Source organism: Streptomyces sp. NPDC037203 (assembly GCF_055605065.1).
Map to the genome: position 1 here is coordinate 113,261 of NZ_JBVJUC010000011.1, position 164,944 is coordinate 278,204.

The 164,944-nt window shown below is 73.6% G+C and carries 138 protein-coding genes and 2 pseudogenes (1 of these 140 only partly in view); 66 read left to right on the top strand and 74 right to left on the bottom strand.

Translation table 11 applies throughout. The features are described from left to right. The 8 genes from ACZ7EC_RS26580 to ACZ7EC_RS26615 form a co-directional block, all read right to left on the bottom strand. Window positions 1-1,180, bottom strand: the 5' portion of a protein-coding gene (locus ACZ7EC_RS26580; RefSeq protein ID WP_471066392.1) for an SWIM zinc finger family protein. 965 nt of this gene lie to the left of the window's left edge; 1,180 of the gene's 2,145 nt are visible here — the first part of the coding sequence; the start codon lies at window positions 1,178-1,180; the stop codon falls past the left edge of the window. Further along, window positions 1,177-4,017: a DEAD/DEAH box helicase gene (locus ACZ7EC_RS26585; RefSeq protein ID WP_471066393.1), complete on the bottom strand. Its 2,841-nt coding sequence runs from the start codon at window positions 4,015-4,017 to the stop codon at window positions 1,177-1,179. Before ACZ7EC_RS26585 ends, ACZ7EC_RS26580 begins: the two co-directional genes overlap by 4 nt. A gap of 174 nt (window positions 4,018-4,191) precedes the next feature. Further along, window positions 4,192-4,773 (bottom strand): sugar kinase, encoded by a 582-nt coding sequence (locus ACZ7EC_RS26590; protein WP_471066395.1) that lies wholly within the window; start codon window positions 4,771-4,773, stop codon window positions 4,192-4,194. Beyond that, the gene (locus ACZ7EC_RS26595; RefSeq protein ID WP_397983271.1) at window positions 4,770-5,915 is read right to left on the bottom strand and encodes an ROK family glucokinase; all 1,146 of its coding nucleotides are present in this window, start codon (window positions 5,913-5,915) and stop codon (window positions 4,770-4,772) included. Before ACZ7EC_RS26595 ends, ACZ7EC_RS26590 begins: the two co-directional genes overlap by 4 nt. Window positions 5,916-6,022: 107 nt before the next feature. Next, window positions 6,023-6,901 carry an ATP-binding cassette domain-containing protein gene (locus ACZ7EC_RS26600; RefSeq protein ID WP_471066605.1) on the bottom strand — a complete coding sequence of 293 codons (879 nt, stop codon included), beginning with the start codon at window positions 6,899-6,901 and terminating at the stop codon, window positions 6,023-6,025. Beyond that, window positions 6,868-7,917 carry an ABC transporter permease gene (locus ACZ7EC_RS26605; protein ID WP_471066397.1) on the bottom strand — a complete coding sequence of 350 codons (1,050 nt, stop codon included), beginning with the start codon at window positions 7,915-7,917 and terminating at the stop codon, window positions 6,868-6,870. The genes ACZ7EC_RS26600 and ACZ7EC_RS26605 overlap by 34 nt, the downstream gene beginning before the upstream one ends. Further along, window positions 7,914-8,918: a sugar ABC transporter substrate-binding protein gene (locus tag ACZ7EC_RS26610; RefSeq protein WP_471066399.1), complete on the bottom strand. Its 1,005-nt coding sequence runs from the start codon at window positions 8,916-8,918 to the stop codon at window positions 7,914-7,916. Before ACZ7EC_RS26610 ends, ACZ7EC_RS26605 begins: the two co-directional genes overlap by 4 nt. Window positions 8,919-9,152: 234 nt before the next feature. Further along, window positions 9,153-9,902: a GntR family transcriptional regulator gene (locus tag ACZ7EC_RS26615; RefSeq protein ID WP_471066607.1), complete on the bottom strand. Its 750-nt coding sequence runs from the start codon at window positions 9,900-9,902 to the stop codon at window positions 9,153-9,155. Window positions 9,903-10,020: 118 nt separating this feature from the next. Between ACZ7EC_RS26615 and ACZ7EC_RS26620 the strand changes: the two genes are divergently transcribed. Then, the gene (locus tag ACZ7EC_RS26620; protein ID WP_471066401.1) at window positions 10,021-11,043 is read left to right on the top strand and encodes a Gfo/Idh/MocA family protein; all 1,023 of its coding nucleotides are present in this window, start codon (window positions 10,021-10,023) and stop codon (window positions 11,041-11,043) included. A 114-nt stretch (window positions 11,044-11,157) separates the two neighbouring features. On the opposite strand, the gene ACZ7EC_RS26625 is transcribed toward ACZ7EC_RS26620, so the two are convergent. The 5 genes from ACZ7EC_RS26625 to allB all read right to left on the bottom strand — a co-directional run bounded on the left by ACZ7EC_RS26625 (window position 11,158) and on the right by allB (window position 16,902). Next, window positions 11,158-11,562, bottom strand: a complete 405-nt coding sequence (locus ACZ7EC_RS26625; RefSeq protein ID WP_471066403.1) for a ribonuclease — start codon at window positions 11,560-11,562, stop codon at window positions 11,158-11,160. Window positions 11,563-11,761: 199 nt separating this feature from the next. Then, window positions 11,762-12,574: an AIM24 family protein gene (locus ACZ7EC_RS26630; protein WP_397983277.1), complete on the bottom strand. Its 813-nt coding sequence runs from the start codon at window positions 12,572-12,574 to the stop codon at window positions 11,762-11,764. Window positions 12,575-12,652: 78 nt separating this feature from the next. Then, the gene (locus ACZ7EC_RS26635) at window positions 12,653-13,981 is read right to left on the bottom strand and encodes a globin domain-containing protein (protein WP_471066405.1); all 1,329 of its coding nucleotides are present in this window, start codon (window positions 13,979-13,981) and stop codon (window positions 12,653-12,655) included. 402 nt (window positions 13,982-14,383) lie between these two features. Next, on the bottom strand, window positions 14,384-15,499 hold the full coding sequence (gene alc / locus ACZ7EC_RS26640; RefSeq protein WP_471066406.1) for an allantoicase: 1,116 nt from the start codon (window positions 15,497-15,499) through the stop codon (window positions 14,384-14,386). 65 nt (window positions 15,500-15,564) lie between these two features. Beyond that, the gene (gene allB, locus ACZ7EC_RS26645; protein ID WP_471066408.1) at window positions 15,565-16,902 is read right to left on the bottom strand and encodes an allantoinase AllB; all 1,338 of its coding nucleotides are present in this window, start codon (window positions 16,900-16,902) and stop codon (window positions 15,565-15,567) included. A gap of 285 nt (window positions 16,903-17,187) precedes the next feature. Between allB and ACZ7EC_RS26650 the strand changes: the two genes are divergently transcribed. Both ACZ7EC_RS26650 and ACZ7EC_RS26655 read left to right on the top strand, forming a co-directional pair. Next, window positions 17,188-17,982: an IclR family transcriptional regulator gene (locus tag ACZ7EC_RS26650; RefSeq protein ID WP_471066410.1), complete on the top strand. Its 795-nt coding sequence runs from the start codon at window positions 17,188-17,190 to the stop codon at window positions 17,980-17,982. Window positions 17,983-18,185: 203 nt separating this feature from the next. After that, a complete protein-coding gene (locus ACZ7EC_RS26655) occupies window positions 18,186-18,374 on the top strand; it encodes a hypothetical protein (protein WP_471066411.1) in 189 nt (62 codons plus the stop codon). Here the strand turns inward: ACZ7EC_RS26655 and ACZ7EC_RS26660 are convergent. After that, the gene (locus ACZ7EC_RS26660) at window positions 18,341-18,679 is read right to left on the bottom strand and encodes a DUF5955 family protein (protein ID WP_471066413.1); all 339 of its coding nucleotides are present in this window, start codon (window positions 18,677-18,679) and stop codon (window positions 18,341-18,343) included. The two genes, ACZ7EC_RS26655 and ACZ7EC_RS26660, sit on opposite strands and share 34 nt — an antisense overlap. A gap of 161 nt (window positions 18,680-18,840) precedes the next feature. Between ACZ7EC_RS26660 and ACZ7EC_RS26665 the strand changes: the two genes are divergently transcribed. Together ACZ7EC_RS26665 and aceB are read left to right on the top strand one after the other, a co-directional pair. Then, window positions 18,841-19,449, top strand: a complete 609-nt coding sequence (locus tag ACZ7EC_RS26665; protein WP_471066415.1) for a nucleotidyltransferase family protein — start codon at window positions 18,841-18,843, stop codon at window positions 19,447-19,449. A 203-nt stretch (window positions 19,450-19,652) separates the two neighbouring features. Next, a complete protein-coding gene (gene aceB, locus ACZ7EC_RS26670; protein ID WP_471066417.1) occupies window positions 19,653-21,278 on the top strand; it encodes a malate synthase A in 1,626 nt (541 codons plus the stop codon). A 67-nt stretch (window positions 21,279-21,345) separates the two neighbouring features. Here aceB and ACZ7EC_RS26675 read toward each other — a convergent pair whose 3' ends face one another. Beyond that, window positions 21,346-22,260 (bottom strand): HipA family kinase, encoded by a 915-nt coding sequence (locus ACZ7EC_RS26675; RefSeq protein ID WP_471066418.1) that lies wholly within the window; start codon window positions 22,258-22,260, stop codon window positions 21,346-21,348. 507 nt (window positions 22,261-22,767) lie between these two features. Here ACZ7EC_RS26675 and ACZ7EC_RS26680 point away from each other — a divergent pair. After that, entirely contained in the window at window positions 22,768-23,586 is an 819-nt protein-coding gene (locus ACZ7EC_RS26680; RefSeq protein ID WP_471066420.1) for a CAP domain-containing protein, read from the top strand. A gap of 55 nt (window positions 23,587-23,641) precedes the next feature. Here the strand turns inward: ACZ7EC_RS26680 and ACZ7EC_RS26685 are convergent, their stop codons facing one another. Further along, complete coding sequence (locus tag ACZ7EC_RS26685; protein WP_471066608.1) at window positions 23,642-25,159, bottom strand: IucA/IucC family protein; 1,518 nt, start codon at window positions 25,157-25,159, stop codon at window positions 23,642-23,644. A 193-nt stretch (window positions 25,160-25,352) separates the two neighbouring features. On the opposite strand from ACZ7EC_RS26685, the gene ACZ7EC_RS26690 reads away from it, so the two are divergent. From ACZ7EC_RS26690 to ACZ7EC_RS26705, 4 genes are all read left to right on the top strand, one after another. After that, window positions 25,353-26,909, top strand: a complete 1,557-nt coding sequence (locus tag ACZ7EC_RS26690) for an IucA/IucC family protein (RefSeq protein ID WP_471066421.1) — start codon at window positions 25,353-25,355, stop codon at window positions 26,907-26,909. Window positions 26,910-26,918: 9 nt separating this feature from the next. Next, window positions 26,919-28,181, top strand: coding sequence for a VWA domain-containing protein (locus ACZ7EC_RS26695; RefSeq protein WP_471066423.1), 1,263 nt, complete (start codon window positions 26,919-26,921; stop codon window positions 28,179-28,181). Beyond that, window positions 28,181-28,984: a hypothetical protein gene (locus ACZ7EC_RS26700; RefSeq protein ID WP_471066610.1), complete on the top strand. Its 804-nt coding sequence runs from the start codon at window positions 28,181-28,183 to the stop codon at window positions 28,982-28,984. Before ACZ7EC_RS26695 ends, ACZ7EC_RS26700 begins: the two co-directional genes overlap by 1 nt. 195 nt (window positions 28,985-29,179) lie before the next feature. Next, window positions 29,180-29,710 carry a hypothetical protein gene (locus tag ACZ7EC_RS26705; RefSeq protein ID WP_471066424.1) on the top strand — a complete coding sequence of 177 codons (531 nt, stop codon included), beginning with the start codon at window positions 29,180-29,182 and terminating at the stop codon, window positions 29,708-29,710. A 27-nt stretch (window positions 29,711-29,737) separates the two neighbouring features. Here ACZ7EC_RS26705 and ACZ7EC_RS26710 read toward each other — a convergent pair whose 3' ends face one another. Continuing rightward, entirely contained in the window at window positions 29,738-30,382 is a 645-nt protein-coding gene (locus tag ACZ7EC_RS26710; protein WP_471066426.1) for a winged helix-turn-helix transcriptional regulator, read from the bottom strand. 81 nt (window positions 30,383-30,463) lie between these two features. On the opposite strand from ACZ7EC_RS26710, the gene ACZ7EC_RS26715 reads away from it, so the two are divergent. Then, complete coding sequence (locus ACZ7EC_RS26715) at window positions 30,464-31,672, top strand: pyridoxal phosphate-dependent aminotransferase (protein WP_471066428.1); 1,209 nt, start codon at window positions 30,464-30,466, stop codon at window positions 31,670-31,672. 26 nt (window positions 31,673-31,698) lie between these two features. Here ACZ7EC_RS26715 and ACZ7EC_RS26720 read toward each other — a convergent pair whose 3' ends face one another. Next, the gene (locus ACZ7EC_RS26720; protein WP_471066430.1) at window positions 31,699-32,925 is read right to left on the bottom strand and encodes an ATP-grasp domain-containing protein; all 1,227 of its coding nucleotides are present in this window, start codon (window positions 32,923-32,925) and stop codon (window positions 31,699-31,701) included. Between the two features lie 477 nt (window positions 32,926-33,402). On the opposite strand from ACZ7EC_RS26720, the gene ACZ7EC_RS26725 reads away from it, so the two are divergent. From ACZ7EC_RS26725 to ACZ7EC_RS26735, 3 genes are all read left to right on the top strand, one after another. Further along, window positions 33,403-33,999 carry a histidine phosphatase family protein gene (locus ACZ7EC_RS26725; protein ID WP_471066431.1) on the top strand — a complete coding sequence of 199 codons (597 nt, stop codon included), beginning with the start codon at window positions 33,403-33,405 and terminating at the stop codon, window positions 33,997-33,999. Window positions 34,000-34,103: 104 nt separating this feature from the next. Next, a complete protein-coding gene (locus ACZ7EC_RS26730) occupies window positions 34,104-34,733 on the top strand; it encodes a hypothetical protein (protein ID WP_471066433.1) in 630 nt (209 codons plus the stop codon). An 80-nt stretch (window positions 34,734-34,813) separates the two neighbouring features. Further along, complete coding sequence (locus tag ACZ7EC_RS26735) at window positions 34,814-35,236, top strand: acyl-CoA thioesterase (protein ID WP_471066436.1); 423 nt, start codon at window positions 34,814-34,816, stop codon at window positions 35,234-35,236. A 61-nt stretch (window positions 35,237-35,297) separates the two neighbouring features. Here the strand turns inward: ACZ7EC_RS26735 and ACZ7EC_RS26740 are convergent, their stop codons facing one another. The 7 genes from ACZ7EC_RS26740 to ACZ7EC_RS26770 form a co-directional block, all read right to left on the bottom strand. Continuing rightward, complete coding sequence (locus ACZ7EC_RS26740; protein WP_471066611.1) at window positions 35,298-36,623, bottom strand: nucleobase:cation symporter-2 family protein; 1,326 nt, start codon at window positions 36,621-36,623, stop codon at window positions 35,298-35,300. Window positions 36,624-36,971: 348 nt separating this feature from the next. Continuing rightward, on the bottom strand, window positions 36,972-38,351 hold the full coding sequence (locus tag ACZ7EC_RS26745; RefSeq protein WP_471066437.1) for an 8-oxoguanine deaminase: 1,380 nt from the start codon (window positions 38,349-38,351) through the stop codon (window positions 36,972-36,974). A 165-nt stretch (window positions 38,352-38,516) separates the two neighbouring features. Further along, window positions 38,517-39,464: a factor-independent urate hydroxylase gene (pucL, locus tag ACZ7EC_RS26750; protein ID WP_471066440.1), complete on the bottom strand. Its 948-nt coding sequence runs from the start codon at window positions 39,462-39,464 to the stop codon at window positions 38,517-38,519. Window positions 39,465-39,468: 4 nt separating this feature from the next. After that, a complete protein-coding gene (uraH, locus tag ACZ7EC_RS26755) occupies window positions 39,469-39,876 on the bottom strand; it encodes a hydroxyisourate hydrolase (RefSeq protein ID WP_471066443.1) in 408 nt (135 codons plus the stop codon). Between the two features lie 2 nt (window positions 39,877-39,878). Continuing rightward, window positions 39,879-40,391 (bottom strand): 2-oxo-4-hydroxy-4-carboxy-5-ureidoimidazoline decarboxylase, encoded by a 513-nt coding sequence (gene uraD, locus ACZ7EC_RS26760; RefSeq protein WP_471066444.1) that lies wholly within the window; start codon window positions 40,389-40,391, stop codon window positions 39,879-39,881. A gap of 137 nt (window positions 40,392-40,528) precedes the next feature. Then, complete coding sequence (locus tag ACZ7EC_RS26765; protein ID WP_471066445.1) at window positions 40,529-40,891, bottom strand: helix-turn-helix domain-containing protein; 363 nt, start codon at window positions 40,889-40,891, stop codon at window positions 40,529-40,531. Then, a complete protein-coding gene (locus tag ACZ7EC_RS26770; protein ID WP_471066447.1) occupies window positions 40,888-41,163 on the bottom strand; it encodes a hypothetical protein in 276 nt (91 codons plus the stop codon). Before ACZ7EC_RS26770 ends, ACZ7EC_RS26765 begins: the two co-directional genes overlap by 4 nt. Window positions 41,164-41,323: 160 nt before the next feature. Here ACZ7EC_RS26770 and ACZ7EC_RS26775 point away from each other — a divergent pair, with 160 nt between their 5' ends. The 4 genes from ACZ7EC_RS26775 to ACZ7EC_RS26790 all read left to right on the top strand — a co-directional run bounded on the left by ACZ7EC_RS26775 (window position 41,324) and on the right by ACZ7EC_RS26790 (window position 45,630). Further along, window positions 41,324-42,181, top strand: coding sequence for a TIM barrel protein (locus ACZ7EC_RS26775; RefSeq protein WP_471066449.1), 858 nt, complete (start codon window positions 41,324-41,326; stop codon window positions 42,179-42,181). 43 nt (window positions 42,182-42,224) lie between these two features. Continuing rightward, window positions 42,225-43,118: a 2-hydroxy-3-oxopropionate reductase gene (locus ACZ7EC_RS26780; RefSeq protein ID WP_471066451.1), complete on the top strand. Its 894-nt coding sequence runs from the start codon at window positions 42,225-42,227 to the stop codon at window positions 43,116-43,118. 219 nt (window positions 43,119-43,337) lie between these two features. Next, window positions 43,338-44,795 (top strand): catalase, encoded by a 1,458-nt coding sequence (locus tag ACZ7EC_RS26785; RefSeq protein ID WP_471066452.1) that lies wholly within the window; start codon window positions 43,338-43,340, stop codon window positions 44,793-44,795. 604 nt (window positions 44,796-45,399) lie between these two features. Beyond that, on the top strand, window positions 45,400-45,630 hold the full coding sequence (locus ACZ7EC_RS26790) for a hypothetical protein (RefSeq protein ID WP_471066454.1): 231 nt from the start codon (window positions 45,400-45,402) through the stop codon (window positions 45,628-45,630). A 68-nt stretch (window positions 45,631-45,698) separates the two neighbouring features. Here the strand turns inward: ACZ7EC_RS26790 and gcl are convergent, their stop codons facing one another. Continuing rightward, a complete protein-coding gene (gene gcl, locus ACZ7EC_RS26795; RefSeq protein ID WP_471066613.1) occupies window positions 45,699-47,477 on the bottom strand; it encodes a glyoxylate carboligase in 1,779 nt (592 codons plus the stop codon). A gap of 263 nt (window positions 47,478-47,740) precedes the next feature. On the opposite strand from gcl, the gene ACZ7EC_RS26800 reads away from it, so the two are divergent. Further along, on the top strand, window positions 47,741-48,535 hold the full coding sequence (locus tag ACZ7EC_RS26800; protein ID WP_471066455.1) for a hypothetical protein: 795 nt from the start codon (window positions 47,741-47,743) through the stop codon (window positions 48,533-48,535). A gap of 9 nt (window positions 48,536-48,544) precedes the next feature. Here the strand turns inward: ACZ7EC_RS26800 and ACZ7EC_RS26805 are convergent, their stop codons facing one another. Further along, entirely contained in the window at window positions 48,545-50,158 is a 1,614-nt protein-coding gene (locus ACZ7EC_RS26805; RefSeq protein WP_471066457.1) for an AMP-binding protein, read from the bottom strand. Then, window positions 50,155-51,825: an AMP-binding protein gene (locus tag ACZ7EC_RS26810; protein WP_471066459.1), complete on the bottom strand. Its 1,671-nt coding sequence runs from the start codon at window positions 51,823-51,825 to the stop codon at window positions 50,155-50,157. The genes ACZ7EC_RS26805 and ACZ7EC_RS26810 overlap by 4 nt, the downstream gene beginning before the upstream one ends. A 61-nt stretch (window positions 51,826-51,886) precedes the next feature. Here ACZ7EC_RS26810 and ACZ7EC_RS26815 point away from each other — a divergent pair, with 61 nt between their 5' ends. From ACZ7EC_RS26815 to ACZ7EC_RS26830, 4 genes are all read left to right on the top strand, one after another. Continuing rightward, entirely contained in the window at window positions 51,887-52,834 is a 948-nt protein-coding gene (locus ACZ7EC_RS26815) for a helix-turn-helix transcriptional regulator (RefSeq protein WP_471066614.1), read from the top strand. A 155-nt stretch (window positions 52,835-52,989) separates the two neighbouring features. Continuing rightward, window positions 52,990-55,818 (top strand): ATP-binding protein, encoded by a 2,829-nt coding sequence (locus ACZ7EC_RS26820; RefSeq protein WP_471066462.1) that lies wholly within the window; start codon window positions 52,990-52,992, stop codon window positions 55,816-55,818. Window positions 55,819-56,028: 210 nt separating this feature from the next. Continuing rightward, a complete protein-coding gene (locus ACZ7EC_RS26825; RefSeq protein ID WP_471066464.1) occupies window positions 56,029-56,820 on the top strand; it encodes a S1 family peptidase in 792 nt (263 codons plus the stop codon). Between the two features lie 133 nt (window positions 56,821-56,953). Then, entirely contained in the window at window positions 56,954-57,865 is a 912-nt protein-coding gene (locus ACZ7EC_RS26830; RefSeq protein WP_471066466.1) for a patatin-like phospholipase family protein, read from the top strand. 70 nt (window positions 57,866-57,935) lie between these two features. On the opposite strand, the gene ACZ7EC_RS26835 is transcribed toward ACZ7EC_RS26830, so the two are convergent. The 5 genes from ACZ7EC_RS26835 to ACZ7EC_RS26855 are packed head-to-tail and all read right to left on the bottom strand — an operon-like array spanning window position 57,936 to window position 65,810. Continuing rightward, complete coding sequence (locus ACZ7EC_RS26835; RefSeq protein WP_471066468.1) at window positions 57,936-59,204, bottom strand: ABC transporter substrate-binding protein; 1,269 nt, start codon at window positions 59,202-59,204, stop codon at window positions 57,936-57,938. Further along, a complete protein-coding gene (locus ACZ7EC_RS26840) occupies window positions 59,201-60,133 on the bottom strand; it encodes a hypothetical protein (protein ID WP_471066471.1) in 933 nt (310 codons plus the stop codon). The genes ACZ7EC_RS26835 and ACZ7EC_RS26840 overlap by 4 nt, the downstream gene beginning before the upstream one ends. Next, window positions 60,130-61,626 carry a VWA domain-containing protein gene (locus tag ACZ7EC_RS26845; RefSeq protein WP_471066473.1) on the bottom strand — a complete coding sequence of 499 codons (1,497 nt, stop codon included), beginning with the start codon at window positions 61,624-61,626 and terminating at the stop codon, window positions 60,130-60,132. The genes ACZ7EC_RS26840 and ACZ7EC_RS26845 overlap by 4 nt, the downstream gene beginning before the upstream one ends. Before the next feature lie 33 nt (window positions 61,627-61,659). Then, complete coding sequence (locus tag ACZ7EC_RS26850) at window positions 61,660-63,888, bottom strand: tetratricopeptide repeat protein (RefSeq protein WP_471066476.1); 2,229 nt, start codon at window positions 63,886-63,888, stop codon at window positions 61,660-61,662. Beyond that, complete coding sequence (locus tag ACZ7EC_RS26855; RefSeq protein WP_471066477.1) at window positions 63,885-65,810, bottom strand: trypsin-like serine peptidase; 1,926 nt, start codon at window positions 65,808-65,810, stop codon at window positions 63,885-63,887. The genes ACZ7EC_RS26850 and ACZ7EC_RS26855 overlap by 4 nt, the downstream gene beginning before the upstream one ends. Before the next feature lie 168 nt (window positions 65,811-65,978). On the opposite strand from ACZ7EC_RS26855, the gene ACZ7EC_RS26860 reads away from it, so the two are divergent. Next, the gene (locus tag ACZ7EC_RS26860) at window positions 65,979-66,746 is read left to right on the top strand and encodes a polysaccharide deacetylase family protein (RefSeq protein WP_471066616.1); all 768 of its coding nucleotides are present in this window, start codon (window positions 65,979-65,981) and stop codon (window positions 66,744-66,746) included. Window positions 66,747-66,826: 80 nt separating this feature from the next. Next, on the top strand, window positions 66,827-67,267 hold the full coding sequence (locus tag ACZ7EC_RS26865; RefSeq protein ID WP_471066478.1) for an SRPBCC family protein: 441 nt from the start codon (window positions 66,827-66,829) through the stop codon (window positions 67,265-67,267). A 76-nt stretch (window positions 67,268-67,343) separates the two neighbouring features. Here the strand turns inward: ACZ7EC_RS26865 and ACZ7EC_RS26870 are convergent, their stop codons facing one another. The 6 genes from ACZ7EC_RS26870 to ACZ7EC_RS26895 all read right to left on the bottom strand — a co-directional run bounded on the left by ACZ7EC_RS26870 (window position 67,344) and on the right by ACZ7EC_RS26895 (window position 74,761). Continuing rightward, window positions 67,344-67,985 carry a LysE family translocator gene (locus tag ACZ7EC_RS26870; protein ID WP_471066480.1) on the bottom strand — a complete coding sequence of 214 codons (642 nt, stop codon included), beginning with the start codon at window positions 67,983-67,985 and terminating at the stop codon, window positions 67,344-67,346. 88 nt (window positions 67,986-68,073) lie between these two features. Further along, window positions 68,074-69,222: an XdhC family protein gene (locus tag ACZ7EC_RS26875; protein ID WP_471066482.1), complete on the bottom strand. Its 1,149-nt coding sequence runs from the start codon at window positions 69,220-69,222 to the stop codon at window positions 68,074-68,076. Window positions 69,223-69,271: 49 nt separating this feature from the next. Beyond that, window positions 69,272-70,729: an NCS2 family permease gene (locus ACZ7EC_RS26880; RefSeq protein ID WP_471066484.1), complete on the bottom strand. Its 1,458-nt coding sequence runs from the start codon at window positions 70,727-70,729 to the stop codon at window positions 69,272-69,274. 147 nt (window positions 70,730-70,876) lie between these two features. Next, the gene (locus tag ACZ7EC_RS26885; RefSeq protein WP_471066485.1) at window positions 70,877-73,297 is read right to left on the bottom strand and encodes a xanthine dehydrogenase family protein molybdopterin-binding subunit; all 2,421 of its coding nucleotides are present in this window, start codon (window positions 73,295-73,297) and stop codon (window positions 70,877-70,879) included. A 1-nt stretch (window position 73,298) separates the two neighbouring features. Beyond that, window positions 73,299-73,871 carry a (2Fe-2S)-binding protein gene (locus tag ACZ7EC_RS26890; RefSeq protein ID WP_471066487.1) on the bottom strand — a complete coding sequence of 191 codons (573 nt, stop codon included), beginning with the start codon at window positions 73,869-73,871 and terminating at the stop codon, window positions 73,299-73,301. Continuing rightward, window positions 73,871-74,761: an FAD binding domain-containing protein gene (locus ACZ7EC_RS26895; protein WP_471066489.1), complete on the bottom strand. Its 891-nt coding sequence runs from the start codon at window positions 74,759-74,761 to the stop codon at window positions 73,871-73,873. Before ACZ7EC_RS26895 ends, ACZ7EC_RS26890 begins: the two co-directional genes overlap by 1 nt. A 293-nt stretch (window positions 74,762-75,054) precedes the next feature. On the opposite strand from ACZ7EC_RS26895, the gene ACZ7EC_RS26900 reads away from it, so the two are divergent. The 3 genes from ACZ7EC_RS26900 (at window position 75,055) to ACZ7EC_RS26910 (ending at window position 78,262) form a co-directional block, all read left to right on the top strand. Further along, window positions 75,055-76,737 carry a PucR family transcriptional regulator gene (locus tag ACZ7EC_RS26900; protein ID WP_471066491.1) on the top strand — a complete coding sequence of 561 codons (1,683 nt, stop codon included), beginning with the start codon at window positions 75,055-75,057 and terminating at the stop codon, window positions 76,735-76,737. Between the two features lie 164 nt (window positions 76,738-76,901). Next, window positions 76,902-77,669, top strand: a complete 768-nt coding sequence (locus ACZ7EC_RS26905; RefSeq protein ID WP_471066493.1) for a hypothetical protein — start codon at window positions 76,902-76,904, stop codon at window positions 77,667-77,669. Window positions 77,670-77,752: 83 nt separating this feature from the next. Then, the gene (locus tag ACZ7EC_RS26910; RefSeq protein WP_471066495.1) at window positions 77,753-78,262 is read left to right on the top strand and encodes a DUF2231 domain-containing protein; all 510 of its coding nucleotides are present in this window, start codon (window positions 77,753-77,755) and stop codon (window positions 78,260-78,262) included. A gap of 73 nt (window positions 78,263-78,335) precedes the next feature. On the opposite strand, the gene ACZ7EC_RS26915 is transcribed toward ACZ7EC_RS26910, so the two are convergent. Then, window positions 78,336-79,049 carry a GntR family transcriptional regulator gene (locus ACZ7EC_RS26915; RefSeq protein ID WP_471066497.1) on the bottom strand — a complete coding sequence of 238 codons (714 nt, stop codon included), beginning with the start codon at window positions 79,047-79,049 and terminating at the stop codon, window positions 78,336-78,338. A 430-nt stretch (window positions 79,050-79,479) separates the two neighbouring features. On the opposite strand from ACZ7EC_RS26915, the gene ACZ7EC_RS26920 reads away from it, so the two are divergent. Next, window positions 79,480-80,550 (top strand): DUF2637 domain-containing protein, encoded by a 1,071-nt coding sequence (locus tag ACZ7EC_RS26920; protein ID WP_471066499.1) that lies wholly within the window; start codon window positions 79,480-79,482, stop codon window positions 80,548-80,550. 86 nt (window positions 80,551-80,636) lie between these two features. Here the strand turns inward: ACZ7EC_RS26920 and ACZ7EC_RS26925 are convergent, their stop codons facing one another. From ACZ7EC_RS26925 to ACZ7EC_RS26935, 3 genes are all read right to left on the bottom strand, one after another. Next, window positions 80,637-81,011, bottom strand: a complete 375-nt coding sequence (locus ACZ7EC_RS26925; RefSeq protein WP_397987144.1) for an ATP-binding protein — start codon at window positions 81,009-81,011, stop codon at window positions 80,637-80,639. A gap of 681 nt (window positions 81,012-81,692) precedes the next feature. Further along, complete coding sequence (locus ACZ7EC_RS26930) at window positions 81,693-83,435, bottom strand: pyruvate dehydrogenase (protein ID WP_471066501.1); 1,743 nt, start codon at window positions 83,433-83,435, stop codon at window positions 81,693-81,695. Between the two features lie 106 nt (window positions 83,436-83,541). Further along, window positions 83,542-85,074, bottom strand: coding sequence for a protein phosphatase 2C domain-containing protein (locus tag ACZ7EC_RS26935; RefSeq protein ID WP_471066503.1), 1,533 nt, complete (start codon window positions 85,072-85,074; stop codon window positions 83,542-83,544). A 335-nt stretch (window positions 85,075-85,409) separates the two neighbouring features. Between ACZ7EC_RS26935 and ACZ7EC_RS26940 the strand changes: the two genes are divergently transcribed. Next, on the top strand, window positions 85,410-86,399 hold the full coding sequence (locus ACZ7EC_RS26940; protein ID WP_471066504.1) for a helix-turn-helix transcriptional regulator: 990 nt from the start codon (window positions 85,410-85,412) through the stop codon (window positions 86,397-86,399). On the opposite strand, the gene ACZ7EC_RS26945 is transcribed toward ACZ7EC_RS26940, so the two are convergent. From ACZ7EC_RS26945 to rsgA, 5 genes are all read right to left on the bottom strand, one after another. Beyond that, window positions 86,377-87,600 (bottom strand): SGNH/GDSL hydrolase family protein, encoded by a 1,224-nt coding sequence (locus ACZ7EC_RS26945; RefSeq protein WP_471066506.1) that lies wholly within the window; start codon window positions 87,598-87,600, stop codon window positions 86,377-86,379. The genes ACZ7EC_RS26940 and ACZ7EC_RS26945 overlap by 23 nt on opposite strands. 184 nt (window positions 87,601-87,784) lie before the next feature. Then, the gene (locus tag ACZ7EC_RS26950; protein WP_471066508.1) at window positions 87,785-88,273 is read right to left on the bottom strand and encodes a methylated-DNA--[protein]-cysteine S-methyltransferase; all 489 of its coding nucleotides are present in this window, start codon (window positions 88,271-88,273) and stop codon (window positions 87,785-87,787) included. Then, window positions 88,270-89,664, bottom strand: a complete 1,395-nt coding sequence (locus ACZ7EC_RS26955; protein ID WP_471066617.1) for a DNA-3-methyladenine glycosylase 2 family protein — start codon at window positions 89,662-89,664, stop codon at window positions 88,270-88,272. The genes ACZ7EC_RS26950 and ACZ7EC_RS26955 overlap by 4 nt, the downstream gene beginning before the upstream one ends. A 97-nt stretch (window positions 89,665-89,761) precedes the next feature. Further along, entirely contained in the window at window positions 89,762-92,608 is a 2,847-nt protein-coding gene (locus tag ACZ7EC_RS26960; RefSeq protein ID WP_471066510.1) for a SpoIIE family protein phosphatase, read from the bottom strand. Window positions 92,609-92,930: 322 nt separating this feature from the next. Further along, window positions 92,931-94,025 carry a ribosome small subunit-dependent GTPase A gene (gene rsgA, locus ACZ7EC_RS26965; RefSeq protein ID WP_471066512.1) on the bottom strand — a complete coding sequence of 365 codons (1,095 nt, stop codon included), beginning with the start codon at window positions 94,023-94,025 and terminating at the stop codon, window positions 92,931-92,933. Window positions 94,026-94,378: 353 nt separating this feature from the next. Between rsgA and ACZ7EC_RS26970 the strand changes: the two are divergent. The 6 genes and pseudogenes from ACZ7EC_RS26970 (at window position 94,379) to ACZ7EC_RS26995 (ending at window position 101,873) form a co-directional block, all read left to right on the top strand. Further along, window positions 94,379-95,817 (top strand): annotated as a pseudogene (locus ACZ7EC_RS26970) (carotenoid oxygenase family protein). A 572-nt stretch (window positions 95,818-96,389) separates the two neighbouring features. Continuing rightward, window positions 96,390-97,325 (top strand): beta/alpha barrel domain-containing protein, encoded by a 936-nt coding sequence (locus ACZ7EC_RS26975; protein WP_471066514.1) that lies wholly within the window; start codon window positions 96,390-96,392, stop codon window positions 97,323-97,325. Next, entirely contained in the window at window positions 97,322-98,107 is a 786-nt protein-coding gene (locus ACZ7EC_RS26980) for an alpha/beta fold hydrolase (protein WP_471066516.1), read from the top strand. Before ACZ7EC_RS26975 ends, ACZ7EC_RS26980 begins: the two co-directional genes overlap by 4 nt. Beyond that, complete coding sequence (locus ACZ7EC_RS26985; protein ID WP_471066517.1) at window positions 98,097-100,304, top strand: isocitrate/isopropylmalate family dehydrogenase; 2,208 nt, start codon at window positions 98,097-98,099, stop codon at window positions 100,302-100,304. The genes ACZ7EC_RS26980 and ACZ7EC_RS26985 overlap by 11 nt, the downstream gene beginning before the upstream one ends. Beyond that, a complete protein-coding gene (locus tag ACZ7EC_RS26990) occupies window positions 100,301-101,002 on the top strand; it encodes an RraA family protein (RefSeq protein WP_471066518.1) in 702 nt (233 codons plus the stop codon). Before ACZ7EC_RS26985 ends, ACZ7EC_RS26990 begins: the two co-directional genes overlap by 4 nt. Then, complete coding sequence (locus ACZ7EC_RS26995) at window positions 100,989-101,873, top strand: DUF6282 family protein (RefSeq protein WP_471066520.1); 885 nt, start codon at window positions 100,989-100,991, stop codon at window positions 101,871-101,873. The genes ACZ7EC_RS26990 and ACZ7EC_RS26995 overlap by 14 nt, the downstream gene beginning before the upstream one ends. Window positions 101,874-101,951: 78 nt before the next feature. On the opposite strand, the gene ACZ7EC_RS27000 is transcribed toward ACZ7EC_RS26995, so the two are convergent. The 5 genes from ACZ7EC_RS27000 to ACZ7EC_RS27020 all read right to left on the bottom strand — a co-directional run bounded on the left by ACZ7EC_RS27000 (window position 101,952) and on the right by ACZ7EC_RS27020 (window position 107,817). Continuing rightward, on the bottom strand, window positions 101,952-102,854 hold the full coding sequence (locus ACZ7EC_RS27000; RefSeq protein WP_471066521.1) for a LysR family transcriptional regulator: 903 nt from the start codon (window positions 102,852-102,854) through the stop codon (window positions 101,952-101,954). Between the two features lie 184 nt (window positions 102,855-103,038). Next, window positions 103,039-104,319, bottom strand: a complete 1,281-nt coding sequence (locus ACZ7EC_RS27005; RefSeq protein ID WP_471066523.1) for a multidrug effflux MFS transporter — start codon at window positions 104,317-104,319, stop codon at window positions 103,039-103,041. Between the two features lie 101 nt (window positions 104,320-104,420). Continuing rightward, window positions 104,421-104,618: a 4-oxalocrotonate tautomerase family protein gene (locus ACZ7EC_RS27010; protein ID WP_397983351.1), complete on the bottom strand. Its 198-nt coding sequence runs from the start codon at window positions 104,616-104,618 to the stop codon at window positions 104,421-104,423. A gap of 214 nt (window positions 104,619-104,832) precedes the next feature. Next, entirely contained in the window at window positions 104,833-106,341 is a 1,509-nt protein-coding gene (locus tag ACZ7EC_RS27015) for a cellulose binding domain-containing protein (RefSeq protein WP_471066525.1), read from the bottom strand. A gap of 138 nt (window positions 106,342-106,479) precedes the next feature. Beyond that, the gene (locus ACZ7EC_RS27020; protein ID WP_471066618.1) at window positions 106,480-107,817 is read right to left on the bottom strand and encodes a radical SAM protein; all 1,338 of its coding nucleotides are present in this window, start codon (window positions 107,815-107,817) and stop codon (window positions 106,480-106,482) included. A gap of 974 nt (window positions 107,818-108,791) precedes the next feature. On the opposite strand from ACZ7EC_RS27020, the gene ACZ7EC_RS27025 reads away from it, so the two are divergent. Further along, the gene (locus ACZ7EC_RS27025) at window positions 108,792-110,036 is read left to right on the top strand and encodes an FAD-binding protein (protein WP_471066527.1); all 1,245 of its coding nucleotides are present in this window, start codon (window positions 108,792-108,794) and stop codon (window positions 110,034-110,036) included. A 187-nt stretch (window positions 110,037-110,223) separates the two neighbouring features. After that, window positions 110,224-110,949, top strand: a complete 726-nt coding sequence (locus ACZ7EC_RS27030) for an alpha/beta fold hydrolase (RefSeq protein WP_471066620.1) — start codon at window positions 110,224-110,226, stop codon at window positions 110,947-110,949. On the opposite strand, the gene ACZ7EC_RS27035 is transcribed toward ACZ7EC_RS27030, so the two are convergent. Beyond that, window positions 110,883-111,689, bottom strand: a complete 807-nt coding sequence (locus ACZ7EC_RS27035; protein WP_471066529.1) for an isocitrate lyase/PEP mutase family protein — start codon at window positions 111,687-111,689, stop codon at window positions 110,883-110,885. The two genes, ACZ7EC_RS27030 and ACZ7EC_RS27035, sit on opposite strands and share 67 nt — an antisense overlap. Before the next feature lie 102 nt (window positions 111,690-111,791). Between ACZ7EC_RS27035 and mmuM the strand changes: the two genes are divergently transcribed. Further along, window positions 111,792-112,739 (top strand): homocysteine S-methyltransferase, encoded by a 948-nt coding sequence (mmuM, locus tag ACZ7EC_RS27040; protein WP_471066531.1) that lies wholly within the window; start codon window positions 111,792-111,794, stop codon window positions 112,737-112,739. Between the two features lie 245 nt (window positions 112,740-112,984). Here mmuM and ACZ7EC_RS27045 read toward each other — a convergent pair whose 3' ends face one another. The 4 genes from ACZ7EC_RS27045 to ACZ7EC_RS27060 form a co-directional block, all read right to left on the bottom strand. Then, entirely contained in the window at window positions 112,985-114,553 is a 1,569-nt protein-coding gene (locus tag ACZ7EC_RS27045) for a carboxylesterase/lipase family protein (protein WP_471066622.1), read from the bottom strand. A 240-nt stretch (window positions 114,554-114,793) separates the two neighbouring features. Beyond that, window positions 114,794-115,045 (bottom strand): hypothetical protein, encoded by a 252-nt coding sequence (locus ACZ7EC_RS27050; RefSeq protein WP_471066533.1) that lies wholly within the window; start codon window positions 115,043-115,045, stop codon window positions 114,794-114,796. Continuing rightward, window positions 115,042-115,905 carry an isocitrate lyase/PEP mutase family protein gene (locus tag ACZ7EC_RS27055; protein ID WP_471066535.1) on the bottom strand — a complete coding sequence of 288 codons (864 nt, stop codon included), beginning with the start codon at window positions 115,903-115,905 and terminating at the stop codon, window positions 115,042-115,044. Before ACZ7EC_RS27055 ends, ACZ7EC_RS27050 begins: the two co-directional genes overlap by 4 nt. 114 nt (window positions 115,906-116,019) lie before the next feature. Beyond that, complete coding sequence (locus ACZ7EC_RS27060; RefSeq protein WP_471066537.1) at window positions 116,020-117,417, bottom strand: MFS transporter; 1,398 nt, start codon at window positions 117,415-117,417, stop codon at window positions 116,020-116,022. A gap of 55 nt (window positions 117,418-117,472) precedes the next feature. Between ACZ7EC_RS27060 and ACZ7EC_RS27065 the strand changes: the two genes are divergently transcribed. Beyond that, a complete protein-coding gene (locus ACZ7EC_RS27065; protein ID WP_471066539.1) occupies window positions 117,473-117,835 on the top strand; it encodes a winged helix-turn-helix transcriptional regulator in 363 nt (120 codons plus the stop codon). Between the two features lie 202 nt (window positions 117,836-118,037). Here the strand turns inward: ACZ7EC_RS27065 and ACZ7EC_RS27070 are convergent. Both ACZ7EC_RS27070 and ACZ7EC_RS27075 read right to left on the bottom strand, forming a co-directional pair. Continuing rightward, window positions 118,038-118,985: pseudogene (locus tag ACZ7EC_RS27070) on the bottom strand (NAD(P)/FAD-dependent oxidoreductase); the annotation flags it as partial. A 317-nt stretch (window positions 118,986-119,302) separates the two neighbouring features. Next, window positions 119,303-120,571 (bottom strand): YihY/virulence factor BrkB family protein, encoded by a 1,269-nt coding sequence (locus tag ACZ7EC_RS27075; RefSeq protein ID WP_471066541.1) that lies wholly within the window; start codon window positions 120,569-120,571, stop codon window positions 119,303-119,305. A 165-nt stretch (window positions 120,572-120,736) separates the two neighbouring features. Between ACZ7EC_RS27075 and ACZ7EC_RS27080 the strand changes: the two genes are divergently transcribed. From ACZ7EC_RS27080 to ACZ7EC_RS27150, 15 genes are all read left to right on the top strand, one after another. Then, a complete protein-coding gene (locus ACZ7EC_RS27080; RefSeq protein ID WP_471066542.1) occupies window positions 120,737-122,374 on the top strand; it encodes an acyl-CoA dehydrogenase family protein in 1,638 nt (545 codons plus the stop codon). A 330-nt stretch (window positions 122,375-122,704) separates the two neighbouring features. After that, window positions 122,705-124,012 carry a GAF domain-containing protein gene (locus ACZ7EC_RS27085; RefSeq protein WP_471066544.1) on the top strand — a complete coding sequence of 436 codons (1,308 nt, stop codon included), beginning with the start codon at window positions 122,705-122,707 and terminating at the stop codon, window positions 124,010-124,012. A gap of 200 nt (window positions 124,013-124,212) precedes the next feature. After that, window positions 124,213-125,547, top strand: a complete 1,335-nt coding sequence (locus tag ACZ7EC_RS27090; RefSeq protein WP_471066546.1) for a hypothetical protein — start codon at window positions 124,213-124,215, stop codon at window positions 125,545-125,547. Window positions 125,548-125,633: 86 nt separating this feature from the next. Beyond that, window positions 125,634-126,206 carry a GNAT family N-acetyltransferase gene (locus ACZ7EC_RS27095; RefSeq protein WP_471066548.1) on the top strand — a complete coding sequence of 191 codons (573 nt, stop codon included), beginning with the start codon at window positions 125,634-125,636 and terminating at the stop codon, window positions 126,204-126,206. Window positions 126,207-126,333: 127 nt separating this feature from the next. After that, a complete protein-coding gene (locus ACZ7EC_RS27100; protein WP_310739661.1) occupies window positions 126,334-126,417 on the top strand; it encodes a putative leader peptide in 84 nt (27 codons plus the stop codon). Window positions 126,418-126,574: 157 nt separating this feature from the next. Next, the gene (locus tag ACZ7EC_RS27105; protein WP_471066549.1) at window positions 126,575-128,272 is read left to right on the top strand and encodes a nitrite/sulfite reductase; all 1,698 of its coding nucleotides are present in this window, start codon (window positions 126,575-126,577) and stop codon (window positions 128,270-128,272) included. Continuing rightward, a complete protein-coding gene (locus ACZ7EC_RS27110; protein WP_471066550.1) occupies window positions 128,269-128,451 on the top strand; it encodes a hypothetical protein in 183 nt (60 codons plus the stop codon). The genes ACZ7EC_RS27105 and ACZ7EC_RS27110 overlap by 4 nt, the downstream gene beginning before the upstream one ends. Beyond that, entirely contained in the window at window positions 128,448-129,158 is a 711-nt protein-coding gene (locus ACZ7EC_RS27115) for a phosphoadenylyl-sulfate reductase (protein WP_471066552.1), read from the top strand. The genes ACZ7EC_RS27110 and ACZ7EC_RS27115 overlap by 4 nt, the downstream gene beginning before the upstream one ends. A 32-nt stretch (window positions 129,159-129,190) precedes the next feature. Then, complete coding sequence (gene cysC, locus ACZ7EC_RS27120) at window positions 129,191-129,799, top strand: adenylyl-sulfate kinase (protein WP_471066553.1); 609 nt, start codon at window positions 129,191-129,193, stop codon at window positions 129,797-129,799. Continuing rightward, on the top strand, window positions 129,796-130,731 hold the full coding sequence (cysD, locus tag ACZ7EC_RS27125) for a sulfate adenylyltransferase subunit CysD (protein ID WP_471066555.1): 936 nt from the start codon (window positions 129,796-129,798) through the stop codon (window positions 130,729-130,731). Before cysC ends, cysD begins: the two co-directional genes overlap by 4 nt. Window positions 130,732-130,733: 2 nt before the next feature. Next, a complete protein-coding gene (locus tag ACZ7EC_RS27130; protein ID WP_471066557.1) occupies window positions 130,734-132,068 on the top strand; it encodes a sulfate adenylyltransferase subunit 1 in 1,335 nt (444 codons plus the stop codon). A gap of 224 nt (window positions 132,069-132,292) precedes the next feature. Continuing rightward, a complete protein-coding gene (locus ACZ7EC_RS27135) occupies window positions 132,293-133,402 on the top strand; it encodes an aliphatic sulfonate ABC transporter substrate-binding protein (protein WP_471066559.1) in 1,110 nt (369 codons plus the stop codon). Window positions 133,403-133,436: 34 nt separating this feature from the next. Further along, a complete protein-coding gene (locus tag ACZ7EC_RS27140) occupies window positions 133,437-134,216 on the top strand; it encodes an ABC transporter ATP-binding protein (protein WP_471066561.1) in 780 nt (259 codons plus the stop codon). After that, window positions 134,203-135,096 (top strand): ABC transporter permease, encoded by an 894-nt coding sequence (locus ACZ7EC_RS27145; protein WP_471066563.1) that lies wholly within the window; start codon window positions 134,203-134,205, stop codon window positions 135,094-135,096. Before ACZ7EC_RS27140 ends, ACZ7EC_RS27145 begins: the two co-directional genes overlap by 14 nt. Window positions 135,097-135,101: 5 nt before the next feature. Then, complete coding sequence (locus ACZ7EC_RS27150; RefSeq protein WP_471066565.1) at window positions 135,102-135,839, top strand: sirohydrochlorin chelatase; 738 nt, start codon at window positions 135,102-135,104, stop codon at window positions 135,837-135,839. A 25-nt stretch (window positions 135,840-135,864) separates the two neighbouring features. Here ACZ7EC_RS27150 and ACZ7EC_RS27155 read toward each other — a convergent pair whose 3' ends face one another. Together ACZ7EC_RS27155 and ACZ7EC_RS27160 are read right to left on the bottom strand one after the other, a co-directional pair. Then, window positions 135,865-136,188 carry a hypothetical protein gene (locus ACZ7EC_RS27155; protein WP_471066567.1) on the bottom strand — a complete coding sequence of 108 codons (324 nt, stop codon included), beginning with the start codon at window positions 136,186-136,188 and terminating at the stop codon, window positions 135,865-135,867. A 495-nt stretch (window positions 136,189-136,683) separates the two neighbouring features. Next, window positions 136,684-137,235, bottom strand: coding sequence for a DUF1697 domain-containing protein (locus ACZ7EC_RS27160; protein WP_471066568.1), 552 nt, complete (start codon window positions 137,233-137,235; stop codon window positions 136,684-136,686). A gap of 303 nt (window positions 137,236-137,538) precedes the next feature. Here ACZ7EC_RS27160 and ACZ7EC_RS27165 point away from each other — a divergent pair, with 303 nt between their 5' ends. Continuing rightward, on the top strand, window positions 137,539-138,402 hold the full coding sequence (locus ACZ7EC_RS27165) for a phosphotransferase (protein ID WP_471066570.1): 864 nt from the start codon (window positions 137,539-137,541) through the stop codon (window positions 138,400-138,402). A gap of 18 nt (window positions 138,403-138,420) precedes the next feature. Here ACZ7EC_RS27165 and ACZ7EC_RS27170 read toward each other — a convergent pair whose 3' ends face one another. After that, a complete protein-coding gene (locus tag ACZ7EC_RS27170; protein ID WP_471066572.1) occupies window positions 138,421-139,143 on the bottom strand; it encodes an exonuclease domain-containing protein in 723 nt (240 codons plus the stop codon). 110 nt (window positions 139,144-139,253) lie between these two features. After that, complete coding sequence (locus ACZ7EC_RS27175; protein WP_471066624.1) at window positions 139,254-140,492, bottom strand: SAV2148 family HEPN domain-containing protein; 1,239 nt, start codon at window positions 140,490-140,492, stop codon at window positions 139,254-139,256. 280 nt (window positions 140,493-140,772) lie between these two features. Here ACZ7EC_RS27175 and glgX point away from each other — a divergent pair, with 280 nt between their 5' ends. Both glgX and treY read left to right on the top strand, forming a co-directional pair. Further along, on the top strand, window positions 140,773-142,890 hold the full coding sequence (gene glgX / locus ACZ7EC_RS27180; protein WP_471066573.1) for a glycogen debranching protein GlgX: 2,118 nt from the start codon (window positions 140,773-140,775) through the stop codon (window positions 142,888-142,890). A gap of 142 nt (window positions 142,891-143,032) precedes the next feature. Beyond that, a complete protein-coding gene (gene treY, locus ACZ7EC_RS27185) occupies window positions 143,033-145,402 on the top strand; it encodes a malto-oligosyltrehalose synthase (protein WP_471066575.1) in 2,370 nt (789 codons plus the stop codon). Here the strand turns inward: treY and ACZ7EC_RS27190 are convergent. Further along, the gene (locus tag ACZ7EC_RS27190) at window positions 145,389-146,318 is read right to left on the bottom strand and encodes a LysR family transcriptional regulator (protein ID WP_471066576.1); all 930 of its coding nucleotides are present in this window, start codon (window positions 146,316-146,318) and stop codon (window positions 145,389-145,391) included. The genes treY and ACZ7EC_RS27190 overlap by 14 nt on opposite strands. 124 nt (window positions 146,319-146,442) lie before the next feature. Here ACZ7EC_RS27190 and lpdA point away from each other — a divergent pair, with 124 nt between their 5' ends. Together lpdA and ACZ7EC_RS27200 are read left to right on the top strand one after the other, a co-directional pair. Then, a complete protein-coding gene (gene lpdA / locus ACZ7EC_RS27195; protein ID WP_471066625.1) occupies window positions 146,443-147,927 on the top strand; it encodes a dihydrolipoyl dehydrogenase in 1,485 nt (494 codons plus the stop codon). A gap of 124 nt (window positions 147,928-148,051) precedes the next feature. Continuing rightward, window positions 148,052-149,305, top strand: coding sequence for a M14 family zinc carboxypeptidase (locus ACZ7EC_RS27200; protein WP_471066578.1), 1,254 nt, complete (start codon window positions 148,052-148,054; stop codon window positions 149,303-149,305). A 13-nt stretch (window positions 149,306-149,318) separates the two neighbouring features. Here ACZ7EC_RS27200 and ACZ7EC_RS27205 read toward each other — a convergent pair whose 3' ends face one another. Together ACZ7EC_RS27205 and ACZ7EC_RS27210 are read right to left on the bottom strand one after the other, a co-directional pair. After that, window positions 149,319-149,729: an SSI family serine proteinase inhibitor gene (locus ACZ7EC_RS27205; protein ID WP_471066579.1), complete on the bottom strand. Its 411-nt coding sequence runs from the start codon at window positions 149,727-149,729 to the stop codon at window positions 149,319-149,321. Window positions 149,730-149,807: 78 nt separating this feature from the next. Next, on the bottom strand, window positions 149,808-150,371 hold the full coding sequence (locus tag ACZ7EC_RS27210) for an FHA domain-containing protein (RefSeq protein WP_471066581.1): 564 nt from the start codon (window positions 150,369-150,371) through the stop codon (window positions 149,808-149,810). 115 nt (window positions 150,372-150,486) lie between these two features. Between ACZ7EC_RS27210 and treZ the strand changes: the two genes are divergently transcribed. After that, window positions 150,487-152,232, top strand: coding sequence for a malto-oligosyltrehalose trehalohydrolase (gene treZ / locus ACZ7EC_RS27215; protein WP_471066582.1), 1,746 nt, complete (start codon window positions 150,487-150,489; stop codon window positions 152,230-152,232). A 7-nt stretch (window positions 152,233-152,239) separates the two neighbouring features. On the opposite strand, the gene ACZ7EC_RS27220 is transcribed toward treZ, so the two are convergent. The 4 genes from ACZ7EC_RS27220 to cyc2 all read right to left on the bottom strand — a co-directional run bounded on the left by ACZ7EC_RS27220 (window position 152,240) and on the right by cyc2 (window position 157,412). Further along, window positions 152,240-153,172 (bottom strand): aminoglycoside phosphotransferase family protein, encoded by a 933-nt coding sequence (locus ACZ7EC_RS27220; protein ID WP_471066583.1) that lies wholly within the window; start codon window positions 153,170-153,172, stop codon window positions 152,240-152,242. Window positions 153,173-153,240: 68 nt separating this feature from the next. Continuing rightward, window positions 153,241-154,368 carry a M24 family metallopeptidase gene (locus ACZ7EC_RS27225; RefSeq protein ID WP_471066627.1) on the bottom strand — a complete coding sequence of 376 codons (1,128 nt, stop codon included), beginning with the start codon at window positions 154,366-154,368 and terminating at the stop codon, window positions 153,241-153,243. 207 nt (window positions 154,369-154,575) lie between these two features. After that, window positions 154,576-155,088, bottom strand: coding sequence for a PDZ domain-containing protein (locus ACZ7EC_RS27230; protein ID WP_471066585.1), 513 nt, complete (start codon window positions 155,086-155,088; stop codon window positions 154,576-154,578). Between the two features lie 161 nt (window positions 155,089-155,249). Then, window positions 155,250-157,412 carry a germacradienol/geosmin synthase Cyc2 gene (gene cyc2 / locus ACZ7EC_RS27235; protein WP_471066587.1) on the bottom strand — a complete coding sequence of 721 codons (2,163 nt, stop codon included), beginning with the start codon at window positions 157,410-157,412 and terminating at the stop codon, window positions 155,250-155,252. Window positions 157,413-157,545: 133 nt separating this feature from the next. Here cyc2 and ACZ7EC_RS27240 point away from each other — a divergent pair, with 133 nt between their 5' ends. Together ACZ7EC_RS27240 and ACZ7EC_RS27245 are read left to right on the top strand one after the other, a co-directional pair. Then, window positions 157,546-158,322: an alpha/beta fold hydrolase gene (locus ACZ7EC_RS27240; RefSeq protein WP_471066589.1), complete on the top strand. Its 777-nt coding sequence runs from the start codon at window positions 157,546-157,548 to the stop codon at window positions 158,320-158,322. Continuing rightward, window positions 158,319-159,581, top strand: coding sequence for a cytochrome P450 (locus ACZ7EC_RS27245; protein WP_471066590.1), 1,263 nt, complete (start codon window positions 158,319-158,321; stop codon window positions 159,579-159,581). The genes ACZ7EC_RS27240 and ACZ7EC_RS27245 overlap by 4 nt, the downstream gene beginning before the upstream one ends. Here ACZ7EC_RS27245 and ACZ7EC_RS27250 read toward each other — a convergent pair. From ACZ7EC_RS27250 to ACZ7EC_RS27260, 3 genes are all read right to left on the bottom strand, one after another. Then, window positions 159,553-160,776 (bottom strand): damage-control phosphatase ARMT1 family protein, encoded by a 1,224-nt coding sequence (locus tag ACZ7EC_RS27250; RefSeq protein ID WP_471066591.1) that lies wholly within the window; start codon window positions 160,774-160,776, stop codon window positions 159,553-159,555. The genes ACZ7EC_RS27245 and ACZ7EC_RS27250 overlap by 29 nt on opposite strands. Window positions 160,777-160,798: 22 nt before the next feature. After that, window positions 160,799-161,443 (bottom strand): ScbR family autoregulator-binding transcription factor, encoded by a 645-nt coding sequence (locus ACZ7EC_RS27255; RefSeq protein ID WP_397983399.1) that lies wholly within the window; start codon window positions 161,441-161,443, stop codon window positions 160,799-160,801. Between the two features lie 309 nt (window positions 161,444-161,752). Next, window positions 161,753-162,403 carry a Tat pathway signal sequence domain protein gene (locus tag ACZ7EC_RS27260; protein WP_471066593.1) on the bottom strand — a complete coding sequence of 217 codons (651 nt, stop codon included), beginning with the start codon at window positions 162,401-162,403 and terminating at the stop codon, window positions 161,753-161,755. Between the two features lie 738 nt (window positions 162,404-163,141). On the opposite strand from ACZ7EC_RS27260, the gene ACZ7EC_RS27265 reads away from it, so the two are divergent. From ACZ7EC_RS27265 to ACZ7EC_RS27275, 3 genes are all read left to right on the top strand, one after another. Continuing rightward, complete coding sequence (locus ACZ7EC_RS27265; protein WP_471066594.1) at window positions 163,142-163,837, top strand: DUF6230 family protein; 696 nt, start codon at window positions 163,142-163,144, stop codon at window positions 163,835-163,837. A 5-nt stretch (window positions 163,838-163,842) separates the two neighbouring features. Beyond that, window positions 163,843-164,283, top strand: coding sequence for a DUF6114 domain-containing protein (locus ACZ7EC_RS27270; protein ID WP_471066595.1), 441 nt, complete (start codon window positions 163,843-163,845; stop codon window positions 164,281-164,283). A gap of 99 nt (window positions 164,284-164,382) precedes the next feature. Beyond that, window positions 164,383-164,838 (top strand): tellurite resistance TerB family protein, encoded by a 456-nt coding sequence (locus ACZ7EC_RS27275; RefSeq protein WP_471066597.1) that lies wholly within the window; start codon window positions 164,383-164,385, stop codon window positions 164,836-164,838. The last annotated feature ends 106 nt before the right edge of the window (window positions 164,839-164,944 follow it).

Consider the following 164,944-nt stretch of genomic DNA (forward strand, 5'->3'; position numbering starts at 1 on the left):
CGGCGTCCGCCAGCGTCCGCACCCGCACTTGGACGCGGTACGGGCGGGGCCGGCTGCCCCGTACGTAGGCGAGGACCGATCCCGGAGTGACGGTGATCGCGTCCACATGCCCCTGGTCCGCGTACCCCCGGCCGCGCGCCACCCGCTTGGCGTCCAGCGCGCCCCGCTCCAGCGCCGCCACCCACGCGTTGCCCCACCAGGTCCCGGCGAACGGCCCCTGCCCGGCCCGCTCCCCGCGGGGCGCGAACGCCGGGAACGTACGCCGGTGTTCACCGTCCCGGTGCGGCGTGGCCATGGTCGGCGGCACGTGCGGGACGGCGGGCGCGGCCTCGGCTCCGGGTTCGGGGAGAGCGGGGGCGGCTCCGGTGGGCTCGGGTTCGGCGTGGGCGGGCGCGGCGTCGGCGGGTCCGGACGGCTCGGGCTCGGGGGCGTCCTCCGGCGCGGTGTCGGTCTCCGGCGGCATCCGGAAGGCGTTCTTCAGGAACTGCCGCATCTCACCGGCGGCGCGCAGCCGCGCGGCACGGGAGGCGTCGGCGGCGGGCCCGGAGGAATCCGCGGCGCAGAGCACGGCTCCGCCACGGGTTCCGGCGCCGGCCTCCGGCGCACGCCCGGACGTACGCCGCCCGGCACGCTCCGCCTCCGCCCGCGACGCCCCGCGCCGGGCGGCCCGCAGTGCTTCTCGGGCGATGTCGCCGGGGCGGGGGGCGGGGGCTGCGTCCGGGCGGGGCTCGGGGTCCGGGGCGGGGCGCGGTTCGGCTTCCGGCGGGTGTGTCCCGTCCCCTGGTTCCGTCCGCTGTTGCGCGCGTTCGGCGCCCTCGTCGGTGGCGGCGGCCCGCAGCGCGGCCCTCGCGGCATCCGCCGGCCTCGGCGCGCGCTCGTCGGTACGACCGTCAAGGCGCCCGGCGGTTCCCCCGGCTCCGGAGTCTCCGGGGACTGCGGCACTGCCGCGGCCGTCGGTGCCGTCGAGCCCCGGCACCTCCGCCCGCTCGGCGTCGTCACCGCGGCCCGCCACCGCGCCGAGGTCGGTCCCCGCATCGTGGTCCTCGCCCCCGTTTCCGGCGGCCGGCCCCTCCGGCGGCGTCCCCGGTTCCGGCTCCGGCAGGGGCCGTGCCCCGCGCCGGGCCGCCCGCAGGGCCTCGCGGGCGAGGTCGGCCGGGTGGGCGCCGTCGGCGGGGGTCATGGGGTGCTCCGCAGGGAGACGAGGTCGGTCAGTTCGCGGTCGGTCAGTTCGGTGAGGGCGGCCTCGCCGGAGCCGAGGATGGCGTCGGCGAGCGCCCGTTTCGCGGCGAGCATCTCGGCGATGCGGTCCTCGACCGTGCCCTCGGTGACCAGGCGGTGGACCTGGACGGGCTGGGTCTGGCCGATGCGGTAGGCGCGGTCGGTGGCCTGTTCCTCGACGGCCGGGTTCCACCAGCGGTCGAAGTGCACGACATGTCCGGCGCGGGTGAGGTTGAGGCCGGTGCCCGCGGCCTTCAGGGAGAGCACGAGCACCGGTGTCCGACCGTCCTGGAAGCGGTCGACCATGCGCTCGCGCTCCGGCACCGGGGTGCCGCCGTGCAGCAGGTCCACGGGGACCGCGCGGGCGGACAGGTGGGCGGTGATCAGCCGGGCCATGCCGACGTACTGGGTGAAGACCAGTGCCGAGCCGTCCTCGGCGAGGACCGTGTCCAACAGCTCGTCCAGCAGGGCGAGTTTGCCGGAGCGGTGGACCAGCCGGTCAGCGGACGCGTCGTCCTTCAGATACAGCGCCGGATGGTCGCAGATCTGCTTCAGCGCGCCGAGCAGCTTCAGGACCAGGCCCCTGCGGGCGATGCCCTCGGCGGTCTCGATGGCCAGCATCGACTCGCGCACCACCGCCTCGTACAGCGCGGCCTGTTCGCGGGTGAGCGGCACCGGGTGATCGGTCTCGGTCTTGGGCGGCAGCTCCGGGACGATGCCGGGGTCGGACTTCTTGCGGCGCAGCAGGAACGGCCGGACCAGGCGGGCGAGCCGGTCCACGGCCTCCTGGTCCTCGCCGTTCTCCACCGCGCGGGCGTGCCGGGCGCGGAAGGACTTCAGCGGGCCGAGGAGTCCGGGGGTGGTCCAGTCGAGCAGGGCCCACAGCTCGGAGAGGTTGTTCTCCACCGGGGTGCCGGTGAGCGCGACGCGCGCGGGGGCCTTGATGGTGCGCAGTGCCCTGGCGGTGGCCGAGTAGGGGTTCTTCACATGCTGGGCCTCGTCCGCGACGACCATTCCCCAGGCGTGTCCGGCGAGTTGGGGCGCGGCGGAGCGCATGGTGCCGTACGTGGTCAGGACGAAGCCGCCGTCGAGGGCGGCCAGGGTGCGTTCGGTGCCGTGGAAGCGGCGGACGGGGACGCCGGGGGCGAACCGGTTGATCTCCCGCTGCCAGTTGCCCAGCAGCGAGGCGGGGCAGACCACGAGGGTGGGTTCGCGGCGCGCCCGCTTCAGGTGCAGGGCGATGAGGGTGACGGTCTTGCCGAGGCCCATGTCGTCGGCGAGGCAGCCGCCGAGGCCGAGGGAGGTCATCAGGTCCAGCCAGGCGAGGCCGCGCAGCTGGTAGTCGCGCAGGGTGGCGGCCAGCCCGGCGGGCGGCTCGGCGGGGCGCAGGCCCGCGGTGAGCCGGTCGCGGAGGGCGGCGAGGGCGCCGACGGGTACGGCCTCGACCCGCTCGCCGTCGATCTCGGCGGTGCCGGTGAGCGCCACGGACAGCGCGTCGACCGGGTCGAGCAGGCCCAGTTCCCGCTTGCGTGCCTTGCGGACGAGGGCGGGATCGACGAGGACCCAGCGGTCCCGGAGCCGTACGACGGGGCGGTGGGCCTCGGCGAGGGCGTCCATCTCGGCCTCGTCCAGCGGGTCGCCGCCGAGGGCGAGCCGCCAGCTGAAGCGCAGCAGGTCCCCGCTCTCGAAGAAGCCGGTGCCGTCGGTCGCGGAGCCGGGCGCGGGCCGTACCTCGGCGGTGGCGGTGAGGTCGCGGGCGAGGTCGCGCGGCCAGTGCACGGCGACCCCGGCGGCGGCCAGCCGGCCCGCGGCGACGCCGAGCAGGTCGCCCAGCTCCTCCTCGGACAGGGCGAGGACGTCGGGCACGTCCTGTTCGGCGAGCCGGTCCAGGGGCGGCCAGACCCGCCCGGCGCGGCGCACGGCGAGGGCCGCGCCGACGCGCGCGCGGGGGCCGAAGGCGGTGTCGGCCTCGCCCGCCCACAGGGCTGCCGCGTCGGTCACCAGGGTGGGGTCGGCGAGGCTGTGGACCTGCACGATCGCCGCCCCGGCGGCGCGGGTGCCCGCGTCGGCGCCGGAGTCGAAGGCGTCGTACGCGGACAGGTCCAGGCGCAGCGAGATGCGCACGCCCGCGTCCATGCCCGCGGCGACCTCGGCCGCCCATGCGTGGGCCCCCGGCAGGGGCTGGGGCTCGGGCGCGGCGAAGGGGCGGCCCAGGGCGTGGGCGGCGGCGGGGGTGCGGGGCAGCGTGTCGGCGATGGCGTCCAGGAAGGAGCGGACCAGCGCCTCCGGCTCGGGCAGCCGCAGCGGGCCGGGGTCCGGCAGCGGCACGGCGTGTCCCTCCGGGGGGAGGGCGGCGGCGATCGCGCGCAGGTGGGCGATGTCCTCGGGCTCCAGCGGTCCGGCGCGCCAGGCGTCGAGGCCGCTCGGGGTGAGGCCGGGCAGCAGCCGCCCTCGGGCCACGAGCCGCAGGGCGTGCAGCGCGGCGGCGCCCCAGCAGGCCGTGGCCGGGTGCGCGGCGGGGTCCCGGCGGGCGCGGACCAGCAGGGGCAGCGCCTCGGCGAGCGGCAGGCCGAGCGCGGGTACCTGCCGGCGGCGTACTCCGTCGCCGTGCCGGCGTACGACGGTCAGCTCCTCGGGGTCGGCGGACGCGGGGGGCAGGGGGTCGCCCGCGGGGTCCCAGAAGGCGATGCGGCCGTCGCGCGGCAGCGGTGCGGGCAGGTAGAGGGCGGCCAGGCGCACCGGCACCCGGTCGCCGCCGGACACCACCGCCCGCTCGGCCGTCGCCACCACACCGCTCATACTTCTGCCACCTCCCGCCCGCACATCGGACCAGTCGTCTCCGACTCTACGGGCGGGGTCTGACAACCGGCCCCGGCACCGGCCGTGACCGCGCGGACAGGGGGCCGGGCCCGGCGACGACACCGGGCCGGGGCCGGTCACGACCGCTCGCACGGCGCCCGCCGGGACAGCTCGCTACGGCACCGTCCTCGACACCACGTACACCATCGGGAAGCCGGGGTCGGACAGGTTCACGACCACGTCCTGGGTGGGAGCCGGGTTCTTCTGGGTGTGGGTGAGGCCGTACCAGGGGCCGGAGCCGCCGAAGGTCCAGCCGCTGACCTTGCGGTCGCGGGCGCTCACCGCGATGTCGCCCTTCTTCAGCTCGTCGCGGCGGGCGCCCATGGACTGGAGGAAGGTGTCCAGGCCGGCCGGGTTGGTGCGGAACTGCACGTACAGGCGGCTGGTCTTCCAGTTGTTGGTCTCGTACGAGGCGATGTGGTCGGCCGGGCGCGGGACGTTCACCTGGTAGAGGCGGCGCTGCACCTTCGACGGCCAGCCGGCGGTGAGGCCGGTCGCCGAGTACTTGGCTTCCTTGTCCTTGCCGCTGTTGCGGCTCTGGTTCGCCGAGATCACCAGATAGCCGGCCGGCACGCCGATGAGCAGCACGATGATCAGCAGGGTGAGCGCCCGGCGCCGGGCCTTGTGCCGGGGGTCCTCGGGGGGCCGCCGCGCCGGCTCCGGCGGGGCGGCCTGGCGGGGCACGGAGGTGGTCATGCGGTGTCCCGTTCGCGGCGGGCCTGGGTGTACCGCTCGTAGCGCTCGTACCGTTCGACCCGGCGGCGCTTGGCGCGCCGGAACCGGCGGGCGACCAGGCGGGCCAGGTCGGCCGCGCCCACCATGCCGGCCTCGGGGCCGAGCTGGGCGCGGGTGATACGGGCTTCGGGGCGGTAGCCGCGGCCGGTGAGATGGCGCTTGAAGGCGTCCCTGGCGGGGCCGATGAGCAGATCGTCGGCGGCCGAGACGCCGCCGCCGATGACGAAGCAGGAGGGGTCGAGGGCGGCGGCCAGGTTGGCGATGCCGACGCCGAGCCACTGCCCGATGTCCTGGAGCAGCTCCACGCACATCGCGTCGCCCTCGCGGGCCAGCTCGGTGATCATCGGCCCGGTGATGTCGCCGATGTTGCCCTTGACGTGCTCGATGATGCCGTAGGCGACCGGCGAGTCGGCCTGGGCCAGCTCACGGGCCTCGCGCACCAGGGCGTTCCCGGAGCTGTACTGCTCCCAGCAGCCGCGGTTGCCGCACGGGCAGCGGTGGCCGCCGGGCACGACCTGCATATGCCCGAACTCGCCCGCGACACCGAACTTGCCCCGCTTGACCTGGCCGTCCTCCAGGATCGCGCCGCCGATACCGGTGCCCAGTGTGATCATCACCAGGTGGTCCTCGCCGCGTCCGGCGCCGAAGCGCCACTCGGCCCAGGCGGCGGTGTTGGCGTCGTTGTCCACGAGCACCGGCACGGAGAGGCGGCCGCTGAGCCGGTCGCGCAGCGGTTCGTTGCGCCAGGACAGGTGGGGGGCGAAAAGGACTCGGTTGCGGTCCGCGTCGACCCAGCCCGCGGCGCCGATGCCGACCGCGTGCACGTCGTGCCGGTCGGAGAGGTCCAGGACCAGCTCGACGATGGTGTCCTCGACGACCTTGGGGCTCTTGGACTTGTCCGGGGTCTCCGTGCGGAGCTTCTCCAGGATGTTGCCGTCGGCGTCCACGACGCCCGCCATCACCTTGGTGCCGCCGATGTCGATGCCGACGGTGGGGACACGGGGGGCCGTCAGGTGGGACCGGCGCTCCCGCGTTCCGACCGTGCGCAGGACGGGGGCACGGCGGGAGCCGATGGGGGCCGTGAGGTCGCGGTAGGTGCTCATCGTTGGTCGATTGTGCCTCAACGACGGTAAGCGTGTCGTACGGGGCACGGGCCGGGGGCGGGCGATCACGGGGATGTCCCGGTTGACCGCCGCGCCCCCGCGGACCCTCAGTCGCGCTGGAGTTCGTGGCGCAGGACGTCCAGGTCGGAGCCGCCGGCCATCTGCGCGGTCAGCTCGTCCAGGGTGATCTCGTCCCGTGTGTGATTGCCCACCATCGCGCCGCGGCGCAGCAGCACGAACCTGTCCCCCACCAGGTAGGCGTGGTGCGGGTTGTGGGTGATCAGGACGACGCCCAGGCCCTCGTCGCGGGCCGCGGCGACGTACTTGAGGACCACGCCCGACTGCTTGACGCCCAGGGCGGCGGTCGGCTCGTCCAGGACGAGGACCTTGGCGCCGAAGTGGACGGCGCGGGCGATGGCCACGCACTGGCGTTCGCCGCCGGAGAGGGTGCCGATGGGCTGGTCGACGTCGCGCAGGTCGATGCCCATGCGCAGCAGCGCCTCGCGGGTGGTGCGGCGCATCAGGGCGGTGTCCATGCGCTTGAAGGGGCCGGTGCCCGTGCGCGGCTCGGAGCCGAGGAAGAAGTTGCGCCAGACCGGCATCAGGGGCACGACGGCCAGGTCCTGGTAGACGGTGGCGATGCCCCGGTCCAGGGCCTCGCGCGGGGAGGCGAGGCGGGTCTCCTCGCCCTCGATGCGCAGGGTGCCGGCGTCGTGCTGGTGCAGCCCGGCGATCATCTTGATCAGGGTGGACTTGCCCGCGCCGTTGTCGCCGAGGACGCAGGTGATCTCGCCCGCGTGCACCTGGAGGGAGACGCCGTCCAGGGCGCGGACGTTGCCGTAGTGCTTGCCGACGCCGGACAGTTCGACCAGGGGCGTCGCCGCGGGTGCCGTCCCGTCCGCCGAAGCAGCCGGCGTCTCGTCCGTCTGTGCCGTCGTCGGCATCTCGTCCGTCATGTCGTCGCCTCCGCGCGCTTGCGGACCCAGGCGTTGAGCAGGGTCGCGAGGAGCAGCATCGCTCCGAGGAAGAACTTGAACCAGTCGGGGTTCCACTCGGCGAAGACGATGCCCTTGCTGGTCATGCCGAAGATCAGGGCGCCCACCGCCGAGCCGACCGCGCTGCCGTAGCCGCCGGTGATCAGGCAGCCGCCGATGACGGCCGCGATGATGTAGATCAGCTCGTTGCCGACGCCCTCGCCGGACTGCACGGCGTCGAAGGAGAACAGCAGGTGCTGGCCGGAGATCCAGGCGCCGAACGCGACACCCATGTAGAGGCCGATCTTGGTCCTGGCCACGGGCACGCCGACCGCGCGGGCCGCGTCCTCGTTGCCGCCGACCGCGAAGATCCAGTTGCCGACGCGGGTGCGCAGCAGGATCCAGGAGCCGAGGGCGACCAGGGCGAGCCACCACAGGATGGTGATCTTGAAGTCGACGCCGCCGACGGTGACCGTCGAGGCGAAGACGGCGCGGGCGCTGGAGAAGCCCTGCATGTCGGCGATGGTCTTGGTGGAGACCGTGCCGTCGATCAGCTTGGTGAACCCGAGGTTCATGCCGCACAGCATCAGGAAGGTGCCCAGCGTGATGATGAAGCTGGGGAGCCTGGTGCGGGTGAGCATGAAGCCGTTGAAGGCGCCGATGGCGAGGCTGGCCAGGAGGGACACGCCGACGCCGACCCAGGTGTTCGCCGTCATCTGGTAGCTGAACATCGAGGAGATCAGCGCCGAGGACGTCACGAGGACACCGGCCGACAGGTCGAACTCCCCGCCGATCATCAGCAGGGCGACCGGTACGGCCATGATCCCGATGGTCGAGGAGGCGTACAGGACGGTGCTGAGGCTGGGGGCGCGCAGGAAGCCGTCGGCGACGAAGGCGAAGAAGACGAAGACGGCGAGGGCGCCGACGACCGAGCCCAGTTCGGGGCGGGCGAGGAGCTTCTTCAGCGGGGAGGTCCGCAGCAGCCGCTCGTCGACCGCCGGCGCCGCGGTCCGGTGGTCCGCGGTCATCGGGTGCCCCGCTCGGTGTACGGCGCCAGCGTGGCCGCCTGGTCCTTGGTGATGATCTGCGGGCCGGTCAGCACCGGCTTGCCGCCGCCGAGGACGTCGCCGTTGTACTTGTAGGCCCACAGCAGGTCGACCGCCTCGTAGCCCTGGAGGTACGGCTGCTGGTCCACCGCGAAGCCCAGGGTGCCGTTCTTCAGCGAGGCCGCGACCTGCGCGTTCAGGTCGAAGGTGTCCACCTCGGCCTTGCTGCCCGCGTCGTTCTTGGCCTTGACGGCGGTGTCGGCGTAGGGCGCGCCGAGGGTGATGACGCTGTCCACCGACTTGTCGGCCTGGAGCTTGGCCTCGATGGCGGACTGCACGTCGGGCATGTTCGTGCCGTTGACGTAGAGCTTCTGGAGCGTGCCCTTGAAGGTCTTGGCGACGCCGTCGCAACGCTGCTCGTGGCCCACGTTGCCCTGTTCGTGCAGCACGCACAGGGCCTTCTTCCGGCCGCGCTTGTTCAGCTCGTCGCCGACGGCCTCACCGGCGATGGTCTCGTCCTGGCCGATGTGGGTGAGCGCGCCGAACGCCTTGGACACCTCGGAGCCGGAGTTGACCGTGATCACCGGGATGCCGGCCTTCTCGGCGCGCTGGACGGCGGCCTTCATGGCGTCCGGCTTCGCCAGGGTGACGATGATGCCGTCGACCTTCTTGTCGACCGCCGCGTCCACCAGCTGGGCCTGCTGCTGGGCGTCGTCGTCGTGCGAGTACAGGAAGTTGATGTTGTCCTTGACGGCGGCCTGCTTGGCGCCGCTCTGCACGATGTCCCAGAAGGTGTCGCCGTCTCCCGAGTGCGTGATCATCGCGAAGGTCCAGCGGGGGGTGTTCACCGCCGACCTGCCCTGGGCGACGGCGGCCTTGCGGGCGTCCTCGGCCCGCTTCCCGCCGGTGCTGCTGCACCCCGCCAGGGTCACCGAGAGTGCCCCTGCGAGCGCCATGACTGCCCAGGTCCGAAACCGTGCCACGAGGCGTGCCCTTCTCGCTGTCTCCAGCTGACTCTCAGCTGTCCTTGCTCCGACGTGCCGATGGGGCGGGCGACCTCACCGTCGGTGTGTCCCGGCGGTGACCGCACCAGCCCCAAACACTTCAGTATCGGTCACCGGGGGCGGCGGCCCGACGGCCGGGGAGGAGATCCCGGTCACCTTGTCCGGACAATGCGACGAACGCGCGGCCGCGGCCGGTGCCGTGCGAGCGGCCGGTCAGGGCCGTGCGAGCAGCTGGAACTCGAAGGCGTAGCGGCTCGGCCGGTAGGTGTGGTCGCCGTACTCGACCGCGCGGCCGGTGTCGTCGTAGGCGGTGCGGCACATGGTGAGCATCGGGGCGCCGTCGGCCTCGCCGAGCCGTTCGGCCTCCGCGGCGGTGGCGCCGCGGGCGCCGATCGACTGGCGGGCGCTGTGCAGGGTGATCCCGGCGGCGCGCAGCAGCCGGTACAGACCGGTCGCCTCCAGCTGGGCGGTGTCCAGGTCGAGCAGGCCGGTCGGCAGGTGGTTGACCAGGTAGGCGATCGGTTCGCCGTGCGCGAGCCGGAGCCGCTCCACGCGGTGGACGTCGCCGCCCTCGGCGACCTTGAGCGCGGCGGCGATCTCGGGGGAGGCCGGGACGACGGTGTTGACCAGGACCCGCGTCGCGGGGCGCTGGCCCGCCGCCTCCAGGTCGTCGTAGAGGCTGCTCAGCTCCAGCGGGCGCTTGACGCGGCTGTGCACCACCTGGGTACCGACGCCCCGGCGGCGCACCAGCAGACCCTTGTCGACCAGGGACTGGATCGCCTGGCGGACGGTGGGCCGGGACAGGCCGAGCCGCGCGGCCAGCTCGATCTCGTTGCCCAGCAGGCTGCCGGGCGTGAGGCCGCCGTGCTCGATCGCGGCCTGGAGCTGCTGGGACAGCTGGAAGTACAGCGGCACCGGCGAACCGCGGTCCACGCGGAGTCCGAGCGCGGCGGTCGGGTCCACTTCTGGTTTCGGCACGGGCCCGAGCGTAGCCCTGTGCGCAGTTGACGGGAAGTCGTGAAGTCCGATTGTCCTGACATACGAATTGACAGGGGCCGCCCGCACCGTCACTTTGTTGTCCATGCGCATCGGGGTCATCGGTACGGGCCGCATCGGCACCCTTCACGCGAACACGCTCAGCCGCCACCGCGAGGTCGGCTCGCTGATCCTCACGGACGCCGATCCGCCGCGGGCGCAGCGCCTCGCGCAGCGCCTCGGCGAGACGGCGGCGCCGGGAGTGGACGAGATCTTCCGCTGGGGCGTGGACGCGGTGGTGATCACCACGACGACCGCGGCCCACGCCGAGCTGATCGGCCGGGCGGCGCGCTCGGGCCTGCCGGTCTTCTGCGAGAAGCCGATCGCCCTGGACCTCGCGGGCACGTTCCAGGCGCTCGCCGAGGTGGCGGCGGCGGGCACCGTGCTCCAGATGGGCTTCCAGCGCCGCTTCGACGCGGGGTACGCCGGGGCGCGCGAGGCGGTGCGCGCCGGACGGCTCGGCCGGCTGCACACCGTACGGGCCCTGACCTGCGACCAGTCCCCTCCCCCGGCCGACTGGCCGGCGCTGTCCGGCGGGCTGTTCCGGGACACGCTCGTGCACGACTTCGACATCCTGCGCTGGGTGACGGGCCGCGAGGTGAGCGACGTCTACGCGGTCGGCTCGGACGCGGGCCCCGCGATGTTCCGCGAGGCGGGCGACGCCTGTACCGGCGCGGCTCTGCTCACCCTGGACGACGGCACCCTGGCCACCGCGACCGCGACCCGCACGAACGGCGCGGGCTACGACGTCCGGATGGAGCTGGCCGGGGAACGGGACACGGTGGTGGTCGGCCTGGACGACCGTACGCCGCTCGCCTCCACCGAGCCGACCGGGCCGCCGCCCGCGGACAAGCCCTGGACCGGCTTCCTGGAACGCTTCGCCCCCGCGTACGAGGCCGAGTTGTGCGCCTTCGTGGACGTGCTGCGCGGCGAACGCCCCAACCCCTGCGACGGCCGGGAGGCCCTCCAGGCCCTGCGGATCGCCGAAGCATGCGAGATCTCGCGCCGGGAGCGGCGGGCGGTGGCGATGGCGGAGATCCCGACGGCGCCGGAGTCCGGAGCCGGCTGAGAGCGGCGACCGGGAGCACCGGGGAGGAGCGCCACGGGCTCGCCCCGCGGCCGTCGGTGGGGGTGGGGGCCGCGGGGCGAGGTCGGTGTGGGTCGGTGGTCGGTCGGCGGTGTGTCAGCAGTCGAAGTCGATCAGGTCGAACGTCGCGTAGTGGTCGGAGGTGTAGTAGTCCTCCTGGCTGCGCTCGCCGGTGACGATGCGGCGGGCGCCGCGGGTGGGGGCGCCGGGGGTGACCACGGTGTACTCGTGGTAGTAGCCCGAGGACTGGCTGGGCAGGACGCCCTCGCGGTTGGAGAAAACCGTGCCGTCCTGCGAGTAGGGGTAGGGGCCGCCCTCGGCGATCAGGTCGAGGGTGTCGTCGGCCTGCGGCGGCAGGGCGCTGTGGCAGATGCTGCCGACGGAGGCGGCGGAGACGACGGACGCGTTCGCCGTGGTGGCGGAGACGGTGCCGCCGACGAGGAGTGCGGACAGGACTGCGGCTGCGGCGCCGAACCGGGCGGCGTGTGGGGGGAATCGCATGCCGTCATGATGACGCGCGTAGACAAGGACATGTCAACGGCAATGCCGTGGAATCCCCCCGCGGGACGCCCGGTTTTTCAACGGGTTCACCTTCCTCCGCAAGGCACCCACAAGACGGCCACAGGGCGCTCACCGGCGGCCGGGCGGCCCCGCCCGGCGGGGGCGGGATGCCCGGCGGGGGCGGGATGCCCGGCGGGGCTCACCCGGCGTGCGTGGAGAACAGGCCGCCCGTCGGCCCCTGTTTGTCGCCGCCCTGGGCCTTCTTCAGGGCGTTGGCGAGGCTCTCGATGGTCAGGGACTGCAGGATGACGCGGCCGTTGCCCTCCAGGGTGGCCAGGGAGAGGCCCTCGCCGCCGAAGACGGCGTTCATGATGCCCTGGCGGTTGAGGCCGCCGACGCGCTGGACGCCGTACTGGATGCCCTCCTCGAAGGCGACCACACAGCCGGTGTCCACCTCGATACGGCCGCCGAAGTCCGCCGGGTTGAGGTCGATGAAGTTGCCCGCGCCGGCGATGATCACGGTGCCGTGCCCGGTGAACTTCTCCAGGATGAAGCCCTCGCCGCCGCTCATACCGGTGCGGCCGCCCGCGAAGGCGATGCCGAACTCCACCGAGGACTCGGCGGCCACGAACGCGTCCTTCTCCGCGAACCAGGCGCGGTGGCCGTCGAGTTCCAGCGCGCGCATCTCGCCGGGGAGCACGCCCGCGAAGCCGACCGTGCCCTGGCCGCCCTGCGCGGTGAAGTACTGGAAGGCCAGCGACTCCCCGGCCAGCATCCGCTGCCCGACCTGCATGGCGGTGCCCATGGCCTGGCGCAGCAGGCCGCCCATGCCGCCGCTCCCGCCGCCCTGCTGCCCGCCGCCCCCGGAGGGGCCGGACAGCCGGGTCTCCATGGTCACGTTCGTGGTCTTGAACAGGAACTTCCCGGCCTCGCAGTACACGGTCTGGCCGGGGTCCAGGTTGACGACCGCCATCTGCATGGCGTTGCCGACGATCTCTTGCTGAAGGGTCACGCCCGGAAGAACGAGGAAGGACGGGCGAAGAGTTCCGGCACGGCACGCGCGTGGCGCGGCTCACCCGCGTGGCGCGGCTCACCGCCCGGTGATCGCCGCCGGCACCCCCGTCCGGGACGGCCGCGCGGCCGGGGGCAGGGTGCCGTCGATGGGGTCGTGGTGGATGCGGTCGGGCGGCAGGGCCAGTGCGGTCAGGCCGCAGACCGTGGCGGTGACCATCAGGGGCGGCCCGCTGACATAGGCGGTGTGCCCGGACCAGTCGCCGCGCCGGACCACCGCGTCGGCCACCGAGCCGCTCTCGGCGGCGCCGCCGTCCTCGCCGATCACCGGGACGACGCGCAGCCAGGGGCAGTTCCTCTCCAGGCGGGCGAGGGTGGCGGTGTCGTACAGCGCGTCCAGGGTGCGCGCGCCGAGGAACAGGTGGGTGCCGCGGTGCAGGGGGCTGCGGGACAGCTCGTCGAGCAGGGCGCGGGCGGTGGCCCAGCCGGTGCCGCCGGCCACGATCAGGAGGTCCCGCGCCAGGTCGCCGTCCAGGGTCGTGGCGCCCTGTGCGGGGCCGAGGCGCAGCCGGTCGCCGACGCGGGTCCCGGTGACCAGCGCGTCGCTGACCCCGCCGGGGCCGGTGCGGCGGACATGGAACTCCAGTTCGCCGTCCGGGCGGGGCGCGCAGGCGATCGAGTACGGCCGCCAGGTCAGCGGCAGCAGTGGGGACTGGATCCGGGTGTACTGCCCGGCTTGGTAGGGAAACGGTTCCGCGGTGCGCACCCGGAGCACCGCGAGGCCGGGGCCGCGCAGCTCGTGGGCGGTCACCGTGCCGTTCCAGTACGGCGGTTCGGCCAGCGCGCCGGCTGCGCCCTCCACCATGGCCGCGACCGCGAAGCGCACCATGCGCAGCCACGCCTGCTCCAGCTCCTCGCTCCAGCGCGCGCCGGCGCTGCGCCGCAGGGCCTCGGCGAGCGCCTGCTCGAACACCTCGAAGTGCACGGGCCGCACGCCGAGTTTGCGGTGGTCGCGGCCGAGCCGGGCGCAGAACTCGGCCACCTCCCCCGGCCGGTCGAGGTGTTCGACGAGGTACCAGAAGGCGCGTTCCAGATGGACCCGCTGGAACTCCATGGAGTCGGGAAAGAGCGAGCGCAGATAGGGGTGGCGCTCGAACATGGCGTCGTAGAGGTGTCCGATGAGCTTGCCGAAGGGGGTGACCAGCGGCAGCTGGCGGATGATGATCCGCTGGTCGGCGGCGCCGTCGTACGGCTGCCCGCCGGCCCCTCGGGCGCCGTCCGGCCGCCCCGCCGTGCCCGTGTCCGGGCGGGCGGCCGGGGACAGGAGCCGCCGGCGCAGGCGCATCGCGTCCCGCCGGGCCAGGAGTGCGTGGTATTCGTCGCGGCCGTCGCTGCTGGTGGTGTTCACGGACTGGCTCTCTCCCTCGCGGTTCCCGGCGCGCCGCCCTCCCGTGCCGGCCCCGTACCCGGCGGTGGTCGGCGCGCATCTCCGGCGCCGTCTTCGCGTGGACCGCGCGGTGCGCCGGGTCGGGGGCGCCGCGCATGTCACCGGCGCCGTGGGCGGGTTCGCCGCAAGAGCAGGCGGCGGCGTACGAACCGTGCCCCACGGCACCGGAGGTCCGGCCGGAAGACGCGCCAGTATTGCACCGGGGGCGCGGTGCCGTCCGGCCCTGGGCGATGGGGCCGTTCGGCCCTGTTCACCCCCTGCCACCTGCTGGTTCGCTGTACGTGCGGCACGCACCGCGGACAGCACGAGGGGCGGGCACCCGCGTGGTCGCGGTGCCCGCCCCTCGGTTCTCCCGACGCTGTGTCAGCCGCCCAGTTCCTGGTGGCGCGCGGCCAGTCGCGCCGCCCCGGCCTCGGTCGGGGAGCCGTACAGGCGCAGCCGCGAGATGCCGCCGTCGGGGTAGATGTCGATGCGCGCGTGGGTGCCGACGGCCGGTTCCGGCAGCACGAACCGGTGGTTGGTGTCGGGCTGGAGGCGGGTGCGGGGCAGGATCTCGCGCCAGTCGCCGTCCTCCCCGTCGGACACCGAGACCGACGCCCAGCCGGCGCTGTTGCCCTTCAGGTAGGCGGTGTCGATCTCGACGGCGCCGATGCGGGACTGGGTGACGAGCCGGTAGCGGATCCAGTCGTGGCCCCGGTCGCGGCGGCGCCGGGTCTCCCAGCCGTCGTCCATCTTGCGGGAGCGGCCGGGCTGGATGGTGTTGGTGGCCGGGGAGTAGAAGCGGTCGGAGGCGTCCTCGACGCTGCCGCCGTTCTCCAGCGCGACCACGTCGAAGACGCCCAGCGCCGACAACCACGCGGGGTCCGGGGCGACTTCGCCGTACACGCGCAGGCGGGCGATGCCGCCGTCGGGGTGCTGGTTGACCCGCAGGTGGGTGAAGCGCTGCTCCAGCGAGACGGGGAAGCCGTTGGCGGCGTGGCCGCCGACGGGGGTGCGCGGCACGAGGGTCGTCCACTTGACGTCGTCGCCGAGCAGTTCCTCGGGCGAGGGCGAGCCGGGGACGGAGGCGGCCTCGACGGAGACGGCCTGCGGGTAATTGCCGCGGAAGTGGGCGGTGTCCACGACGATGCCGCGGATCACTCCGGGGGCGCCGAGGCGGATCAGCGCCCAGTCGTGGTCCTCGGCGGTGGGCCAGGGGTCCTCGGTGGAGGCGCCGCGCCTGCGCCGGGTCTCCCAGCCGTCCATGATCTTGCCCTTGTGCCCGAAGTGCTCGGGGTCGAACTCGGCGCGCTCGGGCACCAGCAGGTTCTCGCGCATGGCGAAGAACTCGTCGTTCGCGGCGACGACACCGGCGCCGAGGCGGCGGTCGGCGAGGTTGGCGTACTGGGTGAAGGGGAAGTCGGCGGTGCGGTAGTCCGCGTACGGGTCACCGCCTCCGTAGGGGTTCGCGTCGCCGGTAAAACCTGGTGTCGCCGTCACGGTGATCAGTGGTTCCTCTCGGGAGTCGGGCGGATGGGCCTTGGGGGCCCGCGGACGGGCGGGGCTCAGGGGCGGTCGAGCAGCGTGCCCCGGGGCGGGGTGAACTCGCCGTCGGCGACGATGCGTCGGCCGCGCAGCCAGGTGGACTTGACGACGCCGTGCAGGGTGCGGCCGGCGTACGCGGTGACCCGGTTGCGGTGCTGGAGTCCCGCCGGGTCGACGGTGAAGGTCTCGTCGGGGGCGAGGACCGCGAAGTCGGCGTCGTGGCCGGGGGCGATGGCGCCCTTGCGGGCGTCGAGGCCGACGAGGGCGGCGGTGCGCGCGGACATCCAGCGCACGACGTCCTCCAGGGTGTGGCCGCGCCTGCGGGCCTCGGTCCACACGGCGGACAGGCTGAGCTGGAGGCCGGATATGCCGCCCCAGGCGGTGGCGAAGTCGCCGGTCTTCAGGTCGGCCGTGGAGGGCGAGTGGTCGGTGACGACGCAGTCGATGGTGCCGTCGGCGAGCGCCGCCCACAGCAGGTCCTGGTTGGCGGCCTCGCGGATCGGCGGGCAGCACTTGAACTCGCTGGCGCCGTCGGGGACTTCCTCGGCGGTGAGGGTGAGGTAGTGCGGGCAGGTCTCCACGGTGATCCGGACGCCGTCGGCGCGGGCGGCGCGGATCAGCGGCAGCGCGTCGCTGGAGGACAGGTGCAGCACGTGCACCCGAGCGTCCAGCCGGCGGGCGTGGGCGATCAGCGCGGCGATGGCGGTGTCCTCGGCGTCGCGCGGGCGCGAGGCGAGGAAGTCGGCGTAGCGGGGGCCGCCCTGCTGCGGGGCGGCGGCCAGGTGGTGCGGGTCCTCGGCGTGCACGATCAGGAGGCCGCCGAAGCCGGCGATCTCGGCGAGCGAGCGGGCCAGTTGCTCCTGGTCGAGGTGCGGGAACTCGTCCACGCCGGACGGGGACAGGAACGCCTTGAAGCCGAAGACCCCGGCGTCGTGCAGCGGGCGCAGGTCCTTGACGTTGTCGGGCAGCGCGCCGCCCCAGAAGCCGACGTCGATGTGCGCTTTGTCGCGGGCCACGTCCCGCTTGATGCGCAGGTGCTCGACGGTGGTGGTCGGCGGCAGGGAGTTGAGCGGCATGTCGACGAGGGTGGTGATGCCGCCGGCGGCCGCGGCGCGGGTGGCGGTCCAGAAGCCCTCCCACTCGGTGCGGCCCGGATCGTTGACGTGCACATGGGTGTCGACCAGGCCGGGCAGCAGCACGTCGTCGCCGACGTCCACGAGACGCGCGCCGGCCGGGACCCCGGCGTCGTACGGCAGTACGGCCGTGATCGTCCCGGCGGAGACGGCGACCGCGGCGGCCCGTGCCCCCTCCGGGGTGATGACGCGTGTCGAGCGCAGCACCAGTTCAGCGTCGGACACCCGGACCCCTTTCTGTACCACCGTCGGACGCCCAGGGCATTGACGCCCGAGGAGCGGGATAAACAACCACGAAACGGATTTCAACGTTCTGTTGAAGGAGTCTTCACTCCCGGTTCGGTGCCGTCAAGAGGCGTCCACCCGGCGGCGGACGAGCGAACGAATCCTAGACGTTTCCACAAAGCGGAATTAGAATTCCGACAAGCAGAACGTAGCTCCGCACAAGCGGGGAGTCAACCGTCCGCCGGGTAGGCTGCTGCCCTCCGCCCGCCCCGAAAGGAACGTGCCGTGCCCACGTCGAGCGCCAGCACCCCCGAATCCGCCAAGGTCTCCGGCGGGGGCGGGGTCCAGTCCCTTGAGCGCGCCTTCGACCTGCTGGAACGGATGGCGGACGCGGGTGGCGAGGTCGGCCTCAGCGAGTTGTCCGCGACCAGCGGGCTGCCGCTGCCCACCATCCACCGGCTGATGCGCACGCTGGTCGCCTGCGGCTATGTGCGCCAGCAGCCCAACCGGCGGTACGCGCTCGGCCCCCGGCTGATCCGGCTCGGCGAGTCGGCCTCCCGGCTGCTCGGCACCTGGGCGCGGCCGTATCTGGCGCGGCTCGTGGAGGAGACCGGCGAGACGGCGAACATGGCGCTGCTGGACGGCGACGAGATCGTGTACGTGGCCCAGGTGCCGTCCAAGCACTCGATGCGGATGTTCACCGAGGTCGGCCGCCGGGTGCTGCCGCACTCCACCGGCGTCGGCAAGGCGCTGCTCTCGGCGGTGCCGGACGACGAGGTGCGGGCGCTGCTGGGCCGGACCGGGATGCCCGCGGCGACGGACAAGACCATCACCACGCCGGAGGGCTTCCTCGACGCGCTGGCGGAGGTGCGCAGGCAGGGGTTCGCCGTGGACGACAACGAGCAGGAGATCGGGGTGCGCTGCCTCGCCGTCTGCGTGCCCGACTCCCCGACGGCCGCGGCGATCTCCATCTCGGGGCCGGCGGGCCGGGTGACCGAGGCCGCGACGGAGAAGATCGTGCCGGTGCTCCAGCAGGTCGCGGCCGAGCTGTCGCGGTCACTGGCGAGCTCCGGCGCGTAGGCCCTCGGGTCCGGCCGCTCCGGAGCGGGAGCCGGTGAGGTGGGGGAACCCGGCGCACGGGAGCCGTTCGAGGTCATCGCGCACCCCGGCCCGGCTCCGCGAGGCCGAGCGGCACCACCACGCCGCCCCGGAGCGCGGGGAGAGCGTCGCCGGGCACTCCTGACACCTGGCGCCGGCCTGCCGAGGCGAAGCCGGTGCGGGGCGTGGGCCGGCTCGACCCGGTCCTGATGCGCCTGCTCACCGGGCAGGGCCGGCACCGCGTGCCGGGCGGCGCCGGGACGCTGGACCGGCTCCTGCTGCCCCGCGTGGGGGTGTGCGGGAAGCCGACCGCGCCGTACCGGCGCATCCGCGAACGGGCTCAGGAGCGGGGGCTGTTCGCGTCGGAGGGCTGATCCGGGCGGGGCAGCAGCGCCCTCGGCGCGGCTTCCCCGAACAGGTCCACCGCCGCCCTGACCTGCCGCAGCGCCCCCGACAGGGCGCTCATCGAGCCGATGGCGCCCGCGAGGAGCAGCAGGGAGCCACGCAGCCGGGGTATCTCCGGGAAGCCGTCGCGGGCCATGGCGGCGAGCGCCGCCAGTTCCTCCTCGGCTATCGCGCGGTCCGGGAAGTCCGCGCGCACTGCGGCGAGTTCGCGGCGTAAGCGAGAGACCGCCGTACGCAGCTCCGTCACCCTCGGGTCCTCTTCACCGCCGGTCACCGGCCTGTGCCCCAAGCTCCGCAAAGCAGCCCTCCCCAGGCATGCCACGCCGTCGTGCGCGGGCCAGTAAACGCCACCCGGCCCAAGGAGCGCCACAGGGCGGACCGAAATTCGGCCCGCGGAATCCCGGCAGGCGGGCCGCGGTCGGGTATGCAGGACCCATGACGGACATCCAGGACCCCACCGCGCAGGTCGCCGGTCTCGTACTGGCCGCCGGGGGCGGCAGACGACTCGGCGGACGACCCAAGGCACTGCTCGAACACCGGGGGCGGCCGCTGGTCGAACACGCGGTGGGGGTGCTGCGGGCGGCCGGGGTGACACGGATCCATGTCGTCCTGGGCGCGCGCGCCGACGACGTGCGCGAGCGGGCGGACCTGGCCGGCTGCGTCCTCGTGGACAATCCGGACTGGGAGCGGGGCATGGGCTCCTCGCTGCGCGCCGGACTCGCCGCGCTCGCCCGGACGGACGCACGGGCGGCCCTGGTGTTCCTGGTCGACCAGCCGGGCATCGGCCCCGACGCCGTGGCGCGGGTCCTCGGGGCGTACGACGGCGAGCACGCGCTGGTCTCGGCGGCGTACGACGGCACGCGCGGGCATCCCGTGCTGTTCGGCGAGGCCCACTGGGCGGGGATCGCGGAGGCCGCCACCGGGGACCGGGGCGCCCGCGCCTATCTGAAGGCCCACGAGGACGCCGTCCACCTGGTGGAGTGCGCGGACGTGGCGCGGCCGTACGACATCGACACCGAGGCCGACCTGAGCCACCTTGAGTGAACGGGGTGTCGCCGGCCGGGTCCGGTGGCACCCGGCGTCAGCTTGCCTCGACCCGGAGAATCTCGACATCAACAAACCATTGAAGTTCCACAATGAGGAAACTAGTATCCACTGCTCAGAAGCGTCCGGCCGCACAGCGGGCGCGATTCATCCCTTTCGTGCCTCTTGGCACGTGGTGCCACCGCTGAAGGAAGTGACAGCTCATGTCCGCACCAGCGCCGTCCCCGCTGGCCATCGTCGACGCCGAGCCCCTGCCCCGGCAGGAAGAGGTCCTCACGGACGCGGCGCTCGCCTTCGTGGCGGAGCTGCACCGGCGGTTCACCCCGCGCCGTGACGAACTCCTGGCCCGCCGGGCCGAGCGCCGCGCCGAGATCGCCCGCACCTCCACGCTCGACTTCCTGCCGGAGACCGCCACCATCCGCGCGGACGACTCCTGGCGGGTCGCTCCGGCTCCGGCCGCGCTGAACGACCGGCGCGTCGAGATCACCGGCCCCACCGACCGCAAGATGACCATCAACGCGCTCAACTCGGGCGCCAGGGTGTGGCTCGCCGACTTCGAGGACGCCTCCGCGCCCACCTGGGAGAACGTCGTCCTCGGCCAGCTCAACCTGATCGCCGCGTACACCCGCACCATCGACTTCACCGACCCGAGGACCGGGAAGTCGTACGCGCTGCGGCCGGACGAGGAGCTGGCGACCGTCGTCGTGCGCCCGCGCGGCTGGCACCTGGACGAGCGGCACCTCGCCGACGCCGACGGCCGCCATGTGCCGGGCGCGTTCGTGGACTTCGGCCTGTACTTCTTCCACAACGCCCAGCGGCTGCTGGACCTCGGCAAGGGCCCGTACTTCTACCTGCCGAAGACCGAGTCGCACCTGGAAGCCCGCCTGTGGAACGACGTGTTCGTGTTCGCGCAGGACTACCTGGGCATCCCGCAGGGCACCATCCGCGCCACCGTGCTGATCGAGACCATCACGGCGGCCTACGAGATGGAGGAGATCCTCTACGAACTCCGCGACCACGCCTCGGGGTTGAACGCGGGGCGCTGGGACTACCTGTTCTCCATCGTGAAGAACTTCCGTGACGGCGGGCCCAAGTTCGTCCTGCCGGACCGCAACGCGGTGACGATGACCGCCCCGTTCATGCGCGCCTACACCGAACTCCTCGTGCGCACCTGCCACAAGCGCGGCGCGCACGCCATCGGCGGCATGGCGGCCTTCATCCCCTCCCGCCGGGACGCGGAGGTCAACAAGGTGGCCTTCGAGAAGGTCCGCGCCGACAAGGACCGCGAGGCGAACGACGGCTTCGACGGCTCCTGGGTCGCCCACCCCGACCTGGTGCCGATCGCCATGGAGTCCTTCGACCGGGTCCTGGGCGACCGGCCGAACCAGAAGGACCGGCTGCGCGAGGACGTGCACGTGACGGCCGCCGATCTGATCGCCGTCGACTCGCTGGAGGCGAAGCCGACGTACGCAGGTCTGGTCAACGCCGTGCAGGTGGGCATCCGTTACATCGAGGCGTGGCTGCGCGGCCTCGGTGCGGTCGCCATCTTCAACCTGATGGAGGACGCGGCCACCGCCGAGATCTCCCGCTCCCAGATCTGGCAGTGGATCAACGCGGGCGTCGAGTTCGAGAACGGCGAGAAGGCGACGCCCGAGCTGGCCCGCAAGGTCGCCGCCGAGGAACTCGACCGCATCCGGGAGGAGATCGGCGAGGAGTCCTTCGCCGCCGGGCACTGGCAGGAGGCGCACGACCTGCTGCTGCGGGTGTCCCTGGACGAGGACTACGCCGACTTCCTGACCCTGCCGGCGTACGAGCAGCTCAAGGGCTGAACCCCAGCGGAAGGCGGGGTGGCGCGGGACGAGAATCCCGAGCCGCCCCGCCTCTCCCCGTCCGCCGTCAGCGCAGGTGGATCGCCCCGTCATGTTCCACCGCCGGCTTTCCGTGCAGGTCGGGGACCTGTTTCAGCCAGTCCGGGCGGCCCGCGCGGGTGCGGGCGGCGCGGGCGGCGTCCTCGGCGGCGACCTGCTCGCGGCTCGGGAAATCCAGGGGCAGCCACTCGGCCGACAGCCGTACGCGGGCCAGGAGATAGGCGACGTAGGCGTCCCGTACGTCGTCGGGCGTGGCGAATCCGGCGTCCTCGGCCAGCCACGCGTCCGGCACCTCGGCGACGATGGCCCGCAGCAGCTCCTCCGTGACGCGCGGGGCGAGTTCCGCGTCGGCGGCGCGGACGTCGGGGCCGTACGGGCCGAGGGCGTGGTGGCGGAAGTCGTAGCGCTTGCCCGGTGCCGTGGTGTCCCAGCGGTGGTGGAAGACGAGGGCGGCGCCGTGGTCGATGAGCCACAGCCGCGGCGGCACGGTGCCGAGCGTGGGCCACACCATCAGGTTGGAGCTGTGCACCGTGCGGTCGACGTTGACGGTCAGCGCGTCCAGCCACACCACGCGGCCCGCCTCCAGCGGGTCCACCGGGAAGTCGCGGGCCAGCTCCGGGGTGAAGTCGCGGGCGCCGGGCAGGTAGTCCATGCCGAGGTTGACCCCGGCGCTCGCGCTGTGCAGATCGCGCACCTCCTGGTGCGGCTCCGCGTCGGCGACGGCCGGGTCGAAGTGGACGAGGACCAGCTCCGGGAACCGCAGCCCGAGCGCGCGGGCCAGCTCCCCCACCACCACCTCCGCGACCAGCGCCTTGTGCCCCTGCGCGGAACCGGTGAACTTCACGACGTACGTGCCCAGGTCGTCGGCCTCGACGATGCCGGGGACCGAGCCGCCGGAGCGCAGGGGCTCGACGTAGCGGGTCGCGGTGACCTCTCTCAGCATCGTTCGCGGTCTCCCAGGTCGTCTGCCGTGCTCCGCACGGCCGACTCCGAGGCGGTGCGCCGGGCCGGGGCGGCTCCCCGGCCCGATCGATTATCCCCCGCCCCGGTGGAACGCCCGGAGGGGTCGGCGACGCCGCCCGGTGCGGTGCCCGCTCCGGACGAGCGGCCTGCGTGACATCCCTCACAGGAGGGCCGCCACTAAGCGGCCCGGATAGTAGACGGCCCTTCGACGACATAGGGGATTTGTCCGTCTTGAGATCGACGCGGGCCGCTCTGCGGGCGGCGGCCTCCGGCGGCCGGAGCGCCCGCTCCTACTCGTCCGCCGAGCAGTGTTTTTGACGGTCCGCCGGGTGGGGGAAAAGATCGCGATCGCGAAGTCGGCATCTTCGCGGGCGTCTGGCAAGGGTGCCGCGCGGCTACGAGGGCGGGTCGTAGGACGGCTCGTTGCGGTCCTGTCCGGCACCTGCTGAGACTGGGCGCTCGGCGATCACCGAGCGAGGTTCACACCATGGGCAAGCACCGCAAGACGCAGCACTTCCGGCGAATGGTCATCGGCGCCGTCGCGATCGGCGCGGTGGGCGTGCCGTCCGTCGCCCTGGCTTGTGCGGACTGGCCGTCCGGCGTGGCCGGCCAGAGCGCGGCCACCGGCGCCGCTCCCGTCGCGCCGGCAAACTCCACCGCGCCCGTGGACACGCCCGTGCCTGCCTGGACCGCGATATCCCGGCAGCCCGGCACGCCCCTGGCGACACCGACGCGGCGGACGCATCCCCATCACCGCGTACTGAAGACCGCCGACGCGCCCCGCCCCACCGGCGCACCGGCCGCCACCCCGGCGAGCAGCGCTCCCCCGGCCGACCGGGCCGCGCGGACCACGCAGACCTCCGCGGACCCGGCGCCCGCCCCCGCCGCGTCGAGCGCCCCCGCGCCGACCGCCACGGCCGCCCCCGCGTCCGGCGTCGCCGCGCAGATCGTGCAGCTCGTCAACGCCGAGCGGGCGAAGGCCGGTTGCCAGCCGCTCGCCCTCGACGACAAGCTGACCGAGGCCGCGCAGGCGCACAGCGCGGACATGGCGGCCCACCAGAACATGTCGCACACCGGCTCCGACGGCTCCGATCCGGGCACCCGGATCACCCGCGCGGGGTACTCCTGGAGCGCGTACGGCGAGAACGTCGCCTACGGCTACGCCACCGCCGCCGAGGTCATGGCGGCCTGGATGTCCAGCCCCGGCCACCGGGCCAACATCCTCGACTGCGGCTACCAGGAGATCGGGGTCGGTCTCGCGGGGCCCGGCAGCTACTGGACGCAGGACTTCGGCACGGCCCGGTGAGCGCGGCCGGTCGTACGCCGGGGCGGCCGCCGGTCGTACGCCGGTCGTACGGGGGTCAGCCGTCGGCGAGCGGGTTGCGCAGCGGCAGATAGCGGGCGTCCGCCCCGTCCGCGCCCGTCCACCGCAGCAGCAGGTTGGTCTTGCCCGGCAGGGTCGGCGAGCTCAGCAGGGCGGGGATCTCCGGCAGGTCGTGCCGGGCGAGTGACCGGCGCACGGCGGGCCAGGGGTCGTACCCGCGATGGTGCTCGGCCAGCGCGGCGGCGATCTCCATCAGGTGGTTGACCACCAGGCAGTACACGAGCCGCTGCCAGCCTGCGGCACGCGGCACGTCCGGCAGCAGTTTGACGCCCTCGGCGTCCCGGAACAGCGCCTGTACGGGCGTGCCGGCCGCGTCCACCGCGACCAGGGTGTTCTGCAGGTGCGCCTCCAGGACGACGCCGTGCGCGTCGAACGCGGTCAGCGCGGGCGGCACGACCCGGGCCAGGTACGCCTCCCACCAGGCCGCCGGGTCCGCCGCCGCGGTCAGCGGGCTGCCCTCGAAGCCCTCGGCGAGGCCCGCGGCGAGCAGCGGCACGGCGCCCGGCAGCAGATGGCCGCGCAGCCCGTCGCGGACCACCACCGCCAGCTCCTCGTACGCGAAGGCGGCGGTGCGGTGGCCGCGGTCGGCGAGCCAGGCGGCACTGGTGCCCGTCGCGGCTCCCATCGCGGCGAAGGCGCGCGCGGCGGCGGTGTCGGTACGGCGCAACCGGCGCAGGTCGTGCCGCCAGAGCCGGCGGATGTCGTTGGTGATGCGCACGTCCAGGCTGAACTTGAGGAACAGGTCGGCCCGCGGCTCGTACACCGTGCGGACGGCCGCCGTCGGCCAGGTGTCGAAGGCGGTGGTGCCGAGCCGGACCAGGCGGCCGTCGGCGAAGGCGGGGGCGAGGGTTTCGGCGGCCAGGTCGAGCTGCCAGGGGTGGGCGGGCAGCAGCCGGTAGCCGGGCGGCGCGCTGCCCAGCGCGTCCAGGGCGCGCAGGTCGCCCTCCTCGGCCACCTGGTCCGCGCGCACCCCGAGCAGCACCAGCGGGAAGCGGGCGTGCGCCTCGGGGGCGTACGGCAGCCAGGACCCGACCGGGCCGCCGCCGCGCGCCTTGGGGGCCGGGTGGTAGGGGTGGCCGGTGATCAGGGACTGCTCGGAGCGCAGATAGAGGTCGTCGGGCGGGGTGGTGCGGGCGCGGGCGGCGAGCAGCGCGGCGACGGCCTCCCGGCTGTCGATCATCTCGGCGGGCAGGTCGCCGCCGGGCAGCCCGGTGTCCCGGCGCAGTTCCTCGGCGACGAGTTTGACCAGTTCGGGGTGGTCGAGGCGGTGCCAGGCGCCGGCCGCGAACACCTCGGGCTCGGCGGGTCGGCGGCCGGGGCGCACCCGCAGCAGCCGCCCGGTGCCGGGCAGCCGGTGGGCCGGCCGCTCGCCGGGGGCGGCGGGCAGCGGCTCGGCCACCTCGCGGAGCAGGCAGTTGAGCAGGGGGGCGGCCGCATAGGCGTCGGCGAGCCGGTCGGCGGCGGCTGCGGGGGGCTTGGGGTCCACGCGTTCCATTCGTTCTTCGGCGGCGTTCTTCTGCGAGCCGTTCTCCTTCGAGCGTCGCACCCTCGGGGGCGCGTTCTTCGCAAGGGGCCCGGAAGCGATCAGTATGGCTTCGTATCCGGCCATGGTGCCGTCCTGCGACCATGGTCCCGTCTTCCGTACCCGGCCATCGTGCCCCGTACCGGCCGCGACCGAGGAGCCGTCCGTGTCCCACTCCCCCACCGCCGAGGCCGAGGTCGCCGCGGAGCTGAGGGCCGTACGCCCCGGACTGCTGCCCCGGTACGAGGCCGAGCTGCCCGGCGCCCGCGCGGCCGTGCTGACCCGGCTGTGGCGGGGCCTCGCGCACGAACCGCTGCCCTGGATCACCGGCCGGACGCACGGGGCGTACGGTCTGGCGCTGCGGCTGCCCGGCGGCCGGACGCTGCACGGGCCGGACACGGATCCGTACGCCACGCACGCCTACGCCGGCGCCGTGCTCCTGGACCGGGAGCGGTACGCGGATCCGGCCCGGCTGATGGCTCGGCTGGCGTCCGCCGGCGTGGCGGGGCCGGGGGCCGAGGGGTTCGCGGCGGAGCTGGGGCACAGCGTGGCCTCGCTGGCGCTGTCCCGCGCCGCCGCCGGTCACCCGGCGGACCGGCCGGTGGACGCCCCCGCGGCCGGAGATCCGGGGCGGGACTGGGAGTGGGAGCAGCGGGTGGTCGACGGGCACCCCTTCCATCCCAACTGCCGTTCCCGGCCCGGCCTGTCGGTCGCGGAGCAGCTGGCGTACGCCCCGGAGCACCGGCCCGTGGTACGGCTCGGCACGCTGCCGGTACCGGCCGCCGAGTGCCTGGTGACCGGCGCCTGGCCGGACGAACTGCGGGACGGCGAGCGGGTGTTGGTGCCGGTGCACCCGTGGCAGGCGGCGCATGTGCTCAAGCGGTCGTACGACGACTGGTGCGCGGCCCATCCGCTGATGTCCCTGCGGACGCTGGCCGTGCCGGGCGGGCCCCATGTGAAGACGGCGCTGAGCGCCCGGCTGACCTCCTCGGTGCGGGACATCTCGCCGTACTCGGTCGAGGCGGCGGCGGTGCTGTCCGACTTCGCGGCCGAACTTGCCGGGCACGCAGACGGATTGCTGCATGTCACCCGCACCCTGGGGGCGGTCGCCGCGGGGAGTTCCGACCTGGCCGCGCTGCTGCGGGAGTCCCCCGAGGGGTACGCGGAGCCGGGCGAGCGGGTCCTGCCGGTGGCCGCGCTCGCCACCACGCGGCTGCCCCGGAACCCCGTGTGGCTGGCCGCGTTCACCCGGCTCGCGCTCACCGTGGGGCTGCGGCTGCTCGATCTCGGGGTGGCCCTGGAGGCGCACGGGCAGAACCTCCTGGTGGTGCTGGGCACCGACGGGTCGCCGCGGCGGCTGGTCTACCGGGATCTGGCCGACGTCCGGATCAGTCCGGCCCGCCTCGCCCGGCACGGCATCGCGCCGCCACCGCTGACCGGGCGGCTGGTCACGGACGACGAAACCGCCCTGCGCCGCAAGCTGTTCGGCTCTCTGGTGGCGGGCGCGCTGGCCTCGGTGGCGGGCTCCGGTCCGGCGCTCGGGGCGGCGCTGGCGGCGGTCGTACCGGAGCTGCCGGACACGCCCGATCTCGCGGTGCTGCGCCGGGGTCCGGTCCCCGCGAAGGCGCTGACGCTGATGCGGCTGTCGCCGGGGACACCGGGCGACCAGTGGACGACCCTGCCCCACCCGCTCGTTTTGGAGGCCGGCGCGGTTGATCAATAGGATCCGTCGATGATCAGAAGACAACGGCTGGCGGCAGGAGTGTGCGCCCTGCTCGCCGCCCTGACGGCCGGGCTCGCGTTCCCGACCGCGGCGGCCGCCGACGAGACGGAGCAGGCCGCTCCGAAGGTCGAACTGGTGCTGGACGTCAGCGGATCCATGCGAACCCGTGACATCGACGGCGGCACCCGGATGGCGGCGGCGAAGCAGGCGTTCGACGACGTGCTCGACGCCACCCCGCAGGACGTGGAACTCGGCATCCGCACCCTCGGCGCCAACTACCCCGGAAACGACCGCAAGGAAGGCTGCAAGGACACCGCGCAGCTGTACCCGGTGGGTCCGCTGAACCGGACCGACGCGAAGACCGCGGTGGCCACGCTCCAGCCGACCGGCTGGACGCCGATCGGGCCCGCGCTGCTGAAGGCGGCGGACGACCTCCAGGGCGGTTCCGGCACCCGCCGGATCGTGCTGATCAGCGACGGCGAGGACACCTGTCAGCCGCTGGACCCGTGCGAGGTGGCACGCGAGATAGCCGCCAAGGGCATCGGCCTGACCATCGACACGCTCGGCCTGGTGCCCGACTCCAAGACGCGCGACCAGCTCAGCTGCATCGCGGACGCGACCGGCGGCACGTACACCTCCGTGCAGCACAAGGAGGAACTGACCGACCGAGTGGGCCAGTTGGTGCACCGGGCAGCCGATCCGGTGGTGACGCCGGTGGCCACCACGGGCGCCGGGCAGTGTGCGAGCGCGCCGACCCTGAAGTCCGGCCTGTACACCGACCGCGCGGCCTTCGGGCAGCAGCGCTGGTACAAGGTCGACGTCGAGCCCGGCCAGGAGCTGCGCGCCTCGGTGAGCGTCGCGGACGACCGGGCCGTGAACCCCTCCTACGGAGTGCTGCTGCGGGCGGTGACCCTCAAGGGGCGGGAGATCGTGCGCGGTGAGGCGGCCGGTACCGGGCGCACCGACATGATCTCCACCGGGCTGCGCTATCCCAAGCCGTCGAGCGACGACGACAACGCGCCCGCGGAGACGGTGTGTCTGGAGGTCGCGCACTCCTTCTCGGCGCCCACGGGCGTGAAGACCACGCCGGGTCTGCCGCTGGAGCTGACCGTGGACGTGGTGAACGGCCCCCACCAGGCGCACGACGTGGCCTCGTTCGGGCTCGGGCGCGGCTGGTGGCTGCTGGGCACGCTGGTGCTCGTCGGCTTCGTCGCGGGTGTGGTGTGGGGCTGGCTGTCGCGCTGGCGGGTCGCGATCTGGAGGACGAACTGATGCGGGCCGTACGCGTATTGAGCGCTCTGGGTACGACACTGCTGGCGCTCGGGCTGGCCGCGGGACCGGCAGCCGCCGACACCTCGCCCTCCCCCAGCTCCTCCGACGGCTCCGGGAAGCCGGCGCCCACGCAGGCGGGCACGTCCTTCCGCACGGCGACGGAGCTCCAGCAGGGGCAGCGGGCGACTGCCTCCGGGTCCACCGGTGACTACCTGTACTGGTCGTTCCCCGCGGACACCGGGCAGCGGCCGACGGTCAGGGCGACCGTGCAGCTGCCGCAGACGCACGGCGCCGAGACCTGGCAGCTCGACGTGTTCGACGGGCTGCGCCGCCACCAGTCCTGCCAGTACGGCGCCTCCTCCCGCACCGCCGGACAGGGCGCGGGCCCGGTCGAGTTGGCCTGTGTGATGCGTACCGTGCGCGGCTGGGCGGAGCCGTGGTCCAACGACCCGCTGCCCGGCACGTACTACGTCCGGCTGACGGTCGTGGACCTCGGCGCGGCGGATCTCGGTCAGCCGGTGAACGCGGAGGTCCAGGTGGACTCCAAGGACATCGGCGGCCCCTCCGCCGTCGACGGCTCCCTGGGCAAGCCGCTCGTCCCCGGCATCGCGGTCAAGTCCGAGAAGCAGAGCGGCGATTCCAAGACCGCCGTGCTCTCCAGCTTCGGCTCCCGCGACGGGTGGTCCTCCGGGTGGTGGTCCGACCGCTGGGTGTGGACGGGCATCGGCGCGGTGCTCGCGGCGCTGGCCGGCATCGGCGGGTACGCGCTGACGCGGGGACACGGCCGCCCGCCGACCGTCTGACCTCGCCGTGGCGGCGTAGCCGCGTCCCCCGTCTCGGAGTCCCGCCGTCTTGGTGTCTGCGACCGCCGCTGTGGAGAAGGGCCCGCCCGCGTGGCGGGCCTTTTTCCTGCCCTGGTTCCCGTCCCCGGCCCTCGCTCCGGCCGCTCGCGTCGGCTTATCGCCCCCGCCGCCCGCCGCAGCCGATAGCTTGGCCGCATGTCCGCGTTCATACAACAGCTTCCGGCGCTGGTCGGGGTCGTCATCGGTGCCATCGGCTCGTACCTGGCCATCGCCCGCGGCGACCGCATCCGCTTCCACCGCGAGCGGTCGGCCCGCTGGGAGGAGCGGCGGCTGGCGATCTACGCCGAGTACGCGAGAGCGCTCAAGCAGTCCGTCACCCTGGCCTACCGGATCGCGGCCCACCAGGGCATCGACCCGCATCCGCACCCGCTGTCCCCCGAGGAGGCGGCCTCCCAGCTGGCGGAGGCGGCCGATGCCCGCGACCCCGCCGGGGAGGCGCTGCTCATGCTGGGCAGCACCGGCGTGGTGGACAAGGCTCGCGAATGGGTCGTCGCGGTGATGGACATGGAGCGGTTCCTGCGCGACGGCGCCCCCGACCCCGAGACCTGGGCGGCCCTGATGGCGCGGCAGCGCACCGCACGCGAGGCCTACTACGCGGCCGTCCGGCACGACCTCGGGCTCCCGCCCGGTCACTCCGCCGAATGGAGCCTGCCGGCGTCCTCGTGAACCCGCCCGTGCCGTCCGGGAGTTCTCTCACCCCTCCCGCAGCGCCTTCGCCGCCGGCCCCTCGCCCTCCACCGTGACCTCGCCCGTGCGCAGGGCCTCCGGGAGGGTGAGGGTGCCGCGGGCGACGGCCTCGGAGACCGGGGTCGTCAGGGTGAGGCGCGCGTCCTCGGGGGCGGGCGCCGGGCCGTCGCCGTACACCGGTACCGCGTCCGCCGGCTCCAGGCCCGGCCGGACATGGAACTCGCCCTCCTCCAGGCGGACCTCGACCAGTCCCCGCACACCGAGTCCCTCCAGCGCACGCAGCAGCGGCAGCGCGAACCAGTGCGCGCGGACCGCGTCCGTCGGGCGGCGCTCGCCGAGTTCGGCCTCGCCCCAGGTGCCGAACGCCTGGAGGACCGGCAGCAACGCGCGTCCGCGTGCGGTGAGTTCGTAGACCGTGGCCGCGCCGGGCGGCGGCAGCCGGCGCCGGCCGGCCAGGCCGTCCCGTTCCATGTCCCGCAGCCGGGAGGCGAGGACGTCGGTGCTCACGCCGGGCAGGTCCGCGTGCAGATCGGTGTAGCGACGCGGGCCGGCGAGCAGTTCCCGGACGATCAGCAGGGTCCAGCGGTCCCCGACGAGGTCGAGCGCACGGGCCGCGGAGCAGTACTGGTCGTAGCTTCGGCGAGGTGGCATGCGACGCAGTCTAGACAGGTTGTTGGACTTTCCAAGCTCCAGCTTGGTAAAACCAAGCAACACGAGTTCCGGGAGGGACGCATGGAGTTCCGGCAGTCGAACAAGCTCAGCGAGGTCTGTTACGAGATCCGCGGCCCGGTGATCGAGCACGCCGATGCGCTGGAGGAGGCGGGCCACAGCGTGCTGCGCCTGAACACCGGCAACCCCGCGGCCTTCGGCTTCGAGGCACCGGAGGAGATCCTCCAGGACATGATCCGGATGCTGCCGCGGGCCCACGGCTACACGGACTCCCGCGGTGTGCTCTCCGCCCGCCGCGCCGTCGCCCAGCGCTACCAGAACCTGGGCCTCGAAGTCGATGTGGACGACGTGTACTTGGGCAACGGCGTCTCCGAGCTGGTCTCCATGGCCGTACAGGCGCTCGTCGAGGACGGCGACGAGATCCTCATCCCCGCGCCGGACTTCCCGCTGTGGACGGCGGTGACCACGCTGGCCGGCGGACGGGCCGTGCACTACCTGTGCGACGAGGGGTCCGACTGGAACCCGGACCTCGCCGACATGGCCGCGAAGATCACGGACCGCACCAAGGCCGTGGTCATCATCAACCCCAACAACCCGACGGGCGCGGTGTATCCGAAGGAGGTCGTGGAGGGCATCCTGGACCTCGCCCGCCGGCACGGCCTGATGGTGTTCGCGGACGAGATCTACGACCAGATCCTGTACGACGACGCCGTGCACCACTCGGCCGCCGCCCTCGCCCCCGACCTGGTCGTCCTCACCTTCTGCGGACTGTCCAAGACGTACCGCGTGGCGGGCTTCCGCTCCGGCTGGCTGGTCGTCACCGGCCCCCGGCAGCACGCCAAGGACTACCTGGAGGGGCTGACCATGCTCGCCTCCATGCGGCTGTGCGCCAACGCGCCTGCGCAGTACGCCATCCAGGCCGCGCTCGGCGGCCGGCAGTCGATCCGCGAACTCACGCTGCCCGGTGGGCGGTTGTACGAGCAGCGCACGGTGGCCTGGGAGAAGCTCAACGAGATCCCCGGTGTCTCCTGCGTCAAGCCCAAGGGCGCCCTGTACGCCTTCCCGCGTCTCGACCCCAAGGTGCACCGCATCCACGACGACGAGAAGTTCGTCCTGGACCTGCTGCTGCGCGAGAAGATCCAGGTCGTCCAGGGCACCGGCTTCAACTGGCCCTCCCCCGACCACTTCCGCATCCTCACCCTCCCCCAGGCCGACGACCTGGAGGCGGCGATCGGCCGGATCGGGCGGTTCCTCGCGGGCTACCGGCAGTAGGGGGCCGCGCCGCACGGCGTGCGCGGTCACACACCGCACCACCGACCGGTGGCCGCCGTGCGCACATCGGCGGCCAGCACCTCCGGGTCGGTGTGCCACAGCAGCACGGAGACGCCGAGCACGCCCGCGGTGCCGGTGTGGGTCTGCCGGGCGGCCCGGCGGACGTGCACGAGCCGTTCGCTCGTCGTCTCGGGGGTGTGCCGGTGGCGCTCGCCCGGCATGACGGGGATCCACACCCAGGCGGCCTGCGTGCCCGTGGGGTCCGGCACGGGGACGGGCAGGTCCGCCTGGAGGGCGAGATTGACCTCTTCCAGGTTCACCCCCGCGTACAGGCGGGAGAGTTCGGAGACCAGCGCGCCGGGAGCGCGTCCGGCGACCTCCACGACGACCAGCTCGCCCGCGCCGTCGACGGCGAACTCGGTGTGCACGACGAAGGCCCCCTCGCCACCGAGGGCGGCGACCACGGCGCGGTTCAACTCATGCGCACGGTGGGACAGTTCACTGTCGCACGGCACGGTCCAGCCACCCAGCCTGCGGCCCTCGGGCAGGTCGAGCAGGGGGCCGAGGTACGTGCCGGTCTGGACCGGGGTGAGCACACCGTCGCGGACCAGGGTGTTGACGTGGTGGAAGGTGCCGTCGAGGAACTCCTCGACCTGCCAGTCCTGTTCACCCCGGTGCGCGGCGAGCCAGTCGCGCAGCTCCGGCTCCGTGCGGAGGATGGCGACGCCCCGTGAGTTGGCCTCCCGGCGGGGCTTGGCGACGGCCGGCAGGCCGATGGTGCCGGTGACGAGCGCGGTGCCGGGCTCCGGGTCCGGTACCCCGTCGGCGAGGGCGAGGAAGCGCGGCACGCGCACGCCGGCCGCGGCGAGGCGCTCCTTCATCAGCACCTTGTCGATGTAGTGCGCGGGGCGGGCCGGATGCCGCGCGGGCAGGCCGAACTCGGCGCGCAGCCCGGCGCAGGAGATGAGGCAGTACTCGTCGTTGGTGACGATCTGCACCGCCCGGTCCCCGGCGAGGCGCCGGATCTCCGTGGCCCAGGTGTCGCGCGGCGCCCGGTGGACGGCCGGGGCGGCACCCGGCGCGTCCTCGCGCAGCACCGCGTCATCGGCGGCATCGGTGAGGACGACGGTCTCCCAGCGCGCCGGGTCGAAGGTGGCCGCCGGGTCGGTGGTGAGCGGCTGCCGGGAGTGCAGGAGCACCGCCAGGGGGCGCGGGGCTGCGTCCACCGGACGGGAGGCGGGGAAAGCGGTCATGACCGGCCTGTCGGGTCGGCGCCGTCACGCACGGGCGAGGTGCGGGCGGCGGTCATGGGCGGGTGGAATGCGGGCGGCGGCCATGGGCGGTCCGGCGTCGGGGGGCCGAGCGGGACGGCGCGGGCTCACGCCGCTCGTCGCCGGTACGGCGCCCGGCGGCCCCGCCGGGCGAAGCCGGGGAGGGGAGCGCCGTGGGAGGGTTCCGGGCAGAGCCGTACGCAGAACCGGCCCGGAGGGGCCTGCGGTCATGCCGTCGCCGTCGATGATTCCCCCCTGAGCCCGCGGACCCGTCGGGACGCACGGGCTTCGGCTGTCATCTCCGGGGAGTCAATCACCGCGCCTCCGGCCGGGACAAGCGGTTGAGCCGGTATCCGGCGGAAGACGCTCCCCCTCGCACAGGCCCATCCGGCGCAGTCCGCCCTGCGGCGGCCGGGCCCCCGTGACACGGTGCTGCCAGACGAGCGGGAAGGCGCGGGGATGGGTGACCTCTTTCTCGTCCGGCACGGTGAGACCGAGTGGTCGCGGTCCGGACGGCACACCGGCTGGACCGACGTGCCCCTGACCGAACACGGCCGGCAGGAGGCGCGCCGGCTGGCGCCGCTGATCGGCTCGCACCGCATCGGCGCCGCCTTCGTCAGCCCCCTGCGGCGCGCCCGCGAGACCGCCGAACTGATCGGCGTCCACGACGCGCGCGTCGACGCCGACCTGCGCGAATGGGACTACGGCGGCTACGAGGGCGTCACCACGGTGGAGATCCAGCGCACCCGCCCCGGCTGGTTCCTGTTCACCGACGGCGTCGCACCGGGCCCGCCCGACCATCCCGGCGAGAGCCCGGAACAGGTCGGCGAACGCGCCGACCGGGTGCTGGCCAGGGTCGACGCGGCCCAGTGCGACACCGAGGGCGTGGTGCTGCTCGTCGCGCACGGCCACTTCCTGCGCGTCCTGACCGCCCGCCACCTGGGCCTGTCCGCCCGCCACGGCGCCCTCTTCCGCCTGGCCACCGGCGCGCTGTGCCGCCTCGGCACCGAGCACGGGCGGCCGGTGATCGCGGGCTGGAACATCCGCCCGAGCTGAGCGGTACGGCCCTCCTCGCGCCGCTTGTCACACCGTCGCCCTACGCTTCCCCCCGAGCCGCCGAATCCGCGGCCCGCCCCGGCGACCCCCGGAGGGAGCGCATCGTGAGCCGAGAGCCGACCGCCGCCCAGCGACGGGTGATCGACGCCGCCGACCCGGTCACCGGACGGCTGCGCGGTACGCAGGCGCAGCTGACGGCGCTGGTGCGGCGCGGCCTCGCCTTCCGCCACCCGCGCCCGCCGCACGACCACTTCCTGACCCCCGCGGGGCAGCGCCTACGGGAGGCGCCGGCCGAGTCCCCGGCGCGCGCGGTGGCCGACGCCGGGACCGAGGTGTTCGCCGCCCGCGCCGGCGGACCGCGGGAGGCGGCCCCCGCCTCGGACGCCGTACGCCTGCGTGAGGTGCGCGGCGCCTGGCAGGGCCTGCTGGAGCTGCGCCGGATGACCAACCCGGACGGCTCGGTGGACCGTCCGTGCGGCTGGGAGCGCGGCCATCTGGTGCGGGCCGCCGCCCTCGCCCTGGAGGCGGCCGGACACCGCCCGGAGACCGCGTCCGCCCCCGGCTACCGGGTGCGCCCGACCCCCCAGCCGGAGGCGGTCGCCGTGTACGCGCCGGACGCGGCGGCCCTGTCGGCCTGCGCGGACACGCTGGAGCGGGCGGGGTGGCAGCCGGGCGAGTACACCGAGCCGCGGACCCGGACCCGCTATCTGCTGGCGTCCCCGCGCCGCGCCTGACCCGAGGGCGGCCTCCGCGTCGCGCATGGAAGGATCGGCGGTCAGACAGCGCCGCCGTACCGGAGCAAGGGGGAACAGCCGTGAGCGAACCGTTTTCCGTCCGCGTCACCGTCCGCGGGTACGAGATCGATGTCCAGGGCCACCTGAACCAGGCCGTGTACCTCAACTACGCCGAGCATGCCCGCTGGTCGCTGCTCCGGGCCGCCGGCATCGGCCAGACCGGCCTGGTGCGCACCGGCGTCGGCCCCGTGGTCCTGGAGACGACCATCCGCTACCTGCGCGAACTCCTCGCCGGCGACGAGCTGGACGTCACCTGCGCCTTCGAATGGACCGCCGGCAAGACCTTCCGGATCAACCAGCAGCTGCGCAAGACCGACGGCACCCTGGCCGCCGAACTCACCGGCGTCGGCGGCCTCCTCGACCTGAAGGCACGCAAGCTGGTCGCCGACCCCGCCGGGATCTTCCGGGAACTCGCCACCGATTCGGCGCTGTTCGGGCTGTGACCCGGCGGACGCCCGCTCCCGGCCCGGAGCGCGGCGACCACCGGGCTCCGGGCCGGAGGCGTCAGTGCGCCGACGCCAACTCCTCCCCCGCCTCCATCGGATGCGTGACGTCCTGTGCGTCGCGGCTCCGGCCGAGGTGGTTGAAGACCAGGTTGAGCAGGACCGCCGTGATGCAACCCGTGGAGATACCCGAGTCCAGGACGATCCGGGCGGTGTCCGGGAAGGCGTGGTAGAAGTCCGGCGCGGTGATCGGCACGATGCCGATGGCCAGGGAGACCGCGACGATCAGGACGTTGTTGTCCTTGTCGAGACCGGCGCGTACCAGGGTCTGGATGCCGCTCGCGGCGACCGAGCCGAACAGGACGACGCCGGCGCCGCCGAGGACGGGGCGGGGGACGACGGCGATCAGGGACGCGGCCGCGGGGCACAGGCCCATCAGGACGAGGAAGCCGCCGCCGAAGGCGACGACGAAGCGGCTGCGGATGCGGGTCATGGCGACCAGGCCGATGTTCTGGGCGAAGGCGCTGCACATGAAGCCGTTGAAGAGGGGGCTGAGGGCGGAGCCCAGGGTGTCGGCCCGCAGGCCGGCCGCGATGGTCCGCTCGTCGGAGGGCCGCTCCACGATCTCCCCGAGGGCCAGCATGTCGGCGGTGGACTCCGTCATCGAGACCACCATCACCACGCACATCGACAGGATCGCGGCGATGTGGAACTGCGGGGCGCCGAAGTGGAACGGCGTCGGGAAGCCGACCAGATCGGCCGCCGCGACCGGGGAGAAGTCGGTGGCCCCGAACGGTATCGCGATCAGCGTGCCGGCGACCAGGCCGAGCAGTACGGCGATCTGCTTGAGGAACCCGCGGGTGAAGCGGCGCAGCAGCAGGACGATCAGCAGGGTGATGCCGGCCAGGGTGAGGTTGGTGGTGGAGCCGTAGTCGTGGGCCGACGGGTCGGGGCCCTGGGCCCAGCCGAAGGCGACCGGGAGCAGGGAGACGCCGATCAAGGTGATGACCGTACCGGTGACGACCGGCGGGAAGAAGCGGACGGCCTTGCAGAACACCGGCGCGGCGAGGAAGCCGAGGAGGCCGGCGACCATGACCGCGCCGAAGATCATCGGCAGCGCGTCGGACTTGTCCTTGGCCGAGGCGATGATCGCCGTCATGGGGGCGACACCGGCGAAGGTGACGCCGTTGACGAAGGGCAGCCGGGCGCCGATCTTCCAGAAGCCGAGGGTCTGGAGGAACGTGGCGAGCCCTGCGGTGAACAGGCAGGCGCCGGTGAGGAAGGTGAGACCGGTGCCGGACAGACCGGCGGCCGCGCCGACGATCAGGGGCGGGGCGACGACGCCCGCGTACATGGCGGCCACATGCTGCAGGCCGCTGGTCGCCATCTTCAGGGCGGGGAGTTTCTCGTCCACCGGGTGGACGGGGACTGGCGCTGCTTCGGCGGGTTGGGCGGACACGGCGGGCTCCTCCGGTCGGTTAAACACGTCGGCTGTGGACGCGGGTGTCAGGGAGGTGGTGCGCGACGGTCGTGCGGGACCGGGGGGCGTGGACGGGGACCCGTAGGGGTCGTGGAGCGGAACCGTAAGGGTCCTGGTGGGAGCCGTAGGGGTCCTGGTGGGGAACCGTTCCGGGGCGCGCACGCTCGCGCGCGCCCCGGAGCCGGCCGCCGTGGGCCCCGCTCGGGTCCACGGCTGCCGGCCGGGAGCCGTCCCTCCCGGCCGGAGTCGGGGGGCTCAGCCCTGGGCGGCGAGCTGCGCGAGACGCCGGGCCTCGTCACGGGTGGCGCGGGCGACGGCGTCCTCGTCGACGGTCAGCAGGCGGCCGTCCGCGACGATCTGACGACCGTTCACGAACGACGCGGTGACCGGGGCGGCCGCGCCGAAGACCAGCGCGGTCACCGGGTCGGCGATGGAGGCGTGGGCCAGTGTGTCCAGCTTCCACAGCACCACGTCGGCCAGCTTGCCCGCCTCCAGCGAGCCGGTCTCGGCGGCCCGGCCGAGCACGCGGGCGCCCCCGTGGGTGCCCAGCCGCAGGGCTTGGCGGGCGTTCAGCGCCGCCTCCTTGTGGGCGCCGAGCCGGTTGATGAGCAGGGCGTTGCGCAGCTCGGTGTGGAGTTCGCCGGACTCGTTGGAGGCGGTGCCGTCGACGCCGAGGCCGACCGGGACACCGGCGGCGAGCATGTCGGGGACCCGTGCGATGCCCGCGGCGAGCCGGGCGTTGGACGAGGGGCAGTGGGCCACCCCGGTCCCGGTGCGGGCGAAGGCCGCGATGTCGGAGTCGTTCATGTGGACGCAGTGCGCCATCCACACGTCCTCGCCCAGCCAGCCCGTGGACTCGAAATAGTCGGTGGGGCCCATGCCGAACAGCTCGTGGCAGAACTTCTCCTCCTCCACGGTCTCCGAGCCGTGCGTGTGCAGCCGTACACCCAGTCGGCGGGCCAGCTCGGCCGCGTTGCGCAGCAGTTCGGTGGAGACGGAGAAGGGGGAGCAGGGGGCCACGGCGACCTGGGTCATGGCGTCGAAGGAGGGGTCGTGGTGCTCCTTGACGGTGGCCTCGGTCGCGGCGAGCGCACCCTCCAGGCTCTCCACGGCGAAGTCCGGGGGCAGCCCGCCGTCCGACTCACCGCGGTCCATGGAGCCGCGGGCGAGGGTGAAGCGGACGCCCGTTTCGCGGGCGGCGCGGATGATCGCGCCGGACAGGTCGCCGGTGCCGCGCGGGTAGACGTAGTGGTGGTCCATGGCGGTGGTGACGCCGCCGCGGGCCATCATGGCGAGCGAGCCCCGGGCCGCCGTGTAGGCCATGGGCTCGTCGATGCGCGCCCACACCGGATAGAGCGCGACCAGCCAGTCGAACAGGTTGTGGTCGGTGGCCAGGCCGCGGGTGATCCACTGGTAGAAGTGGTGGTGGGTGTTGATCAGGCCGGGGGTCGCGAGATGCCCGGTCGCGTCGATCCGGCGGACCACGTTCTCCAGGTTCTCGGGGGCCGACCCCGCGCCGAGCGCCTCGATGCGGTTGCCGGCCAGGACCAGGTACCCGGAGGCGTACTCGGTGTCGTCGGCGTCGACGGTCGCGATCGAACAGTTCTCGATGACGATGCGCTGGGCTGCTGCCATGTTTCGTCCTTTTCGCTCAGCGGACTTCTGTGGGGAGGGCACGGCAGGACCCTGGGGAGATTTGAGTGCCGCGGCCGGGCTCCGGTGGGGTGGTACCCCGGCCGCGGGTGCCGAAAAGGAGGTCGATCAGGGTGCGGGGAAATCAGGGGGCGGTACTGCGGGGGATCAGAGGTTGGTGAGGTCCGCCGGGATCCGCGGCTCGCAGCCGTCCCGCAGGATGGTCGCCTCGATCAGGCCGTAGGGCCGGTCGGCGGCGTAGTAGACCTCGTTGTCGTTCTTGAGCCCGAACGGCTCCAGGTCGACCAGGAAGTGGTGCTTGTTGGGCAGCGAGAAGCGGACCTCGTCGATCTCGCCGCGGTTGTTGATGATGCGCGCGCCCATCTGGTACATCGTCTGCTGGAGGGAGAGCGAGTAGGTCTCCGCGAAGGCCTGCAGCATGTGCTTCTTGACCTGCTCGTACGACTTCTCCCAGTGCGGCATCTTCTGCTCGTCGTCGGTCCAGTTGAACCGCCAGCGGGCGGCGACGGAGGTCGCCAGGATGCGGTCGTGGGTCTCCTGGAGGGTCGTGTACTTGTCCTTGACGTAGCCCCAGAACTCGGAGTTGGTCGAGTTCATGACGGTCAGGTCCTTGAGGCCGGAGACGACCTCCCAGGACGAGCCGTCGTAGGTGATCTGGGTCAGCCGGGTCTCCTGGCCCTTGCGGACGAAGGAGTGCTTGACCTCGTCGGCGCCGATGAACTTGGAGTTGGCGTCGGAGGTGGCGATCCGCTCCCAGGCGTACTCCTCGATCCGGATCCGGGCGCGGTGGATCGGCTCCTGAGAGGTGACGAAGTGGCGGGCGAGGTGGATGCCGAACTGCTCGGCGGACTCGATGCCGTATTCCTTGGCGAACGCGAACACCGTGTTCTTGGTGGTGTCGGTCGGCAGCACATGGGCGTTGGAGCCGGAGTAGTGGACGTCCTCCATGTCGCCGCTCAGCGCCACGGAGACATTGAGGTCCTTGATGTGATGGGTGGCGCCGTCCCGCGTGATCTTGACGACTCGGTTCTCTGCCTTGCCGTACTGGTTCTGGCCCAGGATCACAGGGCGGGCAGGGCGGGAATTGACGGTCATGTAGCTAGCTCCCTCGGTAAACGGAGTAGCCGAACGGGTTGAGCAGCAGCGGTACGTGGTAGTGCTCGCCCGGTACGACGGCGAAGGTGATCGCCACTTCCGGGAAGAACACGCCCGGTCCGCTGTCCCGATTCGCGGGGGCGTCCTGCTGCGCATCGGCTTGCTGGTTCGCAGATTGCTCTCGGAAATACGGCTCCACGGCGAAGTCGAGCCGTACCTGGGTGGTACCCGCCGGTGGGGCCGGCAGATCCTTGCACCGGCCGTCGGCATCGGTCGCGGAGCCGCCGAGCGATCGCCAGTCCGCGTCCGCGCCCGAGCGGGCGAAGAGGTGGACGGCGACGCCGTGGGCGGGGCGGCCGATCGAGGTGTCCAGGATGTGCGTGGACACGGAGGCGGTGGTGCTGGTGCTCATGGTCAGGCGTCCTCTTCGACGAGTCGGGCCAGTCGGATGCGGTTGATCTTCCCCAGCTCGGCGCGGACGATCTCCCGCTCCTGCTCCGGCGCGTTGCCGATCCGCTCCTTGACCGCGTCCCGCATCCGCTCGCCGGTCAGACCGGTGGCGCAGATGAGGAAGACGTGCCCGAACTTCTCCTGGTAGGCCAGGTTGAGATCGAGCATCTCGGCCTTGAGTTCCTCGGACGCGCCGGCCATGCCGCGCTGCTCGCGGGCCGAGGCCGGATCGCCCGGCCGGGGCCGCCCGATCGGCGGGTGCCCGGCCATCGCCTCCGCCAGATCGGCGGCGGTCAGCTCGGCCAGGGCCGCGTCACCGGCGGCGTAGAGCTCGTCGGCGGTGGCGTAGGGACGGGCGGCGGTCAGCCGCCGCGCCCACGCCGTGGAGGCGCACGCCTCGTGGAGGGCGGCGAAGGCCGCCCGCTCCTTCAGATCGTTGAACCGGGCCAGACCGGGGGGCGTGGAAGTCGACGTCACGGGAGCCTCCGTGGCCGGATTCGGCCTTCGTGCTGAACGGGCTGCCGATAGCTAACGCCCCCGGAAACGTCGCGTCAACACTTTGTTGAAAAATCTGCGTTACGAGCCGTTACAAGCGCCGACACCTTCCGGACGCCTCAGCTGCCCTTCTCCCGGTTGAGGTAGTTGTAGACCGTGAAGCGGCTGACGCCCAGCGCGCTCGCCACGGTCTCCACCCCGTGCCGCACGGCGAAGGCGCCCCGTGCCTCCAGTATCCGCACGACCTCCTGCTTGGCCTTGCGGTCCAGGTCGGACAGGGGCCGGCCCTCGCGGCGCTCCATCGCGGCGAGGATGTGATCGAGGGAGTCGGCGAGCTGGGGCAGGCGTACGGCGACGACGTCGGCGCCCTCCCAGGCGAGCACGACATCCTCCGGGCCGGCCTCGTCGGCCGGCACCATCACCCCGCCCATGGCGTCGACCAGCGGTTTCACGGCCGCGATGAAGGGCTCCTCCCCGGTCATCCATCACCCTCCCCGGCTTCGCCGCCACTGCCGCCGCCCAGCACGTTGACCTGGAGCGAGATCCGGGTGGCGCCCGCCGCGAGGCTCCGGCGCAGCAGCGCGTCGACCGCGGTGAGCACCTGCTCGGCGCCGCCCTCGGCGGTGTTGCCGAACGGGCCGACGTCCACGGCGTCCAGGGGCGCGGTCTCGACGACCTCCCGCGCCGCCAGGGCGTGCGCGGGGGCCTCTTCCAGGTCGAAGGGTTCGGTCGTGAACTCCACTTTCAATCGCACGCGCACAACCTAACGCGCGGTACGCGCCGCGGGGTGCCCCGGCGGGGAACGGCGGGCGGACCCCCTTGACAAGCGGCGACACACGGCGGCAATCTTCCAATACGCAGAAACGAACTTCCGTAATGCGGAATAACTACCACGGAAGGGAGCGCGGCCCGACATGCCAGGTTTCGACTGGGGCACCGCCGCAGACCAGCGCTTCAACGTCAACCTGTCGATCCTCTTCACGGAACTCCCGCTCCTGGAGCGCCCCGCGGCAGCCGCCGCGGCCGGCTTCACCGCGGTCGAGCTGTGGTGGCCCTGGGTCGACTCCCCCACTCCCCCGCAATCCGAACTGGACGCCTTGAAACGGGCCATCGAGGACGCGGGCGTACGACTGACCGGACTGAACTTCTACGCCGGACAGCTGCCGGGCCCGGACCGCGGCGCGCTGTCGGTCCCCGGCGAGGAGTCCGAGCGGTTCCGCGCCAATATCGACGTGGCCGCGGACTTCGCCGCGTCCCTCGGCTGCACCGCGCTCAACGCGCTCTACGGCAACCGGGTCGACGGGGTGGACCCGGCCGAGCAGGACGCGCTCGCCCTGGAGAACCTGGTCCTCGCGGCCCGCGCCGCCGACCGGATCGGTGCGACGCTGCTGATCGAGGCGCTGAACGCGCCCGAGTCGCCGCGCTACCCGCTGGTGTCGGCGCCGGCCGCGGTGGAGGTCGTCGACCGGGTCAACGCGGCGACGGGCCTCGGGAACGCCTCGTTCCTGATGGACCTGTACCACCTGGCCATGAACGGCGAGGACCTGCCCGCGGTGATCGACCGGTACGCCGGGAAGACCGGCCATGTCCAGATCGCCGACAGTCCGGGCCGCGGCGCCCCCGGCACGGGCTCGCTCCCGCTGGCGGAGCTGCTGGACCGGCTGCGGAAGGCCGGTTACGAGGGCTGGGTGGGCCTGGAGTACAAGCCGGGCGACCGCCCCAGCGCCGAGTCCTTCGACTGGCTCCCGCGCGAGGCGCGCCCGGCGCGCTGAACGCCCCTGACATCGCACGGCAGTTGAGAGAGGCACCCCGAACATGAGCACAACGCTCCCGAAGATCGCCTGGATCGGCCTCGGCATCATGGGCTCCCCCATGTCCGAGAACCTGATCAAGGCGGGTTACGACGTCACCGGCTACACCCTGGAACAGGCGAAGCTGGACCGGCTGGCCGCCGCCGGCGGCACCGCGGCCCCCTCGATCGCCGAGGCCGTGCGCGAGGCCGATGTGGTCATCACCATGGTCCCCGCGTCCCCGCAGGTGGAGGCCATCGCCTACGGCCCGGACGGCATCCTGGAGCACGCCCGGCCCGGCACCCTGCTGATCGACATGTCCTCGATCACACCGGGCACCTCGATCGAGCTGGCGGCCGCCGCGAAGGAGAAGGGCATCCGGGTCCTGGACGCCCCGGTGTCCGGCGGCGAGGCCGGGGCCGTCGAGGCGGTGCTGTCCATCATGGTCGGCGGCGAGCAGGCCGACTTCGACGAGGCCAAGCCCCTGTTCGAGGCCCTCGGCAAGACCATCGTGCTCTGCGGGCCGCACGGCTCGGGGCAGACGGTGAAGGCGGCCAACCAGCTGATCGTCGCCGTGAACATCCAGGCGTGCGCCGAGGCCGTGGTCTTCCTGGAGAAGTCGGGCGTCGACCTCGCAGCCGCGCTCGACGTGCTCAACGGCGGGCTCGCGGGCTCGACGGTGCTGACGCGCAAGAAGGACAACTTCCTGAACCGCGACTTCGCACCGGGGTTCCGGATCGATCTGCACCACAAGGACATGGGCATCGTGACCGACGCCGCCCGCAGTGTCGGCGCGGCCCTGCCGGTCGGTGCCGTGGTCGCCCAGCTGGTGGCGTCCCTGCGCGCGCAGGGCGACGGGGGGCTGGACCACTCGGCGCTGCTGCGGTCGGTGGAACGGCTGTCCGGCGCGCAGGTCTGACGCCGCCCCCCCAGGACCGGCCTCCGGGCCCCCTCCGAGACTTCCGGGTCGCGGTGCCGTCGACACCTGTCCCGTCGCGCCCAATGCGGTGCCGCGGCCCGGAACCAAATTCAACAAACTGTTGACGCCCTGTTCACCCCGCTCCTAGGCTCCACGCAGACTTCTAGGCTCCACAAAGCGGAAGACGATTTCCGCTGCCACCCGCATGGAAGGTCCACGATGTCGCAGCGCGTGCTCACGACAGAGTCCGGCGCCCCGGTCGCCGACAACCAGAACTCCGCCACCGCCGGCGTCGGCGGCCCGCTCCTGCTCCAGGACCAGCACCTCCTGGAGAAGCTCGCGCGCTTCAACCGCGAGCGGATCCCGGAGCGGGTGGTGCACGCCCGCGGCTCCGGCGCGTACGGCCACTTCGAGGTGACCGACGACGTCACCGGGTACACCCACGCCCACTTCCTCGGCGAGGTCGGCAGGCGCACCGAGGTGTTCGCGCGGTTCTCCACGGTCGCGGACAACCTCGGCGGCGCCGACGCGGTGCGCGACCCGCGCGGGTTCGCGCTCAAGTTCTACACCGAGGAGGGCAATTACGACCTCGTCGGCAACAACACCCCGGTGTTCTTCATCAAGGACCCGCTGAAGTTCCCCGACTTCATCCACTCGCAGAAGCGGGACCCGTTCACCGGCAAGCAGGAGCCGGACAACGTCTGGGACTTCTGGGCGCACGCCCCCGAGGCCACGCACCAGGTGACCTGGCTGATGGGCGACCGCGGCATCCCGGCGTCGTACCGGCACATGAACGGCTACGGCTCGCACACCTACCAGTGGACGAACGCCGCGGGCGAGGGCTTCTTCGTCAAGTACCACTTCAAGACGAACCAGGGCATCCGCTGCCTGTCCACCGAGCAGGGGCAGGAGCTGGCGGGCAAGGACCCCAACTCGCACCAGACGGACCTGCTCCAGGCGATCGAGCGGGGCGTGCACCCGTCGTGGACGCTGTACGTGCAGATCATGCCGGCAGCCGAGGCGGAGGAGTACCGCTTCAACCCGTTCGACCTGACGAAGGTGTGGCCGCACCGGGACTACCCGCTCCAGCGGGTGGGCCGGCTGGTCCTGGACCGCAACCCGGACAACGTGTTCGCCGAGGTCGAGCAGGCCGCGTTCTCCCCGAACAACTTCGTGCCGGGCATCGGTCCCTCGCCGGACAAGATGCTCCAGGGGCGGCTGTTCGCGTACGCGGACGCCCACCGGTACCGCCTGGGCGTCAACCACACCCAGCTCGCCGTGAACGCGCCGCGCGCCACGACCGCGGAGAACTACGGGCGCGACGGTCTCATGGCGGTCAACTCCCAGGGCCGGTACGCCAAGAACTACGAGCCGAACTCCTACGACGGCCCCGTGGAGACCGGCCGCCCGCTCGCGGCACCGCTGCCCGTCTCCGGGCACACCGGCACCCATGCCGCGCCGCTGCACACCAAGGACGACGACTTCTACCAGGCGGGCGAGCTGTACCGGCTGATGTCCGAGGAGGAGAAGCGGCGTCTGGTCGCGAACATCGCCGGGGGCCTCGCCCGGGTCTCCCGCGACGATGTGATCGAGAAGAACCTGGCGCACTTCCAGGCCGCGGACCCGGAGTACGGCCGGCGGGTGCGCGAAGCGGTCGAGGCCCTGCGCGAGGACTGAACGCTTCGACCGATCGGCAAGGCGGCGTGCGGGGCCTGACGGGAGGTCATGCCCGCGCACGCGGCCCGCGCCGCACGGACGGCCCGGATTGAGGGGTGGCCGTCCGACGCGGCGCGGGCAGGGCGAGGACCGCGGCGGCGTGCGAGCCAGTGCGGTGGTCAAGGAGCCGGGTCCCTTCTCGACCAGAGTGAAGGGCCCCCGCTCCGTCACACCCCCGCGGTCCCCACCCACCCCTACCCCGTCCGGCGGCGCGACCGACCTGTCGCGCCCAGCGCCGCGCCGCCGGACGGCACCAACAGAACGCTCCCTACGCCGGCCCGACAGCCCCGGCGAGGGAGCGTTCGGCGTTGTGCGGGGCGCCCCGCGCGTACCGGCGGCGACGTCCGCCTCGTCACCGCCCGGCCGTCGTGGCCCGTGGCGGGCAGTACGAGTGCCTGCGGCGAGGGGCCAGGTCTCCGCCGCGGGATCAGTGGGTGTACGCGACGACGTCACGGTGCGGCTCCGAGGAGTCCCGCAGCGGCCGTACGACGTGCCGCTCCCCCGCGCCCGCCGGGTCCGACGAGCCCGGCGTGCGGGGAGGGCGTGGGCGGCGCACGGTGGTGGTATGGGTAATCCGGCGCATCCGCACATCGTCGTCCACCCGCCCGCCCTCGACGGGTCCCGGCGGGTCACCGAAGGGGAGGTGACGCTGGGACTGGCGTCGCATCTGGACGATGTGGTGGAGATCTTGCGGTTGGCCGATCTGGACCGGATCGAGGTGGAGGAGGACGACCTCATCGAGTGGCAGGGGGGCGGGCCCGAGGAGTGGCCGGGGCTTTCGGAGCACGAGGGGTAGGGGCGGACAGGAGAAAGGGGCGGCCCGTCCACACCGGACGGGCCGCCCCTTGCGTGTGCCGCGAGGCGTCAGCGGTTCAGCGCGCCGATCGCCGTCGGCGCGTGCGACGGCTCCGTGGCGAGGGGTTCGAACTCGGTGACGTCGCTGATGTCCATCGTGCGGCTCATCGAGATGTTCGTGACCCGCTCCAGGATCGCCTCCACCACGACCGGCACCCGGTACCGCGCCGCCAGCTTCTTCGCCTCCTCGAAGGCGGGGCCCAGCTGGTCCGGCTCGGTGACGCGCAGCGCCTTGCAGCCCAGGCCCTCGGCGACCTTGACATGGTCCACGCCGTACACCCCGATTTCGGGCGTGTTGATGTTCTCGAACTCCAGATTGACCTGGAAGTCGATGTCCAGGCCGAGCTGCGCCTGGCGGATCAGGCCGAGGTAGGCGTTGTTGACCAGCACGTGCACGTACGGGATCCGGTGCTGGGCGGCGGCGGCCAGTTCCTCGATCAGGAACTGGAAGTCGTAGTCGCCGGAGAGCGCGACCACCGCCGCCTCCGGATCGGCCTTGGCCACGCCGATCGCGGCCGGGATCGTCCAGCCGAGCGGCCCCGCCTGGCCGCAGTTGATCCAGTGCCGGGGCTTGTAGACGTGCAGCATCTGGGCGCCGGCGATCTGGGAGAGGCCGATCGTGGTGACGTACCGCGTCTCGGGGCCGAAGGCCCGGTTCATCTCCTCGTACACCCGCTGCGGCTTCATCGGCACGTCGTCGAAGTGCGTACGGCGCAGCAGCGTGGCCTTGCGCTCCTGGCAGGAGGAGATCCACTCACCGCGGTCGGGGAGCCGGCCCGCGGCCTTCAGTTCCCGTGCCACCTGCACGAACAGCTCCAGCGCCGCCCGCGCGTCGGACACCACCCCGTAGTCCGGCGGGAAGATCCGGCCGATCTGCGTGGGCTCGATGTCCACGTGCACGAAGGTGCGGCCCGCGCGGTAGACGTCCAGCTTGTAGCCGGTGTGCCGGTTCGCCCACCGGTTGCCGATGCCGAGGACGAAGTCGGACTCCAGGAACGTGGCGTTGCCGTAGCGGTGCGCGGTCTGCACGCCGACCATGCCCGCGTTCAGCTCGTGGTCGTCGGGCAGCGCGCCCCAGCCCATCAGGGTGGGGATGACGGGGGTGCCGGTCAGCTCGGCGAACTCGGTGAGCAATTCGCACGCGTCGGCGCCGATGACGCCGCCGCCCGCCACCAGCACCGGCCGCTCGGCCGCGAGCAGGTAGGACATCGCCTTCTCGATCTGGGCACGGGTCGCGGCGGGCTTGTACACCGGCAGCGGCTCGTACGTCTCCGGGTCGAACTCGATCTCCGTGAGCTGGACGTCGATCGGCAGGTCGATCAGCACCGGGCCGGGCCGGCCGGAGCGCATCAGGTGGAACGCCTGCTGGAAGACGCCGGGGACCTGGGCCGCCTCCAGCACGGTCACCGCCATCTTCGTCACCGGACCGGCGATCGCGGCGATGTCGACGGCCTGGAAGTCCTCCTTGTGGATCACGTGCGTGGGCGCCTGCCCGGTGATGCACAGGATCGGGATCGAGTCACCGGTCGCCGAGTACAGGCCGGTGATCATGTCCGTGCCGGCCGGTCCTGAGGTGCCGATGCACACGCCGATGTTGCCCGGCCGCGCGCGGGTGTAGCCCTCGGCCATGTGCGAGGCGCCCTCGACATGGCGCGCGAGGGTGTGCTGGATGCCGCCGCCCTCCTTGAGGGCCTTGTAGAACGGGTTGATCGCGGCGCCCGGCACACCGAAGGCGTCGGTGACGCCCTCGCGCTTGAGGATCTCAACTGCCGCGCGGGCAGCGGTCATACGAGCCATCGAGTACTCCTGCCTCGGTGTCGGATGCGGTACTCCCGTCGCGCCCCGCGGTGAGCACAGTCTCCAGAGGTCCCATCAAATTCCGTATGATGGAATTTGCTTTCTACTATCTGGAAGCAATGTAGAGGTGGGTGTTGACCTCGTCAAGAGAGACAAAGACACCGGCAAGCGGCGCGGGAACGCCGGACAAAAGCGGTACTGCGGGAGCACCATGGGTGCGCTGTCCCGAGGTGTCGTGCGAGAGTGAGTGGGCCATGCCCGAGAGCGTGCCGGTGCGCTGCCCGGCCTGTCGGCGCGAGCACGTCTACACCGCCCCGGTGTATCCCTGCGCCTGCGGAACTCCGGCCGCCCTGCGGCCGGACCGCCTCGCCGCGCCGGCCGTGGCCGGGCCACGGTCCCGGGACGAGGAGTGGGTCGGCGCCACGTGCGCCGCCTGCGGACGGCTGAACCACTGGCCGCGCCCGGAACTGGGCTGCCCGTGCGGCACGGTGCTGCGCATCCCGGTGGCCGAGACCGGTCCGGGCCCGGCGGGTGTCCCGTCCGAACCGCTCCCCGCACCGGCCGGCCCCCGCGCCGCCGGGCCCGAGCCCGCCCGGCCCGAGCCCGACCAGCCCGAGCTCGCCGGGCCGACCCCGCCCCGCCGCGCCTTCCAGCCGCACGCCGTCCGCACCGCACGCGACGCCGTCACCGCGACCGCGCTGTATCTGCGCTGGCTCGGCTACGGCGACATCCGGCGCGCCGACCAGCGTCCCGCGCGCGGCATCGGGCTCGCCGCCCGCGGTCTGCTCGCCCAGGTGGACCCGACGGTACGGCCCGCCGGGCCCCGCGAGGTGGAGTGCCTGTGGCTGACCGCGATGACGGAGTCCGCCGACTGCGTCTACTTCTCCCTCTCCGGGTACACCGACGCCGCCCGCGCCCGCGCGAACTCCCTGGGCGTACCGCTGTTCGTGCTGGACCTCGCGGGCGTCCCGCAGCCGGTGAACGACCCCGCCGACGCCCTGAACGCCGACGGCGCCCCGGAAGCGGGGCGCCGCGCGCGGCGGGGCTGACGCGGGGGCTCAGTCCCGGTACCGCTCCCGCAGCTCGATCTTGCGGACCTTCCCGGACACCGTCATCGGGAAGGCGTCGAGGATGCTCAGCCTGCTCGGCACCTTGTAGTGCGCGAGCCGCCCCCGGCAGAAGGCGCGCAGCTCCTCCAGTTCCGGCGGGTCACCCGCGTCGTGCGGGATCACGCAGGCCAGCACCTCCTCGCCGTACTTCTCGTCCGGCACCCCGACCACCTGTACGTCCCTGATCTTCGGGTGGGCGTAGAGGAACTCCTCGATCTCACGCGGGTAGATGTTCTCGCCGCCCCGGATGATCATGTCCTTGATGCGGCCGACGATCTCCACGTACCCGTCCGCGCGCATCACCGCGAGGTCCCCGGTGTGCATCCAGCGGCCCGCGTCCACGACCTCGGCGGTCTTCTCCGGCTCGTCCCAGTAGCCGAGCATCACGCTGTAGCCGCGGGTGCACAACTCGCCCGCGGTGCCGCGGGGCCGCGTGACGCCGGTGGCCGGGTCGACGACCTTGACCTCCAGGTGGGGCAGGACGCGGCCGACGGTGGCGGTGCGGTGCTCCAGGTCGTCGTCGGTGCGGGTCTGGAGGGACACCGGCGAGGTCTCGGTCATGCCGTAGCAGATGGCGACCTCGGCCATGTGCATCTCGGCGACGACCCGTTTCATCACCTCCACCGGGCAGGGCGAGCCCGCCATGATGCCGGTGCGCAGGGTGGAGAGGTCGTACGACGCGAAGTCCGGCAGGTTCAGCTCCGCGATGAACATGGTCGGGACGCCGTACAGGGAGGTGCACCGCTCCCGCTGCACCGCCTCCAGGCTGGCCGCCGGCTCGAAGGACGGCGCCGGGATCACCAGGCAGGCGCCGTGCGAGGTGGCCGCCAGATTGGCCATCACCATGCCGAAGCAGTGGTAGAAGGGGACCGGGACGCAGATGCGGTCCTGCTCGGTGTACTTGACCAACTCCCCCACGAAATAGCCGTTGTTGAGGATGTTGTGGTGCGAGAGGGTGGCGCCCTTGGGGAAGCCGGTGGTGCCCGAGGTGTACTGGATGTTGACCGGGTCGTCGCAGGACAACTCGGCTTCCCGCGCCGCCAGTTCGGACCGGTCGCCGACGACGCCGCGCGCGGTGAACTCCGCCCAGCCGGGGTCCCCGAGGTAGACCACCTCGCGCAGCTCCGGGCAGCCGCCGCGGACCTCCTCGACCATGGCGCGGTAGTCGCTGCTCTTGTGGCCGAGGGAGGCGAACAGCAGCCGTACGCCCGACTGCCGCAGGACGAACCCCACCTCGTGGGTGCGGTAGGCCGGGTTGATGTTGACCAGGATGGCGCCGACGCGAGCGGTGGCGTACTGCACGAGCACCCACTCGGCGCGGTTGACCGCCCAGATGCCCACCCGGTCGCCCTTCGCGATGCCGCTCGCCAGCAGGGCGCAGGCGAGCCGGTCCACGTCGGCGTCGAAGGCGGCGTACGTCCAGCGGCACCCGCCCGCGACGTCGACCAGGACCTCGCGATCCGGCCAAGTCCGCGCCGCACGGGCGAGGTTGGCGCCGATGGTGTCGCCGAGCAGCGCGGTGGTGCCGGTGCCGTGGGCGTACGACAGCTCGGGGGTGCTCACCGGAAGTCCTCCTCGCGGTACTCGTCCGCCGAGCCCTGCGCGGTGGCCTCGCGCAGCTCGATGCGGCGGATCTTGCCGGAGACGGTCTTGGGCAGGGCGCCGAACTCCAGCCGGCGGATGCGCTTGTAGGGGGCGAGCACCCGGCGGGAGTGCTCGAAGAGGACCTTGGCGGTGTCGGGGCCGGGCGCGTAGCCCTCGGCGAGCACGATGTACGCCTTGGGCACGGCGAGCCGCAGCTCGTCCGGGGCGGGCACCACGGCGGCCTCGGCCACCGCCTCGTGCTCCAGCAGCGCGCTCTCCAGCTCGAAGGGGCTGATCTTGTAGTCGGACGCCTTGAAGACGTCGTCGGCGCGGCCGATGTAGGTCAGGTAGCCGTCCTCGTCGCGGGCCGCGATGTCGCCGGTGCGGTAGTAGCCGCCCGCCATGGCCTCGGCGGTGCGGTCCGGGTCGCCGTGGTAGCCGGCCATCAGGCCGATGGGCACAGCGGCGAGGTCGAGCGCGATCTCGCCCTCGGTGGCGCCGGGCGCGCCGGTGACCGGGTCGAGCAGCTCCACCCGGTAGCCGGGGCTGGGGCGGCCCATGGAGCCGGTCTTCAGCCGCTGGCCCGGCGGGTTGGAGACCTGGACGGCGGTCTCGGTCTGCCCGAAGCCGTCCCGGACGGTCAACCCCCAGGCGCTCCGCACCTGTTCGATGACCTCGGGGTTGAGCGGCTCGCCCGCGGCCACCACCTCGCGCGGCGGCGTGCGCAGTTGACCGAGGTCGGCTTGGATGAGCATGCGCCACACGGTCGGCGGAGCGCAGAAGGTGGTGACATGGGCGCGGTCCATCTCGGCCATCAGCCGGCCCGCGTCGAACCGGGTGTAGTTGAAGATGAAGACGGTGGCCTCGGCGTTCCACGGGGCGAACAGGTTGGACCAGGCGTGCTTGGCCCAGCCGGGCGAGGAGATGTTCAGATGGACGTCGCCGGGCTTCAGGCCGACCCAGTACATGGTGGCCAAGTGGCCGATGGGGTACGAGACATGGGTGTGCTCGACCAGCTTGGGGCGGGCGGTGGTACCCGAGGTGAAGTAGAGCATCAGCGGGTCGTCGGAGCGGGTGGGTCCGTCGGCCGTGAACCCTGCGGGGGCGTCGTACGCCTCCTCGTACGGCAGCCAGCCCTCAGGCGCGCCGCCGACCGCGATCCGGGTGTAGGAGCCGGGGACCTCGGCGAACTTGGGCGCGTCCCCGGACCGCACCAGCACATGCCTGACCCGGCCGCGCTCGACCCGGTCGCGCAGGTCGGCGGGGCCGAGCAGCGGGGTGGCCGGGATGACGACCGCGCGCAGCTTCATCGCGGCCAGCATGACCTCCCACAGCTCGGCCTGGTTGCCGAGCATGACCAGGACGCGGTCCTCGGCGGCGACGCCCCGCGCGCGCAGCCAGTTCGCGATCCGGTCGGAGCGCTCCGACAGCTCGGCGAAGGACAGCCTGGTCTCGCCGCCGTCCTCCTCCACGATGTGCAGCGCGGTGCGGTCGTTGCCGGCGGCGATCACGTCGAACCAGTCCAGGGCCCAGTTGAAGTGCTCCGGCCGGGGCCACGCGAACCCGTCGTAGGCGGTGGCATAGTCCTCGCGGTGCGCCAGCAGGAAGTCCCGCGCGTTCCTGAAGGCATCGGTCGCCGTCGTCATCCGTCGTCCTCCTATGTTCCCGACCATTGCCGGGCGGCTCCCCGGCATCGTCTAATCCGTGATGCAGGTCTCACTACCCCCGAACGGGGGTGTGGGCCCCGCGGGCACGGGGGTGTGGTCCGCACATCAGCCGCACCGAAGGAGCGATGAGGTGACAGCAGAGGCCGTGACGGTGGTGGAGATCCGCGGTGCGCTGCTCCGGCTGCGGCGCGCGACGGGGCTGCCGGTCGCCTTCGGCGGGCTGGTGGAGTCCGGCCGGCCGCAGGTGCGCATCAGCGAGCTGAGCGGCACGGCGACGGCCGCGCTGCGCTCGCTCGCGGTGAGTTCGGGCAGCGGTCTCGGCGGCAAGGCGGTGGCGCTGGCCCGGCCGTGCGCGGTGACCGACTACTCCAGCTCCCGGCAGATCAGCCACGAGTACGACGTCCCGGTGGCCGCGGAGGGCATCCGCTCGGTGCTCGCGGTGCCGGTGGTGGTACGGCGCCGGGTGCGCGGGGTGCTCTACGGCGCGCTGCGCTCGGCCCAGCCGCTCGGCGACCGGGCGCTCGGCGCGGCCGTGGCGGTGGCGCGGGACGTGGAGCAGACACTGGTGCTGCGGGACGAGGCGCGGGAGCTGCTGGCGGCGGCCGGCCGCGGCCCTCTCGGCGCGTACGGCGCGCCGGGGGCGCCGTCGTACGGCGGGGCGGGAGCCTGGGAGCAGGTGCGGGAGGCGCACGCGGCGCTGCGGGCGCTCGCGCCCCGGATCACCGACCCGGTGCTGCGCGCCGATCTGCTGGCCGCCTGCGGGCTGCTGACGGCGCCGCGGCCGGCGGGCGGACCCGCTCTGGCGCCGCGCGAACTGGACGTGCTGTCCTGGGTGGCGGCGGGTGCGACCAACGCCGCGGTGGCCGAGCGGCTGGGGCTGCGCCCGGAGACGGTCAAGGGCTATCTCCGTTCCGCCATGCGGAAGTTGGGCGCACACACACGGGGGGAGGCGGTGACCGCGGCACGCAGGGCGGGGCTGCTGCCGTAGCCCCCCGAGACGGGAAGGAAACATTCCCATTCATGCGCGGATGCTTTGAATTTCCTCATGCTTGACCGTTTGTTATTTCCCTCACCACGGCTTCCGTCCGAATTTCAAGGATCGTTGCCTAGAATTTGGTCCGGACACGACATACGAGGGGAGCGGTGACCGTGCGACGGGACTTCCAGGAGTCTGCCCGATGCCGCTCGGACCTGGTCATCGGCCGCGAGGACCTGTGCGCCGCCGCCCGCGCCCACCTCGCCTCCGGCGGCAGTGTGCTGCTCCACGGACCGGCCGGAATAGGGAAATCGACCATCCTGCGGGCATTGGCCGAGGAATACGCCTCCAGCGCGCACATCGTCCTGCGCTGCTCGGCGACCGAGTCAGAATCCCACCTTCCGTTCCTCGCCCTCGCCGACCTCCTCGGGCTGGTCCTCGACGACATCTGCCCGCAGCTGCCCGCCGCCCAGCGCACCGCCCTGGAATCGGCGCTCACCGGCCGCGGCGAGTCCAGCCTCCAGCGCGACGGCCTCGCCCTGCGCCTCGCGGTGCTGTCCGCGCTGCGCGCGCTCGCCGCCCGCGGCCCGGTCCTGATCGTCGCCGACGACCTCCAGTGGCTGGATCCGGCCAGTGCCGAACTGCTCGGCTTCGCCGCCCGCCGGCTCGGCGGCACCCCGGTCCAACTCCTGTGCGCGGTACGGACGGAGGGCCAGGACAGCCAGGAGTACGACCGGCATCTGCGGTCCTGCCCGCCGGACACCCTCGCCGTGCGCATCGGGCCGCTCTCGCACGCCCGGATCGCCGAACTGCTCGGCCACCGCGGGCACGGCGGGCTGCCCCGCTCCACCGTCCGCGAGGTGCACCGCACCAGCGGCGGCAACCCGCTGTTCGCGCTGGAACTCGGCCGCGCCCTCGCCGAGAGCCCCACCCCGCCCCGGCCCGGTGAGCCGCTGCCGGTGCCCACCTCGCTGCGCGCCCTGGTGCTCAGCCGCCTGGACATGCTGTCCGTGGAGGCCCGCCGCACCCTGCTGGTGGCCAGCGCCGGCGCCCGCCCCACCCCGGCGCTGCTGCACGCGGCCGGCCGCGAGAACGCCGAGGCGGAATGCGCCCAGGCCGCCGAACTCGGCCTGCTGGCAACGGAGTCGGACGCCCCCGCCGTACGCTTCGCGCACCCCCTGATCTCCGCCGCGCTGTACGCGGAGGCACCCGCGCAGGAGCGGCGGGCCGCGCACGCGGCGCTGTCCACGGCCGCCTGTGACCCGATCGAGCGGGCCCGGCACCTCGCCCTCGCCACCACCGGCGCCGACCCGGAGGTGGCCGCCCGGCTCGCCGAGGCCGCCGCCCTCGCACGGGACCGCGGCGCGCCCTCGGTCGCCGCCCAACTGGGACTGCTGGCCGCCCGGCACACCCCGGCGGACGGTGCGCCCGGCCCGGAGGAGCGCCGGCTCGCGGCCGCCGAGGACGCCATCACCGCCGGCGAGGTGGACCTCGCGCGGGACATCGCGCGGGAGGTGCTCAGCCGGGCGAGCGTGCCCGCCGAACGGGTGCGCGCCTGGATCATCGTCATCGACACCGCGGGCCACACCATGGCCGAGGTCGACGCCCTCTTCCCGCAGGCCCTCGCGGACGCCGGCGACGACCCCCGGCTGCTCGCCCTGGTCCACTACCAGCTGGGCTGGCGGGCGCTGATCGTGGAGGGCGACTTCACCGCGGCCCGCGACGCCGCCGCGCACGCCGCCGAGCTGGCCGCACACGCCAAGGACCGGCGCACCGAACTGCTCGCCCTCGCCTTCCAGGCGCAGACCGAGACCCTGATGGGCCATCCGGAGGCACCCCGCACCATCAAACGGGCCCTGCGCGAACCCCAGGACCCGCGGGTGGCCTGGCATCACAACGGGGCGGGCAGCGCCCGGTTCCGCTGGCTCGTCATGGGCGACCAGCTGGCGGAGGCGCGGGCCACCGTCACCGGGCTGCTGCGCGAGGTGCGCCGGCGCGGCTCGGTGGAGAGCGAGGTGCACTTCCTGCGCGGCCTCGCCGAGACCGAACTGCGCGCCGGGCACTGCGGGCGCGCCCTGGAGCTGGCCCGCGAGAGCCTCAAGCTGGCCCGCGACTCCGGGATCGGCGAGACCGCCTCGGCCATGCTGACCTCGCTCGCGGAGGCGTCCGGCGGGGACGTGGACCGGGCGCTCGCCCTCGCCCGCGAGGCGGTGGAGCACGCCGAGGGGGACGGCGACCAGATGTACCTCTCCCGAGCCCTGGGCGCGCTCGGGTACGCCCAGTTGGTGGCCGGGGACCCGGCGGGCACCGTGCGCTCGCTGCGCCGGGTGCGCAGCCTGGAACTGGGCCTGGGCATCACCGACCCGGCCCGCGGCCGCTGGCAGGGCGACCTCGCCGAGGCGCTGGTCCGCATCGGGGAACCCGCCGAGGCGCAGGACGTCATCGACACCGCGCGGGAGCACGCGCTCAGGCTCGGCCGGGAGAGCGTCCTCGCCGTACTGGACCGCTCCGAGGCCCTGGTGCGGGCGGCGCGGGGCGCGGGCGAGGCGGCGCTCGCCCAGCTGAGGTCGGCTCAGGACCGGCTCGGCAAGCTGGGCTACGGCCTGGAGGAGGCGCGGGCCGCGTTCGCCCTGGCCCGGCTGCGCGGCCGGCGCCCCGGACCCGCGGCCTACGACGAGGCGACCCGGCTGTTCCGCCGCTGCCGGGCGCTGCCCTGGCTGCGCCAGGTGGACGAGACGCTCACCACCCTCGCCGCGGAACCGACCCGGACCGCGCCCGCCGCCCTGGACGCGCTCGATGTGCTGGACGTGCTGGCCGCGATGGAGCGTCAGGTGGCGGCGCTGGTCATGGAGGGCGCGACCAACCGGGAGATAGCCGCGCGGCTGTTCATCAGCGTCAAGACGGTCGAGGCCACGCTCACGCGGGTGTACCGCAAGCTCGGGATCCGGTCGCGGGTCGACATCGTCCGATTGGCCGCGGGTCGGCGCGCGCACTGAGCGCGGCGGCGGTTAACTGAGCCGGACCGAGGGTTTTCCCTCACCCGACCCCCTAGGGGGTTCCCTCATTGGGAGCCGAAGGTTCCGGGACCTAGCGTAATGGGCGTACCGCTCGCCCGGGTACAGGGGGTCGGACCCACCCCCCACCACCGTGCACAACCCCTCTACCCGTGCGAACCCCCCACCGGTGCAACCCCACTGAGGAGACTCATGTTCGGGCCCACACGTGCCAGACGGACCGCCGCGATCCTGGCGGCGACCGCCGCCGCCGCGGCGACCGCGCTGCTCGCCTCCCCCACGGCGAGCGCAGCTCCCCAGCCCATCGTCGGCGGTACGACGACCACCACCACCGCGTACCCCTTCGTCATGCAGATCACGGACGCGTCCGGCAGCCAGTTCTGCGGCGGCACCCTGGTGGCCGCCACCAAGGTGGTGACGGCCGCGCACTGCATGGCCGGCGAGACCGCCGGCAATGTCCGCGTCGTCGGCGGCCGTACCAAGCTGAACGGTACCGACGGCACGGTGAGCAAGGTCAGCAGGATCTGGGTGAACCCGGACTACACGGACGCCACCAAGGGCGACGACGTGGCCGTGCTGACCCTGTCGACGTCGATGCCGTACCAGCCGGTGTCGTACGTCTCCTCCTCCCAGACGGGGGTGTACGCGGCCGGCACCACGGCGCGGATCCTCGGCTGGGGCACGACTTCGGAGAACGGCAGCTCCTCCAACCAGCTGCGGACCGCGACCGTACCGATCGTGTCCGACACGAGCTGCCGTTCCTCCTACGGTTCGGACTACGTGCAGTCCGACATGGTGTGCGCCGGGTACAGCTCCGGCGGCGTAGACACCTGCCAGGGCGACAGCGGCGGTCCCCTGCTCATCGGGGGCGTCCTGGCAGGGATCACTTCTTGGGGCGAGGGGTGCGCGGAGGCGGGCTATCCGGGTGTGTACACCCGGCTGGCCACCTTCGCGGACCAGGTCACCGCACAGGTGAACTCGTGACCCGGAAGATCTCCCGAGTACCCCTCGGGTAAGGCCAGGGGGGCGTTGCGGGCGACCACGAGCAGCCCGCAGCGCCCCCCTCTCCACGTGCTCGGCGGCTCTCCGGAGGAGAGTTCCCATTGGAGGAGCAGAGATGACCGAGGCGTTGGTGCTGGGCGGCGGCGGAGTGGGCGGGATCGCCTGGATGACCGGGCTGCTCGCGGGACTCGCCGACGCCGGGCAGGACGTCACGGGGGCCGGTCTGCTGGTCGGCACCTCCGCGGGCGCGACCGTGGCGGCCCAGCTCGGCAGCGGGCTCGCCCTGGAGGAGTTGTACACCCGGCAGGTGGAGCCTTCCGCGCAGGCCCGCGAGATCATGGCCGAGCTGGACCTCGACAAATTCACCGCGGAGACGGGCGGCGCACTGGCCACGGCCGCCTCGGCGGCGGACCTGCGGCGCGCGATCGGCGAGCTGGCCCTCGCCGCGCGGACCGTCGGCGAGCCGGAGCGGCGGGCGGTGATCGAGTCCCGGCTGCCCGTCCACGCCTGGCCCGAGCGGGAGTTGAAGGTGGTCGCGGTGGACGCCGAGTCCGGCGACACGAAGGTCTTCGACCGCGACTCGGGCGTCCCGCTGGTCGACGCGGTCGCCGCCAGCTGTGCGGTGCCGGGTGTGTGGCCCCCGGTGACGATCGCCGGCCGCCGCTACATCGACGGCGGGATCCGCTCCGTCGCCAACGCCGACCTCGCCTCCGGCGCGGCCCGCGTCCTGGTCCTCGTCCCGCTGGGCCCTGGCGAACCGCTGCCGAGCGACCACCCCCTGGACGAGACGATCACCGCGCTGCGGACCGGGGGCGCCGAGGTCCTCCTCATCGCCCCGGACGACGCCTCCACCGCCGCGATAGGCGCCAACCCCCTGGACCCGGCGACCCGCACTCCGGCCGCGCGGGCGGGCCGCGCCCAGGGACGGGCACTGAAGCTGGAATGGGCCCGACACGGCCAGGCTCCCGCCGCGGAGAGCGACGGCGGCACGGGGCGGGGAAAGCCGCGTCCCACGGCTGGGGAGTGAGAGAGGAACGGCGGAGAGGGCGGGGGCGGGCCCGCGCGCATCCAGCCGCACGCGCCGGCGAGCCCGAGCCTCAGCGCACGTGATCGCAGACCGAGGGCAGCCACGTCTGTCCCGGTGCCTCCCTCAGGGTGTCCAGGGTGGTGAGCAGGGCGGTCAGACCGGCGGGGTGGGCCAGGTAGCTGATCGTGGATGCGGCGAAGGCGTCGCGGAGGGTCGGCGGCATGGCGTCGGAGGCGTCGAAGCAGTGGGTGGCGGACGGGGAGAGGAGCGTGGTGGCGAGGGTCCGGTGCCAGGCCGGGCCCGCGGCGGGCCGGACCCCGGTGTCGACGGAGAAGGCGGACTCGGCCCCGGCCCAGGCGCGTTGGGCGGTCGGCGCGGACAGATAGCGGATCAGCCGCCGCGCCTGCGGGGTGGCGTGCAGGAGCGCGACCAGGTCGCCGGAGACCTCCCAGGAGTTCCTGGCGGTGGCGCCGGGAATGAGGTCGGCCGAGGGGGTGTAGCGGCCGTCGGCCCGCTTCCACGCGGTGGACTGGGTGCGGATGAAGGACGCCTGGTGTTCGAGCGTGCAGCCCCGAGGCGTGGCCGCGACCGGTGCGGAGGCCTGGGCGTAGCCCGTCTTCAGGATGCGCCGGAGCAGCTTCCCGGACGTGCCCGCGCCCATCAGCCGGCCCCATGTCGTCCATGCCTGCCGTACCTCCGGCGAGCGCCAGGACAGCTTGCCGCTCGCCCACGACTGGTAGGTGCGCGGCCCGTGTTGCTGGAGCAGGATGTCCTCGATCCAGTCCGTGCCCGGCCACCCGCTGGTGGCGCCCGAGCCCATTCCCACGCACCACTGCGCAGGATCGTCCCGCGCCGCGCGACGCTGCCGCTCGCCGGTGCCGGCCGGGTACCAGACGATGCTCTTGAGGTCGGCCTTGAGCGGGAACCAGTACACATGCCCGTCCGCGAGCGGCATCGCCCAGGACGTGCCGAAGTCCTCCTGCGGGATGAGTCCGTCGAGCGGCTGGAGCTGCTTCTGGCCCGCATAGCCGGCGAGTTCGCCGGGGCCGGTGAGCACCACCACGTCCGGTGGCGTCCCGGCCTCGACATCGGCGCCGAGCACCTGGCTCTCCGCCGCACTGCCCTGGTAGTCCACGTGCACGTGGTACTTCCGCTCGAACGGCTCGATCACCGCGCGGCGCAGGCTCGTCTCGTCGCGGCCCGTCCAGTTCGCCAGCAGCGTGACGGTCGGCTCCCGGCCGGCGGCGCGGGCGCCCAGGACGACGGCCGCCGCCAGCAGGACGAGACAGCCCGCCACCGCGGTGACCGTCCGGGCGCGGCGGTGCGCTCGCCCGCTCACCGGGGCCTGAACCGGTACTCGTCGATGTGCCGCCGCAGTCCCGTCTCGGCCAGTGCCATGACCAGGATGCCTCCGATCAGTATCCAGCCGGCCGCCGCGGCGCGAAGACCGGTGTCCGCCAGGTACGCGGCGGTCGCCCGCCCCGCGTCGGTCAGTTCCCGCCCGGACAGCGGGCGGTCGAGCAGTCGCCGGGTGTCCGCCATCCCCGCGTGCGTCCACACCGTGAACAGCAGCGTGACGGCGAGCCCGGCCGCGAGCAGCGCGCCCGCGGCGAGCAGGCCCCGGTTGTAGCGGCGCCGGAAGCGGCGGCGCAGGAACAGCTGGGTCTCCAGCAGGCAGCAGGCCAGCGCCAGCGCGAGCAGCAGCGTCGCGGCCCAGCCGCACCACAGCAGCGGTCCGAAGGAGGTCTGCCGGTGCACGGCCGCGCGCTGCTGGGCCTGGAGGACCTTCAGCCGGGGCAGTATCCCGGCGCCGGGGTCCGACAGGATGCTCGTCGCGTAGCTGAGGTACGCCTCGCGCAACACGCTGCCGGTGGACTGGACTTGCGCCTGCTGCACCGTGACCGCGTAGACGGTGACGAGCGCGGCGACGGTCTGGAGCGCCTGCCGTCCCGACGCTCCCCCCACGTCGTCCCCGGCGGCGGCGGCGACACTCTGCGCGGCGACCGAGATCTGCTTCTGGAAGTCGCTGGTGGGGGTCGCGGCGCCGGCGTCCCGCTCGGCCTGCCCGAGGGCGTACAGCGCGGTGTCGAGGGACAGCACCGCCGGGGCGCTGGAGGTGCGCAGCGGGTCGGCGTCGCCGTGCACCCCCTCGTACGACAGGAAGAGGACGAGCGTCAGCAGGGCCGACAGGGCGAGCAGCAGCCGGTGGCGGACGGCCAGGTCACGGGCGGTCGTACTGCCGCGCACGGCGCCTGTGCCGGCGCTCATGCCGACGGCCCGGTCAGCCGGCGGCCGCACTCGCCGCCGCAGTACACGGAGTCCGCCGGGCCGAGCCAGCCGCAGTCCGGGCACTCCAGGAGGGCGCCGGGGTCCGGGGGGACCTCGGGGGCGGGCGGCGGGGGCGCGGCCGGGTGGTGCGGCGGGGTGGTCATGGCGCTGGAGAGGATCAGATGCTGCCAGTCGACGTCCTTGAGGCCGCCGCGGATCCGGCCGCCGCCCGGCGCGTCCTCGATCCGGCGCAGTGCGTCGAGGAGGCGGGCGTCGCCGAGTTCCTCCGCCAGGCGCAGCGCGCGGGCGAGTTCGCGATCCGCGGTGGCCCGGCCGTCGGTGCCGCGCAGCCAGGCCCGGTAGGCGCGGGCCACGGCGGCGCTCGCCTGCTGGTACAGCTCCTGCCGGTGCACGCCGGGGTGGCGCCGGGAGGCGTCGAGCGGGTTGTCGGTCCAGCGCACCAGGATGGGGCGGGGCCGTGGCAGTCGTACCGGCTGCCCGAAGTCGGGTACGACGATCTCGGCGGCGGCCAGTTGGAGGTCCTCGCCGCGTTCCCGTCCGGTCGGGTCGGCGGCCAGGATCACCTGGAAGTGCCGTACCTCCTCGCCCCAGGCGCGGGTGATGTACTCGGTGCCGCGTCCGGGGCCGGCGGCGGGCAGGAGTTCCTGTTCGCCGGGGACGACCTGCTTGACCTGGCGGATGACGGTGCCGGGGGTGGGGGTGAGCCGGATGCGCAGCTCGGGCACCGCCGTGCCGAGCAGCCCGTTCACCAACTCCTCGTAGGCGGCGACGAGATCGGACTCCTCGCGGACGGCTCCGGCGCGGCCGTGCAGCCGCCGGGTGATGCGCAGCAGCAGTTCGGCGTCCCAGTCGTCGCCGATGCCCCAGGCGTCGCAGACGAAGCGGCCCTCGCAGGCGTCCAGCGCGGTGTCCAGGGGGATGGCGGCCCGGTGGTCGTGCTCGTTGCGGCCGTCGGTGAGCAGCAGGACGTGCTTGACGGGGGCGGGGTGGTCCTTCAGCAGCCGGCGGGCGAGGTCCAGCCATGCCCCGATGGCGGTACCGCCGTTGGCGTCCAGGATGCGTACGGCCCGTACGGCGGCGGCGCGTTCGCCGGGCCCGGCGACGGCGAGCCCCGGATGGTCCGGGCCGGGGTGGACGACGGTGGCGTGGAAGTGCCCGGAGAGCACCGCGAAGGCGGTGCCCTCGGGCAGCAGTCGTACGGCGGCCACGGTGGCGTCCTTGGCCGCGTGCAGCTTGGCCGCCGGGTAGAGCATGGAGCGGGAGGTGTCCACGATCAGCACCTCGGCGAGCGCGGGGCCGCCGCCCGGCGCCCGTCCCCCGGCGAGCCCGGCGCCGCCGTGGCCGCGCACGCCGATCTCCAGGATGGCGTGCATCTCCCGTTCCACGCCCCGCTCGCGGACGTCCCCTTCGGCGGGCAGGTCCTTCTGCTGGCCGACTTCGAGCGTCACCTCGATCTGCTCGGCCGTGGTCATCGCTGTCTCTCCCCAGGGGTCATGGGTGTGTCCTCAGAAGGTGGTCAACGGCCGTACCGCGTGGGCCAGATCGAGCAGCCGGCCGTGTTCCGGGGCGGTGCGGGCCTGGGCGGCCAGCTGGCGGAAGGAGTGTTCGAGGAGGATGCGCAGGCTGTCCTCGTCGCCGGACCCGAGGAGATCCCCGGACGGCCAGGACGCGGTGCCGCCGCCCAGCGTGTTCTCTCGGACCTCGGCGACCAGCCGGGCGCGGGACTCGCCGTCCTCGGCGCCCCCGTCCAGGCGCAGTTCGGGCAGCCGCCGGGCCGCGTCGGCCAGGTCGGCGGGCGTGGGCGGCAGTCCGCCGAGGATGCCGGCGCGGATGCGGACGGCGGCGATCCGGGCGGCGTCGTGGTGGCGCGAGGTGGCCGGCACGTCGTCCAGCACGCGCACGGCGGCGTCCCGGTCGCCGCCGGCCAGGTGGCCGCGCGCGAGGCCGAAGGCGGCGGCGGTGTGCGCGCTGTCGCGTTTCCACACGGCCTCGTAGAAGCGCCTGGCGCGTGCGGTGCGGGCGCCGTGCTCGGCGCAGTGGCCGAGGGCGAGCTTGGGCACGTACTCGCCGGGCAGCGCCCGGTACACCGCCTCGAACCGGGCGCCGGCCGGCTCCACTTCGCCCAGGGCGAGGTGCAGGACGCCCCGGTGCCAGGCGATCCGCCAGTCGTGGGCGGCGGCACGCTCGCCGAGCTGGGTCTCGGCCTCGGTGAGCCAGTCGGCCGCCGCGTCCCGCTCACCGCGCCGGAGGTAGGCGCGGCACAGCCACAGCGCGGTCTCGGGGGTGCCGAGGCGGGAGTCGCGGGGCCACTGCCGGGCCACCTGGTCGGGGGCGTCGGGCGAGAAGGTGTCCAGGACCAGGGCGGCGCCGTCGGCGGGGTCGGGGACCGGTTCGGGCAGGGCGCCGGCGACCTCGGCGGGCGAGGGCGGGCTCACGTCCAGCTCGGCCGGGTGCTCTCCGGGGCGGGCGGTCCAGTGGTCGAGGGCGGGGATCGCGCCGAGCCCGGCGTCCAGGCTGGCGGCGGTGGCGCGGAACCGGGTGGAGCTCTCGGGCAGTTGCTCGCCGAACCGGAGTGAGCGGAACTCTCGCAGGACTTCCCAGAGTTGGCGGGACATCTCGGCGGCCGACCGGAACCGGGCGCGGGGTTCGGGGTGGGTGGCGCGCTCGACGAGCCGGCGGAAGGAGTCGTGCGCGAGCCCGCGGGCCGGTTCGGTGTCGCGGGCGAGCGCCTGGAGGGTCATGCCGACGGTGTAGAGGTCGCTGTCGACGTGCCAGCCGCGCCGGTCGATCTCCGCCTTCGGCGGCGCGAACGTCGCGGTGTACACGTAGGCGGACGCGCGGTCGCCGATCGCGCGGACCGCGCCGAGGTCGATGACCTTCACGGCCCGCCCGAAGTGGATGACGTTGGCGGGCTTCATGTCGCAGTAGAGCAGGCCCCGTTCGTGCATGTACTCCAGCGCGCCGAGGATCTTGCAGCCGTAGGTGAGGACGTGGTCGAGGCGGGGGCGGCCGTGGAAGACGCGCTCGATGTCGTCGGCGTCGAACAGCTGTTGCAGGGAGCGTCCGCCGATGTAGTCCATGACCAGGTAGCCGGTGGACGTCCCGCCCGGTGGCCGGTGTTCGGCGTACGTGATGATCCGCACGATGTCCGGGTGGTGCAGGTCGGTGAGCGACCGGCGCTCCTCGACGGCGGCGCGGCGGGCGAGTGCGCCGCCGGCGTCGATCTGGCTCTTGAGGACGACGCGGTGGCCCTCGGCACGGGTGTCCTCGGCGAGGTGGATCCAGCCGAGGCCGCCGCGGGCGAGGCAGCCGAGGACGCGGTAGTGCCCGGCGACCAGGTCGCCGCGGGCCAGTTGGGGCAGGAAGGAGTACGGCGCCCCGCAGCGGGGGCAGCGGCCGGTGGCGCGGGCGGGCTGGCCGCCGTACCCGAGCCCGATGATCATGCCGCAGCCGTCGGTGCCGCAGCGGCGGCCCTCGGTGGGCGGGCGCGGGTCGTCGACCAGCAGGACGTCCTCGGGTTCGGCCACCTCGGGGAGTACGAGCAGTCCGTGCTGGTCGAGTTCCCCGACCCCGGCCACGGCGTGCACGGCCGGCGGAGCCGGGCTCTCCTCGGCCGGGGCGCACGTCGCGGCCGGTTCGCCGCGCGGCTCGACGTGCCGGTGTCCGCAGGTGTCGCAATAGCCGGTCCCCATGATGCGTCCCGCGCATCCGGGCCGGACACAGGAGCTGGTCATGAGCCGCACTCCTTCCGGGGACCGGGGGCGCCGCGAGGGGGTGAGGGAAGGTGCTGGCCGGGGGCGCGGGGAGAAGGGGGGCGGCGGTCGGCGGCGCGGGAGGGCTCGCGGCTGGCGGCGGCGGGCGCGGGCGGTGGTGCGGGGCGGCCGGGCGCAGAGGCGGGGGGCGCGGACGGACAGGCGTGGCGGGGCTCGGCGTCGGTCCGCGGCCCGGCGGCGCCCGGAGCACCATCTGCCCCCGACGGCCCGCCCGCCCCCGTCGCCCCCGAGCAGAATTCGGTGAACCGGTCCGCCGCGGCCTCCGCCTGTTCGATGTCGCACGGGGTCCGGCGCAGTTGGGTGAGGGCGGCCTCGTAGAGGCGGTAGGCGGCCAGGACCCGGTCGCCCTGTTCCTCGGCGCGGCGGCGGCACAGCGGCCACTGGGCGGTGACCCGGCCGCGCAGCTCCTCCCAGCGGCGCAGCCGGGCGTCGAGCAGGTCGAGGGCCTGTTCCAGGCGTCGGCCGCGGCGCTCGACGGCGTCCTCGAAGGTGAACAGCAGGTCGGCGCGCCGGGGCCCGCGGTCCTGTTCGGAGCTGTGCGCGACCCAGGCCCGCAGCATCAGGCTGCGGCCGACGGCGGCCTCGGCCCGGCTCAGCAGCGGCTCGCCGCCGGGCCCCGCCGTCACCCGGTCCCGGCGGGCGTCCAGCGCGGGCCCCAGCACATCGACGATCCGGTCGAGCTCCGCGCCGAGCCGGGCCCACCGCTCGCGCAGCGGCCGGTGCACCAGCGACTCGGCGGCCCGTTCGGCCCCGGCCTCGCGGCGGTGGACCAGCAGCAGCCGGGCCCCGTGCCGGGCGAGCCGTTCCAGCAGGGCGAGCAGCGCCTCGGGTTCGGCGCTCTGGTCGACGCCGACCAGCACCGCGGCGAGCGGCACGCGCAGGGTGGCGAGCCGTTCGGGCCGGGGGTCGTCGTGGATGCCGAGCCGTTCGGCGATCCGGTCCATCACCTCGTCCGCCGTCAACCGCCGGACGTCCAGGGCGAGATCGTGCGCCCCGGCGGGCGGCACGGTCTCGGGCGGGTCGTGGCTGAAGGCGCTGGTGTTGCGGTGCGTGCGCAGCTCGCGGTCCGCCAGTGTGACGGCCCGCTCCAGGGTGAAGGCGCGGTCGCCGCGCGCCGGTACGACCGTGACGAGCACCGGCCAGCCCTCACCCCGGAACCACCCGGCGAGTTCGGTGGCGAAGGGTACGTCGAGCCGCCCCGCGCCGCCCGCCGCCCGGCCGCGCAGCCGGGGGTCGACCGCCGAGGCGCCGTCGGTCCAGGCGGCGACCTGCGGCAGATGGCTGAGGATGGTCTCGGTGGGGCTCATCTGGCTGAACGCGGACACCTGCCCCTCGTCCACGCTGAGCACGATGCCGATCACCTGGTCGGTGGCGTGGTCGACCACCGGACCGCCACTGAAGCCGGGGGCGGCCAGTTCGCCGGGGGTGAGCGGGCGCAGCTGCACCCGGCTGTCCCGGCCGCGCGCGGCGACCAGGGTGGCGCCGTGCCAGCGACCGCCGTCGTCGCCGGCCGGGAAGCCGTACATGCTCACCGGTCCGTGCGGCGAGGCCAGCCGGTAGAGGCGGGTGGCGTGTGCGGCGGGCAGCGGTTCGGCGAGGCGCAGCAGGGCGAGGTCGCCGCTGCGGTCGCCGAACGCGTCCTCCTGCTCCGGTACGTGCTCGTCCGGGTGGACGGTGGCGGCGACCGCGCCCTGTCCGGGCACACCGACGAGTCGTACCGCGTACCGCGCGCCCGGCGTGACGACATGCCCGGCGGTGAGCACCCGGTCGGGGGCGAGCAGCACCCCGGCACCGAGCACCCCGCCCTCCGGTGCCTCGATGCGGGCGATCCATGTCGGCGTGCGTAACCGGGACTTGACGGCTCGCTCCCCCGTGCGCGTCATGCCGCCGAGGTTACTCCCCGTACCGGCCTGGAACCACTGGTGTGCACGAGGCGGCCGAATGTGAAGCTTCGCCCATAATCGCACAAACGAACTATAAAATGTGTGTATAGTCCCGGCATGTTTTCTTCGCACTCGAAAGCCCGTACGGCGGCGTCCGCGACAGGCAAGATGCAGAAACGGCGGCTCGGGTTCCGTCCGGCCGCCCTCGTCTCGGCCGCCGCCGGCATGGCGCTGGCCCTGAGCGGCTGCGCCCAGGTCGACACCACCTCGCCGAGCACCGCGCGCAAGGACGCGGCGCAGGGGGCGCCGGCGAGCCTCGGCGGCGTCGACTGCCGCAAGGCCAAGTGCGTCGCGCTCACCTTCGACGCGGGCCCCAGCGAGAACTCGCCGCGGCTGCTGGACATCCTGAAGGAGAAGAAGGTCCACGCGACGTTCTTCCTGCTCGGCAAGCGGCATATCGAGAAGTACCCGCAGCTGGTCAAGCGCATGGCGGCCGAGGGCCACGAGGTGGCGAGCCACACCTGGGACCACAGGATCCTCACCGACATATCCGACGACGAGGTGCGCGAGGAGCTGCGGCGGCCGAACGACGCGATCCAGCGGCTCACCGGCCGCAAGCCCACGCTGATGCGCCCGCCGCAGGGCCGCACGGACGCCAACATCCACAAGATCTGCAAGGAGCTGGGGCTCGCCGAGGTCCTGTGGAGCGTCACCGCCAAGGACTACGCGACCACCGACTCGGCGCTCATCAAGAAGCGCGTGCTCGACCAGGCCGACCGGGACGGGATCATCCTGCTGCACGACATCTACTCCGGCACCGTGCCCGCCGTGCCCGGCATCATCGACGCCCTCAGGCAGCGCGGCTACACCTTCGTGACGGTCCCCCAGCTCCTCGCCCCCGGCAGGGCCGAGCCGGGCAAGGTCTACCGGCCCTGAGCGACCGCGCGACTGGGCCGACCGGGTGGAGGCGGCGGCGCACGCCCGGCCCGGCCGGTCGCATTGCCTACGATCGGCACGTGCCGTCCTTCTCCCTCACCCGCACCGTGCCGCTCCCCGTGGACGAGGCATGGCGCCGGGTCACCGAGTGGCCCCGCCACTCCCGCACCGTCCCGCTGACCCGGATCACGGTGCTCACCGGGGGCCCGACCGGCGTGGGCACCCGTTTCACGGCGCGCACGGGCGTCGGACCGCTCGCCGTGGACGACACCATGGAGGTGACCGCCTGGCGCCCGCCTGCGGACGGGGAGGGCGGGCTGTGCCGGCTGGAGAAGCGGGGCCGGGTGGTGCTCGGCCGGGCGCTGATCGAGGTCCGGCCGGGGCCCGGCGGCCGCAGCCGGGTGGTCTGGCAGGAGGAGCTGCGGCTGCGCTTCCTGCCCCGCGCCCTGGACGGCGTGGTCTCGCGCACGAGCCGGGCGGTGTTCGGACGCGGACTGAACCGGCTGCTCAGGCAGGCCTGAGCGGGACGGCTGAGCGGCGGGCGCAGCGCCCGTACCCCGGACCCGGATCCCGAACGACCTTTCCGCCGCCCGGAGTTCAGTCCTTGCGCCCCGTCACCGCCACCGTCACGCCCAGCCCGATCATCGTCAGGCCGCCGACGCCGCCGACCGCGGACAGCCGGCGGGGCGAGCGGGCGAACCAGTCGCGGGCGGCGGAGGCGGCCAGGCCCCAGACGCTGTCCGAGACCAGCGCGAGCACGTTGAAGACCAGGCCGAGCAGCAGCATCTGAAGGGGCACCCGCCCCTGGGCGCGGTCCACGAACTGGGGCAGCACGGCGGCGAAGAACACCATCGTCTTGGGGTTGGCCACACCGACCGCGAAGCCCTCCCCCAGGGTGCGCAAACCGCTCCGCTCCGGGGGCTTAGACCGGGTGAACGCGGCCCGCAGCGAACCGCGTTGCCGCCATGTCCGGACACCCAGGTGGACGAGATAGGCGGCGCCCGCGAGCTTGAGCGCGGTGAAGAGGAGGACCGAGCGCTCCACCACCGGTCCGATACCGAGGGCCACGGCGGCGACGAGGACGTACGCGCCGAGGGTGTTCCCGGCGACCGTGGTCAGCGCGGCGCGGCGGCCGTGCGCCAGCGCCCGCCCGACGACGAACAGCACGCTCGGGCCCGGTATCACGATCAGCAGCAGGGACAGCGCCGCGAAGGCGAGCAGCCGGTCGGGGGAGACCATGCCCTCATGGAACACGGGGGCCGCGGCGCGCGGCAATCGCTTTACGCGCGCGGGGCCGGGTTCGCGTGGCGGGCGGGGCGGCGCGTGCTCAGGCCACCGAGCCGATCCGCGCCGCCGTCCCCGTCGTCTCGTGGTGGATCGGCGTGTGCCCGCCGGTCAGGGCGACGCCGCTGCCGCCGCGCCGGGCGGCGACGATCTCGGCAGCGATGGACAGGGCCGTCTCCTCGGGTGTGCGGGCGCCGAGGTCCAGGCCGATCGGGGACCGCAGGCGGGACAACTCGCCCTCGGTCACGCCGACTTCGCGCAGGCGGCGGGCGCGGTCGAGGTGGGTGCGGCGGGAGCCCATCGCGCCGACGTAGGCCACCGGGAGGCGCAGCGCCACCTTCAGCAACGGCACGTCGAACTTGGCGTCGTGGGTGAGCACGCACAGGACGGTACGGCCGTCGGTGCCGGTGCGTTCCAGGTAGGTGTGGGGCCACTCGACCACGATCTCGTCGGCCTCGGGGAAGCGGGTGCGGGTGGCGAAGACCGGGCGGGCGTCGCACACGGTGACGTGGTAACCGAGGAACTTGCCGACGCGGACCAGGGCGGAGGCGAAGTCGATCGCGCCGAAGACGATCATCCGGGGCGGGGGCACGGAGGACTCCACCAGGACGGTGAGCGGGGCGCCGCAGCGCGAACCGCGGGCACCGATCTCCAGGGTGCCGGTGCGGCCCGCGTCCAGCAGGGCGCGGGCCTCGGCGGCGACGGTGCGGTCCAGCTCGGGGTGGGCGCCGAAGCCGCCGTCGTACGATCCGTCGGGCCGTACGAGCAGGGCGCGGCCGGGCAGTCCGGCCGGGCCGGCCACGATCCGGGCGAGCGCCGCCGCCTGTCCGCGGGCGGCGGCGGCCAGCGCGGCCGCGATCACCGGCCGGGCGGGGTCGTCCGCCCGGACCGGGGTGACCAGGACGTCGATGACGCCGCCGCAGGTCAGGCCGACCGCGAAGGCGTCCTCGTCGCTGTATCCGAACCGTTCGAGGACGCTCTCCCCGTCCTTCAGCGCCTGTTGGCACAGCTCGTACACCGCGCCCTCGACGCAGCCGCCGGAGACCGACCCGATTGCGGTGCCGTCGGCGTCCACCGCGAGCGCGGCGCCGGGCTGCCGGGGGGCGCTGCCGCCGACGGCCACGACGGTGGCGACGGCGAAGTCACGCCCCTGCCCGGCCCAGCGGGACAGTTCCTCGGCGATGTCCAGCATCTGTCGCTCTCCTCAAAGTGGTTGCTCGGAAAGGGAGTTCGCCGCGTGGCTAGTGGACGCCGAGCCAGCCTTCGACGGGGTGCAGCGCGAAGTACACGAGGAAGACGGCCGTCAGCCCCCACATGAAGGCGCCGATCTCCCGCGCCCTGCCCTGGGCCACCTTGATCGCCGTGTACGAGATGACTCCCGCGGCGACCCCCGTGGTGATCGTGTACGTGAACGGCATCAGAACGACGGTCAGGAAGACCGGAATCGCCGTGGCCCGGTCGCCCCAGTCCACGTGGCGGGCGTTCATCAGCATCATCGCACCGATGACCACCAGCGCCGCGGAGGCCACCTCCTGCGGGACGATCGCGGTCACCGGGGTGAAGAACAGGCAGGCCGCGAACAGCAGTCCGGTGACCGCGGAGGCGAGCCCCGTGCGGGCGCCCTCGCCGACGCCGGTCGCCGACTCGATGAACACGGTCTGTCCCGAGCCGCCGGTCAGACCGCCGACCGCACCGCCCGCGCCGTCGATGAACAGCGCCTTCGACAGCCCCGGCATCCGCCCCTTGTCGTCGGCGAGCCCGGCTTCCGTGCCGACGCCGATGATGGTGGCCATCGCGTCGAAGAACCCGGCGAGCACCAGGGTGAAGACGATCACCGCGATGGTCATCCCGCCGACCTTGTCCCAGCCGCCGAAACCGACGTGCCCGAACAGTGAGAAGTCCGGCATCGAGACCGCGCCGCCGTGCAGTTCGGGCGCGCCGGAGGCCCACTGGCGGGGGTCGATGACGCCGAGCCCGTTGAGGACGGCGGCGACGATCGTGCCGGAGACGATGCCGATCAGGATGGCGCCGGGCACGTTGCGGGCCTGGAGCATGAAGATCAGCAGCAGGGTGCCGGCGAAGAGGAGCACCGGCCAGCCGGTGAGCTGGCCCGCGGGGCCGAGGCTGAGCGGGGTGCCCTTGCCCGGATGCACGAAGCCGGACTTGTAGAAGCCGATGAGGGCGATGAACAGGCCGATGCCCATGGTGATGCCGTGCTTGAGCGCGAGCGGGATCGCGTTCATGATCATCTCGCGCAGGCCGGTGACGACCAGCAGCATGATGACCGCGCCGTACAGCACGCACATGCCCATCGCCTGCGGCCAGGTCATGTTGGGCACGACCTGCGCGGACAGCACTCCGGAGACGGACAGGCCGGCGGCGAGCGCGAGGGGCACCTTGCCGACGAAGCCCATCAGCAGCGTGGTGAGGGCCGCGGCGAACGCGGTCGCGGTGATCAGGGCCTTCTGGCCGAGGGTGTGGCCCTGGACGTCCTGGCCGGACAGGATCAGGGGGTTGAGGAGGAGGATGTACGCCATCGCCATGAAGGTGGTGACGCCGCCGCGCACCTCGCGCGCGACCGTGGATCCTCTCCGGGATATGTGGAAGTACCGGTCGAGCCAGGACCGGCCGGCCGGGACGCGGCTGCCGTCGCCGGCGTCCTCGGCCGTGGTCCTGGTCTCCACTGATGGTTGGGTCATGGTGCCGTCTCCCAAGGTTCACAGGGGCACCCGGTCAACTCCGGTGAGCTGAGCGGGATTTGGGATGTGCACGTAACCCGGGGGACGGCCCGGTGTGGCACGTGGTGGGGGGTGGGCCGGGGGTGAGCGATTGCCCGGCGGGGGGCGTTACGCGGTGCCCGTGAGGTGCTCCGGGCGTACCGGCGTCCTGTTCAGTTCCAGGCCCGTGGCATTGCGGATCGCCGCGAGGACGGCCGGGGTCGAGGACAGGGTCGGCGCCTCGCCGATGCCGCGCAGCCCGTACGGGGCGTGCTCGTCGGCGAGTTCGAGGACGTCGACCGGGATGGTCGGCGTGTCGAGGATGGTCGGGATCAGGTAGTCGGTGAAGGAGGGGTTCCTGACCTTCGCGGTCTTCGGATCCACGATGATCTCCTCCATCACCGCGACGCCCAGGCCCTGCGTGGTGCCGCCCTGGATCTGGCCGATCACGGAGAGCGGGTTGAGCGCCTTGCCGACGTCCTGGGCGCAGGCCAGCTCGATGACCTTGACGAGGCCGAGTTCGGTGTCGACCTCGACCACGGCGCGGTGCGCGGCGAAGGAGTACTGGACATGGCCGTTGCCCTGGCCGGTGCGCAGGTCGAAGGCCTCGGTCGGCCGGTGCCGCCACTCCTCCTCCAGCTCCACGGCCTCGTCCTCCAGGACGTCCACCAGGTCGGCGAGCACCTCGCCGCCGTCGGTGACCACCTTGCCGCCCTCCAGCAACAACTCCGCGGTGGCCCAGGCGGGATGGTAGGAGCCGAACTTGCGCCGGCCGATCTCCAGGACCTTCTCGCGCACCAGCTCGCAGGCGTTCTTGACGGCACCGCCGGTGACGTACGTCTGCCGGGAGGCGGAGGTGGAGCCGGCCGAGCCCACCTGGGTGTCGGCCGGATGGATGGTGACCTGGGCGACGCCGAGTTCGGTCCGGGCGATCTGGGCGTGCACGGTGACGCCGCCCTGCCCGACCTCCGCCATCGCGGTGTGCACGGTGGCGACGGGCTCGCCCGCGATCACCTCCATGCGCACCCTGGCCGTGGAGTAGTCGTCGAACCCCTCGGAGAAGCCGACGTTCTTGATGCCGACGGCGTAGCCGATGCCCCGTACGACACCCTCGCCGTGCGTGGTGTTGGACAGGCCGCCGGGGAGCTGCCGCACGTCGGCGCCCTCGCTGGACTCCCACTGGCGCTCGGGCGGCAGCGGCATCGCCTTGACGCGGCGCAGGAGTTCGGCGACCGGCGCCGGGGAGTCGACCGGCTGCCCGGTGGGCATGATGGTGCCCTGCTCCATGGCGTTCAGCTGCCGGAACTCCACCGGGTCCATGCCGAGTCGCTTCGCCAGCTTGTCCATCTGGGCCTCGTACGCGAAGCACGCCTGGACCGCGCCGAAGCCGCGCATCGCGCCGCAGGGCGGGTTGTTGGTGTACAGGGCGATGGCCTCGATGTCGACGTCGTCCACGACGTACGGCCCGATGCTCAGCGAGGAAGCGTTGCCGACGACGGCCGGTGAGGCGGAGGCGTAGGCGCCGCCGTCCAGCACGATGCGGCACTTGACGTGGGTCAGCCTGCCCTCGCGGGTGGCCCCGTGCTCGTAGTACAGCTTGGCCGGGTGGCGGTGGACGTGCCCGAAGAAGGACTCGAACCGGTTGTAGACGATCTTGACGGGCTTGCCGGTGCGCAGTGCCAGCAGACAGGCGTGGATCTGCATGGACAGGTCCTCGCGGCCGCCGAAGGCGCCGCCGACGCCGGACAGCGTCATCCGCACCTTGCGCTCGGGCAGCCCGAGCACGGGCGCGATCTGGCGCAGGTCGGAGTGGAGCCACTGGGTGGCGATGTAGAGGTGGACGCCGCCGTCCTCCTCGGGCACCGCGAGCCCGGACTCCGGGCCGAGGAACGCCTGGTCCTGCATGCCGAAGGTGTACTCGCCCCGGACGATCACATCGGCGCGGGCGGCTGCCGCGGCGGCGTCACCGCGCACGATCGGCTGGCGGTGCACGATGTTCGGGTGCGGGACATGCCCGATGTGGTGGTCGTCGCGGTGCTCGTGGACGAGGACGGCGTCCGGGCCGAGGGCCGACTTCTCGTCGGTGACGACGGGGAGTTCGCGGTACTCCACCTTGATCTTGGCGGCGGCGCGGCGGGCGGTCTCCGGGTGGTCGGCGGCGACGATGGCGACCGGTTCGCCGTGGTGGCGCACCTTGCCGTGCGCGAGGACCGGGGTGTCCTGGATCTCCAGGCCGTAGTGCTTGACCTCGGTGGGCAGGTCGTCGTACGTCATGACGGCGTAGACGCCGGACAGGGCGAGGGCCTCGGAGGTGTCGATGGAGACGATCTCGGCGTGGGCGACGGTGGAGCGCAGGATCTGGCCCCACAGCATGTCCTCGTGCCACATGTCCGAGGAGTAGGCGAACTCGCCGGTCACCTTGAGGGTGCCGTCGGGGCGCAGGGTGGACTCGCCGATCCCGCCCTTGGTACCCGAGCCCTGTGTGATCTTCGTAGGAAGGCCGGTGGGGGCACCGCCCGTGTGAGCGGAGCCGAACGTGGGGGACGGCATGTCAGACTCCCTCGGACTGGCGGGCGGCCGCGAGGCGGACCGCGTCCATGATCTTCTCGTAGCCCGTGCAGCGGCACAGGTTGCCCGACAGCGCCTCGCGGATGTCGGCGTCGGACGGGTTCGGGTTGCGCTCCAGGAGTTCGTCGGAGGCGACGAGCAGGCCCGGCGTGCAGAAGCCGCACTGGACGGCGCCGGCGTCGATGAACGCCTGCTGGATCGGGGCGAGTCCGGTGCCCTCGCCGGCCTGGGAGTCGGTGCCGCCCTTGGCGGCCCAGCCCTTGGCCGCGTCAAGGGAGACGCCGTCCGAGCCGCCCTCGGAGCGCTGCCGCGCGTGGTCGGCGAGGCCCTCGACGGTCACCACGTCCCGGCCCTCGGCCTGCCCGGCGGCGACCAGACAGGAACAGACCGGCACGCCGTCGAGTCGTACGGTGCAGGAGCCGCACTCACCCTGTTCGCAGGCGTTCTTGGAGCCGGGCAGACCGAGCCGCTCGCGCAGGACGTAGAGCAGGGACTCGCCCTCCCAGACGTCGTCGGCTTCCTGCGGGCGTCCGTTGACGGTGAAGTTGACGCGCATCACGCAGCTCCCTCGGTGTGGCGGGCGCCGCGGTACGACTCCCAGGTCCAGGTCAGCGTCCGGCGGGCCATCACGCCGACCGCGTGCCTGCGGTAGCTCGCGGTGCCCCGGACGTCGTCGATCGGGTTGCAGGCGGCGGCGCACAGGTCCGCGAACTGCTTGGCGACGGAGGGGGTGATGATCTTCCCGTTGTCCCAGAAGCCGCCCTCCGCCAGCGCCGCGTTCAGGAACTCCTCGGCGGCCTTGGCGCGCACCGGGGTGGGCGCGGCCGAGCCGATGCCGGTGCGCACGGTGCGGGTCTCCGGGTGCAGGGCGAGGCCGAAGGCGCACACGGCGATGACCATGGCGTTGCGGGTGCCGACCTTGGAGTACTGCTGGGGGCCGTCCGCCTTCTTGACGTGGACGGCGCGGATCAGCTCGTCGGGCTGGAGCGCGTTGCGCTTGACGCCCGTGTAGAACTCGTCGATCGGGATCATCCGGGTCCCGCGCGCCGCCGACGCCACCTCGACCTCGGCGCCGGCCGCGAGGAGGGCGGGGTGGGCGTCGCCGGCGGGCGAGGCCGTGCCGAGGTTGCCGCCGACGCCGCCGCGGTTGCGGATCTGCGGGGAGGCGACCGTGTGCGAGGCGAGCGCGAGACCCGGCAGCTCGGCACGGAGCTGTTCCATGATCGTGCTGTAGGGCACGGAGGCGCCCAGCCGTACGGCGTCCTCGCCGGTCTCCCATTCGTAGAGATCGCCGACGCGGTTGAGGTCGAGCAGGTACTCGGGCCTGCGGTGATCGAAGTTGATCTCGACCATCACATCGGTGCCACCCGCGATCGGCACAGCGGTGGGATGCTCGGCCTTCGCGGCGAGCGCCTCCTCCCAGCTGGCGGGGCGAAGGAAGTCCATGACCGGCTCTCTTCTTCGTCTTGGGTTCTGCGGATTTGAGCCAATCCGTGTGCGGCGGGCCCGGCTCGTTCCTGTCGTGTTGACGTGGAATGGAGTCAGTACACCGCCGTGTACTCCGACGGGGTCAGTCACCGAAACCATGAAGGAGTTCGCTGGCCAGGTGAAGCATCTTGTAGATTCGTATGAACGGAGGACATCGGCAACCTCTCCGTTTTCCCGTGGAAGCGGCCACTCCCCCGTCCCCCTCCGAAGATCCATCGTAGGTTTCGAGACAAGAAACGGCGGCAACTGAGATGCGGCTGCGCGCACTGCTGGACACCGACGCGCTGGGCCTGCTGCTGCTCGGCGGCGAGGACGAGCTGGACCGCTCGGTGCGCGGTGTGATGACGACCGACCTGCGCGACCCGAGCCGCTACCTGTCCGGCGGCGAGCTGGTGCTGACGGGCCTCGCCTGGCGGCGGGACGCGGCCGACTCGGAGCCGTTCGTGCGGCTCCTGGTGCAGGCCGGGGTGGCGGCCCTCGCCGCGGGCACCGCCGAGCTGGGCGGGGTGCCGGAGGACCTGGTGGCGGCCTGCGCCAAGCACCGGCTGCCGCTGCTCGCGGTGGACGAGTCGGTGGCCTTCGCGACGGTCACCGAGCATGTCGTACGCCAGGTGTCCGGCGAGCGCGCCGGGGACCTGGCCGCCGTGGTGGACCGGCACCGCCGGATGATGACCTCGGGCCCGGCGGGCGGCGGCCCCGACGTGGTGCTCGATCTGCTCGGCACCGACCTGGACCTGCGCGCCTGGGTGCTCTCCCCCACCGGCCGGCTGATCGCCGGCTCCAAGGTGGCGGGGCCCGAGCTGCCCGCCGGGACCTGCGCCCGGCTGGCCGCCGAGCACCTGGCCGCCGCCCGCACCGGCCGGCGCGCCCCGCACCGCGTCGCGCTGGACGGCACGACGTACTCACTCTTCCCGATCCGCTCCTCGGGACGCGCGCCGGGCGCCGCGCGCGATGCCCGCGAGACGGTGCTGTCGGACTGGCTGCTGGCCGTGGAGGCGGACGCGGGCGACTGGGACGGGCAGCGCATGGACCTGCTCCAGGGCGTCACCCAGCTGATCGCCGTGGAGCGCGACCGCCGGGAGGCGGCCCGTACGGTACGGCGCCGGCTCGCCCAGGAGGTCCTGGAGCTGGTGCAGACGGGCGCCGCGCCGGCGGAGATCGCGGCCCGGCTGCGGGTGGCCGCGCCCGTGCTGCTGCCCGGCCTCGGCGCGGCCCCGCACTGGCAGGTCGTGGTGGCGCGGGTGGAGTGGGACGGCGCGGACGCCGAGGGCGGCCCGGTGGCGCAGGCGCTGCTGGAGGAGATCCTGGTGGACCCGCTGGCGACCGGCCCCGAGGCCGCCGACCGCATCGCCGTGGCCCACACCGGGGACGAGGCGGTGGCGCTGGTGCCGCTGCCCGCCGTACCGGCCGTCGCCGCCGACCGCGAGGGCGCCGAGACCGGCCTGCTCGCCGACGCGCTGCTCCAGGTGGTGCGCGAGCCGCTGTCGGCGGGGCTGGACGGCGACGGGCGGCTCACGCTCGGCGTCAGCGCGGCCGTGCACTCCGCGGAGGGGCTGCGCGGCGCCCTGGAGGAGGCCCGGCACGCCCGCCGGGTGGCGGCGGCCCGGCCCGGCCGGGTCTGCGCGGCGGGCCACCAGGAGCTGGCCAGCCACGTGCTGCTGCTGCCGTTCGTCCCGGACGACGTGCGCCGCGCGTTCACGGCCCGGCTGCTGGACCCGCTGACGGACTACGACCGCCGGCACCGCGCGGAGCTGATCCCGACCCTGGAGGCGTTCCTCGACTGCGACGGCTCCTGGACCCGCTGCGCCACCCGTCTACACCTGCACGTCAACACGCTGCGCTACCGCGTCGGCCGGATCGAGCAGTTGACGGGACGGGACCTGTCGCGTCTGGAGGACAAGCTCGATTTCTTCCTGGCGCTGCGCATGAGCTGAGCCGGACGGGGCGAAGCGGACGAACCGGACCCGGCCGCGCCCCCACGACTTTGTGAAATCTTTCACCCACCCCCTTGGCCTGGTGTGGCGATCGGTGCTGGAATGCCGCCACCACTCAACAGCCCGATGGCGTGCCTGGGGAGGTCAACGTGGCGTATACCGCCATGTCTGGGAACGGAACGACCGCCGGTGACGATCCGCTCCAGACCGCGGTATGGCGGCTGCGCTCGCGGGCCTGCTGGGCCGACGCCGCGGCCCTGCTGCCGGCGGACACGCCGGAGGCGGCGCTGCAACGGGCGATGCTGCTGGTGGAGCGCTGCCTGTACACGGAGGGCGGGTGGGCGGACGCGGAGGACGCGCTGCGCACGGCGGAGGCGCTCGCGCACACCGACGAGGAGCGGGGCGCGGCCGCGTGCGAGCGCGGGCAGCTCGCGTACGCCGCGACGCTGCACGGCGTCCGGGACCGGGTGGACGAGGCGCGGGCCGCGCTGGGGCGGGCGGCGGCGCTGATCCCGCCGGGGGCGGCCGGACGGGCGCTGCTGGACTTCCGGCGGGGGCTGCTGGCGGAGAACCTGTCCCGGTCGCCGCAGGCGGCGCGCGCCGCGTACCGCCGGGCGCACGCGGGCGCGACCGCGGCCGCCGATCCGCTGCTGCTGTCGTTCACCTGGCGCCATCTCGCCGGACTCGCCCTGCGGGACGGGGAGTTGGCGGAGGCGCGGCACGGGTTCGCCGAGTCGCTGCGGATCCGGGAGGAGCTGGGGTACCTCGTCGGGACGGCGCCCGCGCTGGTGTCCCTGGCGGACACGGAGGACGAACCGGCGGCGTCCCGGCTGAGAGACGAGGCGCGGCGGCTGTTCCGCCTCCTGGGGGGCGTGCCGACATGGCTGGCGGCGCAGCTCGTCCCACCGGCCGCGGGACCGGCCACGGCGTGAGCAGGAGCGTGCTCAGAGGGAACTCAGAGACGGCTGTGCCAGTGTGACGCGCCCCGAGATCCCCCACTCCAGGAGAGCGTCGCATGACCCTCGTCAACGGGCTGCCGGCCCATGTCCTGCTCGTCCATGTCGTCGTGGTGCTGGTCCCGCTGACCGCCCTCGCGCTGGTCGCCGCGGCGGTGTGGCCGCGGGCCGCGCGCCGGCTGGGTGTCCTGCTGCCCGCGCTGGGCCTGGTGTCCCTGGTCAGCGTGCCGCTCACGACGAACGCCGGCGAGTGGCTGGAGCGGCATGTCGACGACGACCCGCTCGTCCGCAAGCACACCGAGCTGGGCGACGGGCTGCTGCCCTGGGCGCTGGGGCTGTTCGTGCTGGCCGTGGTCGTGTGGTGGGCGGCCCGCGCGGTGCTCCGCGCCGAGGGCGGCTCGCGCTGGTCCGCGCTGCCGGTGCGGATCGTCCTCGGGCTGCTGTCCGCGGTCATCGCGGTGGGCGCGGTCGTGGACGTGTACCGGATCGGCGAGTCGGGGGCGCGGGCGGCGTGGCACGACGGATTCTCGAAGTCGGCGCACGGTGACCAGGGCGGCGACGGTTCCTGAGGCGCCCTGAAGGGCTCGGGTGCGGGGAGCCGCGCGGCAGCTCACGGCGGAGGGCGGCGCGCGTCGCCTCCGCTCAGGCCGCGCCCGCGAAGTGCTCCGCGACCAGGTCCCGCACCACCTCCAGGTCCCGTGCCACCAGCGCCTCCAGCAGGGACACGTGTTCGGCCGCGTCCGCGACCAGGTCCGCGCGGGCGTGCCGGACCGGGCCGCCGACCAGCGGCCACTGGGCGCGGCGGTGCAGGTCGCAAGCGATGCGGACCAGCTCCTCGTTGCCGGACAGGGCCAGCATCGCGCGGTGGAAGGCCCGGTCGGACTCGGCGTACGTCGCGGGGCAGCCGGAGGCCGCCGCCCGTACCGTGTCCTGCGCGAGCGGCCGCAGCTCGGCCCAGCGCGCGGCCGGAACCGTACGGGCCAGCCGCAGCATCACCGGGACCTCGATCAGCTCCCGCACCTCCACCAGCTCGGCCAGCTCCCGCGCCCCCCGCTCGACCACCCGGAACCCGCGGTTGGGCACCACCTCGACGGCGCCCTCCAGGGCGAGCTGCTGCATCGCCTCGCGCACCGGCGTCGCCGAGACGCCGAAGCGGTCCCCGAGCACCGGCGCCGAGTACACCTCCCCCGGCTTCAGCTCGCCCGTCACCAGCGCCGTGCGCAGCGCCTCCAGGATCTGCCCGCGCACCGAGGACCGCTGTATCACGGGCCGCTCGCCCGCGGGGCGGCGCGGGCCCGGAACCAGCCCCTCACCGTGCGTGTACGCCGCCGCGGCGCCCTGCGCGCCCTGCCTCACGGGGTCCTCCTGGCGGCTTGTCGGTACTTGGGGTCATTGACGACGGGTTGTCGGTTGTTCGTCAAGCACCCTAGACGTACCGAGCGGTACGTCAAACTCGATCGAGGTCCGGGACCGGGTCCGGGAGGGGCGAGCGGGGACGCGCGGACCCCCGCGGTCCACTAAGATCGACTCGTTCCGGACCGCCTCGCACGGACTGGTGATGCACAACTTCCTCACCGTTCACGGGAACTTTCCGAGGAACCATCCGTACGGGTAGTCTTATTCGAACTCAACTCCCGCCCCTCAAGCGGCAGTTCGAGCAGATCGCCGTCCACGGGCACCCCCTCGCACCCTCTTGGCGGCCTCTTGCCGCGAAACCCCCTGAGGGCCGCCCGGAGTGGGTCAATATGGCGGGCGTTACGCCCTATCCCAATGCAAGGGACCCCTGATGAGACTGACCGACATATCGCTGAACTGGCTGCTTCCGGGCGCCGTACTGCTCCTGGGCATGGTCGCGGCGGTGGCGGTACTCGCGCGCGGAAAGCGCTCCTCCGGGGAGAACGCGAGTGCGGACGACTCCTGGGAGCGCAGCGAGGAGCGCCGCAGGCGCAAGGAGGCCATCTACGGCACCGCCTCCTACGTGCTGCTGTTCTGCTGTGCGGCGGTGGCCGCCGCCCTGTCCTTCCACGGCCTCGTGGGCTTCGGCGAGCAGAACCTCGGCCTGACCGACGGCTGGCAGTACCTGGTGCCGTTCGGCCTCGACGGCGCGGCCATGTTCTGCTCCGTCCTCGCGGTGCGCGAGGCCAGCCACGGTGACGCGGCTCTCGGCTCGCGCATCCTGGTGTGGCTGTTCGCCGCGGCCGCGGCCTGGTTCAACTGGGTGCACGCGCCGCGCGGCGTCGGCCACGCGGGCGCCCCGCAGTTCTTCTCCGGCATGTCCCTGTCGGCGGCGGTGCTGTTCGACCGCGCACTGAAGCAGACCCGCCGCGCCGCGCTGCGCGAGCAGGGGCTGGTGCCGCGCCCGCTGCCGCAGATCCGTATCGTGCGCTGGCTGCGCGCCCCCCGCGAGACCTACAGGGCGTGGTCGCTGATGCTCCTGGAGGGCGTGCGCAGCCTGGACGAGGCCGTCGAGGAGGTCCGCGAGGACAACCGGCAGAAGGAGCAGTCGCGCCAGCGCAGGCGAGAGCAGCAGCGGATGGAGCGCGCCCAGCTCAAGGCCATCAGCCGGGGCCACGGCCGGTTCGTGAACCGGGTCGGCGGCGGCCGGCAGGTCGAGGTGCAGGCCATGGAGCGCGGCTCCTCGGGCGGCGCCACAGCGGAGCCTGCCATAGCGACCGCGGAACAGCTGCCGGTGCCCTCCCGTCCCTCCCTCCAGCCGGTCCGCAAAGGGTCTGAGCCGGTGGCCAAAGGGTCCGAGCCGGTGACCGTCGACCTCACCGCGGAGGACGACACCATGGCTCTGCCCCGCCTGGACTCCCTGGAGCGCAAACTCAAGGACCTGGAGCAGCAGTTCGGCTAGGAATGACCGGTCTTCACGGGTCGGGGGCGCGCTCGCTCGGGGCGCGCCCCCGACCCGTGTCCGCCGCCGTTGCTGCCCGTGGTTCGCTACGCCGCCTCGGCGCCCAGCTCGAACCACACCGACTTGCCGACCCCGTGCGGCCGTACGCCCCAGGCGTCCGCGAGGGACTCCACCAGGACCATGCCCCGGCCGTGGGTGTCGTCGTCCGGATCCGGGGCGCGCACCTCGGGTCTTCGGGGCACGAAGTCCCGTACCTCCACGCGCAGTCCGCCGGGTGCCACGACGGCGGTGAGGACGGCGTCGTCGTCCGTGTGCACCAGCGCGTTGGTGACCAGTTCGCTGGTGAGCAGCTCGGCGATCTCCGAGCGCCCCGGCTTGCCCCAGTCCCGCAGCAGCTCGCGCAGCTCCCGCCGGGCTTCGGGCACGGAGCGCAGATCCGCCCGCCCGAGCCTGCGCCACAAGCGCTGCGGCGACTGCGGCTGCTGTGGTCGTTGTGACGGTTGTGGCCGCTGTGCCGCCCGGCCGCGTTCGCCGCGTGCGGCGCGCCGCTCCGGTGCGTCCCGCCGGTCGCGCCCGTCACGTAAGGAATCGTCCCGCGGGGAATCGCCGACGGGCACCCGCACCAGGCGCCCGGACGACTCCCCGGCAACCTGTGCGGTCCCCGTGGCCCGCAGGGTGCCCACGGCCTCCCTGACGACGCCCGGAACTTCCCCCGAGGTCTCCCCCGTGCCGTCCCCCGGTTCCGCGGAGGGGATCCCGGTGGTCACGGGACCGCCCCCTCGTGCCTGCCTCTTCATGGCCCCCGCCCGCACGCCGCTCGAACCCTGCCCCTCCTGGTCGAACACGTTCACGGGGGATGCTTGCCCAGTGGACCAACGGCCAGTCCTGGCACCGGACCGATGACCGGCGGTTCGGCCACCGCCGGGGCCCGCCACACCCGGCCGCGAGGTGGCCGCCGGAAACACGCGATGGCCTTCCGAGCGCCCCTGTGACGCCGCTGACGCCCCGTGACGGGCGGACCGCCGCGCCCGGCACAGCCGGTCGGCGGTCCGTCACGGGCCGTGAAACTGGCCGAAATCCGTTCCCCGATCCGGGTAATGCGCCCTCGGGTACGGACGGTTCGCCGCCCGGACCGGGTGGTGTCAGGGCCGGGGCACGTTGCGCAGGTTGGAGCGGGCCATCTGGACCATGCGGCCGACTCCGCCGTCCAGCACGATCTTGGAGGCGGACAGCGCGAACCCCGTGACCATCTCGGCGCTGATCTTCGGCGGGATGGACAGGGCGTTGGGGTCGGTGACGATGTCCACCAGAGCCGGACCCTTGTGCCGGAACGCGTCCTTGAGCGCGCCGGCCAGCTGCTTGGGCTTCTCCACCCGCACGCCGTACGCCCCGCACGCGCGGGCCACGGCGGCGAAGTCGGGATTGGCGTTGGCGGTGCCGTACGCGGGCAACCCGGAGACCATCATCTCCAACTCGACCATGCCCAGGGAGGAGTTGTTGAACAGCACCACCTTGACCGGCAGGTCCTGCTGCACCAGCGTCAGGAAGTCGCCCATCAGCATGGAGAATCCGCCGTCCCCGGACATCGACACCACCTGGCGGCGCCGGTCGGTGAACTGCGCGCCGATCGCCATGGGCAGCGCGTTGGCCATCGAGCCGTGCGAGAACGAACCGATGATCCTGCGGCGGCCGTTGGGCGAGATGTAGCGCGCCGCCCAGACGTTGCACATGCCGGTGTCCACGGTGAACACCGCGTCGTCGTCGGCGACTTCGTCCAGTACGGCGGCCACGTACTCGGGGTGGATCGGGACGTGCCGGTCCACCTTGCGGGTGTACGCCTTGACCACGCCCTCCAGTGCGTCGGCGTGCTTCTTCAGCATCCGGTCCAGGAAGCGCCTGCTGGTCTTCTCCTTGACCCGCGGGATGAGGCAGCGCAGCGTCTCGCGCACGTCGCCCCACACGGCGAGGTCGAGCCGGGAGCGCCGGCCGAGCACCTCGGGCCGTACGTCGATCTGGGCGATCCGCACGTCGTCGGGCAGGAAGGCGTTGTACGGGAAGTCGGTGCCGAGCAGGATCAGCAGGTCGCACTCGTGGGTGGCCTCGTAGGCGGCACCGTAGCCGAGCAGTCCGCTCATCCCGACGTCGTACGGATTGTCGTACTGGATGAACTCCTTGCCCCGCAGGGCGTGTCCCACCGGGGACTTGACCTTCTCGGCGAACTCCATGACCTCGGCGTGTGCCCCCGCCGTGCCGCTGCCGCAGAACAGCGTGACCTTGCCGGCCTTGTCGATCATCTCCACGAGGGCGTCGATCTCGGCGTCGCCGGGGCGGACGGTGGGCCGGGAGGTGACCAGGGCGCTCTGCGCGGCCTTCTCCGGGGCGGGTTCGGCGGCGATGTCGCCGGGCAGCGAGACCACGCTGACCCCGCTCTGCCCGACCGCGTGCTGGATGGCGGTCTGGAGCAGCCGGGGCATCTGCTTCGGGCTGGAGATCAGCTCGCAGTAGTGGCTGCACTCCTGGAACAGCCGGTCCGGATGGGTCTCCTGGAAGTACCCGAGGCCGATCTCGCTGGAGGGGATGTGGGAGGCGAGGGCGAGCACGGGGGCCATGGAGCGGTGGGCGTCGTACAGGCCGTTGATGAGGTGCAGGTTGCCGGGCCCGCAGGAGCCGGCGCAGGCGGCCAGCTTCCCGGTGATCTGGGCCTCGGCACCGGCCGCGAAGGCGGCGGTCTCCTCGTGGCGGACGTGCACCCAGTCGATGCGGGAGTGGCGGCGGACGGCGTCCACGATCGGGTTGAGGCTGTCGCCGACGACACCGTAGAGGCGGCGCACGCCGGCGCGGACGAGGATGTCGACGAACTGCTCGGCTACGTTCTGCTTGGCCATGTTCTCTCGTCTGCCCCTTCCGGGGTCCGGGATCCGTGCGGGGTCCCGGACCCGTCCCGGATCCGTGCGTGGTGGCCCCGGTTCCATGGAGGCATACGAGGGGCGGTTACGCCTCCCACACGGCGGCGGCCGTACGGTCGTCGGCGTAGCCCTTGACCCGTACCCGCGCGTCGGCGAGGAAGGCGGCGAGGCCGGGCGGGCGGCGGCCGGACCAGCGCCGGGACAGATAGGCGCTCAGGGCGGGCTCCCCGCGCAGCGGCTCGGCCAGGCCCGGTGTGCACATCAGCAGAGCATCACCCGGCCGGGCTAGCGAGACCTGGAAGCGGAAGGGGTCGGGGGCGGTCGGGGGCGGGGGCTCGGGCAGCGGTTCGTACGGGCCCGGCGGGGCGGGGACGCCGAGGTCGAGGGTGAGGCGGTCGTCGTCCTCGGCGGGCTCGGGCGTCCCGTGCGGCTCCGGGGGCCCCGCGTGCACGGTGGCCGGTTCGATGTCCCGCCAGGTGCCGTCGCGCAGCAGGAAGAGGCCGCCGTCGCCGACGCCGAAGAAGACACGGGTACGGCAGTGCGGGTCGGCGGGCAGCAGCAGGCAGCGCAGGGTCGCCGTGTACTGCTCCGGCGGGACGCCCCGTTCGAGGGCGCTCGCGCGGAGCCGGCCCAGGCCCCGGTCGGTGAGCCGGTGCAGGCCCGCCTTCAGGTCGGCGCGCCGGGTGGCGCGGATGTCCTCGGCCAGCCGCCGGTGGCTGCGGCCCACCGCCCGGCCGATCCAGCGGCAGGCCTCGGCCGCCGCGAGGTGCGTCTCGGGGGCGGCGCGTGCGCCGGTGGCCATCGCGACGAGTACGAGCGCGTGGGCGCCGGTGCCGAAGCGCGCGGTCAGCAGGGCGTCCCGGCGGGGCTCGCCCCGGTAGCGCGCGGAGTCCCCGCGCAGCGAGACCGACCGCAGCGTCCAGGTCCCGTACCGGGCCCCGTCCAGGACCGTGTCGGCCACCAGCTCGCCCAGTTCCTCCGGCTCGGCGAGGGGAAGGGCGGTGGGCTCGGGTTCGTAGGTGGGCGGTCCTGACCCCACGAAGTCGAGGGCGGAGGCGGGCTCGGGCACCGGGGGGTGCTCGGGGGCAGCCGGGGTGCGGTGAGGCAGGTCGGGCGGGGGCGGCTGGACGCGGAGGGCGGGGGCGTCGGGGGGTCTTGGAGCGCCGGGCGGGGCGGGGGCGTCGGCGGGGGCCGGGGTGACGGGCGCTCCGCGGGGGCCGATGGGGGCCGCGCGATCGGACGGGCCAGGAACCTCGGGCAGTCCCGGCGCGTCGGCCGGAACCGGCGTATCCGGCGGCTCCGGGGAGCCGGACCGGACCGCGCCCTCCCGCGCAGCCGGCACGCGGAGAGGGACCGACACATCGACGTGCCCCGGACCGTCGTCCCGGCCCGAACCGCCAACCTGACCCGGAATTCCGGCCCGACCCGGAGCACCGGCCCGAGCCGGAACATCGGCCGGTGCCGGTCTCTCCCGCACCGTGTTGCGGATCGAGGTGTAGCGGTCGTCAAGGGAGTCGGGCGCAGCGGTCGGGCCCGTGTCGCCGGTGGTGTCGTCGTACAGCCGACCCCACCAGTCGTCCTCGGGACGGGCGGTGGGTCTTCCACCCTGCTGGCTCATGCCCTGATTGTCACCACGCGGGCGCGCGGAAAACGGGGCATCGGGAAATTCCGGCCGCGAAAAGGTGAACGGCCGCCGGGCGGTCCCACCCCCCACGGGGGGACCGCCCGGCGGCGCGGCGCACATGGCTGCCGTGGCTGCCGCGCCGGGGCCCACCCTGGCAGACGCACCTGTGATCCGGCGATGATGTCGGCGGCGGCTTTACGCCGTGGCCGGTTCCCGCCAGTCGCGGCGCGCCGTGCCGGCCTGTTCCCGGACGGCCGGTGCAGGGGACGCCGGGTGCCGCAGGTGGGCTCGGATATGCGCGGGACGTACGCAGGGGAGGGACGCGGTCGATGCTGACGGCGATAGGTCTGGACGAGCGGCACGAGGCGGCGTACCGCGCGCTGGTGACGGTGGGAGCGGCCGATGTGGCCGATCTGGCACGGCGGTTGACGCTGGGCGTGCCGGACACCGAGCGCGCGTTGCAGGGGCTGGAGCGGCAGGGGCTCGCGGCGCGTTCCTCGGCGCGGGCGGGGCGCTGGGTGGCGGCGCCGCCCGCGGTGGCGCTGGGCGCGCTGCTCACCCGGCAGCGGCACGAGTTGGAGCAGGCGGAGCTGGCGGCGGCGCTGCTGGCGCGGGAGTACCGGGCGGCGGCGGCCGAGCCCGCGGTGCACGACCTGGTGGAGGTGGTGACCGGCGCTTCCGCGGTGGCGCAGCGCTTCCTCCAGCTTCAGCTGGGCGCCGCGCGGGAGGTGTGCGCGCTGGTGACCGGGGACCCGGTGGCGGTGACCGCGCCGGAGAACGAGGCGGAGGAGCAGGCGGCCGGGCGCGGGGTGCGCTACCGGGTGGTGGTGGAGCGGGCGGTGCTCGATCTGCCGCAGGCGCTCGGCGGCCTGACCGAGGCACTCGGCCGGGGCGAACGGGTGCGGATGACGGACCGGGTGCCGACGAAGCTGGTGGTGGCGGACCGTTCGCTGGCGATGGTGCCGTTGACCTCGCACAGCGCGGAGCCGGCCGCCCTGGTGGTGCACGCCAGTGGTCTGCTGGAGCTGCTGGCGGGGTTGTTCGAGTCGGTGTGGCGGGAGGCGCTGCCGCTGCGGCTGAACACGGACGGCGCGGCCGAGACGGTGCCGCACGGCCCGGACGCCACCGATCTGGAGGTGCTGTCGCTGCTGCTGGCCGGGCTGACCGACGCGAGCGTGGCCAAGCAGCTGGAGCTGGGGCTGCGCACCGTGCAGCGCCGGGTGAAGCGGCTGATGGAACTGGCCGGGGTGACCACCCGGTTGCAGCTGGGCTGGCACGCCTACGAGCGGGGCTGGGTCACCCGTGGGCTGCCGGACTGAGCCTGCCGAGCGCCGTGCGCACCGTCTCCGCCACCGCCGCCATCCCCGCGTCGCTGAAGTGTAGATGGTCGCCGGGGTCGTACGCCGGGAGGATGCGGGTCGGCTGCGCCGGGTCGCGGACGGTCGCGTCGGCGTCGGCGACCGCGTCGAAGGCGCCGCCGGTGCGGATGAAGTCGTTGACCCGCTGCCGTAGGTCCTCGCGGCCGTCGGTGTAGGCGGCGTAGCCGCGGAACGGGGTGAGGGTGACGCCGACGACCCGGATGCCGCGGGCATGGGCGCGCGAGACGAGGGCGCGGTAGGCGTCGGCGTAGGCGGCCGGGTCGTCGGCCGGGGGCAGGCCCTTGATGTCGTTGATGCCCTCGAAGACGACGAGGACGCGCACCCCGGCCCGGTCGAGGGCGTCGGCGTCGAGGCGGGTGAGGGCGCTCGGTCCGGTGCCGTCGCGCAGCAGCCGGTTGCCGCTGATCCCGGCGTTGAGGACGCCGAGCCCGCGGGCGCGCAGCCGGGCGGCGAGCCGGTCGGGCCAGCGGCGGTCGGTGTCGGGGGTGGACCCGGTGCCGTCGGTGAGGGAGTCGCCGAAGGCCACGACGCTGCCGGTGGCGCGGCCGAGGACGTCGATGCCGGTCACGTAGTACCAGGACTTGACGATCGTCTTGTACGACGACCCGCTCGCGTCGGCGGCGTGGCCCGCGCCCTCGGGGGCCAGGTAGCTGGTCTGGAGGGCGCTGGCGTGGTACGTGGCGCGGCCGTCGTCCTCGGGCGTGTACACGGTGACGAGGAGGTCGGCGGCGGCCGGCACGGTCAGCGGCACCCGGTCGCTGACGGTGTCCTGCCCCGGCCGCACGGTCGTCGTGCGCGCCCCCCGGAAGGTGACGGGGCGCAGGGTACCGGGTGCGGCGTCCGGCCCCTGCGCCCGGCGCAGCGCCACGGTGACCGCGCCGAGCCGCAGCGGCTTGGTGCCGAGCCGGTTGCTGAGCCGGACCCGGACGGCGGTGCCGCCGACGCTGAGCCGGACGACGTTGCGGATCGCCGCGCCGGGCCGGGCGGCGGTGGTTCCGGAGGGCGCGGTCTCCCAACTGCCGGTCCAGCGGGGGGTGGTGCGGACGGCGCCGGGCGCGGCGGCGACACCCGCGGTGGCCCGTGCGCCCGGCAGGAGCAGCGCCATCAGCAGGACCGCGAGGACCCGTTTCATCTTGCCCATGTGCGCCCGCCCTTCCCCGGCTGATCCGCCGGAGGCGACCGTGCCACAGCGACGGGCCGCACCGCCGCACGTCGGCGGCGATACCACCCGGTCGGCGCAACGAGCGGGCGGGCCGCAGGGCACCCGGACGCGCGGGACCCCGGAGTTCACGCCCCCCGAGAGCACCGCGAGCCCGGCGGCCCGGTCAGCGGACGGGGGGTTCGCCGAGGGCGCCCTCCAGGGTCAGCAGGCGGGTCTTGCGGTCGAGGCCGCCGGCGTAGCCGGTGAGGGAGCCGTCGGCGCCGATGACGCGGTGGCAAGGGCGCACGATCAGCAGGGGGTTGGCGCCGAGGGCGGCGCCGACGGCGCGGACGGCGGCACGGGGCGCGCCGATGCGGGCGGCCAGTTCGCCGTAGCTGAGGGTGGTCCCGTACGGCACCTCGTCGAGAGCGGCCCAGACCCGGCGGCGGAACTCGGTGCCGGAGGTCCGCAACGGGAGCCGGAACGACCGGAGTTCACCGGCGAAGTAGGCGTCGAGCTGCTCGCGTGCCGCGGCGAACGGCTCCGGGTCCTCGCGCAGCCCCGCCGGGACGTCCCGCGCGCAGTGCAGCGAGGTGAGGGTGCCGTTCGGGTCGGCGGTGAGCAGCAGCCGGCCGAGGGGCGTGTCGAGGTGGGTGTAGCTTCCGGCGGTCATCGGGGCAACTCTCCTGCCACGTAGAGGTGTTGTACGGCATAGGTCCGCCAGGGGCGCCAGGCGTCGGGCGCCCGCACACCGGGCGGGGCCGCATCGGGGTCGCCGAGCGCGCGGGCCCGGATCAGCGCGGCCGTGGCCGCGTCCATCCCCGGCAGCGCGAGCAACTCCCGCTGCGCGTCGTCCCGGTCGGCGCCGGGGTCCAGGCGCAGGGCGCCGTCGGCGAGGGCGGCGGCGAGCGCGGACAGCGGTGCGGGCACGCCCCGCGCCCGCACGAGCGCCGCCGGTTCCGGGAAGAGGTGGGTGAGCGCGCCGTCCGGGGCGTCGAGGCTCTTGCCGTACGCCTCGGCCAGCCGCCCGCACCCCGCCGGGCCCAGCAGCGCGCGGGCCGCCGCCTCCAGGGGGTCGGCGGCGCCGGGGGCGCGCAGACCGGGGCGGGCCGCGACCAGGGGGGCGAGGCGGGGGTCGGTGCTCAGGCGCTCGTCGATCGCGTAGGGGTCGGCGTCCAGATCGAACAGGCGGCGCAGCCGCTGCACGGCGGTGGTGAGGTCCCGCGGGTCGGTCAGGCGCAGCCGCGCGTCCAGCCAGCCGCCGGGGCGCGTGCCACCGCCCGTGCGCGGCGCCCCGCCGCGCTCGGCGACGGCGGCGGTCCCGGTGCCGTACGGCAGCCGCAGGGCGCGCCGGTAGGTGCGCGCGCCGGGCCGGCCCGTGACCTCCTCGACCCCCGGCACCGCCTCCCGCGCGAGCTGGTCGAAGACGGGGGCGGCCGGGTAGGGGCCCCGGTGGGCGAGCCGCAGCGGGATGCCGGTGCCGTCGGCGGTCCGGCGGGCGCCGCCGCGCGGGGCCGCCGCCCGGACCTCGGTCGGCGTCGCGTCGTACACCTCGCGGAGCGTGTCGTTGAACTGCCGGACGCTGGCGAAACCGGCCGCGAACGCGATCTCGGTGACCGGCATCCCGGTGGTCTGGAGCAGCACCCGCGCCGTGTGCGCCCGCTGCGCGCGGGCCAGGGCCACCGGTCCCGCGCCCAGCTCGGTGGTGAGCTGGCGCTGCACCTGCCGGGCGCTGTAGCCGAGCCGCGCGGCGAGCCCGGCGACGCCCTCGCGGTCCACCACGCCGTCGGCGATCAGCCGCATGGCCCGGCCGACGACGTCCGCGCGCAGGTTCCACTCCGCCGAGCCGGGCACCGCGTCCGGCCGGCACCGGCGGCAGGCCCGGAACCCGGAGCGCTGGGCGGCGGCGGCCGTCGGGTAGAAGCGCACGTTGCGCCGCCTGGGGGTCACGGCGGGGCAGCTGGGGCGGCAGTAGATCCCGGTCGTTGCGACGGCGAAGAAGAACGCCCCGTCGAACCGTCCGTCCCGGCTGCGCACCGCCTCGTACCTGCTGTCCTCGTCCATCACGCGTTCCAGTGTGGCCCTCGGCCAGGGCACCGGCTGGCGGAAAACGGACACGGAAGCCGACGCACCGCGTCGGCGGGGGGAGCCACGAAAGACCCTAGAGGCTCTCCCACTGGTCCAGGATGTCGTCCGTGCTGCCCTCGTCCGCGGCGCCGGCCGGTCGCGGGCCGTCCTGCTGCGGGGCCAGCTCGGCCCAGATCACCTTGCCGCGGGCGGTGTAGCGGGTGCCCCAGCGGCTGGCGAGCTGGGCGACGAGGAACAGCCCCCGGCCGCCCTCGTCGGTGGCCGCCGCCCGGCGCGGATGCGGGGCGGTGCTGCTGCCGTCGGCGACCTCGCAGATCAGGCCCCGGTCGTGGAGCAGGCGGACGCGGATGGGCGCGGAGCCGTAGCGCACCGCGTTGGTGATCAGTTCGCTGAGGATCAGCTCGGCGGTGTAGCCGACGTCCCCGAGCCCCCACGCCTCCAGCGTCCGCGCGCACTCGGCGCGGACCGGACCGACGGCCGCCGGATCGCGGGGCACGTCCCACTCGGCGACGTGCTCGGGGCCCAGCAGCCGGGTACGGGCCACCAGCAGGGCCACGTCGTCGATCGGCCGGGCGGGCAGCACGGCGTCCAGGACGGCCGTGCACAGCGCCTCGGGACCGTTCCCCTCCGTCGCCGCCAGGGTGTCGCGCAGCAGATCGAGGCCGGCGCCCATGTCCCGCTGCCGGTCCTCCAGCAGCCCGTCGGTGTACAGCACCAGGTACGAGCCCTCCGGCAGCTCCAGCTCCAGCGTCTCCACCGGCATGCCGTCGCCGAGGCCCAGGGGCGGGGAGACCGGCACGTCGGGGTAGGTGGCGGTGCCGTCGGGCAGGACGAGGGCGGGACCGGGGTGACCGGCCCGTGCGATGGTGACGCGCCCGGCGACCGGGTCGTACAGCGCGTACAGGCAGCTCGCGCCGGTGACGTTCGCGATGCCGTCGCGCGCGACCCGCCCGTCCCGCAGCAGCCCGTCCAGCCCCTCCTCCCCCGCGCCCCGCGCGTCGCCCCGCTCGTCGCTGTCGATGCGGCTGACCAGTTCGTCGAGGTGGACGAGGAGTTCGTCCGGGCCGAGGTCGAGGGCGGAGAAGTTGGCCACGGCGGTGCGCAGCCGGCCCATGGTCGCCGCCGCGTGCAGCCCGTGCCCCACCACGTCGCCGACGACCAGGGCCACCCGCGCGCCCGGCAGCGGGATGACGTCGAACCAGTCGCCGCCCACCCCGGCCTGCGCGGGCAGATAGCGGTAGGCCACCTCCAGCGCGGACTGCTCGGGGACGCCGCGCGGCAGCAGGCTGCGCTGGAGGGTGACGGCGGTGGTGTGCTCGCGGGTGTAGCGGCGGGCGTTGTCGATGGCGACCGCGGCCCGCGCCACCAGCTCCTCGGCGACCGCCCGGTCCTCCTCCTCGAACGGTTCGGCCCGCTCGGTGCGCCAGAAGCTCGCCACCCCCATCAGGACGCCTCGCGCGCGCACCGGCACCACCAGCATCGAGCGGATGCCGTGGGCGAGGATGCGGTGCGCGTTGTCGGGGTCGTTCTGCTCCCATCCGCCGTCCTTGCGCAGGTCGGGTTCCAGGACCGGGGTGCCGGTGCCGAGCCCGATGGCCTGCGGGGTCTGGGAGGCGAAGTCCAGGAGGGTGCCCACGGGGTAGAGCGGGTGATCGCTGTCGATGCCGGCGAGGGCCGTCCGGCGCATGAGCGTGCCCTCGGGCTCACCGCCCCGCAGGACCGAGTCGAGCAGGTCCACACAGGCGTAGTCGGCGAACCGGGGGACGGTGAACCGGGTCAGTTCCTCGGCCGTGCGCCGTACGTCGAGGGTGGTGCCGATCCGGCTCATGGCGTCGTACAGCAGCCGCAGCCGCCGCTGGGCGACGGCCGCGCGGCCGGCCACGGCCCGCAGCTCGGTGGTGTCGCGCAGGGTGACGACGCTGGAGGGCCGGCAGCCGTGCGGCGCGGTCGGCCGGACGCTCACCGCGAGCAGCCGGTCGCCGGCCTCGCAGACCTCGTCGGTGACCGGGTGGTCGGAGGACAGCAGCGTGGCGAGGGACGCGGCGAACCCGAAGTCGGTGAGCCGCCGGCCCTCGGCGTCCTCGGGGAGGCCGAGCAGGCGCCGGGCCTCGTCGTTGGCCAGGAGCAGGGTGCCGTCGGCGGAGACGATGAGGACGCCCTCGCGGGCGGCGTGCAGTACGGCGTCGTGGTGGTCGTACATCCGGCGCAGCTCGGCCGGTTCCAGGCCGCGGGTCTGCCGCCGCAGCCGCCGGTTGACCAGGGCGATGCCGCCCGTCGCCAGCAGCAGCGCGGCGGCGCCGGCCGCGAGCAGCACGGGCAGCTGCCGGTGCACCTGCTGCCGGACGTTGCGCACGGTGATGCCGGCGGTGACCAGCCCGACGACCCTGGCGTGGCTGCCCATGACGGGCACGGTGGTCTCCACGGCCACCCCGATGGGGGTGGACAGGTCGTGGGTGTACGGCTGTCCGCGCAGCGGCCGCGAGAAGTCGCCGATCACGTGCTTGCCGATGAGGTGGGCATTGGGGTGGGTCCAGCGGACCCCGGCCGGGCTGAACGCCACGATGTAGTCGATGCCGGCCTCCTTGCGGACCTGTTCCGCGCGGGGTTGCAGCACGGCGGTGGGGTCCGGGGAGCGCATCGCGGCGAGCGTGCCGGGGGCGTGGGCGAAACCGGCGGCGGCGGCGAAGGTGCGCTGCCGCGCCGCGGTGAGGCCGGCCTGGGTGGCCTGGACCACGAGAACGGTGCCGGCCACCACCCCGAACAGCAGCAGGATGATCAATTGCAGCACGAACATCTGTCCGGCGACGGTCCGGACACCGGGCGGCAGCCACCTCGGCCGTCCGGAGTCGGCGGCAGCCGGGGACGCTTCGGCCGGGGCGGAAGCGTCCCACCCCGAAAACAGGCCGAAACGCCTCTTCATGGTGCATTTCTAGCATCCGCTGAGGAACAGGGACACAGCGCGACCTGCCGGAGACCCACCCGCACCCCACCCCGACCCGACCGGCGCGGAGACGCCAGGGGAATCCCCCGCCCCCCGGATCGGGGGATTGCGGGGAGCGGGGATACGGCTGTCGGGGTGGGGCTGTGCGGCATGTGGGTGAGGGAGGGAGCCTGGCCGAGGGGTGGGTGGGGTGGGGACGGCCGGGGACCGGAGGGGCCGGGGGCCGGGGCCTCACCTGCGGTGGTCCTGCCCGGCGCCCCGCCCGGTCCACCCGGTCACACCCGGCGCCCGGCGCACCCGCTCACGTCCAGCGGCCCTGTTTGGCTCGCAGGGCGGCACGGCCCTCGCTGCCCTTGCGTTTCCAGTCGCGGCGGATTTCGGCGCGCAGCCGGGCGTCGGTCTTGGCGACGATCCACTGGTTCTCGCGGAGGAGCTTGCGGTAGCTCTCCAGGCGGCGGACGGACAGTTCCCCGCTGTCCACCGCGGAGCGCACCGCGCAGCCCGGCTCGCTCTCGTGGGCGCAGTCGTGGAAGCGGCACCGCCCGGCCAGTTCCTCGATCTCGGCGAACACCTGCCCGACCCCGCTCCCGGCGTCGTACAGGCCGACCCCGCGCAGCCCCGGTGTGTCGATGAGGACGCCGCCGCCGGGCAGGGCGAGCAGGTTGCGGGTGGTCGTGGTGTGCCGCCCCTTGCCGTCGACGTCCCGCGCGGCCCGTACGTCCATCACGTCCTCGCCGACGAGGGCGTTGGCCAGCGTGGACTTGCCCGCGCCGGACTGGCCGAGCAGCACGCAGGTGCCGTCGCCGACGAGGGCGCGCAGCACGTCGAGACCGTCGCCGGTGTGCGCGCTGGCGCCGAGCACCGGCACGCCGGGCGCGCTGTGCTCGACGTCCTGGACGAGGTGGGCCAGGGTGACCGGGTCGGTCACCAGGTCGGCCTTGGTGAGCACGACCACGGGCTGCGCCCCGGACTCCCACGCGAGGGCGAGGAAGCGTTCGACGCGGCCGAGGTCGAGTTCGACGGCGAGGGAGACGGCGATGACCGCGTGATCGACGTTGGCCGCGAGGATCTGCCCGTCGGAGCGCTTGGAGGAGGTGGACCGCACGAAGGCGGTGCGACGCGGCAGGTACACCCGGACGTACCGGGGGTTCCCGCCCGCGTCCACGGCGACCCAGTCGCCGGTGCAGACGACCCGCAGCGGGTCGTGGGGGGTGACGAACGCGGTGTCGGCGCGGACGGTTCCGCCGGCGGTGACGACGTCGCACTGGCCGCGGTCGACCCGCACCACCCGGCCGGGCAGCAGCCCTTCGGTGGCGTACGGGGCGAACGCGCGAACCCAGCCGTCGTCCCAGCCGTAGGGAGCCAGGGCGCAGTACTCAGCGGAGCTGGAAGTCAAGGGGGACCCTTCACAGGGGTGGCCCCGGAGCGAGCGGTCGGCTGCGACGCGCTCGGGTCAGCCGGTGGCCACGGAGGCGGACTCGAGAAGTTCCTGGATGCGGGCAGCGCCCACCGCAGTGACAGTCATCGGTCACACCTCCCCATCCCACTCGGCCGGTGGCGGCGACCGAACGGCCGCCGCGCGAAGTGATCCCACCCTAGGGCGGAGCGCCCGCGAGCACCATCGAATTAACGCGCCCGCGGCCGGACCCGCGCCGGCGGAGCCGCGCAGGCGCCCGCGGTACCGGAGTGGCGGGCGGTCGCGGCCGGCATTTGACTGATCGGGGGCCTGTACTCCGCCGGGAGATTCCGATGACCGCGTCCGCCGCCTTCGATCCGACCCGTGTCGCCCACCTCACCGGACGGTTCGCCCCGGTCACCGAGGAGGTCGACGCGGTGGACCTGGCGGTCACCGGGGAGCTGCCGAAGGAGCTGGACGGCGTCTACCTGCGCAACGGCCCCAATCTCCGCGCTTCACGCCGATCGGCAGCTACCTGTACCCGCTCGACGGCGACGGCATGATCCACGGGGTCTGGCTGTCGGCCGGCCGGGCCCGCTACCGCAACCGCTTCGTCCGCACCCCCGCCATGATCGCCGAGGAGCAGGCCGGCCGGGCCCTGTGGGGCGGCCTGGAGTCCCTGATCCTTCCCGGCGCCGACGAGGTCGGGGACGTGCTCGCGAACACCTTCAAGCCGCTGCCGGACATCAACGTCGTCCGGTACGCCGGCCGCCTGCTCGCCCTCGCCGAGTCCGACTGCCCGTACCGGATGAGCCCGGAGCTCGACACCCTCGGCAAGGAGACCTTCGACGGGCGGTTGCCCGCCGGCATCACCGCGCACCCCAAGATCGACCCGGTGACCGGCGAGCTGGCCGTGTTCTGCTACGCCCTCGAACCGCCGTACCTGACCTGGGCGCTGATCGGCCCGGACGGTGCCGTGCGACGCGGTCCCACACCGGTGGACGGCGTCGACGCGCCGCAGATGATCCACGACATGGCGCTCACCCGCCGCTATCTGGTCCTCGTGCTGGCGCCGGCGTTCTTCGACATCGGGGCGGCCCTGAACGGCGGTTCGTTCCTCGCGTGGCGTCCCGAGCGGGGCACGCGCATCGCGCTGATCCCGCGCGACGGCGGTCCCGTCCGCTGGGCCGCCGACGAGGCGTTCTGGCTGTGGCACACGGTCAACGCCTACGACGACCCGCACGACGGCCGCGTGGTCCTGGACTACGTGCAGTGGCCGGCCCTCTCGCTCGGCCCGGAACCCGGCGCGGGCCGGTCCCGGCCGAGCGGGCACCACGGCCTGACGCGGGCCGTCGTCGACCCGGTCGCCGGCGGCGTGCGGCGGGTCCGGCTGGACGACGCGCGGGTCGAGTTGCCGCGCGTCGACGACCGCGTCCTGACCGGCCGCCACGAGCGGCTCGCCGTCGCCGCGGACAGCGGCCGCGGCGAGGGCCTGCTGCCGGGCGAGTACGACGCGCTGCGCTGGTACGCCGTCCGCGCGGACGGCGCCACGGCGCAGACCTGGGAGGCGGGTGACCTGTCCGTCGGCGAGCCCGTCTTCGCGCCGGTGCCCGGTACCCGCGGCCCCGAGCACGGTTACTGGCTGACTTTCGCCACCGACCGCACGGACGGCACCAGTTGGCTGCTCGCCCTGCCCGGTGCCGACCCCGCCGGCGGGCCGGTCGCCCGCGTCCGCATCCCCGTGCGGGTCCCGCTCGGCCTGCACGGCACCTGGCTGCCCACCGAGGAATGACGCCGGACGGGCCCGTACCGCCGTGACAACGGTGTCATTTCCCGATCCTGTAACACGCATTTGAACGTTTGGTTTCATGGGCGAGTACGGTGCGCATGACAGAGTGGCAGGCACCTCGATTCATCACCGATCATGATCGGTATGAGAGCAAATTGAGTCTTGGACGACTCCGGGTCCGATGCTGGACTTGACGCGTGACGGACCACGCACGACGAACGGCTGCCACAGGCGACGGTATATGGAAAGTAAATTCTTTCACCAATGCGGCGAGGTATGAGGGTGACCTTCCGTCACCGCCCCTCACCTTGCATCTTGCGCGCCGAAACCGCTAGCATCCGTTCCGCCTTCGGGGGTGCGGCCGACAAATTGACGAGGCATTGGCCGCGCCTTCATGAATTCCGGGTTCGCATTCACACGAGCCCGTGAAAGTATCAAACGGGGCAACGGGGGACGGGGGAAATCACCAGCATGTGTCAGTTATTCATTGACACCGGCTTTTTCGTTGCAGTTCGCGATGCACGCCACTTTTCTCGCCTTCCCGGCCGCCACCTCGGACAGTCAACGGAGGAGACATGGTCACCAATCTCGATGTGACGCTGCGAGACGGGGGATACCGCAATAATTTCGACTTCACCCTCGACTACGCCCTGCGGCACGCACAGGAGAGCGTCGCGGCCGGTATCGAGTGGGTCGAGATCGGGTACCGCAAGGGGTCTTTCCAGCCCAGACCCGGCCTGGGGCTGACCGGCGTGGGCGCCGACGACTACATACGCGCCATGGCCGAGGTCATACCGCCCGAGCGGATCTGCATGATCCTGCACCCGAAGAACATCGGTGAGGACGACCTGGCCCAGATGTACGAGGCCGGCGTACGGCTCGTGCGGTTCTGCCTGCCCTCCACGACGCCCGAGCCCGGTCTCGCCGCGCTCCGCAAGGCGGCCGGCCTCGGCTTCACCACCACCGTCAACATCACCCGCGTCAGCCAGCTGGACCGGCGGCGGCTCGTGGAGCTGGCCGCGCTGTCCGAGGACGCGGGCGCGGACGTGATCTATCTGGCGGACTCCAACGGCAGCCTGCTGCCGGACGAGGTCGCCCGGCTGGTCACCCTGGTGCGCTCGGTGACCAGCTCCGCCATCGGCCTGCACGCGCACAACAACCTGGGCCTGGCGCTGGCCAACTCCATCGCGGCGGTCGACGCGGGCGCCACCTGGATCGACTCCTCGGTCCTCGGCATGGGCAAGGGCCCCGGCAACCTGATCACCGAGCAGTGGCTGGCCTACCTGGGCCGGGCCGGCCGCGCGGACCGGTACGACCTCGGGCGGATCCTGACCCTCGCGCACCGCATGGAGTCCGAGATCGCCGAGGCCACCCCCTCGCTGCCGCTGCCCGACCTGGTCCTCGGCCACTTCGACCTCTCCGTCGAGGAGCGCGCCAAGCTGCCCGCGGACCACATCGGCGCCGCCTTCAGCGCCGCGCGCGAGCTGACCTCCCCGGTGGTCGCGGCATGACCTCGTCCGTCATACCGGACACCCCGGTCGCGGTGCGCCTGGGCGAGGCGGGCGCACCCCGCACCGCCTGTGTGCTCGCGCCCGTGCTGGCCCGGTGGGACGAGGGCGCCTTCTTCACGCCGGTCGCCGGGGCGCTGGTGGCGACCGGTCACCGGGTGACGGTGTACGACACCCTGTCGCTGCTGCGCGACGGGGACGACCTCGCGGCCCTCGCCGACCGGTGGGCGGGGGTCCTGCGCGCCGAGGAGCCCGACGTCCTGGTGGGCAACGCGCTGGGCGGCGCCGTCGTCCAGCTTCTCCTCGGCCGGCCCTGGACGCACGGGGCCGACGTGGTCCTGCTGTCCTCCCCCACGGTCGCCGACGCCGCGCTCGACACGACCCTGGAGCGCATCGCGGCGGCCGCGGCCGACGAGGGTACGGCCGCCGCGCTCCACCTGCTGCACGAGGTGGTCCGCGGCCCGGCGGACCCCGCGCCCGTCGCCGGCGATTCCCCCGGCGACGAGGACCCGCTGTCCGGATGGCGCCTGGCCACCGGCCTGCGGCTGCTTCACCGGGCCGACCTCCGCGACCGCGTCGAGGCGTTCCCCGGCAGGCTGCTGCACGTCTACGGCACCGCGTCGCGCCTCGTGGGAGAGCAGCATCTCGCAACCGGCCCCGGCCACACGAGCGTCGGCGTTCCGGGGGCGGGCATGCGTCCCCACGCCGACCAGCCGGAAGCCACCCGGCGGGCCGTCGCCGCGTTCCTGGCACCACAGCACACGAAGAGGATCCATGACCAGTAAGACCGTCGCGGTACTTCCCGGCGATGGCATCGGCCCCGAGGTACTCGATGCGGCCCTCCCGGTGATCGACGCCCTCGGGCTGCCGATCACCCTCGAACACGGCGACATCGGCTGGGAGTTCTGGCGCACCGAGGGCGACCCGGTGCCGCAGCGCACCTGGGACCTGATCGGCCGCAGCGACGCGGTGCTGCTCGGCGCCACCACCAGCAAGCCGGGCCGCGAGGCGCTCGCCGACCTCGCGCCGCAACTGCGCGAGCGGGCCCCGCAGTACGTGTCGCCGATCATCCAACTGCGCCAGCGCCTCGACCTGTTCGCCAATCTCCGGCCGGTCGAGAACCACCTGGGCGGCACGCCGTACCGCTTCTGCGTCGTGCGGGAGAACACCGAGGGCCTGTACGCGGGCCTCGACTGGGACCAGGTGCCCGAGGAGATGTGGCCGCTCGTCGCCGGCCACCCCAACGCCCGGCTGAGCGGCCGCGAGGCCACCACCGCGAGCGTGCGGATGCTCACCCGGCACGGCCTCGACCGCATCCTGCGCTTCGCCTTCGAGCACGCCCGCGCCCACGGGCACCCCCGCGTCACCCTCGCCGACAAGCCGAACGTGCTGCGGCGCAGCAGCGCCTACGCCCGCGAGCGCCTCGAACTGATCGCCGCGGACTACCCGGAGATCGAGTACGAGATCCTCAACGTGGACGCCGTCGCGCTGTGGATGGCGCGCCGCCCGGAGCGCTTCGGCGTCATCGTCGCCGAGAACATGTTCGGCGACATCCTGTCCGACCTCGGCGGCGGTGTGATGGGCGGGCTCGGCCTCGCGCCCAGCGCCAACATCGGGGAACGGGGCAACTACTTCGAGCCGGTGCACGGCAGCGCCCCCGCCCTCGCCGGGACCGGCCGGGCCAACCCGCTCGCCGCGTTCCTCACCGTCGGGCTGCTCCTGGAGCACCTCGGCTTCGGCGAGGCCGCGGAGCAGGTGCGGGAGGCGGTCGGGCATGTGACGCGCCGCCGGGACCGGGTGACGTACGACCTGGGCGGTACGGCGACCACCACCGAGTGCGCCGCGTCCGTGCTGGACGCCTGCCGTGCCGTGCCGCGCGTCCACACCGCGGCCGTGGTCACCGTCGGGGACGAGCTGCTGCGCGCGGTCCTGGAGGACAGCAACGCGGGCGAGGCGTCCCGCAGGCTCGCCGCCCGTGCCGTACCGGTCCGCGTCCGGCACACCGTCGGCGACGACGAGGCCGCGATCGCGGACGCCGTGCGCACCTCCATCGGCCGCGACGACGTGATCGTGGTGATGGGCGGACTCGGTCCCACCTCGGACGACGTGACCCGCGTCGGTGTCGCCCGCGCGGTGGGACGCCCGCTGGAGCACCGTGAGGAGGCGTGGCAGGGCGTGGTCGAGCGGCTCACCCGCTTCGGGGTCGCCGTGCACGAGGACAACCGCCGCCAGGCGCTGTTCCCCGAGGGCGCCGAGCTGCTGCCCAACGCCAACGGCACCGCCTGGGGCTGCCGCGTCGAGGTCCAGGGCACCACCGTGGTGATGCTCCCCGGCCCGCCGCGCGAGTGCCTGCCGATGCTCGACGCCTTCCTGCGCGACGGCATCGCCCACCTTCCCGAACCGGAACCCGTCGTCACGGTGTTCCGGCGCACCCTCGGCGTCATCGAGGCGGATGCCGCCGCCGCGGTGGACGCCCTGGTCCGGGACCTGGGGCTGCGGGTCAAACCGGCCTACCGCTGGCACTACCCCTACGTGGACATCCGGATCGACTGCCCGCCGGAGAGCGCGGGGGAGCTGGCGAAGCGGCTGGACGACGCGCTCGGCGCGTACGTCGTCACCAGGCGGGAGCGCACCGCCGTCCAGGAGCTGGCCGAGTTGCTGGACGCGCGCGGCCTGGACCTGGCGGCCGACGACCGGGTCACCGGCGGCCGGTTCGCCGCCGAGGTGGCCGCCGAGCGGGAGCCGTCCGGCGAGCCGGAGTCCTCCGGCCGGGTGGCCGTGACGCTGGACGCGGTCTGGGACGGCGGCGGCCCGCGGGACCACACCGGCACCGTCCGCCTGCTGTGCACGGTGCACGACGGGGACCGGGAGCACACCGGTGAGCTGACCGTCCCCAACCGGGGCCCCGAAGTCCTCGGGTACGCCGGCCAGTTCGCAGCCTGGACCATCGCCCGCCGCCTCGTGGAGGAGACCGCCGCATGACCACCGCATCCGCCGAGCCGCTGCTCGACAGCGAGCTGCGCGCACGCCTTGCGCGGCTGGACACGGCCGCCCTCTCCGACGCGATGGACAGCCTGCGGGCCGCGCCGTGCGTGCTGCCCGGCATCGCCGCCCGCACCCCCGGCACCGTGGCCTTCGGGCCCGCGTTCACCCTGCGCTACCGGCCCGTCGAGGACGACGGCGCCTTCCACAACGCCGCCAACTACATCGACGACGTGCCGCCCGGCTCGGTCGTCGTGGTGGACAACGGCGGCACCGGCGCCTGCACCAACTGGGGCTCCCTGCTCACCTCCGTGGCGCTGCGCCGCAAGCTCGCGGGCACCGTCGTGCACGGCGCCGTGCGCGACGTACGGGAGACCCGCGAGGCCGGGTACCCGCTGTTCAGCACCGCCGTCACCATGGTCAGCGGCAAGAACCGGGTGGTGCTCGAACGCACCGGCGCCGAGCTGGACATCGCCGGCACCCCGGTCCGCCCCGGCGATCTGGTGTTCGCCGACGACAACGGGGCGCTGCGCATCCCCGCCGACCTGGTCGGCGAGGTGGTCCGGCGCGCCGAGGCGGTCGAGCGGACCGAGCGGCGGATCCGGGCCGCCGCCGCGGACGGCACCCGGCTGGACGAGGCGCGGGCCCGCTACGGCTACGCGCGCCCCTGGGAGGACGAGGGCCGTGACGACGACTGAGCCGCGGCCCGCGATGCCCGCCGCGCGGGCGGCGTTCGTGGACGTTCATTACCACGTCGGCCCGGACGCCTATGTACGGCGGCACACCGCCGCCTCGGCCGGCGAGCAGTACGCCCGGCTCGGCGGCTGGGTGGTGCTGAAGAACCACCTGGGCTCCACCGCGGCCCAGGCGTGGGAGGCCCGGCAGCAGGGCCTGCCCGTGTCCGGGTCGATCGTGCTCAACGACATCGCGGGCGGCCTGGACCGCCGGGCGGTGGAGCAGGCGGTCGTGCAGCACGGGGAGGACAGCGGGCTGCGCCTGATCGTCCATCTGCCGACGGTGACCGGGCGGACCCACACCAGCCGCCTGGCCCGTACCCCGGCCCATCCGCTGCTGGCCCGCGACGGGCTGCGGCCGCTCACCGTCACGGACGCGGACGGCGCGCTCAAGCCCGAGGTGCGGGAGATCCTGCGCATGGCCCGCGACCTGCCGATCGTGATCTCCACCGGCCACGCCGACGGACGCGAGGTGGCCCTGCTGGTCGAGGAGGCGGTGCGGCTCGGCACACCGCGGCTGATGCTCAATCAGCCGGCCAACCCGATGACCGGTCTGAGCTGCGCCGATCTCCTGGACATCGCCTCGGCGGAACCCGTCTGGGCCGAGCAGACCGCGCTGACGTACCTGCTGGGCTACCAGGACTGGGACGACTTCTCCGGCGTCCTCGCCAGGGTGCCGCGCGTGGTCTACAGCTCCGATCTGGGGCAGACCTCGCAGATGGACATCGGGGAGTGGACGGCGCACAGCCGGGACTGGTTCGGGAAGGCCGATCTGGACGAGGCCCGGATCACCGAGGTGGTGCGCGACGCGCCACTGCGGATGCTCGCTCTGTAAGGGGCCGGGCAGACCGGGCGGCAAGCGCCCCGTGCGGGACCGGAGTCCGGGTCCCGCACGGGGCGCGCCGCGTGCCGGTCAGACGGCGCCCATCGCCTTGCGGCGGACCCGCGCCGCCGTCTCGGTGAGCAGTTCCAGGCGCAGCGGGTCCGCGTCCTCCCGCAGCGCGAGGAACATCCGCATGGTGATGGGGTCACCGTCCAGCGGGAGCAGCGCGATCCGGCGCGAGGTGACCGTGTCGGCCGCCGTCGGGTACATCAGGGTCCAGCCGTCGCCGCTCGCGCCGATCTCCGCGAGGGTGTCCTGGAACCCGGTGAACGGCGCGCCGTAGGTGGGCTCGAATCCGGCCTTGCGGCACGCGGCGACCACGGCGTCGAACAGCGCGGGGTTCTCGCCGCGGGAGGCGATGCGCAGCGGCACTCCCGCCAGGTCGGCGAGGTGCAGGCTCGTGCGGCGGGACAGCGGGTGGGCGGCGGGGAGCGCCGCCACCAGGGGGTCGTGCCAGAGGGTGAGCAGCCGCAGTCCGGGGGCGCTCTCGACGCCGCGCACGAACGCGGCGTCCAGCCGGCCGGCCCGCACCCCCTCCAGGCGGTGGTGGGCGCCGAGGGTCTGGAACTCGAATCGGGTGCCGGACCCGGCGTCGGGCAGCGCGTCCAGGAAGTCGTCCAGGCGCTCCCCCAGCGCGGAGCTGATCCCGACCCGGAAGGTGGCGTCCTTCTGCGCGGCCAGCCGCCGGGCCTTGGCGGCGAAGGAGTCCAGCGCCTTCAGCAGTTCGCGGCCCTCGGGCAGCAGGGCCTGCCCGGCCGCGGTGAGGGTGACCGAGCGGCTGGAGCGGTCGAACAGCTGGGTGCGCAGCTCCCGTTCGAGCCTGCGCACCTGCTGGCTGACCGCGGGCTGGCCGATGTGCAGCCGCTCGGCGGCCCGGCCGAAATGCAGTTCCTCCGCGACGGCGACGAAGTACTGGATCTGGCGCAGTTCCACAGGACCCCCCGATCCTCGATGGGCGGCCCGGTGATGGAAATATGGAAAACCTGTGCTGATGAATAGATCAATACAGACTTCGGGGCCGCCGCAGAGGAATCCTCGCACACGTGACAGCGGTACCCGTACGCGCACCGGCGTCGTACGGGTACCGCTGTTCTCGGTCGTGCGACCGTGCACGGCCTCATTCCATGGCGGCTTCCTGGAGGTCGGCGGCGGGCCGGTCGGCCGGGCGCTCGCGCACCGGCGCGGGTGCGGCCGGGGTCGTGCGGGCGGCGAGCGACAGGAACAGCCCGAAGGCGCAGATGCCCAGCACCGCGGCGGTCAGCACGAACCAGCCGAGGGCGAACAGGTCACCGGCGGGCAGCCGGCTGGAGAGGTAGATGCCCAGCGAGGCGGAGAGCAGCTGGAGCGCGCCCATCAGGCCGGAGGCGGAACCGGCGGTCGAGCGGAACGTGGTGACGCCCGCGCTCATCGACAGCGGCAGCAGGAACCCGTTGCCGAACGTCATCACCGGCATGAAGACCAGCACCAGCAGACCCCAGCGCCCGCCGGCCCCGCTGAGCCCGAGGCCCAGCATCATCAGCGCGCCCACGAGGAAGAAGCCGTGGCCCGTCCACAGCAGCCGGTTGACGGACCGGGTGCGGACCAGGGCGCGCGAGGTGAGGTTGCCGGCGACGTAGGCGAGGGAGACGGTGATGTAGCAGTAGCTGGTGGTCTCGGTGGCCAGCCGCATCTTCTCGAACACCAGCGGGGAGGCCGCGAGGTAGCCGAAGTAACCGCCGTAGGCCACGCACAGGTTGACGGTGTAGGCCCAGAACAGCGGGCGGGACAGCAGCTTGGGGTAGCTCTTGAGGGTGGCGCCCAGGTGCTTGCTGCGCCGCTCGGGCGGCAGGCTCTCGGGGATCGCGGTGACCATCGCGAACAGGGTCACCAGGCCGATCGCCGCGGTGACCACGAAGGGTGCGCGCCAGGAGACGTATGTCGTCAGGTAGCCGCCGATCAGGGGCGCGACGGACGGGGAGACGCCGACGATCGGCATGACCGTGGCGAACATCCGGGCCGCGTCCTTCTCCTCGTACAGGTCGCTGATCACGGCCCGGCCCAGCACCATGCCGGAGCCGGCGCCCAGCGCCTGCAGGAGCCGGCTCGCGCCGAACACCTCGACCGTGGGCGCCGCGGCGCACACCAGCGAGGCGAGGACGAACAGGCCGAGCCCGGAGACGATGACGCGCTTGCGGCCGTACGCGTCGGATATGGGTCCGTAGACCGCCTGCGAGAGGGCGATGCCGATCATGAAGGCGCTGAAGGTCCACTGCACCGACGCGACCGGGGTGTGGAAGGCGTGCGCGGTGGCCGGGACGCCCGGCAGGTTGATGTCGGAGGCGAACAGGCCGCCCGCGTTCAGCGAGGACAGGACGGCGAGCAGCAGCGCGTAGGGGGTCCGGGTGGATGCGGTCTTCATGACACGTGGCAACTTCCTTGGGTCACCGGAAGGGAAGCCGTTTCCGGGCGGAACGGGGGGATGTGCGCCCGGAAACGGCGGATCGGGGTCGGCCCGTGGATTCAGCGCTTGGCGGCGCGGGCGGCGAGCGTCTCCCCGGCGATGGACCAGCTGTCGGTGCCGATCTCCTGCACGGTCACCCAGACGCTCTCCGGCTTGCTGCCGGTGGCCCGGACGTACGCGTCGGTCAGCTCGCGGACCAGTTCGGCCTTCTGCTCGGCGGTCTTGCCGGGGGTCTGCTGCACGTGGATGAGAGGCATCGCGTTCTCCTGGATCTAGGTCGCGCCGAGGGCGCACGGTCCGCGGCCCGTTCGGCCGGGATCCACCGTGGACCCAGTCCAGCACCGCGCCGGGGGCCGTCCAAGACGCAATCCACTCTGAGAACGATCACGACTCGTGATACGTCCAGGTGAGCCGGGTGTGAGACACCTGGTGAGGTCGAGACCAGTCGACCCGGACGGGGGCGCGGCGGGGCTATGCGCAGGGCCGGCCGTCGAGTGCGAAGGCGGCGGGGGCGCGGTCGGCGCCGGTCCGGGTGCCGGTGAGGCCGAAGGACACCGGGATGCGGGCCGGGACGCTCCGGTCGGGGCCGGTGGCGGTGATCCGGGCGCCGTTCTGCCGGGCGGTGGCGCCCCGCATGCGGACGACCCGCTGACCGTCCGGGAACGTCCAGCCGACCCGCCATCCGTCCAGGGCGCGCTCGCTGGTGACGGTGACGATGGCCTGGAAGCCGCCGGACCACTCGCCGGCCCGCTGGTAGGCGACGTGGCAGCGGGGCGGCACAGCGGTCGGGGACACCGGGGTGCCCAGCGGGCCGTGGGCCGGGGAGGACAGACCGCGGGGCGGGGAGGCGGAGGCCGGGCCGGGCTTCGTACGGCCGGGGTTCCGGCCGCCGGGGGTGGCGGGGACGCGGGCGGGGGCGGACGGGGAGGCGGACTTCGGCGCCGGCTTGGCCGTGGACGTCCGCGCTGGCTTCTCCGCCGAGCCCGGCGCCGGCGTCGGTCGCGGCGTCGGCTCGGGTGCCGGGGCGGAGTGCGCGGGGGTGGGGCGGGCTCCGGTACGGCCGCCGCGGGCGGGGGCGTGGCCGGACGCCCCGGTCGAGCCGGCGTCGTCGGGCGCCCCGCCGTCGTCGCGGGTGGCGGCGGTGTCGTCCCGCGCGGTGAAGGAGTCCGCGCCCGAACCGCCGGGCGCCATGAGCGAGGCGCCCAGTGCCAGTGCCGACAGCAGCAGCGCGGTGGCGAACATCCCGCCGCCGCGCAGCAGCCGCCCGAGCCCCGGACGCTCCTCGGGTTCACCCCTGGGGGGATCCCCCGCACGCCCGTTCCCGAGCCGTGTCTCGGCGGACCGCCGGCGCCGCTCCAGATAGTCGGGCCCGCCCCAGCCGAGCACCCCGCCCGCCAGCACGGCGGCCAGCCGGGCGTTCTCGGGCTCCGGATCGTCACCCCGCGCGCGCCGCCAGCGCTCCCGGAACAGCGCCCGCACCCGGTCGAGTTCGGCCCGCACGGTGGCCGGGTCCAGCCCGAGCCGGTGTGCGGCCGTGGGCAGCGGCAGGGCCTCCACCTCGGCCAGCCACAGCAGCGCCGCGTCCCTCCCGCCGAGTTCGCGCAGGGCGCGCAGCACCGGCGGGTGGGCGCGCGGCGAGCCGGTGAGGCGGGACGCCTCGGGCGAGGCCAGCCACTGGGGCAGACCGGGGGCGAGCAGCCGGTCCTGGCCCGCGGCCGCCCAGGCGGCGGCCGTGGCGCGGACGGCGGTGAGCAGGGCCGGGATCATGGGCAGCGGGGCGGGGCGGCGGCCCGCGCCGCGCACATGGGTGCGCCCGGCGGCGCGGACCTCGCGCATGCCGCGGGTGAACGCCTCGGTGGCCAGCCGGTGGGCGGGGCCGGAACCGGAGGCGCACAGGGCGGCGTACGAGAGCACCGCGGCCCAGGACTCCGCGAACAGCGCGGCCTCGGCGTCGTCCTGGGGGGTCGGCAGGTCGGGCATGGGACTCCTGCATCACGGGCGAGGTCAACTCACCACAGGGACGACGGAGTTGGCATAAACCTCGCGGAACCGAGCCTTTCACGGGCCCGGCCCCGCTGACAAGCGCCCCGTGCGCGGCCGGTCACGCAGGGTCGCGGTTCAGGCCGTGACCGGCTCCTCGTCCCCGGCCGTCTCCTGCGCGGGCAGGCTGTCCATGAACGAGCTGACCGAGAAGACCGCGCGGCCGGGTCCGGGCGGGCCGTAGCCGGGCGGGGAGGACAGCCCGAAGTCCTCCATGGTCTGCCGGTAGGCCTGGAGCAGCCGGATGTGGTACTCCAGCGGCGCGCCCTGCGGGTTGGCCTTGCCGAGCGGGGTGGTCGGCTCCGGGCACCAGGTGGTGAAGCGGGGCGTGATGCCGTGGGACATGAAGAAGCGCAGGCCCTCGGTGGTGGACGCGATCGCCTCGTCGACGGTGGTGAAGCCGAAGGGCTCCGCCATCTCCACGCCGGCCACGAAGTTGGGGATCACATTGCGCGCGCCGAAGATCTCGGCGGAGTCCAGGATCCGCTTGTGCCACTCGTCACGGCCGACGTAGCGCTCCTTGCCGGGGCAGTACAGCTCGAACAGCCGGCGGTCCCACACCTCGAAGTTGGGGTGGTAGATCTGCACGCCGTAGTCCTTGAACCGCTGCACGTCGTCCCTGGGCAGCGCCTGGGCGACGACCTTGCCGATCCAGCGGCCGGGGAAGCGCTCCTCGATGGCCTTGGCGTAGTGGCCGTAGAAGTCGGCCTCGTCGCGCCCGGCGACCGTCTTGGTGATGGCGCCGCCGGTGAGGGTGTAGGCGGTGGACGCCTTCTGGGTGTCGTACCGGTCGATGATCTCCAGGGCCTCCAGGACCTCTTCCACGTCCTTGACGCCCGTGTAGGGCCGCCCGGCGGCCTTGTGCTGGCGCCAGTTGTGGTTGATGTCGCAGTACTGGCACTCCTCCTTGGCGCCGAAATACTGGCAGACCCGGAAGACGGTCAGATAGATGAGGTAGCCCCACTGGATGGTGGGCGCCACCTCCATCACGGACTTCCCGTTGGAGAGGGTGTGCCGGTAGTACTCCGGCATCGGCGGCACCCCGACGTCGGCGATGCGCTTGCCGTCGAGGTAGAGGCCGAGCACCCCGGCGTCGTCGGCGGCGACCCGGTAGGGCGAGGCGGGGTTCACCCGTACGGAGACGACCGTACGGCGCAGGTCGTACGGTCCGCCGGTGAGGATGATCTCCTCCGGGGGCCGGCGCAGCGCGGCCTCGCCCAGCTCGGGCAGGGTGCCGTGGTCGAAGGAGAAGATGAAGTAGGACTTCGGTTTGACGTCCCCGTCCTCGTTGTCGCTGAGGGCGGATTTGTCGAAGGCGACACCGCCGCGGAGCAGGTCCTCCTTGAAGACGGCTTCCCGCGGCACGTGCGGGAACCGCTCCATCAGATCCTCGACCAGTGCGGTGCGTGTGCCCATCCGTATGTCTCCTCCCGGCTCAGGCGTACGGCCCAACCGTATGCCCCCGGCTCGCGCGGAGCGGTGCCGGGTCCCGTGGGCGCGCCCGTCAGGGGTTCCCCGGCGGTCCGGGATCAGGCCATCCGGTCCAGCGCGGCCGGGTCGACCGCGTGGCGCAGTGCCTCGCCGGCCGCGAGCCGGGCGGCCTCCTCGGCCACCACCCGGCCGAGGGGCCAGCTCGTTGCCCCGGCAGCCGGCCAGGTGCGGGGTGACGAAGGCGCCCGGCAGGCCGGCCAGCGGGGAGCCGGCGGGCAGCGGTTCGGGGTCGGTGACTTCCAGGACGGCGCGCAGCCGTCCGGTGCGCACGCGGGCGGCCGGCAGCAGTTCGTCCAGGGGCAGCAGCGGCACCCCGAGGCGCTCGGCCTCGGGGGCGCCGATGGCGGGGTCGGCGAGGCGGACGGCGAGGTCGTGGGGGCGCAGCAGTCCGATCAGCCGGCGGCCCACGCGGGAGGCGCCGACGATTCCCACGCGGCGGCCGTGGTTGCCGAGGCCGGGGCGGATCGCGCCGTACGGGAAGTCCCGGCGCTCGCGCAGTTCCTCGCGCAGGGCGAAGACGTCCTTGCCGGTGATCATGGCGAGGGTGTACTCGGCGACGGGCAGGGCGTTGGCGTCGGCGGCCGAGGAGACGAGGATGCCGCGCCGCCACACCTCGGGGGGTGAACCCCTTGACCGACCCGGCCGCGCGCACGCGCGGACCGAAGTCCTGGGCCACCAGGGCGGGATCGAGGTCGAGGTGGGTGCGCAGGCGGGCGAGGAGGCCGGGCGGGAAGACGTACGCACGTTCTCGGCCGCCATGGCGAACACGGCCTGCGGGCGCTCGGGCAAGGACGGACCCCTCGGGCTCGGTGCGGCGCGGGCGGCAAGCGGTCTCTACCGTAGGTCGCGGCGGATCAGAGGGTCGACGGACCCGCCGCCCCGGCGAAAGGATCGGCAGCATGAGGGAGACGGTGACCAACTGGGCCCGCACCATCGCCTACGACGCGAAGGAGTTCCAGCGTCCGGCGTCGCTCGGCGCGCTGCGTGCCGTGGTGTCCGGTGCGGCGAAGGTGCGGGTGCTGGGCAGCGGGCACTCCTTCAACCGGGTCGCCGATCCGGGGCCGGACGGTGTGCTGCTGTCGGCGGCGGGACTGGCGCCGGTGATCGAGGTGGACACGGCGGCGCGGGCGGTCCGCGTGTCCGGCGGGGTCCGTTACGCCGAGCTGGCCCGCGCGGTGCACGCCCGTGGTCTCGCCCTGCCGAACATGGCCTCGCTGCCGCACATCTCGGTGGCCGGTTCGGTGGCGACCGGCACCCATGGCTCGGGCGTGGCCAACCCGCCGCTGGCCTCGGCGGTGCGGGAGGTGGAGCTGGTGGTCGCGGACGGTACGACGGTGACGATCGGCCGGGGCGACGCCCGCTTCGACGGCGCGGTGACCTCGCTGGGCGCGCTGGGCGTGGTCACCGCGCTCACCCTCGACCTCGAACCGGCGTTCGACGTGGAGCAGCACGTGTTCACCGAACTGCCGCTGGAGGGGCTGGAGTTCGAGGCGATCGCCGGATCGGCGTACAGCGTCAGCCTGTTCACGGACTGGCGGGAGCCGGGATTCCGCCAGGTGTGGGTCAAGCGGCGCACCGACCAGCCGGCGGTGGACTTCCCGTGGGCGGCACCGGCCGCGCGCCCGCTGCATCCGGTGCCGGGCATGCCCGCGGTCAACTGCACGGAGCAGTTGGGCGTCGCAGGCCCCTGGCATGAGCGGTTGCCGCATTTCCGGGCGGAGTTCACGCCCAGCAGCGGGGAGGAGATCCAGTCGGAGTACCTGGTGCCGCGCGCGGCGGCCGTCGGCGCGCTGGAGGCGGTCGACGGGATACGGGAGGCCGTCGCGGGAGTGCTCCAGACCTGCGAGGTGCGGACGATCGCCGCCGACCGGCAGTGGCTCAGCCCGGCCCACGGGCGGGACTCGGTGGCGCTGCACTTCACCTGGGTACCGGACGAGGCGGCCGTACTGCCCGTGGTGCGGCGACTGGAGGAGGTGCTGGAGCCGTTCGAGCCGCGTCCGCACTGGGGGAAGGTGTTCGGCATGCCGGCGGGGGTGGTGCGCGGGCGGTACACGCGCCTCGGCGACTTCCGGGAGCTTGTCCGGTCCCTGGACCCCACGGGCAAGTTCACCAACGCCTTCGTCGCCGGCATCCTGGACACCTGACCGACGTCCGCCGCGCCCACTCCCGGCAGCGGCGACGACACCGGATAGGTCGGGGATGTCCCGCCCGGTCCTGGTGCGCTGCCGCGTAATTCGGAGGCTCGACAGCCTTGCGGGACGTACGGTCGGCCGGTCGGAACGAACGGCCGGCCGCAGGCGCCGGCCCCCGAGAGGACGGGCGATGACCGAGATGGCGGACGGGGACCGCGACCACTACGACGTCACGGGCGAGGGGCCTGTGCTGTTGCTGCTGCCGGGCGGCGCCGGGCACCCGATGGGGCTCGGGCCGCTGGTCGAGCGGCTGGCAGCGCGGTTCACCGTGGTGACGTACGACCCGCTGGGGCTCGCCCATGGCCGGCTCGGCCTGCCGGTGCCGGAGCAGCGGGTGGCGGACTGGAGCGAGGGGGCGCACCGGGTGCTGGCGGCAGTGCTGCCCGAGGGCGAGTCGGCGTACGTGTTCGGTACCAGCTCCGGTGGGATCGCGGCGCTCGACCTGCGCGCGCGGCATCCGGAGCGGCTGGCGCGGGTGATCGCGCACGAGCCGCCGTGCGTCACCGTGCTGCCCGACGGTGCCGAGCGGCGCGCCGAGCTGCTCGGGCAGCTCGACGGCGGCGAACGGCCGCCCGCGGAGGGCGAGTCGGCGACGCCGATGGGGGTCTTCCTCGGCCGGGTGCTGCATCCGTTCACCGCCTACACACCGGTCCCCGCGCCGGGGCCGGCCCCTGCGCTCACCCTCGTCGCGGGCACCGGTTCACGCGGTCAACTCCTGCACCGTACGACCGAGTTCCTGGCCGGGCGGCTGGGCGCGGCGTTCACGGAGTTCCCCGGCGGCCACCTGGGCGCGCTCGATCACCCGGCGGAGTTCGCGGACCTGCTGACCGGGGCGCTGCGCTCCAGCGCGCACACCTCGTCGTAGGAGGGCGTCGTACCGCCCGGCGCCCGCCCCGCGGCGATGTCGGTCATCGCGTCCAGCGCCGCGCCCAGCGCCCTGCGGTACAGCAGGGAACCGAGGCTGATCCGGGCCACACCGAGGCCGGCGAGCTGCGGCACGGTGGGTCCGGTGGGCGAGTGGAGGATGTTGAGGGGGGCGCCGAGGCGCGGCACCAGGCCGGCGATGCGGGCCGGGTCGGTGAGGCCGGGCACGAACACGCCGTCGGCGCCCGCCTGTTGGTAGGCGTCGAGACGGCGGAGGGTGTCGTTCTCGTCGCCGTGGCCCAACCAGTAGGTGTCGGTGCGGGCGTTGACGAACATCCCCGGTACGGCGGCCTTGACGGCATGGATCTTCGCCGCGAGCAGCACGCTCGCCCCGAGTCCGTCCTCCAGGTTGACGCCGACCGCGCCGGCGTCCCACAACTCCGCTGCCAGCCGCGCCGCTTCCTCGGGGTCGTCGCTGAAGCCGCCCTCCGCGTCGACGGACAGGTGGTACGGCCCGGAACCGAGGTTCCGGGCGAGCCGTACCGTGTGCCCGCGGGTCGCCGCCGCCCCGTCGGGCAGCCCGACGGCCGCCGCCACCGCGAGGCTCGACGTGGCGATCGCGGGGAAGCCGCGGGCGGCCAGGGCCGCGGCCGAGGCGTGGTCCCAGGCGTTGGGCAGCAGCAGCGGCTCGCCGGGCCGGTGCAGCGCGGCGAAGGACGTGGCTCCGAGGTCTGCGGTCATACGGATGACGCTAGTCCACCGCAACGCGTAGGGCCCCGGTGTCCTGCCCACCTCCTGGACACCGGGGCCGCTCCCCCGCCCCGGTGGACTAGCGTCACCCGTATGACCGGCAACGCCTCCACCCCCACCCTCGCCGCGGCCCTCGCCGCCGGGACGGTCGTCCTCGACGGCGGGTTGTCCAACCAGCTGGAATCCGCCGGGCACGACCTGAGCGACGAGCTGTGGTCCGCGCGGCTGCTGGCCGAGCGGCCGGAAGCGATCACCGAGGCGCACCTCGCCTACTTCCTGGCGGGCGCGAGCGTCGCGATCACCGCCAGCTACCAGGCCACCTTCGAGGGCTTCGCCCGGCGCGGCGCCGACCGCGCGGAGGCGGCGCGCCTGCTCGCACTGAGCGTCCGGCTGGCTCGGGAGGCGGCCCGGCGGGCGCGCGGCGCCGGCGTCGTCCGCCCCTTGTGGGTGGCGGCCTCGGCCGGGCCGTACGGCGCGATGCTCGCGGACGGCTCCGAGTACCGGGGCCGCTACGGGCTCACCGTCGCCGAACTGGAGCGCTTCCACCGGCCCCGCCTGGAAGCACTGGCCGCCGCCGGCCCCGACGTGCTGGCGCTGGAGACCGTCCCGGACACCGACGAGGCCACCGCGCTGCTGCGGGCGGTACGCGGCCTCGGGGTCCCGGCCTGGCTGTCGTACACGATCGACGGCCGCCGCACCCGCGCCGGGCAGCCCCTGGAACGGGCCTTCGCCCTCGCGGCGGACGCGGACGAGATCATCGCGGTCGGCGTGAACTGCTGCGCCCCGCAGGACGCGGCCCCCGCCGTCGGCCTCGCCGCCCGTCTCACCGGCAAACCGGTGGTCGTCTACCCCAACAGCGGCGAGTCCTGGCACCCCGACACCCACTCCTGGACCGGCCCCGCCACCTTCGGACCGGCCGAGGTCACGTCCTGGCGCGCCCGCGGGGCACGGCTGATCGGCGGCTGCTGCCGGGTCGGCCCGGAGAGCATCACCTCGATCGCGCGGACCCTGGCGACGGGGGCCGAGACGGGGACGGGCTGACCGGCGGTTCCCCGGCCGTCCCCGGCTCCGGCACCCGGTGGCCGCGGTGCGCCCGGCCTCCGGGTGCCGCACCCGCGGTCGGACGGCTGCCTCATGGCGGTCCCGCAGGGCGGCGGCGAGCTCGTCACTCGCCCGGCGCAGTCGCTACGCCGAACCGGTCGGGGAGTTGCTCACCGGGGCCGGCTGAGGGCGGCACGGATCAGCGGGCACCGGGCGCCGCCGAAGCCGGGCGGCCTTCGCCGGAGTCAGTGGCGCCGTGCGACCACCGAGCGGCGCAGGCGACGCATGGCGGCGGCCAGTTCGGCGCCGGGGGCGCGGGGGACGGAGGCGGGGCGCGGCGGCGGGGTGCGCGGGGTGGTGGTCCAGAGGGCGTACTCGGCGTCGCGGGGGCCGTGGGCGGTGTAGGGCGCGCCGTCGCCGAAGACACGGACGGGGTGGGTGGGGTTCCAGGCTTCCCAGCCGGGGTCGCCGGTGGTCGCGAAGCGCACCCAGGCGCCGTGCATCTCGTCGCACAGCTCCTGCGGGGCGCCCTCGCCGGCCAGTTTCCGGGATTCCGGCAGGTCGCCTGAGTCGAAGACGAAGCCCAGCTCCAGGGCGTGGCAGGCGCGCAGGTCGGGGCGGCGGGAGGGCCAGGCGAACTCGTAGAGGTGGCTGGTGGCGGGGCGGGCGTCGGCGAGGCGGCGCAGCGGGACGCGCAGGATGTGGTCGGTGACCATCTGGCCGACGATCTCGGCGGCGCCCGCCTCGGGGTGCAGGGCGCGGTAGCCGCGCGGGACCTCATGGCTCGCGTGGCAGCGGGCCATGGCCCCGGCGACGGCGACGGCCCCGAGTCGGTCGACGTGCTCCAGCAGGCCGCCGGGCACCAGCCACAGCCGGTATTCGTCCCGTGTCCAGCCCATGAGCAGGTCCACGCCCCGCGCGGTGTCGCCGTCGATCAGGGCCTGGAGCGGGTCGCGGGGCACGAGGTCGCCGTCCACGACGATGCCGAACGCCGGTCCGCCGAGCACCGGGCCGGCGAGCCGGCCGGCCTCGGCCTGGGTGCGCAGCAGCACGTCGCGGTCCACGGCGGCGAAGGCGGCGGCGGTGGCCGGGATCTTCAGGCGGGCGGCCATCCGGCGCACCATCCGCCGCACCCTGTCCCGTTCCGAGACCTCCGGCGGGCCGCTCTGCAGCACCGCGCGGCGGATCAGGCCATCGGTGTGCGGGGAGGCGAGCAGGACGCCCGCGCTGATCGCGCCGGCCGACTGGCCGCACAGGGTGACGCGGTCCGGGTCGCCGCCGAACGCCGCGATCGTCTCGTGCACCCAGCGCAGCGCGGCGAGCTGGTCGCGCAGGCCGGGGTTGGGCGGGGCGTCCGGGAACAGCCCGTAGCCCTCGATGCCCAGCCGGTAGTTGACGGAGACGAAGACGACGCCGTCGCGGGCGAAGGTACGGCCGTCGTAGACGGGCACGGCCGAGGAACCCCTGGTCAGGGCTCCGCCGTGCAGCCAGACCAGGACGGGCAGCCGGGCGCCGGGGGCCGGGTCCGGCGTCCATACATTGAGGTTGAGGCAGTCGTCGCCGGGGATCGAGGGGTCGGAGAGGTACTGGGCGAACGCTTCGGAGTACGGCGGTTTCGGCGCGGTCGGGCCGAACGCGGCGGCCTCCCGCACCCCGTCCCAGGGCACGGGCGGCTCGGGGGGCCGGAAGCGGCGGGGGCCGACGGGCGGGGCGGCGTACGGGATGCCCCGGAACACGGCGACGCCGTGCTCGTAGCGGCCGCGTACGGCGCCGTGCGGGGTGCGGACCACCGGGCCCGCCGGGTCTGCCGTCATCGCCCACCAGCCCTTCGCCGTCATGCACCTTTCACATGTACAGCACCACAGGAGGGTGTTGCATTCCGGTGCACAGACCTCCGACTGGGCCGTTCGGTGTACCGGTGCGGGAAGGCTTCGGCGGGTGGGGGTGGGGTGACGAGGGCCGGGGGGCCTCCTTGCGGAGGGGGCCCGGCCCCCGTCACCCCGGCAGGCGGTCGTGCGCTCCGAGGGCGTGAGCGCGACCGCTCTCTCGGGCCCTCAGTCTCCGTCCGGGGACGGCGGATTGCCGAGGAGGGCCTGGATCGCGTCCACCGCGCTGCCGTCGTGGTCGCTGCCCGCGTCGCCCTTGCCGGTCTGCACATTGGCCGTGCGGTCGACCTCCAGCCAGGAGTCGGCGCCCGAGTTGTCGACCAGGGTGACCAGGCTGTTGCCCGCGAGCGCCGGGGCGGCGCCCGCGCCGAGGAAGGCGGCGGTGAGCGCGGCCGCCGTACCGATGCGGACGGCCCTCACACGCCCACGCCCTCGGCGACGAGCCGGTCGCGCGCGATGTTGCGCTCCAGCAGACTGGTCGACGCCTGCACCCCGACCCCGCTCGCCGGGTCCACCACGGGCAGCCGGCCGTCGGCGGCCTTGAGCCCGCTGAGCGCCGAGTCCATCGCCTCGTGCGCCGCGAACAGGCAGGGCGTGCTGTAGATCGCGACGTCCACCCCGAGTTCGGACAGCTCGCTCAGGGACAGGCGCGGGGACTTGCCGCCCGCGATCTGGTTGAACAGCAGCGGCTTGTCGCCGACGACCTCCCGGATCCGCTTGATCCACTCCACGCTGCGCACCCCGTCGACCAGCACCACGTCGGCGTCGGTGGCGGCGAGCCGCTCGGCGCGGAGCAGGATGTCGTGCTCGTCGGTCGCGTCGGTGCGGGCGACGACGACCAGATCCTTGCGGGTCTCCAGGACCTGGTGGAGCTTCTCCAGGTACTCCTCCAGCGGCAGCACCTGCTTGCCGTCGGCGTGGCCGCAGCGGCGGGGCCGCTTCTGGTCCTCCAGGATCACCCCGGAGGCACCGATGCGCTCCAGGTGCTCGACGACATGGCAGGCGACCTCGGGGTCGACGTACCCGTCGTCGATGTCCACGAGGAGGTGGTGGTGCGGGAACGCGCCGCGCAGGCGCTGGACGAAGGCCACCATGTCGGGCCAGGCGATGAAGCCGATGTCCGGCAGGCCGTAGTACGAGGCGGCGAAGCCGAAACCGGAGACGAACATGCCGTCGTAGTGCTTGGCGGCGATGGACGCCGAGTACATGTCGTAGACGCCGATCAGCGGTGTGGTCCCGGGCCCGGCGATGCGGTCGCGCAGCTTCTTACCGTGGGTCAAGGTCCGGCTCCTTCTGTGGGTACGGCACGACGGCGGGAGCCGCCGCGCCTCAGTGCCCTTTACCAATCCAAGAGCATCTCTAGGTACTCACATTGACATGCCGTGACGCCAGCTTTACTCACTGGAATGGCGCAATCCGTTCACCGCAGAAACGTCACTGGAGGGGCCGACCCGCCCAACATCTGCGCCGTTCGGGTGAGTGCGGGAGGCGGGGCGGCCCGTCCCTGTTCGGCTGAATTGATCGGGGTGTCCGATTCCTTCCACCCCGACCGGCTCTGGCGCGGGCCGGGCACCTCCGATGCGGCTCCGCGCCGCCGGCACCACTGTGCCGATCACCGTGGCGAGCGTGGCTCCGAGGACGCTGACGCCCGCCAGGGTCAGCCAGATCGAGGCCGCCCCGTCGGACAGCAACCCCGAGAGCGCGGCCGGTGCGACCGCTCCCGCGACGGTCACGGCGAGCTGGTTGAGGGCCAGGTACCGGCCGCGGAGAGCGTCCGGGGCGCTCTCCGCGGCGACCGTCGACGTGATGGGGCCGCCGAGGATCTCACCGAAGGTGTAGCTGCCCGCACCGAACAGCACGACGCCGACCGCGAGCGCGGGCGCGGCCACGCGGTCGGCGGCGAGGAAGAGGAGGTAGCCGGCCGCGAAGCAGGCGTGTCCGGCGACGAGGACGCGGCTGCGGACCCGCCCGCCGAGCCACCGGACGACGACGCCCTGGCCGAGGCCGACCATCAGGGTGTTGAGCGTGAAGACCGCGCCGGCGGTCCAGCCGGGCAGGCCCAGCACGTCCACGGTGTAGACCGGTATCGCGACGTTGAGGGCGAACAGCGAGATCGCGAAACACAGTTGATGCGCCACCACCGACAGGTACCGCCGGTCCCGGAGCACGCGCCCCCAGCCGCCGGCAGCGTCCCGGCTCGCCTCGGGACGGACATTCGGCACGGCCCGCATCAGCACGAACGCGGCGAGATAGGACACGGCGTCGGCGACCACGATCGCGGCGTAGGCGCCGTGCGTACCGATCGTGACGGCGACGGCGGAGAGGAGCCCGCCGAGTGCGTAGCCGAGGTTGCGTACCGATCCCAGAAGACCGAACCAGCGCTCGCGTTCGCCGGGCGCGGCCAGCTCCGTGACGGTCACGCCGTAGCAGCTGAAGAACACTGCCCGCCCGGCACTGTTCAACCAGGCGCAGACGACGATCTGCCATGTCTGGCCCACGACGAGATACCCGGCGAAGCCGAGCGCCTGGGCCAGGTTCGCCGCCTGCAGCACCGGCTTGGCGCCGTACCGGTCGACCAGTCCGGCGAACAGGGGACCCGCCGGGAGCGCCAGCAGGCCGGCCGTGGTCAGCGCCGCGCCTATCCGCACCAGCGGCAGCGACGTCGTGGCCAGGAAATACAGCAGGGAGACGGGCACGAAGACGCCGGTGCCGAGCGAGTCGATGACGATCGCTGCGACGAAACGGCGGTGCCGGGCTATCGGGGGACGGACCGTGCGACGGGAAACAGACACGGCCCGGACGGTATAGTTTGTATATCGGTATCTACAACGCTACCGGGAGTCGTGCATGGGCAAGGCGTACAACATCATGGCCGCGACCTGTCCCAGTCGTACCGTTCTGCACCGGATCGGAGCGCGCTGGACGGTGTTCATCGTCAACGCGCTGGACCACAGGCCGATGCGGTTCACCGAGCTCAAGGCGCACATCCGGGGGATCACGCCGAAGGCGCTGACCGAGACGCTCCGCGCGATGGAGTACGACGGCCTCATCTCTCGTACGGAGACTCCCGCGCATCCCCCGCATGTCGAATACGCCCTCACCGACCTCGGCCGGTCGCTGCTGACACCCCTGCGTGCCGTCCGGGAATGGGCCGAGAGCCACGTCCCCGACATCGAACGCGCCCGCGCACGAGCCGACGCGCAGGGGTGACGCCGTTCGCGGAGCCGGTCAGGGCGGCGATCAGGCGGTTGCGGTGAGGGCGCGGTGCTCAGTTCCCCGCGGGGAGGGGGCCCAGACCGTGCGCACGGCTGCCCAGCACCCGCCGCGACACCTCGGCCTCCATCGCCCCGCCGAAGACCCCGCCGCCCTTCGCCGCGCGGGCGGCGGATTCCGCGTCGGCCGTCAGCAGGTCCATGTGGATCGCGGCGGCGGCGGTGGTCCCGGCCGCCGCCGCGGCCGGAACCCCGGCCAGTACATCGCTGACGTTCCCCGCGGCCCACACCCCCCGCACTCCGGTGAACCCGGAGGCGTCCACCCGGAGCTGTTCCCCCCGGCCCATGGGGTGTTCCCGCGTCGTCACTCCCAGGTCGCGCAGGAAGCCGGCGCGCGCGACGAACCGGGGTGCGACCACCAGCGCCTGGACCGGCACCACCTTTCCCGATGCCAGCCGCGCGCCCGACAGCCGGTCCCGGCCGTCGACCTCCAGCCCGGTGACCTCACCGTCGACCACGCCGACACCGAGAGCGGCCAGCTGCTCCCATTGCTCGTCGGTCAGTGCTGTCGCGGTGTGCAGGAACAGCGTGACCTTCTCGGACATCTGGCGGAACAGCAGTGCCTGGTGGAAGTTGCCGAGCACCCCGATGGCCTTGTCCCGCACCTCCCAGCCATGGCAGTACACGCAGTGCAGCACGTCCCGCCCCCACCGTTCGGCCAGCCCCGGCACGTCCGGCAGTTCGTCGGCCAAACCGGTGGTCACCAGCACTCTGCGCGCGCGTACGCCCCGCCCGTCCTCGGTGACCACCCGGAAGCCCGCGCCGTCGGGGGAGATCCGCGCGACCTGCCCCGTCACGACACGGCCGCCGTAGGAAGCCACTTCCTCGCGGCCGAGCCGCAGCAGCTCCAGGGGAGAGATGCCCTCGCGGCCGAGCACACCATGGGCGCCGACGGCCGGAGCATTGCGGGGCTCGCCCTTGTCGATCACCAGAACCGACCGGCGCACCCGTGCCAGGTTCAACGCCCCGGACAGGCCGGCGGGTCCGCCCCCGACCACCACGACGTCCCAGGTCTGTCCACCATCTCTTGTCCACTCGAACTCGCTCATGCCGTCAGCGTGCGGCGGCACCGCGGAGGCCGCAAACATTCTTGCTGTTCCGGCAACACTGACCCGGCATCCCACCGCGGACGTGGCCCGATCGGCCGACGGCGAACGCACCACACCGGCCAACTCACCGATTCGGCAAGGGGATTCGCTGCTCGGGGACCCGTGTGCGCGGGCTGCGTCCAGTCGGCTCCGGTGCCAACTCCGCGCCACGGTAGCGGAGTTCCTGCGGGAAGGGACCGGCGATCAGCAGCCGCTCCGCGTACCCGGAGGCCGCGGTACGACGGTGGGCTCCGGTGGCCGGTTCGACGGCGCGGGCGCGGCCCGCCGGCCCCGGTCAGGCCCCCGTCTTTCCCGGCTCACCACTGGCGGTAGGGGTTCTCGCCGTTTCCGCCTCCGGGGAGGTGGAGGCCGTTCCCGTGGTCGGGCGGCACCGGCGGGCCGCCGCCCGCCGCGTGCCCCCCGCCGCCCTGCCCGCCGCCGCCCTTCTCCTTGTGCGGTTCCCGTCGGTGCGCTCCGTGGCCGCCGCGCGTATGCGTCCGCAGCCGGGAGGTGACGTCCTCCGGGGGGAGGAAGCGCGACCAGCGTTCGGGGAATTCGGACGGCATGTCCGGGTCGTCGGGGTCGCTCTCGCGGGCCGCCGCGGCGCGGGCGACGTACTCGGCCACCTGCGCCCGCCGCGCCCGCTCGTTGGCCTCCCGCGCGGCGGCCGTGGCGGCGGCCGGCCAGACCCGGTCGATCGCGGCGTTGACCGCCGCGCCGACCAGCACGGCGAACGCGGACACACCGATCCAGAGCATGATGGCGACGGACGCGGCCAGCGAGCCGTAGATCGTGGCGCCCTCGATGGTGTGCACGAGGTAGATGCGCAGCAGGAAGCTGCCGAAGACCCACATCGCGAGGGCGACCAGCGCGCCGGGGACGTCCTCGATCCACGGCGAGCGCACCGGCACGGACACGTGGTACAGCGTGGTCAGGAAGACCACGGACAGGACGATGACGACCGGCCAGTACAGGACCTGCACCACCGTCTCCGACCAGGGCACCACCCGGACCACCGCGTCCGGCCCCGCGACCATCAGCGGCAGCGCCACCGAGCCGATCAGCAGCGCCACGATGAACAGCACGAACGACATGATCCGGGTGCGCACGATGCCCCGGACGCCGTCGAGGCCGTACATGACGGTGATGGTGTCGATGAAGACGTTCACCGCGCGGGACCCCGACCACAGGGCGAACAGGAATCCGAGGGAGATGACGTCGGGCCGGCCGCCCTTGATGACGTCGTGCAGGATCGGTTCGGTGATCTCCTTGACGCCCTTGTCGGACAGCACGGTCCGGGAGGCGTCGAGGAGGTTGGTCTCCAGGCTGCCGATGGTGTGCGCGCCGGTCCAGGTGTCGACGTAGGCGAGCAGTCCGATGAGGCACAGCAGCAGCGGGGGCACGGACAGCAGGGTGAAGAAGGCGGCCTCGGCGGCGAGGCCGAGGATGCGGTACTCCATGCAGGAGTTGACGGTGTCCTTGAGCAGCAGCCAGGCGGTCCTGCGCTTGGACACGTTCCGGTAGAGAGCGCGGGCCCGGTGGAGCCGTCCGACCGGCCGTTCGGGGGAATCACTTGCTGGCTGCACCACCCAAAGGTATCCGCAGCGAGCGCCCCTCCTCACCTCGCGGGGCGAACCGGCGCCCGCCCGCGCACCACCCGCACCCGGCTGTCCCGTTTCCTCCCGCCGGACCGGCCGCCCGGTGGCACCTCGCAGGCTCGGTCCGGCGCCGTTCCGGGTAGGTTCGGCCCTATGGCAGGCTTCTGCACCCACACCGTGACGAACCAGCCGCCCCCGCTGGCCGGCTACGACCTGTTCGCCGCCGACCGCGCGCTGGTGGACGCCGTCGCGCGGCACACGCCGGACGAGCTGCTCGGCGACGTACGCGCGGAGCTGTCCGCGCTGGGGCGGGCCGGGGGCTCGGCGCAGCTCCAGGAGTGGGGCAGGCTGGCGAACGAGCAGCCGCCCCGGCTGCGTACGCACGACCGGTACGGCCACCGGATCGACGAGGTGGAGTTCCACCCGGCCTGGCACCGGCTGCTCGGCAAGGGCGTCTCGGCGGGGCTGACCGGCGCCTGGACCCGGCCCGCCGGGCATGTGCGCCGGGCCGCCGCGTTCCTGCTGTGGACCCAGGTCGAGGCGGGCACCTGCTGCCCGCTGTCCATGACCCACGCGGCCGTGCCCGCGCTGCGCGCCGATCCCGCGCTCGCCGCCTTCTGGGAGCCGCGGGTGACGTCCACGGTGTACGACCCGGAGCAGCGGCCCGCCGCGCGCAAGCCCGGCGCGCTCGTCGGGATGGCGGCGACCGAGAAGCAGGGCGGCAGCGACCTGCGCGCGATCACCACCAAGGCCCGGCCGCTCGCCGAGGCGGGGACCTACGAGCTCACCGGGCACAAGTGGTTCTGCTCCGCCCCCATGTCGGACGCCTTCCTGGTGCTGGCGCAGGCCCCCGGCGGCCTGACCTGCTTCCTGGTGCCGCGCGTCCTGGAGGACGGCACCCGCAACGTCTTCCTGCTCCAGCGGCTGAAGGACAAGCTGGGCAACCGCTCCAACGCCTCCGCCGAGGTCGAGTTCGCCGGCACCCGCGCGCGCCGGCTCGGCGAGGAGGGGCACGGGGCGCGGGTCGTCACCGGGGTGGTCGCGGCGGCCCGCCTCGACTGCGTGCTCGGCTCGGCTGGCCTGATGCGGCAGGCGGTGGCGCAGGCGGTGCACCACTGCGCGTACCGGGAGGCGTTCGGCGGCCGGCTGCTGGACAAGCCGTTGATGCGCAATGTGCTCGCGGACCTCGCGCTGGAGTCGGAGGCGGCGACCGCGCTGGCGCTGCGGCTGGCGGCGGCGTACGACGACGGGAGCGAGCCGGAGCGCGCCTTCCTGCGGCTCGCGGTGCCGGCCGCCAAGTACTGGATCGCCAAGCGCTGTACGCCCGTTGTGGTGGAGGCCGCCGAGTGCCTGGGCGGCAACGGGTACGTGGAGGAGTCGGGGATGCCCCGGCTGGTGCGCGAGTCACCGCTCGACTCCGTGTGGGCGGGCGCCGGGAACGTGCAGGCGCTCGATGTGCTGCGGGCGCTCCAGCGGGAGCCGGGCGCGCTGGACGCGTGTCTGACGGAGATCGGGCGGGCGCACGGCGCCGACCACCGGCTGGACCGCGCGGTGAAGGACCTGTTCACCGAACTCGCCGATCTGGAGGGGGCCGAGGGCCGGGCGCGGCGGCTGGCGGAGCGGCTCGCACTGGTGCTCCAGGGCTCGCTGCTGGTGCGGCACGCGCCGCCGGAGGTCGCCGACGCCTTCTGCGCCTCCCGGCTCGGCGGGGACCACGGCGGGACGTTCGGCACGCTGCCGGGGGGCCTGGATCTGGCGCCGGTGGTGGAGCGGGCGCGGCCGGTCTCCTGAAGAACCGCGCGGACACGGTGAGTTGACCATCCGCTGGCCGGAAAGCGATGGTGCGCGGCCGGGGGTGGTGCCGCGCCGACACGGCACCACCCCCGCCGTACGGGCGCGGTGCGGCCCGTGCACGCCACGCGGGGCGTCCTGGTCAAGTCTCGGCCGGGATGCGAGGGTTCACCAGGGTTGCAGGGGGTTGCAACTTGTCGGCGCACATGCGCGGAGTCTGTGCCTCCGGCGTGCGCGGACCGGCAGTATGTGAGGGACAGCCGACCGGAAGGCGCCGCCCGGTCGGCCGGAAACGTATGTACGCCCCCTTCTCCGGGAGGAGAATCCGTGATGAACCCGCCGATCGACGTGGCGCGTCTGGCCGCCGTGGACGCGGCGCGGGCGGCGCGGGTGCTGAGCGAGGTGCGCGAGGCCGCGCTCACCGGTCGGCGTGCGCCGCTCGCGCCGCGGCCGGTGATCGAGCAGTCCTGGGGGCGGATGCTGCGCAGCGGCGTCGACCCGGACCACGACTTCAGATCCCGTTTGCTGCCCCCGGACGAGGTGCGCAGACGGCGCGAGGAGTCGCCGCTGCGGCAGGTGCTGCCGGTGCTGCGCGAGGGGCTGCTGTCGGTCGCGGACGTCGCGCAGCACATCATGGTCGTCGCCGACGCGGACGGGCGGGTGCTGTGGCGCGAGGGGTCCGTGCCGGTGCTGCGCAAGGCGGACGGGCTCGGCTTCGAACTGGGCGCGGACTGGCGCGAGGACGTCGTCGGCACCAACGGCGTGGGCACCCCGGCGGTCGTACGCCGGCCGGTACAGGTGTTCGCCGCCGAGCACTTCGTACGGTCGCACACCTCGTGGACGTGCACGGGGGCGCCGATCACCGATCCCAGGGACGGCCGGCTGCTCGGGGTGGTGGACGTGAGCGGTCCGCTGGAGACCATGCATCCGGCGACCCTCTCCTGGGTGGACGCGGTGGCCAAGCTCGCCGAGGCGCGGCTGCGGGAGTTGCACCTGGTCTCGCTGGAGCGGCTGCGGGCGGTGGCGGCGCCGGTGCTGGCCCGGCTGGACGGGCGGGCGCTGGTGGTGGACCGGGACGGCTGGACGGCGGCCGTGACCGGGATGCCGTACCCGCGGCGGGTGGCGCTGCCCAAGTCGCTCGTGCCGGGGCGCCGGTGGCTGCCCTCGCTCGGCTGGTGCGCGGCGGAACCGCTCGGCGAGGGCTGGCTGCTGCGGGCCGACGAGGAGCCGGGCAGCCCGGCCGCCTCCCGCGTCGTCCTGGACCTGTCCCGGCCCGAGCGCGCCACGGTGAGTGTGTCGGCGTCCACCCCCGCGGGCGCGTGGACACGGGAACTGAGTCCGCGCCACGCCGAGTTGCTGTTCCTGCTGACCGAACACCCGGACGGGCTGGGGGCGGCGGAACTGGCCGGGGACCTCTTCGGAGACCCGTCACGTACGGTGACGGTGCGGGCGGAGATGTCGCGGATCCGCCGCTATCTCGGGGGACTTCTCCAGCATCGGCCGTACCGGTTCTCGGATGCGGCGGATGTCGCGGTGGTGCTGCCCGAGAACCCCCGTGACCTGCTGCCCCGCTCCACGGCGGCGGCGGTGGCGCGCCGCCGGACGGCCCCGCCGACGGAGCGTCCGGCGCCCGCGTGACGGCCGGGGGGCGGCACTTCCGGCGTGACTTCCGGGTATTTGCGGGGTCTTCGCCCTGCGCGGACCGTTACTGCCGTAGCATCCCCTACGGGCCCGACCGCGGCGCCAACGCAGGGACCGGCGGGCGCAGTTGACCCGCCCCGGCCGAGGGCGGGGGCGACGGCGCGCGCCGGAGCGAAGGGCCCTGAAGAGGGGACGACATGAAGCAACGCGGCAGACATCGCCGGCGCAGGCGGGGCGCGGCCCTGCGCGCCGTACTGACCGGGACCGCGCTGGCCCTGACCGCGGCCGCCACCCTGATCAGCACCTCCCAGGCGCAGGTCACCGAGCGCCCCGGCGCGCTCCAGCCGCTCACCTCCCCGGCGGACACCGGCCTGCTGCGGCTGCGTGAGCACCTGGTGCCCGCCCGCACCCTGGCCACCCTGACCGCCTCGATGGGCCGGCCGGTCGGCGTGGACGCCGTGCTCGCGGGCGCGGACCGCACCCTGCGCGAGGGCTCCGGCTGCACCGACGCCGACCGCGCCTCCCTGCCCGTCGCGCCCGCTCCCGCCCGCGCCTACTGCTGGGACCCGGCCGACACCGGCGCCACGGGCTGGCGCCCGGCCTCGGTGACCGCCTCCGGGGACTCCGGCGACGACGGGTGGCGGGGCGCCCACCGGGTCCTCCTCAGCGGCTGGACCCACAGCACCCGCAGCGGCCCGAGCGCGGAGCGCGGCCTGGCCCGCGTCGCCTTCGTGGACGCCGACGATCCGGACCGGCCCACCTACCGCTGGGTGCTGCTGGTGGTACCCGAGGAGGGCGGACGCGACTACCGGGGCCTGGGATCACGGGTCTCCTCCATGGTCTGGTACCGGGACAAGCTGCTGGTCACCGCCCGGCGGGGCAGCGCCGCGGCGCTCTATGTGTACGACCTCGGCCGTATCCAGCGCGCCACGGTCGACGGGCCCGCGATCGGCCGGGTGCGCGGCGGCTGGTCCGCCGACGGATACCGGTACGTGATGCCCGCGGTCGGCAGCTACAGCTTCACCGCGGGCGACTGCTCGGCCACCGGGGCGCCCTGTCCCGGTTCGCTCTCCCTCGACGCGGGCACGGCGCCGCCCAGCCTGGTCGCGGCGGAGTGGACCTCCCCCGGCGGCGACCGGCCCGCCCGGCTGTGGCGGTACGCGTTCAGCACGGACCCGCGCCGCGCGGGGCTGCTCGCCGCGGACGCCGGGGGCAGGGTGGACGCGGTGGAGGAGTACAGGACGAAGGTGACCGGGATCCGGGGCGTGCTGTCGTACCGGCAGCCCGGCGCCCCGCGCACGTCCTGGTATGTGGGACGGCTGCCCGGTTCGCAAGACGGTCACGGGGGGCTGTGGCGGCAGGACACCGAGGGTGCGAAGGCCGCGCAGTGCGGCGCGGACGCCACGCACCGCTGCTGGGCCGAGGCACCGGGCTCGCTGTCGTACGGACCGGAGAGCGGCGAGGTGTGGTCGCTGTCCGACCGGATGCTGTTCGCGGTGCCGCTCACGGAACTCGACCGGTCGCTGGGCTGACCCCCGCCGGGCTCCCCCGGTCCGGCCCCGTGCGCAGGGGGCCGGTCGATCGACACGGGCCAGGGCGGGATGATTCCCTGGCCCGCATGAGCAGCGTTCCCGTCACCACCTGGTACCTGGAGCAGACGTCCCCGGCCGATCTGCTGCCCGCCGCCGCGCCCGAGGGCGATGTGCGGATCGTACGGGCCGAGGTGCCGTCGCCCGAGTTCAACCGCTTCCTCTACACGGCCGTCGGTGGGGACATCCGCTGGACCGACCGGCTGGGCTGGCCGTACGCGCGCTGGCGGGAACTGCTGGAGCGGCCCGGTGTGGAGACCTGGGTGGCGTACGACCGCGGCACCCCGGCCGGCTTCCTGGAACTGGAGGCGCAGGACGAGGGCGCGGTGGAGATCCTCTACTTCGGGCTGCTCCCCGCCTTCCGCGGCCGGGGCATCGGCGGGCATCTGCTGGCGCGCGGCACCGCCCGCGCCTGGGACCTCGCCGAGCGCTGGCCGGGCCTGACGCCGACGAAGCGGGTGTGGGTGCACACCTGCGACAAGGACGGCGAGTTCGCCATGGCCAATTACCAGCGGCGCGGCTTCAAGCTGTACGACACCCGCGTCGAGCTGGAGCCCGACGTGCCGAATCCGGGTCCCTGGCCGGACGCGTACCCCGCCTGACCTGCCCCGACAACCCTCCCCGCGACGCATGTGAGCGAAGCCACCCTTGTCCCGCAATGCGAGACAAGGGTGTCCACATTCCGGAAGAAGCTGGACTGTGTCCAGATCGCCGTGACACGCTGCCGTCATGCCTGGAACTGGAATTGCCTTGGTGAGTCGGCGGCACGTCGACCTCGGCCGCATGTCCAGCGCCATCTGTCCGGCGAGCTGACCCGTACAGCACCGCCGTCCCCCCTGCTCGGGCCCCCGCCCGGCACCTGCCCGCGCCCGGCCCTCACCCCTTGCCGTGGCGAGCGCTTCCGCGCAGGTCAGGGCCCTTGCAGCGCCGCTCCTCCCTGTCCGCAGCCTGTCCGAAGGACGTAGCCACCATGGCCGCCACCCCACAGAACCCCGCCGCCTCCGCGCCCCGCCGCAAGGTGAGCCGTCACCGCGGTGAGGGCCAGTGGGCCCAGGGCCACTTCACGCCGCTCAACGGCAACGAGCAGTTCAAGAAGGACGACGACGGTCTCAACGTGCGGACACGCATTGAGACGATCTACTCCCAGCGCGGCTTCGACTCCATCGACCCGAACGATCTGCGCGGCCGGATGCGCTGGTGGGGCCTGTACACCCAGCGCAGGCCGGGGATCGACGGCGGCAAGACCGCGATCCTGGAGCCGGAGGAGCTGGACGACGAGTACTTCATGCTGCGGGTGCGGATCGACGGCGGCCGGCTGACCACCCGGCAGCTGCGGGTGATCGGCGAGGTCTCCCAGGAGTTCGCGCGCGGCACCGCCGACATCACCGACCGGCAGAACATCCAGCTGCACTGGGTCCGCATCGAGGACGTGCCGGAGATCTGGCGGCGGCTCGAAGAGGTGGGCCTGTCCACCACCGAGGCATGCGGTGACACGCCCCGCGTGATCCTCGGCTCCCCGGTGGCCGGCATCGCCGAGGACGAGATCATCGACGGCACCCCCGCCATCGAGGAGATCCACCGCCGGGTCATCGGCAACCCCGCGTACTCGAACCTGCCGCGCAAGTTCAAGTCCGCGATCTCCGGCTCGCCGCTGCTCGACGTGGCGCACGAGATCAACGACATCGCGTTCGTCGGCGTCGAACACCCCGAGCACGGCCCCGGTTTCGACCTGTGGGTCGGCGGGGGGCTGTCCACCAACCCGAAGATCGGCGTCCGGCTCGGCGCCTGGGTGCCGCTGGCGGAGGTGGCCGACGTCCACGAGGGCGTCATCTCGATCTTCCGCGACTACGGCTACCGGCGGCTGCGCACCCGCGCCCGGCTGAAGTTCCTCGTCGCCGACTGGGGTGCGGAGAAGTTCCGGCAGGTACTGGAGGACGAGTACCTGGGGCGCAAGCTGATCGACGGCCCGGCGCCCGCGCAGCCCGTGCAGCGCTGGCGCGACCACGTCGGGGTGCACCGGCAGCGGGACGGCCGCTTCTACGTCGGGTTCGCGCCGCGCGTCGGCCGGGTCGACGGCACCACGCTGGCCAAGATCGCCGAGGTGGCCGAGGCGCACGGCTCGGGGCGGGTACGCACCACCGTCGAGCAGAAGATGATCGTGCTGGACGTCGAGCAGGACCAGGTCGAGTCGCTGTCCTCGGCCCTGGAGGCGCTCGGCCTCACCGTCTCCCCGTCCACCTTCCGGCGCGGCACCATGGCCTGCACCGGCATCGAGTTCTGCAAGCTCGCCATCGTGGAGACCAAGGCGCGCGGCAGCTCGCTCATCGACGAACTGGAGCGCCGGCTCCCCGAGTTCGACGAGCCGCTGACCATCAACCTCAACGGCTGCCCGAACGCCTGCGCCCGGATCCAGGTGGCCGACATCGGTCTCAAGGGCCAGCTGGTCCTGGACGCCGACGGCAACCAGGTCGAGGGCTACCAGGTGCACCTGGGCGGCGCGCTCGGCCTGGAGGCGGGCTTCGGCCGCAAGGTGCGCGGTCTGAAGGTCACCTCCGATGAGCTGCCCGACTACATCGAGCGGGTGCTGCGGCGCTATCTCGCCGAGCGCGCGGACGGCGAGCGGTTCGCCGTCTGGGCGGCCCGCGCCGACGAGGAGGCCCTGTCGTGAGCGAGCGCGCGGCCCCCTTCTACTGCCCGTACTGCGGCGACGAGGACCTGCGGCCCAGCGAGCAGGGCCATGGTGCCTGGGAGTGCGGGGCGTGCAACCGGGCGTTCCAGCTGAAGTTCCTCGGACTGCTCGCGCAGGGCCTGCGCCGGGCCGACGACCAAGGGAGCGAGCCGACATGACGAGCAGTCAGGACGTCCTGTCCGACGACGAGTTGCGGGCCCTGGCCGAGCGGGCGGGGCGCGAGCTGGAGGACGCCCCCGCGCTGGAGATCCTGCGCTGGGCGGTGGACACCTTCGGCGCGGGGTTCTGCGTCACCTCCTCGATGGAGGACGCCGTGGTCGCCCATCTCGCCTCGCGGGTGCGTCCGGGCGTGGACGTGGTCTTCCTCGACACCGGCTACCACTTCCCGGAGACCATCGGCACACGGGACGCCGTGGCGGCGGTGATGGACGTCAACGTCCGCACCCTCACACCGCGGCAGACCGTGGCCGAACAGGACGCCGAGTACGGGCCCAAGCTGCACGACCGCGACCCCGACCTGTGCTGCGCCCTGCGCAAGGTACGCCCCCTCCAGGAGGGCCTGGAGAACTACCGGGCGTGGGCGACCGGTCTGCGCCGCGACGAGTCCCCGACCCGCGCGGACACCCCGGTGGTCGGCTGGGACGAGCGGCGGCGCAAGGTCAAGGTCTCCCCCATCGCCCGCTGGACCCAGGACGACGTGGACGCCTACATCGCCGAACACGGCGTCCTCACCAACCCGTTGCTGATGGACGGCTACGCCTCCATCGGCTGCGCCCCCTGCACCCGCCGGGTGCTGGAGGGCGAGGACGCGCGCGCCGGGCGCTGGGCGGGACGCGCCAAGACCGAATGCGGGCTGCACGGATGACGGCCCGTCAGGCGCAGCCGCAGCCTCGTCGCATGACCCCGGCACAGCCGCAGTCTCAGACTCACACTCAGACTCAGACTCAGACTCAGACTCAGGAGAACGACGTGACCACCGGAGCCACCGTCTGGCTCACGGGTCTGCCGAGCGCCGGCAAGACCACCATCGCCCATGAACTGGCGGGCCGGCTGCGCGCCGGTGGCCACCGGGTGGAGGTGCTCGACGGCGACGAGATCCGCGAGTTCATCTCCGCGGGCCTCGGCTTCTCCCGCGAGGACCGGCACACCAATGTGCAGCGCATCGGCTTCGTGGCCGAACTGCTGTCCCGCAACGGCGTGTTGACGCTCGTACCGGTGATCGCGCCGTATGCGGACAGCCGGGACGCCGTACGCAAGCGGCACCAGGAGAACGCCACCCCGTACCTGGAGGTGCATGTGGCGACGCCCGTCGAGGTGTGCAGCGTCCGCGATGTGAAGGGCCTGTACGCCAAGCAGGCCGCGGGCGAGCTGACCGGGCTGACCGGGGTGGACGACCCCTACGAGGAGCCCGCCGCGCCCGAACTGCGCATCGAGTCGCAGCACCAGACCGTGCAGGAGTCCGCGGCCGCCGTGTCCGCCCTGCTCAGCGAGAAGGGACTGATATGACCGCGCTCGCCGGGGTCCAGGGCGGTACGGACAGCCCCTACGCGCTGTCGCACCTGGACGCGCTGGAGTCCGAGGCCGTGCACATCTTCCGCGAGGTGGCGGGCGAGTTCGAGAACCCGGTGATCCTGTTCTCCGGGGGCAAGGACTCGATCGTCATGCTGCATCTCGCGCTGAAGGCGTTCGCGCCGGCGGCGGTGCCGTTCTCGCTGCTGCACGTGGACACCGGGCACAACTTCCCCGAGGTGCTGGAGTACCGGGACCGCGCGGTCGAGCGGCACGGGCTGCGCCTGCACGTGGCCTCGGTGCAGGACTACATCGACCGGGGGGTGCTCAAGGAGCGCCCGGACGGCACCCGCAACCCGCTCCAGACGCTGCCGCTGACGGAGAAGATCCAGTCGGAGCGGTTCGACGCGGTCTTCGGCGGCGGGCGCCGGGACGAGGAGAAGGCCCGCGCGAAGGAGCGGGTGTTCTCGCTGCGCGACGAGTTCTCCCAGTGGGACCCGCGCCGCCAGCGCCCCGAGCTGTGGAACCTGTACAACGGGCGGCACGCGCCCGGTGAGCACGTCCGGGTGTTCCCGCTGTCGAACTGGACCGAGCTGGACGTGTGGCAGTACATCGCCCGCGAGGGCATCGCGCTGCCGCAGATCTACTTCGCCCACGAGCGCGAGGTGTTCCGGCGGGCCGGGATGTGGCTGACGGCCGGCGAGTGGGGCGGCCCGCGCGCGGACGAGCCGGTGGAGAAGCGGCTGGTGCGCTACCGCACGGTCGGCGACATGTCCTGCACCGGCGCCGTCGACTCCGACGCGACGACCCTGGATGCCGTGATCGCCGAGATCGCCGCGTCCCGGCTCACCGAGCGGGGCGCGACCCGCGCGGACGACAAGCTGTCCGAGGCCGCGATGGAAGACCGCAAGCGCGAAGGGTACTTCTAGCCATGAGCACTGTCACGACCGAGGCGCTGCCGGCCACCACGCTGCTCCGCTTCGCCACCGCCGGCTCCGTCGACGACGGCAAGTCCACCCTCGTCGGGCGGCTGCTGCACGACTCCAAGTCGGTGCTCACCGACCAGCTGGAGGCCGTGGAGCGGGCGTCGGCGAGCCGCGGCCAGGACGGCCCGGACCTCGCGCTGCTCACCGACGGGCTGCGCGCCGAGCGGGAACAGGGCATCACGATCGACGTGGCCTACCGCTACTTCGCCACCCCCCGGCGGCGGTTCATCCTCGCCGACACCCCCGGCCATGTGCAGTACACCCGCAACATGGTCACCGGCGCCTCCACCGCCGAGCTGACGGTGATCCTGGTCGACGCCCGCAACGGGGTGGTCGAACAGACCCGCAGGCACGCCGCGATCGCCGCGCTGCTGCGCGTCCCGCATGTGGTCCTCGCCGTCAACAAGATGGACCTGGTCGGCTACCGGGAGCCCGTCTTCGCGGCGATCGCCGAGGAATTCTCCGCGTACGCAACCGAGTTGGGCGTCCCGGAGGTCACCGCGATCCCGATCTCCGCGCTCGCCGGGGACAACGTGGTGGAGCCGTCCGCGCACATGGACTGGTACGGCGGCCCCACCGTCCTGGAGCACCTGGAGACCGTCCCGGTCAGCCACGACCTGGCGCACTGCCACGCCCGGCTGCCCGTGCAGTACGTGATCCGCCCGCAGAGCGCCGAGCACCCCGACTACCGGGGGTACGCGGGCCAGATCGCCGCGGGCAGCTTCCGGGTCGGCGAACAGGTCACCGTCCTGCCGTCCGGGCGGACCACGACGATCTCCGGCATCGATCTGCTGGGCGAGCCGGTCGAGGTCGCCTGGACCACCCAGTCGGTGACCCTGCTGCTGGCGGACGACATCGACGTCTCGCGCGGCGACCTGATCGTGCCGGCCGAGGACGCGCCGCCGACCACGCAGGACGTGGAGGCGACGGTGTGCCATGTCGCCGACCAGCCGCTGACCGTCGGCCACCGGGTGCTGCTCAAGCACGGCACCCGCACCGTCAAGGCGATCGTCAAGGACATCCCGTCCCGGCTCACCCTGGACGACCTGTCCCTGCACCCGCACCCCGGCCGGCTCGCCGCCAACGACATCGGCCGGGTGAAGATCCGTACCGCCGAACCGCTGCCCGTCGACGCCTACGCCGATTCGCGCCGCACCGGCTCCTTCATCCTGATCGACCCCGCCGACGGCACCACCCTGACCGCGGGCATGGTCGGCGAGTCCTTCGCCGCACCGGAGCCCGTCAAGGACCCGGCCGACGACGAGGGCTGGGACTTCTGAGCATGAACTCCCCCGATTTCTATTCGACGTTCGCGAAGGAGGGCGGCCGCGTCGGCAGCGGCGCCCTCGGCAGCGGGCAGGGCGGGGTCGCGCGATGTGTGCGCTGACGTACGCGCACCGCTCGCGCGCCCTCACCCCCCACCCCCGTAGACGAAGACCTGCCGACCTCCCGGCCACGACCTGAGAGACCGTGACCCGCCGGGCCAACGAGAGGAACACCTCCCGTGCCTGCCCTCAACTCCCCGCTTCTGCGCCGCTCGATAGCCGCGCTCGCCGCACTGCCCCTGCTCACGCTCGCCGCGTGCGGCTACGGCTCCGACGCCAGGAGCGACGACACCGCCAAGGTCGCCGCCGGGGCGAAGAAGATCGACGGTCTCGGCTCCGTCAAGATCGGCTACTTCCCGAACCTGACCCACGGCACCGCCCTGGTCGGCCGGGAACAGGGCCTGTTCCAGAAGGAACTGGGCGCCACCAAGGCCGAGTACGCCACCTTCAACGCCGGCCCCTCCGAGATCGAGGCGCTGAACTCGGGCTCCATCGACATCGGCTGGATCGGCCCGTCCCCGGCGATCAACGGCTACACCAAGTCCGACGGCAAGTCCTTGAAGATCATCGGCGGTTCGGCCTCCGGCGGGGTGAAGCTGGTCGTCAATCCGAAGAAGATCACGTCACTGAAGGACGTCAAGGGCAAGAAGATCGCCACCCCCCAGCTCGGCAACACGCAGGACGTGGCGTTCCTCAACTGGGCCGCGGAGCAGGGCTGGAAGGTCGACCCGCAGAGCGGCAAGGGCGATGTCACGGTCGTCCGCAGCGACAACAAGGTGACCCCGGACGCCTTCAAGTCCGGCTCCGTCGACGGCGCCTGGGTGCCGGAGCCGACCGCGTCCAAGCTGGTCTCCGAGGGCGGCAAGGTGCTCCTGGACGAGTCCTCGCTGTGGCCGGGGCACAAGTTCGTGATCACCAACATCATCGTGCGCCAGGCGTTCCTCAAGGAGCACCCGAAGGCGGTCGAGGCGGTCCTGAAGGCGTCCGTCGAGGCCAACAAGTGGATCAACGCCAACCCGGATCAGGCGAAGCAGGCCGCGAACAAGCAGCTCGCCGACGACTCCGGCAAGGCACTGCCGGCCGACGTGCTCGACCCGGCGTGGAAGTCCGTCCAGTTCACCGACGACCCGCTGGCCGCCACCCTCGACACCGAGGCGGCGCACGCGGTCAAGGCCGGCCTGCTGAAGAAGCCGGACCTCAAGGGGATCTACGACCTGACGATCCTCGACAAGGTACTGAAGGCCGAGGGCAAGAGCCCGGTCGGCGCCGCCGGCCTCGGCACCAGCTGACGGCCGCCCGAAGACGTCCCAGGAGGTGACGACCATGGCCACGACCCTCGCCAAGGCCGCGCGATCGGTGGAGTACGCCGCACGCCTTGAGCATGTCTCGAAGTCCTTCGCCACACCGGCCGGCTCCCAGCTCGTCCTGGACGACATCAGCCTCGATGTCGCGCCCGGCGAGTTCGTCACCCTCCTGGGCGCCTCGGGCTGCGGAAAGTCCACGCTGCTCAACCTGGTGGCGGGCCTGGACCAGCCCACCGCCGGCACCATCCGCACCGACGGCCGCCCCGCGCTGATGTTCCAGGAACACGCCCTGTTCCCCTGGCTGACCGCCGGGAAGAACATCGAACTCGCCCTGAAACTGCGCGGGGTTCCGCGCCCCGAGCGGCGCGGCAAGGCCGAGGAACTCCTCGAACTGGTCCGTCTGCAGGGCGCGTACGGCAAGCGGGTGCACGAACTGTCGGGCGGCATGCGGCAGCGGGTCGCGCTGGCCCGCGCGCTCGCCCAGGAGAGCCGGCTGCTGCTGATGGACGAGCCGTTCGCGGCCCTGGACGCCATCACGCGGGACGTGCTGCACGACGAACTGACCCGGATCTGGTCGGAGACCGGCCTGTCCGTGCTGTTCGTGACCCACAACGTGCGCGAGGCCGTGCGCCTCGCGCAGCGGGTCGTGCTGCTGTCCTCCCGGCCGGGCCGGGTGGCCCGCGAGTGGGAGGTCGGCATCCCGCAGCCGCGCCGCATCGAGGACGCGCCCGTGGCGGAGCTGTCCCTGGAGATCACCGAAGTACTGCGTGGGGAGATCCGCCGCCATGGCCAGCACTGACACGACCACCACCACCGGCGCCCCGGCCGCGGGCAGCGTGGAGGCGGGCCTCGACGCACTGGAGACGACCGCGAGAGGCCGGACGCCGCTCCGCAGGACCCTGGTCGACAAGGTCCTGCCGCCGATCGCCGCGATCGTCGTCGTCCTCGTGGTGTGGCAGGGCCTGATCACGCTGAAGATCGTGGACGACCCGACCAAGCTCCCCACGCCGGGCGCGGTCTTCGGCGCCTTCCGCGACGACTGGCTCCAGGGCAAGCTGCTCGGCTACATCTGGACATCCGTCTCGCGCGGTCTGCTCGGCTTCTGCCTCGCCCTGGTGATCGGCACCCCGCTCGGGCTGCTGGTGGCGCGGGTGAAGTTCGTGCGCGCGGCCATCGGGCCGATCCTGTCCGGGCTGCAGTCGCTGCCGTCGGTCGCCTGGGTGCCCCCGGCCGTGATCTGGCTGGGCCTGGACAACTCCATGATGTACACGGTGATCCTGCTCGGCGCGGTGCCCTCCATCGCCAACGGACTGGTGTCCGGGGTGGACCAGGTGCCCCCGCTGTTCCTGCGCGCGGGCCGCACGCTCGGCGCCACCGGCGTCAAGGGCACCTGGCACATCACCCTGCCGGCCGCGCTGCCCGGTTACGTGGCCGGCATGAAGCAGGGCTGGGCCTTCTCCTGGCGCTCCCTGATGGCCGCCGAGATCATCGCCAACTTCCCCGACCTGGGCACCGGTCTCGGCCAGCTCCTGGAGAACGCGCGCACCGCCAGCGACATGGCGATGGTGTTCGAGGCCATCCTGCTGATCCTGTTCGTCGGCATCGCCATCGACCTGCTGATCTTCAGCCCGCTGGAGCGGTGGGTGCTGCGCAGCCGCGGCCTGCTGGTGAAAGGCTGATCCGTATGGCAGCGCCCGTGCTCCTCGTCGTCGCCCACGGCAGCCGCGACCCGCGGCACGCCGCCACCGTGCACGCCCTGGTGGAGCGGGTGCGCGCGCAGCGCCCCGGACTGCGCGTGGAGACCGGCTTCCTCGACTTCAACGTGCCCTCCGTGCAGGGGGTGCTGGAGTCGCTGGCGGCGGAGGGCGTGCGGGACGTGGTGGCGCTGCCGCTGCTGCTCACCCGCGCCTTCCACGCGAAGGCCGACATCCCGGCGGTGCTGCGGGCGGCCCCGGCGCGGCTGCGGATCCGGCAGGCCGCGGTGCTCGGCCCGTCGCCGCTGCTGCTCACGGCGCTGGAGCGGCGGCTGTACGAGGCCGGGCTCGGCCCCGCCGACAAGTCCTCGACCGGGGTGGTGCTGGCCTCGGCGGGGTCCAGTGACCCGGAGGCGAGCGCGGTGATCGCCGACATCGCGCGGGAGTGGTGGCGCACCGGTTGGTGCGCCGTGCGGCCCGCGTTCGCCTCCGCCCGGCTGCCGCGCACCGAGGACGCCGTACGGGAGCTGCGCGCGCTCGGCTGCGCGCGGGTCGCCGTGGCGCCGTACGTCCTCGCCCCCGGCTTCCTGCCGGACCGTATCGCGCGCGGCGCGGCCGGGGCGGACGTGCTCGCCGAGGTGCTGGGGCCCGCGCCGGAGGTGGCGCGGCTGCTGCTGCTCCGGTACGACGCCGCGTGCCGACCGGCGCTCCAGGTGCTCGGCGCCTGAGCGGACGCCCGGACGCGGCCGGGCATCACAGCCCGAGGGCCTGCACCAGCTGCCGGGTGTAGTCGAGGCTGACGGTGCCGGCCGACGCCCCGATGCAGATGTCGTCCAGGGCGGAGCGGATGCGGCCGCGGTTGGGCGGCAGTCCGTCGTCGGCGGACTCCGCGAACGCCGCCTCGATGATCTGGCCCTGCCGGACCAGTCCGGGGCACTCCCGGCGCAGCGCCTCGGTGAGCCGGGCGGAGACCTCGATCAGGGCTTCCAGCGGCGGGGTGCCGTGGGTCAGGTCGAGTCGGAGGAACTCACCGTACTGTCCGGGTCCGTTGTGGTGTCCGTAGTCATAGGTGCTCATGTCCAGTCCTCGTTCGTGGGTCGGAGGTAGGCCGAAAATCGCCACTTCCGCGGATGGCCGGGGGTCGGTCGACGGCCCCGGACGCGGGAGCGGAACGGCGCGCACGCGCTGTGGCGCGGCGCTGGGCGGTGTGCCGTTCCGGCCGTCCGGCGTGCCTCACCCTAGGGACAACGGCACGCACTTGTCGCGTTGTTCGCGGAGCCGTCCCCTTACGGGTGAGGCCCGTGGTAAAAGGCCGCCGCGGTCCGGCGTTCCCCTGTGACGTCGGACCGCGGCGGCACTCCGTTCTGCGTCCCGGACGAGCGGGGTGTCACAGGAAAGGCCAAGCCGGCGCCGCGCGGGGGCGGTTATCGGCCACACCGGCGGAGGGCGGTTCGAACTCCCGAACACGGCAAGCGGAGTTCGGGGCGCTGGGCGGCGAGCAGGAGGATGTCGTCGGCGCTCAGCTCGCCGAGCGGTTCCGGACCCGCGACGGCCGATCCCACCGCACCGCGCTCACGCCGCGGAGGCGGTCAGCTCGGCGAGTTTCACCACGGTGTTCCAGTTCCGGCTGGTCGCGATCAGGCCCGTGGCGGTCCGCGGCCGGCTCAGCGCCTCGGCCAGCTTGGAGCGGCCGAGGCCGTCGGGGGCGTACAGGTACAGGCAGCGGTCGCCCAGGCGGAACTCCTCCGGGACGTAGGCTGCTTGATCGAGGTGCGCGTAGCGTTCGGGGGTGACGGGGGCGGAGAAGTAGGTGACGTGCAGTTGCCTGGCCTCCAGTTCGGCGGCCGGGAAGGGGCAGGCGCGGACCACCGCGGCGAGATAGGCGTGGTCGCGCACGAGCACGTCCACCGCGAAGCCGAAGCGGTCCTCGATCGCCCGGCCCACCTCGGCGGCCAGCGACTCCTCGTCGCCCCGGTCGGCGGTGAACACGGCCTGTCCGCTCTGGAGATGGGTGCGGACGCCGGTGTGGCCGAGGGCGGTGAGCAGGGTGCGCAGGTCGGCCATCGGGAGCTTCCGGTTGCCGCCGACGTTGATCCCGCGCAACAGCGCCGCATAGGTCGTCACGGGGTCAGTCTAGGGGGGCCGTCGTGCCCCGTGGGGGCGGGCACGACGGCCGGGGCCCGGCCCCGTCGGGGCGGGCTGCGCGAAACAATGCCGGTTCGGCGGGGCCCGGATCAACCTCTGAGCACAGCTGTGACTTGTTCAACAAGCTTTCGTAATCACAAAGTGGATCTCTGACGGCGGAACGGACATCCCATGACGCCCCGTCCGGCCGGCACCGGCCGGATGGGAGACTGACCGGGGGAGACGGCGGATGCCGGGCCCCGGACAACGGCTCGGCGAAGACACCGGCACGGAGGCACCACGATGGACGAGGCACGGGCGCGGCAGGTACTGGCCACGGCGGGGCTGCCCGCGGTGCCGGCCGGGGACGCGAGGCTGCTGGCGCTCGGCGAGAACGCGGTGTTCGCCGCCGGTGACCTGGTCGTCAAGGTGGGGCGGGACGCGGAACTGCTGGAGCGGGCCCGGCGCGAGCTCGACATCGCCGGCTGGCTCGCCGGGGCGGGCGTGCCGGCGGTGCGGGCGGCCGAGCCGGAACCGCTGCTGGTGGAGGGCCATCCGGTGACGGTGTGGCACCGGCTGCCGGACGCCGTACGACCCGCCGAGCCGCGCGACCTGGCCGGGCTGCTGCGCCTGGTGCACGCCCTGCCCGCACCCCCGTTCGCGCTGCCCCGGCGTGAGCTGCTGGGCGGGGTGGAGCGCTGGCTGCGGCTCGCGGGCGAGGCGATCGACCCCGAGGACGCGGCCTATCTGCGGGCGCGCCGGGACGGCTTCGCGGCGGCCGCGGCCGCGCTGACGCCCCATCTGGCGCCGGGCCCCATCCACGGCGACGCGCTGCCCCGCAACGTCCACATCGGGCCCGAGGGTCCGGTCCTGATGGACCTGGAGACCTTCTCCGCCGACCTGCGCGAGCACGATCTGGTGGTGATGGCCCTCTCCCGCGACCGGTACGGGCTGCCCGCCGCCTCGTACGACGCCTTCACCGAGACCTACGGCTGGGACGTGCGCGCGTGGGAGGGCTGCTCGGTGCTGCGCGGGGCCCGCGAGACGGCCAGCTGCGCCTGGGTCGCCCAGCACGCGCCGAGCAATCCCAAGGCACTGGCCGAGTTCCGCCGCCGGGTGGCGTCGCTGCGGGACGGGGACGAGTCGGTGCGCTGGTACCCCTTCTGACCTCTTCGGGGATCCGCCTCACACCGCGTCGGACGTCAGCTCCCGCAGCGGCCACAGCCCGTCCACCACCGCCGTCTCGTCGCCCTTGCGGCGCAGGAAGGCCTGGAAATCCGCCGCCCATTCGGCATACCACTCGATCTGCCGGCGGTGCAGTTCGGCCGGGCCGAGGGCGGCGATCTTGGGGTGCCGGACGGCTATCGCGGCGGCCAGCCGGGCCGCGGCGAGGGCGTCGGCGGACGCGTTGTGCGCGGCGTCCAGAACGATGCCGTACTCGGCGCAGACCGCTTCCAGGTTCCGCTTGCCGCGGCGGTAGCGGTCCGCCCAGCGGTCGATGGTGTACGGGTCGATCACCGGCGCCGGGGCGTGGCCGCCGAGCCGGTCGGCGAGGGAGGGCAGCCGGTGGCGGCGCAGTTCGGCGGAGAGCAGGGTGAGGTCGAACGCCGCGTTGTAGGCGACGACCGGGACGCCCGCCTGCCAGTACGAGACCAGGGCCCCGGCGATGGCGTCGGCCACCCGGTCGGCGGGTGCGCCCTCGGCGGCCGCCCGTGCGCCGCTGATCCCGTGCACGGCGACCGCGTCGGCCGGGATCTCGACGCCAGGATCGGCCAGCCACTCCCGGTGGCCCAGCGGCTCACCGGCCCTGACCTCTATCACCGCGCCGGTGACGATGCGCGCCTCGCGCGGATCCGTGCCGGTCGTCTCCAGGTCGAAGCCGACCAGCAGCTCCTGGTGCCAGCCCATGGGCGGTCCCCCTTCGTGATGGTGCGTTCCCCCAGTGGTCATAACCCTCGCACGGGGCACTGACAATCGAAGGACCGCGTTCCGCTTCGCGCCGGAGCCGGGGGGACGCTTCAGGACACAGGGCGCGAATCGGCCCACGCCAGCTCGAATTCCTCGCGGTATGTCGGGAACAGCCCGACTTCGCCCGCATCGTCCGAGGTGACCAGCCGACTGCCGTTGCGCAGCACCAGGACCGGCGATTCCATCCCCCGCGCCCCGCGCAGATAGGACTGCACGACGGCGACACCGTCGGTGCCGTCGCCGTCCACCAGGTAGGCGCTGAAGCGCGGCGTCTCGTCGTAGACCTGGATCTCGAAGGCGCCCGGATCGCGCAGCCGGGAGCGCACCCGGCGCATGTGCAGGATGTTCATCTCGACGGAGCGGCTCAGTTCGCCCCGTTTCATCCCGAGTTCGCGCTCGCGGCGCTTGACCGAGCTGGAGGCGGGGTTGAGGAACAGCAGCCGGACCCGGCAGCCGGACTCGGCGAGCCGGACCAGGCGCCGCCCGGAGAAGTTCTGCACCAGCAGGTTGAGGCCGATGCCGATGGCGTCCAGGCGGCGGGCGCCGCCGAAGATGTCCTCGGCCGGGAACTGCCGCATCAGCCGCACCCGGTCGGGGTGCACGGCGACCACGTCGGCGTACCGGTCGCCGACCAGGTCCTCGACCGCGTCGACGGGCAGCCGGCGCGCCGAGGGCACGTCGCCGCCCGCGCCGAGCATCTCCAGGAGCCGCGCCGAGGCGCGCTCCGCCTGGCCGAGCACCGCCTCGGACAGGGCGCGGTTGCGGGAGACGACGTTGCGGGTCACCTCCAGCTCGTCCAGGGCGAGTTCGAGGTCGCGGCGCTCGTCGAAGTACGGCTCGAAGCAGGGCCAGTGCTGCACCATCAGCTCGCGCAGCTGGGGCAACGTGAGGAAACTGAGCACGTTGTCGTCGGCCGGGTCGAGCAAGTAGCCCTTGCGGCGGCTGACTTCGCGGACCGCGACCGCGCGCTGCACCCACTCCTGCCCGGCCGGTCCGGCCGCGGCGACCACCCACTCGTCGCCGTGCACGGGCTCGTAGACGGGCCGCAGGACGGCGGCGACCACCGAACGCAGCCGCTGCTCCACGAGGTTCAGCCAGATGTAGGCCCGGCCTGCCCGCTGGGCGCGGGTGCGCACCTCGTGCCAGGCGTCGGCGCCCCAGTCCAGCTCCGGGCCGATGGATCCCGCGTCCATCGGCCGTGCCAGGGACACCGCGCCGGGCGGGACGTCCGCGGAGTCTCCCTCGTGACCCTCGCCACCAGGGGGCAGCTCCAGCCCTCCCGAGCCCACCCGTGCACCGCCTTCCGCCACCGGGGCCTTTCCCGTCTCAACGATCAAGGAAGGGTACTCCGGGAGCGCCGCGCGGTGCAGCCGGATGGACAGGTCGGCTCCCCGGCTGCTTCGCTCAACTGCTTGGTGTTTCCGGGCCGTTTGGCACCGCCCGGACGCCGGGAGTGAGCGGTTTCATAACCGGGGGTACCCGGCCGGGCCGTTCCTGCTTTCGGGGAGACTTCGCGCCGTCGTGCGAACCGTCCCCCGCGCGAGCCGCTCACCTGGGAGAGTCGTCACCATGCAGGTCTGGCCTGGAGAGGCGTATCCGCTCGGCGCCACCTACGACGGCGCCGGTACCAACTTCGCGGTGTTCACGGAAGCCGCGGACCGAGTGGAGCTGTGTCTGCTGCACGACGACGGCTCGGAGACGGCGGTGGAACTGCGCGAGAGCGACGCGTTCGTCCGGCACGCGTACGTGCCGGGGGTGATGCCGGGACAGCGCTACGGGTTCCGGGTGCACGGCCCCTACGACCCCGGCCGCGGGCTGCGCTGCAATGCGGCGAAGCTGCTGCTCGACCCGTACGCGAAGGCGGTCGGCGGCGCCGTGCGGTGGGGCGAGGAGGTGTACGGCTACCACTTCGACGCGCCCGAGCGGCGCAACGACCTGGACTCGGCGCCGCACACCCTGACCTCGGTGGTGATCAACCCGTACTTCGACTGGGGCGACGACCGTCCGCCGCGCACCGAGTACCACCACACGGTGATCTACGAGGCCCATGTCAAGGGCCTGACCATGCGGCATCCGGGTCTTCCGGAGGAGCTGCGGGGCACGTACGCGGGGCTCGCCCACCCGGCGGTCATCGACCATCTGACCGAGCTCGGCGTGACCGCGCTGGAGCTGATGCCCGTACACCAGTTCGTCAACGACCACCGGCTGGTGGACCTGGGCCTGAACAACTACTGGGGCTACAACACCATCGGCTTCTTCGCCCCGCACAACGCGTACGCCTCCTGGGGCGACCGGGGCCAGCAGGTGCTGGAGTTCAAGTCGGCGGTCCGGGCGCTGCACGAGGCCGGGATCGAGGTCATCCTGGACGTCGTCTACAACCACACCGCCGAGGGCAACCACCTGGGCCCGACGCTCTCCTTCAAGGGCATCGACAACCCGTCGTACTACCGGCTCGCGGACGATCCCCGCTACTACATGGACACCACCGGCACCGGCAACTCGCTGCTGATGCGGTCCCCGCACGTGCTCCAGATGATCATGGACTCGCTGCGCTACTGGGTCACCGAGATGCATGTCGACGGCTTCCGCTTCGACCTCGCGGCCACACTGGCCCGGCAGTTCCACGAGGTGGACCGGCTGTCCTCGTTCTTCGACCTGGTGCAGCAGGACCCGGTGGTCTCCCAGGTGAAGCTGATCGCCGAGCCCTGGGACGTGGGCGAGGGCGGCTACCAGGTGGGCAACTTCCCGCCGCTGTGGACCGAGTGGAACGGCAAGTACCGCGACACCGTGCGGGACCTGTGGCGGGGCGAGCCGCGCGCGCTCGCGGAGTTCGCCTCCCGGCTGACCGGCTCCTCCGACCTCTACCAGGACGACGGCCGCCGCCCGCTGGCCTCCATCAACTTCGTCACCTGCCACGACGGTTTCACGCTGCGCGACCTGGTGTCGTACGACGAGAAGCACAACGAGGCGAACGGGGAGGGCAATCGGGACGGCGAGAGCCACAACCGGTCCTGGAACTGCGGGGCGGAGGGCGAGACCGACGACCCCGAGGTGCTCGCGCTGCGCGATCGCCAGATGCGCAACTTCCTGGCCACGCTGATGCTCTCCCAGGGCGTGCCGATGATCAGTCACGGCGACGAGTTCGCCCGCACCCAGGGCGGCAACAACAACGCCTACTGCCAGGACAACGAGACCTCCTGGCTGCACTGGCCGAAGGAGCCCGAGGGCGGCGGGTGGCTGTTGGAGTTCTTGCGCACGATGGTGTGGCTGCGCCGCGACCACCCGGTGCTGCGCCGCCGCCGCTTCTTCCACGGCCGGCCGGTGGAGGGCAGCCACGGCGAGCTGTCCGACATCGCCTGGTTCACCCCCGAGGGCACGGAGATGACCCGGCGGGACTGGGACGCGGCACGGGCCTCCGCGCTGACCGTGTTCCTCAACGGCAACGCGATCTCCGAGCCGGGCCCGCGCGGGGAGCGGATCACCGACGACTCCTTCCTGCTGATGTTCAACGCCTCCCCAGAGGCTCTCGGCTTCCGGGTGCCGGTGAACCACGGCCGGCAGTGGCAGGTGGTGGTCGACACGGCCCGCGCGGAGGGGGTGCCGCCGGGTTCGGGGGCGAAGGCGGGGGCGGGCGACCGGCTCACTCTGGAGGGCCGCAGCCTCCTGGTCCTGCGCCGGCCGGAGTAGGAGCACGCACAGCGCCGTCGGGGGATGGCGCGGCACGGCGCGGGGCGTCATAGGCCGTGTGGGTGAGCGCGAATGAGCCGCCTCGCCCACCGGCTCCCCCTCGGGTGACACGAAACGCGGCGGGGCGGGTACGTAGGTCCCCATGACCTCTGCCCGACCCGGACCGGGGGTGCCCACGGCCACCTACCGGCTTCAGCTCCAGCCCGCCTTCCCGTTCGCGGCCGCCGCGGCGGCCGTCCCGTACCTGGCCTCGCTCGGTGTCTCCCATCTGCACCTGTCCCCCGTCCTGGAGGCCGTGCCGGGTTCCACGCACGGCTACGACGTCGTGGACCACGGCCGCGTCCGCGCGGAGCTGGGCGGCGAGGAGGGGCTGCGCGCGCTGTCCCGGACCGCCCGCGAGCACGGCCTCGGCCTGGTCCTGGACATCGTGCCGAACCACATGGCGATGGCGCCCGCACACAACCGCGCCCTGTGGGAGGTGCTGCGCGAGGGGCCCGAGTCGCCGTACGCGCGCTGGTTCGACATCGACTGGGACGCCGGGGGCGGCCGGGTGCTACTGCCCGTCCTCGGCGCCCCGCTCGGCGCCGGCCTCGAGCACGTGCGGACCGACGGCGACACGCTCCGCGTCCACGACCACGTCCTGCCGCTGCGCGCGGGCACCGAGCGGCTGCCGCTGCCCGAGCTGCTGGATGCCCAGTGGTACCGCCCGGTCTGGTGGCGGCTCGCCCGGACCGAGCTGAACTACCGGCGGTTCTTCAGCATCTCGGAGCTGATCGGGGTGCGGGTGGAGGACCCCGAGGTGTTCGACGCCACCCACGCCAAGATCCTCCAGCTGCTGGACGAGGGCGTGGCCGACGGGCTGCGGGTCGACCATCCCGACGGGCTCGCCGACCCCGACGGCTATCTCGCCCGGCTGCACGAGGCGAGCGGCGGGCGCTGGACGGTGGTCGAGAAGATCCTCGCCGACGACGAGCGCCTGCCCCCCTCCTGGCCGGTCGCGGGCACCACCGGCTACGACGCCCTGCGCCGGGTGGACGGCCTGTTCACCGACCCGGACGGTGCCGCCGAACTCCTCACCGAGTACCGGAGGTTCGCGGCCCCGCAGGCGGACCGGGGCGGGGTCTGGGACGCCACGGCGCGCCGGGCCGCCTACAAGGTGCTCACGCACGAGCTGGCCACCGAGACCGAGCGGCTCACACGGGTCGCGGTGCGGCTGTGCGCGACCTCGCCGGACCTGGCGCTGCGCGACCGGGCCCCCTGGGCGCTGCGCACGGCCCTGGAGGAACTCCTGGTGCGGATGCGGGTCTACCGGCCGTACGCCTCCGGGGACGCGGCCGCCGTGATCACCGAGGAGGCCGCCGAGGAGGCCCGGCTCGCCTTCGTGGTCCGGGAGGAGGCGGAGGCCGTCGACCTCGTGCGGCACCTGCTCGTCGAGACGCCCGGCGACCCGTCCGCGCCGGACCAGGCCGACCGGCTGGAGCTGCGCACCCGGTTCGCGCAGACGGCCTCGGCGCTGCGGGCCAAGTCCGTTGAGGACACGGCGTTCTACCGCTATGTCCCGCTGCTGTCGGCGAACGAGGTGGGCGGCGATCCGGGCCGGCCGGGCGTCTCCCCGCGCGAGTTCCACACGTACTGCGCCCGCGTGCAGAGCGAGTGGCCGCTCACCGGTACGGCCGTCACCACGCACGACACCAAGCGCAGCGCCGATGTCCGCGCCGCCCTCGCCGTGCTCACCGAATGCCCCGGCCGATGGGCGGAGTTGGTGGCCGAGGTGACCCGGCCCGAGGCGGGCACCCCGGACGGGCAACTGGTGTGGGCGGCCTGGCAGACGGTGTTCGGGCTCGGCCCGGCCGAGGCGGAGCGGGTGCGGGAGTACCTGCTGAAGCATGTGCGCGAGGCGGGCATGTACACCAGCTGGACCGAGCGGGAGGCGCCGTACGAGGAGGCGGTGGCCGCGTTCGTCGCGGCCGGTCCCTGCGGTCCGCCCGGCGAACGCGTGACGGCCTTCCGCAAGGCGCTGGAGCCGCACATCCGGGCCAACGTGCTCGGCACGGCCCTGGTGCACCTGACGATGCCGGGCGTCCCGGACGTGTATCAGGGCGCCGAGGGCGAGTTCCGCGCGCTGGTGGACCCGGACAACCGTCGGCCGGTGCCCCTGCCGCCCGGGGACTCCGGCGAGAAGGGCGCGCTGACGCGTGCGGCGCTGGGCCTGCGGGCCCGCAGGCCCGGTGCGTTCGGGGCGTCCGCGTCGTACGACCCGCTGCCCGCCGAGGGCCCGGCGGCGGAGCACTGCACGGCGTTCTGCCGGTCCGGGGAGGTGGTCACGGCGGTGACCCGGCTGTCGCTGCGGCTGGCGGAGTCGGGCGGCTGGCGGGACACCAGCCTGCCGCTGCCGCCCGGCCGCTGGCGCGAAGTGCTGGCACCGGAGCGGGAGTTCAGCGGACGGGTGCTCCTCGCGGACCTGTTCGGGCCGCTGCCGGTGGCGCTGCTGGAGCGGGTCACGCAAGAGTGAGCGGCAGCCTGCCGGGCCGCTCCGGAACACCGCTCAGGGCGGCCCAGCGGGCGCGCAGCAGCTCACTGAAGGCGGCGGCGGCCCCGGTCGGCGCCGTACGGCCGTAGACGGCCAGCGGGCGCCGCCAGCACGGGTCGGGGGTGAGGAGCACGCAGTCCTCGCCCACGGCCCCCCGCACGATGTGCGCGGGCGCGGCGCACACCCCGACCCCGGCGGCGGCCATCCGCACGGCTGTCGAGGACTGCTCGGTCCACACGGCGGTCCGGGGCGTGAACCCGGCGCGCCCGCACGCCCAGTCGAGGAAGCGGGCGCCGTGCACGACGGGTTCCATGGCGCAGCGGACCCAGGCCCGGTCGGCCAGTTCGGGCAGCGTCACCGTCGCACGGCCCGCGAGCCGGTCGTCGAACGGCACCACCAGGACGATCTCCTCGGCACCGATCGGCGTCACGGGACCGACCGGTTCGGCGGGCTCGGGGCCGATGGCGAGGTCGGCGGTGCCGCCCCGCACGGCGTCCTCCAGGGCCTCGGCGGTGGCGTATTCGCGCAGCCGCAGAAGGACTCGGGGGTGGGCAGCGCGCCAGCGGGCGAAGACGTCGGGCAGGGCGCCCACGGCGATGGAGTGCAGGGCGGCGATGTGCAGTTCGCCGCCTTCGGCCCCGGCGGCGGCGCGGGCCGCCCGGCGCGCCTGGCCGGCGCTGCGCACGGCGAGTTCGGCGCCGGGCAGGAAGGCGCGGCCCATCGGGGTGAGCCGGGCGCCGCGGGGCAGCCGCTCCAGCAGGGCCCCGCCGACCTCCCGCTCCAGCGCCTTGATCTGGTGCGACAGCGCGGGCTGGGTGACGTGCAGGACCTCGGCCGCGCGGGTGAAGGACGCCTCCTGGACGACCGTCACGAAGTACTCCATCTGCCGCAGGCTCACCTCGCCTTCCTCCCATGAACATTGTGCATGGGTCCCACAAGAACATTGCCTTGGACGCATGGCAAGGGGTGGCCGCAGGGTGGTGACCATGAGCACGAACACAGCGGATGCCGCGGGCAGGGCGATGGGGACGGGCACGGCGGAGGTCACGGGCCGGGCGGAGGTCCCGGACGCGGCGGACGTCGTCGTCGTCGGCGGCGGGACCGGCGGCTACGCCACCGCCCTGCGCGCCGCCGCCCTCGGCCTCGGCGTCGTCCTCGTCGAACGCGACAAGCTGGGCGGCACCTGTCTGCACCGCGGCTGCGTCCCGAGCAAGGCGATGCTGCACGCCGCCGAACTGATCGACGGCATCGCCGAGGCCCGCGAGCGATGGGGGGTGAAGGCCACGCTGGACTCCGTCGACTGGCCGGCGCTGGTGGCCACCCGCGACGACATCGTGGCGCGCAACCACAAAGGGCTGCGGGCCCATCTGGCGGCGGCGGGAGTGCGGGTGGTGCGGGGCAGCGCGCGGCTGACCGGGGCGCGGACGGTGCTGGTGGAGGACGTACGGGAGGAGGGCTCGCGCGCCGGGAACACGCCCGGCGTGCACCACCTCACCGCGCGCCGCGGGATCGTCCTCGCCACCGGTTCGCGCCCCCGTGCGCTCCCCGGTCTGGTGCCGGACGGGCGGCGGGTGGTGACGAGCGACGACGCGCTGTTCGCGCCGGGCCTGCCGGACTCGGTCCTGGTCCTCGGCGGGGGCGCGATCGGGGTGGAGTACGCCTCCCTGCACCGCTCCCTGGGCGCCGAGGTCACCCTGGTGGAGGCGGCCGAGCGGCTGCTGCCCCTGGAGGACACGGACGTGAGCCGGCATCTCACCCGCGGGCTGCGGGGACGCGGCGTCGACGTCCGGACCGGGGCGCGGCTGCTGGACGCGGAGGTGCTGGACGACGGCGTACGGGCACGGGTGCGCACCGCGCGCGGCGAGACCCGGACGCTGAACGCGCGACGGCTCCTGGTGGCGGTCGGCCGGGCGCCGGTCACCGAGGGCCTGGACCTGGCCGCGGCCGGTCTCGCGGCGGACGCGCGCGGGTTCGTCGTACCGGCCGACTGGGACCGGCTGGAGACGGCCGTACCCGGAATCCACGTCGTCGGCGATCTGCTGCCGCCGCCCTCGCCCGGCCTCGCGCACGCCTCCTTCGCCGAAGGACTCGTCGTCGCCGAGACACTCGCCGGACTGCGGCCCGCCCCGGTCGACTACACGGCCGTACCCCGTGTGACGTACTCCTCCCCGCAGACCGCCGCCGTCGGGTTCACGGAGGCCGAGGCGCGGGCGCGGGGGTACGAGGTGGCCGTGCGGGACATGCCGCTGACCGCGCTGGCGAAGGGGATGGTGCACGGCCGGGGCGGCATGGTGAAGGTGGTCGCCGAGGCCGGCGGCGGGCGGGTGCTCGGGGTGCACCTGGTCGGGCCGCAGGTCTGCGAACTGATCGCCGAGGCGCAGCTGATCGTCGGCTGGGAGGCCGGAGCCGACGATGTGGCGCGGTTCGTGCATCCGCATCCGACGCTCTCGGAGGCGGTGGGCGAGGTGTTCCTGGCCCTCGCGGGGCGGGGCCTGCACCAGCGGTGAGCGCGGCGGATGCGGTGGCGCAGGCTCCGGTTGGCATGTGCCGTGCGGGCATCTGGTTCAACGCTTGACAGTCACCGCGCACCGTGCGGGACTGGGAGGGCGAAGCAGGGCGGACGCATCGGGGGTGAGTCTCCTGCCGGAGCTGCGCTATCCCAGCGTTCCCGAACTGGTGGCCTGCGCGCGGGCGTTGGCCGCCGCGGAGCCGGGGCTGTGCGTGCTGCGGCAGGTGGGCCGCTCGCGCGCGGGACGGCCGCTGCACCTGTTGTCGGTGGGGCATGCGCGCCGTTCGGTGCTGGTGGTGGCGGGCGCCCACGCCAACGAGCCGGCCGGCGGCTCGACTCTGCGGGCACTGGCCCGACGGGTGCTGGCGGAGCGGCAGTTGCGCACCGGCACCTCCTGGCACTTCCTGCTGTGCGCGGACCCGGACGGCGCCGCCCTCCATGTCACCCCCGCCCCGCGCACCCTGCTCGACTACCACCTCGGCTTCTACCGGCCGACCAACGCCGAGCAGCCGGAGTGGTCGCCGTCCGTGCTGCCCCCGGACCGGCTGCCGCCCGAGACCCGGACCCTGACCGCCGTGATCGACGAGCTGCGCCCCTACCTCCAGGTGACCCTGCACGGCACCGATCTGGGCGGCAGCTGGGTGCAGTTGACCCGTGACGTGCCGGGGCTCGCGGAGCCGTTCGCCAAGTCGGCGGCGCAGCTGCACATCCCGGTGGAGACCGGCGCCTCGGACGCCGCGGGCTGGCCGTCGTCCGGGCCCGGAGTGCATGTGATGCCGGGCCCCGAGACGGGCGCGGCCTACCCGAGCATGCCGGACGACGCCCGGCACAGCACCTGGTACCACGCGCACCGCTACGGGGGGCTGACCGCGGTGGTCGAGGTGCCGATGTGGGCCAGCGACCTGGTGGACGACCCGGCGCCGCACCCGGCTCCGGCGGCGGCGATGCGGCGGCTGGCCCGGCGGCTGCTGCGGGACTCGCTGGAGGTGGAGCGGGTGCTCGCGCAGGCGCTGCCCCGGCTCGACGGCGCCGACGGGCCGCTGCTGCGGGCGGCACGCTGGGTGCTGGAACTGGTTCCGGGGCTGGCCGAGGACTGGACCCGCACCGCGCCGGCCGCCACCACGATGGCGTACGTCGGCAGCGTGGACGCGTTCGGGCGGCGGCTGCCGCTGCGGGCCGCCGCGATGCTGCTGCGGGTGCTGCGGGAGAGCGGGGACCGGGCGGCGCCGGACCTCGAACGGCTCGTCGCCGCCTGGTCCGACGCCTTCGCCCGGCGCTTCCGGGCCCGCTGGGTGCCGCTGGACCACCAGGTGGAACACCAGTCCCGCACGGTGCTGCTGGCCGCCCGGCAGGCTCACGAGCAGGCGTGTCCGTGAGGTCGCCGGCCGGTCAGCCGCCGAGGGCGAAGACCGACCCCGTCCGCGCCCGCAGTTCGCAGGAGTTGGTGTACGTCTGCCGGAAGTCGACCAGCCGTCCGTTCCAGCGGCCGTGCGCGGTGGCGGTGACCGGGGAGTAGATCCGCGGGCAGAACACCCTGCGGGCCGGGATGCGGCCGATGTCGCCGCGGGCGGCGGTCAGTTCGGCGCAGGCTTCGGCGGCGTACGGGTGTCCGTGCGGCGGCAGGCAGCGCAGCAGGGCGCTGTGCTCGCCGCCGGCCCGGTCGCCCGCCGGGGTGATCGTGAGGTGCAGCCGGTTGCCGTGGAGACGGGGTGCGGCCTGGGCCGGGCCCGCGACGAGGAGGCCGGCGGCGGCCAGCAGCGCGCCGGTGGCCGCGGCCGCTCTGGTGGTGAAGTGCGTCATGCCCGTTGCATCGGCAGGACGCCCCCGGTTCCGCAGTGCGGGTCACCCGTTCGAACGACCGCGGCGGCGGCCGCCCGCTCAGCTCACCGACAGCCGGTACGCCACCCGCCCGAAGGCCACCTGGTCGCCCTCGCGGACCGCGACGGTGCCGATCACCCGGCGGCCGTTGACGGTGGTGCCGTTGGTGGAGCCGAGGTCCCGCAGGACCCACAGGCCGCCCTGGTGGCTGAGTTCGGCGTGCACCCGCGAGACCGTCTCGTGGGTCAGCCGCAGCCCGTTGCCGGGGTCGCGGCCTATGCGCAGCGGGCGGGTGTGGTCCGGTCCCGGCAGCAGCAGCTTGGGCAGCCGCTCGGCCTGCCAGGAGCGGCGCAGGCGTACCGTGAACCCGGAGATGGCCTCCACGGTGCCGAAGACCGCGCGGGAGAACCGGCTCTCGCGGGGCAGGTCGGCGACGAGCACGGCGAGTTCGCCGGCGTGGCGCGCGGCGAGCGCCAGTTCCATGCGGCGCACGAACGTGTCGTGCGACAGCCGGCCCTTGGCCGCGCCGTCCCGCAGCACCTCCAGCGCCGCTTCCCGCTCCGCGTCGGACAGCCGCGCGGACGCCGGGGCCGGGGCGGTGGGGAACTCGAAGGACGACGTCACACCTGTGATTGTCGGTCAGCGGGCGGCGAGTGTCCAGAAAGCGGGCGATCGGCGGCGCGGACGGGCACGATGGGAACGCGGGACATCACGGTGAGCAGACGAAGGGGAACCGTCCGTGCAGTTCGAGGTGTGGGCACCGCAGGCAGATCGGGTGACGCTCCAGTGCGAGGGCGCCGCACAGGCGTTGGCGCGCGATCCGGAGCGCGCGGGCTGGTGGAAGGGGGAGGCTCGGGCGGGCGACGGCACCCGGTACGGGTTCGCGCTGGACGACGGTCCGGTGCTGCCCGACCCGCGCTCGCGCCGTCAGCCGGACGGCCCGGACCAGCTCAGCGCGGTCGTGGACCAGGAGCGGTACGCGTGGCGGGTGCCGTGGCCGGGGCGGGAGTTGCCGGGCGCGGTGCTCTACGAGCTGCATGTGGGCACGTACACCCCCGAGGGCACCCTGGACGCGGCGGCACAGCGCCTCGGCCATCTGGCCGAACTGGGCGTCACACACATTGAGTTGATGCCGCTGTGCCCCTTCCCCGGACGGCACGGCTGGGGGTACGACGGGGTGGCGCCGTGGGCGGTGCACGAGCCGTACGGCGGCCCCGAGGCGCTGAAGCGGTTCGTGGACCGGGCGCACGAGCTGGGACTGGGCGTCGTACTGGACGTCGTGCACAACCACTTGGGGCCCTCCGGGAACCATCTGCCGTCCTTCGGGCCGTACTTCACCGACGCGTACACCACGCCGTGGGGCGCGGCGGTGAACCTGGACGGGCCCGGTTCCGACGAGGTGCGGGCGTTCTTCGTCGGCAGCGCGCTGGCGTGGCTGCGGGACTTCCGGCTGGACGGGCTGCGTCTGGACGCGGTGCACGCGCTGTACGACACCCGCGCCGTCCACTTCCTGGAGGAGCTGTCGGCGGCCGTCGACCACCTCGCGGCGGAGCTGCACCGGCCGCTGTTCCTGATCGCCGAGAGCGACCTGAACAACCCGCGCTTCATCACACCGCGCGCGGAGAACGGGCTCGGGCTGCACGCGCAGTGGAACGACGACTTCCACCACGCCCTGCACACCGCGCTCACCGGCGAATCCCAGGGCTACTACGCCGATTTCGCGCGCGACCCGTTCGCCGCGCTGGCCAGGACGCTCACCGGGGGCTACTTCCACGACGGCACGTACTCCACCTTCCGCGAGCGGCACCACGGGCGCCCGCTGGACCGCGCGCGGGTCGCCGGGCACCGGCTGCTCGGCTACGCCCAGACCCACGACCAGATCGGCAACCGCGCCCGTGGCGACCGCCTGTCCGCGCACCTCTCCCCCGGCCTGCTGGCCTGCGCGGCGACGCTGGTGCTGACCGCGCCGTTCACGCCGATGCTGTTCATGGGCGAGGAGTGGGCGGCCGGCACACCCTGGCAGTACTTCACCGACCACACGGACCCCGGCCTCGCGGAGGCGGTACGCCGCGGCCGGCGCCGGGAGTTCGCGGCGCACGGCTGGGCCGAGGAGGACGTACCGGACCCGCAGGACCCGGCGACCCGCGAGCGCTCCTGCCTCGACTGGTCGGAGCCCGGCCGCCCGGACCACGCGAGGATGCTGGACTGGTACCGGCGGCTGATCGCGCTGCGCCGCGACCAGCCGGACCTCACCGACCCGGATCTCTCCGACACGAAGGTGGCCTACGACGCGCAGGCCCGCTGGCTGGCCTTCCGGCGCGGTGATGTGCGGGTCGCGGTGAACCTCGGCAAGGAACCGGTCGCCATCCCCCTGGGCTCCCGCCCGGCGCTGGTCCTCGCCGCGTGGGAGCCGGTGGCGGCGCCGGGCGCGGACGGCATGCTCCAGTTGCCCGGCGAGTCGTGCGTGGTGCTCAGCCAGCCCTGAGCCCCGGTCACGGCTCCTGCCCCGCCGTCTTGAAGTCCGTCACCCGCTCCAGCAGGATCGGCTCCCACGCCCGGCGCAGCCGGGTGCGCAGCAGCGTCGGGTCACCTGCGGTGCGGCCGTCGAGGCGGTCCATGAGGCGCAGCACGGTGTCGCAGCGGGCGAGCCACAGGCCGCGCAGACAGGGGCGGGCGCCGTACCCGGCGAGGGTGGCGGCGCGGACGGCGGCCGGGGAGCCGACGGCGACGGCGAGCCCCGCGATGTCCTCGGCGGGGTCGCCGAGCGCCGCCTCGGTCCAGTCGAGGACGCCGCGCACCCGCCCGTCGGCGGCGACCACCACGTGTTCGCCGGTCAGCCCGTGGTGGGTGAGCACGGCGGCACCGGGCTGCGCGGCGAGCTGGGCGGCCCCGGCCGGGGTGAGCTGGTGCATCGGCGCGGCGTCGAACTCGTCGGCGGCGGCGAGCCGTTCGGCCGCGTGCACGGCCATCCGGCGCAGCGCCTCCAGGGAGCGCGGAGCGGCGCGCGGCACCCCGAGCGACTCGGCCTGGCGCACCGGCACCGCCCGCAGCCCGGTGAGCAGCCCGGCGAGATCGGCCTCGCCGGCCGCCGACACCTCGTGCTCCTCGGCGGTGCCGCCGGGCACCACGGTGTCCAGGGTGCAGGCGAGGCCGGGCGCCCAGTCGGCGTGGGCGACGCTGACCGGCACCGCGACCGGGACCTGCGGGCGGACCAGGGCGCGCAGCCGCAGCTCCCGGCGGCGCCGGGCGGACGCCTCCCGGTCGGGGGCGAGGCGCAGCACGTGCCGGGTGCCGACCCACCAGATGTACGGGTGCCCCTCGCGCACGGGCCGTACATCGGGTCCGTCGCCCTGCGGCCCTTCCTTGAGCAGCGAACGGACCAGTCGGCGGACGGTGTCCGCGGTGGGTGTCGGTGCCTGGGTCATGGATCGCGCGTCGCCGTTCCGGGTGTCGTCGGGTGTGGTCGCGCCGGGCCCGCCGTGGGCTCGGGCCGTCAGTCCACGAGGACCATCTCGCGGGTCGTGTTGTTGAGGCGGCGGGCGCCGTCCCCGGTCACCGTGACGATGTCCTCGATGCGCACCCCGAACCGGCCGGGCAGATAGATGCCGGGTTCCACCGAGAAGCACATGCCGGGTACCAGCGGCAGCCTCTCGCCCTCGATCATGTACGGCGGCTCGTGCGTGGTGACGCCGATGCCGTGCCCGGTGCGGTGGATGAAGTACTCGCCGTACCCGGCGTCGGTGATCACCTCGCGGGCGGCGCGGTCCACCTCCTGGCAGGCCACGCCCGGCCGCACCGCCTGGCAGCCGGCCTCCTGGGCCGCGCGCACGATGTCGTGGACCCGGCGTTCCTCCTCGGTGGGCTCGCCGACGTGCACGGTGCGCGTGGTGTCGGAGCCGTAGCCGTCCTTCAGGCCGCCGAAGTCGAGGACGACCATGTCGCCGCGCCGGATGACGCGGTCGCCGACCTCGTGGTGCGGGTTGGCGCCGTTGGGGCCGGAGCCGACGATGGTGAAGTCGACCTGGGAGTGGCCGAAGCGGCGCAGCAGCGCGGCGAGGTCCCGGCCGAGGTCGGACTCGCGGCGCCCGGCGAAGGTCACCTTGCGGATCTCCTCGAAGGCCGCGTCGGCGGCGGCTCCGGCGGCCGCGAGCAGCTCCACCTCGGCGGCGTCCTTGACGGCGCGCAGCATGGGCAGGGCGTCGGTGAGGGCGGCGTAGGAGCTGTCGGGCAGGGTGCGCTGGAGGCCGAGGACGTGCATGCCCCAGGTGTTGTCGCTGATGCCGTAGCGGCCGCGCGCGTCGAGCAGCTCGGCGGTGACGGCGTACGGGTCCTTGCCGTCGGTCCAGTCGCGCAGGGTGAGTACCCCGCCGGCGGCGGAGTGCTCGGCGTCCGGGGCCTCCAGGGTGGGTACGACCAGCACGGGGTCCTGGCCGGGGGCGAGGACCAGCAGGGTGAGCCGCTCGGTGACGGCGGTGGGGGTGTAGCCGGTCAGCCACACCATGTCAGGGCCCGGTGCCACGAGCAGCCCGGCGAGACCGGCGTCGGCCGCGGCACCCGCGGCGCGCTCCATGCGGGCCTTGTGGTCGGCTGCGCTGAAGGGCGTGGTCGTACTGCCGGTCATCCGGGCCTCCGGGCGGTTCTGGCTGGTCGGGCGGGTGCGGGGCACCGTCGGCACCCCCAGGGCAGCATCCTGCCCGCCCGGACCGGGCCACGCGACCCCATCGGCCGATCACGGCCGCCGGACCCGGCGGAGACCCGCGCGGTACGGCCCACGGCACCGGCGCGGCAGGGACGCCCGTGGCCTGCCGGCGGCGCCTCCCGGCTCCGCTCAGGTCACCACCCCCGGCACCACCGTCAGTTGCTGGAATCCGCCGTCGCGGTGCCGCACGGTGAGCAGGACCTCGCTGCCGGGGCGCGCGTGGGCGACGGCGCGGGCCAGGTCGGCGGCGGTGTCCACGCGGGCGCCGCCGAACTGGAGCAGGACGTCCCCGCGGGTCAGGCCGGCCCGGTAGCCGGGGCCGGGCGTGTGCACGCCCACCACCAGCGCGCCGGGACTGCCGTAGTCGACGGCCTCCACGCCCAGGGTGGCCGGCACGCTCTCCCGCACGGTCGCCGCCCGTGGGCCCGCCCCGGTGCCGCGGCCCGCGCCGAGCACCGTGGCGCCGACCGCGCCGATGCCCACGCCGGACAGCACCAGCAGCGTGCCCGCGCAGGCGCCGAGCACGAGGGTCCGCAGCCGCCGGCCGCGCCGGGACGCGGCGTGCGGGTGGTGGGCGAGGCCGCCGCCCGCCCGCGGCCCCCGGCCCGGCAGCGGCCTGGGCCGCAACGCAGTGTGTTCCATGGTTCGCTCGCCTCCGGCCGGTGACCTACCCGGCGCACCGGCCCGCGACGAGACACGAACGAGTGAGACTGGCCGGAGGCCGGCGGCGGGTAGTCACTACGGTCGCCCCACGCACCGGCCCCCGCCCGGAGCCGGCTCGGCCCATGTGCCCCGGTGGCCGGTCAGGCCAGGGTGAGGAGCGGGCGCGCGGGCGGCCGGTCGGGCAGGAAGCCGTGGGCGCGCCGCCCGAGCCAGGCGTCCTTGTAACGGTCCACGCTGCGGTGCCAGTTGAGGATTCCGGCCAGCCAGTTCCGCAGGCCGCCGACATAGCCGTCCATCGCCCCGCGGGCCTGCGGGGACAGCCCGAAATCGTCGTACAGCACGGGCAGTTCGTGGGCGACCACATGCTCGAACTGCCGCATGCGCTGGGTGGTCAGGTCGTGTACGACACCGAGCGCGGTCGGGTAGTCGACGCCGAAGAAGTTCTGCACGACCAGGACGGCGTTGTGGATCTCGCCCTCGTACTCGATCTCCTTCTGGTAGGAGAAGATGTCGTTGAGCAGGCAGGCGTAGTCGATGGCGGCGTTCTCCAGGGAGCGCACCGGGCCGCTGCGGTAGAGCTCCGGCGGGACCGCGGGGCCCCGGCCCATCCGGCACAGGCTGAGGGTGAGGTCGGAGCCGAAGGTGGCGCGGCGCATCTCCAGGTAGTCGACCGGGTCGGGGATGCGGTTCTGGAGCTGGTTGGACAGTTCCCACACCCAGCTCTCGGTCATGGAGTCCACGGCTTGTCTGAGGGTGCGGCGCTGCCCGGTGCTCATCGGGGAGGTGGTGCGGGCCCACAGGTCGAGCAGGGAGCGCTCCATGGCGTTGGCGGGCACCAGCGGCGGCTCGCCGTCGAGGGGCATGCAGGCCGACAGCCGGGCGGTGGCCAGGCGGGCGGCGGCCAGGTCCCCGCGGTGGCCGTAGACCAGGGGGTAGTAGTCGTCGCCGTAGGTGCCGAAGGCGAGCCACTGGGCGCTGAGGTCGAGGGCCTCGGGGGTGGCGTCGGGGTCGAGTCCGGCGGAGCACAGGGCGAGGTCGCAGGCGCGCAGCCTGTCCTCGTCCCAGACGCCCTCCTGGAGGATGCCCATGCGGTCGCACCAGGTGCGCAGATTGCGGCGGGCGGTGTCGAGGTGGGGGCTGAGTTCCAGGGAGAACGGCATGTGGAACTCGGGCAGGATGGACGGCCCGACCTTCTGGTGCGGCACATGGGAGTAGGCGCGCAGGCGTTCGTGCGCGGCGGCGGCGAGCAGGGCGCCGACTCGGGCGGCCGAGGTGCCGGGGCCGCTGGGCAGCCGCCAGGGCGAGTCGTCCCGCGCGCCCTTGTTCATGTAGCGGCTGGAGCGCAGATGCCATTCGTGGCCGCCGCTCTGCCAGTCCTGGAGTCCCTTGGCGTAGGCGGCGATCGCGGCCGTCTCGGCGGGGGTGAGGCCGTGCTCCAGGGCGACGGCGGGCACCTCGGTGAGAGCGGTGTGCTCGAACTGGTGCAGGCGCGAGGTGAGGATGTCGTTGACGGTGTCGGCGGCCTGCTGGGTGGTGCAGCCGAAGAAGGTCTCCAGGACGAGCACGCCGTTGCTGTTCTCGCCCTCGTCCTCGACCTCGCGCTGGTAGGAGAAGAGGTCGTTGCGCAGGTGGACGGCGTCGGCGAAGGTCTCCATGAGCACCCGCAGCGGCCTGGTCCCGGCGACGGCGGCGGGCACCTCGGCCGTCGCGTACTCCACCAGTCCGGCGGACCAGGGCGCGCCGCCCACCTTGCGGCGCATCTCGATGTACTCGACGGGGTTGGCGATCCGCCCCTCGTTGATGTTGGACAACTCCCACATCGACTCGTTGAGCAGGTGCTCGGTGGCCACGGAGAAGCGGCGGCGCCAGTCGGCGGACATCGCGGGCACCGTACGCGCCCACAGGTCCTTCAGACCCGCCTCGACCGGGTTCTCGGGCTCGGGTACGGGGGTCTGGGGGTCGATCGGCATGAACAGCGGCAGCCGGTCGAGGTGGGCCTTGCCGGCGGCGCGGTCCTGGGTGCGCTTGAACATGTCCAGGAAGTGGTCGTCGAAGAAGAACACCCATACGTACCAGTCGGTGATCAGCGACAGGGCGGGGCCGTCGCAGTCGGGGTGGGTGTAGGCGCACAGCAGTCCGTAGTCGTGCGCGTCCAGGTCGGCCTGGTCCCAGATCCCGGAGCCCTCCAGCATGCCCATCTCGCGCGCCCACGCGGTGGAATGGGCGCGGGCCTCGTCGAGATGCGGATTGAGCCGCGCGGGGAACGGCATGTAGAAGTGCGGGAGTTCGAACGGCTGCGTCATGGCCGGGCCCTACCCCCGGCTCCGAACGCCCATCCCGCGCACGGGACATGATCACACCATCGCGTGAATCCGCCCCGCGTCGCGGCCCGTCCGCACCCTTGCCGTGCTCGGGTGGCCGGGTCACGGTAGGCGCATGAACTCCTTCGCACTGCCCCATGAGGTGCACGGCGACGGCGCCCACCGGGTGTTCGCCGTGCACGGCTGGTTCGCCGACCGCTCGGCCTACGCGGCCGTCCTGCCCGACCTGGACCGCGGCGCCTTCACGTATGCGCCGGTCGACCTGCGCGGCTACGGCGAGGCCGCGGACGCCGAGGGGCCGTACACGACGACCCGCGCGGCCCTGGACCTGGTGGCGCTGGCCGACCGGCTCGGCTGGGGGCGGTTCTCGGTGATCGGGCACTCCATGGGCGGCGCGGTGGCCCAGCGGCTGCTCGCGCTCGCCCCCGAGCGGCTGCGCCGGATCGTCGGCGTCTCCCCGGTGCCCGCCGCGGGCATGCCGCTTTCGGGCGAGCAGGGCGCACTGTTCACGGACGCGGCGCACAAGGCGGCCAACCGGCGCGCGATCATCGACTTCACCACCGGCGGCCGCCGCCCGGACGCCTGGCTGGACCGGATGGTCGCGCTCTCCCTCGGGCGCAGCGACCCGAAGGCGTTCCGGGCCTGGCTCGACTCGTGGGCGGGCGAGGACTTCCACGCCGAGGTGGCGGGCAGCGAGGTGCCCGCGCTGGCCGTGGCGGGCGAACGGGACCCGGCGATCCCGCCCGCGCTGATGCGGGAGACCTGGCTGGCCTGGTACCCGAACGGACAGCTCGTCACCCTGTCCGGCGCCGGGCACTACCCGATGGACGAGACACCGCTGGAGCTGATCCGGGTGGTGGAGGACTTCCTGCGCGCGGACGGCCCCGCATGAGCGTGCGCGAGGCCGCGCCGGTGCCGGACGTCTTCGACCCGCGGCGCTACGCCACCGGGGTGCCGTACGACGCCTACCGCGTGCTGCGCGACGAGCACCCGGTGGCCTGGCAGGCGGAGCCCGAGGTGCTGGGCTGGCCCGCCGGTCCGGGGTTCTGGGCGGTGACCCGGCACGCGGACGTCGTCCGGGTCCTGAAGGACTCGGCCGCGTACTCCTCGCACCTCGGCGCGACGCAGATCCGGGACCCCGATCCGGCGGACCTGCCGTTCGTCCGGCGGATGATGCTCAACCAGGACCCACCGGAGCACGGCGGGCTGCGGCGGCTGGTGAGCCGGGCGTTCACGCCGGGGCGGATCGAGCGGTTCGCGGCCCTGGCCCGCGAGCGGGCGCGCGCCCTGCTCGCGGCGGCGCTGGAGCGGGCCACGCACCAGGACGGCACCCTCGACCTGGTGACCGCCGTCACCGACGAGTACGCGCTGCTCAACCTCACGGACCTGCTGGGCGTCCCGGAGGGCGACCGGGGGCTGCTGTTGCACTGGACCCGGCGGGTGATCGGCTACCAGGACCCGGACGAGGCCGCCCCTGTGGTGCTGGACGGCTCGGGCAAGCCGCTGAACCCGCGCTCCCCCGCGCTGCTGCGGGACATGTTCGGCTACGCAAACGAACTGGCCGCGCACAAGCGCCGGCACCCCGCCGACGACATCATGACGACCCTCGCCACCGACCCCGAACTCACCGGCCCCGAGCTGGAGATGTTCTTCTTCCTGCTCACCGTCGCGGGCAACGACACGGTCCGCAGCGCGGCACCCGGCGGCCTGCTGGCCCTGGCCGGGCATCCGCGGCCGTACGGCCTGCTGCGCGCCGGGAAGATCGAACTCGCCTCCGCCGTCGAGGAGTTGCTGCGCTGGCACCCGCCGGTGCTGACCTTCCGGCGCACCGCCGCGCGGGACACCGAGCTGGCGGGACGGCACATCGCGGCCGGCGAGAAGGTCGTGGTCTTCCACGCCTCGGCCAACCGCGACGAGCGGGCCTTCGCCGACCCGGACCGGCTTGACCTCGCCCGCTCCCCCAACCCGCACGTCTCCTTCGGGGACGGCCCGCACGTCTGCCTGGGCGCCCACTTCGCCCGGCTGCAACTGCGGCTGCTCTACGCGGAGGTGCTGCGCGCACTCCCCGTCCTGCGGCCCGCGGGCCCGCCCGAGCGGCTGGTGTCGAACTTCATCAACGGGCTCAAGTCGCTTCCGGTGTACGCGGGTTGACCTGGATCAGCGCATGCGTGCCGGCCGTACGCCAGCGCTGCCCCTCCGCCGCCACCAGCCGCGCCTCGGTGGCGGCGGTGAGCCCGGTGACCACCTCCGACTTCAGGGTGCGCAGCGCGGCCACCGGACCGGGGAAGTACCCGGTCGCCGCCGCGAAGGACGTGGTCGGCGGCCATCGCCGGTCCCCCACCAGGCGGCGGTAGTTGAGGTCGCCCTTGAAGACGGTGAGGGTGGCGGCGGCGAACTCCGCGCGCAGCTCGGGCGGCATCCGCTCGTACGGCAGCGGGGCGCAGGAGAAGGGGTGGGCGCGCACCGCGAGCCGCCCGTCGGTCATCGCGGAGCGCAGCAGCCGCCCGTGCTCACCGGCCGCGCCCGGCGCTGTACGCAGCCGCTCCAGGGCGTCGAGCACATCGGCCATGATCGCGTCCGAGACGTAGTACGGATACGGCTTCACGTGCAGCACCGCCCGCGCGATCCGGCCCCCGGCGATGAGGTGGGCGAGCAGCAGCAGGTCGGGGACGAGTTCGCGGCCGGCGTTGTCCGCGACCAGGACCAGGGTGGCGCCGCCGCCGGGCGGCAGCAGCGACCACAGCAGCTCGCTGTCGTCGGCGACCAGCGCGGGCGCCTGGTCCCCGGCCCCGGCGTCCTCGGCGTCCTCGGCGTCCTCGGCTTGCCCGGCGGACAGCCGGAAGCCCAGGTCGGCGCGGTTGCCCCACAGCGAGCCGTGCAGCAGGGCGCGGCCCCGCTCCGGCTCCGGCAGCTCCCGCAGGCCGTCGAGGGCGGCGAGTTCCCGGCCGGTCTCCGGCGCGTCCAGCTCCGCGCGCTTGACGGGCCGGAAGGGGTCGATGCCCCGCCAGGGCCCGCTGCCGAAGTAGCCGACGGCTTCGAGGAGTCGCCGGTAGAAGTAGCTCTCGGACCACAGCCACGGCACGTCGAACCAGGACCGCCCGGTGTACTCGGCCAGGCCCCACGCGTGCCACGCGGCCCGGTCCGGGGCATCGGCGGGCAGGGGTTCGACGGTCCCCTCGGCGCAGCTCCTCAGCAGCTCGTCCAGCGCCCGTTGCCGAGCGGGGCCGTACGGGAGGGAGTCCCGCACCTGACGGATGATCGCCGGGTGCCGCTCGGCCAGCACACCGTGCGGGAACGATCCGGGTTCGTTGCCGAGGATCACGGATGCGAACGGGGTTTCGGGCATGTCCGTCACCGTACCGCGCCTCTCACGCGGTCCTGATCTCCCGCTCCAGCTGCGTGGCGAGGGTGACGTAGCGGGGGCGGCGGTGCACCGGGACCAGGCCGCGGATCATCAGGTGCCACATCTCGGCGACCCGGCGCGGCAGGCGTCCCACCGGTTCGAAGCGGCCGGCGACACGGGTGCCGAAGAAGAAGCAGACGAGCGAGTGGGCGGCGGCGGAGACGTCGAGGTCCCCGTGCACATCGGCCTCGCGCACCGCCCCGGTGAACTTGCGGCCGGCGAACTCCAGCCATTCGGTGTAGGGGTGGCGCAGCGGCGGCCGCACGGTGACGTCGGCGGTGGCGAGGCGCAGCCCGGCGCGGGGTACCGGGTCGTCCACGGCGAGCCGGGCGATCCCGAAGGTGGTGCGCATCAGCCCCTCCAGGGAGGAGTAGCCGCGGCCGTCGAGATCGGCCACCAGGCGGCGGGCCGCGCGGGCCTCCAGCTCCAGGATGGCGTGCGCCAGGTCCTCCTTCGCGGCGAAGTGGAAATAGAGGGCCCCCTTGGTCACCTTCGCGTGTGCGACGATGTCGCTCAGACTGGTGGATTCATAGCCATGCTGGTCGAAAAGGTCGGCGGCGGCCGTGATGATCGTGGCCCTGGTCTGTTCGGCGCGTAACTGCCTCGCCATGTCGGGACCCCTCCTCGCGAGACGAACGAACGGGACGTGCGGTTTGTTTTTAACCCCTTGCATACGATAACTCACCGCATGACAACGAGAGCCCCATGATCGCCACGATACGAGGCCGGGGATCGGCTCCTCAACGACGTCTCACCGGAGGGTCGAAAAAGCGCAACTCCCTTGCGCCGTAAGGGAGTAGAGCCGTCCTCGGGGGAACCGCGCACAGCAGGGCGGCGCCGCCGCGATGCCGGGATGCACCGCGTCGGCGCCGCCTGGGCGCTGCGTTCAGATTGGCCCGAAATGACCGACGGCGGGACGTCAGTTGACGTAGACCGCGGCCCCGCCGTCCGTCACCGGGGCGTACTTGGCGCTGAAGTACGCGGTGGAGAAGCAGAGCGAGGACCCGGAGATCTTGGTGAACTGCTGGTTGGTGAAGCTGATGCTGTTGTCGGCGTTGGCCGCCTTCCCGGACAGGCTCGGGCCCTGGTAGACGCAGGTGACGCTGCCCAGCAGGGTGTTGAGCTTGACCGTGGACTGGATGACGGAACCGCTCGGGGCCGCGACGGTGAGGGTGCCGGCGGAGGCGACCGACGCCGTGTAGGGCAGGTTGTCGATGGTCACGCTGCCGACGCTGAGGACACCCGTGACGTTGCTGGTGCAGCCGCTGAAGGTCTGCCCGGTGAGGGACTCGGTGGCGGTGCCCGGCGCGGTCGGGTTGGCGGTGACCTTGGCCGTGAACTGGGAGGTGCCGCACTTGACACCGCTGGTCCCGGTCGAGCTGGAGTAGAAGGTCGCCGAGGTGCCGCTCGCCAGCGGCGCGGTGAGCGTGTCGCCGACCGCGACGGCGGTGCCGCCGGCGCTGCCGGTGGTGAGGACCGTACCGGCCGCGGAGGCGGGCCCTGCGGATACGAGGGCGAGCGCGGTGGCGGTGGCGGTGCCGGCGAGGGCGATGAGGGTACGCGTGCGCATGCGGGTGCCTCTCTGGTGGGTGGGGAATCGGAGCGGTGGGGGGTGGCGGGATGGTGCGGTGGTGCGGTGGGGATGTGGCCGCCGGCGCGGGTCCGTCACGCCTTCTCCTTACGCGACGGACCGGCGACGGCGGCGGGCCGGACACCGGCCGGTACCCGGAGGGAATCGGCCGGGCCGGACGAACAAGGGGGGTGCCGGTACGGACCCGTGGGGGAGCTGTCCGTGCCGTGTTCGCGCGAAGTACGGGGAGATCACCGTGCGGAACGGCCGCCGCTCGCAAGGGGGCCGGCGTGCGCGGCGACCCGCGTTCACATCGGTCGCCGTGTGCTGGAGCGGGTGCCGCGCAAGGGCCGGGAACACGGCCGATGCCCTTGCCGGACACGGCCGCTGCCGCTCGGGGATCCGGCGCCACGGATCCGTGGAATCTGAAGAATTTGTAACGCCGTCAAGCATCGGCGTCAACCCGTCGGACTGGTCAACCCCTTGATTTCCGGCGGAAGTTGAGGGTTCCGAGGGGTCCACGCAGACCCCCGCGCACCGTCGACACCCTTTTTTCACATCTCCCTTGACCCGAAAATGTAACCGGCGGTAACTTCCTCGAAAGGCTACCGCCGCGTAACGAGAAAGCCCTTGCACCCGCCGGGAGTGCGAGGAGGCGTCCGCGGCGGCCGCTGTCCGCGCCAGGACATCGCGCCACTGAAGCCCAACCCGCATTGATCCATGCCCATGGGAGCAGACATGGCCTCGTCCCCGGACACCCCGTCCACCGGCAACACCCCCGAGAACCCGGAGAGCGGTTTCCCGCCGCAGGCACCGGGCGCCACCGCGGCGCCCGCGGCCGGCAGACGCGGCCGCGTCCGGGGCCGTCGCGCCGCGATCATGGCGGTGCCCGCCACCCTGGTCGCCGCCGGCCTCGCGGTGCTCACCGCGCAGGGCGCGCTCGGCGTGCAGTTCTCGATCTCCGGCATGCCGTTCACCGTCACCGCGAACGAGCTGCACGGCACCGGCTTCGAACAGTTCGGCGGCCTGGACAACATGGCCGACGGCAGCCCCAACGCCGGTGACACCGGCGGCCAGGTCCTCATCGTCACCTCGGCGATCAAGAAGGCCACGCTGTCCAGGCTGTGCCAGAGTGTGGACCTCGGCGGCACCAACCTGCTGATCACCGCGGGCAACGGCGCCACCCAGGTCAGCGCGTCCGATCTGACCACCGACTCCACCGCGATGTCGGGTGACGCGTCGTTCGACAACATCGAGATCGGCAACGACGCGAGCGAGCTGACCGAGGCCAACGCGAAGGGGCCGAAGGGCGTCTTCAGCCAGCAGGCCGACAGCGTGTACATCAAGAACCTGCGGCAGACCAACTACGCGACCACGGCAGGGGTGTTCAAGCTGCCGGGTCTCAAGCTGCGCTTCAGCGACTCGGGTTGCTGAGCGCCGTGACGGACCAGCCCCGACCGGGCCCCCGGCGTGCCTTTCGCGCCTGGCGGTCCCGGCGGCCCTTCTGGGGCGGGCTGCTGCTCGCCCTGGCCGGCGGTGAGATCCTGCTGACCGAGAAGGCGTCGCTGAAGGTCGTGATGCACATCGGCATGCAGGGCCTGGCCGGCTATCTGCTGCCGGGCCTGATGGCGCTGCTGGGACTGCTGATCCTCTTCAACCCGGCCCAGCGACTCTTCTACTCCATCCTCGGGGTGCTGGTGTCGCTGGGCACCTGGGTCACCTCCAATCTGGGCGGCTTCTTCGTCGGGCTGCTGCTCGGCGTCGTCGGCAGCTGCCTCGCCTTCGGCTGGCTGCCGGACCAGGAGCCGCGCACGAGCCGCCGCAAGCGCCGTCGCCAGGCGCGGGCCCTCGCCCGGGAGGGCGGGACCACCACGGCCTGACGTCCCGGAACTTTCCGGCCCCACCGTCAGTTTCTACGGTGTTGTAGAAGTTGCCGGTGGGGTGCCGCGGGGCACCCGCCGTGGATACGAGGAGCGAGCATGGCCCTGTGGGACCGCGTCAAGGAGTCCGCGTCGCAGATGCAGACCCAGTTGGTGGCGAAGAAGAACGATCTGAAAAGCGGTGCCTTCCGGGACGCGAGCATGGCCATGTGCGCCCTCGTGGCCGCCGCGGACGGCACCATCGACCCCGCCGAGCGCCAGCGCGTGGCCCAGCTCATCGCGACCAACGACGTGCTGGCCAACTTCCCCGCGGACGACCTGCGCCGCCGCTTCGAGGACAATCTGAACAAGCTCACCACCGACTTCGCCTTCGGCAAGGTGAGCGTCCTCCAGGAGATCGCCAAGGCCAAGAAGAAGCCCGCCGAGGCCCGTGCCGTCATCCAGATCGGCATCGTCATCGGCGGCGCCGACGGCGACTTCGACAAGACCGAGCAGGCCGTCGTCCGCGAGGCGTGCTACACCCTGGAGCTGCCGCCGCACGAGTTCGACCTCTGAGCCGACGCGGCGGGGGGGGGGGGGGGGGGGGGGGGGGGGGGGGGGGGGGGGGGGGGGGGGGGGGGGGGGGGGGGGGGGGGGGGGAGGGGGGGGGGGGGGGGGGGGG

Bases quoted from the DNA above. Each gene is read 5' to 3' on its own strand.
- ACZ7EC_RS26980 (WP_471066516.1), top strand. From the start codon at position 97,322: ATGACCTCGTCCGTCATACCGGACACCCCGGTCGCGGTGCGCCTGGGC.
- ACZ7EC_RS26590 (WP_471066395.1), bottom strand. From the start codon at position 4,773: ATGACCACCTCCGTGCCCCGCCAGGCCGCCCCGCCGGAGCCGGCGCGG.
- ACZ7EC_RS27225 (WP_471066627.1), bottom strand. From the start codon at position 154,368: ATGACCGGCAGTACGACCACGCCCTTCAGCGCAGCCGACCACAAGGCC.
- ACZ7EC_RS27100 (WP_310739661.1), top strand. From the start codon at position 126,334: ATGCCTGGAACTGGAATTGCCTTGGTGAGTCGGCGGCACGTCGACCTC.
- ACZ7EC_RS26955 (WP_471066617.1), bottom strand. From the start codon at position 89,664: ATGGACGAGGACAGCAGGTACGAGGCGGTGCGCAGCCGGGACGGACGG.
- ACZ7EC_RS26815 (WP_471066614.1), top strand. From the start codon at position 51,887: ATGCAGGTCTCACTACCCCCGAACGGGGGTGTGGGCCCCGCGGGCACG.
- ACZ7EC_RS26910 (WP_471066495.1), top strand. From the start codon at position 77,753: ATGACCCTCGTCAACGGGCTGCCGGCCCATGTCCTGCTCGTCCATGTC.
- ACZ7EC_RS26605 (WP_471066397.1), bottom strand. From the start codon at position 7,917: ATGACCGCGGACCACCGGACCGCGGCGCCGGCGGTCGACGAGCGGCTG.
- ACZ7EC_RS26595 (WP_397983271.1), bottom strand. From the start codon at position 5,915: ATGAGCACCTACCGCGACCTCACGGCCCCCATCGGCTCCCGCCGTGCC.
- ACZ7EC_RS27150 (WP_471066565.1), top strand. From the start codon at position 135,102: ATGGCAGCGCCCGTGCTCCTCGTCGTCGCCCACGGCAGCCGCGACCCG.
- ACZ7EC_RS26585 (WP_471066393.1), bottom strand. From the start codon at position 4,017: ATGAGCGGTGTGGTGGCGACGGCCGAGCGGGCGGTGGTGTCCGGCGGC.
- ACZ7EC_RS26950 (WP_471066508.1), bottom strand. From the start codon at position 88,273: ATGACCGCCGGAAGCTACACCCACCTCGACACGCCCCTCGGCCGGCTG.
- ACZ7EC_RS27090 (WP_471066546.1), top strand. From the start codon at position 124,213: ATGAAGCAACGCGGCAGACATCGCCGGCGCAGGCGGGGCGCGGCCCTG.
- ACZ7EC_RS26785 (WP_471066452.1), top strand. From the start codon at position 43,338: ATGTCGCAGCGCGTGCTCACGACAGAGTCCGGCGCCCCGGTCGCCGAC.
- ACZ7EC_RS26700 (WP_471066610.1), top strand. From the start codon at position 28,181: ATGCGGGCCGTACGCGTATTGAGCGCTCTGGGTACGACACTGCTGGCG.
- ACZ7EC_RS26945 (WP_471066506.1), bottom strand. From the start codon at position 87,600: ATGGGCAAGATGAAACGGGTCCTCGCGGTCCTGCTGATGGCGCTGCTC.
- ACZ7EC_RS27015 (WP_471066525.1), bottom strand. From the start codon at position 106,341: ATGCCCGACCTGCCGACCCCCCAGGACGACGCCGAGGCCGCGCTGTTC.
- ACZ7EC_RS27165 (WP_471066570.1), top strand. From the start codon at position 137,539: ATGGACGAGGCACGGGCGCGGCAGGTACTGGCCACGGCGGGGCTGCCC.
- ACZ7EC_RS26625 (WP_471066403.1), bottom strand. From the start codon at position 11,562: ATGCGATTCCCCCCACACGCCGCCCGGTTCGGCGCCGCAGCCGCAGTC.
- ACZ7EC_RS26825 (WP_471066464.1), top strand. From the start codon at position 56,029: ATGTTCGGGCCCACACGTGCCAGACGGACCGCCGCGATCCTGGCGGCG.
- ACZ7EC_RS27130 (WP_471066557.1), top strand. From the start codon at position 130,734: ATGAGCACTGTCACGACCGAGGCGCTGCCGGCCACCACGCTGCTCCGC.
- ACZ7EC_RS26845 (WP_471066473.1), bottom strand. From the start codon at position 61,626: ATGACCACGGCCGAGCAGATCGAGGTGACGCTCGAAGTCGGCCAGCAG.
- ACZ7EC_RS27255 (WP_397983399.1), bottom strand. From the start codon at position 161,443: ATGGCGAGGCAGTTACGCGCCGAACAGACCAGGGCCACGATCATCACG.
- ACZ7EC_RS26960 (WP_471066510.1), bottom strand. From the start codon at position 92,608: ATGAAGAGGCGTTTCGGCCTGTTTTCGGGGTGGGACGCTTCCGCCCCG.
- ACZ7EC_RS27095 (WP_471066548.1), top strand. From the start codon at position 125,634: ATGAGCAGCGTTCCCGTCACCACCTGGTACCTGGAGCAGACGTCCCCG.
- uraH (WP_471066443.1), bottom strand. From the start codon at position 39,876: ATGAGCACCAGCACCACCGCCTCCGTGTCCACGCACATCCTGGACACC.
- ACZ7EC_RS27170 (WP_471066572.1), bottom strand. From the start codon at position 139,143: ATGGGCTGGCACCAGGAGCTGCTGGTCGGCTTCGACCTGGAGACGACC.
- ACZ7EC_RS26665 (WP_471066415.1), top strand. From the start codon at position 18,841: ATGACGGACATCCAGGACCCCACCGCGCAGGTCGCCGGTCTCGTACTG.
- ACZ7EC_RS26680 (WP_471066420.1), top strand. From the start codon at position 22,768: ATGGGCAAGCACCGCAAGACGCAGCACTTCCGGCGAATGGTCATCGGC.
- ACZ7EC_RS26975 (WP_471066514.1), top strand. From the start codon at position 96,390: ATGGTCACCAATCTCGATGTGACGCTGCGAGACGGGGGATACCGCAAT.
- ACZ7EC_RS26765 (WP_471066445.1), bottom strand. From the start codon at position 40,891: ATGACCGGGGAGGAGCCCTTCATCGCGGCCGTGAAACCGCTGGTCGAC.
- ACZ7EC_RS27250 (WP_471066591.1), bottom strand. From the start codon at position 160,776: ATGCCCGAAACCCCGTTCGCATCCGTGATCCTCGGCAACGAACCCGGA.
- ACZ7EC_RS27220 (WP_471066583.1), bottom strand. From the start codon at position 153,172: ATGACCCAGGCACCGACACCCACCGCGGACACCGTCCGCCGACTGGTC.
- ACZ7EC_RS27155 (WP_471066567.1), bottom strand. From the start codon at position 136,188: ATGAGCACCTATGACTACGGACACCACAACGGACCCGGACAGTACGGT.
- ACZ7EC_RS26620 (WP_471066401.1), top strand. From the start codon at position 10,021: ATGCGCATCGGGGTCATCGGTACGGGCCGCATCGGCACCCTTCACGCG.
- treY (WP_471066575.1), top strand. From the start codon at position 143,033: ATGACCTCTGCCCGACCCGGACCGGGGGTGCCCACGGCCACCTACCGG.
- ACZ7EC_RS26885 (WP_471066485.1), bottom strand. From the start codon at position 73,297: ATGCCGTCCCCCACGTTCGGCTCCGCTCACACGGGCGGTGCCCCCACC.
- ACZ7EC_RS26840 (WP_471066471.1), bottom strand. From the start codon at position 60,133: ATGAGCGCCGGCACAGGCGCCGTGCGCGGCAGTACGACCGCCCGTGAC.
- ACZ7EC_RS27230 (WP_471066585.1), bottom strand. From the start codon at position 155,088: ATGGAACACACTGCGTTGCGGCCCAGGCCGCTGCCGGGCCGGGGGCCG.
- ACZ7EC_RS27025 (WP_471066527.1), top strand. From the start codon at position 108,792: ATGAGGGAGACGGTGACCAACTGGGCCCGCACCATCGCCTACGACGCG.
- ACZ7EC_RS26850 (WP_471066476.1), bottom strand. From the start codon at position 63,888: ATGACCAGCTCCTGTGTCCGGCCCGGATGCGCGGGACGCATCATGGGG.
- ACZ7EC_RS26800 (WP_471066455.1), top strand. From the start codon at position 47,741: ATGCCCGAGAGCGTGCCGGTGCGCTGCCCGGCCTGTCGGCGCGAGCAC.
- ACZ7EC_RS27205 (WP_471066579.1), bottom strand. From the start codon at position 149,729: ATGACGCACTTCACCACCAGAGCGGCCGCGGCCACCGGCGCGCTGCTG.
- ACZ7EC_RS27265 (WP_471066594.1), top strand. From the start codon at position 163,142: ATGGCCTCGTCCCCGGACACCCCGTCCACCGGCAACACCCCCGAGAAC.
- ACZ7EC_RS27275 (WP_471066597.1), top strand. From the start codon at position 164,383: ATGGCCCTGTGGGACCGCGTCAAGGAGTCCGCGTCGCAGATGCAGACC.
- ACZ7EC_RS26775 (WP_471066449.1), top strand. From the start codon at position 41,324: ATGCCAGGTTTCGACTGGGGCACCGCCGCAGACCAGCGCTTCAACGTC.
- ACZ7EC_RS27085 (WP_471066544.1), top strand. From the start codon at position 122,705: ATGAACCCGCCGATCGACGTGGCGCGTCTGGCCGCCGTGGACGCGGCG.
- ACZ7EC_RS26930 (WP_471066501.1), bottom strand. From the start codon at position 83,435: ATGGCCAAGCAGAACGTAGCCGAGCAGTTCGTCGACATCCTCGTCCGC.
- ACZ7EC_RS26880 (WP_471066484.1), bottom strand. From the start codon at position 70,729: ATGACCCAACCATCAGTGGAGACCAGGACCACGGCCGAGGACGCCGGC.
- ACZ7EC_RS27105 (WP_471066549.1), top strand. From the start codon at position 126,575: ATGGCCGCCACCCCACAGAACCCCGCCGCCTCCGCGCCCCGCCGCAAG.
- ACZ7EC_RS27035 (WP_471066529.1), bottom strand. From the start codon at position 111,689: ATGACCGCAGACCTCGGAGCCACGTCCTTCGCCGCGCTGCACCGGCCC.
- ACZ7EC_RS26855 (WP_471066477.1), bottom strand. From the start codon at position 65,810: ATGACGCGCACGGGGGAGCGAGCCGTCAAGTCCCGGTTACGCACGCCG.
- ACZ7EC_RS26705 (WP_471066424.1), top strand. From the start codon at position 29,180: ATGTCCGCGTTCATACAACAGCTTCCGGCGCTGGTCGGGGTCGTCATC.
- ACZ7EC_RS27260 (WP_471066593.1), bottom strand. From the start codon at position 162,403: ATGCGCACGCGTACCCTCATCGCCCTCGCCGGCACCGCCACCGCCACC.
- ACZ7EC_RS27020 (WP_471066618.1), bottom strand. From the start codon at position 107,817: ATGGGCACACGCACCGCACTGGTCGAGGATCTGATGGAGCGGTTCCCG.
- ACZ7EC_RS27045 (WP_471066622.1), bottom strand. From the start codon at position 114,553: ATGACGGCAGACCCGGCGGGCCCGGTGGTCCGCACCCCGCACGGCGCC.
- ACZ7EC_RS26940 (WP_471066504.1), top strand. From the start codon at position 85,410: ATGCTGACGGCGATAGGTCTGGACGAGCGGCACGAGGCGGCGTACCGC.
- ACZ7EC_RS26935 (WP_471066503.1), bottom strand. From the start codon at position 85,074: ATGAGCCAGCAGGGTGGAAGACCCACCGCCCGTCCCGAGGACGACTGG.
- ACZ7EC_RS26875 (WP_471066482.1), bottom strand. From the start codon at position 69,222: ATGCTGGACATCGCCGAGGAACTGTCCCGCTGGGCCGGGCAGGGGCGT.
- mmuM (WP_471066531.1), top strand. From the start codon at position 111,792: ATGACCGGCAACGCCTCCACCCCCACCCTCGCCGCGGCCCTCGCCGCC.
- ACZ7EC_RS26990 (WP_471066518.1), top strand. From the start codon at position 100,301: ATGACCACCGCATCCGCCGAGCCGCTGCTCGACAGCGAGCTGCGCGCA.
- ACZ7EC_RS26780 (WP_471066451.1), top strand. From the start codon at position 42,225: ATGAGCACAACGCTCCCGAAGATCGCCTGGATCGGCCTCGGCATCATG.
- ACZ7EC_RS26895 (WP_471066489.1), bottom strand. From the start codon at position 74,761: ATGGACTTCCTTCGCCCCGCCAGCTGGGAGGAGGCGCTCGCCGCGAAG.
- ACZ7EC_RS27140 (WP_471066561.1), top strand. From the start codon at position 133,437: ATGGCCACGACCCTCGCCAAGGCCGCGCGATCGGTGGAGTACGCCGCA.
- cysD (WP_471066555.1), top strand. From the start codon at position 129,796: ATGACCGCGCTCGCCGGGGTCCAGGGCGGTACGGACAGCCCCTACGCG.
- ACZ7EC_RS26740 (WP_471066611.1), bottom strand. From the start codon at position 36,623: ATGGCGACCAGCGGCCTGCAGCATGTGGCCGCCATGTACGCGGGCGTC.
- ACZ7EC_RS27030 (WP_471066620.1), top strand. From the start codon at position 110,224: ATGGCGGACGGGGACCGCGACCACTACGACGTCACGGGCGAGGGGCCT.
- ACZ7EC_RS27240 (WP_471066589.1), top strand. From the start codon at position 157,546: ATGAACTCCTTCGCACTGCCCCATGAGGTGCACGGCGACGGCGCCCAC.
- ACZ7EC_RS26695 (WP_471066423.1), top strand. From the start codon at position 26,919: ATGATCAGAAGACAACGGCTGGCGGCAGGAGTGTGCGCCCTGCTCGCC.
- ACZ7EC_RS26870 (WP_471066480.1), bottom strand. From the start codon at position 67,985: ATGGTCTCCCCCGACCGGCTGCTCGCCTTCGCGGCGCTGTCCCTGCTG.
- ACZ7EC_RS26830 (WP_471066466.1), top strand. From the start codon at position 56,954: ATGACCGAGGCGTTGGTGCTGGGCGGCGGCGGAGTGGGCGGGATCGCC.
- ACZ7EC_RS27245 (WP_471066590.1), top strand. From the start codon at position 158,319: ATGAGCGTGCGCGAGGCCGCGCCGGTGCCGGACGTCTTCGACCCGCGG.
- ACZ7EC_RS26725 (WP_471066431.1), top strand. From the start codon at position 33,403: ATGGGTGACCTCTTTCTCGTCCGGCACGGTGAGACCGAGTGGTCGCGG.
- ACZ7EC_RS27080 (WP_471066542.1), top strand. From the start codon at position 120,737: ATGGCAGGCTTCTGCACCCACACCGTGACGAACCAGCCGCCCCCGCTG.
- ACZ7EC_RS26710 (WP_471066426.1), bottom strand. From the start codon at position 30,382: ATGCCACCTCGCCGAAGCTACGACCAGTACTGCTCCGCGGCCCGTGCG.
- ACZ7EC_RS26920 (WP_471066499.1), top strand. From the start codon at position 79,480: ATGAGACTGACCGACATATCGCTGAACTGGCTGCTTCCGGGCGCCGTA.
- ACZ7EC_RS26905 (WP_471066493.1), top strand. From the start codon at position 76,902: ATGTCTGGGAACGGAACGACCGCCGGTGACGATCCGCTCCAGACCGCG.
- ACZ7EC_RS26675 (WP_471066418.1), bottom strand. From the start codon at position 22,260: ATGCTGAGAGAGGTCACCGCGACCCGCTACGTCGAGCCCCTGCGCTCC.
- ACZ7EC_RS26810 (WP_471066459.1), bottom strand. From the start codon at position 51,825: ATGACGACGGCGACCGATGCCTTCAGGAACGCGCGGGACTTCCTGCTG.
- ACZ7EC_RS26860 (WP_471066616.1), top strand. From the start codon at position 65,979: ATGCAGAAACGGCGGCTCGGGTTCCGTCCGGCCGCCCTCGTCTCGGCC.
- ACZ7EC_RS26745 (WP_471066437.1), bottom strand. From the start codon at position 38,351: ATGGCAGCAGCCCAGCGCATCGTCATCGAGAACTGTTCGATCGCGACC.
- glgX (WP_471066573.1), top strand. From the start codon at position 140,773: ATGCAGGTCTGGCCTGGAGAGGCGTATCCGCTCGGCGCCACCTACGAC.
- ACZ7EC_RS26790 (WP_471066454.1), top strand. From the start codon at position 45,400: ATGGGTAATCCGGCGCATCCGCACATCGTCGTCCACCCGCCCGCCCTC.
- cysC (WP_471066553.1), top strand. From the start codon at position 129,191: ATGACCCCGGCACAGCCGCAGTCTCAGACTCACACTCAGACTCAGACT.
- ACZ7EC_RS27010 (WP_397983351.1), bottom strand. From the start codon at position 104,618: ATGCCTCTCATCCACGTGCAGCAGACCCCCGGCAAGACCGCCGAGCAG.
- ACZ7EC_RS27065 (WP_471066539.1), top strand. From the start codon at position 117,473: ATGGGCAAGGCGTACAACATCATGGCCGCGACCTGTCCCAGTCGTACC.
- aceB (WP_471066417.1), top strand. From the start codon at position 19,653: ATGTCCGCACCAGCGCCGTCCCCGCTGGCCATCGTCGACGCCGAGCCC.
- ACZ7EC_RS26685 (WP_471066608.1), bottom strand. From the start codon at position 25,159: ATGGAACGCGTGGACCCCAAGCCCCCCGCAGCCGCCGCCGACCGGCTC.
- ACZ7EC_RS26985 (WP_471066517.1), top strand. From the start codon at position 98,097: ATGACCAGTAAGACCGTCGCGGTACTTCCCGGCGATGGCATCGGCCCC.
- ACZ7EC_RS27115 (WP_471066552.1), top strand. From the start codon at position 128,448: ATGACGAGCAGTCAGGACGTCCTGTCCGACGACGAGTTGCGGGCCCTG.
- ACZ7EC_RS26890 (WP_471066487.1), bottom strand. From the start codon at position 73,871: ATGCGCGTCAACTTCACCGTCAACGGACGCCCGCAGGAAGCCGACGAC.
- ACZ7EC_RS26715 (WP_471066428.1), top strand. From the start codon at position 30,464: ATGGAGTTCCGGCAGTCGAACAAGCTCAGCGAGGTCTGTTACGAGATC.
- ACZ7EC_RS26720 (WP_471066430.1), bottom strand. From the start codon at position 32,925: ATGACCGCTTTCCCCGCCTCCCGTCCGGTGGACGCAGCCCCGCGCCCC.
- pucL (WP_471066440.1), bottom strand. From the start codon at position 39,464: ATGACCGTCAATTCCCGCCCTGCCCGCCCTGTGATCCTGGGCCAGAAC.
- ACZ7EC_RS27005 (WP_471066523.1), bottom strand. From the start codon at position 104,319: ATGAAGACCGCATCCACCCGGACCCCCTACGCGCTGCTGCTCGCCGTC.
- cyc2 (WP_471066587.1), bottom strand. From the start codon at position 157,412: ATGACGCAGCCGTTCGAACTCCCGCACTTCTACATGCCGTTCCCCGCG.
- ACZ7EC_RS26900 (WP_471066491.1), top strand. From the start codon at position 75,055: ATGCGGCTGCGCGCACTGCTGGACACCGACGCGCTGGGCCTGCTGCTG.
- lpdA (WP_471066625.1), top strand. From the start codon at position 146,443: ATGGGGACGGGCACGGCGGAGGTCACGGGCCGGGCGGAGGTCCCGGAC.
- ACZ7EC_RS27145 (WP_471066563.1), top strand. From the start codon at position 134,203: ATGGCCAGCACTGACACGACCACCACCACCGGCGCCCCGGCCGCGGGC.
- gcl (WP_471066613.1), bottom strand. From the start codon at position 47,477: ATGACCGCTGCCCGCGCGGCAGTTGAGATCCTCAAGCGCGAGGGCGTC.